214 protein-coding genes, 2 tRNA genes and 1 riboswitch (2 of these 217 cut by a window edge) are annotated in these 226,896 nt (G+C 63.3%); of the genes, 127 read left to right on the top strand and 89 right to left on the bottom strand.

Going from position 1 to position 226,896, the window contains the following annotated elements; all coding sequences use genetic code 11:
- The 7 genes from AC1DYC_RS25125 to AC1DYC_RS25095 all read right to left on the bottom strand — a co-directional run.
- A protein-coding gene (locus tag AC1DYC_RS25125) for a hypothetical protein (RefSeq protein WP_477410466.1) crosses the window boundary here: on the bottom strand, positions 1-1,686 show its 5' portion. It extends 114 nt beyond the left edge of the window; the window shows 1,686 of its 1,800 coding nt (coding positions 1-1,686); it begins with the start codon at positions 1,684-1,686; the stop codon falls past the left edge of the window.
- Positions 1,670-2,116: a very short patch repair endonuclease gene (locus AC1DYC_RS25120; RefSeq protein ID WP_477410465.1), complete on the bottom strand. Its 447-nt coding sequence runs from the start codon at positions 2,114-2,116 to the stop codon at positions 1,670-1,672. Before AC1DYC_RS25120 ends, AC1DYC_RS25125 begins: the two co-directional genes overlap by 17 nt.
- A 7-nt stretch (positions 2,117-2,123) precedes the next feature.
- Positions 2,124-2,348 (bottom strand): hypothetical protein, encoded by a 225-nt coding sequence (locus AC1DYC_RS25115; RefSeq protein WP_477410464.1) that lies wholly within the window; start codon positions 2,346-2,348, stop codon positions 2,124-2,126.
- A gap of 514 nt (positions 2,349-2,862) precedes the next feature.
- Positions 2,863-2,939 (bottom strand) — tRNA-Arg (locus AC1DYC_RS25110).
- Between the two features lie 136 nt (positions 2,940-3,075).
- Positions 3,076-4,041: a hypothetical protein gene (locus AC1DYC_RS25105; protein WP_477410463.1), complete on the bottom strand. Its 966-nt coding sequence runs from the start codon at positions 4,039-4,041 to the stop codon at positions 3,076-3,078.
- Positions 4,042-4,054: 13 nt separating this feature from the next.
- Positions 4,055-5,260: a hypothetical protein gene (locus tag AC1DYC_RS25100; protein ID WP_477410462.1), complete on the bottom strand. Its 1,206-nt coding sequence runs from the start codon at positions 5,258-5,260 to the stop codon at positions 4,055-4,057.
- Between the two features lie 142 nt (positions 5,261-5,402).
- On the bottom strand, positions 5,403-6,317 hold the full coding sequence (locus AC1DYC_RS25095) for a DUF1003 domain-containing protein (protein WP_477410461.1): 915 nt from the start codon (positions 6,315-6,317) through the stop codon (positions 5,403-5,405).
- Positions 6,318-6,857: 540 nt separating this feature from the next.
- Between AC1DYC_RS25095 and AC1DYC_RS25090 the strand changes: the two genes are divergently transcribed.
- The gene (locus AC1DYC_RS25090) at positions 6,858-7,307 is read left to right on the top strand and encodes a universal stress protein (protein WP_477410460.1); all 450 of its coding nucleotides are present in this window, start codon (positions 6,858-6,860) and stop codon (positions 7,305-7,307) included.
- Between the two features lie 18 nt (positions 7,308-7,325).
- Here the strand turns inward: AC1DYC_RS25090 and AC1DYC_RS25085 are convergent, their stop codons facing one another.
- Positions 7,326-8,258, bottom strand: coding sequence for a D-alanyl-D-alanine carboxypeptidase family protein (locus AC1DYC_RS25085; protein WP_477410459.1), 933 nt, complete (start codon positions 8,256-8,258; stop codon positions 7,326-7,328).
- Between the two features lie 408 nt (positions 8,259-8,666).
- Between AC1DYC_RS25085 and AC1DYC_RS25080 the strand changes: the two genes are divergently transcribed.
- The 4 genes from AC1DYC_RS25080 (at position 8,667) to AC1DYC_RS25065 (ending at position 12,843) form a co-directional block, all read left to right on the top strand.
- Entirely contained in the window at positions 8,667-10,478 is a 1,812-nt protein-coding gene (locus tag AC1DYC_RS25080; protein ID WP_477410458.1) for a methyl-accepting chemotaxis protein, read from the top strand.
- Between the two features lie 127 nt (positions 10,479-10,605).
- Positions 10,606-11,697 (top strand): hypothetical protein, encoded by a 1,092-nt coding sequence (locus tag AC1DYC_RS25075; protein ID WP_477410457.1) that lies wholly within the window; start codon positions 10,606-10,608, stop codon positions 11,695-11,697.
- A gap of 89 nt (positions 11,698-11,786) precedes the next feature.
- Positions 11,787-12,407 carry a nucleoside triphosphate hydrolase gene (locus AC1DYC_RS25070; protein WP_477410456.1) on the top strand — a complete coding sequence of 207 codons (621 nt, stop codon included), beginning with the start codon at positions 11,787-11,789 and terminating at the stop codon, positions 12,405-12,407.
- An 85-nt stretch (positions 12,408-12,492) separates the two neighbouring features.
- A complete protein-coding gene (locus tag AC1DYC_RS25065) occupies positions 12,493-12,843 on the top strand; it encodes a hypothetical protein (protein WP_477410455.1) in 351 nt (116 codons plus the stop codon).
- A 9-nt stretch (positions 12,844-12,852) separates the two neighbouring features.
- On the opposite strand, the gene AC1DYC_RS25060 is transcribed toward AC1DYC_RS25065, so the two are convergent.
- The 3 genes from AC1DYC_RS25060 to AC1DYC_RS25050 form a co-directional block, all read right to left on the bottom strand.
- On the bottom strand, positions 12,853-13,557 hold the full coding sequence (locus AC1DYC_RS25060) for a glutathione S-transferase family protein (protein ID WP_477410454.1): 705 nt from the start codon (positions 13,555-13,557) through the stop codon (positions 12,853-12,855).
- Positions 13,558-13,700: 143 nt separating this feature from the next.
- Positions 13,701-14,909 carry a beta-ketoacyl-[acyl-carrier-protein] synthase family protein gene (locus AC1DYC_RS25055; RefSeq protein WP_477410453.1) on the bottom strand — a complete coding sequence of 403 codons (1,209 nt, stop codon included), beginning with the start codon at positions 14,907-14,909 and terminating at the stop codon, positions 13,701-13,703.
- Complete coding sequence (locus AC1DYC_RS25050; RefSeq protein ID WP_023671226.1) at positions 14,910-15,164, bottom strand: acyl carrier protein; 255 nt, start codon at positions 15,162-15,164, stop codon at positions 14,910-14,912.
- A 214-nt stretch (positions 15,165-15,378) separates the two neighbouring features.
- On the opposite strand from AC1DYC_RS25050, the gene AC1DYC_RS25045 reads away from it, so the two are divergent.
- The 5 genes from AC1DYC_RS25045 to AC1DYC_RS25025 are packed head-to-tail and all read left to right on the top strand — an operon-like array spanning position 15,379 to position 17,756.
- On the top strand, positions 15,379-16,221 hold the full coding sequence (locus AC1DYC_RS25045; RefSeq protein ID WP_477410452.1) for an urease accessory protein UreD: 843 nt from the start codon (positions 15,379-15,381) through the stop codon (positions 16,219-16,221).
- Between the two features lie 30 nt (positions 16,222-16,251).
- Positions 16,252-16,554, top strand: a complete 303-nt coding sequence (locus tag AC1DYC_RS25040) for an urease subunit gamma (RefSeq protein WP_023693076.1) — start codon at positions 16,252-16,254, stop codon at positions 16,552-16,554.
- A gap of 10 nt (positions 16,555-16,564) precedes the next feature.
- Positions 16,565-16,819 carry a DUF1272 domain-containing protein gene (locus tag AC1DYC_RS25035; protein ID WP_477410451.1) on the top strand — a complete coding sequence of 85 codons (255 nt, stop codon included), beginning with the start codon at positions 16,565-16,567 and terminating at the stop codon, positions 16,817-16,819.
- A 29-nt stretch (positions 16,820-16,848) separates the two neighbouring features.
- A complete protein-coding gene (locus AC1DYC_RS25030; RefSeq protein ID WP_477410450.1) occupies positions 16,849-17,442 on the top strand; it encodes a HupE/UreJ family protein in 594 nt (197 codons plus the stop codon).
- A gap of 8 nt (positions 17,443-17,450) precedes the next feature.
- Positions 17,451-17,756, top strand: coding sequence for an urease subunit beta (locus AC1DYC_RS25025; protein WP_477410449.1), 306 nt, complete (start codon positions 17,451-17,453; stop codon positions 17,754-17,756).
- A gap of 26 nt (positions 17,757-17,782) precedes the next feature.
- On the opposite strand, the gene AC1DYC_RS25020 is transcribed toward AC1DYC_RS25025, so the two are convergent.
- Entirely contained in the window at positions 17,783-18,268 is a 486-nt protein-coding gene (locus AC1DYC_RS25020) for a hypothetical protein (protein WP_477410448.1), read from the bottom strand.
- 129 nt (positions 18,269-18,397) lie between these two features.
- Positions 18,398-18,760, bottom strand: a complete 363-nt coding sequence (locus AC1DYC_RS25015; RefSeq protein ID WP_477410447.1) for a hypothetical protein — start codon at positions 18,758-18,760, stop codon at positions 18,398-18,400.
- A gap of 188 nt (positions 18,761-18,948) precedes the next feature.
- On the opposite strand from AC1DYC_RS25015, the gene AC1DYC_RS25010 reads away from it, so the two are divergent.
- The 9 genes from AC1DYC_RS25010 to AC1DYC_RS24970 all read left to right on the top strand — a co-directional run bounded on the left by AC1DYC_RS25010 (position 18,949) and on the right by AC1DYC_RS24970 (position 25,591).
- The gene (locus tag AC1DYC_RS25010; RefSeq protein WP_477410446.1) at positions 18,949-19,359 is read left to right on the top strand and encodes a DUF6547 family protein; all 411 of its coding nucleotides are present in this window, start codon (positions 18,949-18,951) and stop codon (positions 19,357-19,359) included.
- A 21-nt stretch (positions 19,360-19,380) separates the two neighbouring features.
- Positions 19,381-21,096: an urease subunit alpha gene (gene ureC / locus AC1DYC_RS25005; protein ID WP_477410445.1), complete on the top strand. Its 1,716-nt coding sequence runs from the start codon at positions 19,381-19,383 to the stop codon at positions 21,094-21,096.
- Positions 21,097-21,190: 94 nt separating this feature from the next.
- Positions 21,191-21,784 (top strand): hypothetical protein, encoded by a 594-nt coding sequence (locus AC1DYC_RS25000; RefSeq protein WP_477410444.1) that lies wholly within the window; start codon positions 21,191-21,193, stop codon positions 21,782-21,784.
- Between the two features lie 43 nt (positions 21,785-21,827).
- Positions 21,828-22,433 carry a glutathione S-transferase family protein gene (locus tag AC1DYC_RS24995; protein WP_477410443.1) on the top strand — a complete coding sequence of 202 codons (606 nt, stop codon included), beginning with the start codon at positions 21,828-21,830 and terminating at the stop codon, positions 22,431-22,433.
- Positions 22,430-23,029, top strand: a complete 600-nt coding sequence (locus tag AC1DYC_RS24990) for an urease accessory protein UreE (RefSeq protein ID WP_477410442.1) — start codon at positions 22,430-22,432, stop codon at positions 23,027-23,029. Before AC1DYC_RS24995 ends, AC1DYC_RS24990 begins: the two co-directional genes overlap by 4 nt.
- Positions 23,022-23,693, top strand: a complete 672-nt coding sequence (locus tag AC1DYC_RS24985) for an urease accessory protein UreF (protein WP_477410441.1) — start codon at positions 23,022-23,024, stop codon at positions 23,691-23,693. The genes AC1DYC_RS24990 and AC1DYC_RS24985 overlap by 8 nt, the downstream gene beginning before the upstream one ends.
- Complete coding sequence (locus AC1DYC_RS24980; protein ID WP_477410440.1) at positions 23,690-24,130, top strand: DUF3995 domain-containing protein; 441 nt, start codon at positions 23,690-23,692, stop codon at positions 24,128-24,130. The genes AC1DYC_RS24985 and AC1DYC_RS24980 overlap by 4 nt, the downstream gene beginning before the upstream one ends.
- Positions 24,127-24,759 carry an urease accessory protein UreG gene (ureG, locus tag AC1DYC_RS24975; RefSeq protein WP_477410439.1) on the top strand — a complete coding sequence of 211 codons (633 nt, stop codon included), beginning with the start codon at positions 24,127-24,129 and terminating at the stop codon, positions 24,757-24,759. Before AC1DYC_RS24980 ends, ureG begins: the two co-directional genes overlap by 4 nt.
- Before the next feature lie 64 nt (positions 24,760-24,823).
- A complete protein-coding gene (locus tag AC1DYC_RS24970; RefSeq protein ID WP_477410438.1) occupies positions 24,824-25,591 on the top strand; it encodes a class II aldolase and adducin N-terminal domain-containing protein in 768 nt (255 codons plus the stop codon).
- Between the two features lie 85 nt (positions 25,592-25,676).
- Here AC1DYC_RS24970 and AC1DYC_RS24965 read toward each other — a convergent pair whose 3' ends face one another.
- Positions 25,677-26,309 (bottom strand): HAD family hydrolase, encoded by a 633-nt coding sequence (locus tag AC1DYC_RS24965; protein ID WP_477410437.1) that lies wholly within the window; start codon positions 26,307-26,309, stop codon positions 25,677-25,679.
- Positions 26,310-26,522: 213 nt separating this feature from the next.
- Between AC1DYC_RS24965 and AC1DYC_RS24960 the strand changes: the two genes are divergently transcribed.
- Entirely contained in the window at positions 26,523-27,482 is a 960-nt protein-coding gene (locus tag AC1DYC_RS24960; protein WP_477410436.1) for a sugar-binding transcriptional regulator, read from the top strand.
- Between the two features lie 23 nt (positions 27,483-27,505).
- Here AC1DYC_RS24960 and AC1DYC_RS24955 read toward each other — a convergent pair whose 3' ends face one another.
- Positions 27,506-27,691: a hypothetical protein gene (locus AC1DYC_RS24955; protein WP_477410435.1), complete on the bottom strand. Its 186-nt coding sequence runs from the start codon at positions 27,689-27,691 to the stop codon at positions 27,506-27,508.
- Positions 27,692-27,801: 110 nt separating this feature from the next.
- On the opposite strand from AC1DYC_RS24955, the gene AC1DYC_RS24950 reads away from it, so the two are divergent.
- From AC1DYC_RS24950 to AC1DYC_RS24900, 11 genes are all read left to right on the top strand, one after another.
- Positions 27,802-28,710 (top strand): LysR substrate-binding domain-containing protein, encoded by a 909-nt coding sequence (locus AC1DYC_RS24950; protein ID WP_477410434.1) that lies wholly within the window; start codon positions 27,802-27,804, stop codon positions 28,708-28,710.
- Positions 28,711-28,993: 283 nt separating this feature from the next.
- Complete coding sequence (locus AC1DYC_RS24945; RefSeq protein WP_477410433.1) at positions 28,994-29,224, top strand: hypothetical protein; 231 nt, start codon at positions 28,994-28,996, stop codon at positions 29,222-29,224.
- A gap of 75 nt (positions 29,225-29,299) precedes the next feature.
- Positions 29,300-29,629, top strand: a complete 330-nt coding sequence (locus tag AC1DYC_RS24940) for a hypothetical protein (protein WP_477410432.1) — start codon at positions 29,300-29,302, stop codon at positions 29,627-29,629.
- Positions 29,630-29,881: 252 nt separating this feature from the next.
- On the top strand, positions 29,882-31,192 hold the full coding sequence (locus AC1DYC_RS24935) for an ABC transporter substrate-binding protein (protein WP_477282938.1): 1,311 nt from the start codon (positions 29,882-29,884) through the stop codon (positions 31,190-31,192).
- 141 nt (positions 31,193-31,333) lie between these two features.
- Positions 31,334-32,206, top strand: a complete 873-nt coding sequence (locus AC1DYC_RS24930) for a carbohydrate ABC transporter permease (RefSeq protein ID WP_477410431.1) — start codon at positions 31,334-31,336, stop codon at positions 32,204-32,206.
- 11 nt (positions 32,207-32,217) lie between these two features.
- On the top strand, positions 32,218-33,042 hold the full coding sequence (locus tag AC1DYC_RS24925) for a carbohydrate ABC transporter permease (protein WP_477282942.1): 825 nt from the start codon (positions 32,218-32,220) through the stop codon (positions 33,040-33,042).
- 51 nt (positions 33,043-33,093) lie between these two features.
- Positions 33,094-34,098, top strand: coding sequence for an ABC transporter ATP-binding protein (locus tag AC1DYC_RS24920; protein ID WP_477306071.1), 1,005 nt, complete (start codon positions 33,094-33,096; stop codon positions 34,096-34,098).
- The gene (locus AC1DYC_RS24915) at positions 34,095-34,865 is read left to right on the top strand and encodes an L-iditol 2-dehydrogenase (protein WP_477410430.1); all 771 of its coding nucleotides are present in this window, start codon (positions 34,095-34,097) and stop codon (positions 34,863-34,865) included. Before AC1DYC_RS24920 ends, AC1DYC_RS24915 begins: the two co-directional genes overlap by 4 nt.
- 168 nt (positions 34,866-35,033) lie before the next feature.
- Positions 35,034-36,512 carry a mannitol dehydrogenase family protein gene (locus tag AC1DYC_RS24910; RefSeq protein ID WP_477410429.1) on the top strand — a complete coding sequence of 493 codons (1,479 nt, stop codon included), beginning with the start codon at positions 35,034-35,036 and terminating at the stop codon, positions 36,510-36,512.
- Positions 36,513-36,523: 11 nt separating this feature from the next.
- Positions 36,524-37,207: an HAD family hydrolase gene (locus AC1DYC_RS24905; RefSeq protein WP_477410428.1), complete on the top strand. Its 684-nt coding sequence runs from the start codon at positions 36,524-36,526 to the stop codon at positions 37,205-37,207.
- Entirely contained in the window at positions 37,204-38,790 is a 1,587-nt protein-coding gene (locus AC1DYC_RS24900) for an FGGY-family carbohydrate kinase (RefSeq protein WP_477410427.1), read from the top strand. The genes AC1DYC_RS24905 and AC1DYC_RS24900 overlap by 4 nt, the downstream gene beginning before the upstream one ends.
- Here the strand turns inward: AC1DYC_RS24900 and AC1DYC_RS24895 are convergent.
- From AC1DYC_RS24895 to AC1DYC_RS24865, 7 genes are all read right to left on the bottom strand, one after another.
- A complete protein-coding gene (locus AC1DYC_RS24895; protein ID WP_477410426.1) occupies positions 38,783-39,883 on the bottom strand; it encodes an ABC transporter ATP-binding protein in 1,101 nt (366 codons plus the stop codon). The genes AC1DYC_RS24900 and AC1DYC_RS24895 overlap by 8 nt on opposite strands.
- A 2-nt stretch (positions 39,884-39,885) precedes the next feature.
- On the bottom strand, positions 39,886-40,932 hold the full coding sequence (locus AC1DYC_RS24890; RefSeq protein WP_477410425.1) for an NAD(P)-dependent alcohol dehydrogenase: 1,047 nt from the start codon (positions 40,930-40,932) through the stop codon (positions 39,886-39,888).
- Between the two features lie 15 nt (positions 40,933-40,947).
- Entirely contained in the window at positions 40,948-41,775 is an 828-nt protein-coding gene (locus AC1DYC_RS24885) for a carbohydrate ABC transporter permease (protein ID WP_477410424.1), read from the bottom strand.
- Positions 41,772-42,638: a carbohydrate ABC transporter permease gene (locus AC1DYC_RS24880; protein WP_477410423.1), complete on the bottom strand. Its 867-nt coding sequence runs from the start codon at positions 42,636-42,638 to the stop codon at positions 41,772-41,774. The genes AC1DYC_RS24885 and AC1DYC_RS24880 overlap by 4 nt, the downstream gene beginning before the upstream one ends.
- 95 nt (positions 42,639-42,733) lie before the next feature.
- Positions 42,734-44,005, bottom strand: a complete 1,272-nt coding sequence (locus AC1DYC_RS24875; protein WP_477410422.1) for an ABC transporter substrate-binding protein — start codon at positions 44,003-44,005, stop codon at positions 42,734-42,736.
- Between the two features lie 229 nt (positions 44,006-44,234).
- Entirely contained in the window at positions 44,235-45,152 is a 918-nt protein-coding gene (locus AC1DYC_RS24870; RefSeq protein ID WP_477410421.1) for an AraC family transcriptional regulator, read from the bottom strand.
- A 93-nt stretch (positions 45,153-45,245) separates the two neighbouring features.
- Positions 45,246-46,049 (bottom strand): helix-turn-helix transcriptional regulator, encoded by an 804-nt coding sequence (locus tag AC1DYC_RS24865; protein WP_477410550.1) that lies wholly within the window; start codon positions 46,047-46,049, stop codon positions 45,246-45,248.
- Positions 46,050-46,168: 119 nt separating this feature from the next.
- On the opposite strand from AC1DYC_RS24865, the gene AC1DYC_RS24860 reads away from it, so the two are divergent.
- From AC1DYC_RS24860 to AC1DYC_RS24805, 12 genes are all read left to right on the top strand, one after another.
- Positions 46,169-47,305, top strand: a complete 1,137-nt coding sequence (locus AC1DYC_RS24860; RefSeq protein ID WP_477410420.1) for an ABC transporter ATP-binding protein — start codon at positions 46,169-46,171, stop codon at positions 47,303-47,305.
- Positions 47,286-48,449, top strand: a complete 1,164-nt coding sequence (locus tag AC1DYC_RS24855) for an ABC transporter substrate-binding protein (protein WP_477410419.1) — start codon at positions 47,286-47,288, stop codon at positions 48,447-48,449. Before AC1DYC_RS24860 ends, AC1DYC_RS24855 begins: the two co-directional genes overlap by 20 nt.
- 63 nt (positions 48,450-48,512) lie before the next feature.
- The gene (locus AC1DYC_RS24850; RefSeq protein WP_477410418.1) at positions 48,513-49,376 is read left to right on the top strand and encodes an ABC transporter permease; all 864 of its coding nucleotides are present in this window, start codon (positions 48,513-48,515) and stop codon (positions 49,374-49,376) included.
- The gene (locus AC1DYC_RS24845) at positions 49,376-50,188 is read left to right on the top strand and encodes an ABC transporter permease (protein WP_477282967.1); all 813 of its coding nucleotides are present in this window, start codon (positions 49,376-49,378) and stop codon (positions 50,186-50,188) included. Before AC1DYC_RS24850 ends, AC1DYC_RS24845 begins: the two co-directional genes overlap by 1 nt.
- A gap of 11 nt (positions 50,189-50,199) precedes the next feature.
- Positions 50,200-50,961 (top strand): SDR family NAD(P)-dependent oxidoreductase, encoded by a 762-nt coding sequence (locus AC1DYC_RS24840; protein ID WP_477410549.1) that lies wholly within the window; start codon positions 50,200-50,202, stop codon positions 50,959-50,961.
- Positions 50,962-51,150: 189 nt separating this feature from the next.
- A complete protein-coding gene (locus AC1DYC_RS24835; RefSeq protein WP_477410417.1) occupies positions 51,151-52,554 on the top strand; it encodes an MATE family efflux transporter in 1,404 nt (467 codons plus the stop codon).
- Between the two features lie 429 nt (positions 52,555-52,983).
- Positions 52,984-53,562 (top strand): TetR/AcrR family transcriptional regulator, encoded by a 579-nt coding sequence (locus tag AC1DYC_RS24830; protein WP_477410416.1) that lies wholly within the window; start codon positions 52,984-52,986, stop codon positions 53,560-53,562.
- A gap of 46 nt (positions 53,563-53,608) precedes the next feature.
- Positions 53,609-54,886 carry a beta-ketoacyl-ACP synthase II gene (fabF, locus tag AC1DYC_RS24825; RefSeq protein ID WP_477410415.1) on the top strand — a complete coding sequence of 426 codons (1,278 nt, stop codon included), beginning with the start codon at positions 53,609-53,611 and terminating at the stop codon, positions 54,884-54,886.
- Between the two features lie 93 nt (positions 54,887-54,979).
- Positions 54,980-55,795 carry an oxidoreductase gene (locus AC1DYC_RS24820; protein ID WP_477410414.1) on the top strand — a complete coding sequence of 272 codons (816 nt, stop codon included), beginning with the start codon at positions 54,980-54,982 and terminating at the stop codon, positions 55,793-55,795.
- Between the two features lie 239 nt (positions 55,796-56,034).
- The gene (locus AC1DYC_RS24815; RefSeq protein WP_477410413.1) at positions 56,035-57,834 is read left to right on the top strand and encodes a winged helix-turn-helix domain-containing protein; all 1,800 of its coding nucleotides are present in this window, start codon (positions 56,035-56,037) and stop codon (positions 57,832-57,834) included.
- Positions 57,835-58,027: 193 nt separating this feature from the next.
- Positions 58,028-58,324 (top strand): nickel-binding protein, encoded by a 297-nt coding sequence (locus tag AC1DYC_RS24810; RefSeq protein WP_352562000.1) that lies wholly within the window; start codon positions 58,028-58,030, stop codon positions 58,322-58,324.
- 130 nt (positions 58,325-58,454) lie between these two features.
- Positions 58,455-58,613 (top strand): DUF1127 domain-containing protein, encoded by a 159-nt coding sequence (locus tag AC1DYC_RS24805; protein WP_477410412.1) that lies wholly within the window; start codon positions 58,455-58,457, stop codon positions 58,611-58,613.
- A gap of 268 nt (positions 58,614-58,881) precedes the next feature.
- Here AC1DYC_RS24805 and AC1DYC_RS24800 read toward each other — a convergent pair whose 3' ends face one another.
- From AC1DYC_RS24800 to speB, 8 genes are all read right to left on the bottom strand, one after another.
- Complete coding sequence (locus tag AC1DYC_RS24800) at positions 58,882-59,685, bottom strand: ABC transporter permease (protein ID WP_352582613.1); 804 nt, start codon at positions 59,683-59,685, stop codon at positions 58,882-58,884.
- Entirely contained in the window at positions 59,682-60,536 is an 855-nt protein-coding gene (locus AC1DYC_RS24795; protein ID WP_477410411.1) for an ABC transporter permease, read from the bottom strand. The genes AC1DYC_RS24800 and AC1DYC_RS24795 overlap by 4 nt, the downstream gene beginning before the upstream one ends.
- Positions 60,533-61,570 (bottom strand): ABC transporter ATP-binding protein, encoded by a 1,038-nt coding sequence (locus AC1DYC_RS24790; RefSeq protein ID WP_477410410.1) that lies wholly within the window; start codon positions 61,568-61,570, stop codon positions 60,533-60,535. The genes AC1DYC_RS24795 and AC1DYC_RS24790 overlap by 4 nt, the downstream gene beginning before the upstream one ends.
- A gap of 177 nt (positions 61,571-61,747) precedes the next feature.
- Positions 61,748-62,836, bottom strand: coding sequence for an ABC transporter substrate-binding protein (locus AC1DYC_RS24785; RefSeq protein WP_477410409.1), 1,089 nt, complete (start codon positions 62,834-62,836; stop codon positions 61,748-61,750).
- 68 nt (positions 62,837-62,904) lie between these two features.
- Positions 62,905-63,552 (bottom strand): amino acid ABC transporter permease, encoded by a 648-nt coding sequence (locus AC1DYC_RS24780; RefSeq protein ID WP_023683572.1) that lies wholly within the window; start codon positions 63,550-63,552, stop codon positions 62,905-62,907.
- Positions 63,549-64,205 carry an amino acid ABC transporter permease gene (locus tag AC1DYC_RS24775; RefSeq protein ID WP_477410408.1) on the bottom strand — a complete coding sequence of 219 codons (657 nt, stop codon included), beginning with the start codon at positions 64,203-64,205 and terminating at the stop codon, positions 63,549-63,551. Before AC1DYC_RS24775 ends, AC1DYC_RS24780 begins: the two co-directional genes overlap by 4 nt.
- A gap of 6 nt (positions 64,206-64,211) precedes the next feature.
- The gene (locus AC1DYC_RS24770) at positions 64,212-65,006 is read right to left on the bottom strand and encodes a transporter substrate-binding domain-containing protein (protein WP_477410407.1); all 795 of its coding nucleotides are present in this window, start codon (positions 65,004-65,006) and stop codon (positions 64,212-64,214) included.
- 82 nt (positions 65,007-65,088) lie between these two features.
- Positions 65,089-66,150, bottom strand: a complete 1,062-nt coding sequence (gene speB, locus AC1DYC_RS24765; protein WP_477410406.1) for an agmatinase — start codon at positions 66,148-66,150, stop codon at positions 65,089-65,091.
- A gap of 214 nt (positions 66,151-66,364) precedes the next feature.
- On the opposite strand from speB, the gene gcvA reads away from it, so the two are divergent.
- From gcvA to AC1DYC_RS24725, 8 genes are all read left to right on the top strand, one after another.
- On the top strand, positions 66,365-67,333 hold the full coding sequence (gene gcvA, locus AC1DYC_RS24760; RefSeq protein ID WP_112563639.1) for a transcriptional regulator GcvA: 969 nt from the start codon (positions 66,365-66,367) through the stop codon (positions 67,331-67,333).
- A 169-nt stretch (positions 67,334-67,502) separates the two neighbouring features.
- Positions 67,503-68,807 (top strand): nicotinate phosphoribosyltransferase, encoded by a 1,305-nt coding sequence (pncB, locus tag AC1DYC_RS24755; protein WP_477410405.1) that lies wholly within the window; start codon positions 67,503-67,505, stop codon positions 68,805-68,807.
- Positions 68,808-68,996: 189 nt separating this feature from the next.
- Positions 68,997-70,436 carry a hypothetical protein gene (locus tag AC1DYC_RS24750; protein WP_477410404.1) on the top strand — a complete coding sequence of 480 codons (1,440 nt, stop codon included), beginning with the start codon at positions 68,997-68,999 and terminating at the stop codon, positions 70,434-70,436.
- 151 nt (positions 70,437-70,587) lie between these two features.
- Positions 70,588-71,892, top strand: coding sequence for an ABC transporter substrate-binding protein (locus AC1DYC_RS24745; protein WP_477410403.1), 1,305 nt, complete (start codon positions 70,588-70,590; stop codon positions 71,890-71,892).
- Between the two features lie 213 nt (positions 71,893-72,105).
- Positions 72,106-72,987, top strand: coding sequence for a branched-chain amino acid ABC transporter permease (locus tag AC1DYC_RS24740; protein WP_477410402.1), 882 nt, complete (start codon positions 72,106-72,108; stop codon positions 72,985-72,987).
- On the top strand, positions 72,984-73,946 hold the full coding sequence (locus AC1DYC_RS24735; RefSeq protein ID WP_477410401.1) for a branched-chain amino acid ABC transporter permease: 963 nt from the start codon (positions 72,984-72,986) through the stop codon (positions 73,944-73,946). Before AC1DYC_RS24740 ends, AC1DYC_RS24735 begins: the two co-directional genes overlap by 4 nt.
- On the top strand, positions 73,943-74,668 hold the full coding sequence (locus AC1DYC_RS24730; RefSeq protein WP_477410400.1) for an ABC transporter ATP-binding protein: 726 nt from the start codon (positions 73,943-73,945) through the stop codon (positions 74,666-74,668). Before AC1DYC_RS24735 ends, AC1DYC_RS24730 begins: the two co-directional genes overlap by 4 nt.
- Positions 74,665-75,387 (top strand): ABC transporter ATP-binding protein, encoded by a 723-nt coding sequence (locus AC1DYC_RS24725; RefSeq protein ID WP_477410399.1) that lies wholly within the window; start codon positions 74,665-74,667, stop codon positions 75,385-75,387. The genes AC1DYC_RS24730 and AC1DYC_RS24725 overlap by 4 nt, the downstream gene beginning before the upstream one ends.
- On the opposite strand, the gene AC1DYC_RS24720 is transcribed toward AC1DYC_RS24725, so the two are convergent.
- A complete protein-coding gene (locus AC1DYC_RS24720; RefSeq protein WP_477410398.1) occupies positions 75,388-76,713 on the bottom strand; it encodes a sodium:proton antiporter in 1,326 nt (441 codons plus the stop codon).
- 123 nt (positions 76,714-76,836) lie between these two features.
- Positions 76,837-77,451, bottom strand: coding sequence for a bifunctional nicotinamidase/pyrazinamidase (pncA, locus tag AC1DYC_RS24715; protein WP_477410397.1), 615 nt, complete (start codon positions 77,449-77,451; stop codon positions 76,837-76,839).
- Positions 77,452-77,723: 272 nt separating this feature from the next.
- Here pncA and AC1DYC_RS24710 point away from each other — a divergent pair, with 272 nt between their 5' ends.
- Genes AC1DYC_RS24710 through AC1DYC_RS24685 form a run of 6 tightly spaced genes read left to right on the top strand, consistent with a single transcriptional unit; the run spans position 77,724 to position 84,848 of the window.
- Positions 77,724-78,587, top strand: coding sequence for an FAD binding domain-containing protein (locus tag AC1DYC_RS24710; protein ID WP_477410396.1), 864 nt, complete (start codon positions 77,724-77,726; stop codon positions 78,585-78,587).
- Complete coding sequence (locus tag AC1DYC_RS24705; protein ID WP_477410395.1) at positions 78,584-81,391, top strand: molybdopterin-dependent oxidoreductase; 2,808 nt, start codon at positions 78,584-78,586, stop codon at positions 81,389-81,391. The genes AC1DYC_RS24710 and AC1DYC_RS24705 overlap by 4 nt, the downstream gene beginning before the upstream one ends.
- On the top strand, positions 81,388-82,929 hold the full coding sequence (locus AC1DYC_RS24700; protein ID WP_477410394.1) for a 6-hydroxynicotinate reductase: 1,542 nt from the start codon (positions 81,388-81,390) through the stop codon (positions 82,927-82,929). Before AC1DYC_RS24705 ends, AC1DYC_RS24700 begins: the two co-directional genes overlap by 4 nt.
- A complete protein-coding gene (locus tag AC1DYC_RS24695) occupies positions 82,929-83,813 on the top strand; it encodes a UPF0280 family protein (RefSeq protein WP_477410393.1) in 885 nt (294 codons plus the stop codon). The genes AC1DYC_RS24700 and AC1DYC_RS24695 overlap by 1 nt, the downstream gene beginning before the upstream one ends.
- A complete protein-coding gene (locus AC1DYC_RS24690; RefSeq protein ID WP_477410392.1) occupies positions 83,806-84,390 on the top strand; it encodes an amino acid synthesis family protein in 585 nt (194 codons plus the stop codon). Before AC1DYC_RS24695 ends, AC1DYC_RS24690 begins: the two co-directional genes overlap by 8 nt.
- A complete protein-coding gene (locus AC1DYC_RS24685; protein ID WP_181056613.1) occupies positions 84,387-84,848 on the top strand; it encodes a MarR family winged helix-turn-helix transcriptional regulator in 462 nt (153 codons plus the stop codon). Before AC1DYC_RS24690 ends, AC1DYC_RS24685 begins: the two co-directional genes overlap by 4 nt.
- A 59-nt stretch (positions 84,849-84,907) precedes the next feature.
- On the opposite strand, the gene AC1DYC_RS24680 is transcribed toward AC1DYC_RS24685, so the two are convergent.
- Positions 84,908-86,023 (bottom strand): aminomethyl transferase family protein, encoded by a 1,116-nt coding sequence (locus AC1DYC_RS24680; RefSeq protein WP_477410391.1) that lies wholly within the window; start codon positions 86,021-86,023, stop codon positions 84,908-84,910.
- A 70-nt stretch (positions 86,024-86,093) separates the two neighbouring features.
- On the bottom strand, positions 86,094-86,864 hold the full coding sequence (locus tag AC1DYC_RS24675) for an ABC transporter substrate-binding protein (protein WP_477410390.1): 771 nt from the start codon (positions 86,862-86,864) through the stop codon (positions 86,094-86,096).
- 177 nt (positions 86,865-87,041) lie between these two features.
- Between AC1DYC_RS24675 and AC1DYC_RS24670 the strand changes: the two genes are divergently transcribed.
- On the top strand, positions 87,042-87,935 hold the full coding sequence (locus AC1DYC_RS24670; RefSeq protein ID WP_477410389.1) for an SGNH/GDSL hydrolase family protein: 894 nt from the start codon (positions 87,042-87,044) through the stop codon (positions 87,933-87,935).
- Positions 87,936-87,977: 42 nt separating this feature from the next.
- Here the strand turns inward: AC1DYC_RS24670 and AC1DYC_RS24665 are convergent, their stop codons facing one another.
- Positions 87,978-89,663: a hydantoinase B/oxoprolinase family protein gene (locus AC1DYC_RS24665; RefSeq protein ID WP_477410388.1), complete on the bottom strand. Its 1,686-nt coding sequence runs from the start codon at positions 89,661-89,663 to the stop codon at positions 87,978-87,980.
- Position 89,664: 1 nt separating this feature from the next.
- Entirely contained in the window at positions 89,665-91,749 is a 2,085-nt protein-coding gene (locus AC1DYC_RS24660; RefSeq protein WP_477410387.1) for a hydantoinase/oxoprolinase family protein, read from the bottom strand.
- A 221-nt stretch (positions 91,750-91,970) separates the two neighbouring features.
- Here AC1DYC_RS24660 and AC1DYC_RS24655 point away from each other — a divergent pair, with 221 nt between their 5' ends.
- From AC1DYC_RS24655 to AC1DYC_RS24630, 6 genes are all read left to right on the top strand, one after another.
- Positions 91,971-92,798, top strand: a complete 828-nt coding sequence (locus AC1DYC_RS24655) for a ferredoxin--NADP reductase (protein WP_477410386.1) — start codon at positions 91,971-91,973, stop codon at positions 92,796-92,798.
- Positions 92,799-93,011: 213 nt separating this feature from the next.
- The gene (deoC, locus tag AC1DYC_RS24650; protein WP_477410385.1) at positions 93,012-94,061 is read left to right on the top strand and encodes a deoxyribose-phosphate aldolase; all 1,050 of its coding nucleotides are present in this window, start codon (positions 93,012-93,014) and stop codon (positions 94,059-94,061) included.
- Between the two features lie 90 nt (positions 94,062-94,151).
- Positions 94,152-96,524 carry an aldehyde dehydrogenase family protein gene (locus tag AC1DYC_RS24645; RefSeq protein WP_477410384.1) on the top strand — a complete coding sequence of 791 codons (2,373 nt, stop codon included), beginning with the start codon at positions 94,152-94,154 and terminating at the stop codon, positions 96,522-96,524.
- 45 nt (positions 96,525-96,569) lie between these two features.
- The gene (locus AC1DYC_RS24640) at positions 96,570-96,851 is read left to right on the top strand and encodes a hypothetical protein (RefSeq protein ID WP_477410383.1); all 282 of its coding nucleotides are present in this window, start codon (positions 96,570-96,572) and stop codon (positions 96,849-96,851) included.
- A gap of 229 nt (positions 96,852-97,080) precedes the next feature.
- Positions 97,081-97,812: an SDR family oxidoreductase gene (locus tag AC1DYC_RS24635; RefSeq protein WP_477410382.1), complete on the top strand. Its 732-nt coding sequence runs from the start codon at positions 97,081-97,083 to the stop codon at positions 97,810-97,812.
- Positions 97,813-97,961: 149 nt separating this feature from the next.
- The gene (locus AC1DYC_RS24630) at positions 97,962-98,807 is read left to right on the top strand and encodes a fumarylacetoacetate hydrolase family protein (RefSeq protein WP_477410381.1); all 846 of its coding nucleotides are present in this window, start codon (positions 97,962-97,964) and stop codon (positions 98,805-98,807) included.
- Positions 98,808-98,840: 33 nt separating this feature from the next.
- Here the strand turns inward: AC1DYC_RS24630 and AC1DYC_RS24625 are convergent, their stop codons facing one another.
- Both AC1DYC_RS24625 and AC1DYC_RS24620 read right to left on the bottom strand, forming a co-directional pair.
- Positions 98,841-99,950, bottom strand: a complete 1,110-nt coding sequence (locus tag AC1DYC_RS24625) for a DUF5666 domain-containing protein (RefSeq protein ID WP_477410380.1) — start codon at positions 99,948-99,950, stop codon at positions 98,841-98,843.
- Positions 99,947-100,816, bottom strand: coding sequence for a DUF6502 family protein (locus tag AC1DYC_RS24620; protein WP_477410379.1), 870 nt, complete (start codon positions 100,814-100,816; stop codon positions 99,947-99,949). The genes AC1DYC_RS24625 and AC1DYC_RS24620 overlap by 4 nt, the downstream gene beginning before the upstream one ends.
- A gap of 330 nt (positions 100,817-101,146) precedes the next feature.
- On the opposite strand from AC1DYC_RS24620, the gene AC1DYC_RS24615 reads away from it, so the two are divergent.
- Positions 101,147-101,554 carry a Ros/MucR family transcriptional regulator gene (locus AC1DYC_RS24615; RefSeq protein ID WP_477410548.1) on the top strand — a complete coding sequence of 136 codons (408 nt, stop codon included), beginning with the start codon at positions 101,147-101,149 and terminating at the stop codon, positions 101,552-101,554.
- A 31-nt stretch (positions 101,555-101,585) separates the two neighbouring features.
- On the opposite strand, the gene AC1DYC_RS24610 is transcribed toward AC1DYC_RS24615, so the two are convergent.
- Positions 101,586-102,605, bottom strand: coding sequence for an LLM class flavin-dependent oxidoreductase (locus AC1DYC_RS24610; protein ID WP_477410378.1), 1,020 nt, complete (start codon positions 102,603-102,605; stop codon positions 101,586-101,588).
- A 326-nt stretch (positions 102,606-102,931) separates the two neighbouring features.
- Between AC1DYC_RS24610 and msuE the strand changes: the two genes are divergently transcribed.
- Genes msuE through AC1DYC_RS24585 form a run of 5 tightly spaced genes read left to right on the top strand, consistent with a single transcriptional unit; the run spans position 102,932 to position 107,633 of the window.
- Positions 102,932-103,489 (top strand): FMN reductase, encoded by a 558-nt coding sequence (gene msuE, locus AC1DYC_RS24605; RefSeq protein WP_477410377.1) that lies wholly within the window; start codon positions 102,932-102,934, stop codon positions 103,487-103,489.
- A gap of 50 nt (positions 103,490-103,539) precedes the next feature.
- Positions 103,540-104,916, top strand: a complete 1,377-nt coding sequence (locus AC1DYC_RS24600) for an LLM class flavin-dependent oxidoreductase (protein WP_477410376.1) — start codon at positions 103,540-103,542, stop codon at positions 104,914-104,916.
- Positions 104,917-104,941: 25 nt separating this feature from the next.
- Positions 104,942-105,790 carry an ABC transporter permease gene (locus tag AC1DYC_RS24595; RefSeq protein WP_477410375.1) on the top strand — a complete coding sequence of 283 codons (849 nt, stop codon included), beginning with the start codon at positions 104,942-104,944 and terminating at the stop codon, positions 105,788-105,790.
- Positions 105,791-105,845: 55 nt separating this feature from the next.
- Entirely contained in the window at positions 105,846-106,844 is a 999-nt protein-coding gene (locus AC1DYC_RS24590; RefSeq protein ID WP_477410374.1) for an ABC transporter substrate-binding protein, read from the top strand.
- A gap of 24 nt (positions 106,845-106,868) precedes the next feature.
- Positions 106,869-107,633, top strand: a complete 765-nt coding sequence (locus AC1DYC_RS24585) for an ABC transporter ATP-binding protein (protein ID WP_477410373.1) — start codon at positions 106,869-106,871, stop codon at positions 107,631-107,633.
- A 56-nt stretch (positions 107,634-107,689) separates the two neighbouring features.
- Here AC1DYC_RS24585 and AC1DYC_RS24580 read toward each other — a convergent pair whose 3' ends face one another.
- The 3 genes from AC1DYC_RS24580 to AC1DYC_RS24570 all read right to left on the bottom strand — a co-directional run bounded on the left by AC1DYC_RS24580 (position 107,690) and on the right by AC1DYC_RS24570 (position 108,823).
- The gene (locus tag AC1DYC_RS24580) at positions 107,690-108,079 is read right to left on the bottom strand and encodes a hypothetical protein (protein ID WP_477410372.1); all 390 of its coding nucleotides are present in this window, start codon (positions 108,077-108,079) and stop codon (positions 107,690-107,692) included.
- A 105-nt stretch (positions 108,080-108,184) separates the two neighbouring features.
- A tRNA-Ala gene (locus tag AC1DYC_RS24575) sits at positions 108,185-108,260 on the bottom strand.
- 170 nt (positions 108,261-108,430) lie between these two features.
- Positions 108,431-108,823 carry a TIGR02300 family protein gene (locus AC1DYC_RS24570; protein ID WP_181056631.1) on the bottom strand — a complete coding sequence of 131 codons (393 nt, stop codon included), beginning with the start codon at positions 108,821-108,823 and terminating at the stop codon, positions 108,431-108,433.
- Between the two features lie 206 nt (positions 108,824-109,029).
- Between AC1DYC_RS24570 and aroA the strand changes: the two genes are divergently transcribed.
- From aroA to AC1DYC_RS24540, 6 genes are all read left to right on the top strand, one after another.
- A complete protein-coding gene (aroA, locus tag AC1DYC_RS24565) occupies positions 109,030-110,388 on the top strand; it encodes a 3-phosphoshikimate 1-carboxyvinyltransferase (RefSeq protein WP_477410371.1) in 1,359 nt (452 codons plus the stop codon).
- Positions 110,388-110,714: a hypothetical protein gene (locus AC1DYC_RS24560; protein WP_477410370.1), complete on the top strand. Its 327-nt coding sequence runs from the start codon at positions 110,388-110,390 to the stop codon at positions 110,712-110,714. The genes aroA and AC1DYC_RS24560 overlap by 1 nt, the downstream gene beginning before the upstream one ends.
- The gene (gene cmk, locus AC1DYC_RS24555) at positions 110,711-111,361 is read left to right on the top strand and encodes a (d)CMP kinase (protein ID WP_477410369.1); all 651 of its coding nucleotides are present in this window, start codon (positions 110,711-110,713) and stop codon (positions 111,359-111,361) included. Before AC1DYC_RS24560 ends, cmk begins: the two co-directional genes overlap by 4 nt.
- A 204-nt stretch (positions 111,362-111,565) precedes the next feature.
- Entirely contained in the window at positions 111,566-113,263 is a 1,698-nt protein-coding gene (gene rpsA / locus AC1DYC_RS24550; protein ID WP_112563700.1) for a 30S ribosomal protein S1, read from the top strand.
- Between the two features lie 227 nt (positions 113,264-113,490).
- The gene (locus AC1DYC_RS24545; protein ID WP_477410368.1) at positions 113,491-114,312 is read left to right on the top strand and encodes an MOSC domain-containing protein; all 822 of its coding nucleotides are present in this window, start codon (positions 113,491-113,493) and stop codon (positions 114,310-114,312) included.
- A gap of 95 nt (positions 114,313-114,407) precedes the next feature.
- Positions 114,408-114,707 carry a hypothetical protein gene (locus tag AC1DYC_RS24540; RefSeq protein WP_477410367.1) on the top strand — a complete coding sequence of 100 codons (300 nt, stop codon included), beginning with the start codon at positions 114,408-114,410 and terminating at the stop codon, positions 114,705-114,707.
- 21 nt (positions 114,708-114,728) lie between these two features.
- On the opposite strand, the gene AC1DYC_RS24535 is transcribed toward AC1DYC_RS24540, so the two are convergent.
- The 4 genes from AC1DYC_RS24535 to AC1DYC_RS24520 form a co-directional block, all read right to left on the bottom strand.
- A complete protein-coding gene (locus tag AC1DYC_RS24535; RefSeq protein WP_477410366.1) occupies positions 114,729-115,436 on the bottom strand; it encodes an SDR family NAD(P)-dependent oxidoreductase in 708 nt (235 codons plus the stop codon).
- A gap of 186 nt (positions 115,437-115,622) precedes the next feature.
- A complete protein-coding gene (locus tag AC1DYC_RS24530; RefSeq protein WP_477410365.1) occupies positions 115,623-117,203 on the bottom strand; it encodes a 5-guanidino-2-oxopentanoate decarboxylase in 1,581 nt (526 codons plus the stop codon).
- Between the two features lie 96 nt (positions 117,204-117,299).
- Complete coding sequence (locus AC1DYC_RS24525; protein WP_477410364.1) at positions 117,300-117,971, bottom strand: TetR family transcriptional regulator C-terminal domain-containing protein; 672 nt, start codon at positions 117,969-117,971, stop codon at positions 117,300-117,302.
- Positions 117,941-118,813 (bottom strand): dimethylarginine dimethylaminohydrolase family protein, encoded by an 873-nt coding sequence (locus AC1DYC_RS24520; RefSeq protein ID WP_477410363.1) that lies wholly within the window; start codon positions 118,811-118,813, stop codon positions 117,941-117,943. The genes AC1DYC_RS24525 and AC1DYC_RS24520 overlap by 31 nt, the downstream gene beginning before the upstream one ends.
- A 214-nt stretch (positions 118,814-119,027) precedes the next feature.
- Between AC1DYC_RS24520 and AC1DYC_RS24515 the strand changes: the two genes are divergently transcribed.
- The 8 genes from AC1DYC_RS24515 to AC1DYC_RS24480 all read left to right on the top strand — a co-directional run bounded on the left by AC1DYC_RS24515 (position 119,028) and on the right by AC1DYC_RS24480 (position 125,722).
- Positions 119,028-119,843, top strand: a complete 816-nt coding sequence (locus tag AC1DYC_RS24515) for an ABC transporter ATP-binding protein (protein WP_477410362.1) — start codon at positions 119,028-119,030, stop codon at positions 119,841-119,843.
- Between the two features lie 54 nt (positions 119,844-119,897).
- The gene (locus AC1DYC_RS24510) at positions 119,898-120,695 is read left to right on the top strand and encodes a transporter substrate-binding domain-containing protein (protein WP_181056639.1); all 798 of its coding nucleotides are present in this window, start codon (positions 119,898-119,900) and stop codon (positions 120,693-120,695) included.
- 205 nt (positions 120,696-120,900) lie between these two features.
- A complete protein-coding gene (locus AC1DYC_RS24505) occupies positions 120,901-121,566 on the top strand; it encodes an ABC transporter permease (protein ID WP_477410547.1) in 666 nt (221 codons plus the stop codon).
- On the top strand, positions 121,566-122,375 hold the full coding sequence (locus tag AC1DYC_RS24500; RefSeq protein WP_477410361.1) for an ABC transporter permease: 810 nt from the start codon (positions 121,566-121,568) through the stop codon (positions 122,373-122,375). Before AC1DYC_RS24505 ends, AC1DYC_RS24500 begins: the two co-directional genes overlap by 1 nt.
- 121 nt (positions 122,376-122,496) lie before the next feature.
- On the top strand, positions 122,497-123,498 hold the full coding sequence (locus AC1DYC_RS24495) for an Ldh family oxidoreductase (protein WP_477410360.1): 1,002 nt from the start codon (positions 122,497-122,499) through the stop codon (positions 123,496-123,498).
- A 24-nt stretch (positions 123,499-123,522) separates the two neighbouring features.
- A complete protein-coding gene (imm45, locus tag AC1DYC_RS24490; protein ID WP_477410359.1) occupies positions 123,523-123,882 on the top strand; it encodes an Imm45 family immunity protein in 360 nt (119 codons plus the stop codon).
- Between the two features lie 301 nt (positions 123,883-124,183).
- Positions 124,184-124,636, top strand: coding sequence for a DoxX family protein (locus tag AC1DYC_RS24485; protein ID WP_477410358.1), 453 nt, complete (start codon positions 124,184-124,186; stop codon positions 124,634-124,636).
- 105 nt (positions 124,637-124,741) lie between these two features.
- Complete coding sequence (locus AC1DYC_RS24480; RefSeq protein WP_477410357.1) at positions 124,742-125,722, top strand: complex I NDUFA9 subunit family protein; 981 nt, start codon at positions 124,742-124,744, stop codon at positions 125,720-125,722.
- Between the two features lie 9 nt (positions 125,723-125,731).
- On the opposite strand, the gene AC1DYC_RS24475 is transcribed toward AC1DYC_RS24480, so the two are convergent.
- A complete protein-coding gene (locus AC1DYC_RS24475; RefSeq protein ID WP_477410356.1) occupies positions 125,732-127,102 on the bottom strand; it encodes a cytochrome P450 in 1,371 nt (456 codons plus the stop codon).
- A gap of 213 nt (positions 127,103-127,315) precedes the next feature.
- Here AC1DYC_RS24475 and AC1DYC_RS24470 point away from each other — a divergent pair, with 213 nt between their 5' ends.
- The 3 genes from AC1DYC_RS24470 (at position 127,316) to gyrB (ending at position 133,222) form a co-directional block, all read left to right on the top strand.
- Complete coding sequence (locus tag AC1DYC_RS24470) at positions 127,316-127,885, top strand: NADPH-dependent FMN reductase (protein ID WP_477410355.1); 570 nt, start codon at positions 127,316-127,318, stop codon at positions 127,883-127,885.
- A gap of 89 nt (positions 127,886-127,974) precedes the next feature.
- A complete protein-coding gene (locus tag AC1DYC_RS24465) occupies positions 127,975-130,605 on the top strand; it encodes a caspase family protein (RefSeq protein WP_477410354.1) in 2,631 nt (876 codons plus the stop codon).
- Between the two features lie 145 nt (positions 130,606-130,750).
- Positions 130,751-133,222: a DNA topoisomerase (ATP-hydrolyzing) subunit B gene (gyrB, locus tag AC1DYC_RS24460; protein ID WP_477410353.1), complete on the top strand. Its 2,472-nt coding sequence runs from the start codon at positions 130,751-130,753 to the stop codon at positions 133,220-133,222.
- Positions 133,223-133,251: 29 nt separating this feature from the next.
- On the opposite strand, the gene AC1DYC_RS24455 is transcribed toward gyrB, so the two are convergent.
- Positions 133,252-134,721 (bottom strand): hypothetical protein, encoded by a 1,470-nt coding sequence (locus AC1DYC_RS24455; protein WP_477410352.1) that lies wholly within the window; start codon positions 134,719-134,721, stop codon positions 133,252-133,254.
- A 346-nt stretch (positions 134,722-135,067) separates the two neighbouring features.
- On the opposite strand from AC1DYC_RS24455, the gene AC1DYC_RS24450 reads away from it, so the two are divergent.
- Positions 135,068-135,976, top strand: coding sequence for a hypothetical protein (locus AC1DYC_RS24450; protein WP_477308770.1), 909 nt, complete (start codon positions 135,068-135,070; stop codon positions 135,974-135,976).
- 95 nt (positions 135,977-136,071) lie between these two features.
- Here AC1DYC_RS24450 and AC1DYC_RS24445 read toward each other — a convergent pair whose 3' ends face one another.
- The 10 genes from AC1DYC_RS24445 to AC1DYC_RS24400 all read right to left on the bottom strand — a co-directional run bounded on the left by AC1DYC_RS24445 (position 136,072) and on the right by AC1DYC_RS24400 (position 148,087).
- The gene (locus tag AC1DYC_RS24445; protein WP_477410351.1) at positions 136,072-137,469 is read right to left on the bottom strand and encodes an NAD(P)(+) transhydrogenase (Re/Si-specific) subunit beta; all 1,398 of its coding nucleotides are present in this window, start codon (positions 137,467-137,469) and stop codon (positions 136,072-136,074) included.
- A 6-nt stretch (positions 137,470-137,475) separates the two neighbouring features.
- On the bottom strand, positions 137,476-137,901 hold the full coding sequence (locus AC1DYC_RS24440; protein WP_477308766.1) for a proton-translocating transhydrogenase family protein: 426 nt from the start codon (positions 137,899-137,901) through the stop codon (positions 137,476-137,478).
- The gene (locus tag AC1DYC_RS24435; protein ID WP_477410350.1) at positions 137,901-139,148 is read right to left on the bottom strand and encodes a Re/Si-specific NAD(P)(+) transhydrogenase subunit alpha; all 1,248 of its coding nucleotides are present in this window, start codon (positions 139,146-139,148) and stop codon (positions 137,901-137,903) included. Before AC1DYC_RS24435 ends, AC1DYC_RS24440 begins: the two co-directional genes overlap by 1 nt.
- 81 nt (positions 139,149-139,229) lie before the next feature.
- Positions 139,230-139,454 carry an aa3-type cytochrome c oxidase subunit IV gene (locus AC1DYC_RS24430; RefSeq protein ID WP_477410349.1) on the bottom strand — a complete coding sequence of 75 codons (225 nt, stop codon included), beginning with the start codon at positions 139,452-139,454 and terminating at the stop codon, positions 139,230-139,232.
- A gap of 270 nt (positions 139,455-139,724) precedes the next feature.
- Positions 139,725-139,874, bottom strand: a complete 150-nt coding sequence (locus AC1DYC_RS24425; RefSeq protein ID WP_080680904.1) for a DUF3096 domain-containing protein — start codon at positions 139,872-139,874, stop codon at positions 139,725-139,727.
- Positions 139,875-139,976: 102 nt separating this feature from the next.
- Positions 139,977-140,744, bottom strand: a complete 768-nt coding sequence (locus AC1DYC_RS24420) for an N-acyl amino acid synthase FeeM domain-containing protein (protein WP_477410348.1) — start codon at positions 140,742-140,744, stop codon at positions 139,977-139,979.
- A gap of 171 nt (positions 140,745-140,915) precedes the next feature.
- Positions 140,916-143,228, bottom strand: a complete 2,313-nt coding sequence (locus tag AC1DYC_RS24415; RefSeq protein ID WP_477410347.1) for a putative bifunctional diguanylate cyclase/phosphodiesterase — start codon at positions 143,226-143,228, stop codon at positions 140,916-140,918.
- A gap of 136 nt (positions 143,229-143,364) precedes the next feature.
- On the bottom strand, positions 143,365-146,835 hold the full coding sequence (locus AC1DYC_RS24410) for an indolepyruvate ferredoxin oxidoreductase family protein (protein WP_477410346.1): 3,471 nt from the start codon (positions 146,833-146,835) through the stop codon (positions 143,365-143,367).
- Positions 146,836-146,958: 123 nt separating this feature from the next.
- On the bottom strand, positions 146,959-147,498 hold the full coding sequence (locus tag AC1DYC_RS24405) for a hypothetical protein (RefSeq protein ID WP_477308752.1): 540 nt from the start codon (positions 147,496-147,498) through the stop codon (positions 146,959-146,961).
- Positions 147,479-148,087: a CGNR zinc finger domain-containing protein gene (locus AC1DYC_RS24400; protein ID WP_477410345.1), complete on the bottom strand. Its 609-nt coding sequence runs from the start codon at positions 148,085-148,087 to the stop codon at positions 147,479-147,481. Before AC1DYC_RS24400 ends, AC1DYC_RS24405 begins: the two co-directional genes overlap by 20 nt.
- A gap of 151 nt (positions 148,088-148,238) precedes the next feature.
- On the opposite strand from AC1DYC_RS24400, the gene AC1DYC_RS24395 reads away from it, so the two are divergent.
- The 5 genes from AC1DYC_RS24395 to AC1DYC_RS24375 all read left to right on the top strand — a co-directional run bounded on the left by AC1DYC_RS24395 (position 148,239) and on the right by AC1DYC_RS24375 (position 153,476).
- On the top strand, positions 148,239-149,144 hold the full coding sequence (locus tag AC1DYC_RS24395) for a branched-chain amino acid ABC transporter permease (protein ID WP_477308748.1): 906 nt from the start codon (positions 148,239-148,241) through the stop codon (positions 149,142-149,144).
- A gap of 198 nt (positions 149,145-149,342) precedes the next feature.
- A complete protein-coding gene (locus tag AC1DYC_RS24390) occupies positions 149,343-149,948 on the top strand; it encodes a TRAP transporter small permease subunit (protein ID WP_477410344.1) in 606 nt (201 codons plus the stop codon).
- Entirely contained in the window at positions 149,945-151,723 is a 1,779-nt protein-coding gene (locus AC1DYC_RS24385; protein ID WP_477400313.1) for a TRAP transporter large permease, read from the top strand. The genes AC1DYC_RS24390 and AC1DYC_RS24385 overlap by 4 nt, the downstream gene beginning before the upstream one ends.
- Before the next feature lie 19 nt (positions 151,724-151,742).
- A complete protein-coding gene (locus AC1DYC_RS24380) occupies positions 151,743-152,771 on the top strand; it encodes a zinc-dependent alcohol dehydrogenase family protein (protein WP_477410343.1) in 1,029 nt (342 codons plus the stop codon).
- 330 nt (positions 152,772-153,101) lie between these two features.
- Complete coding sequence (locus tag AC1DYC_RS24375) at positions 153,102-153,476, top strand: VOC family protein (protein WP_477410342.1); 375 nt, start codon at positions 153,102-153,104, stop codon at positions 153,474-153,476.
- 53 nt (positions 153,477-153,529) lie between these two features.
- On the opposite strand, the gene AC1DYC_RS24370 is transcribed toward AC1DYC_RS24375, so the two are convergent.
- Positions 153,530-154,639 (bottom strand): TRAP transporter substrate-binding protein, encoded by a 1,110-nt coding sequence (locus tag AC1DYC_RS24370; protein WP_477308740.1) that lies wholly within the window; start codon positions 154,637-154,639, stop codon positions 153,530-153,532.
- Positions 154,640-154,935: 296 nt separating this feature from the next.
- On the opposite strand from AC1DYC_RS24370, the gene AC1DYC_RS24365 reads away from it, so the two are divergent.
- The gene (locus AC1DYC_RS24365; RefSeq protein ID WP_477410341.1) at positions 154,936-155,709 is read left to right on the top strand and encodes a gamma-glutamyl-gamma-aminobutyrate hydrolase family protein; all 774 of its coding nucleotides are present in this window, start codon (positions 154,936-154,938) and stop codon (positions 155,707-155,709) included.
- Between the two features lie 8 nt (positions 155,710-155,717).
- On the opposite strand, the gene AC1DYC_RS24360 is transcribed toward AC1DYC_RS24365, so the two are convergent.
- The 5 genes from AC1DYC_RS24360 to AC1DYC_RS24340 form a co-directional block, all read right to left on the bottom strand.
- Positions 155,718-156,125 (bottom strand): hypothetical protein, encoded by a 408-nt coding sequence (locus AC1DYC_RS24360; protein ID WP_477410340.1) that lies wholly within the window; start codon positions 156,123-156,125, stop codon positions 155,718-155,720.
- A gap of 90 nt (positions 156,126-156,215) precedes the next feature.
- On the bottom strand, positions 156,216-157,199 hold the full coding sequence (locus tag AC1DYC_RS24355) for a 2-hydroxyacid dehydrogenase (protein WP_477410339.1): 984 nt from the start codon (positions 157,197-157,199) through the stop codon (positions 156,216-156,218).
- The gene (locus tag AC1DYC_RS24350; protein WP_477410546.1) at positions 157,196-158,218 is read right to left on the bottom strand and encodes a LacI family DNA-binding transcriptional regulator; all 1,023 of its coding nucleotides are present in this window, start codon (positions 158,216-158,218) and stop codon (positions 157,196-157,198) included. Before AC1DYC_RS24350 ends, AC1DYC_RS24355 begins: the two co-directional genes overlap by 4 nt.
- A gap of 64 nt (positions 158,219-158,282) precedes the next feature.
- Complete coding sequence (locus AC1DYC_RS24345; RefSeq protein ID WP_477410338.1) at positions 158,283-159,167, bottom strand: DMT family transporter; 885 nt, start codon at positions 159,165-159,167, stop codon at positions 158,283-158,285.
- A gap of 184 nt (positions 159,168-159,351) precedes the next feature.
- Positions 159,352-159,759, bottom strand: a complete 408-nt coding sequence (locus AC1DYC_RS24340) for a DUF2000 family protein (protein ID WP_477410337.1) — start codon at positions 159,757-159,759, stop codon at positions 159,352-159,354.
- Between the two features lie 46 nt (positions 159,760-159,805).
- Here AC1DYC_RS24340 and AC1DYC_RS24335 point away from each other — a divergent pair, with 46 nt between their 5' ends.
- Positions 159,806-160,666 (top strand): AraC family transcriptional regulator, encoded by an 861-nt coding sequence (locus AC1DYC_RS24335; protein ID WP_477410336.1) that lies wholly within the window; start codon positions 159,806-159,808, stop codon positions 160,664-160,666.
- A gap of 15 nt (positions 160,667-160,681) precedes the next feature.
- Here the strand turns inward: AC1DYC_RS24335 and AC1DYC_RS24330 are convergent, their stop codons facing one another.
- Positions 160,682-161,152, bottom strand: coding sequence for a MarR family winged helix-turn-helix transcriptional regulator (locus AC1DYC_RS24330; protein ID WP_477410335.1), 471 nt, complete (start codon positions 161,150-161,152; stop codon positions 160,682-160,684).
- A gap of 433 nt (positions 161,153-161,585) precedes the next feature.
- Between AC1DYC_RS24330 and AC1DYC_RS24325 the strand changes: the two genes are divergently transcribed.
- The gene (locus tag AC1DYC_RS24325) at positions 161,586-162,653 is read left to right on the top strand and encodes a CobW family GTP-binding protein (RefSeq protein WP_477410334.1); all 1,068 of its coding nucleotides are present in this window, start codon (positions 161,586-161,588) and stop codon (positions 162,651-162,653) included.
- A 128-nt stretch (positions 162,654-162,781) separates the two neighbouring features.
- Positions 162,782-163,756, top strand: coding sequence for a WD40 repeat domain-containing protein (locus tag AC1DYC_RS24320; protein ID WP_477410333.1), 975 nt, complete (start codon positions 162,782-162,784; stop codon positions 163,754-163,756).
- Positions 163,757-163,767: 11 nt separating this feature from the next.
- On the opposite strand, the gene AC1DYC_RS24315 is transcribed toward AC1DYC_RS24320, so the two are convergent.
- Positions 163,768-164,220, bottom strand: a complete 453-nt coding sequence (locus AC1DYC_RS24315; RefSeq protein ID WP_477410332.1) for a hypothetical protein — start codon at positions 164,218-164,220, stop codon at positions 163,768-163,770.
- Positions 164,221-164,376: 156 nt separating this feature from the next.
- Between AC1DYC_RS24315 and AC1DYC_RS24310 the strand changes: the two genes are divergently transcribed.
- The 4 genes from AC1DYC_RS24310 to AC1DYC_RS24295 all read left to right on the top strand — a co-directional run bounded on the left by AC1DYC_RS24310 (position 164,377) and on the right by AC1DYC_RS24295 (position 169,998).
- On the top strand, positions 164,377-165,759 hold the full coding sequence (locus tag AC1DYC_RS24310; protein WP_477410331.1) for an aspartate aminotransferase family protein: 1,383 nt from the start codon (positions 164,377-164,379) through the stop codon (positions 165,757-165,759).
- A gap of 62 nt (positions 165,760-165,821) precedes the next feature.
- Complete coding sequence (locus tag AC1DYC_RS24305) at positions 165,822-167,207, top strand: glutamine synthetase family protein (protein ID WP_477410330.1); 1,386 nt, start codon at positions 165,822-165,824, stop codon at positions 167,205-167,207.
- A gap of 86 nt (positions 167,208-167,293) precedes the next feature.
- Positions 167,294-168,529, top strand: a complete 1,236-nt coding sequence (locus AC1DYC_RS24300; RefSeq protein ID WP_477410329.1) for a putative DNA modification/repair radical SAM protein — start codon at positions 167,294-167,296, stop codon at positions 168,527-168,529.
- Between the two features lie 2 nt (positions 168,530-168,531).
- The gene (locus tag AC1DYC_RS24295) at positions 168,532-169,998 is read left to right on the top strand and encodes a UdgX family uracil-DNA binding protein (RefSeq protein ID WP_477410328.1); all 1,467 of its coding nucleotides are present in this window, start codon (positions 168,532-168,534) and stop codon (positions 169,996-169,998) included.
- A gap of 297 nt (positions 169,999-170,295) precedes the next feature.
- Here the strand turns inward: AC1DYC_RS24295 and AC1DYC_RS24290 are convergent, their stop codons facing one another.
- The 4 genes from AC1DYC_RS24290 to AC1DYC_RS24275 form a co-directional block, all read right to left on the bottom strand.
- Positions 170,296-171,561: a glycerate kinase type-2 family protein gene (locus tag AC1DYC_RS24290; RefSeq protein WP_477410327.1), complete on the bottom strand. Its 1,266-nt coding sequence runs from the start codon at positions 171,559-171,561 to the stop codon at positions 170,296-170,298.
- Positions 171,558-172,055 (bottom strand): heme-degrading domain-containing protein, encoded by a 498-nt coding sequence (locus AC1DYC_RS24285; protein ID WP_477410326.1) that lies wholly within the window; start codon positions 172,053-172,055, stop codon positions 171,558-171,560. Before AC1DYC_RS24285 ends, AC1DYC_RS24290 begins: the two co-directional genes overlap by 4 nt.
- A gap of 343 nt (positions 172,056-172,398) precedes the next feature.
- The gene (guaD, locus tag AC1DYC_RS24280) at positions 172,399-173,715 is read right to left on the bottom strand and encodes a guanine deaminase (protein WP_477410325.1); all 1,317 of its coding nucleotides are present in this window, start codon (positions 173,713-173,715) and stop codon (positions 172,399-172,401) included.
- A 2-nt stretch (positions 173,716-173,717) separates the two neighbouring features.
- The gene (locus AC1DYC_RS24275) at positions 173,718-174,935 is read right to left on the bottom strand and encodes a urate hydroxylase PuuD (protein WP_477410324.1); all 1,218 of its coding nucleotides are present in this window, start codon (positions 174,933-174,935) and stop codon (positions 173,718-173,720) included.
- 139 nt (positions 174,936-175,074) lie between these two features.
- On the opposite strand from AC1DYC_RS24275, the gene AC1DYC_RS24270 reads away from it, so the two are divergent.
- From AC1DYC_RS24270 to AC1DYC_RS24260, 3 genes are all read left to right on the top strand, one after another.
- Positions 175,075-175,995, top strand: a complete 921-nt coding sequence (locus AC1DYC_RS24270; protein ID WP_477410323.1) for a LysR family transcriptional regulator — start codon at positions 175,075-175,077, stop codon at positions 175,993-175,995.
- A gap of 117 nt (positions 175,996-176,112) precedes the next feature.
- Entirely contained in the window at positions 176,113-177,063 is a 951-nt protein-coding gene (locus tag AC1DYC_RS24265; RefSeq protein WP_477410322.1) for an LLM class flavin-dependent oxidoreductase, read from the top strand.
- Complete coding sequence (locus AC1DYC_RS24260) at positions 177,060-178,310, top strand: LLM class flavin-dependent oxidoreductase (protein ID WP_477410321.1); 1,251 nt, start codon at positions 177,060-177,062, stop codon at positions 178,308-178,310. The genes AC1DYC_RS24265 and AC1DYC_RS24260 overlap by 4 nt, the downstream gene beginning before the upstream one ends.
- A 13-nt stretch (positions 178,311-178,323) precedes the next feature.
- Here AC1DYC_RS24260 and xdhC read toward each other — a convergent pair whose 3' ends face one another.
- The 4 genes from xdhC to uraH form a co-directional block, all read right to left on the bottom strand.
- Positions 178,324-179,325: a xanthine dehydrogenase accessory protein XdhC gene (xdhC, locus tag AC1DYC_RS24255; protein WP_477410320.1), complete on the bottom strand. Its 1,002-nt coding sequence runs from the start codon at positions 179,323-179,325 to the stop codon at positions 178,324-178,326.
- Positions 179,326-179,387: 62 nt separating this feature from the next.
- Positions 179,388-181,733 (bottom strand): xanthine dehydrogenase molybdopterin binding subunit, encoded by a 2,346-nt coding sequence (gene xdhB, locus AC1DYC_RS24250; protein ID WP_477410319.1) that lies wholly within the window; start codon positions 181,731-181,733, stop codon positions 179,388-179,390.
- The gene (xdhA, locus tag AC1DYC_RS24245) at positions 181,733-183,214 is read right to left on the bottom strand and encodes a xanthine dehydrogenase small subunit (RefSeq protein WP_477410318.1); all 1,482 of its coding nucleotides are present in this window, start codon (positions 183,212-183,214) and stop codon (positions 181,733-181,735) included. The genes xdhB and xdhA overlap by 1 nt, the downstream gene beginning before the upstream one ends.
- Positions 183,215-183,217: 3 nt before the next feature.
- On the bottom strand, positions 183,218-183,592 hold the full coding sequence (gene uraH, locus AC1DYC_RS24240; RefSeq protein ID WP_477410317.1) for a hydroxyisourate hydrolase: 375 nt from the start codon (positions 183,590-183,592) through the stop codon (positions 183,218-183,220).
- Between the two features lie 183 nt (positions 183,593-183,775).
- Here uraH and puuE point away from each other — a divergent pair, with 183 nt between their 5' ends.
- The 13 genes from puuE (at position 183,776) to AC1DYC_RS24175 (ending at position 198,394) form a co-directional block, all read left to right on the top strand.
- Positions 183,776-185,194: an allantoinase PuuE gene (gene puuE, locus AC1DYC_RS24235; protein ID WP_477410316.1), complete on the top strand. Its 1,419-nt coding sequence runs from the start codon at positions 183,776-183,778 to the stop codon at positions 185,192-185,194.
- A gap of 26 nt (positions 185,195-185,220) precedes the next feature.
- Positions 185,221-186,078, top strand: a complete 858-nt coding sequence (locus AC1DYC_RS24230; RefSeq protein WP_477410315.1) for a bifunctional allantoicase/(S)-ureidoglycine aminohydrolase — start codon at positions 185,221-185,223, stop codon at positions 186,076-186,078.
- On the top strand, positions 186,075-186,581 hold the full coding sequence (locus AC1DYC_RS24225; protein WP_477410314.1) for an ureidoglycolate lyase: 507 nt from the start codon (positions 186,075-186,077) through the stop codon (positions 186,579-186,581). Before AC1DYC_RS24230 ends, AC1DYC_RS24225 begins: the two co-directional genes overlap by 4 nt.
- Complete coding sequence (locus AC1DYC_RS24220) at positions 186,578-187,171, top strand: nucleoside deaminase (RefSeq protein ID WP_477410313.1); 594 nt, start codon at positions 186,578-186,580, stop codon at positions 187,169-187,171. Before AC1DYC_RS24225 ends, AC1DYC_RS24220 begins: the two co-directional genes overlap by 4 nt.
- Before the next feature lie 96 nt (positions 187,172-187,267).
- Positions 187,268-189,253 (top strand): CocE/NonD family hydrolase, encoded by a 1,986-nt coding sequence (locus tag AC1DYC_RS24215; protein ID WP_477410312.1) that lies wholly within the window; start codon positions 187,268-187,270, stop codon positions 189,251-189,253.
- Between the two features lie 154 nt (positions 189,254-189,407).
- The gene (locus AC1DYC_RS24210; protein WP_477410311.1) at positions 189,408-190,994 is read left to right on the top strand and encodes an ABC transporter substrate-binding protein; all 1,587 of its coding nucleotides are present in this window, start codon (positions 189,408-189,410) and stop codon (positions 190,992-190,994) included.
- Positions 190,995-191,010: 16 nt separating this feature from the next.
- Positions 191,011-191,970 carry an ABC transporter permease gene (locus AC1DYC_RS24205; RefSeq protein WP_477410310.1) on the top strand — a complete coding sequence of 320 codons (960 nt, stop codon included), beginning with the start codon at positions 191,011-191,013 and terminating at the stop codon, positions 191,968-191,970.
- A gap of 9 nt (positions 191,971-191,979) precedes the next feature.
- Positions 191,980-192,807, top strand: a complete 828-nt coding sequence (locus AC1DYC_RS24200) for an ABC transporter permease (protein ID WP_352582416.1) — start codon at positions 191,980-191,982, stop codon at positions 192,805-192,807.
- Positions 192,807-194,462, top strand: a complete 1,656-nt coding sequence (locus tag AC1DYC_RS24195) for an ABC transporter ATP-binding protein (protein ID WP_352555783.1) — start codon at positions 192,807-192,809, stop codon at positions 194,460-194,462. The genes AC1DYC_RS24200 and AC1DYC_RS24195 overlap by 1 nt, the downstream gene beginning before the upstream one ends.
- Positions 194,463-194,557: 95 nt before the next feature.
- The gene (locus AC1DYC_RS24190) at positions 194,558-195,397 is read left to right on the top strand and encodes an alkaline phosphatase family protein (protein ID WP_477410309.1); all 840 of its coding nucleotides are present in this window, start codon (positions 194,558-194,560) and stop codon (positions 195,395-195,397) included.
- A gap of 336 nt (positions 195,398-195,733) precedes the next feature.
- A complete protein-coding gene (locus AC1DYC_RS24185; RefSeq protein WP_477410308.1) occupies positions 195,734-196,300 on the top strand; it encodes a sigma-70 family RNA polymerase sigma factor in 567 nt (188 codons plus the stop codon).
- 14 nt (positions 196,301-196,314) lie between these two features.
- Positions 196,315-196,983: an anti-sigma factor gene (locus AC1DYC_RS24180; protein WP_477410545.1), complete on the top strand. Its 669-nt coding sequence runs from the start codon at positions 196,315-196,317 to the stop codon at positions 196,981-196,983.
- Positions 196,973-198,394: a S8 family serine peptidase gene (locus AC1DYC_RS24175; protein ID WP_477410307.1), complete on the top strand. Its 1,422-nt coding sequence runs from the start codon at positions 196,973-196,975 to the stop codon at positions 198,392-198,394. Before AC1DYC_RS24180 ends, AC1DYC_RS24175 begins: the two co-directional genes overlap by 11 nt.
- An 18-nt stretch (positions 198,395-198,412) precedes the next feature.
- Here AC1DYC_RS24175 and AC1DYC_RS24170 read toward each other — a convergent pair whose 3' ends face one another.
- The 5 genes from AC1DYC_RS24170 to AC1DYC_RS24150 all read right to left on the bottom strand — a co-directional run bounded on the left by AC1DYC_RS24170 (position 198,413) and on the right by AC1DYC_RS24150 (position 203,367).
- Entirely contained in the window at positions 198,413-199,705 is a 1,293-nt protein-coding gene (locus AC1DYC_RS24170; protein WP_477410306.1) for an NAD(P)-binding domain-containing protein, read from the bottom strand.
- Positions 199,705-200,271, bottom strand: a complete 567-nt coding sequence (locus AC1DYC_RS24165; RefSeq protein WP_477410305.1) for an OsmC family protein — start codon at positions 200,269-200,271, stop codon at positions 199,705-199,707. Before AC1DYC_RS24165 ends, AC1DYC_RS24170 begins: the two co-directional genes overlap by 1 nt.
- Before the next feature lie 177 nt (positions 200,272-200,448).
- Positions 200,449-200,625 carry a hypothetical protein gene (locus AC1DYC_RS24160; RefSeq protein WP_192255001.1) on the bottom strand — a complete coding sequence of 59 codons (177 nt, stop codon included), beginning with the start codon at positions 200,623-200,625 and terminating at the stop codon, positions 200,449-200,451.
- A gap of 211 nt (positions 200,626-200,836) precedes the next feature.
- Positions 200,837-202,183, bottom strand: a complete 1,347-nt coding sequence (locus AC1DYC_RS24155) for an NAD(P)/FAD-dependent oxidoreductase (RefSeq protein ID WP_477410304.1) — start codon at positions 202,181-202,183, stop codon at positions 200,837-200,839.
- A 161-nt stretch (positions 202,184-202,344) separates the two neighbouring features.
- Positions 202,345-203,367, bottom strand: a complete 1,023-nt coding sequence (locus AC1DYC_RS24150) for a substrate-binding domain-containing protein (RefSeq protein ID WP_477410303.1) — start codon at positions 203,365-203,367, stop codon at positions 202,345-202,347.
- A gap of 363 nt (positions 203,368-203,730) precedes the next feature.
- Between AC1DYC_RS24150 and AC1DYC_RS24145 the strand changes: the two genes are divergently transcribed.
- The 5 genes from AC1DYC_RS24145 to AC1DYC_RS24125 all read left to right on the top strand — a co-directional run bounded on the left by AC1DYC_RS24145 (position 203,731) and on the right by AC1DYC_RS24125 (position 210,370).
- On the top strand, positions 203,731-205,086 hold the full coding sequence (locus AC1DYC_RS24145; protein WP_477410302.1) for an ABC transporter substrate-binding protein: 1,356 nt from the start codon (positions 203,731-203,733) through the stop codon (positions 205,084-205,086).
- A gap of 266 nt (positions 205,087-205,352) precedes the next feature.
- Positions 205,353-206,366 carry a carbohydrate ABC transporter permease gene (locus tag AC1DYC_RS24140; protein WP_023668891.1) on the top strand — a complete coding sequence of 338 codons (1,014 nt, stop codon included), beginning with the start codon at positions 205,353-205,355 and terminating at the stop codon, positions 206,364-206,366.
- Position 206,367: 1 nt separating this feature from the next.
- Entirely contained in the window at positions 206,368-207,522 is a 1,155-nt protein-coding gene (locus AC1DYC_RS24135) for a carbohydrate ABC transporter permease (protein ID WP_112562034.1), read from the top strand.
- Between the two features lie 5 nt (positions 207,523-207,527).
- On the top strand, positions 207,528-209,192 hold the full coding sequence (gene bglA / locus AC1DYC_RS24130; protein WP_477410301.1) for a beta-galactosidase BglA: 1,665 nt from the start codon (positions 207,528-207,530) through the stop codon (positions 209,190-209,192).
- Positions 209,193-209,257: 65 nt separating this feature from the next.
- Positions 209,258-210,370, top strand: coding sequence for an ABC transporter ATP-binding protein (locus AC1DYC_RS24125; RefSeq protein ID WP_477410300.1), 1,113 nt, complete (start codon positions 209,258-209,260; stop codon positions 210,368-210,370).
- Between the two features lie 77 nt (positions 210,371-210,447).
- Here AC1DYC_RS24125 and AC1DYC_RS24120 read toward each other — a convergent pair whose 3' ends face one another.
- The 3 genes from AC1DYC_RS24120 to AC1DYC_RS24110 form a co-directional block, all read right to left on the bottom strand.
- A complete protein-coding gene (locus AC1DYC_RS24120) occupies positions 210,448-210,687 on the bottom strand; it encodes a DUF680 domain-containing protein (protein ID WP_477410299.1) in 240 nt (79 codons plus the stop codon).
- 128 nt (positions 210,688-210,815) lie between these two features.
- Entirely contained in the window at positions 210,816-211,019 is a 204-nt protein-coding gene (locus AC1DYC_RS24115; RefSeq protein WP_477410298.1) for a DUF680 domain-containing protein, read from the bottom strand.
- 80 nt (positions 211,020-211,099) lie between these two features.
- Entirely contained in the window at positions 211,100-211,303 is a 204-nt protein-coding gene (locus AC1DYC_RS24110) for a DUF680 domain-containing protein (protein WP_112565560.1), read from the bottom strand.
- A 501-nt stretch (positions 211,304-211,804) separates the two neighbouring features.
- A riboswitch (cobalamin riboswitch) is annotated at positions 211,805-212,007 on the top strand.
- A 116-nt stretch (positions 212,008-212,123) separates the two neighbouring features.
- Between AC1DYC_RS24110 and AC1DYC_RS24105 the strand changes: the two genes are divergently transcribed.
- Together AC1DYC_RS24105 and AC1DYC_RS24100 are read left to right on the top strand one after the other, a co-directional pair.
- Positions 212,124-213,371, top strand: a complete 1,248-nt coding sequence (locus tag AC1DYC_RS24105; protein ID WP_477410297.1) for an aromatic ring-hydroxylating oxygenase subunit alpha — start codon at positions 212,124-212,126, stop codon at positions 213,369-213,371.
- Between the two features lie 22 nt (positions 213,372-213,393).
- Positions 213,394-214,494, top strand: a complete 1,101-nt coding sequence (locus tag AC1DYC_RS24100) for an FAD-binding oxidoreductase (protein ID WP_477410296.1) — start codon at positions 213,394-213,396, stop codon at positions 214,492-214,494.
- A gap of 14 nt (positions 214,495-214,508) precedes the next feature.
- On the opposite strand, the gene AC1DYC_RS24095 is transcribed toward AC1DYC_RS24100, so the two are convergent.
- From AC1DYC_RS24095 to AC1DYC_RS24070, 6 genes are all read right to left on the bottom strand, one after another.
- Positions 214,509-215,249 carry an FAD-binding oxidoreductase gene (locus AC1DYC_RS24095; RefSeq protein WP_477410295.1) on the bottom strand — a complete coding sequence of 247 codons (741 nt, stop codon included), beginning with the start codon at positions 215,247-215,249 and terminating at the stop codon, positions 214,509-214,511.
- Complete coding sequence (locus AC1DYC_RS24090; protein ID WP_023746589.1) at positions 215,246-215,857, bottom strand: molybdopterin-dependent oxidoreductase; 612 nt, start codon at positions 215,855-215,857, stop codon at positions 215,246-215,248. Before AC1DYC_RS24090 ends, AC1DYC_RS24095 begins: the two co-directional genes overlap by 4 nt.
- 121 nt (positions 215,858-215,978) lie before the next feature.
- Positions 215,979-217,505, bottom strand: coding sequence for a DegQ family serine endoprotease (locus AC1DYC_RS24085; RefSeq protein ID WP_477410294.1), 1,527 nt, complete (start codon positions 217,503-217,505; stop codon positions 215,979-215,981).
- 284 nt (positions 217,506-217,789) lie between these two features.
- Positions 217,790-218,554 carry an MBL fold metallo-hydrolase gene (locus AC1DYC_RS24080; protein ID WP_477410293.1) on the bottom strand — a complete coding sequence of 255 codons (765 nt, stop codon included), beginning with the start codon at positions 218,552-218,554 and terminating at the stop codon, positions 217,790-217,792.
- Positions 218,554-219,798 carry a diphosphate--fructose-6-phosphate 1-phosphotransferase gene (locus AC1DYC_RS24075; RefSeq protein ID WP_477410292.1) on the bottom strand — a complete coding sequence of 415 codons (1,245 nt, stop codon included), beginning with the start codon at positions 219,796-219,798 and terminating at the stop codon, positions 218,554-218,556. The genes AC1DYC_RS24080 and AC1DYC_RS24075 overlap by 1 nt, the downstream gene beginning before the upstream one ends.
- A 44-nt stretch (positions 219,799-219,842) precedes the next feature.
- A complete protein-coding gene (locus AC1DYC_RS24070) occupies positions 219,843-220,607 on the bottom strand; it encodes a L,D-transpeptidase (protein WP_477410291.1) in 765 nt (254 codons plus the stop codon).
- A 229-nt stretch (positions 220,608-220,836) separates the two neighbouring features.
- On the opposite strand from AC1DYC_RS24070, the gene AC1DYC_RS24065 reads away from it, so the two are divergent.
- Positions 220,837-221,460: a LysE family translocator gene (locus AC1DYC_RS24065; RefSeq protein ID WP_477410290.1), complete on the top strand. Its 624-nt coding sequence runs from the start codon at positions 220,837-220,839 to the stop codon at positions 221,458-221,460.
- Positions 221,461-221,739: 279 nt separating this feature from the next.
- Here the strand turns inward: AC1DYC_RS24065 and AC1DYC_RS24060 are convergent, their stop codons facing one another.
- Positions 221,740-224,529 carry an autotransporter family protein gene (locus tag AC1DYC_RS24060; RefSeq protein WP_477410289.1) on the bottom strand — a complete coding sequence of 930 codons (2,790 nt, stop codon included), beginning with the start codon at positions 224,527-224,529 and terminating at the stop codon, positions 221,740-221,742.
- 227 nt (positions 224,530-224,756) lie between these two features.
- Here AC1DYC_RS24060 and AC1DYC_RS24055 point away from each other — a divergent pair, with 227 nt between their 5' ends.
- Positions 224,757-226,079 (top strand): tetratricopeptide repeat protein, encoded by a 1,323-nt coding sequence (locus AC1DYC_RS24055; protein ID WP_477410288.1) that lies wholly within the window; start codon positions 224,757-224,759, stop codon positions 226,077-226,079.
- Positions 226,080-226,161: 82 nt separating this feature from the next.
- Positions 226,162-226,896: the 5' portion of a xylulokinase gene (xylB, locus tag AC1DYC_RS24050; protein WP_477410287.1), read on the top strand. It continues 720 nt past the right edge of the window; 735 of the gene's 1,455 nt are visible here — the first part of the coding sequence; it begins with the start codon at positions 226,162-226,164; its stop codon lies off the right edge, out of view.

Below are 226,896 nucleotides of genomic sequence, written 5' to 3'. Positions count from 1 at the left end.
CCACTCAGGATTATCCGAGTCTACTTCGAGCGCGCTGTCAGTTTTTATTGACAGGTTTAACGACTCGCCAACTGATCCATCTTCTATAACTGGACAGGTAACTTTCAGACGGACCTTCATTGCATTGCTAGCCTCGTCTGCCTTCAACCGAACGCTAAAGGACGCGGTTAATTTCAGCGCGTCGCCTTCCGCCGAAGACTGCGGCACCTTATCGTACTCCAAATGTATGGGGGCCGCCGTCACCTCTGGCTTCTTACCGGCTCCGCTCTTTGACGGCGATAGCAAGCTAGCAAGAGTGCGCTCGAGAAAAGTCAGTCGCTTTGGCTTGGGTGGGGGCGGCGGGGATGCCGTTTTCTGCGACGATTTAACAGTCTTTCTGATACCGGAGAGCACACGCTCAACGACCGTCCGTTTAGACCCGGTTTGATCTTGCAGGCGCCTTGCCTCGGGGTCCCAGCGATCATGGGCAGGCGGCTCCGATGACCGCAGCACAAGGTCAATGTCGGGAGAAGCGAGGAAGGCACCTGCCATGACCGGGGTGCCGACGTTCCATTTTCTATAGTAGGCCACAACCATTAGCGTGCTTCTGATGAGGGCAACCGAGTCCGTTCTATCCTCACCTACCGCGTATTCTCCGTCTTCCTCCTGCTTAAGCACTGAAAGACCTAAGAGTCCGTCACTATTGCCGATCGGCTTTTGAAATTGTGTTTTGCCGTTAGGCGGCGATTTCCCGGTCGCGATGTCATATGCCTCAAGGAAAGGGCGAAGATGGTCCCGCTTTCGAGGTCTCGGAAGTTCCTCGGTTCCGTTCTCCCGAACGACCCGAACGTCAAGCTTGTGTGAAATAAGGCGTGGCCACCACCAGTCTTCCACTCCGTCTAAAATACCGTCGGGAGACAGAAGGGTGTCCACTATCAACACGGACGTGCCGAGGTCATCTGCTTCGCGATCATCAAAGCCAAGGAGGCCCGCCATAGCGTCTGCAGCGTCATTTAGCAGAGGCTCAACAACTGGTTGAGCACCGGGTATGTCTGGGGTGTTATCCAAACCAAACCAGCCCCGACCAGTAAAGACTTTGTCCAAATGCGTGTGCTTGCGATAGTACCCGCATCCAAATAGTAGCGACAGCGGCTCGCCGGCTGCATTCTTGGTTCTGCTATAGGCGAAAATCGTCTGTATACCAGAGTTTGCACTATAGACAGATTTGCCGTAGCCATAGGACCCGCCAGTGCCGTGCTCATCCTGTTCTTTGCCGCCATCACCGAGCGTAAGAAGAAATTTGTAGAAATTAGAATCGGAACTAAAAGGATCTCCTTTTAGGCCAGTCGTGCCATGGTCGTTAACGTACAAAAGCCTAAGTGGGGTACGTTTGTCCTGAATCGTGCTGATGCAGTTTGGGTCTCGAAATCCCAGGCGATCTGCCCTCTCTTGAATAATTGGCAGACCTGCCGCCTTTGCAAACGCGCCTTTTTCGGCACCAGTAAGAACCTTTGTGACAAAATCGACCGACACCTTTTGGTTTTCTTCAGCGCGAGCATCCACGCTATTTTGGATAGCCTCTCTAGCTACTACAGCCTCAGGGTGCATTCCTGAAGACGCCAGCGTGTTGGTGAAGGCCTCACCAACTGCGCCGCCCATGCGTGGGTTTGGTTCAAATGCCCAGTTTGGTCTATTTAATGCCTTCATTCCTACCCACTCCCAATGGTATCTTTGAAGCCTTCAAGAAAGCTTCAATCTCGCGAATTGCAGCGTCCGTATTGCTCAACTCGCACTGCCATACAGTCAGTACACGCCAACCGCGACTAGCAAGCTCGTCGTTCTTGCGGTTATCACGCAATTTATTTGTCTCAATCTTATCTGCCCAAAATGCTTCTCTTGTTTTTGGGCGAGTACCAAGTCTGCAGGCATGACCGTGCCAGAAACAACCGTTGACAAAAATGACGATTTTGAGCCGCGAGAATACTATATCAGGAGTTCCTGGAAGGCTTTTAACGCCTACTCGATATCTCCAGCCTCTCGCATGGAGCAGACTCCTAATCATCATCTCAGGTTTAGTGTCGCGGTGTCGTACACGCGACATGAGTTCGCTGCGTTTTTTCGTCGTTAGGTTGTCCACGCGACAACTAGTCCAGAGTGAACCCTTGCTCGGCACCCGTAGCCGTTTCGGTGAACCGTGCTCGCGCCCCTTCTACAGCTTTCTGAAGGGCCTTTACGATTTTACGGGCATCCTCCTCACTGAACTCATAGGCCGCTCGATTTGAGAGGTTTCCTACCAGGCGTATCTGATCAAGCGCCTTGTTAACGCGCTGGTTTGCTAATTTGACGAAGCTGGCTCGTTTGTCGCGCATAGCCCTAATCCGTATCGATGGTGAGCCTAAACATTATCAATATGTGAACGACATTATGAAAATGTGCAAGAGAAAAATGATTCCGACTCGTGTACATTGTTTCGAAAACGAGGTGTGTAGCGGTGGGCCGGCAGCAGCCCGGAATGCGCGCTCTAGATTTCGGTTGCAGCGCGAGCGGGGGTGGAGAGTCGGCCGAGTGACGAGAATTGAATATAGCGGATTGCAGCAAAGGAGTTTTAGATGCCAAAGCGCCGATTGCACGCGTTTGTCAGTCGGGGAGCAAGGTCAGGGGAGCTCCTCTTCCCACACAAGCATGAAGACCAGACCTACGTCGTCTCAAAGACCCGCTTCGAGGATGACTACATCCGTGTAGCAAGGGAAGTGAAATTCTGCCGTGGCTCGAAAAGGGCTTTGGGCTGTGGATGTCAAACCCGGGCGAGGGCATCAATGCCCCCAGCCTGATCATGCCGCAGTCGATATTCAGACCCGTTATTTTCTAGGGTGTTGCGCCGATTGGCGCACCCGACAGGATTCGAACCTGTGACCTCTGCCTTCGGAGGGCAGCGCTCTATCCAGCTGAGCTACGGGTGCCTTCAGGAGTCCTGAAAACGAACCAGCCAATGGGTCAGCCGGCAACGGCTTCTTAGCGGAAGCAGGCGCAGGCTTCAACGGCGAAATTCAGCTCAGCACCAGGGCATGCCTTCGTGCGCAGTGACCTCAGCGGCTACTAGTCCCCTGCTACGATAGAAATTGCGTAGTCACTCCTACCATCGGAAAGTTCGCTGTCGCGGTTAGGGTCACCTTCAAATTCGTACGATCTATAGCTGGATAAAATAGTAGAAGATGTATCAGGGCGAAAACCTCGAAAAAATCGGTCAAGGCGGTAAAGATTGTCTCGGATTCGCTTGACGTCAATGGGCACGAAAAGATCAGAAAAATTCGTATCAGGAGAGTGGCGCATGAAATCAGTTACCTCCACCACATCGGCGTCAAAAGGCTGCAGCATTTCATTTCTAACCGTGTTTCCATAATGAATTAGTGTTTGGCATCGGTTTAACTGAACAATTGCCAAAACACTAGGCGCATCCTCTGCTGCAATTGAGCTGGCGGCTTCACGATAAAGAACCAAACTGTGAGCAATAACCTCCCTATTATTACTTAGAAACCCACAAAGCGCGAACACGTTGGCGGTCTCGGCCAAAACGGGCCCACGAATTCTGTTCGATGCAGTAAGGAAATCTTGTTCGTAAATTGCGTTCGCTAACTGATGACAAGCAAAAATTACTTCCCTCGAATAGTCCTTGCTCCAGTCGAGCTCGCCAATTTTCTGCGACGCAATTGCGGCATACTTCGCCCATCTGCTACCGATTGCAAGGTTTGATTGAGATAATTTGGCCAAAGCGGTCCAAAATCTTCGCTGGCCATAGATTTTACCTGTATCTCCGAGCGGCACCCACTCGATCTCGTCCAGAGGCGCCTTCTGCTCTCGAGATTGCAGCCAGAGCCTCGCCCGGTGCTTGCGGTCGAGCGCCTCCTGCAGTCGGCGTTCTATCTCAATCTTTCCCTGTGTTTCTGCAATCTGGATCAAATTTCTGCGGGCGCGCGGCTGCAACCCTGGTGCTATGCCAATGGCAGAAATAGTCGCGTCAATAAGCGTGCTTAGCTCGTTGGAGAGGGTTTTTGAGGCGTCCATGGGGGCAATCATGTCACACAGCGGAGGCAAAAAGGTGACGTTCCAGTGCCAAATCTAGGCTGCCAATCCGTGTACGAAGGTCGCCAATGAAGTTTTCGACGAGAGACCGAGCATCGCCTTCTCCGAACACGTGAGGCCTACTTCCATCTGTATACACCATATAGTGGCCTGGGTTAACTTTCTCCACTTCGGTTCGCCAATCGTGATCGAGCCGGTCTTCGGCGAGAATTTGAGCAGTCATCCTATTTAGCTCCGAGCGTCGGCTGCCAGCCGCGTCTTCAGCTGCGTAATCAGACGACAGGGCCTCCGAAAGGCTCAGGTCCATGGCCGGCAAATGCAAAAATCGAGCCAAGACGCTGGCGCGTTTGACAGCCTTGATTGGACGCGAACTGATGTAGTGTATTACGTCGCCAAGGAGGAACTTGAAGTAGGCCAGAATTTCGTGAGTTTCTACCAATGGCCAAACCGAGTCGACCGCACGGTCCACGATGACCGCCTCTTGAAATGAAAAGCTTCTAGACGAGATGCCTGTCTTTGATTTGCTGCGATCGCTTGGAAGCAGCATGGCTGTAACGGGCATTGCGCCGTAACGGGGCAGGTGGCCTATATAATCCGTTTTTGACTGTCGAGATCCGGCGTCACGTACAAATTGCCTATGATCATCACCATAATCATGCTCGCGGTCAGGCCATGGGCAGATAATTTTCAGGTTACCCTCCTTGCTATCCGAGTACATCTTAACTTCGATCGGGATGCAGACAGGAAAGATTTTCGTTAGTTTCTCGACTAAAGAAGAAATTATAGCCTGTGAGTCATCAAACGCATATTCACAAAAATCGACATCGCCTATGTATGGTGCCCTAGATGTGTGGCATGCCGACCCTGATATGCATAAATTACTGGCGTTGCCAATTTTAATAGTTTCGGCCAGTTTGCAAAGGTCATCTAACAGTGGGTCGTCAGGGAAGTATTCTACTAGAGGCCAAGGAATTGCGAGTGTCCAGTTGGCAAGTTTTTTCTCCAAATATCCGACGGGCAATTTCTGTGAAATTTCTAGTCCGTTATCTTTATCTGCCATCAATTCGCATATAGACTTCGTTTCTTCCAGCAATATCCCAACAGCGGCGTCAACATCGGCAGACCGTGGGTCTATTTCTTCTACCCAAAGAATTTTCATCAAGTTCAGAACAATGCGAAAGTACGTGTCATCGAATTCCATTCGAAAGCGCCCCCTCCCAAAGAGTTGGATTCTATGGAAAAGCGAAGAATATTGCAACTGTGAAAGCAGTGAAGTAAGTCAACGTCGCCTCGCCTTTGATATGTGGCCGTGAGAACCGGTACGTGTAGTTATCGTGCACCTCTCATGGCCCCACCTTCGCCACCCTCCTGCGCACTCTGCGCGTCGTCCGCTTCGCCTTCTTCGCGCCCGTCAGCTCATGCATCGCATCCAGCTGCATCTGCTGCATTTCGGCCAGCCGCGTCCATTGGCGCGAGATCAGGTAGTCGAGCTTTTCGTGCAGGTGGCGCACTTCCAGTTCGGCTTTCAGGTTCACCCGGTAGTCGTTGAAGGAGCGCAGGCGGTCCTTGGCCTCCGTCCGTCTCTGGCTCATCATGATGATCGGCGCCTGGATGGCGGCGATGCAGGAGAGCAGCAGGTTGAGCAGGATGAAGGGGTAGGGATCGAAGGCGCTGCTCATGCCCGCGATCAGGTTGATGCCGATCCACACCGCAAGCACGCTGCCGAACGAGATCAGGAACCACCAGCTGCCGCCGAAGGCCGCCATATTGTCGGAGACGCGGTCGGCGAACGACCTGTGCTCCTCGAACTCCTCTTCCGAGTTTTCCGAAATCGTGTCCTGCCTGGCGATCGATTCGACCACCTGGCGGTCGAGCTCGGAGAATTCGCCATGCTCCTGCTGCAGCAGCTCCTCCATGTAGCGCATGCGGTAGCGGCCGAGCTCCTCGCGGCTGATGCGGGCGCCGCGCGGCAGGTCGGGATGGTCGGAGCGGATACGGTCGGCAAGGCTCGGCCTGAGATCGTCGATGCGCACCAGGTCGCGCTTGCGGAATTTTCGGCCCGATATCGCCGACGGCTTTCGCTTCGGCTTCAGGCGGCCATGGCCAATGGGTTCTGAGTCCGGCACGTCGGGCGCTTCGAGCGCCTCGTCGGCAACCAGCTCGGCTTCGTGATCGCCTAAGGGCGGCGCCTCGAAATACTCGCCGCCGCTGTCGTTCTCATTGGCGGCCTGTTCGGATGGTTTTGGGACGGTGCTCATGATGCCGGCTCCTGCTGTCGCGCCCACGATACGCCAAGCCGGCGCGGCATAGCCACTGTTGCGGTGAGATTTGCGGGCCTGTGCAAGCGCTTGTGATGAGTGGCGGCGGGCGTCCGGCAAGTCTGCTTGCAATCGCGTAGGGCAGCACAGCCCCCGCTCCGTCTCGGCTTCGCCGAGCCACCTCTCCCCCATTTCATGGGGGCGAGGAAACGCCAATCGCCGGAGTCGCCGCCTCGGAAAACTTGGGTTCCTCGCCCCCGCAGAGCGGGGGGTCCGAAGGACGGGCGAGACCCGTGGCTCGCCCCGGCAAGGTGGATCGGCGAAGCCGAGACGGAGAGGGGGAACGCCATCTGCGAGTACGCGCCCCTTCCAGGAGAGATCGAGTACACGGACACTGGCGCCATGGTCACCGGCGGCTGGCCTCATCCCGGCCCTGTGGCCAAGCTGGCGGGGCGCTTATATCCATGGGAGAGCTGCGCCACGAAGCGCTTCGCCAGTCCACCAGGGGCATTGGATCGCCCCACAACAGGGGTTGTCGCCATGTACAAACATATCCTGATCGCCACCGACGGTTCGGAACTCGCCGCCAAGGGCGTCGCCCACGGCCTCGAACTGGCCAAGGGCCTTGGCTCCGATGTCACCTTCGTCAACGTCTCCGAACCGTTTCCGGCACTGGCCTGGGGTGGGGCAATGGCCGGCTATGTCGCCGGCGAAGAGCTGGTCAATTACGAGGAGAACGCCCGCAAATATGGCCGCGAGGTGCTGGACAAGTGCAAGGCCCAGGCCGAAGCGCTCGGCGTGCGGGTAAAGACCCTGTACGTCGATAACAGGACGCCCGCCGAGGCCATCCTCGACGTCTCCCGCTCCGAGGCCTGCGACCTCATCGTCATGGCCTCGCATGGCCGCCGCGGTCTGGGCAGGCTGGTGCTGGGCAGCCAGACCGCGGAGGTCGTGTCGCTGACGGAAATCCCGGTGCTGGTGGTGCGGTAGGGCCGATCGGCCAGCTGTTTATTGAGCTGATACCCCGGGGAGCGCCGAATCTGGCAAGCCCGGCAGCGACGAACCCGGCGGCTCCAGACCTGGAAGCGGCGACGCGGCCGGCTGATCGCCCGCAAACATCAGCCGCGTCTTCGTATCGGCCATCGCTGGCGACAGGCTGCGCTGGATCAGCGCTTCGACATGGTCGTTGCGCTGGCGGGCGCTGTCGGCGCCCATCACCACCACGATCAGCCGGCGGCCATCGGCATTGTAGGAGGTGACGATGTTGAAGCCGGAAGCCTTGATGTAGCCGGTCTTGATGCCGTCGACGCCGCGCACCCGGCCGAGCATGTCGTTGTGGCCGCGCACCAGCCGCCCGCGGAACATGAAGTCGCTTTCCGAGAAATAGTGGAACTGCTGCGGGAAGCGGGCGCGCAACGCCATGCCGAGCGTCGCCATGTCGCGCGCCGTCGTGTGCTGGCCGGCGTCGGGCAGGCCGGATGCGTTGCGGAAGACGGTGCTGGTCATGCCGATCTGGCGCGCCTTCGACGTCATCATGGCGGCGAACTGGTCCTCCGAGCCGCCGAGATATTCGCCCACCGCCACCGCCACGTCATTGGCCGATTTGACCACGATCGCCCGGATCGCCGAATCGACATCGATGCTTTCGCCGCGCCTGAAGCGCAGTTTGGTCGGCGGCTGCCTTGCCGCATTGTCGGAAACCGGAATCTGCGTTTCCTTGCTGACGCGGCCGGACTCCAGCGCCTCGAACAGCAGATAGAGCGTCATCATCTTGGTCAGCGATGCCGGATAGCGCTGCGCCGTCGAACTGACCTCGAACAAGGTCTTGCCGCTGGCATCGACGACAATGGCCGCATATTTCTCCTGCGGCGCCGGCACCGCCAGCACGCTGTCGGGCGGCGCCGTGGTGCTGCAGCCGGCAACGAAGACGAGCAGCGCCAAGGCGGCGACGAATCTCTGGAGAAGGGCGGGGAGATGGAAATCGGGCAAGGCAAGTCCGGCGTTGCTGAGAGGGCCGGAACCTAGCCTAACCCATTGCCCGCGTCCATTTGGTTAACACACAGGTCTGGTTTTCCTCGCCCCCGCGGAGCGGGGGAGAGGTGGCTCGGCGAAGCCGAGACGGAGAGGGGGATGGCGCCGACGATGCAGAATAGGACTCCGAAATCCTTCTTTGCTGCATGACGCTTACGAAGCCCCCTCTCCGGCCGCTTCGCGGCCACCTCTCCCCCGCTTTGCGGGGGCGAGGAACTTGCGCCACCGCCGCCCCGAAATCGCCCGTTTCCTGTCCTGTTTTGCCTGCGGGGCTACGCTGCTGCTATAGCTGCGGGCAATTGCTTGGGGGATTTGACAATGACCGGTGACATTGGCGCGGCCGCGCCATCTCTTATCAGGGCTTCGCTCAGCCGCACCGGCAAATGGGCCGGTAGCGTCGCTTTCATCGGCGGGGCTGCCTCCGACATCCTCAATCCGCTGGCGCCGTTCGCCGCCTACATCGCGCTGGTCGCTTCGGTTGCCGCCGCCATCATCGCCATCGCCATCGTTCTGCGGCTGGTGCTCGCCGCCAAGGCTTTGCCGGCGCTGATCTTTGCCACCAGTGCTGCCGCTGTTGCCGGCGGCGTCTACGGCCTGCAGCAGCAGACCAATTCACAGAACGGCGTGATCGCCGGCCTGGTGCCGGCCATCGCCCAGCTGCAGCAGCAGCTGGGCATCGTCTCGGCCCGGGTGGCCAGGATCGAGCAGACGGTCACGCAGACGCAGCAGACGGTCGACCAGGTCAAGCAATCGACCGACGCGGTGGCGAAAAAGACCGAGGAGATCGCCTCGAACCAGCAGCAGCAGGCCGAGCAGGGCGCGCAGACGCAAAAGACCGTCGATCAGGTCAAGCAGACCACCGAAACCCTCGCCGCCGGCCAGCAGAAACAGGCCGAGCAGGCCGACAAGCTGCAGGCGACCACCGAGCAGATCGCAGCCTCCATCGACACCATCGCCAAGGGTTTTGCCGCGCTCGCCGCACAGGGCGGGGCGATCGCCGAGCCGAAGCGGCCGGACGAATTCTATCACAATGCCCGTGTCTACGAGCTGTCCGGCGACATGCTGAACGCCCGCCGCTCCTATCTTGCCTTTGCCGGCTTCGACGTCGATGCCGTCGATCCCTACACACGCTTTGCCACCCTGCTGCGCGTGCAAGACGGCAAGGCGGGTGCGCGCGAAGTGTTCGGCCAGCTTGCCGACAAGGGCAAGGCGCTGTCGATCAAGCTGGTCCATATCCTGCAGTTCGACGATGCCCAGCGTCTCGACAAGCTCAACGCCTTCATCGCGGCCAATCCGGATTTCGCACCGGCCTACTATCTGCTCGCGCAGGAGTTTTCCGAGGATCGGCTCGGCGTCCAGTCACTGTCCGACAAGCGCAGCGAGGCCGAGGCGCTGACCAGGTTCGTCTCCTACGAAAAGGATGGCGGTCTGCTCAAATATTTCGTCGACCAGACGCAGCTTGCCGACTGGCTCGACCGCAGCCGCACCAGGCTGACGGCCCTTGGCGACGTGCTCGACCCCGCACGCTTTGCCCCGTCGCTGACGCCGATGCGCTCCAATGCCGGCTGGACCATCTCCATCTCGCTGCCCGAGGCGGCGACCGGCATCTCCTGGCGCCTGGGTGAAACAGGTCCGTTCACCGATACCGGGCTGATGGCGATGAACGACCAGCGCACCGGCAAGCCGATGCCCAATCCGAGCTTCGAATTGCCCGACAGCACCGCGGCCACCATCATCGGGGTAAAATATCTCGATCTCAGGGGCCGCGAGACCGGGCCGTTCAACATAAGTTTCGATCCGGAAGCCGCACTCCAGCAGGGCAACAAGCAGATCCTCGACCAGTTCTGGACCTCGTGGATCGCCTTCGACGCCAGCGGCAATCACGGCCTGGTCTATTTCTCGCAGATGCTGTCATACCGTTGCGGCATCAAGGAGGTGCGCTACAGCCTGAACGGCACCGCGCTCGACAAGGAGATCAAGCTGCCGCCTTGCGACAAGAAGGACCCTTACGCCATCCCTTATGACTACCAGCCCTACTTCAAGGTCGCCGACAGCGTGACGTCCATGGCGGTCCAGGTCACCTACACCGACGGAACCAAGTCGCCGGTGCGCGAGTACAAGCGGCACTAGGTGTGGGATTACCCTCCCCACAAGGGGGAGGGTGAAAATCGCCCTGATGCAAAATGCCGGAAGCTGCGCTTGCGCAAGCGGCGCGGAGCGGGTTTGTTCGCTGCCATCAGAATCAGCGGGTGCATGGATGGATACGGTCACGATCAAGGCAAAAGGCATCTCGGTCACGCTCGACCTCAGCGTCGGCCATATCGCCGACATGACTGTCGACAGCGATGGCCGCCAGCTGAAGCCGCTGCACCGCGCGCCATGGGTCGATGCCGGCGAAACGCTGCCGCCGGACCTGCCTGAAGGCACCCTGCGGCTGTCGGGCGATTTTCTGTGCGCGCCGTTTTCGGCCAGCGATGTCGAGGCCGCACCGCTGCATGGCTGGCCGGCCAACAGCGGCTGGGATGTCGTTGCCAGCGAAGCGACATCCGATGGCTGGCGCGCCGTCTTCCGGCTGCGCCGCACCGTCATGGGCGCCACGGTCGACAAGATATTCACCCTGCGTGACGGCCACCCCTTTCTCTACCAGGAACATGTCTTTTCCGGCGGCTCGGGCGCGGTTTCCGCCGCTCACCATCCGATGACGGCGATGCGCGACGGCGGCCGGTTGGCTTTTTCGCCGAAACGCTTCGCCGCAACGCTGGACGCACCGCTGGAGCCCGATCCGGCCCGCGGCCGCTTCAAGCTTGCCTATCCTGCGCGCTCGACCAATCTGATGCGCTTTCCGGCCACCGGCGGCGGCACGCTCGATCTCACCGATTACCGCATGGCAGATCAGCGCGAGGATTTCATCACCATGGTCGAGGCCGATCATGGCGGTCCGGGCTGGACGGCGCTGGCGCGCCGGGCCGAGCAGGATCTGGTGCTGGTGCTGAAGAACCCGGCCGAATTGCCGGTCACCATGCTGTGGTTCAGCAATGGCGGTCGTGATTACGCGCCGTGGAGCGGCCGTCATCGCGGCGTGCTCGGTATCGAGGACGGCCGCGCCGCGGTCGGCCATGCCGCATCGGTCGGAGACAACTGGCTGAAGCGCGAAGGCGTAGTGACCGCCTTTGCGCTCGGCGGCGAGGTCTCCTTCCGCCATGTCATCGGCGCGCTTCCGCAGGCAAGCGGCGAGCCGCCGCGCGATGTCGCGACGAGTGATGGCCGGATGCGCCTCACCGGAGCCGACGGTTCGACCCGCAACGTCGCCTTCGACAGCGATTTCCTGCGCATCGGCAAGTCAGCGTAGCCTGCCGGCATCGCAAGTTCAGGGTTTGAAATTTCCGCCAACAGCCGCCAAGATGCGGCTGAAATCATCCGGCTGCCAAAAAGGCTCTCATGTCCGAAATCGCCCACCTCGCCGCCACCATCTTCAAGCGCGCCGGCAAGGCGAAGCGCTTCATCGTCGCCATTGCCGGCCCGCCCGGCGCCGGCAAGTCGACGCTGTCGGCCAGCCTGCATGATCTGTTGCCGGAGGGTGCCTCGGAAGTCGTGCCGATGGACGGGTTTCACTATGACGACATCGTCCTCAACCAGCGCGGTCTGCGGCCAAGAAAAGGCGCTCCCGAAACCTTCGATTTCGCCGGTTTCGAAACGCTGTTGAAGCGCATCCGTTCGGGCGAGCCCGACATCGCCATCCCGGTGTTCGACCGCAGCATGGAATTGTCGCGCGCCGCGGCGTCCATCGTTGCCGCCGAGACCAAATTCATCCTGGTCGAGGGCAATTACCTGCTGCTCGACGAGGAGCCGTGGTCGCGGCTGGCGCCTTTGTTCGACTTCACCATCTTTGTCGACGTGCCGCGCACCGAACTCGAGCGCCGCCTTTTGGTGCGCTGGCACGAGCATGGCCGTTCCGACGAAGACGCACGCGCCTGGATCGCCTCCAACGACATGCCCAATATCGACCGCGTGCTTGGCCGGCGCAGGTCCGCCGACCTTGTTGTCGGCGATCCCGCTTAATTCTCAGGATTTCTGAACGGGAACCTTAAGACTTTCAGGTCGTTATCGCTGACGAGGCAACTTAGCCACAGAGGGATTTCGTCCGATGGCAACCAAAGCAAGAAAACCCGCAGCCGCCAAATCCAGGGCAACGCCAGCCAAGGCCACCCAGGCAAAAGCAGGCGCCGGCCCGGCAATCGCGGAGCGCTCCAAGGATGCAAAGCCGGCTTTCGGCAAGGCTGCGCCGAAGAAGGTAGTGCCGGGCGTAGCGGCCAAGGTGGCGGCAAAGCCCACCAAGGCCAAGAAGCCGGCAACCAGCGGCAGCTCGGTAGGCACCATGCGCAATGTAGCCAACGTTGCTGCCGGCGCGGTTGTCGCCACCGCAAGGGGCGCGGCATCGTTCGCCTCGTCTGTCATGGGCAGAGGCGGCTCCAAGGCCAAAGCCAAGGCAAAGTAGCTCGGCTCATCAGCCTTTAGCTGGAATGGTGAGGCCGCGTTGCACCGCAGGCCGCGCCAGCCCACGCTCCAGCCATGCCGCGACGGTGGGGAAATCGTCGAAGCCGACGAGTTCCCGCGCCTCGTAGAAGCCGATCAGGTTGCGCACCCAGCCCAGCATCGAAATGTCGGCGATGGTAAAATCGTCATCCATGATCCAGCTGCGGCCTTTCAGCCTTGTCTCGAGCACGCCGATCAGCCGCCGCGATTCGTTGCGATAGCGATCCAGCGGCCGCTTGTCGGCGATCTCGCGTCCGGCGAATTTGTTGAAAAACCCGACCTGTCCGAAGATCGGCCCGATCGCCGCCATCTGGAAGAACACCCACTGGATGGTCTCGTAGCGCCGCGCCGGCTCGGCCGGGATCAGCTTGCCGGTCTTGTCGGTGAGGTAGAGCAGGATGGCGCCGGATTCGAACAGGCCGAACGACTTGCCGCCCGGGCCGTCGGGATCGATGATGGCCGGTATCTTGCCGTTCGGGTTCAGCGACAGGAATTCCGGCGTCCAGCTCTGGTCCTTGCCGATCTCGACCAGATGCGCCTCATAGGGCAGACCGAGTTCTTCCAGCGCAATGGATATTTTCACGCCGTTCGGCGTCGTCGCCGAATAGAGCTGCAAGCGGTCGGGATGCTTGGCCGGCCAGCGCTTGGTGATCGGAAAGGCGGACAGGTCGGTCATCGAAAGCTCCGGTCGGGAATTTGGGCGCGGCATCGCGCCGTTTGGCGGGTTGCGAAGGATTATCCGCGACGTCTTTGCCGATCAACCGGCGGGCGGTGCACAAACCGTCTTCACCAGCGCGGGGCCTGTGCCTGCCGCTTGTGTCAGACCGCCTTGAACGCCACCACGGCATTGGTGCCGCCAAAGGCAAAACCGTTGCTGATCGCGGCCCGCACCTTGCGCTCGCGCGCTACATTGGGCGTGACGTCGAGATCGCAATCGGGATCGGCCTGCCGGAAATTGGCCGTCGGCGGCACGAGGCCTTCGCGGATCGCCATCACGCAGGCGATCATCTCCAGCCCGCCCGAGGCGCCGAGGCAGTGGGCGTGCATGGATTTGGTCGACGACACCGAAAGCTTGTAGGCGTGGTCGCCGAACACGCGCTTGATCGCCGCCGTCTCGATCTGGTCATTGGCCTTGGTGCCGGTGCCGTGGGCGTTGAGATAGTCGACGTCCTCGGGGTTGAGCCCGGCGTCGGCCAGGCAGGCGCGCATCGCAGCCGTCGGTCCTTCGACAGTCGGTGCGACGATGTCGGATGCGTCGGCGGAAAGGCCGGCGCCGGCGATCTCGGCCAGGATGTCGGCTCCGCGCGCCATGGCGTGTTCATAGGTTTCCAGCACCGCCATACCGGCGCCTTCGCCCAGCGACAGGCCCTGGCGGTCGGCTGAGAACGGCCGGCAAGTGTCGGGTGCCAGCACCCGCAGCGCCTCCCAGCCTTTCAGGATGCCCCAGACCAGCGGCGCATCGGTGCCGCCGGCGACCATGACGTCGGCACGGCCGAGCCTGATCTGGTCGACCGCCGAGGCAAAGGCATGATTGGACGACGAGCAGGCCGAAGTGACGCCGAAAACCGGCCCGCGCAGGCCGAGATTCATGCTGACATGGCCGGATGCCGCGCTTGGCATCACTTTCGGGACGGTGAAGATTCCGGCCCGGTTCTTGCCGTCGATCAGGATGGCGCGATAGTTTTCCTCGATCGCTTCCCAGCCGCAGACGCCGACGCCGACCACCGTGCCCATCCGGTAGGTGGTGGCTTCGTCCGACGTCAGTCCGGCATGCTGCATCGCCTCGCGCGCGGCAATCGTTGCCAAGAGGCTGAAGCGGTCCATCGACACGGTCTGCTTGTGGCCGATGCCATGCTCCGGCATCGCCTTGATCTCGCAGCCGACCTTGACCTTCAAATCATGCAGCAGCGGATTGTCGATCTGGCCGATCGCCGAACGTCCCGCGCGCATTTCGTTCCAGATCGCAGGCGCATTGGTGCCAAGCCCGCATATGCCGCCTATGCCGGTAATGACGACGCGCTTGTGCATTCAGGCTTTCTTCGCGATCAGCGCGCGAACAGCCTCGACCATGTCGCCGACATTCTTCAGATTGCTCCAGGCATCGACCGTGTTCATCTCGATCTCGATGCCGTACTGCTCCTCGAGATCGAAGATGATCTCGGTCAGTTCCAGGGAATGGATGCCAAGCGCGGTCAATTCCGTATTGGTGGTGATCTCTTCGCCGCCGGGCTCCGCATGTGCCCTGATCTTGGCGATGATTTCCGTTGCCAGCTCGTCAGCCATTCGATTCCTTCCCCAATTTTATCATTTCGCGGCGCCGATTGGTTGGCGCCGTGTTGCCTGGACTGAAAATCGCCGTCGCCTTCAAAACCCCGCCAGACGCGGCATGACCGTTCCAAAGAGGCTCCCTCTATAGAAACGGAAACGCTGTCAAGCAACAAGCTATATCAACAAGCTACATATCGACAAAGCAGCCGGAGTGCTTAACGTTGGGGCGATGGATACGTTGCAACATGGCTCGACCGCAGTGCTGCCGGCCCAGCGCGTCGCTGGTGCGGCTCGGCTTGCATGCGGCGTAAGTGCCGGCCGCACCAGGCTTTCGCGCCTCTATCAGGACGGATCGGCAAAGATCCGCATGCCGGCGGTTGCGGCCGATCCGCTCGAAGCCGTGCTCATCAACACCGCAGGCGGGCTGACTGGCGGCGATCGGCTTGGCTGGGAGATCGATGTGGGGCGAGCTGCCTCCGCTTCGATCACCACCCAGGCCTGCGAAAAGATCTATCGCGCCGAAAGCGACCGTGCCGAAGTGCGGGTAAAGCTGAGCGTCGGCGCGAACGGCCGCATCGCCTGGCTGCCGCAGGAAACCATCGTCTTCGACCGCTCGGCCTTTGCGCGCACGCTCGAGGTCGAGCTTGCGGCAGGCGCCGAGGCATTGCTGCTCGAGGCCACCGTCTTTGGCCGCTTGGCCATGGGCGAACAGGCCGCGCAAGGCCATTTCCACGATCGCTGGCGGGTCCGCCAGGACGACACACTCATTCATGCCGAGGATTTCCGCATCGGGCCGGCGATTGCAGCCGCCCTTGGCCGCCCGGCGGTTGCCGGAGGCGCCATTGCGGTGGCGACGCTGCTGATGGTTTCACCGCAGGCCGAAGCCTTGCTCGAGCCGGCCCGCGACATCATCGGCACGAACGGCGATGTCAGCGCCTGGAGCGTGAAACAATCTGGCAAGCTTCTTGCGAGGCTGTTTGCCGAGGACGGTTACCAGCTGCGCAAGCGGCTGGTTCCGCTCGTCGAACTGCTCAACGGGCGGGCCGGTCTGCCCAAATTATGGTCACTCTGAGCCAAATCCAGGCCAAATCCAGGAAAGCGCATGAACCTTACGCCGCGTGAAAAGGACAAGCTGCTCATCGCCATGGCGGCGATCGTGGCCCGCAAGCGGCTGGAACGCGGGGTCAAACTCAATCACCCCGAAGCGATCGCGCTGATCACCGATTTCGTCGTCGAGGGCGCCCGCGACGGCCGCCCGGTCGCCGAACTGATGGAGGCCGGCGCACATGTCGTCACCCGTGCGCAGGTCATGGAAGGCATCGCCGAGATGATCCACGACGTCCAGGTCGAGGCGACCTTTCCCGACGGCACCAAGCTGGTGACCGTGCACGAACCGATCAGGTGAGGAGAAAGAGATGCTCGAACTCAGGCCCAACTGTGAATGCTGCGACAAGGACCTGCCGCCGGAAGCGGCGGATGCGCTGATCTGCACCTTCGAATGCACGTTTTGCGCCGACTGCGCTGACCAAGTGCTGGGCGGCGTCTGCCCGAACTGCGGCGGCAATTTTTCCGCGCGTCCTATCCGGCCGGTGGAGAAGCTGAAGAAATATCCGGCCTCGACCAAACGCGTGCTCAAGGCCGAAGGCTGCGGTCCGCGCAAGGCCGCATGACTGTTACCGTGAATTGGAAGGTAGGAACGATGATCTCTGCTTCAACCAAACGCACCACGCTCGCCGCAATCCTGTTGCTGGCGGCGGCCATGCCCGCCTATGCCCATGTCGGCATCGGGTCCACCTCGTCCTTCCCGGCGGGCTTCGCGCATCCGCTGTCCGGTCTCGACCATATGACGGTTATGGTCGCCGTCGGCCTGTGGGCCGCGCTCAAGGGCGGCAAGGCGATATGGGCCTGGCCGCTGGCCTTTGTCGGCGTCATGCTGGCCGGCGGCGCGCTCGGCATGCTGCATATGCCCTTGCCTTTCGTCGAGCCGGGCATTTTGGCCTCCGTCGTCGTGCTCGGCCTTTTGGTCGCGCTGGCCGTCGATCTGCCGGTTTCAGCCGGCGTCGCCATCATCGGCCTGTTCGCGCTGTTCCATGGCCATGCCCACGGCACCGAAGTGCCGGAAAATGCCGCCGGGCTTGAGTACATAGCGGGCTTTGCCGTCGCCACCGCGCTCCTCCATGCCATAGGCATCGCTGCGGGCCTCGGTCTCGGCCTGCGCTTTCGCGGCCTTGCCCGCGCTGCCGGGGCGGCATGTGCTGCGGTCGGTGTCGGCCTGGTCTTCGGCGTTCTGTGAGGCTCGCGATGATCCCCGGCGAAATCATCACCGCAAGCGGCGACATCGAGCTCAACACGGGCTTGCCGACCGTGACGCTCAAAGTCGCCAACAGCGGCGACCGGCCGATCCAGGTCGGCAGCCACTACCATTTCTTCGAAACCAATGAGGGGTTGAAATTCGACCGCGACAAAGCCCGCGGCATGCGTCTCGATATCGCCGCCGGCACGGCGATGCGCTTCGAGCCGGGACAAGAGCGCGATGCCACGCTGGTGCCGCTCGGGGGAAAACGCGAGGTCTATGGTTTCCAGCAGAAAATCATGGGCAAGCTGTGACGTCGATGGGGTCGTACGCCCTGGAATCAGTTCGACGGCCTGGCCGCTGCATAGATGACGATTCCTGCAGGACCGTCGAATTCGACGGCGAGAACGTCCTCGGCCAGCACCCGCCTGGAATCGATGGCATTGAACAGCAGCGCGTTGGCGTCGATCTCCTTGCGCAATTCCGTGATGTCGTCCTGATGCTGCCTGACCTTGCTTTCGACGGCCGGCGGCGGGCCGCCCTCGCTGCGCGCCGCATCGGTGAGGAAGACGATATTCACCGTGTCGAGCTTGGATGTCTTGCGCACTGTGCCGATGTTTTCACGTGTCCGCTCGATCGCGGCGATGAGCTTTCCGGTCTCCGTCGTCGTGCGCGCCTCTTCCTGCCGCACGTCGGAGCCGACGATCCGGTTGAGGGTCTCCTGGCTTTCAACGGCCTGCGCGGCAGGCGGTACGTAGGCCGCGAGGAACACGCAAGTCGCAATGCTCTGGAGCCATCTGGCGTCGGCAAAGGGAATGGTCGGCATAGATCGCTCCTGGCGAGCTTTTCTGCGCAACGCCGTTCGGCGCCAAAGAAGCCAAACGACTCCCGTCCGGCGAAGGTTCCCTCTGCGATAGGGCCGGCGGGCCGGATGCCGACCCGCCAGGCCTTGTGGTCAGCTCGCCTTCTTGGTGACCAGGGTCAGCGCGCCATCGGTGGTCATGCTGGCGGCAACCACCTGTGCGGAGGTGAGGCCCTTGGCCTCAAGCGCCGACTTGATCTGCGGCGTCGCGTCGATCGAGGAGCGCAGTTTCTGCAAGCCGGCATCGCCACGCTGGGCGATCACCTGATTGACCTGCGTCTGGGTGGCCTGGGGCAATTCGCTGATATCGACGATGTTGACCTTCTGGATCGCCGGCGCCGCGGGCTGAGCGCTGGGCGCGGCCGGCTTCGGTTGCGGCGTGGGCTGCTGCTGGGCACCGGCAATAGTCGCGGACGCCAGCGTGGCGGCGGCTGCAAGAACGATGATTTTGCGCATGGATTTTCCTTCCATCGATTTGGCCAGGGATTTGGCAAACTGTCGGTTCGGGGTGGCATGGCAACCTCAACCGCCAAATGGGATCAGAAGGTGTCGCCAAGCGGGTCATTGCATGACCATTGGATGGCGACGATGTGGGGCGAGGCCGGCGAGCAGTCTCGATCCAGGCCGAGACTGGTGGGAGAGCCATGAACGCTTATTCGGAAGGCGGTTTGCGCTACCAGAAGTTCATCGACGAATTCGTCGAGCTTGCCAGCTCGGAGGTCATAGCGGGCCGGATCAGACAAACCGGGCACTCCGAACGCACGAACGATGCCGATTTGCCGTTGGATTCGCAGGAGGAATCACGAAAGGCGTTTCTCCTGTCGCTTAGTGACTCAAATCGGGAAATCGTCGCGCAACTGATTGAAGAAGCCCGACGGAGGGCCGTTCACGACATTCTATGCAGTATCGAGGGGATGCACACCTGCGGCGGGCTCGACTTGATTGTCGAGGGTCACCCTCTGCCGAGGGATCCCTTCTGGGGCAGCATGCATATGGATTACGTGTGCCGGCGAGACGGCGATCCGTGGCCCGAAGAAGAATCCGAGACCGAATAGCCAAGAAACGGGGAACATCATATGCCCGCCAGAATCTCCCGCGCCGCCTATGCGCAGATGTACGGTCCGACGGTCGGCGACAAGGTCCGCCTGGCCGACACCGAATTGTTCATCGAGGTCGAAAAGGACCTCACCATCCATGGCGAAGAAGTGAAATTCGGCGGCGGCAAGGTCATCCGCGACGGCATGGGCCAGAGCCAGGTGTCGCGCGCCGGCGGTGCTGTCGACACTGTCATCACCAATGCTCTGGTGATCGATGCCTCGGCCGGCATCTTCAAGGCCGATATAGGCCTCAGGGACGGACGCATCGCGGCCATCGGCAAGGCCGGCAATCCAGACACGCAGGACGGCGTCACCATCATCATCGGACCCGGCACGGAAATCATCGCCGGCGAGGGCAAGATCCTCACAGCCGGCGGCTTCGACGCGCATATCCACTTCATCTGCCCGCAGCAGATCGACGAGGCGCTGATGTCGGGCATCACCACCATGCTTGGCGGCGGCACCGGCCCGGCACACGGCACGCTGGCGACGACCTGCACGCCGGGCCCCTGGCACATGGCGCGGATGATCCAGTCCTTCGACGCCTTTCCGATGAACATCGGCCTGTCCGGCAAGGGCAATGCCTCGCTGCCGGCAGCGCTGGAAGAGATGGTGTTGGGCGGCGCCTGTTCGCTGAAGCTGCATGAGGACTGGGGCACGACGCCGGCGGCCATCGACTGCTGCCTGTCGGTCGCCGACGATTACGACGTGCAGGTGATGATCCACACCGACACGCTGAACGAATCCGGCTTTGTCGAAAACACCGTCGCGGCGATCAAGGGCCGCACCATCCATGCCTTCCACACAGAAGGCGCCGGCGGCGGCCATGCGCCTGACATCATCAAGGTCTGCGGCCTGCCCAACGTCATCCCGTCTTCGACCAACCCGACCCGGCCCTACACCGTCAACACGCTGGCTGAGCATCTCGACATGCTGATGGTCTGCCACCATCTTTCGCCGTCGATCCCCGAAGACATCGCCTTTGCCGAAAGCCGCATCCGCAAGGAAACCATCGCGGCGGAAGACATTTTGCATGATATCGGCGCCTTCTCGATCATCTCCTCGGACTCGCAGGCCATGGGCCGCGTCGGCGAGGTGGCGATCCGCACCTGGCAGACCGCCGACAAGATGAAGCGCCAGCGCGGTTCGCTGCCGCAGGAGACCGGCAACAACGACAATTTCCGCGTCCGCCGCTACATCGCCAAATACACCATCAACCCGGCCATCGCGCATGGCCTGTCGAAAGATATAGGCTCGATAGCGGTGGGAAAGCGCGCCGATCTCGTACTGTGGAACCCGGCCTTCTTCGGTGTCAAACCGGACATGGTGCTGATCGGCGGCATGATCGCCGCCGCCCCTATGGGCGACCCCAACGCCTCGATCCCGACGCCGCAGCCGATGCATTACCGGCCGATGTTCGGCGCCTATGGTAAGGCCAGGACCAACTCGTCTGTGACTTTCGTTTCCAAGGCGGCGCTGGAGTCTGGCCTGCATGGCCGGCTCGGCGTCGACAAGCAGTTCGTTGCCGTCGAAAATACCCGCAGCGGCATCGGCAAGCATTCCATGGTGCTCAACAATGCCACGCCGCATGTCGAGGTCGACCCTGAGACTTATGAGGTCCGCGCCGATGGCGAACTGTTGACTTGCGAGCCTGCAACTGTGCTGCCGATGGCGCAGAGGTACTTTCTGTTTTGATGCTAGAGGGGCGATTTGATCGACCCGGCAAAATCCGTTGCGACCCGGTCGGTGCCGCCGCAATATGCGGCTCAAAGAAACCGCGTAACAGGTCATGGCCACCGAAATCGTCTCCGCCCACGACATCTTCCCGCATATCCGTATCGTCATGGGCATGGTGATCGGGCTTGGCGTCACTCGCCTTTTGTCTGGGCTCGCGCGCATTGTCCAGCATCCCGGCCAGTACAAGCTCTACCCCGTGCACCTCGCCTGGGTCGCCTCCATGCTGTTGCTGCTGGTGCATTTCTGGTGGTGGGAGTTCGGCCTTTACACCATAGAGGTCTGGACCTTCGGCAAGTACCTGTTCCTGATCTTCTACGCCATCACGCTGTTCCTGCTCTGCGCTTTGCTGTTTCCGGATTCGATGCTCGACTACACCAGCTACGAGGATTTCTTCTATTCGCGCCGCGGCTGGTTTTTCGGCCTGCTGGCGACCACTTACCTGCTCGACGTGGTCGACACGCTGCTGAAAGGGCCCGAGCATTTCGCCCGCTACGGCAATGAATATCTGTTCCGCACGCCGGTTTTCGTGGTGCTGTGCATTGCCGCCATCCTGGTGCGGGACCGGCGCTTCCACATCGCCTTTGTCGTCGGCACGCTGATCTATCAGGTCTCGTTCATCCTGCGGCTCTTCGACACCATCGTCTGAGCGGGCGCGATGGTCTACGGTCCAGGAGAAAGAAGGTTCAACCATGTACAAGGCCATTGGATCGCGCGGCTCCCGCGTCAGCCGCGTTCTCTGGATGCTCGAGGAACTCGGGCAGCCCTATGAATTCGTCGAGGTCAAATTGCGCTCGCCGGAAGCCTATGCCCTCAACCCGTCGGGCAAGGTGCCGGTGCTGATCGACGGCGAGTTGACGGTGACGGATTCGGCGGCGATCTGCGTCTATCTCGCCGACAAGCATGCCGACAAGGGCTTGGGCGCCAATCCCGGCCTCGCCGGCCGCGCCGAGATGGATTCGTGGATGCATTTCGCCCAGTCGGAGTTCGAGGCGCCGCTGTGGAACAAGGTGCGCCATCGCTTCCTGCTGCCGAAGGAAGTGCGGGTCGATGTCGGCCCTGCCGCCGCCTACGACTTCGCCTCCGAGACCAAGGCGCTGGACCGCCGCCTGGGCGATCGGCCGTTTGCTCTCGGCGACCGGTTCTCTGCCGTCGACGTGCTGTTGGGCGACATGGGCAACTGGGCCCGCGCCGGCAAATTCCCGATCGAGTCCGAGTGCGTCAACGCCTATTTCGACCGCGTCTTGGCGCGGTCTGCCAGGGCGCGGGCGCAAGCCAATGGCGGAGCCATGCGATGAAACTCAACCTCAACACCGACTTCACCAAATTCCCGCGCGCCGTCCAGGTTTTGCCTGCCGGCAATGCAGGAACCACACCGCCATCCGGCCGCGCCGTTCTGCCCCATGATGAACGCCATCTGCGCCGGCGTGCCATCGAGCTTGCCGACGGCAGCAAGGTGCTGGTCGACCTGCCCGAGCCTGTGACCCTGAACGATGGCGACCGGCTGGTGCTGGAAGACGGCAGCCATGTCGAAATCATCGCAGCACCCGAAGAGGTCTACGACATCCGCGCCCGCGATGGCGTGCACCTGACCGAGCTTGCCTGGCATATCGGCAACCGGCATCTGGCGGCGGCGATCGAGCCAGGCCGCATCCTGATCCTACGCGACCACGTCATCAAGGCGATGCTGGAAGGGCTCGGCGCCACGGTGCGCGACGTCGCCGAGCCATTCAAGCCGGTGCGCGGCGCCTATTCCGGCGGGCATGATCACGGCCATGCGCATGCCGAGGCGCATGCACACAGCCACGCCGAGACGCATTCTCACTCGCACAGCGAATCCCATTCCCATTCACACAGCCATTCCCATGATGGGCATCATCACGACCATGACTGACCAGCCATCCGGCATCGCTTTGCTGCGGCTGATGGCGTGGCTGTCGCCGGCCTTTCCGGTCGGCGGATTTGCCTACAGCCACGGTCTCGAACGGGCGGTGCAGGACGGGTTGGTGGCCGACAGCGAGAGCCTCTCCGGCTGGTTGGAGACGCTGGTCGAGATGGGCTCGGGCTGGAACGACGCCGTGCTGTTCGCAGAAAGCTGGCGCCGAGCCCGCGACGGTGGCGACCTCGCCGAGATTGCCGATCTCGCCGAGGCACTGGCCGGCTCGCACGAGCGCCACACCGAAACCATGCTGCAAGGCGCCGCGTTTCTCAAGGCAGCGTCGGCATGGCCCAATCCCGTGCTGGCGCGTTTGCCGGCCGAATGCGCCTATTGCGTCGCCGTCGGCGCAGTGGCCGGCGGCAACGGCATTGCGCTTCAGGACGCGCTGTCCGCCTTCCTGCAGGCCTTCTTCTCCAACCTCGTCCAGGCGGCGATCCGGCTCGGCGTCGTCGGCCAAAGCGGAGCGACGGTGCTGCTCGCCGGCTTCGAGCCGCTGGCGTTGGCGACGGCCGAGCGGGCGGCCGGCTCGACATTGGACGATCTCGGCGGCTGCGCTTTCGTCTCCGACGTCATGGCGATGAAGCACGAGACGCAATATTCCAGGCTGTTCCGCTCATGACCACGCTCGCCTTCGCCCTCTCGGCCGTCCTGCTGCTGATCACGGCGCTGCATGCCTATTGGGGCCTTGGCGGCATCTGGCCGGGCAGGGACGGCGCTTCCTGCGCCCACGCTGTCGTCGGCTTTCGCGGCGTCGACGAGATGCCGACGCCGTTTGCCTGTTTTGCCGTTGCCGCGTGCCTGTGCCTCGCAACGCTGTGGCCTCTGGCGCTCGCCGGTGTCTTTGCCTCGCCTTTTCCAAGGGAAGGCCTCGCCGCCACAGCGCTGCTCATCGGGCTGGTTTTCCTCGGCCGCGGCATCGCCGGCTTCACGCCCTGGTGGCGCCGGCTGGCGCCGGAACAGCCTTTTGCCCGGCTCGACGTCAGTCTCTATTCGCCGCTGTGCCTGCTGATCGGGCTCAGCTTCGCAATCCTTGCCATCACGGAGTTTTCGGCATGACCCAGGCCAACGGCCCCCTTCGCATCGGCATCGGCGGCCCCGTCGGCTCCGGCAAGACGACGCTGACGGAAAAGCTCTGCAAGGCGCTGCGCGACGATTTTTCCATCGCCGTCGTCACCAACGACATCTACACCAAGGAAGACGCCATGATGCTGGCCCGCCTGCAGGCGCTGCCGGAAGACCGCATCGTCGGCGTCGAGACCGGCGGCTGCCCGCACACCGCCATTCGCGAGGACGCCTCGATCAATCTGCAGGCGATCGCCGGGCTCAACAAAAAATTCCCGGATCTCGACATCGTCTTCATCGAATCCGGTGGCGACAATCTTGCCGCCACCTTCTCGCCGGACCTTGCCGACCTGACGCTTTATGTCATCTCGGTCTGCCAGGGCGAGGAGATCCCGCGCAAGGGCGGGCCGGCGATCACCCGCTCCGACTTCCTCGTCATCAACAAGAGCGATCTGGCGCCCTATGTGAACGTCAATCTCGATGTGATGGAGAGCGATGCCGCCCGCATGCGCGGCAAGCGTCCGTTCGGCTTTACGGATCTCTCGCGCGGCAAGGGGCTGCAGGAGGTCATCGACTTCATCGTCGAGCATGGCGGGCTGCAACCGGCTCGCACGGCGGCCTGAGCCAGTACTTACCGGTTGCTGGCCGGGGTCGGGCGCGGCATTCTCCTGAAAACGGAGGTTTCAAATGAGCATCGCCCGCCTGCAGAAGGAAACGCGGACCAACCTTCCCTACTACGAAGAGCGCGTCGATCTCGCCGCGGCCTTCCGCTGGACGGCAAGGCTCAACATGCATGAGGCGGTGGCCAACCATTTCTCGCTGTCGGTCAACGAGGACGGCACCAAATTCCTGATGAATCCCAACCAGGTGCATTTCTCACGCATCAAGGCGAGCGACCTTCTGCTGATCGACGCCAACGATCCCGAAACGCTGTCCGGCCCGAACGCACCGGACCCAACGGCCTGGGGCCTGCATGGCGCCATCCATCGCAATGTCCCGCATGCCCGCTGCGCCATGCATGTGCATTCCATCCACGCCACCGTACTGGCCTCGCTGGCCGACTCGACCCTGCCGCCGATCGACCAGAACTCGGCGATGTTCTTCAACCGCCACGTCGTCGACGCCCATTATGGCGGGTTGGCTTTCGAGGAAGAGGGTGAACGCTGCTCGCAGCTTCTGACCGATCCCAAGGTCAAGGTCATGGTGATGGGCAATCATGGCGTGATGGTCATCGGCGACACCGTCGCCGACGCCTTCAACCGCATGTTCTATTTCGAGCGCGCCGCCGAGACCTACATCAAGGCGCTGTGGACCGGCCGTCCGCTGCGCACACTGTCCGACGCCATTGCCGAGAAGGCAGCGAGCGAAATGGACGACTATCCCGGCCAGGCCGAGCGTCATCTTGCCGAGCTCAAGGCGATCCTCGACGAGGAGGAGCCGGTGTACCGGAGCTGAGCGATTATTTCGCAACGCCGATAATTGGCGAAACCGTCAACACAGCCACCCTCTCCCCGTATAGTGACGGGGAGGAGGGATCTCCTCAGAGCCCCAACTGAGCCCGCAACTCTTCCGCGCTGTTGATCACGACTGCGCCCGGCGGTCCTGCCATCGGCGCTTCCGGCCAGAAGATCGTCCGCATCCCGGCCGCCAGGCCGGAGGTGGCGCCGGTCACGCTGTCATCGACAGCCACCGCGTCCGCAGGGTCGACCCTGGCCAGCCACGCGGCGCGCAGGAAGGGTTCTGGGTGCGGCTTGCCTTCGCGCACGTCATTGCGGCTGATCGTGCGCATGCCGGGATAGATCAGGCCGACGGCACTCAGATTGGCGTCGACGATCACCCGGTCGGAATTGGACACCACCGCCTGCTGGACGCCAAGCGCGCGCAATGCGTTGAACACCTCGATCGCCCCGGGGCGCGGCTTCAGCGTTGCGGCCATTGGCAGGTAGTGATCGTATTTGCGCACGATCCAGTCGTCGAAGGGCAGGTCGAGGCCGAACTCGCTGCGCAGCATCTCGTAGACCGGTCCGGCGGCGACGCCCAGCACCCGCTCATGCAGGTCGACCGGTGGCGCGATGCCGACGCTGCGCAGCGCCGCCACCAGGGCGGCTTCATGCAGCGGCTCGCTGTCGACCAGCGTACCGTCCATATCCCAGAAAACCGCTTTCGGCGTCATGCGAGGCTCCTTTTGCCGATCCCCTTAAAGCGTTTGTATCGGGAGATAAACCGCCGAACCCGTTCTCTGGCGATTTTGGTTGGGGCGATTGCCGCGTTGCAATCGGGCGGGCGCAGCAAGCAATTGCCCTCTCGATAGACAATTGCGCGCGGACGCATTCCCTGCAAGACTAAAGCGCTTCGCCCAAAGGGGGCGGGGCTTGGGAGGCGGACTTTGAATTCGCGGCAGGATGGCGGCAGCAACAGGCTGGACGAGGCAGCGCGCGCCGGCTGGCTCTATTATGTTGCCGGCAACACGCAGGACCAGATCGCCACCACGCTCGGCATTTCCCGGCAGACGGCGCAGCGGCTGGTGTCGCTCGCGGTATCGGAAGGGCTGATCAAGGTGCGCGTCGATCACCCGATCGCCAATTGCCTCGACCTTGCCGCGCGGTTGCGATCACGCTTCGCGCTCGATCTGGTGGAAGTGGTGCCGAGCGATCCGACCTCGTCCTCGACCACGATCGGCATTGCCGAGGCGGCCGCCGCCGAGATCGAACGGCGGCTCAGGTCGCCGACGCCGATCGTCATGGCCATCGGCACCGGCCGCACGCTGAAGGCGGCGATCGAGCAGTTGCCGCCGATGGAATGCTCGCAGCACAAGGTGGTGTCGTTGACCGGCAACATCTCGCCCGACGGTTCGGCCGCCTTCTACAACGTCATCTTCACCATGGCCGACAGGGTCAAGGCGCGCTCGTTTCCGATGCCGCTGCCGGTTATCGCCTCGTCGCCCGAAGAGCGCGAGATGCTGCTTGCCCAGCCGATGATCCAGCCGACGCTGGCGCTGGCGGCGGAAGCCGACGTCACCTTTGTCGGCATCGGCGATCTCGGCCCGAAGGCGCCGCTCTATGAGGACGGCTTCATCTCGGAAAGTGAATTGAAGGCGCTGCAAAAGGCCGGCGGCGTTGCCGAGATCGTCGGCTGGGTGTTCGATCGGGAAGGCCGCATGATCGAGGGCATCACCAACGACCGGGTGTCGTCGGCCGCTTTGCCGTCACGCGAAAAGTCGCTGGTCATTGCGCTCGCCATGGGCGAGCGCAAATTGCCGGGCATTCTGGCCGCCGTGAACCGGCGGCTGGTCAATGGCCTCATCACCGACGAGCGGACCGCCACGGCCCTGCTCGACGGCGCATGAGCTGGCGATAAAAATCGGCACGGCTATTTGTGCCGCCCGCAAACGTCGTTTCCATCGAGGAAACCCATGTCGCGCTGCAGATGCGGCGACAATTCCCGGACGTCGACATAGCTGCGCTTGCGCCTCACCAGCACCGAAAATTCGTGCGCCAGCACGGAAAACCAGCTCTGCGCCGGGGTTGAATGGAGCTTTTGCTGTACCGTGGTCATGATCTTCAGCCTCCGCTATGCTTGAACTGGATTGATCCTCGACACCAGATATCGGTCTGATCGGCTCCGGCTTCCAATCAAACGTCGATCATGACCCATAAGGAGGGCTTATGCCCGAACTCAAGGCACCACAGCTTGCCCAACTGCCACCGCTGCAGGCCATCAGGGTGTTCGAAGCGGTCGCGCGGCACCTATCCTTCACCAAGGCCGCGGAGGAGCTCGGCATGACCCAGGCCGCCGCCAGCTATCAGATCAAGCTGCTGGAAGAGCGCATCGGCTCGCCACTGTTCCTGCGCCAGCCGCGCCAGATCGTGCTGACCGAGCCCGGCCAGCGCCTGGCGCCCGCCGTCAGCGAGGCGTTCAGCCTGCTCTCAAGCGCCTATTCGGCCGCGCGCGGCGGCGCCGATGGCGTGCTTTGCGTGTCGACGCTGCTGACCTTCGCCTCGAACTGGCTGGCGCAGCATCTCGGCTCCTTCCAGCTCTCGCATCCGTCGCTGGCGGTGCGGGTCGATACCTCCAACAGGGTGGTCGATTTCGCCCGCGAGGACATGGACATCGCCATCCGCTCCGGCAGCGGTAAATGGCCGGGGGTGGAAACCCACCTTCTGTTCAAGGCCGATTTCACCCCGGTGCTCAGCCCGGCGCTCGCTGCCACTATCGGTGGCGTCCACGAACCGGCCGACCTGTTCAAGCTGCCCATTCTCGATCCCGGCGACATCTGGTGGCGGGAATGGTTCGCCCTTGCCGGCGTGCCGGCGGACGAACTTGCCAATCGCACGGGCACCAGCATGGGCGCGCAGGCCTATGAGGCGAATGCGGCGATCGCCGGCCATGGCGTGGCGATCCTGACCACGGCGCTGTTCAAGACCGAGCTCGCCGCCGGCCGCCTGATCCAGCCCTTCGACCTGGTTGGCGACGACGGCCATGCCTATTGGCTGGTCTATCCGACGGCGCGCCGCAACGTGCCGAAGATCCGCGCCTTCCGCGACTGGATCCTGGCCGAGATCGCCTGCGCCTAGGGCAATTCCAGGGAAAGAGCGGTTCGCCGTTTCCGTGAAGCGGTGAACCGCTCTGGGCAAAGTGATTCGCGGGCGAGTCTCTGAAGTGAATCGGCAACGCAAGCCAGACGTACGACAAACCCGCGAGTTCATGAATCAACAAGCGCAGCCGGGCCGCCCGGTTAACCAAGCCTGACAAAAACGCTGTCGATATCACCTGCCTGGCGTAGGCTTGTGCTTGTGGTGACTCAATTGAACTGGATCAATCCGTTGCAGGTTAACAACAGGATCGATCAGTGGGCTGATGAAAGTCTATCGCGTCGAAGAAATTGAAAACAACGCCGTGCGCACGACGCACGCAATCGAAGCATTTACGCCGTTTCAAGCTGCCATAAAGGCAATCGGCCGGGAAGTTAGGCTGCGCAAGGACGAAGCCAACTGGATCCGGGTGACGGAAACGCTGACCAGAGCCAAGCAAATTCGCGACGGCAGGGTTTTCGAATATTCCGTCGGAAGCTACCCGGCCCACGGCTAAAAGCCTTCGCACCGCAAAAAAGCTGCGAACAAAGGAGACCATGCCAAGGCTTCAGCGAGAGGGAGGCTTGGCGAGATGCTCAAATGGCGACTGTTCCAGGTCGCGATGGCAGCCGTGATTGCCGTGCCTTTTGGATTTGTAATCCTGTTTCAAGCGCCACGATGGCTCAGGAACCTGGTCATGTATCCGCTCGACAGCTCGTACCAAACCATCAGGCAAATTGTCAGGGACTACGACATCAATCGGCTGTTGTTCGGTCGGGATACCCAAGGGACTGCTCACGACACGGAATTCATCATTTTGTATGCGTATTTTTTCGTCCTCTCCTGGTTGTTGATCGTCGCTCTCGCCAAAATCCTGCGTCGGCGGAAGAGTCGATTGTCCGGGCAGCAGACTTCCGGCTGAGCCCTCGAAGGTCCTGGAAGGCATGCCGTCACGGCTCGCGGTCGGCGAAGCCGCGCCGGCTTTTGATCCCCTTCGCCTCTGGCTCCGGCCAACGGCTCCACACTTCCCTCGCTGAATCCCTTTCTAAATGCGTCGCGCGGCACCCGCGCTTGCTGCGCTGCAGCATCGAATCCGTCTTGACATAATTAATGCCAAGTGAGTAATTGCTCAGCACCAAGGCAAATGCTCATCTTGGTTCATGGGAGGAATTTGATGAAACTTCGCACGCTCACTCTGGGCCTGTTGTCGGCCAGCGCTTTCGCTTTCGCCGCGCATGCCGAATCCATCACCATCGCCACCGTCAACAATGGCGATATGGTCCGCATGCAGAAGCTGACGGACGACTTCACCAAGGCTAACCCCGACATCACGCTCAACTGGGTCACGCTCGAAGAGAACGTGCTGCGCGAGCGTGTCACCACCGACATCGCCACCAAGGGTGGCCAGTATGACGTGATGACCATCGGCACCTACGAGGTTCCGATCTGGGCCAAGCAGAGCTGGCTGCTGCCGCTCGACAAGCTCGGCGACGACTATGACGCCAAGGACATCATCCCGGCCATCGCCGGCGGCCTGTCGGTCGACGGCAAGCTCTATGCAGCGCCCTTCTACGGCGAGAGCTCCTTTGTCATGTACCGCAAGGACCTGATGGAGAAGGCAGGGCTGACCATGCCCGATGCCCCGACCTGGGACTTCATCAAGCAGGCCGCCGACAAGATGACCGACCGCGCCAATGGCGTGAACGGCGTCTGCCTTCGCGGCAAGGCCGGCTGGGGCGAGAACATGGCCTTCCTGACCGCCATGTCGAACTCCTTCGGCGCCCGCTGGTTCGACGAGAACTGGAAGCCGCAGTTCGATCAGCCGGAATGGAAGAACACGCTGCAGTTCTATGTCGACCTGATGAAGGCCGACGGTCCTGAGGGCGCCTCGTCCAACGGCTTCAACGAAAACCTGGCGCTGTTCCAGCAGGGCAAGTGCGGCATGTGGATCGACGCCACCGTCGCGGCGTCTTTCGTCTCTGACCCGAAGGCCTCCACCGTCGCCGACAAGGTCGGTTATGCTCTCGCTCCCGACAACGGTCTCGGCAAGCGCGGCAACTGGCTGTGGGCCTGGTCGCTGGCCATTCCCGCCGGCACGCAGAAGGCAGACGCAGCTCAGAAGTTCGTCTCCTGGGCAACCAGCAAGCACTATGCCGAACTCGTCGCTTCGAAGGAAGGCTGGGCCAACGTTCCTCCGGGCACGCGCTCCTCGCTCTATGCCAATGCCGAGTACCAGAAGGCAGCACCTTTCGCCAAGATGACGCTGGACTCGATCAATGCGGCCGATCCGACGCATCCGACCGTCAAGCCGGTGCCGTATGTCGGCGTCCAGTTCGTCGCCATCCCTGAGTTCCAGGGTCTCGGCACCACTGTAGGCCAGCTCTTCTCGGCCGCTCTTGCCGGCCAGTCGAGCGTCGACGATGCCCTGAAGCAGGCCCAGGACGCTGCCACGGCAACGATGACCGAGGGCGGTTATATCAAGTAGGCTCCTCCCGGTGCCGAATGCCGGTCGTCGATCATGACTGGCAACGGCCGCCCGAATCCCAGTTCGGGCGGCCGCCTTCACAATCCCAGGAATTGTGGCACAACTCTAAAAATCTGACCGACCTTTGGAAGGGTGACCGTCATGGCTACTCAGCAGACCCGTTCGCTTGCCCGCTTCATGATGGCGCCATCCGTGGTGCTGCTGTTCGTCTGGATGATTGTGCCGCTGGTCATCACCTTGTGGTTCTCCTTCCAGCAGTACAACCCGCTCAACCCGATCCGCGATGGGTTCGTCGGCTTCTCGAACTACGCGTTGTTCTATTCCAACCCGGCCTTCCTCCAGTCGATCCTTAACACGCTTGTCCTGGTGGGCAGTGTGCTGCTGATCACCGTTATCGGCGGCATCATGCTGGCGTTGCTGATCGATCAGCCGATGTGGGGACAGGGGATCGTGCGCATCCTCGTCATCTCACCGTTCTTCGTCATGCCGCCGGTCGCGGCGCTTGTGTGGAAGAACATGATCATGCACCCGCAATACGGTGTCTTTGCCGACATTGCGCGCTTCTTCGGGGCTCAACCGATCGACTGGTTCGGGCAGCATCCGATGATGGCGATCATCATCATCGTCGCCTGGCAGTGGCTACCCTTCGCCACGCTGATCCTTTTGACTGCGCTGCAGTCGCTTGATGGCGAGCAGAAGGAAGCCGCCGAGATGGACGGCGCCGGCTTCGTCAGCCGCTTCATCTATCTGACGTTGCCGCACATGTCGCGCGCCATCACCGTCGTCATCCTGATCCAGACCATCTTCCTGCTGTCGGTCTATGCCGAAATCCTGGTCACCACCAATGGCGGCCCCGGCTACGCCTCCACCAACCTGCCCTTCCTCGTCTACCAGAAGGCATTGCTGGAGTTCAAAATCGGCCAGGCATCCGCCGGCGGTGTCATCGCCGTCATTCTCGCCAACATCGTCGCCTTCTTCGCCATGCGCGCGGTCGGCAAGAACCTGGACAAGTAAGGGAGGATACGATGGCACGTGCAGTCACCACCCAACACAAGGTCATTGCGACAGGCGCCGCCTGGATCGTCGCGCTGCTGATCTTCTTCCCGATCCTCTATACGATCATCACCTCGTTCAAGTCTGAGCAGGAGGCCATCCAGGGCTTCGCGCTGATTCCGTCGGGGACGTTCGAGAGCTATACCGAGGTCCAGGCGCAGAGCGGCTACTTCAAGTTCTTCTTCAACTCGGTGCTGCTCTCGGTCGGCTCGACCATCCTCGCGCTGCTGGTCGCCGTGCCGGCTGCCTGGTCGATGGCTTTCTCGCCGAGCAAGCGGACCAAGGACATTTTGATGTGGATGCTGTCCACCAAGATGATGCCGGCGGTTGCGGTGCTGTTCCCGATCTACCTGATCTTCCGCGACACCGGCCTGCTCGACAGCCGCATCGGGCTGATGGTCATGCTGATGCTGATCAACCTGCCGATCGTGATCTGGATGCTCTACACCTACTTCCGCGAAATCCCGGGCGAAATCCTCGAAGCCGCACGCATGGATGGCGCAACCTTGTGGGGCGAGATCATCTATGTGCTGACCCCCATGGCGGTGCCGGGCATCGCTTCGACCATGCTGCTCAACATCATCCTGGCATGGAACGAAGCGTTCTGGACCATCCGGCTGACCACCACCGAGGCGGCGCCGCTGACGGCCTTCATCAGTTCGTTCTCAAGCCCGCAAGGCCTGTTCTGGGCCAAGCTTTCGGCGGCCTCGACGCTGGCGATCGCCCCCATCCTGATCATGGGCTGGTTCAGCCAGAAGCAGCTGGTGCGCGGCCTGACATTTGGTGCTGTGAAGTAACGGACGTTGCCTGAAGCAACCGGCGAAAAATAACCCCTCGGGGAGGAAACCATGGGAAACATCACGCTCAAGAACGTCTCCAAGCACTTCGGATCGACGGTCATCATTCCAGGCCTCGACCTTGTCATCGAGAATGGCGAGTTCGTCGTCTTCGTCGGCCCGTCGGGCTGCGGCAAGTCCACGCTGCTGCGCCTCATCGCCGGTCTCGAGGACACCAGCGGCGGCACCATCAACATCGATGGCCGTGACGTCACCGGCGAGGCGCCAGCCAAGCGCAAGCTTGCCATGGTGTTCCAGTCCTATGCGCTCTACCCGCATATGACGGTGGCCAAGAACATCGGCTTCCCGCTGAAGATGGCGGGCGAGGATGTGGCGACGATCGACAAGAAGGTGAAGGACGCCGCGCGCGTGCTGAACCTCACCAACTATCTCGAGCGCCGGCCCGGCCAGCTATCCGGCGGCCAGCGCCAGCGCGTCGCCATCGGCCGTGCCATCGTGCGCCAGCCCTCGGCCTTCCTGTTCGACGAGCCGTTGTCCAACCTCGATGCAGCACTGCGCGGCACCATGCGGCTGGAAATCAGCGAGCTGCACCATCAGCTCAAGACGACGATGATCTACGTCACCCACGACCAGATCGAAGCCATGACCATGGCCGACAAGATCGTCGTGCTCAACGCCGGCAACATCGAACAGGTCGGCTCGCCGATGGAGCTCTACAAGTCGCCGAAGAACCTGTTCGTGGCAGGCTTCATCGGTTCGCCGAAGATGAACCTGATCGAAGGCGCGCCGGCCGCCAAATACAATGCCAAGACCATCGGCATCCGTCCCGAGCACATGAACATCTCGACCACGGCGGGCGACTGGAAAGCCGTCGTCGGCGTTGCCGAACATCTGGGATCCGACACCTTCCTGCACGTCCAGGCTGATGGCGTCGGGACGCTGACCGTGCGCGCCGATGGCGAAATGCCTGTCCGTCACGGCGACACGATCTACCTCACGCCAGACAAGGTCCGGATGCATCGCTTCGGCCCCGACGGAAAGGCGCTGACGCAGTGAGGCTGAAAGGTAAATCGGCGCTGATCACCGGCTCCGCGCGTGGCATAGGCAGAGCCTTCGCCGAAGCCTATGCGCGTGAAGGTGCTGTAGTCGCGATCGGCGACATCAATCTGGAGGCCGCGGAAAAGACAGCCTCGCAGATTGGCAGCAGTGCCTATGCGGTGAAGCTGGACGTCACCGATCTTGCTTCGATCGAGGCGGCGGTGAGCGCGGTCGAGAAAAAGACCGGTGGGCTGGACATACTGATCAACAACGCCGCTTTGTTCGACCTGGCGCCGATCGTCGAGATCACCAAAGCGAGCTACGACAAATTGTTTTCGGTCAACGTGGCCGGCACCTTGTTCATGCTGCAGGCAGCGGCCCGTTCGATGATCGCAAGGGGTAAGGGTGGCAGGATCATCAACATCGCCAGCCAGGCCGGACGGCGCGGCGAGCCGCTGGTCGCCGTCTACTGCGCCACCAAGGCTGCGGTCATCTCGCTTACCCAGTCGGCAGGGCTCGACCTGATCAAACACCGCATCAACGTCAATGGCATCGCGCCGGGCGTCGTCGACAGCGATATGTGGGACGAGGTCGATGCGCTGTTCGCCAAATACGAGAACCGGCCGAAGGGCGAGAAGAAGCGGCTGGTCGGTGAGGGCGTACCTTACGGCCGCATGGGCAGGCCGGAGGACCTGACCGGCATGGCGGTGTTCCTGGCCAGCGACGATGCCGAATACATCGTCGCCCAGACCTACAATGTCGATGGCGGCCAATGGATGAGTTGATGGGGATGGGCTGAGGGGGAGGCGCGCTCCCTTCCTCCGGGAGAAGGCGTCGCAGGGCGGGGCGGCATGAAGCCAAAGGCACGTGCCGCCCACGCGCTCTCCTCAGAGGGTTGAGGGCGGAATTGTCAGGCCGGCAGACGGGTAAGCACCGGCAAAAGGGTAAAGCAGATGACCGTGAAACTCTCTTCCTCCATCCTCGCCAAGCTCCCCGCCAAGGTTGCCGGTCCGCAGTATGACCGCGCCAGGCTCAAACCCGGTATTGTCCATTTCGGCGTCGGCAATTTCCATCGCTCGCACCAGGCCGTCTATCTCGACGACCTCTTCAATGCGGGTATCGGCCATGATTGGGCGCTGATCGGCGCCGGCGTCTTCGAGGGCGAGAAAATCGGCCGCTCCAAGCTGCAGGAGCAGGACTGGCTGACCACCGTGGTCGAGCAGGATTCCGACCATATGAGCGCCCGCGTCACCGGCGTCATGATCGACTTCCTGACGCCGGGCGATGCCGACGCCATCATCGACCAGCTTGCCGATCCGGCAATCAAGATCGTCTCGCTGACCATCACCGAAGGCGGTTACTTCATCGATCCGGCCTCCGGAAAATTCAACTCGACCCATCCCGACATCGTCGCCGACGCGCAGGCCGGCACGACGCCGAAGACGGTGTTCGGCCTCATCCTTGCCGGGCTGATGCGCCGCCGCGCCGACGGCATCGTGCCGTTCACCGTCATGTCCTGCGACAACATCCCCCATAACGGCCATGTCACGTCGGATGGCGTTATCGGGCTGGCCCGCCTGATCGACGAGGATCTGGCCAATTGGGTCAGCGACAACGTTGCCTTCCCGAACGGCATGGTCGACCGCATCACGCCTGCCACCTCCGATCGCGAGCGCGGCATCCTGGCCACGGAGTTCGGCCTCGAGGACAATTGGCCGGTGTTCTGCGAGCCGTTCAAGCAATGGGTGCTGGAGGATCATTTCACCGACGGTCGTCCGCCGCTGGAGAAAGTCGGCGTGCAATTCGTCAAGGACGTCGCCCCCTATGAGCTGATGAAGATCCGCATTCTCAACGGTGGCCACGCCACCATCGCCTATCCGGCGGGGCTGATGGACATCCATTTCGTCCACGAGGCGATGCAGGAGCCGCTGGTTCGCGACTTCCTGGCCAAGCTAGAACATGACGAGATCATCCCGACCGTGCCGCCGGTGCCCAACACCGTGCTGGAGGACTATTACCAGCTCATCGAGCACCGGTTTTCCAACCCGAAGATCGGCGACACCATCCGCCGGCTCTGCCTCGACGGGTCCAACCGGCAGCCGAAATTCATCATCCCGACCATTGCCGACCGGCTGAAGGCCGGAAAGGGCGTCGCGGGTCTGGCGCTGGAATCGGCACTGTGGTGCCGCTATTGTTTCGGCACCACCGACAGCGGCGCCGTCATCGAGGCCAACGACCCGAGCTGGGACCGGCTGCAGGCAACCGCCAAGGCGGCCAAGGACAAGCCCGGCGCCTGGCTTGCGATGGAAGACATCTATGGCGATGTTGGCCGCTCGGCACCTTTCGCCGAGGCCTTCGCCCACGCGCTCAACGTTCTGTGGGCGAATGGCGCGCGCGCGACGCTGACGCGCTACATCGCCGGCAAGCTCTGACGCGAGCCGCAATGACGCCCGAACTGGTCATCTTCGACTGTGACGGCGTGCTGGTCGACAGCGAGGCGCTGTCCGTCTCGGCTTTGCTCGGCATGATCGCGGCTGCCGGCGGCTCGGTCAGCGAGGATGCCGCCTACGAGCACTTCCTCGGCAAGAGCATGAAGAGTGTGCGCGAGATTCTCGGCCGCGATTTCCGCATCGACATCACCGACCGGCATCTGACCGACATGCGCGTCGAATTGATGCGTAAATTCCGCGAGGAGCTGAAGCCGATCCCCGGTGTCAGCGACATCTTGCCGAGGCTTGGCGCACCCTGCTGCGTCGCCTCCTCGGGCACGCTCGATCGCATCCGTTACGCGCTCGACGTCACCGGCCTGCTCGGGCTGCTCGAGCCGCATCTGTTCAGCGCCGCCATGGTCGCGCGCGGCAAGCCGGCGCCGGACCTTTTTCTGCATGCCGCCGCCGCCATGGGCGCCCATCCGCACAACTGTATCGTCGTAGAGGACAGCCCGGTCGGCATCGCCGCTGCGCGTGCCGCCGGCATGCGCGTCTTTGCCTTCACCGGCGGTTCGCACGCCGGCAACCCGGCCTTGAAAGCGCGGCTTGCGTCGAGTGAACCGGACTTTATATTCGCTGACATGCTGCAATTGCCCGATCTGATTGCAGGCCTGGGAGCGAGAGTAAAAGCATCTTGACGAAAAGCTTCGTTTGCGCGGTCGATGTCGGCACCGGGAGCGCCCGCGCGGGCATTCTCGACACGTCAGGCACCTTGCTCGGCCGCGCCGAGCATCCGATCGTCATGAACCAGCCGAAGGCCGATCACGCCGAGCACAATTCTCAGGATATCTGGTCGGCAGTCTGCATCGCGGTCCGCGCCGCGCGTGAAAAGGCAGGCGTGGCGGCGCAAGACATTGTCGGCATCTCGTTCGACGCCACCTGCTCGCTGGTGGTGCTGGACAGAAACGCTGGCCAGCTCAGCGTCTCGGTGACCGGTGAGCGGCGCTGGGACACCATCGTCTGGCTCGACCACCGCGCCATTGCCGAAGCCGACGAATGCACGGCAAGCGGCCATGCGGTGCTCGACTATGTCGGCGGCGTCATGTCGCCGGAAATGGCGACGCCGAAGCTGATGTGGCTGAAGCGCAATCTGCCCGGCACATGGCATGAAGCCGGCTATCTATTCGACCTCACCGACTTCCTGACCTGGAAGGCGACCGGCTCGCTGGCGCGTTCGCAATGCACGCTGACCGCCAAATGGACCTATCTGGCGCATGAACAAACCGGCTGGCGGCGCGATTTCTTCGAGACCGTCGGGCTCAGCGATCTGTTCGAGCACGGCAACCTGCCGGAAAAGGCAAGCGCCGTTGGCGCCGACATCGGCACGCTCTCGACGGAAGCGGCGGCGGAGCTTGGCCTGACGGAAAACTGCCGCGTCGGCGCCGGTGTCATCGACGCCTATGCAGGCGCGCTTGGCGTGCTCGGCGGCTTTGCCGGCGATCAACAAAATATCGGCAGGCATCTGGCGCTGATCGCCGGCACCTCGTCCTGCGTCATGGCGATGTCGCCCGACCCCCAGCCCTTTGCCGGCGTCTGGGGTCCATACTATGGCGCCGCACTGCCAAAGCTGTGGCTGTCGGAAGGCGGCCAGTCGGCCACCGGCGCGCTGCTCGACCACATCATCCGCTGGCACGGCGCCGGCGGCGATCCGGACGCGGCCATGCATGCCAAGATCGCCAGGCGTGTCGCCGAACTGCGCATGGCCGAGGGCGACAAGCTCGCCGCCAGGCTGCACGTACTGCCGGATTTCCATGGCAACCGCTCGCCCCTTGCCGATCCGCATGCCGTCGGCGTCGTCAGCGGGCTGACGCTGGATTCCTCCTTCGACAGCCTGTGCAAGCTCTATTGGCGCACCGCCGTCGGCATCGCGCTCGGCGTGCGCCATGTGCTGGAGGCGCTGAACGAGAACGGCTACTTGATCGACACGCTGCATGTCACCGGCGGCCACACCAAGAACCCGCTTTTGATGGAGCTTTATGCTGACGCCACTGGCTGCGCGGTGATCGAGCCGTTGGCCGACGAAGCTGTGCTGCTCGGCACCGGCATGGTCGCCGCCACCGCCGCCGGCCTGTTTCCCGACTTGAACGCCGCCTGCGTCGCCATGCAGCAAGGCGGCAGGACGCGGGCCTCGAACCCGGCCGCGTCAGGCCGTTTCGACCGCGACTACAAGATTTTCCTCGAAATGCACCGGCAGCGGCAGGCGCTCGACGCGATCAGCTAGGCTTCTGCGCTCTGCGCAAGGATACACCTGACGTCGCCTCGAACAGGTGGACGCTGTCCTCCTCGAATGTATAACGCACCGGCGCGCGCAACGCCGGGCATTCGCGGGCCGGCACAAGCGCGCTGACCTCCTTGCCGCCGCAGGCGAACGTCACCAGCGCGTCATTGCCATGGAACTCGATGAGATCGGCAGTGCCTTGCAGGAGGTTGGTACTGTCCCCGGCGTCGGCGGTCTTCAGGTCCGGAGGCCGAACCCCAAGCACCGCGCGATGGACGCCTCGTAGGTCGAAACCGGAGCCTTCGATGGAAAAGGTCGTGCCGGCACCCGTCAGCGCCCAGCAGTCGTCCTTCCGACCGACCGCCACGTCGATGAAATTCATGTTCGGCGTGCCGATGAAGCCGGCGACGAACAGATTGCCCGGCTGCCTGTAAATCTCGGCCGGCGAGCCGATCTGCGCGATGACGCCGTCCTTGAGCAAAACGATGCGGTCCGCCAGCGTCATCGCTTCGAGCTGGTCGTGGGTGACGTAGACGGTGGTGGTCTTCAGCGACTGATGCAGCCGGGCGATCTCGACCCGCATATGGTTGCGCAGCTTGGCGTCGAGATTGGACAGCGGCTCGTCGAACAGGAACACCTTCGGCGTCTTGATCATGGCGCGCGCAATCGCCACGCGTTGCTGCTGGCCGCCGGAAAGCTCCGTCGGCTTGCGGGCCAGGTAGGGTTCGAGGCCCAGCGTCTTGGCCACAGCCTCGACCCGCTTCTGGATCTCGGCCGCGGGCACCTTCTGCCGCTTGAGGCCGAAGGCGATGTTGTCGAAGATCGTCATGTGCGGGTAGAGCGCATAGTTCTGGAACACCATGGCGATGCCACGGTCGCCAGGCTCGAGATCGTTGACCACTCTGCCGCCGATCGACACCTCGCCGCCGCTGATATCCTCCAGCCCGGCCAGCATCCTCAACAAGGTCGACTTGCCGCAGCCGGAAGGCCCGAGGAAGACGACGAACTCATGCTCCTCGATCGAGAGATTGAGATCGCGGATGACGGTGGTGGCGCCGTATGCCTTGTCGACATGGGAACAAACGATCGCGGACATGATCAGCCCTTCTCGCCGGTAAGCAGGATTTGCAGCTTGACGTCCTGCGGATTGCCTTGCGCCGCTCGCTCGAAGGCCTCGATGCTGTCGGCAAATGCATAAGTGCTGGTGATCAGTGGCTTGAGGTCGACCTTGCCCGAGGCAATCAGCTGCAGCGCGCGGTCGAAGATGTTGGCGTAGCGGAACACCGTCTCGATGCGCACTTCCTTGGAGATCGCCGCCGGCACGTCGAGGCTGACCGGCTCCACCGGCAACCCGACCAGCACCACAGCGCCGCCCGGCCGCACGACGTCGAACAAATCGGCGAATGCCCTAGGGCTGCCGCTCGCCTCGAAGACAATGTCCGCGCCCCAATTGTCGGTCGCGGCTGCGACGGCATCGACCAACGCCTGCTCGCCGATATTGACCGGCACGATGCCGGCATATTGTGCGGCGATCTCGAGCTTGGGCGCCGAGAAATCGGAGATCAGTACTTTCGAGCAGCCGCCGGCAAGCGCGGCAAGCGCGATCATGATGCCGATCGGGCCGCAGCCGACGACCACGGCGACATCGCCCGGCACGATACGGGCACGGCTTGCCGCCTGCATCCCGATGGCAAAGGGCTCGACCATCGCGCCTTCGGCAAACGAGACGTTGTCGGGCAGCCTGTAGGTGAAGGCGGCCGGGTGGACCGCAAAGGGCGCAAGAATGCCGTGCACCGGCGGCGTCGCCCAGAAGGAAACGTCCGGGTCGACATTGTAGATGCCGAGCTTGGTTGCCCGCGACGACATGTTCGGCACGCCCGGCTCCATGCAGACGCGGTCGCCAACCTTCAGTGTCCTGACATTGGCGCCGACCTCGACGACCGTTCCCGCGGCTTCGTGGCCGAGCACCATCGGCGCCCGCACGACATAGCTGCCGATGGCGCCATGCGTGTAATAGTGCACGTCGCTGCCGCAGACGCCGACCGTGTGGATGGCGATTTTGACGTCGTCCGGTCCGACGTCGAGCGGCAGCGCGATCTCGCGCAGCGACAGTTCGCCTTTTTTCTCAAGCACCAGTGCCCGCATCGGTCAGTCCTCGCATCAAGTCTTTTTTTGCCGGAAAACAGAATTCAGGAAGCCGCTGAGCACGCCGAGGAACAGCAGCGGCGGCAGCGACAACAGCACGACAGAGGCGTTCAGGATTCCCCACGGCACGTTCATGCCTTGCTGCGACAATTCGGAAGCGACGATCGGCAAGGTTTTGGCGTTGGAACTGGACAGCATCAGCGCGATCAGGAATTCGTTCCACACCAGCACGAAGCTGAAGGCGACGGCGCCGATCAGCGAGCGCGCCGCAACCGGCAGCGCGATCCGCCAGAACACCGAATAGGCGCCGTAGCCGTCGACAAAGGCGGCTTCCTCGATCTCCTTGGGCACGGCCTGGAAGGCGGGAATGGCGAGCCACATGATCACCGAAATGGTGAGCAGCGAATAGGTGACGATCAGCGCCGGCAAAGTGTCGTAGAGTCCGATCTGCAGCCAGATCACCATCAATGGAATGGCGACCGCCACAGGTGGCAGGAAGCGCAGCGACAAAACGAAGAACTGGATGTCGCCGGCGAAGCGGTTGGGATAGCGCGCCACCGCATAGGCGGCCGGCAGGCCGAGCACGACGCCGATCAGCACCGCGCAGCCGCAGGCGACCACCGAATTGTAGAGCCCGGTCATGACACTGTCGCGGCCGATGATGTAGCTGATGTTGTCGAGTGTCGGCGTAAACACCAGGCGCGGCACGCGGGTGATGATGTCGACATTGTTCTTCAGCGAATTGAGCGCCGTCCAGGCCAGCGGAAACACCGCCATGAAGCCGGCAAATGCCAGGATGGTCTTGCCAATGAGCAGGCCCAATCTTGTGCGGTGTGGTCTCATGCCTGCACCCGCTTCCACAGCATGGTGAAGGTGATCACCGTGGCGATCATCATCAGCACCGCCATGGCTGAGGCGTAGGATACCTTGCCGGACTCGATGAAGCCTTGCGAGAAGGCGTACATGTCGAGCGTCTCGGTCGCCACGCCCGGCCCGCCGCGCGTCATCACATAGATCAGGTCGAAGGAGCGCAGCGATTCGATCATCTTGACGAACATCAGGCTGATCAGCGGTGCCTTCAGCATCGGCAGCGTCACATAGGCATGGATCTGCCAGCGTTTGGCGTGGTCGAGCCGCGCCGCCTCGATCGGCTGCGGCGGCAAGGTCTCCAGGAGCTTCAGCACGATGACGGCGAAGAACAGGCCCCACTGCCAGACATCGACCGAGGCGACGGCAAACAAGGCCGTCGACGGCCTCGACAGCGGGTCGAAGATCAGCCCGCCGGTGATCAGCCGGTAGGGGTAGGTGGCGATGCCGTAGAGCGGATGATAGGCGAACTTCCACACGAAGGCCGCCGAGACGCGTGGCAACAGCACCGGGATGATGAACAGCAGGCAGTAGAAATTGCGCAGTCGCGGCGACGCCGCTTCGAACATCAGCACGCCGAGCCCGATCGCCACCACCATTGTCGCCACGACTGTGACGATTTCCCACTTCACCGACACCCAGACAGCGTTGAGGAAACGCCGGTCGAGGAACAGATCGATGAAGTTTGACAGCCAGACCCAGGAATAGTCCGACGAGCTCAGTTCGCGGTTCTGCAGCGCGATGACGATGGCGTAGAGCGTCGGCACCATCGACAGCACCAGGAGAATGGCGAGCGTCGGAACCAGAAACGTCACGGGCAGGGAAGAGCGTCGGCGCATTGCCTATCCTCGGGCTATGCCTTTCGGGGAAACCCGCGGCGCACAGGCCCGGCATCCCATCGAATGCCGTGGACCGCGCGCCGCGGGCGGGAGGATTATTTCTTTTTCACCAGCTCGTTGGCATAGGCCTCGAGTTCGTCGAGGCCGCCCTTGACGTCGGTGCGGGTGCCGGTGACCAGCTCTTCCAGGATGATGCCCCAGCGGTCGCCCAGATCCGGCCAGCGCGGATCCTGCCAGAAGTTGACCGCCGTCACCTTGCCGGTCTCGGCCAGCGCCTGGCCGAGATCGGCGCCGTAGATGTCGGCGAATTCCTTGCTGGAGAGAATGCTGGTGCGGTTGAGCTCGCCGAACTGGTGCGCGTCGAGCCGGCGCCTCTCATTCTCCTTCGACGTCGCCCAGGCGATGAACAGCCCGGCGCATTTCTTCGAGGCGTCATCGGCATTGGCCTTGGCCGCAATGGCGAGGCCATGGCCGTAACCGCCGCCGGTCAGCGGCGAAGGCGGTGGCAGGAAGCCGATCTTGCCGACCACTTGCGACGTCTTCGGGTCGACCGCCATGCCCGACAGCGGCGTCGATTCGACGAGGATGGCGACCTGGCCCGACAGGAACGCGCCGGTCGATTCATCCCAGCTGCCGGTCTGCGTGCCGGGCGCGGAGTCCTTGAACAGCTTGAGGTAGGTCTCGGTCGCCTTGACCGCGGCCTCGGAATTGAAAGCCGGCTTGTCGCCGTCGAACCATTTGCCGCCATAGGCCTTGAAGAACGGCATCCAGCGCCAGACATTGGCGCCCGAGCCACGCGCGCCGCGCAGTGCAATGCCGTACATGCCCTTGTCCGGATCGGTCAGCTTCGGCACGTCGGCGATCAGCTCGTCCAGCGTCTTCGGCGGCTGGATGCCGGCGGCCTCCAGAATGTCCTTGCGGTAGACCATCAGGTCCCCGCCGCCGGTCAGCGGCGCAAACCAGACCTTGCCGTCATAGGTGGCGACCTTCTGGCGGCCTGGATCGAAATCGGCATAGTCATAGTCAGCCGGATAATAATCGGCCAGCGGGACGATCCATTTCGACGAGGCGAACAGTGCGACATTGGCTTCGTCGACGTAGTAGACGTTGTAGTTGCCGACGGTGGATGCATCGGCGCGCGATTTCGCCCGGCGGTCGTTCTCGTTGAGATAGTCGATCTGGAAGCCGGCGCCGGCAAGCTTTTCGAACTCGGCCTTGGAGTCCTCCAGCAGCGTCAGGCCGTCGCGCGGCTGCGCCAGCACTTTGACCGGTGCCGAGCAGACCGGCGCCGCCAGCGCCATGGTCGAAAGCGTGGTGGTGAGCATGAAAGCTGCGCTTAAGCTCGCAGCGAGCCGAATTGGATTCATTGATTTTCTCCTCCAGGAACAGTCGCAGGAAGCGGAAGTCCTCGGCTGCGCGATCCTCGCCATCGCCCGAGCGACAAGCCACCCATCGCCAAAATGAGGAGTTGCTAAAGGCCGCGCTAGAAGCCCCGTTGCAGCAGACCTGTACTTTTATGCATTGTGCGCTGCAAAACGGGCTCCATGGAGACGGTGTCCGTCAGGTGAGTACCGATGGGCCGGGAAAGGCCAGTTTTCAGGCGCGCATTGTCAGCCGCTGCCGCGACAGCTTGCGGTAGGAGGACGGCGTCATCCTGTGCTTGCGCAGGAAGGCGCGGTTGAAGTTGGAGATGTTCATATAGCCGACCTGGAAGCAGATGTCGGTGATCGGAATATCGGTGTCGGCCAGCAGCTTGCAGGCCTGCCAGAGCCGGAGCTTGGCGATGTGGTCGCTGAAGGAGTTGCCGGTGTTCTTCTGGAAGAAGCGCGAAAACGTGCTTTCGCTCATGCCGGCCAGTTCCGCCACCTCGGGCAGCTTCAGGTCTTCGGCGAAATGCTGGAACAGATAGGTCAGCGTGCGCTGGATGATGTCCAGCGAGGTTGCGTCGAGGGCGGGAGAGAAATCCGGCGACGACAAAAGTTCGTATTCGTCGGTCCTGGCCAGCAGATCCACCAGTTCGAGGAACAGGCAGAGCCGGGCGAGCCCGTGCACAGTGCCCATCCGCTCCATCAGCGCGGCGCCTTCAAGCGCCGTTTGGCCGTGGAAGACGATGCCGCGCAGCGACCGCTCCAGGAACGGCTCCAGCTCGCGCAGCTCCGGCAGCAGCCCGGCCGAGCCGCGCAGCCGCTGCGGGTCGAATTGCAGAACGATGTCTCGGCCTTCGATCAGCTCGCCCGGTTGCACCGCCGTCACCCAGTCATGCGGCAGCCCGCCGCCGACGATGGCTAGGTAGCCCGGCCCGAATTCGCCGATGTGATCGCCGACCAGCACGACACCGGAAGACTTCCTCAGGAGATGGATTTCGTATTCCGGATGGAAATTCCAGACGTTGCGCTCCCACGGATAGTCGTCGAGCCGCCACAGGAAACTGTCGCTCGCCTCGGTGACGATGTGCTCGAAGGCAGGCACCGTGCGCGGGATCGCGGCCGTGTTCTTTCTGCGCCTGAATGCCATCCTCTGCTCTCCGGGCGAAATCCGGATACGGTCCGGTCTCAGGCCGTTCCTAGCAGCCTGTCGCCGGCAAGTGAACGATGTCTGTCATGCAGGTCAGCGCCGGCTCTCGATGATCTCGATGAAACGGGCGAACAGCCCGGCCTGGGATTTGATGCCGAGCTTGCGGTGGATATTGCGGCGATGGACCTTCACGGTTCCCGGCACGATGCGCATGGCCCTCGCGATGGATTCGGTGGAATGCCCCTGCAGCACCAGATCGACGACATGTTTTTCGCGCGCGGTCAGCGACAGGCTCTCCCAGATGTGGGCGCGGTCGAATTCGTTGACCGCGGCGATCGTCTCGTCTTGCTCCGCTTCGTCCGGCTCGTCGGCCGCAAGCGCAGGCCAGCGCAGCCTGGCGAAGTTGATGACCGCCGGCGCCATGTCGCGCAGCAGCCTGGCATCGGCGGTGCCGAAGGGCCCCGAAGCGCGCAATCGCATCAGCGACAACACCAGCGCGTCCTTTCCCGGCAGCGGCACGAAGAAGCCGACCTCCTCGGCCAGTTTCGTCTGGCTGTAGTAGGAGCGAAAATATTCGCTGGCGTAGAAGCGGTCCGGCGCCAACTCGCGCATGCGCCAGAACCCTTCCTTGCGCTCCACCGCCGCGTGATGAAACGGGTCGAGCAGATAAGGCCCTTCCTGATAGAGTGTGACAAAGACATGGCTTTCGGCCGGCGAGAAGGTTTCGAACAGCAGCGGCGGTCGCGCCGCACCGCGATAACCGAAGATCACGCAGTGGTCGAAGCTGACATGCTGTCTCAGCCAGCCGACCATTGCCTGGCCGAACAGGTCGCCGCTGGTCTCTCGCGTCGCCGCGACAAGCGCAGCGAGCTGGCTGTATTCGTCGCTGCGGGACACACTCAATCTATACCCCCTTAAACGAGAAAATAGATCAGATATACCACCTGTGAGGTATATACTAGCCGCCATTGGCTCTGGTAGCGTCCTGAAATAGCCCTGTTGCTGGAGCCAGCACTTTGACCGCAGTGCCCGATATCGAGTTTCGCGGCGTCACCAAGCGCTACGGCGCGGTGACCGCGGTCAGCGGCATCGATCTCGCCGTTCCGCCCTCCGCCTTTGTCGCCCTGCTAGGCCCGTCCGGCTGCGGCAAGACCACATGCCTGCGCATGATCGGCGGCTTCGAGCAGCCGAGCGACGGCAAGGTGCTCATCCGCGGCCAGGACATGGCCGGTACGCCGCCCTATCGCCGGCCGGTCAACATGGTGTTCCAGCAATACGCGCTGTTTCCGCATCTCGATGTGGAAGCCAATGTTTCCTATGGGCTGCGCCAGGCACGGCCACGCCTGGCGTCGCAGGAGATCGGCCGCCGCGCCGGCGAGGCGCTCGAAATGGTGCGGCTCGCCGGCTATGGCGGCCGCAAGATCCACGAACTCTCCGGCGGCCAGCAGCAGCGTGTCGCGCTGGCGCGCGCGCTGGTCAACAAGCCGGCGGTGCTTTTGCTCGACGAACCATTGGCGGCGCTCGACAAGAAACTGCGCACCGACATGCAGATCGAACTGCAGAACCTGCAGCGCGAGATCGGCATCACCTTCGTGCTGGTCACCCACGACCAGGAGGAAGCGCTGTCGATGAGCGATTTCGTCTGCGTCATGAATGGCGGCCGCATCGTCCAGCTCGGGCAGCCGAGCGAGATCTATGATGAGCCCGCAGACCTGTTCGTCGCCGATTTCGTCGGCAAGACCAACCTGCTGAGCGGCAAGGTTGCCGGACACACAGGCGATCTGGTCAACGTGGCGCTCGCCGACGGCACTGTCATTGCCGCGCGCAAGCGAACCGCCTTGCAGCAGGGCGAGACCGTGTCGGTCAGCCTGCGTCCTGAATCTCTCAGCCTCGGCGCCACGGAAGGCAGCCCGTTCAAGGGCATCGTCCGCAACCGGATTTTTCTGGGCTCGACCGCGGAATACGCCATCGAGGTCCAGGGCATCGGAACGCTGCTGGCCAAGGCCGACCATTTGATCGGCCATGGCAATCTCTTCAAGCCGGGTGAACCCGTCGCCATCGGCTTTGCCTCCGGGACGCCGCTGGCGTTTCCGGAGAACAAGAACAACGGGACCAACCAGAGGGTAGCAAAAAATGTCGAAATCATATCGTGACGGACTGCCTATAAGCCCTGAGAACTTCGTTGACCAGCTGATGCGTTTGAAGCGCGGCTCGATCGGCCGCCGCGACTTCCTCGGCCTCACCGGCCTTGGCATTGCAACCGCGGTGATGGCGCGCGAGATCGGTATCATGCCGACGCAGGCCTTCGCCGCGGAAAACCTCGGTGACCGCATGTCGATCGCCACCTGGCCGAACTATCACGACCCGCAGACCTTCGAAAACTTCAAGAAGGATACCGGCGTCGCCGTTGAGGTCAACGTGTTCGGCTCCAATGAGGAGATGCTGGCCAAGCTGCAGGCCGGTGCCTCCGGCTGGAGCCTGTTCGTGCCGACCAATTACACGATCTCGACCTACAAGAAGCTCGGCATCATCGATCCGCTCGATATGGCCAAGCTGCCGAATTTCGATGGCACGCAGGAAGATCCACGCTTTACCTCGGAAGGCACGATCGACGGCACGACCTATGCGGTGCCGAAGAACTGGGGCACCACCGGTTTTGCCGTCAACACCAAGAAGCTGACCAAGCCGATGACGAACTGGAAGGAGTTCTGGGACGTCGCCATGACCGAAGGCGATGGCCGCACCATGGTGCATGACTACCAGCTGACCACCATCGGCAACGCGCTGAAATATTACGGCTATTCCTTCAACTCGCTGAAGCAGGACGAACTCGCCAAGGCGGAGGAACTCCTGCTCAAGGTCAAGCCACATCTGTTCGCGGTCTCGTCCGACTATCAGCCGGGCATGCGGGCGGGCGACGCCTGGATGACCATGTGCTGGACCAATGACGGCGCGCAGCTGCATCGCGATATCCCAGAGATCGCCTATGTGCTGGGCAAGGAGGGTGGCGAGATCTGGACCGACTTCTACGCCATCCCGAAGGACGCGCCGAACAAGCCGGCCGGCTATGCCTTGCTCAACTATCTGATGAACCCTGAGGTCGCGGTGAAGGAGCATCTGGCCAATGGTGCGCCGTCGACCGATGCACGCGTCAACAAGCTGCTGCCCAAGGAAGTGCTGGACAACCCGATCCTCTATCCTGCGGCCGACCTGTTGACCCCCTTGGAATTCGGCGCGGCGGCAACGCTGACCGATCCCGGCCGCGCCGAGCTGATGGCCCGCTTCAAGTCGGCCTGAGGCCGGTCTGACGCAAACGGAAAACCGGCGGGCCTGTGCCCGCCGGCCTCGGGGCGGCTTTTTATGCACGGCAACAGATTTCGGCACAATTTTCTGACAGCGCTGCTGCTCGCGCCGGCCACGCTGTGGCTGGTGGTGTTTCTGGTGTTGCCGTTCATCGCCATTGCCGTGTTCAGCGTCGGCGAGCGGGCGCCGGAGGGCGGCTACCAGGCCGCGTTCACGCTGGCGCAATACGCCAATCTTCCGGCGCGGGCGACCGCCTTCTGGAACACGATGATGCTGGCGCCAGTGGGCGCGCTTGCCTGTCTGCTCGTCGCCTACCCGGTCGCCTATTACCTTGCCCTCAAGGCACCGCAGCGCTGGCGGCTGATCCTGCTTGCGCTCGTCGTCATTCCGTTCTGGACCAGCCTTTTGATGCGGACCTATGCCTGGATGTACATTCTGGGCGGGCGCGGCATCCCGGCCCTGCTGACGTTTGTCGGCATTGAGGATGTCAGGCTGATCAACACGCCGGGCGCCGTCCTGCTTGGCATCGTCTATGGCTATCTGCCGCTGATGATCCTGCCGATCTATGTCAGCCTCGAACGGCTCGACCGGCGGCTGCTGGAAGCTTCCGCCGACCTCGGCGCGACGCCGCTCTCAACTTTTCTGGGTGTGACCCTGAAACTGTCGCTGCCGGGCGTGATGACCGGCTTCTCCCTGGTCATGATCCTTCTGCTCGGCGAATACCTCATTCCCACGCTGCTCGGCGGCGGCAAGGTGTTCTTCATCGGCAATGCGCTGGTCGACCTGTTCCTGCAGTCGCGCAACTGGCCGTTCGGCTCGGCCATCGCCATCACGCTGGTGGCGGTTTCGGTGGTGGTGCTGATTGCCGCCAACCGCATTTCGACACGGGTGTCGGGCGCCCGCAAGGTGGATCTGATCTGATGCGCGCCTTCGTCACCGCCGTCTTCGCCTTCCTGTATCTGCCGATCGCGCTGGTCGTGCTGTTCTCCTTCAATGCCGGCCGGCATGCCAGCGAGTTCACCGGCTTTTCGGTGCAGTGGTACGGTACGGCGCTGTCGAACCCGTTCCTTGTCGAGGCGCTGAAGAACAGCCTGTTCATCGCCACCACCAGCGCGCTGCTGGCGGCAGTGTGTGGCACGGCGGCCGCGCTCGGCCTGGCGCGGGTCGGTGTCAGAACCCGCGCCGTCTTCGACGCGCTGATGGGTGCCGCGATCGTCGTTCCCGGCGTCGTCATCGGCATCTCGACGCTGGTGGCGCTTGTCCAGCTGTTTGGCGTGCTCAACCCGTTCCTCGCCTCGATCTGGCCCGACGACCAGCCGCCGCGCCTGTCGCTGGGCTATGGGTCGATCATCGCCGCGCATGGCCTGTTTTCGATGGCGCTGGTGACGATGATCGTCGGCACGCGTCTCGCCAGCCTCGACCGCAACCTGGTCGAGGCCTCGAGCGATCTCTACGCGACGCCGCTGACCACCTTCCGCTCGATCGTCCTGCCGCAGATCATGCCGGCGGTGGTCGCCGGCTTCCTGCTCGCCTTCACCTTCTCCTTCGACGATTTCATCGTCGCCTTCTTCGTCGCCGGCGCGCAGACGACGCTGCCGATCTATGTGTTCGCCTCGATCCGGCGCGGGGTGACGCCGGAAATCAACGCCATTGCGACGATCGTGCTCGTCGCCTCCGTGCTGCTCGTGGTGCTTGCCCAATGGCAGCTGCGCCAGCGCAAGCCGGCAAACTGAAAGCCGAGATCATGATCCTCAAAGACCGCATCGCCGTGGTGACAGGCGCCGGCTCCGGCATCGGCCGCGCCGGCGCCATGATCATGGCCAGGGAAGGTGCGGTCGTGGTCATCGCCGACCGGGATCAGGCCAGCGGCGAGGCGACGGCGGCGGACATCCGGGCAGTGGGCGGGCAGGCGGAGGCGACCGCGACCGATGTCGCGGACGACACGGCTGTCGAGCAACTCATTACGGGCACGCTCGGCAAGCACGGTCGGATCGACATCTTGCACAACCATGCCGGCATCCAGGTCGGCGGCACGCTGACCGAGGTCGAAGTCGACGGCATGGATGCCTCCTGGCGGGTCAATGTGCGGGCGCAGTTCCTGGCGGCGCGGATCGTCATGCGGTCGATGATCGCGCAAGGCGGTGGCGTCATCCTCAACACGGCCTCGAATTCCGGCGTGTTCTACGACCGCGAGATGATCGCCTATGCCACCTCCAAACATGCGGTGGTGGCGATGACCAGGCAGATGTCGCTCGACTATGCCCGGCATAATGTGCGCATCAATGCGCTCTGCCCGGGCTGGGTCGACACGCCCTTCAACGAACCGTTCATCGCTCAGATGGGCGGACGCGAGGCGATCGAGACTTATGTCCGCACCAAGATCCCAATGGGGCGCTGGGCGAGCGCCGAGGAGATCGCCGAAGCGATCCTGTTCCTCGTTTCGGACCGGTCATCCTTCATGACCGGCCAGGCACTGGTCATCGACGGCGGCGAAAGCATCGGCTGATCTAAGGGACAGCCGGGTGGGAGGGGCTCGCGCCTCTGGCTCAATCGCTGCCTGTCCGTCGTCCCTTGCCATAATGTCGCATTTCGTCCAATAGAACGACGCAAACGCCGCGAAACCGAAGGTTTTGCCGTTTGGAAGTGTGGCTTCCGGCCTCGTTGCCGACGCGCCGCAATCGGAAAGAGCAGGACAATGTCTGCGATCGAAGCCGGCGCTCGTGCGTCGGAAAATCTTTGGCGTCAGGAAATCAGGGCGACATTGGCGCTGGCCTGGCCGATGGTGCTGACCAATCTCGGCCAGACCGCGATGACCGCCACCGACGTCATGATGATGGGGCGTCTGGGCGCGGACACGCTGGCCAGTGGCGCGCTCGGCGCCAACCTCTATTTCATGCCGTTGATCTTCGGCCTCGGCCTGATGCTGGCGACCTCGCCGATGATGGCGACCGAGCTCGGCCGCCGCCGTTATTCGGTTCGCGACCTGCGCCGCACCGTGCGCCAGGGCCTGTGGCTGGCGATCCTGATCTCGATCCCGATCTGGATCGTGCTGTGGCATGGCGAAGCCATTCTGCTAGCCATGGGACAGGAGCCGGTTCTGGCCCATCAAGCCGGTATCTATCTGCGGTGGCTCGAATGGGCGGTGCTGCCCTTCTACGGCTACATCGTCCTGCGCTCCTTCATCTCGGCGATGGAGCGCCCCGGCTGGGCGCTGGTCATCGTCTTCGTTGCCGTCGCCTGCAACGTGCTCTTCAACTGGGTTTTCATGTTCGGAAATCTCGGTGTTCCGGCAATGGGCATCGCCGGCTCCGGCCTGGCCACAACGCTGTCGAGCATGCTGATGTTCGTTGGCATGGCTGCTGTCGTGATGCTCGAGAAGAAGTTCCGCCGCTACCGCCTGTTCGGCCGCTTCTGGCGCGCCGACTGGCTGCGCTTCAAGGGTTTGCTCAGGCTCGGCCTGCCGATCGCCGGCATCCTCGCCTTCGAGGTGACGATCTTCAATGCGGCGGCCCTGCTGATGGGCCTGATCGATGCGGATTCGCTGGCAGCACATGCCATCGCCATCCAGATCGCCTCGATCTCCTTCATGGTGCCGCTCGGCCTCAACCAGGCGGTGACGGTGCGCGTCGGCCTGGCGCATGGCGCCGGCAATCCGGAAGGCGTTTCGCGCGCCGGCTGGACCTCGTTCGTCATCGGCGTCTCGTTCATGGCGCTGATGGGGCTGGTGATGGTGTTGTGGCCGCATCTGCTGATCAGCGCCTTCATCGATATCACCGATCCGGTCAATGCCAGAGTGATCGCGCTTGCCGTATCGTTCCTGGCCTTTGCAGCGCTGTTCCAGATCTTCGACGGCGCACAAGCAGTTGCCGCCGGCATGCTGCGCGGTCTGCACGACACCAAGGTGCCGATGATCTATGCCGCGATCGGCTATTGGGGCATCGGCCTGCCGCTCGGCGTGCTGCTCGCCTTCCATTTCGGCCTGCACGGCGTCGGCATCTGGATCGGCCTGGCGTCGGGTCTGGCGGTGGTGGCGATGCTGCTACTGGCGCGCTGGCTGCGGCGCGACCGCCTGGCGCCGGCCCTGTCCTTCGGACATTGAACTAGACTCGCGCCGCCGTTGAGGTGCTGTCAATCAACGTCGGCGGGGCACGGCTGTCCGCGAAGACGGAATTCAACGTACCCTGCCTCTGCGGCCCTTTGCGGCTGCAAAGGCGATGTCACCTTGGTTAGAGAACGAACAACTCGGTCACGGTCGTGTCTCCCGAGAGTACGCCGCGGCCGATTGCCATCATTCCTCGCCGGTTCAGGACGTCGAACTCGAACACCCCTCCCAAAACCTCTCGGGTAGTCGTTGCCGCAGGCGCTTCCTGCGCAGGAGTAGCAAGCGCCGCCCATGACATCTCCATCAGGATAGAGCCCGATATGACAACGGTTCTCTTTTCATGGTGGTTGCCTCATCTCAAAATAGATTGCGTTCGTGCTCTATAATTATTATAGATTACGAACGCAATCAAAAAGGAGATCGATGATGCGAGTTAGCCGCGTTCAAGCTGCGGAAAACCGCCAAGCCGTGATCAATGTGGCAAGCCGGCTTTTTCGTGAGCGAGGTTTTGACGGCATCGGCCTTAAGGATCTGATGAAGGGTGCCGGACTGACCCAAGGCGCCTTTTACAAGCAATTCGCGTCAAAGGACGACTTGGCGGCGCAGGCATCCAGGCGGGCGATGGAAAGCGCCACCCACCGGTGGTCGGCCGCAACAGCAGCAAACCCTGAGAATCCGCTCGACGCAGTGATCTCGTTCTATCTCAGCATGGATCATCGCGAAGAAAAGATGGACGGCTGCCCGGTCGTTGCGCTCGGCTCGGATGCTGCCAGACAGGGCGCCGAGGTGAAGGCGTCATTCGAAGCCGGGATCAAGGAGTACCTTGAGATGCTCGCCGGTTGGGTTGGCGAGGCCGACGGCGACGAGGCCGGCGGCAAGGCCAAGGCCATTCTCTCGACAATGGTCGGCGCGGTGCTGCTCTCGCGGGTCGTCAACGACCCGGGCCTCGCGCAGGCTTTTCTGGATGCGGCGACCGATCAGGTTCGCGAAGCAGTCGCCGCTTGAACGGCGTTGGCAGCGCTGTCGGCGCACCCAATTGATAGGAGAATAGATGCGACGGATTGTGGTTACAGGCATGGGGGCGGTCACGCCCCTTGCTGCCGATGTTGAAGCGTCCTGGTCGCGCCTGTTGGCCGGTCGTTCGGGCATCCGTAGGCTTCCGGACGATGTGGTGGGAGACCTGCCGGCGAAGATTGGCGGCCTGGTTCCCTCCCTCGAAGAAGATCCAGACGCTGGTTTCGATCCGGATGCCGTCCTGCCGCCGAAGGATCAGCGCAAGGTAGATCGGTTCATTCTCTTTGCGCTGGCGGCGGCGGAAGAGGCGCTTGTGCAGGCAAAATGGAAGCCGGGCTCGGAAACGGAGCGCCTGCGCACAGCAACGATCATCGCGTCCGGCATCGGCGGGTTCCCTGCCATCACCGAGGCGGTGCGCACGGTGGACACGCGCGGTGTCCGCCGCCTGTCGCCCTTTACGGTGCCGTCCTTTCTAGTGAACCTCGCAGCGGGCCACATCTCAATCCGCCATGGCTTCAAAGGGCCGCTCGGCGCGCCAGTGACGGCATGCGCGGCCGGCATTCAGGCGATCGGGGATGCGGCTCGTCTTATTCGCGCAAACGAAGCCGACATCGCAGTGTGCGGCGGGACGGAAGCATGCATGAATATCGTCAGCCTCGGTGGGTTTGCCGCGGCACGCTCTCTTTCGACCTCCTTTAATCACCGTCCTGATGAGGCCTCTCGACCGTTCGACAAGTCGCGCGACGGCTTCGTCATGGGCGAAGGAGCCGGCATGCTGGTCATCGAGGAATTGAGGCACGCGTTGGCGCGCGGCGCAAAACCGCTCGCCGAGCTCGTCGGCTACGGCACGACCGCGGATGCTCACCACGTCACTTCTGGTCCTGAGGACGGCGACGGTGCGCGCCGAGCCATGGAGATTGCAATTGCGCAAGCAGGGATTTCGCCGCGCGAGGTTCGTCATCTCAATGCGCATGCGACCTCCACGCCAGTAGGCGACCTGGGTGAGATCGAGGCAATCAAGGGCGTGTTCGGGCGCGATTACGCGATAGCTGTCAGCGCAACGAAATCGGCGACCGGACACCTGCTGGGCGCGGCCGGCGGGCTTGGTGCCATCTTCTCGATCCTGGCGATCAGAGACCAGGTGGCACCGCCAACACTCAATTTGAGCGTTTCCGATCCGGCCGCCGACGGCATCGACTTCGTCGCAAACGAGCCCCGGCCAATCGAGATGGAGTACGCGATCTGCAATGGCTTCGGCTTTGGAGGCGTGAATGCCAGCGCCTTGTTCAGGCGCTGGAACCACCCGGTGGCCTGACGCGACCGCCAGAGGCAGTCAGGACTGACGCCCTTCGCTCCGATCTTCCATGCTTCTCCGACTCGATCCAACACAAAGAAAGAAATGACTTCCATGAACAAGACCAATCCTGGCGTCGCCCTCGTCACCGGGGCATCCTCCGGTATCGGGCGCGCGACCGCCAACGCCCTACGGAACGCGGGCTTTCGCGTATTCGGAACCAGCCGTCGCACAGCCTCCAAACAATCCGACGGCGTTACCATGCTGACCTGCGACGTGACCGACGACGCGTCCGTTGCGAAAATGGTCGATGACGTTCTGGCCAAGGCCGGACGCATCGACCTGCTCATCAACAATGCCGGCATGGGTCTGTTTGGCGGCGCGGAGGAGTCCTCGATCGCCCAGGCCCAGGCGCTGTTCGACGTCAACGTCTTCGGCGTTTTCCGCGTGTCCAACGCAGTGTTGCCGGCAATGCGGCGCCAAGGGAAGGGCAGAATCATTAATTTGAGTTCGGTACAGGGATTCATCCCCGCCCCCTATTTCGCGCTTTATGCGTCGACCAAACATGCCATCGAGGGCTATTCCGAATCGCTCGATCACGAATTGCGCCCGTTCGGCATTCGCGTTTCGTTAGTCGAGCCCGCCTATACCCGTACGTCATTCGAGGACAATCTCGCCGCCCCCGATCAGTCGCTTGATATCTATGACTCTGCGCGCGCTGGCATGACTACAACCGTGCGGAAAGCGATGGAAAAAGGCGATGCACCCGAAGTGGTAGCCGCGACCGTTTTGGCCGCTGCGATCGATCCCGCTCCGAAGAAACGCTATGCGGCGGGAAAAATGGCGCGCCAGGTCAGTCTCCTGCGGCGTTTCGTCCCCGCGTCCGCATTCGACAAAAGCCTGCGAAAGCAGCTCGGGCTGCCGGTCTGACGTCAGCATCCACGACATCTGACAATCTTCGGGCATTGAACGCAAAGACGGCCGCACAGTCCGGCGGCCGTCTTTGTCTGCGCAGGCCCCCAATCAGTTGCCGTCCGACGACATCGCCCCGAGCAGCCTGCGCCGCCATGGAGACGGCGGCTTCGACTACAATTGCCTTGCCACCTTTCGGGCCAAGCCTCTCCCACAGTCAAAGCTGATAAGGTAGATTGTTGCATCGGAAAGGGGCGATGCAACACTCATTTGGCCAATTTGAACTGGATGAAGCTGCCCGCAAGCTGTCGCTAAGTGGCGTTGGGCAGAAGATCCAGCCGCTTGTCTTTGACTTGCTGGTGTACCTGGTGCGAAATGCCGGCCGGGTCGTCCCCAAAGACGAACTGATGGACGCGCTTTGGCCCGATGTCATCGTGACGGAAGCATCGCTTCAGCGCGTGGTCAGTCTCACCCGAAAGGCGCTTGCAGCCGGCGGCCTGCAGGATGCAATACACAGCTACGTTCGCCACGGCTATCGCTTCGCCATTGATGAACCGGGACTGGGCTATGTCCGGCCTGCCTCGTTGCAAGGGGACGACGAGCTTGCTGAGGCCCGCAGGCTGGCAGCCCTGCGCGATTGGAGCGCGGCCGCAAAACTTTTCGCGCATTTGGCGGACAATGAAGCTCTCTCTCCCGCCGACGTCGATCTCTGGGCTCTGGTCGTCGAATGTGGAGGGCGGCCGACCGAAGCGATCCCGGTGCTGGCCCGCGCGGTGGCGGCTCATATCGAGGCCGGCGACTTCGCCCGCGCCGCCAGATCCGCTGTCACGCTCGCAAAGATCCAGGCCGAACGCGGATCGGGCGCCGTAGCGGAGGGATGGCTGGAACGTGCTGCGTCGCTTCTGTCTCAGTCGCCGGACGATACTACGCAAGCCTATCTGCTGTGGATGCGGTCGCGCCTGGCATCCTCGGGCGGACGTCCCGAACAAGCGCTGCAATTGGCGTCAGCCGCTTACGCGATAGCTGAAAATTGCGACGATCCCGGCCTTCGCGCTCTCACTTTGACGTACAAGGGGTTTTTCAACCTCGCCCTTGGCAAGATCGAGGAGGGCAGCGAGCAGCAAAACCATGCGGCGGCGATCGCTCTGTCGAGCCAGGTCGACCCGATCAGCGGCAGTCTGGTTTACTGCAACATCCTGTGGAGCTGCAGGACGTACGCCGATTGGCCCCGTGCTCGCCAGTGGAGCGAAGGTTTTGAAAGCTGGTGCACCGCAAGTTTTGCGCAGACCTCGGGCGCGTGTGACCTTCATCGCGCCGAAGTGGTCGCCGCGCAGCAGATATTGCCTGAAGCCCTGACCTGCATAAACGAAGCGCTTCCCAAACTCTCCGCGGAGGAATCCTGGTCGCTCGGTGAAGGCTTCCGTGTCCGCGGCGATATCTTCGCCATGATCGGCGACCACACATCGGCACGCGCCGACTACGACCAGGCTTATGCGCTGGGCTGGGACGCGGAGCCGGGCAATGCCGTGCTTTTGTTCGAAACAGGCGATCTGGACGGCGCGCTTGCCGCGCTCGATCGGGCCCTGCAAGGGACGTCGTGGTTCCATCTGCAGCGGCGCGGAAACCTGCTGGTGAACGCAGCCTGCATTGCAGCGCGCGGTGGGCGTTCTGCCCAGGCGTCGATCTATCTCAATGAAATCGATGCACAGCCTGAACGCTGGCGGCAACCGGCAACGCAGGCATTGATAGCCGAAACCAAGGCGGCACTTTGCGAGCCGGGCGACCCGAACGGCAATCGGCTTCTGCTGTTGGCCCGGCAGCTCTGGACCAGTGCAGGCGTCGATTATCACGCGGCGAGGGTTCGGCTGCGGCTCGCCAGTGCTTTGTTGCGTTCGGGCGACGTCAGTGGGGCGAAAGTGGAGATCACCGCGGCAGAGAGATCGGCCCGCCATCTGGGATCACGGCGCCTGGAAGAGGAAGCTGCAACGCTTCGCCATAGCTTTTCGCGTGAGAGCCAGCCGCTTGTCGATGGCTCTGTGCAAGAATTCAGCTTCTGACCCCAATCCGAGTCCTTGAAAAGACGAGCTGCGGATCGAGCTTATCGGCGGTGGCAGCGAAAGATCAGCCAGAGATCAGGTCCCGATAAGGACGATCAGTCCCCTCGACGGTAATTTTTCCCCAGCCAAGCAGACATGCCTGGCAATCAGCAGCGCCGGCGAAGGGCTGGCGCGAAATCGAAAGGGAAAGATCATGAACCTGTTTGTTATCCGCCGCCCGAGCGCGTGGGCATCCCTGCAGGAACTCGAAGCCGCCGGCGCGAAATCGGCAAAGGTCGCCAAGGAACAGATGGCGGGCACGGTTAGCTGGATCCGCAGCTACGTCGTGCACGAACCCGACGGGCGCATCGGCACCTTCTGCATCTACGAGGCGAAGGACGGTGAGGCCATCCGGGATCACGCCAAGCGCGTCGGCATGCCCGGTGAGGAATTCTACCCTGTCGCCGACACGGTCATCATTCGCAATGATCCGATGACGGCGGCGGCCTGACGGCCTCAGTCGCTGCCTCGCGCGAGCAAAGCGGGGCAGCCTCATTCAACCAGCAAACATAAACAACACGGCGCTTGAAGCGGCATGCCCGCATTCCATGCGCTGCGATCCCCCACGAATGGAGAAAGCAATGTTTCACTACCTGAAGCGCGTTTCGATCGGGCTGAGAGCACGCAGGGCCGAGAGGGCCTTGCAGGAACTGCCTGACCATATCCTCAAGGACATAGGCATTCGCCGCGGTGCGATCGCCTTTTCCGTCCGGGAACACTTCAAGGACCGTCTCGTCTGAGTGCCCGGCACTCAATTGGAACCAGGGACATGGACCTTCTGATAAACATGGCGAACATCTTGTATGTGATCGCTTACTTCACGCTGGACATTTTGCGGCTGAGGATTCTCACCACGGCGGCTGCAATCTGTCTTGCCGTGTATTTCTATAGCCAGCCGGCGCCGCTCATGAACGTCGTCGGCTGGAACGTTTTCTTTGTGCTCCTGAATCTGATCCAGATCGGCCGCATCTTGAAGTCCCGCTATGCAAAGCCGCCGCCTGGCGTTGCTCAGTTGCCGTCCGACGACATCGCGCCAAGCAGCCTGCGGATATCGCCGAACCTGGCGATCGAGCCGAACACCAGTGCCGCCACCGCGACGAAGAACACCGACACCGCGGCCATGGTCGGCGTGTAGCCGTAGCGCAGCGCGTTGAAGATCTTGATCGGCAGCGTCTCGGTGGTGAAGCCGATCGTCATATAGGCGACGATGTATTCGTTGAGCGACAGCACGAAGGCGAAGGCGTAGCCCGAGACGAGGTAGGGCAGGATCAGCGGCAGAACCACGGTCTTCAGCACGGTGCGGTCGTCGGCGCCCATCGTAGCGGCGGCTTCGACCAGCGAGCGGTCGATCGAGGCAAAGCCCAGGGACAGCGTCACCAGCGGCAGCGTCACGAAGAAGATGGCGTGGCTGATGATGGCGGTGAAGAACTGGCCGAACAACCCGACCGTCGCCCAGAAGGAGAGGAAGCCGAGCGCGGTGATGACCGGCGGCAGGATGAAGGGGGCGAGCCCCAGCACCTGAAAGATGTTCGCCCATGGCGCGATGCGCCGCCACAGGAACCAGGCCAGCGGCAGCGCGACTGCAACGGCAATCGCCGCCGAACAGACGGCCAGCGTCACCGAATGGATCAGCGCCAGCCGCCATTCCGGGTCGGTGAAGATCTGGGCGTACCAGCCGAGCGAGAAGCCGACCGGCGGGAAGCTGAGCTCCTGCCGCGAATTCACCGATACGCCGGCGACGACGATCAGTGGCGCCGCCAGGAACAGGGCGACGATGGTGAAATAGACACGGCGCAGCAAGGTCGCGGTCATAGGGCGTTCTCCCGGCGTCCGACGAGCAAGGTCAGTCCAACCAGCGCCAGCGAGATCAGCACCAGGAACACCGCCATTGCCGCGCCAAACGGCATGTTGGACTGGTAGATCGCCTGGTCGGTGATCAGCACCGACAGCGTCCAGTGTTGCGGCCGCCCGAGGATTTGCGGCAAAAGATACGAGCCGAGCGCAAACACGAACACCATGATCAGCGTGGCTACGATGGTGTTGCGCAGCGCCGGCGCGACGACGTTGAAGAAGGCTTTGATCGGCGAGGCGCCGAGCGTGCGCGCGGCCTCCAACAGTGTCGGGTCGAGGCGGACCAAAGCAGGATAAAGCACCAGGATCGTGTAGGGCAGCGCCTGGTAGACCATGCCGGTCAGCACCGCGCCGAAGGTCGGCAGCAGCGCCACCGGCTTGTCCATCAGCCCGATCGCCACGAACAGGTTGGTAATGCCTGCGGTGCGCGAAAACAGCGTCGACCAGGCAAAGCCGATAATGACTTCCGACAGCGACAGCACGGACAAGAGGCCGACCAGCCACAGCGTCTGCACGCGGCGCGGCCGCCGAGTCAGCAGATAGGTGAAGGGGAAAGCGATGCAGACGCAGCAGACCGCGACCAGCACCGCCAGCATCAGCGAGAAGCCGAGCACGCCGCCGAAGAACACCGACAGGAAGCGGGCGTAATTGTCGAAGACGAAATCCGGCGTGTAGAACCCGGCCGGATTTCGCTTGAAGAAGCTCACCGCGATCATCGTCGAGAACGGCACGACGAAGAAGACGATCAGCATCAGCGCCGGAAAGAACAGCGGTGTGTAGTCGGCTACCGACTTCGGAGCTTCCCGTCTCATGCGCCGAGCACCACGCAGCTTGCCGGCGGCAGGGTGACGCCGACCTTGGCGCCGACCGGCACGTCATGGCGCTCGCGCGGCGTCGTGACCGCAATGATGCTGGTGCCGCCAACGTCGACGAAGGTCTCGATGGTGCCGCCGAGGTCGCGCACGAAACTCACTTCGCCGGTGATGGCCGAGCCGCCGGGGCTGCCCAGATGCACATCCTCGGGACGGACCGAGACGGACGCTTTTGTCTGACCCGCCGGCATGGCCAGGCCCGGAATGGCGGTGCCCAAAATGGTGGTGCGCCCAGTGCTGTCGACTTCGGCCGGCAGCAGATTGGTGATGCCGATGAAGTCGGCGACGAAGGCATCGGCGGGTTTGCGGTAGATCTCGATCGGCGGCGCCGCCTGCAGGATCTTGCCATGGCCCATGACGACGACGAGGTCGGCCATGGTCATGGCTTCGCGCTGGTCGTGGGTGACGACGATGGTAGTGATGCCGAGCCGCTGCTGCAGCTGGCGCAATTCCACCTGCATGGCCTCGCGCAATTTGGCGTCGAGCGCCGACAGCGGCTCGTCAAGCAGGAACAGTTTTGGCGACAAAGCGAGTGCCCGGGCAATCGCCACGCGCTGACGCTGGCCGCCCGACAGTTTGGCCACCGGACGGTCGGCAAAGCCGGTCAGGTGGATCAAGCTCAGCAATTCGTCGACGCGCTTCTTCTGCTCCTCCTTCGAGGCGCCGCGAATGCGCAGCGCATAGGCGATGTTGTCGCCGACGGAGAGATGCGGAAACAGCGCCAGCGACTGGAACACCATGCCGAGATTGCGCTTGTGCGTCGGCAGCGGCGTTATGTCCTCGCCGTCGAGGACGATGGCGCCGCTGGTCGGTTCCTCCAGCCCGGCAATCATGCGCAGCAGCGTGGTCTTGCCGCAGCCCGACGGGCCGAGCAGGCACACGAACGTGCCGTGCGGCACGTTGAGCCGGACATTGTCGACGGCGGCGAAATTGCCGAATTTTTTGGTGATGCTGTTGATGTCTAGTCCGGACATGCTCATCCCTCTCAGGCTGTGCGCTGGAGCAATTCCGGGAAAAGTGTGTAACGGTTTTCCGTCCGGAATTGCTTAAAAACAAGAAGTAGGTCGCCGTTTCCATGAAACGGTGAACTGCTCCAACTGGCCGCCGGAAGAAATCCGGCGGCCGTCAGTTTTCAAAGAGGATCGGGCTGATCAGCCGACGATCAGCTCGGTCCACTTCTGGTTGATCCAGTCGGCCTTCGACGTGTAGAGGTCGTAGCGCGGGATGATCGGATCGATATCCGACGATACCGCGGCGAACTCTTCCGGCTTGAGGTCAAGCACCTCTTTCTTCAAGGTTGGCGTGGTGCCGACCTTGCGCGACATGACGCCCTGCATCGACGGCTGGCTCATATAGTCGATGAAGACATGTGCCTCGTCGACCTTGGTCGAGGCGCGCGACAGCACCCAGTTGCCGGAATCCTGGATGCCGCCTTCCTTCGGGAAGGTCGAGCGGACATGGAAGCCGTCGGCGACCGCAAGCCCGGTGACGTCGTGATAATACTGGCCCATCGGGATTTCGCCCGACTTCAGCGCCTGCTCGAACTGCGCCTCGTCGCGATACCAGAGGCGAACGTTCGGCTTGACCTCGGCGAGCTTTTCGAACGCCTTGTTCAGCCCCTCTTCGGTGTCGAGCGCATTGGTGCCGCCCATGAAGGTCTTGGCCGTCACTTCGAGCAGGAACGAGTTGGAGGCAAGCGCCAGCAGGCCGAGCTTGTCTTCGTTCGCCTTGTCCCACAGGGCTGCCCAAGACGTCGGCGCGTCCTTATAGACGTCGGTGTTGCTGACCAGCGTGATCCACCAGGCGACGGCGCCGATGCCGGCAACGCGACCGTCCGGATATTTGTTGATGAAGCGCGGCAACAGGTCGCCATAGTGCTTGAACTTCGACGTATCGAGCGGTGTCCACAATTCGGTCGACTGGCCCTTCAGCGTCGAGGTTTGCGACATCATCGAAAGGTCGGCCGGCGCCTGGCCGGCCTTGGCCGCCTGCTCGAGCTGCACCAGCCAGGCTTCGCCGGTCGGCTCCGCGACCGATTCCACCGCAATGCCGGTGGCCTTGGTGAAGTCGGGGAAGACGTGCTCGTCGAAGGATTTCTTGAAATAGCCGCCATAGACGCCGACTTTCAGCGACTTGTCCTGCGCCCGCAGGATCGACGGCATGGCGAGCACGCCGGCGGTGGCCAGGCCCGCGCCAAGCACGCCGCGCCGCGTCAGGGATTTTCCGATCAGTCTGTTCATCCGATTTCTCCTCAGTTGATGCCGTTCTATTCCGGCAGGTTCCCTTCACGCACTGTCGCCGCCGGGCGTCAGTGGGCCGCCGCTCGTTGTTCGAGCGTACGGGCGTATTGCGTCAGTGGAAAGCACATGACGAAGAAGATCAGCGCCACCAGTCCATAGACCTTGAACGGTTCGAAGGTGGCGTTGTTGATGGCGTTGGAGGTCCTGACCAGCTCCTCGAAGCCGATGATCGAGGTCAGCGCCGTCGATTTGATCAATTGCACCAGGAAGCCGACGATCGGCGCCCTTGTGATCGAGAAGGCCTGCGGCAGGATGATCAGCCTCAGCTCCTGCAGCCGGTGCAGACCAAGGCTGGCGCCGGCATCCCATTGTCCGCGCGGCAGCGCATCGACGCCGCTGCGCCAGATCTCGGCCAGATAGGCGCTGGCGAAGAAGGTCAGGCCGAGCACGGCGGCCGTCCACGGCTCGATGCGCAGGCCCAGCATCGGCAGGCCGAAAAACATCAGGAACAGCTGCATCAAAAGCGGCGTGCCCTGGAACAATGCGATGTAGCCGGAAGCGATGCGCCGGCTCCATTTATTTTCTGCGATGCGGAAAAACAGCACGATCAGCCCGACCAGCGCTCCGCCGACGAAGGCGGCCAGCGACAACAGCACTGTCCAGCGCGCGGCGAGCAGAAGATTGCGAACGATATCCCAGAACGTGAATTCGATCATGTGACACCTGCCCCCAACACACGGCGGCCGCCTGTAACCAGCAGCCGGCGCAAGGCCATCGACATCAAGAGATAGACCAACGTCACGACGAAATAGGTCTCGAAGGAACGGAAGGTGCGCGCTTGCAGCATGTCGGCCTCGTAGGTCAGCTCGCGAACCGCAATCTGCGACACCACGGCCGACTCCAGCATCATGATGACGATCTGGCTGGTCAGCGCGGGGTAAATCACCTTCAGCGCCTGCGGCAGCACGATCTTGATGAACACCTGGCGTGGCCGAAGCCCCAGTGAGAGTGCTGCTTCCGTCTGTCCGCCGGGCACGGCATCGAGGCCGGCGCCGACGATCTCAATGGTGTAGGCCGCCATGTTGAGCGTCATCGCCAGCATGGCGGCCAGGATCGGGTCCAGCCTGATGCCGAGGCTGGGCAGGCCGAAGAAGATGAAGAACAGCTGCACCAGGAAAGGCGTGTTGCGCATCACCTCGACATAGACCGCGATGGCGCGCTTCACGAACACCGGGCCGTTGCGCCGGCCGGCAGCGCCCAGGATGCTGAGCAGCGTGCCCACGAGCGTGGTCACGACGATCAGCAGGATCGTCGTGAGCGCACCGCGCGTGATGTCGCTCAGAGCACCTGGGAGCCAGGCAAAAGCCACGGGAACTCAATCCTTGAGGTTGTCGGGATTGAGCGGCGTCTTCAGCCAGGCCTTCGAGCTCTCGTCGAGCTTGCCGTCGGCCAGCATCTTGGCAACCGCATCATTGACCGCCGTCTTCAGACGGTCCTCATGCTTGTTGAGGCCGATATGCGAAGGCGAGGTCAAAAGCTGGAACTTCTGCTCCGGCTTCAGCGCGTCCTGCTTGGCCAGCACCTGGGCGCCGACATCGTTGCCGACCACCATCAGCTGGGTCTGGCCGGAGATGAAGGCCTGGATGACCGAGTTGTAGTTGTCGAAGCGCTTGATGTCGGCCGATGCGGGTGCTGCTTCGGTCAGCGAGGTATCTTCCAGCGTGCCGCGATTGACGGCGATCGACTTGTCGGCAAGGTCTTCCTTGCCTTTGACCGAGAGTGCGGCCGGGCCGATGACGGCGATGTAGTAAGGCGCGTAGGCGGCGGCGAAATCGATCACCTCCTCGCGCTCCTTGGAGTAGCCGACGCTCATCAGAATATCGACGCGCTTGTCGTTGAGATACGGGATGCGGTTCTGGCCGGTGACGCTGACCAGGTTGAGCTTCACTTTCAGAGCGTCGGCAATGGCTTGGGCAACGTCGACGTCATAGCCCTTGATGCTCATATCGGCGCTGGCCGAGGAGAAGGGCGGGAAGTCGGAGAAGATGCCGACATTGATGGCGCCCGCCTTGGTGATGTCGTCGACGGCGTCGGCGTGAGCCTGGGAGGCGAAGCCGAGGCCGGCGAGCATCAGCGCGGCGGCGACGGTTGATTTCATGTGAAACGTCATTGTGGTTCCCTTCTGGAAGCTTGTTTGTTTTTGAGACGGCCGCTGGCTCCAGCGCGGCGGCCGCCTTTGCATGTGAAGTCGGTCAGGCCCCCTTGCCGGTGATAGCCGGGCTGAACACCATCAGGCTCAGGATCTCGAACAGAACCTGCGCGCCGACATGGGCGGTGTTGGTGGTGGCGTCATATTGCGGCGCCACCTCGACGACGTCGCCGCCGACAATGTTGAGGCCTTTCAGGCCGCGCAGCAGTTCGAGCACTTCGCGCGTCGTCAGGCCGCCGATTTCCGGCGTGCCGGTGCCCGGCGCGAAGGCCGGATCGACGCTGTCGACGTCAAAGGAGATGTAGGTCGGGCCGTCGCCGACAATCTTGCGCGCCTTCTCGATGATGGCGGGGATGCCGAGTCCGGTCACCTCTTCGGCGTGCACGACCGTCATGCCGGATTCGTAGGTGAACTCCCACAGATATTCGGCCGAGCCGCGGATGCCGATCTGGATGGTGCGGGTCGGGTCGAGCACACCGTCCAGCACCGCGTTGCGGAAGGGTCCGCCATGGTGGAACTTGGTCATGTCGAACAGCCCGCTGGTGTCGCAATGGGCGTCGATATGGATCATGCCGACCGGAGCCTTTTTGCCGACCGCCTGCAGGATCGGATGGCTGATCGAATGGTCGCCGCCAACGGAAAGCGGAAGCACGCCGGCATCGACGATCTGGTTGGTGCGGCGTTCGATATCCTCATGGCTGATCTCCAGCCGGTAGCGGCTGCGGAATGGGGTATCGCCGATGTCGGCGACCCGCAGCTCATGCGTCGGCGCGCATTCCAGCACATGGTTGTAGGGGCCGATGCGCTCGATGGCGCGCAGCGCCCTGGGCCCAAAGCGCGAGCCGGGACGGTTGGTGACGCCGAGATCCATCGGCACGCCGATGATAGCCACTTGCAAATCGCCGAAATCCGGGTTGTCGGCCGCGACTTCGCGATAGGGCGCGGCGAGGAAGGTCGGAATGCCGGAATAGGGCGCCAGCCTGGTGCCACTTTTGGAGAAGATCTTGTCGGCGACCTTGCGGAATTTCGGGTCGAACATCTCACCGCCATGGCTTTCGCCATATTTGCGGCGCAACGCGTCGAGCTTGCCGCGATCATAACCCATGTCGGTCTCCTCCTGCCGGGCTGGTGCATGCGGCCGTGGCGACATCTTGCGAACTGACCGTCATCCGGCCGGGTCGCTGTCCCGCTGGCTGCCTGCAGATTTCACGTCATTGATGCTGTTGACCTGCCAAAGTGTCCGGCAGCCGCATTGAAAAATCAATTGATATTGTTACGGTGCCGGTTGTGAGAAAATCTCACAGAGTATTCGGTTACCCATGGCCAAGCGTCTGCCGCCCCTAAATCCCCTGCGCGCCTTCGAAGCGACGGCGCGCCACGCCTCGCTGACCAAGGCGGCGAGTGAGCTGAACGTCACCCATGGCGCCATAAGCCATCAGATCAAGGCGCTTGAGCAGTCGCTGGGCGTAAAACTGTTCGAACGCACCGGGCAGCGGGTAAAGCTCACACCGCATGGCGCCGAACTGCTGCCGGCGGTGTCGACCGCGTTCGACGGCATCGCCGCCGCCACCCAGCGCATGACCAGGCCGGCCAGCGCCGGCACGCTGTCTGTTTCCTGCGTTCCGGCGCTGCTGCTTCTGTGGATGACGCCGCGGCTCGGCAGCTTCATGGCGCAATATCCCGATATCAGGCTGACGCTGATCCCTTCCAACGACGCCAAGGACATCCGCGCGCCGCAGGTCGATGTCTGCGTGCTCTATGGCGACGGCAGCTGGACCGACTGCTGGATGCGCAAATGGTCGGGCCTCGAACTGTTCCCGGTGGTCAGCCCGACGCTGATCAACAACCGGCCGATCCGCACCTGCCGGGATCTCGCCGACCATGTCATCCTGCATGGCGATGACGGCCGCGAGTGGCACACCTGGCTGGCGGCCGCCGACGGGCTGGATCTTGAACGCGGCCGTCGCCACCATCTCGGCGATGCGCGCACGGCGATCGAAGCCGCGGTGCATGGCCATGGCGTGGCGCTCGGCGATTCCGTCACCGCCAGCATGCTGCTCGCCAGGGGCCTGCTGGTGGCGCCGTTCAGCCTGTCGGTGCCGGCGGTCGACGATTTCTATGTCGTCTGCCGCAACGAGATGCGCTCGGCGCCGATCGTGCAATTGTTCGTCGACTGGCTGTTTGCCGAGAAGGAGCAGGCCGACAGCCGCGCCGACGCGCCGGTGGCCGGCCGCATGGGCATCCGCAGGAAGCGCCCGGCACTGCGGGTGGTCGGCGCCAAGAGCTGAGGCTGGACCGGAGTGGCTCCTTTTTGTCGGGCCAGTTGGGAAAGCGGGCAGCGCTTTCAAAAATTCAATGCTAGTAAGGTCTTGCCAGGCAATTCCAGGACAAGTGTGCGGCGGTTTTCCGTCCGGAATTGCGTAAGACAGACGTGAGCAGCGAAGGCGACGGCAGAACATGGCAAAGACCGATATTGCGCGGCGCGTCTACAACCACACTTGGAAGCTGGATCCGATCGTCCGTAGCCTGCTCGACACTGATTTCTACAAGCTTCTGATGCTGCAGATGATCTGGGGCATGTACCCCAAGGTCGACGCCACCTTCTCGCTGATCAACCGCACCACATCGGTGCGCCTCGCCGACGAGATCGACGAAGGCGAGTTGCGCGATCAGCTCGACCATGCCCGCACGCTGCGCTTCTCCAAGAAGGAGATGATCTGGCTCGGCGGTAACAATTTCTATGGCCGCAAGCAGATCTTCGAGCCGGAATTTTTGGCCTGGCTGGAAGGTTTCCGACTACCGGACTACGAGCTCTCCAAGCGCGACGGCCAGTACGAGCTCTCCTTCAGCGGCCCGTGGATGTACACCACGCTGTGGGAAATCCCGGCGCTGGCCATCATCAATGAACTGCGTTCCCGTGCGGCCATGCGCGCCTTCGGTCCCTTCGCGCTTGACGTGCTCTATGCCCGCGCCAAGGGGAAGATGTGGGCCAAGACCGAACGCTTGAAGGCGCTGCCCGGCATCCGCATCTCGGATTTCGGCACCCGCCGCCGCCATTCGTTCCTATGGCAGCGCTGGTGTGTCGAGGCGCTGAAGGAAGGCATCGGCGAGGCCTTCACCGGCACTTCCAACGTGCTTCTGGCCATGGACAACGACCTCGAAGCGCTCGGCACCAACGCGCATGAACTGCCGATGGTGTTTGCCGCACTTGCCGATACGGAAAAGGAACTGAAGCAGTCGCCCTACAAGGTGCTGCAGGACTGGCAGCGCTATTATGGCGGCAACCTGCTGATCGTATTGCCCGACGCCTTCGGCACCGCATCCTTCCTGCGCGATGCGCCGGACTGGGTCGCCGACTGGACCGGCTTCCGCCCCGACAGCGCGCCGCCGATCGAAGGCGGCGAAAAGATCATCGACTGGTGGCGCGAGAAGGGCAAGGACCCCAGGCAGAAGCTGCTCATCTTCTCCGACGGGCTCGAGGTCGAGACCATTGAGGAGACCTACAAGCACTTCCAGGGCAAGGTGCGCATGTCCTTCGGCTGGGGCACCAACCTCACCAACGATTTCGAAGGCTGCGCGCCGACCGAAACCAACAGCCTCGATGCGATCTCGCTGGTCTGCAAGGTGACGGAAGCCAATGGCAGGCCAGCGGTGAAGCTCTCGGACAATCCGGCCAAGGCGACCGGGGACAAGAAGGAGATCGAGCGCTATCTCAGGATTTTCGGGGCCAAGGACCGCGTGGAGCAGCTGGTCAAGGTTTGAGGGGTTGGTGCGTCGCGGGTTGAGATGGAAAACTCGGATAGATTGAGTTCCCGCCAACCCCCCTCTGTCCTACCGGACATCTCCCCCTCAAAGGGGGAGATTGGCTGCTTCTCTGCCGGCGCTACCCTTGCAAGTTTGAAGATTGGCGAAGGCGGAGATGACAAGATAATCTCCCCCCTTGAGGGGGAGATGTCCGGCAGGACAGAGGGGGGTGTGAAGGATCGCGGCCGACGAAATTATTTCGCCTGCTCCCTCCTCACCCTCCTTCCCACTCCCGCCTTCGCCCATGCCTCCGATCGTGGCCACGTCCTCCTCTTGCCCACCGGCTACTACATCGCCGGCGGCGCTCTCGCCGTTGCCGTCAGCTTCCTCGTCCTTGCCCTGCTGCCACCCGACGCCCTCGACCGCTTCTGGCGCCGCCGCTTACAACTTTTCATATTCAGCGACGCCCCTCGCACAATCGTCAGCCTCATCTCCTTTGCCGGCTTTGCAGTCCTCATCGCAGCAGGCCTGTTCGGCAGCCGCGACCCACTCTCCAACCCGCTTCCCTTAACCATCTGGACCCTAGTCTGGGTCGGCCTCGCCATCGCGCAAGGCCTGTTCGGCGATCTCTGGTCATGGTTGAACCCATGGTATAGCCCATGGCGGATCGTCACCCGTCTGCTCGGCCGACGCGGCGACCAGGCGCACCATCCCCGCCTGCCCGGCTGGCTCGGCTGCTGGCCAGCCGTCATCCTGTTCGTCGCCTTCGCCTGGTTCGAGCTGATCGACCCGGCGCCCGACGATCCCGCACGGCTGGCCTATACCGCCGGCCTCTATTGGCTGTTCACCTTTGTCGCCACGCTCGCCTTCGGCTATCGCGGTTGGAGCCAACGCGGTGAATTCCTGACGATCTTCTTCACCATGGTGGCGCGCTTCGCTGTGCTTGAACGCGACGAGGCCGGCAGGCTCGACCTCTGCTGGCCAGGCGCAAAACTCCTCGCCGCAGCACCTCTGCCCGCCAGCGGCATCGCCTTCCTGCTGCTGGCGCTGTCGTCCGTCTCCTTCGACGGCCTGTCGAAAACCTTCTTCTGGCTCGGCCTGTTCGGCATCAATCCGCTGGAGTATCCCGGCCGCACCGCGCTGATCGGCATCGGCAGCTTCGGCCTGGTGCTGACCTTCGTGTTGTTGGCAGCAGCGTTCCTGCTGGCCGTCATCCTCGGCCAGCGCCTTGTCGGCAGTGGGCATGCGCTCGGCGAGGCGGCAGGCCTGCTGGTCTGGTCGATCGTGCCGATCGCGCTTGCCTATCATGTCGCGCACTATCTGACGGCGCTGCTGGTCGACGGCCAGTATGCGCTGGCCGCTCTGTCCGACCCGTTCGCGCTGGGCTGGAACCTGTTCGGCACCGCCGACATGCAGATCGAAGCCGGCATTGTCGCCGGCGCCGACTCCGCCTGGTGGCTATGGAATGTGCAGGCGGGCATCATCATTGCCGGCCACATGCTCGCAGTGCTCGTCGCCCATGGTCTGGCCTGGCGGCTGCACCCGGTTCCATCACGCGCCGCGCTCAGCCAATTGCCGCTCACCGTGCTGATGATCGTCTACACGATCTTTGGTCTCTGGTTGCTTGCCACGCCGACAGCAGGATAGAAAGCGCCACCAAGATGCCTCAACGGAAAGGCTGCTTGCCACGTCGAAGCTTTGATGATTTAGTTTGTATACATGCGATTTTCGCCTCTCCCGAGAAGGAGTGGCCTTGCCTCGTTACAGACAGTCAAAACTCAAAAACAGGGGAACTGCCGTGACTGACAAGAATGGGTTTTTCGATCTCTCCAAATCCACGCTCTCCCGCCGCACGGCGCTGAAAGGTCTCGCCGCGGGAGCCGGCCTGGCGCTCGCGCCGGGCTTTGTCCGCTACTCGCAGGCGCAAAGCTCCGCACCGATCAAGATCGGCTTCCAGTCGCACCGAACCGGCATCGGCGCCGCCTATGGCCGCTGGTACGAAAAGACCAGCGCGGCCGCGGTCAAGGCGATCAACGATGCCGGCGGCATCAATGGCCGCCCGGTCGAACTGGTCATCGAGGATGACGGCACCGATCCCGGCCGTGGCGCCGAAGTGGTCGGCAAGTTCGCCACCCAGCACAAGACCGACATCGTCTTCGGCACTTTGTTCTCGCATGTCGTGATCGGCTCGGCGCCGGCCGCCGGCGAAAACAAGATTCCCTATTTCGTCGTCAGCGAAGGCCACCACGTCGCCTCTACCAAGCTCAACCGCTACGTCTTCCAGCCCGGCATCACCGATGTGAAGAGCCAGATCCAGTCGATGGCGCCGTGGATCGCCGCCAATGCCGGCAAGAAGGTGACGCAGATCTTCCCCGATTTCGCCTTCGGCTACGACCATCGCGACTACCTGCCGCCGGCGCTGAAGGCGCAAGGCGCCGAGGTCATCGCCCAGATCGCCATCCCGCCGACGGAATCCTCCTTCACCAAATATTTCCCGCAGATCCCGGCCGAAACCGAGGTGATCTACCACGTCATGGTCGGCCCGGCTGTGCTTACCTTCGTCAAGGAGCTCGGCGAGTTCTACGGCTCGAACCGGCCGCAGCTGTTCGGCTTCATGGATTCGCTCGAAGCCACCGACATCAACAGCCCCGGCCTCGAGTTCCTGGACGGCAGCCATTTCTGGGAAGGCTCGCCGCGCTATGCCCAGGCCAATGACTCGGCCGCGCAAAAAGCCTACCGCGCCGCCGTCGGCATCGACGACAATGGCGCTGCCGTCGGCGACTCCAAGGACGTCTCCACGGCCTCGCACATGTTCGGTTGCTGGGAAACGCTCTATGTCGTCAAGAAGGCGATGGAAGACGCCGGCTACAAGGGTCCGGAAGATCGCGCCAAACTGGTCGAGGCGACCGAGGCACTGACCGAATTCGCCGAAGGGCCGGAGCATCCGCAGGGGCCAAAGACCTTCAACGGCAAGATCCACCAGTGTTTTGGTATCCAGAACATTTCGAAGGTCGAAGGCGGCAAGCTGAATGTCGTCCACAAGACCAAGATCGAGGACGGGCTTTACGAGGCCGAAGGGGATTACACGACGCAGGCGCTCTAAGTTGCTCCAGCGAGCGTGAGCACCAAGCCACCCGCCTCTGTCCTGCCGGACATCTCCCCCTCAAGGGGGGAGATTGGCAGTTTGTGCGCAGGCGCCTTTCTACCGCCGTCGGTAGTTGGCGAAGCCCATCGTGAAATCCAATCTCCCCCCTTGAGGGGGAGATGCCCGGCAGGGCAGAGGGGGGCGCCTCGCGCGCCCGCCGGTGCCTAACCCATGCACTTCGGACCCCATCTCCTCCTCGCCGCCCTCGAAGGCCTCGTAACCTCAGCCGTGCTGGCGCTGACCGCACTGGGGCTGTCGCTGGTGTTCGGCGTCATGCGCGTCGTCAACGTTGCCCATGGCGAGTTCTTTATGCTCGGCGCGGTGCTGGCCTGGGCGATCTCGACAGCCATCCCCGGCCATCCCACGCTCGGGTTTCTCGCGGCATTGGTGATTGCGCCGCTGATCGTCGGCGCCATCGCGCTGGTCGCCGAGCGATTGGTGCTGCGCCGGCTCAATTACAATCCGGAAGCCACCATCGTCGCCACCATCGGCATGCTCTACATCATCCAGCAGCTGGCGCTGAGCTTCTACGGCCCGGAGGCGCGGCCGGTGGAACCGCCCTTCAGCTACCGCATTCTGCTACCCTGGTTCGGCTATTCCGGCTACAAGCTGTCGATCATCGCCGCCTCTGCGCTCCTGCTCGTCGCCACATGGCTGGTGCTGACGCGCACGAAAATCGGCCTCATCATGCGCGCCACCCAATATGACAGCGAGACCGCGCAGGCCTTCGGCATTCCGGTCGACCGCGTCTATGCCGGCGTCTTCGCCCTCGGCGCCATGCTGGCGGCCATTGCCGCCGTGCTGATCGTGCCGATCAGCCAGGCGCATTATCTGATGGGGCAGGACCCGCTGCTGCTTTCCTTCATCGTCGTCATCATCGGCGGTCTCGGCTCGCTGCGCGGCACCGTCGTCGCCGCTGTTCTGATCGGCCTCTCCGACGGTATCATCTCGGTGTTCTTCTCGCCGACTTTGGCCAAGATCATCGCCACGCTGCTGGTCGCCATGGTGCTGGTGTTCCGCCCACAGGGCCTGTTCGGGCAGGCGTCGCGATGAGCGAAGCTTCGCCGGCAAAAGCCTATGCCTTGCATCTCGGCGTCATTGCGCTGCTCTTCGCGCTGAGCTTCGTCCTGCCGGAATACCATCACGGCCTGCTCGCCCGCATCATGGTGCTGGCGGTGTTCGCCATGGGTTACAACATGTTGTTCGGCTATGTCGGCCTGCTCAGCCTTGGCCACGCCATGTTCTTCGCCGCCGGCCTCTATGGCGCAGGCCTGTCGGTCATCCATCTCGGCTGGAACGTGCCGCTGGCTTTCCTCGCCGGCATCGCCTGCGGCGCGCTGCTGGCGCTGGTGATCGGCCTCTTGGCGCTGCGCACCACGGGTGTGGCCTTCATGATCGTCACCATGATGTTCGCGCAGGTCTTCTATCTCGTCATCCTTTATTTCGCTGCCTGGACCGGCGGCGACCAGGGCCTGGTCGTGCCGCAGCCGGCGCGCGTTCTGAGCTTCGGCGCGACGTCGCTCGACCTCACCAACCCGACCGTGCGCTACATGAGCGCGCTGACGCTGTTCGCGGCGGTGCTGCTCATTACGCTCGCCATCGTCCGTTCCCGCTATGGCCGCGTGCTAGTCGCCGTGCGCGAAAACGAGGAGCGCACGAAAATGCTCGGCTATGACACCTTTTCGAACAAGCTCATCGCCGTCGTCGTCTCCGGCACCATCTGCGCGGCATCGGGTGCGGCATATGCGCTGTTGTTCGGCTATGTCGGCTCGAGCTTTGCCTCGGTGCAGTATTCCATCCTGCCGCTGCTCTGGGTGCTGCTCGGTGGCGCCGCCACGACGCTCGGCGCACTGATCGGCACGGTGTTCATGTACTATGTCATCGACGTCGCCAGCGGCTACACCTCCGCCTATCTCTTGATCGTCGGCATCGCGCTCATCCTCCTGGTGCTGTTCTTCCCGAAGGGCATTCTGGGCACCATCCGTCAGCGCTGGCTCGGGTGGCTGCCATGATGCCGCTGCTGACCACAAAAGCCCTGGCGCGCAATTTCGGCGGCCTTCGCGCCGTTGACGGTGTCGACTTTCAGCTGATGCCGGGCGAGATCCGCGCCGTCATCGGCCCCAATGGCGCGGGGAAAACCACCTTTGTCAGCCTGATCAGCGGCCGCATCCAGCCATCCTCGGGCATGATCGTCTTCGACGGCGCCGACATCACCAGCCAGCCGGCCTATCTCAGGGTGCGCCGGGGCATCGCCTACACTTTTCAGATCACCAGCGTCTTTGCCAATTTGTCCGCCTACGACAATGTCGCGCTGCCGGTGCAGCGCACGCTGACCGACGGCCGCTCGAAAGGCGCCGTGCGCACGGGGGTCAAGGCCGCGCTTGAGCGCACCGGCCTTGCCGACCGCGCCGATATGCCGGCCGGTCAGCTCTCCTATGGTCACCAGCGCCTGCTCGAAGTGGCAATGGGCCTGGCGCTGAAGCCGCGGCTGTTGATCCTCGACGAGCCGACGCAAGGCTTGGCCGACAGCGAGATCGACAATTTCATCGAGCTGGTGCGCGAGATCGCCAAAAGCGCCACCGTGCTGTTGATCGAGCACAACATGCCGGTCGTCATGCAGCTGGCCGACCGCATCACCGTCTTCAACGCCGGGAAAATTCTCGCCGAAGGTACGCCCGAACAGGTCCGCGCCAACACCCAGGTGCAGGAAGCCTATCTGGGGACGGCGCCATGACCGAAGTCCCAATGACCGAGGCGCTGACCATCTCCGGGCTCGACTGCTTCTACGGCGAGGTCCAGGTGCTTTACGGGCTCGACCTTGTGCTCAACAAGGGCGAGGTGCTGTGCCTGTTCGGCCGTAACGGCGCCGGCAAGACGACAACGCTGAAGGCGATCATGGGGCTGGTTCCGGCCAGCGCCGGTTCGATTCGGCTCGCCGGCACGGAACTCACCGGCCTGCCGGCACATGAGGTGCCGAAGGCCGGCGTCGCCTATGTGCCGCAAGGCAGGCGGCTGTTCGCCGAGATGACGGTGGCGGAAAACATCGAGATCGGCCTGATGGCGCGCGGCAAGGGCAAGGCCGTGCGGGAAAATGTCCTCGACCTTTTCCCGCTGCTGCGCCAGCGGCTCCGGCAGCGCTCCGGCACTTTGTCCGGCGGCGAACAGCAGATGCTGGCCATGGCCCGCGCGCTCTGCCTGGAGCCGCAGGTGCTGTTGCTCGACGAACCGACCGAAGGCCTGATGCCGTCGATGATCGCCAAGATCCGCGAGACGGTGGTGAAGCTGCGTGAGCTCGGCGTCTCGACCATTCTGGTCGAACAGCGCGTCGATGCCGTGCTGTCGGTCGCCGACCGCGTCTCATTCATCGAAAACGGCCGCAACCGCGAGACGGTCGATGTCGAGCAACTGCGCGCTGATCCATCGGCGGTCCGGCGCTACGTCGGCGTGGGCTGATCAGCCGAAAAACAGAAAGCCGGCAATCAAAAACGTCGGCACCAGCACCAGCCCCGACCACGCCATATAGCCGAAGAAGCCCGGCATTTTCACGCCGCGATGCCGGGCGATGGCGTAGACCATGAAGTTGGGCGCATTGCCGATATAGGTGTTGGCGCCCATGAACACCGCGCCAGCCGAGATCGCCGCAAGCGTCGTGGCTGCCTCGGTCATCAGATGCTTTGCATCGCCACCGGCGAGTTCGAAGAAAACCAGATAGGTCGGGGCGTTGTCGAGGAAGGACGACAGTGCGCCGGTCAGCCAGAAATAGGCGAGGTCGTTGGGCTGGCCGGTGGGCGAGGTCACCAGTGCGACCAAAGGCGCCAGCGCGCCATCATGGCCGGCGCGCAGGATGGCGATGACCGGTACGATGCAGACGAAGATGCCGGCAAACAGTTTTGCCACCTCCGTGATCGGCCCCCAGGTGAAGCCGTTGGCCTCGCGATGGCTTTTGTAGGAGACGACAAGCGACAGCCCGGCGAGCACCAGGATGATGGCGTCACGCACCAGGTTCTGCAGTTCGAGGCTGACGCCGAGGATGGAGAAACTCACGCCAGGCTTCCACGCCGCCGACAGCAGGATCGCGCCGATGACGCCGGCCAGCAGCGGCAGATTGGCGAGGCCGCGAATTCGCACCTTCGTATCCGGCGTCGAGTCCTTGATTTTCGGCGCGCCGCCTTCGCGGCGATGCAGCACGATGTCGATGGCCAGGAAGACAATCAGCACCAGGCCGCCGGTGAACAGCGTCTCGCGCCAGAGGTTTGCCGTCGTCCAGAAGAAGTCGACGCCACGCAGGAAGCCGACGAACAATGGCGGGTCGCCGAGCGGTGTCAGCGAGCCGCCGATGTTGGAGACGAGGAAAATGAAAAAGATGACGACATGGGCGTTGAACGGCCGGTTGTCATTGGCGCGCAGCACCGGCCGGATGAGGATCATCGAGGCGCCGGTGGTGCCGATCACCGAGGCCAGCATCGCGCCGACAAGCAGCAGCCCGGCATTGACCAGTGGCGTGCCGTGGATGTTGCCGGCAAGCAGGATGCCGCCCGAAATCGTGTAGAGCGCGAACAAAAGGATGATGAACGACATATATTCGGTGATCAGCGTGTGCAGCACGGCCTCGCTCGCCAAAGACATGCCGAAGGCGATCGCCAGCGGCACCACCACAAGTGCTGCCCAGGCGGCGGCGATCTTGCCGTAGTGATGCTCCCAGACATGGTGGAACAGCAGCGGTCCGGTGGCGATCGACAGCAGCAGCCCGGCAAACGGCAGCCCCCACCACAGGGACATCGCAGCACCAGGTAATTCGCTGCTGTCGGCTGCAAAGGCCAGTTGCGGGGACAGGACGGAGCAGACAACACCTGCCGCGAGAATCGCCCCTGACTGTGTACAGCTCCCTCCAAACCTCACGGCTCAGTCCGCAGTCGGGTCTTCGAGCCTCACCCCGGCGTCGCGCATCCGCTTCAGCATCGCCTCGACCGAACCGTTGAGGTCGATGCCGCGGCAGGCGTCGAGCCGCACCGTCGTCTTGAAGCCTTGCTTGACCGCGTCGAGCGCCGAGAAGGCGACACAGAAATCGGTCGCCAGGCCGACCAGGGTCACAGTGTCGATACCGCGCTCCTTGAGGTAGCCGGCGAGCCCGGTCGACGTCTTCTGGTCGTTTTCGAAGAAGGCGGAGTAGCTGTCGATCGCAGGGCGAAATCCCTTGCGGATCACCAGCTCGGCCTTGGTCCAGGCAAGGCCGGAGTGAAAGTCCGAACCAAGGCTGCCCTGGATGCAATGGTCGGGCCACAGGGTCTGCGGTCCATAGGGCATTTCGATGGCGCTGAAAGGCTGTGCCCCCGGATGGCTGGAGGCAAAGCTCGAATGTCCGGCCGGGTGCCAGTCCTGCGTCAGCACGACATGCCCGGCGTGCCGGATCAGATCGTTGACCAGCGGCACGATCTCGTCGCCGCCGGCCACCGCCAGCGCGCCGCCTGGGCAGAAGTCGTTCTGCAGGTCGATGACAACAAGCGCTTCGTCGGCCATGGCGCCTCTCCTCTTCTTCGTCTCGAGCGGGGATCGAGTGAAAAACGCCGCGGATGCGACCGGATGCAGAAACTTGACCAGATGGCGGCCTGCGTCAACCTCTGGGCACGTAACAAATCCGTGGCGACCAGCTTCCCGCAAACTCCGGCTTTGACAATTCCTGCCAGCTTGATATCATTTGCATACGAATGAATTTGGCCAGATTGAACACTGGCGGGGGTTTCGGGAAGACCCCACTTTTTGGGAAGGCCGATTTCTTTGGAAGGTAGGGCGTGATCCGTTACGCGAAACCCACCACGCTGGACGAGGCGCTCGCTTTGCTCGGCGAGGGCGCCTGGCGCGTGCTTGCCGGCGGCACCGACTTCTATCCGGCGCAAGGCGCCAAGCCGTTCCGCGACAATGTTCTCGACATCAATGGCCTGGCTTGCCTGCGCGGCATCGCCGAGACCGAAACCCACTGGGTGATCGGCGCCCGCACCACCTGGACAGATCTCGTCCGCCATCCCTTGCCGGCGGCGTTCGATGCGCTGAAGCAGGCTGCGCGCGAGGTCGGCTCCCTGCAGATCCAGAATGTCGCCTCCATCGCCGGCAATCTTTGCAACGCCTCGCCTGCCGCCGATGGCGTGCCTGGCCTGCTGGTGCTGGACGCCGAGGTCGAACTGCGCTCAGTGGCCGCAACACGTTATCTGCCCTTGCCGGATTTCATTCTCGGCAACCGCCGCACCGCGCTGCTGCTCGGCGAAATGGTCACCGCCATCCGCATCCCTAAGCGCGCGGCCTCCGGCACGTCGGCTTTCGTGAAACTTGGTGCGCGGCGCTATCTCGTCATTTCCATCGCAATGGTCGCAGCCCGCCTCGTTGTCGAAAACGGCACGGTCAGAGAAGCGGCCGTCTCCGTCGGCTCATGCTCGGCTGTCGCCAGGCGGCTAGCCGATGTCGAAGCCGCGCTGCGCGGCAAGCCTGCCGGCCCGGCACTTGCCGACGCGGTCCTGTCGGCGCCGATGACCGAGCTGTCGCCGATCGCCGATGTGCGCGGCAGCGCCGAATACCGGCTCGATGCGGCGCGCGAGCTTGTCGCCCGCGCCGTGCTGGGAGCCTGCGGGCTGACGAACGACAACAGCATGGTGGCGGCATGAGCCAGGTCCGGTCCGAGGTGATTGAAGCTCTGCCAGACCTCGTGTCCGGCTTCGGCGTCGAGCGTTCGGATATCGCTTTCGCAGTCAATGGCGCCGCCGTCTCGGTCAATGTGCCGCCGCTGCGCCGGCTGTCGCAGGTGTTGCGTGACGAATTGCAGCTGACCGGCACCAAGGTCGGCTGCGACGCCGGCGATTGCGGCGTCTGCACGGTGCTGGTCGACGGCGACGCCGTCTGCGCCTGCCTGATGCCGGCGGCCTCGGCAGCCGGGACATCGGTGACGACCGTTGAAGGCCTTGCCAATGGCCGCCTGTCGGCGCTGCAGGCGTCGTTCCTGGCGCATGGCGCGGCGCAATGCGGTATCTGCACGCCGGCGCTGCTGGTCGCGGCGACGGCGTTGCTCGACAGCAACCCCAATCCGACCGAGGTCGAGGTGCAGGATGCGCTGGGCGGCATCCTTTGCCGCTGCACCGGCTACAGAAAGATCATCGCGGCGGTGATGGATGCTTCCTTGCAGGCGGCCAGCCTCGATTTCCGCCTGCCGCAATCGGGCCATGCGATCGGCGCCTCCCCTGTCCGGCTCGATGGCGTGCCAAAGGTAACCGGCGGCGAAAAGTTCGGCGGCGATTCCTTCCCGGCCGATGCGCTGGCGGTGCTGGTGGTGCGCTCGCCGCACTATCACGCCGGCTTTGCTTTCGGTGATCTCGACAGCTGGGTGAAGACGCATCCCGGCATCGCCGGTGTCTTCACCGCCGCCGACATTCCGGGAAAGAACTGTTTCGGCGTCATCGGTCCGTTTGCCGACCAGCCGGCACTGGCCGAAGGCTTTGCCCGGCTGCGCGGCGAGGCCGTGGCGCTGGTCGCCGGCGAGCGCGAGGCGATGCTCGATCTCGACTTGTCGGATTTCCCGGTCCGCTGGACCGAGCTGCCGCATTTTCTGCTGCCTGGCGATGCGCAGGCCGATGGTGCGGCGCTGATCCATGCGAACCGCCCGGACAATCTTTTGACCAAGGGTTTTGTCGAGCGCGGCGACCCCGAGGCGGCGCTTGCGGGCTCGGCAGTCACTGCGTCCGGTGCCATCGACACCTCCTATGTCGAGCACGCCTATATCGAGCCGGAAGCCGGCCATGCCTATATGGATGGCGATACGCTGGTCGTCGTCGCCTGCACGCAGGCGCCTTACATGGACCGCGACGACACGGCCAAGGTGCTCGGCCTTGCCGTCGACAAGGTTCGCATCGTGCCGACCGCGACCGGAGGAGGCTTCGGTTCCAAGCTGGATGTCTCGCTGCAGCCGCTGATTGGCCTCGTGGCGCTGAAGACGGGACGGCCGGCAGCGCTCGCCTACACCCGCAACGAATCCATGATGTCGACCACCAAGCGCCATCCCTCCGAGATGAGGGCGACCATCGGTGCCGACGCCGACGGCCATGTCATGGGCATGGTCTTCACCGGCGATTTCAACACCGGCGCCTATGCCAGCTGGGGCCCGACCGTCGCCAACCGCGTACCCGTGCATGCTTCCGGCCCTTATGCGACGCCGAACTACCGCGCCGAAGGCCGCGCCATTCACACCCATGGGCCGATCTCCGGCGCCTTCCGCGGCTTTGGCGTGCCGCAGGCGACGATCATGCAGGAAACGCTCTATGATGAGCTCGCCGGCAAGCTCGGCATGGACCGGCTCGATTTTCGCTTGAAAAACTGCCTTCGGAACGGATCCGAAACGGTTACCGGGCAGAGGCTGGAGTCGGGCGTCGGTATTTTCGAATGCCTCGACGCCTTGCGGCCCCATTGGGCGCGCGCGACGGCCGACGCAGATACATTCAATTCCTCCAATACGAGCAAAAAGCGCGGCGTCGGTGTGGCGTCCTGCTGGTATGGCTGCGGCAACACTTCGCTGCCCAATCCATCGACCATCAGGGTCGGTATCTCACCCCTAGGCGAGGTCATCCTGCATCAGGGCGCCGTAGATATCGGCCAAGGCTCCAACACCGTCATCACCCAGATCTGCGCAGACGCCCTCGGCCTGCCGCTGGAAAAATTCAAGCTGAAGAGCGCCGATACGGCGATCAGCCCCGACGCCGGCAAAACATCGGCCTCGCGCCAGACTTTTGTAACCGGCAAGGCGGCCGAGAAGTCCGGGCGCGCCTTGCGCGAAAAAATCCTGCGTTTTGCCAATGTCTCGGAGAACGCGGCCCTGCAATTGGACGGTCCGGCGATCGTCATCCGCGAGGGTGAAGCGACCCGCCGCATCGATCTCGCCGCTCTCGATGTCGATGCTGACGGTTTCGTCTTCCGCGCCGAGGAAACCTACGATCCGCCGACGCTGCCGCTCGATGCCAAGGGCCAGGGCAAGCCCTACGCGCTCTATGGCTATGGCGCGCAGATCGCCGAACTCGAGGTCGATCTCAAGTTGGGTACGGTGAAGCTGATCAAGATCACCGCCGCGCACGATGTCGGCAAGGCGATCAACCCGCTGCTGGTCGAAGGCCAGATCGAAGGCGGCATCGCGCAAGGCATCGGCATGGCGCTGATGGAGGAATACATCCCCGGCCGCACCGAGAATCTGCACGACTATCTCATCCCGACCATCGGCGATGTGCCTGAGATCAAGCACATATTGATCGAGGTTCCCGATCCGGAGGGACCGTTCGGCGCCAAGGGCCTGGGCGAACACGTGCTGATCCCGACCGCTCCCGCGATCCTCAACGCCATCCGCCACGCCACCGGCGTTCTCATCACCAAGGTTCCGGCGACGCCGACGCGCATCCGCGCCGCGATCCGCGACAAGGAGGCACGCGCATGAGCGAGCTTGCCGAACGCTTCGAAACCCATGATCCCGGCGAAAAGCTGGTGGCGGAAAAGATCCGCTGCGATGCCTGTCCGGTCATGTGCTACATCGCCGATGGGCGCACCGGCGCCTGCGACCGCTACGGCAATTCGGGCGGCCGCATCGTGCGCATGGACCCGCTGACCATTCTCGATCATGCCGCCGAGAGCGGCGGCGCTGTCGTGCCGTTCACGGCCGAAGGCGAGCAATGGGACGGCGAACTGGTCAACACCGGCCGCCGCTTCGTCACCGCAATCGGCGCCGGCACCACCTATCCCGACTACAAGCCGGCGCCCTTCATCGTCAGCCAGGAAGTCGAAGGCGTCGATCTCGTCACCGTCGTCACCGAAGGGATCTTCTCTTACTGCGGCGTCAAGGTGAAGATCGACACCGATCGCCATCTCGGTCCCGAAACGGCAATCGTGCGCTCGCAAGGCGAGGCGATCGGCCATGTCACGACAGGTGAGTACGGCTCGCAGATGCTGTCGCTGGGCGGTGTGCATCATCTGACCGGCGGCTCCAAGTCGGAGGGACGCGCCACCTGCGACGCGATGCTCAATCTGTGCAACCGCAAGCCGGTCGAACTTACCATCGACGGCGGCGCCACCATCATCGTCGAAGCCGGCAAACCGCCTGTCATCGACGGCAAGCAGGAACACCGCATGCGGGTCGGCTGCGGCTCAGCCACCATCGGCATGTTCGCCACGCAATGGCGCGGCCTGGTCGACGAGGTGGTCGTGGTCGACGATCACATCACTGGCGTTGTCTCGGAGCATCAGGCCGGCAAGGTGCTGGGCTGGCAGGATACCGGCATCAAAATCATCGGCCGCCGCTCGACGCCGGGCCGTTACTTCAAGGTTTCCGAGCCTGGCCTCGGTTGGGGCGGAACCTCGATTTCAGACCCGCTGTCGATCCTCGGCGAATGGAACGCCAAGAAAGGCGCTCGCCCAGGCCTGTCGCTGCTGATGGTGTCGACCACGGGCGAGCAGTTCGCCTATTACGAACTCGACGACGAGCTGAAGCCGGTGGAAAAACCGTTCCCGGACCGGCTGCAGAAGTCGGTCGGCCTGATCGAGGACAATTGCGAGCCGGCGCTCTGCACCGTGCTGTTCATCGGCGGCGCCGGCGGTTCGTTGCGCGCCGGCGTCACCGAAAACCCGGTCAATCTTACCCGCTCGGTGCAAGGCCTGAAGACCTATGTGACCGTCGGCGGCGCGCCGGTCTATGTCTGGCCGGGCGGCGGCATCACCCTGATGGTCGACGTCACCCGCGTCCCGGAAGGCGCTTTCGGCTATGTGCCGACGCCGGCGCTGGTGGCGCCGATCGAGTTCACGCTGCGCCGCGACGACTATGTCAGGCTGGGCGGTTACGAGGCCGAGATCCGCAGTGTCGAGGACATTGTCGCCAAGGGTGGCGAATACCTCAATCCCCGCCGCAGCACCGGCGCCGAGGCCCAGAATCCGTGGCCGCCGCTGGCGCAGTTGCGCCGCTCCGGCTCGAACGGGGCCGGGTGATGCAAGGCCCGCAAGTCAACTGGCTGCAGGACGGCAAGCGGCTGCACCTCAACCACGGGCCGATCGACCTGATCGTCGAGGCCTTTGGCGAGGCGGAGGAGTGTCGTGCCGCCTACGACCAGGCCGTCGCGCGCTTCCAGACGATCCTGATCGAGTTGGTCGAGGAGCTTCCCGAATTGCGGCTCCCGGCATTTTTCCTGGCGCCACGCAGCTTCGCCGGCCCGACGGCGCGCCGCATGGAAGCAGCCGTCATCCCCCTGGCGGAATGCTTCATCACGCCGATGGCCGCCGTTGCAGGATCGGTAGCCGACGAAATGCTCGCCGCGCTGCTTGCCGGCCGCAAGCTCGACCGCGCCTATGTCAACAATGGCGGCGACAGCGCGCTTCATATCGGCAATGGCCAGGCGATGAACCTGGCGATCGCCGGCACCGGCAACGGTATGGCTGACTGCATCACCATTCGCTCAGCAGACGGTGTGGGCGGCGTCGCCACCAGCGGCTGGCGTGGCCGCTCGTTTTCGCTGGGCATCGCCGACGCCGTCACCGTGTTGGCGCGCACCGGCGCCGAGGCCGATGCGGCGGCGACGCTCATTGCCAACGCCGTCGACCTGCCCGGCAATCCTGCCATCAAGCGCGTTCCGGCACAGGATCTTGCGCCCGACAGCGATCTCGGCGCGCGGCTGGTGACACAAGCCGTCGGCACGCTTGCCCGTGGCGACGTGGAGCGGGCGCTGGACAATGGCCTTGCCGTCGCCGAAGATTTTCGCCGGCGCGGCCTGATCGCCGCATCGGCGTTGTTTCTTGGCGGGGAAGCCCGCATCAGTGGTTCCATGGCGCTTGCCGCGCCCAACAAAAGTCCAGGGAAGGAAATTGCGCATGCCTGAGTTTCCGATCCGCAAGATCGCGGTTCTGACCGAAGAGATCTTTCACGATGGCGGGCCGGCCCCGGCCGCGCCGCGCCGCCGCGCCGCCGCCGTGGCGCTGGTGAAGAACCCGTTCGCTGGCCGCTATGTTGAAGAACTGCAGAGCGCCATGGACGATCTGAAGCCGCTCGGGCTGCTGCTCACCGACAAGCTCATTGCCGCATTGGGCGGCGACATCAAGCAGATCGACGCCTACGGCAAGGGTACCATTGTCGGCTCTTCGGGTGAGCTCGAACATGGCGCGCTCTGGCATGTGCCGGGCGGCTACGCCATGCGCGAGCGGCTTGGCGACGCCAAGGCGATCGTGCCGTCGGCAACCAAGGTAGGCGCCTTCGGCTCGCGGCTCGACGTGCCGCTCGGCCACACCAACGCTGCCTATGTCCGCAGCCATTTCGACGCCATGGAGGTCGGCCTCAGCGACGGGCCGCGCCCCGACGAAATCCTGTTTTGCCTGGCGATGAGCTGCGGTCCGCGCGTGCATGACCGCATGGGTGGCCTGGCAGTCGGCGATATCAAGGCCTGGGACGGCTTGCGATGAGCGGCGGGGACAATCTTCTGAAGCTGGTCGAGGCCGAAGAGCCTGACGATAATGATTATCGCCTGCAGGAGCAGGTCGGCTTCATCCTGCGCAAGGCGCATCAGCGCCATGTCTCGATCTTTGCCTCGCAGATCGGCGACCTGACGCCGCCGCAATTTGCAGCGCTCGCCAAGCTGCACGATGTCGGCGAGACCTCGCAGAACCAATTGGGCACGCTGATCGCCATGGATGCGGCGACGGTCAAGGGCGTCATCGACCGGCTGAAAGCACGCGGCCTGGTCGATCTCACCAAGCACGAGGTCGACAAGCGCCGACTGCTGGTCAATCTGACGCCGGAGGGACGCGAGGCGATCGAGCGGCTGATCCCGTTGGCCCGCGCCATAACCCAGGAAACGCTGGCGCCGCTGACGGCCAAGGAGGCGGCGACCTTTATGAGGCTGTTGGCGAAGTTGGCCTGAGCAATTCCAGGAAAAGCGCGTAGCGCTTTCCCTTGGGAATTGCGTCAAACAAAGAAATTTCAGGCCCGCAGCCGAGCGCCTTCGGGATCGAAGAATGGCATCGGCGCCACCACCGCGCGGGTCAGCCTGCCGTCAATGTCGATGCTGAGTTCCGTGCCGATGGCGGTGAACGGCAGCCGCAAATGTGCCGTCGCCAGCACCTTGCCTAAGGAATAGCCGTGATCGCTGTAGGTGACGACGCCGGCATCCTCGCCATCGGCGAAAACCCTGGCATCCGTCGCGGCCGGTCTGTCGCCGTCGAGGATCAATCCGGCCCAGCGCTCGTCGAGCCCCTTGTCGCGCACCTTGAGCAGCGCCTCGCGGCCAATGAAATCGCCCTTGTCGAATTTGATCCAGCGGTCGAGGCCGACATGGAACGGCGTGCGGCTCTCGTCCATGTCGATGCCATGCGCCGGATAGGCCTTTTCCAGGCCGAGCGTGAACATCGCCAGCACGCCGTATGGCTTCAAGCCAAAATCGGCGCCGGTCCGCATCAGCGCATCCCAGACGGAAGTCGCCTCGTCGGCCGGCACGAACAGCTCGAAGCCGAGCTCGCCGGTCACGCCGGTGCGCGAGATCAGCACCTTGGTCTCGCCGATCCGCCCTGCGGTGAACGCCCAGCGCTTCAGCCCGTCCAGATCGGCGTCCGACACCAGCGCCTTGAGCAGCGCGCGCGAACGCGGCCCCTGTATGGTCGGGAAGGCGACGGCCGCGGTGATGTCGGTGACATAGGCCTTGCGACCCTGCGCATGCTGCTGCAGCCAGGGCAGCATCTTCAGCCGGTTGACCGAACCGGTCACCAGCATGAAATGCTCCGGCCCCAACCGGAACACGGTGAGATCATCCATGATGCCGCCATCCTCGCGGCAGACGGTGGAATAACGCACCTGTCCCGGCTTCATCGCAGCCGCATCATTCACGATGACGTGGTTGACCAGCGCCTCGGCTTCCGGCCCCTTGATGTCCATCTTGCCCATGGTGCTGAGGTCCTGCACGCCGACATTCTTGCGGGTGTTCAGGTGCTCGTCGGCAATGCCGGAATAATATTTGGCCGAAACGAAATTGCCGCCGACCCGGCCCATCGTGGCGCCGAGCCCAACGATGCTGTTGTAGAAAGGGGAGCGCCGCTCAACCAAGAAACTTCTCCGTCATCAAAGAAAAACGGCAGCGCCGGACGGCGCTGCCGAGGTCAGGCTTGGGAGGAAATTAACTTCCGTAGACGTCGAACGAGAAGTATTTGTCGTTGATTTCCTTGTACTTGCCATTGGCACGCAGGGCGTCGATGGCGGCATTGAACTTGTCGGCCAGTTCCTTGTTGCCTTTCTGCAGCGCGATGCCGACGCCGGGTCCGTGAATGGCCGGGTCTGCCGTCAGCGTGCCGAGCAATTTGCAGCAAGCGCCGTCGGGCTTCTTCAGCCACTCGGTCAGGATGATCGAGCCGTCCATCATCGCATCGAGGCGGCCATTGGCCATGTCGGTGCGGGCGTCGTCGCCGGTCGGATAGGCCTTCACGGTCGAGCCCGAATATTTCGTCTCGGCGAAATTCTGGTGGATGGTCGCGCTCTGCACGCCCAGCACCTTGCCCTTCAGATCGTCCGGCGACGTTCCGGCAATGGTCGAATCCTTCGGCACGGCGATGGCTGGCGGCGTCTGATAATATTTATGCGTGAACTCCACCTTTTCGGCGCGCTCGGGCGTGATGGTGATGTTGATGATGGCATCGAACTTGCCGGCCTGCAGCGCCGGTATCGAACCATCGAAATCCTGCACGGAGAATTCGCACTCGGCCTTCATCTCGGCGCACAGCGCTTTGCCGAGGTCGATGTCGAACCCGCCCAGCGTACCGTCCGAATTGGCATAGTTGAAGGGCGGATAGGCGCCCTCGGTGCCGATCCTGAGTTTCTCGGCAGAGGCAGCACCTGTGGCAAGCAGCAGAGCGGCGGAAGCGGCAAGCACGAAACGACCGAAAAGACGCATGTTCTGGTTCCCCGTTGATGCCAGAAGTCTATTGTCTTTGAGCGGCACGGCGGAGACGGAAACGACATGCTCTGCGGCGATCACGGCGCGGCTAATCTCAACGTGAGCTAAATTACAGATCGATCAGACGCATTGGCGGATGTTAAGCTCGTCGCAGACGGTTTCGGGAGGACCTTGATGGACGGCCAGCAGGAATTCGTGCAGGAAGCCGCGCAACGGCGCATCGACGACGACATCGCCAAGCGCATCAAGGCCCACCAGGCCAACATCGAGCGGCTGGAAACCGCAAGGGAAAGTGCGGGCAATCTTGAAGCGGCGGTCGCCAACCGTCCGCTGGTGATGCTGGCACAGGGCGATTCCTGGTTCGACTATCCGCTGACCGGCAACGGGTTTCCCTTCGTCGACACCGACGTGATCGCGCAGCTGCGCCGGATCGGCCCGATGCCGCCGACCATCCTCAACCTCGCCCATCATGGCGATGCGGCGACCGACGAGATGTCGCTGCCCAAGCAGCAACGCATGATTTCAGCCTTACGCAACAAGGCGAACTGGCTGGACGGCAAGCCCGACGCCATCCTGTTCTCGGCCGGCGGCAACGACATTGCCGGCGACCAGTTCTGCATCTTCCTCGACTTCAACGACGGCCATGCCGCCGGGCTGAACAAGGACCGCTTCACCAAGGCGCTCGGCATGGTCGAGGCCTGCTATCTCGACCTGTTCGCGCTGCGCGACCGGGTCGCACCCGGCGTGCCGATCTTCGGCCATTGCTATGATTTTCCGATCCCGAACGGCGCGCATCCGTCCTGCGTCGGCCCGTGGCTGAAACCGTCGCTCGATTTCTGCAACTGGTCGGTGGCCAAGGGCACGGTCATCGTTCACGACACGCTGGCGGCGTTCCGCGACGTGGTGAAGCGTCTGGCCGACGTGCCCGCCAACAATTTCCACCTGATCGACACGCAAGGCACGCTGAAACCGGCCGACTGGGCCAATGAGCTGCATCCCGACCCGGCCGGGTTCAAGAAGATCGCGCAGAAATTCGCCGACGCGTTGAAGGCCAAGCTGCAGACTTGATGATTGGATGCGCGAGCTCTCGACGGCGCCAGGCCGTGGAGCTCATTTGGCCTCGAACAGGTCCTTGGCTTGCTCTGCCGTGTAGTAGCCAAGCCTGACGTCCTCGGCGACCAGTTTTGGATCGCGCTGGGAGGGATCGCCATAGCCGCCGCCGCCCGGCGTGCCGACGCGCACACGGTCGCCGGCCTTGAGCGCGATGTCCTGTTCCTTGGAGAGGTGCGGCGGCACATGTTCCTCGCCGCCGCGGAACACGGTCACCGTGTTGGGGGCGCCGTCCTTGCCGCCGAGCGCACCTTGCGGGCCGAAGCGGCCATGGTCCATGACGAAGGACGCGCGCGCCTCGCCGCGCAGGATCTCGACCTCATAGGCGAGGCCAAAGCCGCCGCGCTGCTTGCCGGCGCCGCCGGAGCCTTCGCGCAAGGCGTAGTGGCGGTAGAGCACGGGAAAGGCCTGCTCCATGATCTCGACCGGCGGCGATTTCGAAATGCCGATGGTCGAGCAGCCATTGGTCAGCCCGTCATGGCCGGAATTGCCGCCATAGCCGCCGCCGGAGATCTGGTACATCACATAGTCGCGGCCGCGCGCCGGGTCGTTGCCGCCCAGCGCGAAATTGCCGCTCGAGCCTGCGGGCGCCGCCGTCACCTTCTCCGGCAGAGCCTGCACCATCGCCGCGAACACGGCTTCGGCGATACGCTGCGAGACTTCCGCCGCACAGCCTGACACCGGGCGTGGATATTTCGCGTCGAGGAAGGTGCCTTCCGGCCGCTTGACGATCAGTGGCTCGAAAGCCCCGGCGCTGATCGGCACATCAGGGAAAATATGGCGCATGGCGAGATAGACCGACGACAGCGTCGTCGCCAGCACGCTGTTCATCGGTCCGGCGCAGGGCTTTGATGAGCCGGCGAAATCGAAGGTCAGCGTGTCGCCCTTCTTCTCCACCGCAAGTGCGATGGTCAGCGGCTCGTTGACCACCCCGTCGGAATCGACAAAGGCCGTCGAGCGGTAGGTGCCGTCGGGAATGGCGGCAATGTTGGCGCGCATCTGTTCGGCGGCGCGGCGGCGCAGCTCGGCGATCGCCTCGACGACAGTTTCGTCGCCGTAACGATCGAGGATTCCGTTGAGTCGGTCCTGGCCGATCAGCAGTGCGGCCGCCTGTGCTCGGATATCGCCGATACGCTGGTCGGCGACGCGAATGTTGGAACAGATGATGGCGTAGATTTCGGTGTCGAGCACGCCCTTCTTGAACAGCTTGACCGGCGGCAGCCGCAGCCCTTCCTGTTCGACGGCGGTGGCGGACGCAGAGAACCCACCCGGCACCGAGCCACCGATGTCGGGCCAGTGCCCTGTGTTCGATAGCCAGCAAAATATCTTGCCGTCGCGATAGACCGGCATGGCAAAGCGGACATCCATCAGATGCGTGCCGCCGAGATAGGGATCGTTGACGATGTAGATGTCGCCCGGCTCCGGCGCCAGGCAGCGGCCGTCGGCAATCATCTCGATCACCGTTTTGGTTGAATACTGCATGACGCCGACAAACACCGGCAGACCCTGGCTGCCTTGCGCGATCAGCGATCCGTCGACGGCGGAATAGATGCCGTCGGAGCGGTCATTGGCCTCGGCAATGACAGGCGAGAAGGCGGCGCGCGAAAAGGTCAGGTCCATCTCGTCGCAGACCTGCTGTAGGGCTGCCTGGAGGACGGAAAGCGTGATGGCGTCGAGCTTTTGCATCTCAGGCCTCGCCGATGTCGATGATGATGTTGCCATCGGCGTCCGATCGTGCGCGGTCGCCGGGTTCAAGCACGGTGGTGGCGTCCATCTGTTCGAGGATCGCCGGTCCCTCGATGACGGCATCGAGCGGCAGCTTTTCGCGTGCGTAGATAGGCGTGTCGTGCCAGCGCCCGGCATACCAGACAGGCCTTGTCTCGCGCAGCGCCTCGCCAAGCGTCCTGGCGCGCCCCGCCGGGTCGATCAGGCGTGACAGATCGATTGCGGGCCGCACGCCCGTCACCGAGGTGTTGAGATTGACGAGATTGGCGCGGATCTCCGGCAGTTCAACCTTGAAGCGGGCGAAATAGGCCTTTTCGAACAGTGCCTGCAGCTCTTGCCGTGTCACCGACGACGACGGCAGCGCCACGTTGATGATGTGGGTCTGGCCGACGAACTGCATGTCGGCGGAATGGGTGACGCGGATCGTCTCCGGCTTCACTGCTTCCTTGCCGATCAGTTCCTCGCCTTCGCTGCGGTGCCGTTCCAGCACTTCGCGAAGCCTGGCTTCATCGAGCACGGCGACCGGCTGGTTGATGGTGTTGACGAAGTCGTGGCGCAGATCGGCGACGACGCAGCCGAGCGCGTTGGTGATGCCCGGACGCGCCGGCACCAGCACGCGGGGCAGACCGAGTTCGCGCGCCAGCGCGGAGGCGTGCAGCGGCCCGGCGCCGCCAAAGGCAAACAGCGCGAAATCGCGTGGATCGTGGCCGCGCGACACCGAAACCATGCGGATGGCGCCGGCCATCTTCATGTTGCCGAGCCGCAGGATTGCGCCCGCCGCCTCGACGCCGGAGAGCCCGGTGGCCTTGCCGATTTTTTCTTCGAAGATCCCGGTGACGCGCTCGACCGTGACCGGGTTTTCAACCGCCAGCAGTTTCTTCGGCGCCAGCCGTCCAAGCACCAGATTGGCATCGGTGATGGTCGGCTCCAGTCCGCCGCGGCCATAGCAGATCGGGCCGGGATTGGCACCGGCACTTTCCGGGCCGATCTGGATCAGCCCAGCCGCATCGACGCGGGCGATCGAGCCGCCGCCGGCGCCGACGGTGTGCACCGCCACCATCGGCACGTGAATCGGCATCGCATATTCGATCTCGATTTCGTTCGAGACGGCGGGCTCGGCGTTGCGGATCAGCGCCACGTCGGTCGAGGTGCCGCCCATGTCGTAGGTGACGAGGTTTTCGAAGCCGGCGCGCTTGCCGGTATAGGCGGCCGCGATGACCCCTGACGCAGGGCCCGACATCACGGTCTTGGCCGATTCGCGAGTGACGAAGCGGGCCGAGATCATGCCGCCATTGCCGTTCATGATCAGGAAGTCGCGGGCGTAACCTTTGGCCGCCAGTTCCTTGCGCAGCCGCTCGACATAGCGCTCGAGGATCGGCTGTACCGAGGCGTTGACCGCGGCGGTCACACCGCGCTCGAATTCACGCGCTTCCGACAACAGCGCGTGGCCAGTGGTGATGTAGCCGTTCGGCCAGAGATCGGCGGCAATCTCGGCGGCGCGCCGCTCATGCCCGGGGTTGGCGTAGGAGTGCAGGAAGTGGATAACCAGGGATTCGCAGCCTGCCGCGATCAGCGCCTTCACGGCGTCGCGCATCTCGGCCTCGTCGAGCGGCGTGCGTACAGCGCCCGAGGCCTCGACGCGCTCCGACACTTCGAGCCGGAGATCGCGCGGGATGATCGGCACGAACGTGCCGGTCATGCCGTAGGGCTGTGGCCGTGTGCGGCGGCCAAGCTCGATCACGTCGCGAAATCCCCTTGTGGTGATCATGCCGGTTTTCGCCAGCCGGCGTTCCAGCACCGCATTGGTGGTGGTGGTCGTGCCGTGCACGATAAGGTCGATGCCGTCGATGGCAAAGCCGGTGGCGCCAAGCGCTGAAACCACGCCGAAAGCCTGGTTGTCGACCGTGGTCGGCGTCTTGGCGATATGCACCTTTCCGCCGTCTTTTCCGTCGATCAAAATGAGGTCGGTAAACGTTCCGCCGACATCGATGCCGGCAACGACGTTACCCAGGGAATCCGGCTGTTGCACCGAAAAATTCTCTTTCATTGTCGAAACCCGAAATGACAGGACTACGAATGTGCCGCAGTTTGGAAAGCTGTTTTAGCGCGGTATCTTGACACAAATATCGTTTGTATACTAATAAATTTCGGACACAAGAGCTTACCGCTTTGGAGTGTGTGAACGGCACGCCGGGACCTGAATGGTCCGGGCGCGCAGGAAATGGTTTGGCGCCCGCATACGTGACGGGCAAGACAGAGTTGGATTTGATGAACACCACATCCGCATTCAACACCGCCGGCGCCCGTCCGCTGCAGTTCCCGATTCCGGCCAATGTCTATGCCGAAACCGTGGTGTCGGTGAAGCACTACACCGACCGCCTGTTCTCGTTTCGCATCACCCGTCCGCAGTCGCTGCGCTTCCGCTCCGGCGAGTTCGTCATGATCGGCCTGCCCAATGCCGAAAAGCCGGTCTACCGCGCCTATTCGGTGGCGAGTCCGGCCTGGGACGAAGAGCTGGAATTCTTCTCGATCAAGGTGCCGGAAGGCCCGCTGACCTCCGAACTGCAGAAGATCCAGGTCGGCGACACCGTCATCATGCGCCAGAAGTCGACCGGCACGCTGGTCGTCGATGCGCTGACCCCGGCCAAGCGCCTGTTCATGATCTCGACCGGCACCGGCATTGCTCCCTTCGCCAGCCTGCTGCGCGACCCCGACACCTATGAGAAGTTCGACCAGCTCATCCTGACCCACACCTGCCGCGACAATGCCGAACTGGTCTATGGCCAGGAGCTGGTGTCGGCGCTCGAAAGCGATCCGCTGATCGGCGAACTGACCACCGGTCGTGTCACCCTCTACAATTCGACCACCCGCGAAGAATCGGCCCGCATGGGCCGCATCACCGCGCTGATCGGCTCCGGCAAGTTCTACAGCGATCTCGGCATCGAGAAGCTCAATCCGGAGACGGACCGCATCATGATCTGCGGCTCGATGCATATGCTGAAGGACGTCAAGGAGCTGGCCGAAAGCCTCGGCTTCCACGAAGGTTCGCTCAGCCATCCCTCGACTTTCGTCGTCGAGCGCGCTTTCGTCGGCTGAGAACGGCCGGCGCCTCGGTGCCACTCTTTCGCATCGACTTTTGACCATGCGGTCAAAATTCAGCTGCTTTCGCCGGCTTTTTCCGCTATGACCGTTTGAAGGACTCGTGAAGCGATGCTTCACGGGCTATCTTCGGTGCGTGTTGCCCCGAACCCTAGGTTCGGAGGAACGACACGCACCACGGCGTAATATCGTCGAGCGAAAGGGCAGGAGATGAGCAGCACAATCCGCGAAGCCGATCTCGGCGCGTCCAAGGTTACGCCGCTACCCGCGCGCGCCGCCGCCAACACGCCCGTGCCGCAAACCCATGGCATTGCCCGCAACACCGGCATGCGGCTCGATCTCGGCTTCATGGAATCGGTGCGCAGTGTCAACCGCTCGGCGCTGGAGCGCCGCGTCGCCAGCCTGACCAAAAGGCGCTCGATCAAGGCCGACAACCAGGCGGCATGGCTGTTGCGCGCCGTCTCCTGCATGGACCTGACGACGCTGAACTCCAACGACACTGAAGAGCGCGTGCGCCGTCTGTGCGCCAAGGCGATCAACCCGTTCCGCCGCGATATCGTCGAGGGCCTCGGCATTGAAGGCGAAAAGATCCGCCCGGCGGCGGTCTGCGTCTACCACCCCTTTGTCGCGACGGCTGTTGACGCGGTGCGCGGCACCGGCATCCATGTCGCCGCCGTCTCCACCGCCTTCCCGCACGGCCTCGCACCGCTGTCGACGCGCCTGCAGGAGATCGAGGCTTCGGTGCGCGACGGCGCCGACGAGATCGACGTCGTCATCCCGCGCGGCCTGGTCTTCGGCGCCAAATGGCAGGAGCTTTACAACGAGATCGTCTCGATGCGCGAAGCCTGCGGCGATGCGCATTTGAAGGTCATTCTGGGCACCGGCGACCTTGCCACGCTGCGCAATGTCATGCTGGCTTCGATGGTGGCAATGATGGCGGGCGCCGATTTCATCAAGACCTCGACCGGCAAGGAAAGCGTCAACGCCACGCTGCCCGTTGGGCTGGCCATGGTGCGCGCCATCAGGGCCTATTTCGAAGAGACCGGCTTTCTCATCGGCTTCAAGCCGGCCGGCGGCATTTCCACCGCCAAGGCTTCGCTCGACTGGCTGGTGCTGATGAAGGAAGAGCTCGGACGGCCGTGGCTGGAGCCGGATCTGTTCCGCTTCGGCGCCTCGAGCCTGTTGACCGACATTGAGCGTCAGCTCGAGCATCATCTGACCGGGCATTATTCGGCCAATCACCGCCACGCCATGGCGTGAAGGCCGATCTCCCCCTCGTGGGGGAGATGTCCGGCAGGACAGAGGGGGGCGCGAAGGAATGCCTTCCGAGACAACTACCTGGAGCGCGCCATGAACATCCTCGAACGCTATCACGCCATGGAATACGGTCCGGCGCCGGAAGCCCGCAATGAGGCCGATGCATGGCTCGCGGTGCGCGATTTCGGCAAGGCGCTGTTCATCGACGGTGCCTGGAAGGCGGCTGCGAGCGGCAAGACTTTTGACACCAGCGAGCCGTCCTCCGGCAAGCTGCTGGCCAAGATCTCCGATGCCGGCGCCGCCGATATTGACGCGGCCGTTGCCGCAGCCACCAAGGCCTTGCCGAAATGGTCGGCTTCTTCCGGCTACCAGCGCGCTAAAGTGCTCTACGCCATCGGCCGCGCCATGCAGCGTCATCAGCGCCTGTTCGCGGTGCTTGAGACAATCGACAACGGCAAGCCGATCCGCGAAAGCCGCGACATCGACGTGCCGCTGGCCATCCGCCACTTCATTCACCACGCCGGCTGGGCGCAAGCTCTGGACAAGGATTTCCCCGGCCACAAGGGCGTCGGCGTCGTCGGCCAGATCATTCCTTGGAATTTTCCGCTCTTGATGCTGGCGTGGAAGATCGCGCCGGCGCTTGCCGCCGGCTGCACGGTGGTGCTGAAGCCGGCCGAATTCACCCCGCTCACCGCCATTCTGTTTGCTGAAATTTGCGAGCGCGCCGGCGTGCCGAAAGGCGTCGTCAATATCGTCCAGGGCGGACCGGAAGCCGGCGTCGCCATCGTCAACCATCCCGGCATCCAGAAGATCGCCTTCACCGGCTCCTCCGAAGTCGGCAAGATGATTCGCAAAGCCACGGCCGGCTCCGGGAAAAAAATATCACTGGAGCTTGGCGGCAAATCGGCCTTCATCGTCTTCGAGGACGCCGATCTCGACAGCGCGGTCGAAGGTCTGGTCGACGGCATCTGGTTCAACCAGGGCCAGGTCTGCTGCGCCGGGTCGCGACTTCTGGTGCAGGAAGGCATTGCCGAAGCTTTGATCGCCAAGGTCAAGGTCAGGATGAGCCGGCTGCGCGTCGGCAGCCCGCTCGACAAGAACACCGACATCGGCCCGCTGGTCGACGCCACGCAGCTCGACCGCGTCAAAGGCCTGGTCGCCGAGGGCGCCAACCAGGGCGCCGTCTGCTGGCAGCCGGATGCCGCGCTGCCGTCTTCCGGCTACTACCATCTGCCGACGCTCGCGACCGGTGTTGCGCCGGCTAATATATTGGCGCAGGAAGAGGTGTTCGGCCCGGTTCTGGCCACCATGACCTTCCGCAACACCGAGGAAGCGATCGAGCTTGCCAACAACACGCGTTATGGGCTCGCCGCCTCGGTGTGGAGCGAAAACATCAACCTCGCTCTGCATGTCGCGCCGCAGCTGAAGGCCGGCGTCGTCTGGGTCAACGGCACCAACATGTTCGACGCCGCTTGTGGCTTCGGAGGCTACCGTGAAAGCGGTTTTGGTCGCGAAGGCGGCCGCGAGGGCATGTTCGAATATCTCTCCGTCAAACTGCCGCTTGGTCCGGTGATCAACCCGGCGACATCTTCGGCGCAGCCGGTCGAGCAGGCGGATGGCGGCGCCATCGACCGCACGGCAAAGCTGTTCATCGGCGGCAAGCAGGTCCGGCCGGACGGCAATTATTCGCTCAGCGTTGCCACCGCCAAGGGCAAGCTTGCCGGCGAAGTCGGCCTCGGCAGCCGCAAGGATATCCGTGACGCCGTTGCCGCCGCCCGCGCCTGCAAGGCCTGGCCGGAGGCGACCGCCTACAACCGTTCCCAGGTGCTTTACTACCTGGCCGAAAATCTGTCCGGTCGTGCCGGCGAGTTCGCCGCGCGCCTGACCGAACTCACCGGCGCCAATGCCAAGGCCGCCCGGGAAGAAGTGGAACAGGCCATCGAGCGGCTGTTCCTCTATGCCGGCCTTGCCGACAAGTTCGAGGGCAGGGTGCATCAGCCGCCGGCCCGCGCCGTCACGCTCGCTCTGCACGAGCCGGTCGGCGTCCTCGGCATCGTCGCACCCGACAGCGCGCCGCTGCTCGGCCTGATCTCGCTGGTGGCGCCGGCGCTGGCCATGGGCAACACCGTGGTCGCCGTGCCGTCCGAGCGCTATCCGTTGCTTGCCACCGATCTCTACCAGGTGATCGAATATTCCGACGTTCCGGCCGGGGCCATCAACATCGTCACCGGCCGCACGGCCGAGCTGGCCGGCGTTCTGGCCAAGCATGACGATGTCGACGGGCTCTGGCTGTTCGCCGATGCCGAGACCTGCGCCAAGGCGGAGGCCGATTCCATCGGCAACCTCAAGCGCGTCTGGACCGGCAATGGCCGCAGCCTTGACTGGACGTCCGACGAAACCGCCGGCGACGCCTTGCTGCGTCGTGCCGTCGAGGTCAAGAACGTCTGGGTGCCTTACGGCGACTAGGCTGTGAACTCGTAGCCTCGGTATCCTCCAGAGTGAGAGGGATAGGTGAAGAGCTATTTTCTTGAGGGGCTTGGCGACGTGTCGCTTGTTCGAAGCGAGCTGTCGAAGCTGCTTCCGGATCGGATCGACCCGTGGTTGCTGAATGCAGGCGACCAAGACCCAGTCGCCTACTTCAGTGTCGCAGCCAGCTGCGATGGATCCTCCTGTATCCAGGCGGATATGAGCGGCCGCCACTTTCATCAGGACGAGATGGTTGTGCGAGTGCTGAGGCAATTGCAGGGTCAGCTAGGCGGCGTCATCCGGGACGACAATGACGACGAACTGTAAGGACCCAAATAGCCGCGGGCTGTTTTGCACCACACTGCCGCGAAGGTGATCACGTTCGGGCTTGACGCCCGGACGCATGTTCTTTAACCAGAAAAAACATATATTATTCGTTAACTGATGGATCGTGCAGGCCGCATAGTCGCGCCTGTCTGGCACAGGACGCCTTGGTCGGCCGTCAGTAAATCGGGCTGAACCCTGGGAAAGCGGCACAAGGGCCGAGGAGAAAAGCATGGCGGATCTGGCAGGCAAGGTCGTTGTCGTCACGGCGGCGGCGCAAGGCATCGGCAAGGCGAGCGCGCTGGCCTTCGCCAAGGCAGGCGCCGTCGTCCATGCCACCGACATCAACGAGGCGATGCTGGCCGAACTCGCCAAGTCATCCGGCATCAAGACCCGCAAGCTCGATGTGCTCAATGATGATGCCGTGACATCGGGCTTTGCCGAAATCGGCCGCGTCGACGTGCTGTTCAACTGCGCCGGCTTCGTCCATTCCGGCTCGATCCTCGAGATGAAGGATGCCGATCTCGATTTCGCCTTCAACCTCAACGTCCGCGCCATGATCCGTACCATTCGCGCTGTGCTGCCCGGCATGCTGGAGCGCGGCGACGGCTCGATCATCAACATGTCCTCCGTCGCCGGCGCCGGCAAGGGCGTGCCCAACCGCTTCGCCTATGGCGTCACCAAGGCGGCCGTGATCGGCCTGACCAAGGCGATCGCCGCCGACTATGTCGCCAAGGGCATTCGCTGCAACGCCATCTGCCCCGGCACCGTCGAAAGCCCGTCGCTGCAGGATCGCATGCACGCGCAGGGCGATTATGAGGCCGCCCGCGCCGCCTTCATCGCCCGTCAGCCAATGGGCCGTCTCGGCACGCCCGAGGAAATCGCCGACCTGGCCGTCTATCTCGCCGGCGCCACCTACACGTCGGGGCAGGCCTACAATATCGACGGTGGCTGGTCGATCTGAGCAATTCTCGATCCGACGATCCGGGATAGAGCAGTCCTAAAGTCCGGCTTGCCCTAGGTCGGATCCGATAGCCAGAGTCCGCCCCGATCCCTCGTCGCTTTGGCTGAGTGAGTTTGAAAACGGCCTTGGGCCGCAATTTGGAGAGCAAGATGAAACTGCTGCGCTATGGCGAGACAGGGAACGAACGCCCCGGTCTGCTCGATGCGGATGGAACGATCCGCGATCTTTCAGGTCATGTCTCCGACATTGCCGGCAAGGCGCTCGATCCGGCGTCGCTCGAGACGTTGTCGAAGCTCGATCCGAAGTCGCTGCCGGCGGTGTCCGGCAAGCCGCGGCTCGGCGCCTGCGTTGCCGGCACGGGTAAATTCATCTGCATCGGGCTGAACTATTCCGACCACGCCGCCGAAACCGGCGCCACCGTGCCGCCGGAGCCGATCATCTTCATGAAGGCCAGCTCGGCCATTGTCGGCCCGGACGACGACGTGCTGATCCCGCGCGGCTCGGAAAAGACCGACTGGGAGGTCGAGCTCGCCGTGATCATCGGCAAAACGGCGAAATATGTCAGCGAGGCCGAGGCGCTGGATTATGTCGCCGGCTATGCCGTTGCCCATGACGTGTCCGAGCGCGCTTTCCAGGCCGAGCGCCAGGGCCAGTGGACCAAGGGCAAGAGCTGCGACACGTTCGGCCCGACCGGCCCGTGGCTGGTCACCAAGGACGAGGTGCCGGATCCGCAGAACCTGAAGATGTGGCTGACCGTCAACGGCAAGACCATGCAGAACGGCTCGACCAAGACCATGGTCTACGGCGTCGCCTATCTCGTCTCCTATCTCAGCCAGTTCATGTCGCTGCACCCCGGCGACATCATCTCCACCGGCACGCCCCCCGGCGTTGGCCTCGGCATGAAGCCGCCGGTGTTCCTGAAGGCCGGCGATGTGGTGGAACTCGGCATCGAAGGGCTCGGCCAGCAGAAGCAGACCTTCAAGGCGGATATCTAGCCGCCTCTTTTCCTAAATCTGCTTGCCCGACGGCTACGGCTTGACCGAGCCGGCGGGCGAGGGGCCACCCATTCCACCGGGCGCTCCAGGGCCACCCGGTGGCCCGGCGGGTGTGCCGACACCACCCGTCCCGCCAGGCCCACCGACGCCATCCTGTGGCCCGGTGGCTGCGTTGGCCGGGACATCACCGCTGGCGCGTTGAGCGGGTACGCCGGGTTGGTCCGGCGACTGGCCGCTTCCGGCCTGCCGAGATGCCGAGACAACATGCCCCTCCCTGTCGAAGCGGACGTCGACGAATGCCCGGACAAGACCTGCCGGTTTCGGTTCGTCAGTCCGGTCGTCCAGAGCAACGCCCAGGCCTGATTTGAGCCGTCGCCCCTGACGTTGCAGGAAGGTCTCGTAAAGGACGCCGCCGACGCGGCTGTGGGGGATCGGCGTTTCCGCCGCCAGATGCAGCACCTTGTATCCGTCCGGTGCCTTGGCCAGGGTCACTTCGACGCGCCGGTTTGCAAATTTCGACGATTGCGATCCGACCTTGAGCCGCCCGACCAGCAGCGCGCCTGACTTTGCGATCGCCAGGCCGCGCACCAGATACTGCGTTTCGTCAGGCCTGGCCTCAATCAGGCTGGCGACGATCTTCCCGTCGGGCCGGCGGATGCCGAAGACGGCGACGACATCGCCGGGCCTGATCCTGGACCGCCTGGGGAGGTGAGCAATGTCGACCTGTTGTCCCAGGATCGACAAGGAGCCGGCAGTCACGCGATCAACAGGTCCGACCACCTCGCTGGTCACGTGGATCGCGCGGGTGACCGTGCGACCGCCCACCACCATCACCGCGACCCGCACGACATGCCCTATCTTCAGCCTGCTTGCCGTGACGCGGGTGCCGTCGATCCATACCGGCACGTCAGGGGAATAGCCGACGCGAACGTCGTTGACGAAAATACTGCCGAAACGCTGGATGGTTCCAACGATCCCGGTGCCGCCAATACCCTGATCGCTGTCGGTCCCCGCCGTCCAACCGGTGCCGCCGATGCCCTGGTCCTTCGAAGCTTCCCCCGCGCCGGCAGCCATGCCGCGCAACAGCGCCGGCAAGGCGGCTCCCAACATGAGAAGGCCGCGCCTTGTCAGGCTCCGGCTCATGCGGCGTCTCCGTCGTCATCCTTGCGCTGCGGCGCGTCTTCGGCAACCAGCGACGTCCCATCCGCGGTGAGGATATAGACGCCGCAATTCCACCGGCTGTTGCCGCCGGCATCGGTCTGGACAGCCTGGTTTGCATGCTTGTTCAGGTGCAGCAGCATGTCGATCGCGAGTTTGCGGCTGTAGGCCTCCAGCGATCCGGCCAGCTCTTCGGACAGCCCATCATAATGGACGGCGCGCTCGAGGAACGGCGGATTGTCGGCGAGGACGTTTTCGACAGCCGCAGCGGCGTGATCGCCGAGATTGCGGGCAAAATAATAGAGCCGGACCTCGCCGTCCTCGCGCGGCACCATTGCACTTTCCAGGAGGACGATACGGTCCTTCTCATCGATCTCGACGAGTTTGCGGTCGAGCCAGTCGTCGAGGACGGCCCTTGGCCGCAAGTCGCGCGTCACCGACTCCACCAGGCCGGCAAAGGAAGCCTCTCCGGCCTCGCTCGCGCGCGGCAAAGGCAACGGCACCCCTTTGGCATCGACAAAGGCCGGATCGGCAAGCCAGCGCGCGACGATGGCGCTGGTCCTCGACACGGACTCGGGCACCACTCGAACAGGCGCGCCCGCTCCTCTTAGCCGGCTGACTTCCTTTCGGTGAACGCCTGTCAGCAGGCTGACCCTGCTGTCCGTCTGCTGCTTGTCGGGCAGTGCGAATTCATGCTCGGCGACATTGACGTAGAGCTGGCGCAGCAGATCGACGAAGGTCGGAAACGTCACCCCGCAGCGGATCGCCAGCCGCACCAACGGACGAAGCAGCCGGTTCAACGCACCCTGGACCCCGGCGCCATCCAGATTTTGCCCCCCTGATCTGTCCATCGCCCTGTCCTTCACTAGCTGATCACGAAATCGACCGTCCCTCCCTCAAAAGACGCTCGCCGAACCTACCGCGTGGGAAATGTCTCCACAAGGGCGACCCGAGTCCGGCGTCTCAGTTGACACGTGTGAATTTTTCCCACATGTTCGATTTCATCGTGGAATCATGGCAAGGGGCGCTCTGCAACCACGGCACAGGAGAGGTTTTTGAAGAAGACTTATGTAAAGCCTGTTCTAGGCAGGCTTGGCGGCAAACCACAAAGAACCTCTGCCGATTCCATTCCTGAAAAAATCCCCCATACGAACCTTGCTGTTGCCGGAGAGATTGTTGCCATGGTGCAAACGACTGAACTCGACCCGATTGTGTCCGTTACCGCCGGCGTTGTGTCGGCCTATATTGCCAACAACTCTCTCCCTGCCGCCGACCTGCCTGGTTTCATTGGCCAGGTTTACAGCTCGCTCAAGCATCTCGCGGATGGGTCGCCCGCCCCCCGGGCCAGCGAACTCAAGGCCGCTGTTCCGGTCAAGAAATCCATCACGCCCGATTTCATCTTCTGCCTTGAGGACGGTAAGCCGTTCAAATCGTTGAAGCGGCATCTCAGCGTGCACTATGGCCTGACGCCGGATCAATATCGAACGAAGTGGAGCCTGCCTCCCGAGTACCCGATGACGGCGCCGAACTATTCCTCAAAGCGCTCGACGCTGGCCAAGTCCATGGGTCTCGGCCAGAAGCCGAGATAGATCGGCAAGATAGATCGCGCTGCGGGGCTCGTCAGCGCCAGCCGAGAGCCGGCGCGACGTGCTTCAGGATCGCCTCGATGACGTGGGCATTGTACTCCACGCCGAGCTGGTTTGGGACGGTCAGAAGCAGCGTGTCGGCCTCGGCGATCGCTTCGTCCTCTTTCAGCTGCTTGACCAGCACATCCGGCTCGGCGGCGTAGGTGCGACCGAAAACGGCGCGCTTCTCGGGTTCGATGTAACCAAAGTGGTCCTCGCTGTCATTGCCGCCGAAATAGGCGCGGTCACGGTCATCGACCAGCGCGAAGATGCTGCGGCTGACCGACACGCGCGGCTCGCGCGCATGACCGGCTTCCTTCCACGCAGCGCGGAAGGCGCGGATCTGTTCGGCCTGCTGGATGTGAAGCGGCTGGCCGCTCTCGTCGAACTTCAGCGTCGAGCTTTGCAGGTTCATGCCGAGCTTGGCCGCCCATTCGGCGGTGGCGTTGGTGGCGGCGCCCCACCAGATCCGGTCGCGCAGGCCGGCCGAGAACGGTTCGAGGCGCAGCATTCCCGGCGGATTGGGAAACATCGGCCGCGGATTGGGCTGCGCAAAGCCTTCGCCGCGCAGCACGTTCAGGAAAACCTCGGCATGGTTGCGCGCCATGTCGGCGTCGCTCTGGCCTTCCTGCGGCACGTAGCCGAAGTAGCGCCAGCCGTCGATCACCTGCTCTGGCGAGCCGCGGCTGATGCCGAGCTGCAGCCGGCCGCCGGCGATCAGGTCGGCAGCACCCGCATCCTCGGCCATATACAGCGGATTCTCATAGCGCATGTCGATGACGGCGGTGCCGATCTCGATGCGGCTGGTGCGGGCGCCGACCGCGGCCAGTAGCGGATAGGGCGAAGCAAGCTGGCGGGCAAAATGATGCACGCGGAAATAGGCGCCGTCAGCACCCAGTTCTTCGGCGGCGACCGCCAGGTCGATCGACTGCAAAAGCGCATCCGACGCCGAGCGGGTCTGCGATTGCGACGAGGGCGACCAATGGCCGAAGGAAAGAAAGCCGATCTTTTTCATGCGCGCATCCTGTTCTTTGCAGGTCCCTACTTCGTCGCCCGTGCGATTGGGTTCAATCGTATCTGACGCAACGCAGTGTCAATGGCGCCGACCCTTGACGGTTTCGCGACGATACCCATCAAAGCAATCAGGATTGTTTGTTTGGCGGAGCCCGCGGACATCGAACCGGATCTGCCGCGTTCGCTTTTGGGCCAAATGAACCAAGGAAAGGCGATGTGCCGCAAACTCCATTCGCTTGACGGGCTGGTTTTGAAATCTTCTCGCTCATTTAATTCTACAAAATCGGTAGCCTTAATGCACATACCATTGTGCAAGGAGCCGCAAGAATGTCGAGAAAGCTGGTGGTGGGGTTGTCTGGCAACCTGACCCGTCCGTCCAAGACCAAGGCTTTTGTCAGCCACATCGCCGGTGAAGTGGCGAGCCGTGCCGGCGCTGCTTTGGGCGTTTTCGACATCGAGGATCTCGGCCCGTCCTTTCCGCTCGCAAAGAAACTTGACGACCTCGACCCGGCGGCCCGCGCCATTGTCGACCAGCTGTTGGCCGCCGACGTGCTGGTGGTTGGTTCACCGACCTTCAAGGGCAGCTATACCGGGCTGTTCAAGCATTTCTTTGACCTGCTCGACCCGTCATCGCTGCGCGGCAAGCCGGTCATCCTCGCGGCGACCGGTGGCGGCGAGCGCCATTCGCTTGTCGTCGAACATCAGTTGCGGCCGCTGTTCGGTTTCTTCGAGGCGCAGACCTTGCCGACCGCGATCTACGCCTCGGACAAGGATTTCGCCAATGGCGTGCTGGTCTCCGAAGCCGTCCAGGCGCGAGCCCGGCAGGCCGTGGCCGAGGCATGCCGCGTGGCCGGCGTGCCCTACAGCGTCGTCCGTGCCGCCTGAAGATCAGCAACGCAACATTCCTTCCCGCATAGACCAGAAGGACGCCTGCAATGACCCGAGCCAGCAAGTCCGATAGCAAGCCGCGGCAGATCAAGCTCGGCGCCTTCCTGCCCGGCGGCGGACAACACATCGCCGCCTGGCGCCATCCCGATGCGCCGGCCGACGGCGCCACCAATTTCGAATTCCACAAGCAGCTGGCCCTGACCGCCGAGCGCGGCCTGTTCGACGCCTACTTCCTGGCTGACAATCTGACCGTCGGTCTCGGCGCCCGCGAAGGCGGCAATGCCAAGATCGCCGGCTTCGAGCCGGTGACGCTGTTTGCGGCGCTGGCGCCATTGACGACGCATCTCGGCTTCATCGCCACGGCCTCCACTACCTATGAGGAGCCCTATACGCTGGCGCGCAAATTCGCGTCACTCGACCTGTTGTCGAACGGCCGCGCCGGCTGGAACGTGGTGACCTCGGCCGGCGACGAGACCGCACGCAATTTCAACCGCGATGTCCAGCCCAACCACGCCGAGCGCTATGCGCGGGCGCATGAGCATGTCGAAACGGTCAAGGCGCTGTGGGACAGCTGGGAGGATGACGCCTTCATCCGCGACAAGCAGTCGGGCCGGTTCTACGACAAGGACAGACTGCACGACATCGACCACAAGGGCGAGCATTTCAGCGTCAAGGGTCCGCTCAACGTGCCGCGCCCGGTGCAGGGACATCCGGTTGTCGTACAAGCCGGGCAGTCGGAAGATGGCCGCGGACTTGCCGCGCACTCGGCCGAGGTCATCTTCACCGCCCATCAGAAGCTCGAGACGGCGCAGGAATTCTACCGCGACATCAAGGCTCGCGTGGCGCAAGTCGGCCGCGATCCCGACCAGGTGCTGATCATGCCGGGCGTCGCGCCCTTCGTCGGCCGCACCGAGGAAGAAGCCCGTGCCAAATACCAACAGCTCAACGACCTCATCCTGCCCGAAGATGGCGTCGCTTTGCTCAACGGACTCGCCGGCCAGACGCTCGACATCCGGGGTTATCCGCTCGACGGCCCGCTGCCGCCGAGCAAGGAAACTGAAGGCATGAAGAGCCGCCAGGCGCTGATCCGGCAGATCGCCGACGAGCACAACTTCACCATCCGCCAGCTCTACCAATGGGTGGCGACGGCGCGCGGCCACTACACCATCGTCGGCAGCGTCACGCAGGTCGCCGACCAGCTGGAGGAATGGTTCACCAACGAGGCTGCCGACGGCTTCAACATCTTGCCGCCCTGGCTGCCCGGCGCGCTCGACGATTTCGTCGACCTGGTCATTCCCGAACTGCAGCGGCGCGGCCTGTTCCGCACCGCCTATGAGGGCCGCACGCTGCGCGAGAATCTCGGCCTCAGGCGCCCGGAAAATCCATGGACCGTCGCCCGCTCGACCGTCCTTGCCGCCGAATGATCCTCCTAGCTGAAGGGATGACGCGATGACATTGCAGCACATCGATCAGCCGATCACAATCCGCGCCAGTCGCAGCGAAAGCGGGCTCGGCGACGACTTTCTGCGCCTCGGCGGCAGGGCGGCTGTCCGCTTCCTGTCGCGCTACGGCGTGCTTGTCGGTTTCCTGGCGCTCTGGCAGGTGGCGAGCAGCGTCGGATGGGTCAACGCGGCGGTGCTGCCGCCGATCGATATGATCGTAGCTGCGCTCTGGAAGGGGCTTGCTGGCGGCAGCCTGCTCGGCGACATCGCCATCAGCCTGCAGCGCGCCGGCATTGCCTTTGCGGCGGCTGTCGCGGTCGCCATCCCGCTCGGCCTGTTCATGGGTCAGGTGCGACCGGTCGAAACAGCGCTCGATCCGATCCTGCAGGTGTTCCGGCAGACCTCGGCTTTGGCGCTCTACCCGGTGTTCATCCTGCTGCTCGGGCTGGGCGAAACCTCGAAGATCTTCGTCATCTTCTGGGCAACGCTGTTTCCGCTGCTGCTCAATACCACCAGCGGCGTCAAGGAAGTCGATCCCAAGCTGCTCGAGATGGCGCGCGTCTATGGCGCGAGCCGGCTCACCGTGTTTCGCCGCGTCGTGCTGCCAGGCGCCGTGCCGTCGATCTTCGTCGGCCTGAGGCTGAGCGCCACCACCGCGCTGCTGCTCCTGATCGCTTCCGAGATGATCGGCGCCAACAAGGGCATCGGCTTCCAGGTGATGAACGCGCAGTACAATTTCCAGATCCCGCTGATGTTTGCGGCAATCGTCATCCTCGCTGGCCTCGGCTTGATCGCCAACCAGGCGCTGGTTGCGCTCCAGCGGCGGCTCTGCCGTTGGAGCAATCCAGTCAATTAGCAGTCCGTCTATCACCCTCTACTCAGGCCAGCTCTTACTCAGGAAAGACCGGATCATGAAAATCACCCGCCGTTCCCTGCTTGCCGGCGCACCGCTTGCCGCCGGCCTCATCGCCGCCGGCTTGCCACGCCTCGCCTTTGCCGAAGCGGCACCGGTAAAATTTCGCTATCTCGCCAGCCGTGGCAGCATCTCGCCGCACGAGCTGGCCGCCGAGCTCGGCTACTACAAGGGGCTCGGCGTCGAGCTGGAGAATGTCGGCTATGCCTCCGGCGGGCCGGAATCGCTGTTTGCATTGTCCTCCGGCAGCGTCGACATCGGCTCGGCCGCCACCGCGGCGGTAATCAACTCGATCTCGGGCGGCAACGACTTCGTCGCCGCCTATCCGAGCAACGGCATCAACAAGGACGTCAAAAGCGTCTTCTACGTGCTCGAAGACAGCCCGATCAAATCGATCGCCGACATCGCCGGCAAGACCATCTCGGTCAACACGCTCGGCGCCCATCTCGACTATACGGTGCGCGAGGCCCTGCACAGCGTCGGCCTGCCGCCGGACGCCGCCAACCTCGTCGTCGTGCCCGGCCCGCAGCTGGAGCAGACCTTGCGCTCGCGCCAGGTCGATATAGCCGGGCTCGGCTACTGGCAGGCAACGTTCGCCGGCGCGCTGGTCGCCAATGGCGGCGTGCGCGGCGTGTTCGACGATACGCAAGTGCTCGGCGAACTCGCCGGCGGCTTCGTCGTGCTCAGGCGCGACTTCATTGCCGCCAATCCGGATGCGGCGCGCAACTTCGTCGAACAGTCGGCGCGCGCTTCTGACTGGTCGCGCCAGAACCCGGACGAAGCCCGCAAGGTGCTGGCCAATATCCTCAACAAGCGCGGCGAAAACGGCGATCTCGCCAAATACTGGACCGGCTTCGGACTTCGCGAAGGCGCGCAGGCGACCGACCGCGACATCGATTTCTGGGTCGCCGTGCTGGAGCGCGACGGCCGTCTGGCCAAGGGCAAGTTGAAAGCCGCCGACATCCTGTACCGGCCCGGCGAAACCAAGACGAACTGAGCCCTGAAATAGCTGAGAGATGAGATGACCGGTTCCAACCGTGGCGGAGAGGTCTCGATCCGCGACCTCTCCAAATCCTTCAGCCTCGGCGGGCGTCGGCTTGCCGTGCTGCGGACGCTCAACCTCGACATCCGTTCGGGGGAATGCCTGGTCATCGTCGGCGCCAGCGGCTCCGGCAAGACCACATTGCTGCGCATTCTTGCCGGACTGGAGGCTGCCGACAGCGGTGCCGTCGCGATCGACGGCCAGCCGGTGCATGGCGTCGGCGCCGAGCGCGCCGTGATCTTCCAGGAGCCGCGCCTGCTGCCGTGGCTCAGCGTGCTCGGCAATGTCGCCTTTGGCCTCGAAGTGCGCGGCGTGCCCAAGAAGCAAGCCGAGGAACGCGCACGCTTCTACGTCGCGCTGGTTGGCCTTGCCGAATTCGCCGATGCCTTTCCGAGCCAGCTTTCCGGCGGCATGGCGCAGCGCGTCGGCATCGCCCGGGCGCTTACCGTCCAGCCCGAGATTCTGCTGCTCGACGAGCCGCTGGGGGCGCTGGACGCCATGACCAAGATCGGCATGCAGGAGGAACTGGCGCGCATCTGGAGCGAGGAGAACGTCACCATGGTGATGGTCACCCACGATCTGGAAGAGGCGATCTATCTGGCCGACCGGGTGCTCATCCTGCCCAAGGAAAAAGGCGGGGCGGCGCGATTGATCGACATCGACCTGCCACGCCCGCGCGAGCGCAGCGAAACCCGCTTCGTGCGCTATCGCGAAGAACTGCTGCGCGAATTCGGATTGCACTGATCGAGGCCAGGGGCTCAACCAAGCCACGGCTGACCGCCAGAGCTTCGCCATTTCGGCTATTGCTTGGTGAACGTGCCCGTATAGGTGCGGTCGGCAAGCCCGTAGGTGACGGCCAGCGTTCCGTCCGCCTTCATGACCGCACTGACGTCCGCGCCATTGGGAAGGCGCCGCAGTTTCAACGTATTGCCGAAAATCTTGCCTTCGCCGTCGGCCACGCCCGGTTTGTTGTCGGCGACATCGCCCCAGGCGTAGGTGGCGGTGACATTGCCGCCGCGCGAAATCGTCAGCACGGCGAGCTTGCCGTCATACATCCCGTCCAGCTGTCCGCCCCATATGCCGGAAAATGCGACATATTTGGCCGGGATACCTTCGCCGGGGGGCATGACCCGTACTGACGGATCGAGGACGGCAGCACCGTCCGGAGCAGAGATCGCAGCAGGCGCCATGGGCTGAGGTGCGGGCGCCGGCGGCGGCGGGGATGATGGTTCAGGCGCCGACTGGCAGGCGACAAGCATGAATGCCGCGAAACCGAGCGTCGGAAAGAGACTGTTTGGTGGAGCCAATCGGAATCGAACCGACGACCTCTTGAATGCCATTCAAGCGCTCTCCCAACTGAGCTATGGCCCCACTCCGGCAGTCAGCCGGCGCCGTTGCCGGCGTAGAGGTCCGGAGCGATTCAACACCGCGCCGTTTAGTGCAGGCGGCTTCTAACCCCGCCTTCCCTGAATATCAAGCCTGCAAGAACCGCTTTTTCGTCACAGCTCAAGAAAGCCTGCGGGCGCTAGGCCCGCGGCCGATCAGACCTCGTCGTCGTCGTCGCCGACGCCGATCATGTCGGCGACGTCATCGTCTTCTTCTTCTTCGTCGGCAAGGAACGTGTCGTCCTCGTCGTCGCCGAGATCCACATCGTCTTCGTCGTCGCCCAGATCGGGAAGGTCGTCGCCGGCCTTGACGTCTTCGTCGGCCTCTTCAAGCGAGACGACTTCAACGCCTTCTTCTTCCTCGGCGTCTACTTCCTTCTCGGCCACTTCCTCTTCCTCTTCGATGGCGGCAATCTTGCCTTCCTCGAAATAGGAACGCGGATATGTCTTGCCGGTATAGGGCGAGACGATCGGGTCCTTGTTCAGGTCGTAGAATTTTCGACCCGTCTCAGGGTCGACACGCTTTGTGCCAAGTTCATTTTTTGCCACGGCAAGCCTCGTCAATAAAAGAGTGGTCCCCATAACCACAGTTTACCGCGCTGTCAAAGCGAAAAGCCGGCGTCACAAAACCAAGTACTGAAAGGCCTCGCGCCAAGTGACGGCCATGGGGATGACCATTTCCCCCCGCCGTGATACGAGACCGCCGCAACAAATGAAAAGCGCCGGTGCGCCGGCATTCCGTCCAGGGAAATTCCATGTCTCACGCCGCCGCTGCCAAGCCGGCCACCGCCCGCAAATCCTCAGCCCTTTCCGGCACCGCCCGCGTGCCGGGCGACAAGTCGATTTCACACCGTTCCATGATGTTCGGCGGCCTCGCCTCCGGCGAAACCCGTGTCACCGGCCTGCTCGAAGGCGAGGACGTGATGCGCACGGCTGCGGCCATGAAGGCGATGGGCGCGCATATCAAGAAGCGCGGCGCCGAATGGGTGATCCGCGGCACCGGCAATGGCGCGCTGCTGCAGCCCGAAGGTCCGCTCGATTTCGGCAATGCCGGCACCGGTTCGCGCCTCACCATGGGTCTTGTCGGCACTTACGATATGGAAACGACCTTCATCGGCGACGCTTCGCTATCGGGACGGCCGATGGGCCGCGTGCTAGAACCCTTGCGCCAGATGGGCGTGCAGGTGCTGAAGGCAACGCCGGGTGACCGCATGCCGATTACGCTGCACGGGCCGAAGCACGCAGCCCCCATCACCTACCGCGTGCCGATGGCCTCGGCGCAGGTGAAGTCGGCCGTGCTGCTCGCCGGGCTGAACACGCCGGGCATCACCACGGTGATCGAACCGGTGATGACGCGCGACCATACCGAAAAGATGCTCAAGGGTTTTGGCGCCAATCTCTCGGTCGAGACCGACGAGCGCGGCGTGCGCCATATCTTCATCGAAGGCCAGGGCAAGCTGACGGGACAGATCATCGCCGTACCGGGCGACCCGTCCTCGGCCGGCTTCCCGCTGGTCGCGGCACTCATCGTGCCGGGTTCCGACATTGTCATCGAAAACGTGCTGATGAACCCGACCCGCACCGGCTTGCTTCTGACGTTGCAGGAAATGGGCGGCCAGATCGACATCCTGAACCCGCGCAATGCCGGCGGCGAGGACGTCGCCGACCTGCGCGTACGCTACTCCGAGCTCAAGGGCGTCACCGTGCCGCCCGAGCGGGCGCCGTCGATGATCGACGAGTATCCGGTGCTCGCCGTTGCTGCCAGCTTCGCTGAGGGCGAGACGCTGATGCAGGGACTGGAAGAGCTGCGGGTGAAGGAATCTGACCGGCTCGCGGCTGTCGCCAACGGGTTGAAGATAAATGGCGTCGACTGCACCGAGGGCGAGGCTTCGCTCGCGGTGCGCGGCAAGCCCGGCGGCAAGGGCCTGGGTGGCCATCCCAACGGCCAGGATACGACCGTACAGACCCATCTCGACCACCGCATCGCCATGAGCTTTCTGGTCATGGGGCTGGCGACGGAAAAGCCGGTGACCATCGATGACGCCGCGATGATCGCGACCAGCTTTCCGGAATTCATGGATTTGATGACGGGGCTGGGCGCGGAGATCGCTTGATGGAGCGGGACTTGTTAGCTGTCGCGACTTACCTCGGATTTGCGCTGGTCCCGTATTTGATTGAACGCATCGCCTTCAAGAAGAGATTCGGTATCTTTGCGATCCTTTTTTGGCTGTTTTCTCTGCAGTTCCTTGTCACGTTCGCTTCCGTTCATGCCGGCGAGTTCCTGGAAAGAAACGGCTGGAGCATCCTTGCAGGATTCTCGCGTGCAATCGGCGCCATGGCTTTTGTAACAATTGGCGTCATACCTTTTATCTTGTTGCCACTGTCGATTTTGATCGCTCTGGTCGTGCTGGGGCTCCGTCAATTCAGGCAAGTCAGATGACCCCGACCTTCACCATCGCCATCGACGGACCCGCCGGCGCCGGCAAGGGCACACTGGCCCGCCGTCTTGCCGATCACTACCGCCTCAACCTGCTCGACACCGGCCTCACCTACCGCGCGGTTGCCCATGCGCTGATCCGGCATGCGCTTCCCCTCGACAATGTCTCGGCGGCCGAAACCGCCGCCCGCCAGGTCGATCTGGCGAAGCTTGACCGCGCGGTGCTCTCGGCGCATGCGGTCGGCGAGGCGGCTTCGAAGGTCGCGGTTTACCCGACCGTGCGGCGCATCCTGGTCGAAAAGCAGCGCGACTTCGCCAAGACGCCGCCGGGTGCGGTGCTCGACGGCCGCGACATCGGCACCGTCGTGTGCCCCGATGCCGACATAAAACTCTATGTGACGGCGAGTGCGCAGGTGCGGGCACAACGTCGGCTGGCGGAGATCGAAAGCATCGGCGGCACCGCCAATTTCACCGAAATCCTCGCCGATATCGTGCGCCGCGACGAGCGCGACATGGGCCGCGCCGACTCGCCGCTGAAGCCGGCCGCCGACGCGCACTTGCTTGATACCTCCGAAATGGCTATAGAGGCCGCGTTTCTGGCGGCCAAAGCGATCATCGACGACGCCCTGGCCAAGAGAGATAAAGCCTGATTGAAGGTTTTCCTCGAGTTTCCGTTGCCGGAAGCGAAGAAAATACCCATATCGGGCACGAACCAGCCTGCCAGCATTCTTCATGCGCCGGAATTGCCGCTTAGGCGGCCCAGGGCTTTTGTAGCCCGGAACGCCGGCAGGCCAACGCAACGCTAACCCACGGCGCCCGTCCCGCTTCAGATGCGGGGCACTCCAGGAGAAAATATGTCAGCTGCAAATCCCACTCGCGACGATTTCGCGAGCCTGCTCGAAGAATCATTTACCACCGGTCACTCCGGCGAAGGTCAGGTCGTCAAGGGCACGATCCTGGCGATCGAAAAAGACATGGCCATCATCGATGTCGGCCTGAAAGTCGAAGGCCGCGTGCCGCTGAAGGAATTCGGCGTCAAGGGCAAGGACTCGACGCTCAAGGTCGGCGACACCGTCGAGGTCATGGTCGAGCGCATCGAAAACGCGCTTGGCGAAGCCGTCCTGTCGCGCGACAAGGCCCGCCGCGAAGAGAGCTGGGTCAAGCTCGAAGAGAAGTTCACCAAGGGTGAGCGCGTCGAAGGCGTCATCTTCAACCAGGTCAAGGGCGGCTTCACCGTCGACCTCGACGGCGCCGTGGCCTTCCTGCCGCGCAGCCAGGTCGATATCCGCCCGATCCGCGATGTCTCCCCGCTGATGCACAACCCGCAGCCCTTCGAGATCCTCAAGATGGATCGCCGCCGCGGCAACATCGTGGTGTCGCGCCGCACCGTGCTCGAGGAAAGCCGCGCCGAACAGCGTTCGGAAATCGTGCAGAACCTCGAAGAAGGCCAGGTTGTCGAAGGCGTCGTCAAGAACATCACCGATTACGGTGCGTTCGTCGACCTCGGCGGCATCGACGGCCTGCTGCATGTCACCGACATGGCATGGCGCCGCGTCAACCATCCGACCGAAATCCTCAACATCGGTCAGACGGTCAAGGTGCAGATCATCCGCATCAACCAGGAAACCCACCGTATCTCGCTCGGCATGAAGCAGCTCGAGTCGGATCCGTGGTCCGAGATCGGCACCAAGTTCCCGATCGGCAAGAAGATCAAGGGTACCGTCACCAACATCACCGACTACGGCGCGTTCGTCGAGCTGGAGCCGGGCATCGAAGGCCTCATCCACGTTTCGGAAATGTCGTGGACCAAGAAGAACGTGCACCCCGGCAAGATCCTGTCGACGACGCAGGAAGTCGACGTGGTGGTGCTCGAAGTCGATCCGGCCAAGCGCCGCATCTCGCTCGGCCTCAAGCAGACGCTTGAGAATCCGTGGCAGGCTTTTGCCTCGAGCCATCCGGTCGGCAGCCAGGTCGAAGGCGAGGTCAAGAACAAGACCGAGTTCGGCCTGTTCATCGGCCTCGAAGGCGACGTGGACGGCATGGTGCACCTTTCCGACCTCGACTGGACCCGTCCGGGCGAGCAGGTCATCGAAGAGTACAATCGCGGCGACATGGTCAAGGCGCAGGTGCTCGACGTCGACATTGACAAGGAGCGCATCTCGCTCGGCATCAAGCAGCTGGCCAAGGATACGGTCGGCGAAGCGGCGACTTCAGGCGAACTGCGCAAGAACGCGGTCGTCACCTGCGAAGTCATCGGCGTCAAGGATGGCGGTCTGGAAGTGCGGCTGGTCGACAGCGGCATCGAGACCTTCATCAAGCGCTCCGACTTGAGCCGTGACCGCGACGAGCAGCGCCCCGAGCGCTTCACCGTCGGCCAGAAGGTTGACGCCCGCGTCATCGCCTTCGACAAGAAGACCCGCAAGCTGCAGGTCTCGATCAAGGCGCTGGAAATCGCCGAAGAGAAGGAAGCAGTCGCACAGTACGGCTCGACCGACTCCGGCGCTTCGCTGGGCGACATCCTCGGCGCCGCGCTGAAGAAGCAGGGCAGCTAAGTCGCTTCGCGCGTAAGGTGCTGCCGCGCCTCGCGCGCGGCCTGAACAAGAAAACCCGCGGGCTGCAAGGCTCGCGGGTTTTTTCATGCTCGGTGAGAGCTGGGTGGCACAAGACAAATACGGTGCAACCCCTTCACCTCCGCACTTGCGGCTGTAGGGTCGGGCGCAGTCATCATGGCCGATGACATGGCAAGTCACGCCCTTCGGGCAACGGAGAAGCAGTACGCATGAAGGTCGTCGAACTCTATCGCTATCCGGTCAAGAGCCTGCGCGGCCATGCCGTGCCTAGCGCCGACATCGAGACCATGGGCATGGCCGGGGACCGTCGCTGGATGGTCGTCGACAAGGACGGGCAGTTCCTCACCATTCGCCAGATACCGGCAATGACGACGATCGACGTCGAGCATCGCGGCACCGGCATCCTGTTGAAGCATGACAGGCATGGCTCGCACGCCGTAGAGGCTCCCGGCCCAGGCGCCGCACTCCGTCAGGTCAAGATCTGGAAGGATGTGGTTGTTGTGCGGTCGGGCGATCCTGCCGCTGGCGCCTATCTCTCGGCGATTCTTGGCCGGCCCGTCGATCTCGTTTATTTCGACGATCCGCAAAACCGCCCGGTCGATCCTGAATTCGGCCAGCCCGGCGACTATGTCGGCTTTGCCGACGGTTATCCGTTGCTGATCGCCACGACGGGCTCGCTGGACCATCTGAACAGCCATCTTGCCAGGCCCATCGAGATGGCGCGTTTTCGGCCGAACATCGTCCTCGAGGCCGAAGGCGCATGGCCTGAAGACAACTGGAAGACGATCCGCATCGGCGCTGTCGAGTTGCGCATCGCAAAGCCCTGCTCGCGCTGTGTCATCACCACCCGCGATCCGCACAGCGGCGAGCAGCCGGACCCGCGCGAGCCGTTGCAGACGCTTGGCAAACTCCACCGCTCCGCCAAGGGCGGCATCATCTTCGGCCAGAACGCGATTCCGAACAACGCCGGCACGATCTCGATCGGTGACGTAGTCGAGGTCGTGGAGGCGGGCGTCTCGAACCTGACATAGTCGCGGGGTTCTTCTATGCCGTGGCAGCGTCGGCGGCCGCCATACTCGCCAGGTCGGCAAAGGCCGCTGGTGGAAGCCAGACGATCGGAGGCCCCATGACCCGTATCGGTTTTGTCGCAGCATTCCTTTTGATCGGCACTGCGGCGGCGTCGGCTGCATTACCTCCCTACTGGCAGCGCAAGGCCGAGATCGACGCCATCACCGACAGCGGCGATGTTGCGCGCAGGCTGGAAAATCACGGCCCGATCGACGTGATCGAGCATATCGGAAACGACCACTACCGGGTGGGCGGCGGCTGCACGCTCGGTGTGTTTATCGTCAACGATACGAGCGCGGAACCGATGCCGGGCCCACGCAAGTTCAAGCTGCAGATAGGCAAGCTCGTCTGCAAATGAGACGCCCTGCGCGGCGCCCCTTCAGGCGCGGCCGTAAAGCGGCACCAGCGTGCCGCTCATCGCCAGATTGGCCGGCGATGCCAGATAGGCGACGGCTTCGGCGGCGGCTTCCAGGCTGACCCATTTGGTGACATCGGCATCCGGCATGTCGGCACGGTTGGCGGGCGTGTCGAGCGTCGAGGGCGCGACCGCGTTGACCAAAATGCCCTTGTGCTTCAGCTCCTCCGCCATTGCCACCGTCATCGCGGCCACAGCGGCTTTACTCGCGGCATAAGCGACCATGCCGGCACCGCGGCGCGGGTCGAGCCCGGCGCGCGCCGTGACATTGACGATGCGCCCTGCAATGGCCGAGCCAAGCATGGAGCGCACCGCTGCGCGGCAGCACAGGAAGGCAGTGCGGGCGTTGGTGTCCATCATTTCGGCAAAGGATGCCGATTCGATCTTCTCGACAGGTGCTGCGGCAAAGCCGCCGGCCAGATGGATGGAGGCCCACAATTCGGGAACGCCGGCATAGAAGGCATCGACCTTGGCGGGATCGGCGAGGTCGACATTGTGCGCCAGCTTGACGCGCTCATGCGCGGAAAAGGGAAAATGCGAGGGGGCCGAGGCATGGGCATTGGGCACGTGGCATATGGCGCCGTCGGCCAGCAGTTTGCCGACAACCGCCGCCCCCAGCGCACCTGTGCCGCCGGTGACCACGATATGCCTGCCCTGAAGTGTTTCCGTCATCCTATGACCGCTCCTGTCGTTTCTTATGATTATGTCGCTTGTTATGCCGCGCCGACGCAGAGCGTCGCGCCTTTCGCGCGATCACTCAACCGCCATCTCGACATGGCAGTGTTGCGTCTTTGCATCGCTCGAAGCAGCCGACCGCCCCTCTGACGGGCGCATGGGTGTATGGCGCGCGGTCAAGCGTCAGTCGATGGTGATTTCGATGACATGGGGCAGGCCGGTTGCGCGTGCGCGTTTGAGCGCCTCGGCAAGATCCGCAGTGCCGGCAAGCCGTTCGGCGGCAATGCCGTAAGCCTCGGCCAGCTTGCAGAAATCCGGCGGCGCCGGCGACACGCCCACGGGCACGACGCCGACATCGAGCATCGAGGTCTCGATCTCGCGATAGCCCCTGTTGTTCCAGACGACGAAGATGACCGGCGCCGGCGCATCGAGCGCTGCGCCCAGTTCCGGCAGGGTGAACTGGAAGCCGCCATCGCCGGTCAGGCAGACCACCGGCACGCCGGGCATGGCAAGTGCGGCGCCGATCGCCGCCGGCGGCCCATAGCCGAGCGCGCCGAAGCCGGTGGCGGCATTGAACCAGCCGCCCGGCCGGTCGTGGTCGTAGTAGAGATTGGCGGCGTAGATAGGCTGCGTGGAATCGCCGACGATGATGGCGCCCGGCAAGGCGTCGCGGATGGTTTCCACTGCATGCACCTGTGCCGCATAGGCCGGGCTCAGTTCGGCAAAAGCCGCCTTTCGCGCAGCGGCTGCACGGCTCTCGCCCTCTTTCGCGGGTGTGTAAGAGGAGCCGATCGCCCCGAGCAGCGCCTCGATCGCCTCCGCGCAATCGGCCTGGATGGCGACGCTCACCGGGCGGCGGGCGAGCTGGTCGGCGCCGATATCGATGCGGATCAGATTGGCCGGCAAGACAAAACCGCCATCGCTGTAGCCGTCGTAATCGGTCGGGCCGAATTCGGTGCCGGCGGCGATGACCAGATCGGCGTCGGCCATCAGCGCCCGCACTGCCTTCAGGCTGGGGCTGGCAGGCACGCAAAGCGGATGCGCATGCAGCAGGCCCCGTGCATTGGCGGTCTGGACGACTGGCGCACCCAGCCGCTCGGCCAGGCGCTGCAAGGGCTCACCGGCGCGCTTGGCGCCGCCGCCGGCCAGGATCAGCGGCCGCCGAGCCGCGGCGATCAGCCTGGCAGCTGCGGCAATGGCCGCGCCATCCGGCGCCGGCGGCGCTGCATTGCTTAGCAAGGCAGCAATACCGTCGGCCGGTTTGACCATGACGTCGGTCGGGATTTCGATATGCACGGGCCCCGGTCGCGAGGACGAAAACAGCGCGAAGGCCCGCGCCAGCGCGCCGGGCAATTCGCTGGCCTCGGTGACGCGCTGCGAAAACAGCGCCACCTTCTCCATCATGCCACGCTGGTCCGGCAGCTCGTGCAGGAAGCCCAGCCCCTTGCCCAATGTCGGCATCGCGTTGACGCCCGAGATCACCAGCATCGGCACCGAATCGGCGCGCGCCTGGCCCATGGCGGTGATGGTGTTGGTCAGCCCCGGTCCGGTGATGACGAAGGCCACGCCAGGCCTGCCGCTGGCACGCGCATAGCCGTCGGCCATGAAGCCGGCGCCCTGTTCGTGGCGCGGCGTGACATGACGGATTTTCGAGCGCGCCAGCCCACGGTAAAGCTCGACCGTGTGGACACCAGGAATGCCGAAGACGGTGTCGACGCCATGCGCTTCGAGCAGCGTGATGAGGGCTTCGCCGATGGTGGTCATTGGTTTCCTCCCGTTAGCACCGATCACTGTTCAGCGGAAACAGTGATCGGCTCTACCTCTTTGTTTTTAACGCAATTCCGGATGGAAAACCGCTTCTCACTTTTCCTGGAATTGCTTGTCCGGCGCGAGGCCGAGCTCGGCCTCTATGGCTTTGACACCGATCGCCGCCAATTCGCCAGGCGAGAACATCTCTGCGGCCAGACAGCCTTCGATCCAGAGCCCGTCGATGATCGCGTTGATCGCGATGGCATGGCGGCGCAGCTCGCTTGCCCCCGGCTTGCGCTGTTCGGCGGCAAGCACTTCGGCCACGACCGCTTCCACCTCGTTGCGAAAGCCGAGATAGCCTTCGCGGTGCGCTCGGGCGAGCGCCGGATCAGCACCTGCGCGGCCGATGAAGGTTGCCCAGAGCGAAAACACCCGCGCGTCGATGATCGGCGCGTTGAGGTTGGCAGTGACGAAGGCCGCAAGGCGTTGGCGCGGCGCGGCGTTTTCCATGAGCAATGCCGCCTTCGCCTGCTCGGTCATGCGGCCCATCAGCGCCGCGTAGGCTTCCTGCAGCAATTCTTCCTTGCCGGGGAAATAGTGACGGATCAGCCCGGCAGTGACGCCGGCGCGCAAGGCGATGGTGCGCAGGCTGGCGCCCTCCAGGCCATGTTCCGCCACGCTGTCCAGGGTTGCGTCGATCAAATCCTGCCGCCGCCGCTCCTCGCCCTCGCGGCGGAACTTGCGGCGCTCATTCATTGCCGCAGGATGGGCCGTGTCAGGCATGTCGGCCCACCTTCGCAGGCGATGCAGAGCGCATCCGCCTCGAAGATTTCAACCGTGCAGCCGGCGGCTTCCATCGCGGCCCTGGTCTTGGGAAAGCCTGCAACGGCTATGACCTTGTGCGGGCTGGTTGGCAGCACGTTCAGGCTGAGACCATTGGACGCGGCGAACTCTTCGGCGTCGCCCTCGACCAGCCGGATGCCGCGCGCCTTCAGCAACTGATAGAACGGGGCCGGCAGAAGCGGCGAATAGACCAAAGCGAGGTCGTCGGACAGCGGGCTGATCACCGACATCAGATGCAGGCATGCCTCTTCGCCCTGCCACAGCGGCAGATCGAAGCCGTAGACCGAAATGTCGAGTGGCGACAGCAGGTTGGAAACCTGCTGGATGCCGTCCTGGTTGGAGCGCACACCGCGCCCGATCACCAGCGTGCTGTTATCCAGCCATACGCAGTCACCGCCTTCGACCTGGCCGGGAGCCTCGACGCGGCCGAGGATCGGAATGCCCAGGCGTCGATAGGTTTCCTCATGCAGCGATGGCTCGCTGGCGCGCAATGGCTTGCCCATGGACAGAATCAGCGCGCCGCGATCGGTCATCAGCGACGGGTCGTGGGTGAATACCGAATCCGACAGTCCGTCGGCCTTGTCGTCGATCCATTCGATTTCGGCGCCGGAAGCCGCCACCAGTTCGGCGAGGGCCGCATGCTGCGACGCCGCTTTCGCCGGGTCGAAACTGGGGCCATAGTGCCAGGTAGCCCTGTCGGCGCCGCGCATGGCATTGGCTGCCGACCGCATCAGCACACGCCGCAACGGCGCCGCCATGGACTGTGATCCGAAAGCGCTCATCGATGCCCTTTTCAAGGTGAAAAAAATGGAAGAAATTTCATCGAAAGCTATTTATACACTTGCACAATAAGGCCGCAAGTGCCGTAATGAGCGGGATTGACGGGCTCGCGCTGTTGGGTCCATGCTGAAGTCTGGAGTGGGCATTACAGCGTATGTTGATTAGCCGGATAGACGTTCGACGATCTGCGGTCGACCCTGTGGTGGAGGTCGCCCGGTGAGCGCGGTGGGAGCCACCGCAGTCCAATCCGGCAAGGCGCAAGACGGCGCTGCCGAAGCCATCCATGTCGAGAACCTGCACAAGAAATTCGGCCAGCTGCATGTGCTGAAGGGCGTTTCGCTGTCGGCGCGCGACGGCGAGGTGATCGCCATCATCGGCGGCTCCGGCTCCGGCAAGTCGACGCTGCTGCGCTGCATCAACTGCCTGGAAAATCCGACCAGCGGCATCATCCGCGTCAATGGCGAAGAGATCAAACTCAAGGCCGACAGCCACGGTCACACCATTCCCGCCGATCGCCGGCAGATCGAGCGCATCCGTTCCAAGCTCGGCATGGTGTTCCAGAACTTCAATCTGTGGAGCCACATGACGCTGATCGAGAACGTCATCGAGGTTCCGCTGCACGTTCTGGGCGTCAGGCGCGACGTGGCGATCAGGGAAGCAGAAAAGCTTTTGGCGCGCGTCGGCCTCGCCGAAAAGCGCGACGTCTATCCGGCCTACCTCTCAGGCGGCCAGCAGCAGCGCGCGGCGATCGCGCGGGCGCTCGCCATCAACCCGCGCGTCATGCTGTTCGACGAGCCGACCTCGGCGCTCGACCCGGAACTGGTCGGCGAGGTGCTGAAGGTGATCGGCGACCTGGCGCGCGAGGGGCGCACCATGGTGCTGGTCACGCATGAAATGAAATTCGCCCGCGAGGTCGCGACGCATGTCGTCTACCTCTACAACGGGCTGGTCGAGGAAGAGGGGCCGCCGGAGCAGATCTTCGGCGCACCGAAATCCGAAAGGCTGAAGCAGTTCATCCGCAACATCGGCTAGGAAGGCCGGGACGGAAGAAAACCGGGAACCAACAACAAACTGGGAGTCGTGACTATGAAGACTGTTCTGAAAACATTCGCCGCAGCGCTGCTGCTCGGCGTCGCCGCCATGGGCGTGGCCAAGGCCGATCCGGTCAAGATCGGCGTTGCCGCTGAGCCTTATCCGCCCTTCACCTCGCCGGACGCCTCCGGCAAATGGGTCGGCTGGGAAATCGAGTTCATCGACGCCGTCTGCGCCGAAGAAAAGCTCGACTGCGTCATCACGCCTGTCGCCTGGGACGGCATCATCCCGGCGCTGACGACCAAGAAGATCGACCTCATCGTCTCCTCGATGTCGATCACCGCCGAACGCGAGAAGACCATCGACTTCTCCGACAAGTATTATAACACGCCGACCGCCATCATCGGCCCGAAGGACCAGAAATTCGGCGCCACGCCGGACGATCTCAAAGGCAAGGTCGTCGGCGTTCAGGTGTCGACGGTGCATGCCGTCTACGCCAAGAAGCACTTCACCGGGGCTTCCGAGATCAAGGAATACCAGACCCAGGACGAAGCCAACAACGATCTTGCCGCCGGCCGCCTCGATGCGGTCCAGGCCGACTCCATCGCGCTCGGCGAATTCCTGAAGTCGGACCAGGGCAAGGCCTGCTGCGACCTGAAGGGCATGGTGGCTCCGGACGACGAGGTGCTTGGACCGGGCGTGGGCGCTGGCGTGCGCAAGGAAGACACCGAGCTGAAGGGCAAGATCAACGCCGGCATCAAGGCGATCCGCTCGAACGGCAAATATGACGAGATCTCGAAGAAGTACTTCGATTTCGACATCTACGGCGGCGGCGGCGCGCAGTCGAACTGACGATCCTCGCATGAGCTAGGGGGCATGGCGTCAGGCCATGCCCCCTCTGCCCGATCTTTCCCAGACATGCTTGCCGCCGGCGCTGCCGTCGGCGGTGAGAGGCAGCAATCCGGGGGCGACGCTGATCGACGCACTTCTTTCGGCCTCGGCGGCCGGCATCATCGAGCTTCTTTCGCCCAATCCGCCGGGCTGGGGTGGCACGCTGCTGCTTGGACTGCTCCATTCGATCGAGATCGCGCTCGGCGCCACGGTCCTCGGTCTCCTGATCGGCACCGGCGGCGCCTTCGGCAAGCTCTATGGCGGCCCGGTCGTGCGAGACCTGCTCGCCGTCTACACGACGGTGGTGCGTGCCGTGCCCGAACTGGTGCTGATCCTGCTGCTCTATTATGCCGGGACGGATCTGATCAACCAGGCGCTGACCGCAATGGGCTATCAGCGGGTCGACATCAGTGGTCTTGCCGCGGGCATCGCCGTGCTCGGCTTTGTTCAGGGCGCCTATTCCACAGAAGTGATCCGCGGTGCGATCCTGGCCATTCCTCAAGGCCAGATCGAAGCGGCCCGTTCCTACGGTATGTCGCCCGGCCTGATGCTGCGGCGCATAACGCTGCCGGCGATGCTGCCCTTCGCCATACCGGGCCTCGCCAATCTCTGGCTCATCGCCACCAAGGACACAGCGCTTCTGGCGGTCGTCGGCTTCTACGAACTGGCGCTGGCGACGCGGCAGGCCGCGGGCGTCACCAAAGCCTACTTCACCTTCTTTTTCGCCGCGGGCGTGCTCTATCTCATCTTGTCGCTGGTCTCCAACCTGCTCATCGGCCGCCTTGAGGCCTGGTCGCGGCGCGGCATGCCATCGCTCAAGGAATCGCGCTGATGGCCGGAGAAGCGACCATCATCAATGTTGCGGCGCGGACGTCGCTGTGGCTGCAGCCGCATCGCATCGTGCTGATCCTGGTCGCGATCGCGCTGGTTCTCGGTGCGGCCTTCTTCATGCGCTGGGACTGGCTGCCGCAATATTATGAAATGGGACTGCTCGGCATCTGGCGCTCGCTATGGATCCTGGCCGTCACCTGCTTTCTCGGCTTCCTGCTTGCCGTGCCGCTCGGGCTGGCGCAGGCCGCCGGTCCGTTCTGGTTTTCTGCACCGGCCAAGACATTCTGCACCGTCATCCGTGGCACGCCGCTGCTGATCCAGCTGTGGCTGCTGTATTACGGGCTGGGTTCGCTGTTTCCGCAATATCCGTGGATCCGGGAATCCTGGATGTGGCCGTATCTGCGCCAGGCCTGGCCCTATGGCGTGCTGGCGCTGACCTTGTCCTTCGCCGGCTACGAGGGCGAAGTGATGCGCGGCGCCTTTGCCGGCGTGCCCAAGGGGCAGCTCGAGGCCGCCCGCGCTTTCGGCATGAGCCGCTGGAAGATTTTCCGCCGCATCTGGCTGCCGCAGGCCATCTACCGGGCGCTGCCGACGCTGACCGGCGAAACCGTGCTGCAGCTGAAGTCGACGCCGCTGGTGGCGACGATCAGCGTCATCGACATCTTCGCCGTCTCGTCCAAGGTGCGGCAGGACACCTACCTCACCTACGAGCCGCTTCTGCTGCTGGCGCTGATCTACATGACCATCACCGGCATACTGGTGTTTGCCTTCAGCAAGATCGAGGCGCGGATTCCAAACAAGGTTGGATAGCGAATAGGCAGTGATGAGTAGTAGGTAGTAAGTAGCGAGGATATGGCCGCGAACCCGCTTGCTTTCCCTATTCCCTACTGACTACTCCCTACTCACTCATCACCAATCCAAGGTCCCCACCATGCAACTCTCTCTCGACCAGGCAACAGGGCTTTGCCGGATGGCGGCGCTTGGCGCCGGCGCCAATGAAGAAGCGGCGGAGTCGCTCACCGCCTCGATCATCGCCGCTGAGGCGGAAGGGCTTTCGACCGTCGGGCTGACGCATTTCATCGATTATCTCGAGGCGCTGGAAGCCGGCCGTATCGACGGCAATGCCGATCCGGTGATCACAAGGCCGGCGCTCGCCGTCTACCTCTCCGATGCGCGCGGCGGCCTGGCGCATACCGGCTTCGACCGCACCATCGACGACCTCGCCAAGGCGGCAAAGCTGTTCGGCGTCGCCATCTTCTCGCAGAAGAACGCCTATACGTGCGGAGCGCTCGGCTACTTCACCGGCCGTCTCGCGCAGCTGGGACTGGTCTCCTTCGCCGCCACCAACGGGCCGGCGGTGCTGGCCGGCTCGGGCTCCGTCAAGCCGGTCTATTGCACCAACCCGATGTCGTTTGCCGCACCCGCTGCCGGTGGCGCACCGCTGGTCATCGACCAGTCGTCGAGCGCTACCGCCTACGTCAACATCCGCAAGGCTGCAGAGGACGGCAAGAAGATCCCCGAAGGCTGGGCGCTGGACGCCAGCGGCAACCCGACCACCGATCCGGCCGCGGCCATGAAAGGCGCCATGCTTGCCTTCGGCGGCCAGCGCGGCGCCAACATCGCGCTGATGGTCGAAGTGCTGGCGGCCGGCCTGTCGGGCGCCAACTGGTCGCTCGACGCGCCATGGTTCTCCGGCGGACCGGACAGCCCGGGAACCGGCCTGTTCGTGCTTGCCGTCGAGCCCAAACTGCTCGATCCGGATTTCGAGCAGCGCATGAAGGACCAGCTCGACCGGCTGCGCCGCCGCTTCGGCGTGCACGTGCCGGGCCGAGCCCGCGCGGAAGCCGCGGAAAAGGCGCAGGCGCGCGGCATCAACGCCCCCAAGGCGGTGGTGCAGCGCATTTCCGAATTCGCCGAGCGCTATTCGGGCTGAAGCAGTCCCAACCAGGAGCTCGACTTGGATATTCCGGAAATGACCTGGACGAGGCTGGATCGTCTGAAGGAAGACCCGCCTCTTTTTCGCGGAACGCTGTTTCGCTACCGGACGATGGCGCCCATAAAGGAAATCATCGACTACATGCTTTTTGAAACGCATGAGGTGTCAGGTCTCGGTCTTGTTCGAGATTCCGGATACGGCGCGGGCAACGTACTCGTATTTCTTCCGGCGGAGGCGAGGGTCTCGCGCGACAAGGTGGCCATTTCGCCCGAATGGCTAAGGCGCAACTGGCAAAACTGGGTGGACAGTGATTCCAGCGCCGACCAGGTCTGGGTTTGCCTTGGTGGCCGCCCGGCACCGGACAGACTACCCGAAGAATAGTTGCTCGCAGCGTTGAACCTTTTCCGGTGCGGCGACGACCAATAGCTGCCGGGTTGGGTTTGCCCGGTCGGTGTCTTCTGTCGGATGCGTTTAGGGCCGGGGCGGGCGTTCGCCATCTCAGGTCAGCCGCCTCGAGCCCTGTCTCGACCGTTGCGTCACCCGGAAAACCCCGCTTCGGCGGGGTTTTCTGCGCCTCATACCATCCGCACTAAACATGATGACGAAAGTTAACTTTTGTTAACTTGACTTGCTGGGAGCCATGGGGCGTTTTCGAGCGATCATCACAACGACAGGAGCTACGATGTCCGTGACCACCGACGCTTCCCGCGGCAGATTGATCATCCCGGCGTTTGGCCGCCTGTATTCGTCGTTGCATGACGGCGCCGAAACCCTTCTGCGCGTCATCGCCGGCGGGTTTCTCACCATCCACGGCTCGCAAAAGATCACCAACCCTTTCGGCGCCGCCGAAATGGTCGAGGGTCTCGGTTTCTATCCCGGCGCGTTCTGGTCCCTGCTTTTGTCCTGCACCGAATTCTTCGGCGGCATTTTGATCGCCATCGGCCTGTTGACCCGCCCGGCCGCCTTCGCCGGCATGTTTGTGTTGCTGGTAACCGTCTGGTTCCACTGGATCACGGTTGGCCAAGGTTTTTCCGGCGCTGAAAAGTCGCTGCTGTGGGCGGCGATCCTCTTGTTCTTCGTCATCCGCGGCGGCAACCGCCAGTCGGTCGACGCACGCATCGGCAAGGCGTTCTGAAAGGGGCGGAACTAGGGTGACAGCGACGACGCGTCACCCTTTGCCTTTAGCCCAAAACGGACTATGAAACGGCTTCAGCCAAGCTTTCGAGCGCCGGAGCCAGCCATGACCGAAATCCTGCAAATCCCAAAGCTCGTGGTCGTCTTCGGCGGCTCCGGTTTTGTCGGCCGCCACATTGTGCGGGCGCTGGCCAAGCGCGGCTACCGCATCAGGGTTCCGGTTCGCCGGCCCGATCTTGCGGGACATCTGCAGCCGCTCGGCAATGTCGGCCAGATCCAGCCGGTGCAGGCCAATGTGCGCGTGCGCTGGTCGATCGACCGCGCCGTGCAGGGCGCCGACCACGTGATCAACCTGGTCGCCATCCTGCATGAGACCGGCCGGCAGAAATTCAACACCGTGCACGAATTCGGCGCCCGCGCCGTGGCCGAGGCCGCGCGCTCGGTCGGCGCCGGCCTCACCCATATCTCGGCGCTGGGCGCCGACCTCAACGCCGAGTCCGACTATGCCCGCACCAAGGCGCTCGGTGAAAAGGCCGTGCTGGAGACCATCCCGGACGCCGTCATCTTCCGTCCTTCGATCAATTTCGGGCCGGAAGACAGCTTCTTCAACCGCTTCGCCGACATGGCGCGCTATTCGCCGGTGCTGCCGCTGATCGGCGGCGGCCAGACCAAATTCCAGCCGGTCTATGTCGGCGATGTCGCCGAGGCGGTGGCGCGCTCGGTCGAAGGCAAGATCAAGGGTGGCCAGATCTACGAGCTCGGCGGGCCGCAGGTGCTGACGTTCAAGCAATGCATGGAAGAGCTGCTGACTGTGGTCGAGCGCAAGCGGCTGCTGGTGCCGGTGCCGTGGTGGGTGGCCAATCTGCAGGCCTCGGTCCTCGGCCTGCTGCCGAACCCACTGCTGACCAAGGACCAGGTGCTGCAGCTGCGCGGGCACAACATCGTCTCGGAGGCGGCGACCAAGGACAACAGGACACTTGCCGGTCTCGACATCCAGCCGCAATCGATCGGCACGATCCTGCCGAGCTACCTCTGGCGCTTCCGCGCCGCCGGCCAGTTCCAGCGCAAGCCTGCCAGCATCGCGTAGCTAAGCTAGCTAGAGGCGCCGTGTCACCTGCATCGGCAGGCCGCCCTGCGGTTGCGTCGTCAGCTTCTGCACCGGCCATGGCTTGGTTTCGGACGTCACATCGAAGCGGAAGCGCGACAGCATGATGGCAAGCGCAATGATCGCCTCCTGCATGGCGAAACTGGCGCCGATGCAGATGCGCGGACCGGCGCCGAACGGCAGATACTGGAAGCGGTCGATCTTCTCGCGGTTTCCCGGATGGAAGCGCTCGGGCATGAAGGCGTCGGGCCTGTCCCACAATTTTCTGTGGCGGTGAACGACCCAAGGCATCACCAGCACGGCGGCGCGTTTGGGCAGCACCAGATCGTTCCAGGTCTCGGTCTCGATCGGTTCGCGGTTGATCGACGGCGCCGGCGGATAGAGCCGCAGCGCCTCTTCGAAGGCGGCGCGTGTGAACGGCATGGCATCCAGCCACTTCGTCGGGTCGGGTTCGCGTGCCAAGACGGCATCGATCTCGCGCTCAATCCTTTCGCGCTCCCATGGCGCCTCGGCAAGCAAGTAGAGCGTCCAGCCGAGCGCCCGCGCCGTGGTCTCGTGGCCGGCGCCGATGAAGGTGATGATGTTGTCCTCGACCTCGGCCCGCGTCAGCCCGTCCGGGCCTTCGGCGCGCAGCAGAAGCGTCAGGAAATCCTGCGGTGCGGTGTCGGGGTCGCGCTTCAGCCGCTCCTCGCGCATCTTGACCGTATCGGTGACGATCTTGCGGAAGTACGCCATGGTCTTGCGGCCGCGAATGCGGGTCAGCCGCGGCAGCCATTCGGGCGCGCGCAACAGATCGAGCGGATCTACCCGGCCCATGGTCTCGAACAGGCGGTCGATCTCCTGCGCGAAACTGCCCGGCTCGCCCGAAATCTCGCCGGAAAACAGTGTTTCGGCCAGGATGTCGTAGGTCAGCAGCGTCATGTCATGGGCGATATCGGACATGCCGCCATTCTCGTAGCGGGTAACGAACTGCATCGTGCGGCGCAGCATCGGCTCGGCGAAGCCGAAGATGTGGCGCGGCGTGAACACAGGCGCCATCGCCTTGCGCGAGCGCTTCCACACCTCGCCCTCGGCGGTCAGCAGGCCGTCGCGCAGGATCGGGCGCAGGATCATCTGGCGCACCGTCGCCATCTTGTAGTTCTTGGCGTTGTCGATCAGTACGTGGCGGATGAGGCCGGGATCGTTGGCGACGATCAGATGCCCGCCGACGCCATTCGCCGAAATCCAGGGTTCGTTGTAGGTGTGCTCGCCCCACAGTTCGAGCGGATTGCGGTAAACGATCCGCATCATCTCCAGCGTCGAAGGCGGCGTCGTGCGCGGCTTGGGCGCCGGCGGCACGAAGGGGACGGGCTGCGTGTCCATGAGGTACTCCGCTGATGTCCCAATGTAGTGGCTGGCAATCCAGGCGTCCATGTGACCGAAGGGCAAGCCGAAACGTGGCAGCGCAGGTATGCTTCGACAGTGTGTTCATCGGATCGTGACCGCCTGTGAAACGCTTGCGCCTTGTCCATCCGGGCAATTCTGCCGTAGTGACAGTCACCAACAGATACTGCCAACCGCCCAGGAGACCCCGCCTTGAAGCATCAGCTGAACATCATCATCGGCAGCACGCGGCCCGGCCGTGCCGGTCCGGTCTTTGCCCACTGGCTGGAGGGTTTTGCGCGCGAACACGGCAAATTCGAACCGGTGCTGACCGACATTGCCGCATTCCAGCTGCCGGTCCTGGACGAACCGCACCACCCCAGGCTCGGCAATTATCAGAACGACCACACCAAAGCCTGGTCGAAGGCCATCGATGCCGCCGACGCCTTTGTGTTCGTGGCGCCGGAGTACAATTATTTCGTCGCGCCGGCGATCGTCAACGCGATCGACTACCTCCTCCGCGAATGGAAATACAAGCCGGCTGCCATCTTCAGCTATGGCGGCGTCTCCGGCGGCCTGCGCGCCGCGCAGGCGCTGAAGCCGCTGCTGACCTCGGTCGGTATCATGCCGATCCCTGAAGGCGTCGCGCTGCCACTGTATCAAAAGCTGCTGGAGAGCGACGGCCCCTTCAAGGCCAGCGAGCAGGTGCAGGGCGGCACCAAAGCCATGCTGGATGAACTGTCGCGCTGGAGCGAAGCGCTGAAGCCGATGCGGGCGGCGTAAAGCAGCCGGTTTTCGGCCGGAAGCCCGGCTTGCTCATGCCATAAAGAGGTGGAATGGTTGGCAGGTGACTGAGCCGGGGGCGGTTCGACTTGCGGTTTTTGTTTGCCTTGCTGCTGATGCTTGCGACCACCGCAACCGCGGTGGCGGAGCGGCGCGTGGCGCTGGTCCTTGCCGATGACGACTATCGGCTGGTGCGGAAGCTCTCCAATCCGGTCAATGATGGCGAGGCGATGGAAGCGGCGCTGAAGAAGCTCGGCTTCGAAGTCGTGCTCGAAACCAATCGGGATCTGCGGCGCATGCGCCGTGCGTTGGACGATTTTCGCGAGGACGCCAAGGGCGCCGACGTGGCGCTGGTGTATTTCTCCGGCCATGGCGTCGAAATCTCCGGCGACAACCGGTTGTTGCCGGTCGACGCCGACGCCTCCTCGCTCGACCAACTCGAGAAGACCAGCCTGCCGCTGGAAGAGGTGCGCGATGCCGTTGCCGCCACCGCCAAGGTCGGGCTGATCGTGCTCGATGCCTGCCGCAGCGATCCGTTCACGGGTGGCGGTGGCGAAGGACGCGGCGCGGCATCGCTGATCAAGGATCTGGTCGATAAGGTCAAGCCTGGCCTCGGCCGCATCGGCAAGGCGGAAAACATCCTGTTCGCCTTTTCGGCCGCACCTGGCGAGACAGCCGCGGACGGAACCGGCGCGAATTCACCCTTCACGGCGGCGCTGACCAAATATCTCGGCACCGACGGGCTTGAGATACGCTCGGTGCTGACCCTGGTGCAGCAGGAGGTCTATGACCTCAGCCGCGGCAAGCAATTGCCCTATGTCGAAAACGGACTGCCAAAACTGTTCTTTGCCTCGGCGGCCAAGGAGCAATTGCCGGAGCGCGAACGCCTGCTGCTCGCCATGGCCGATGTGACGCCGGAAATGCGTGGCGCGGTCGAACGGATCGCCAGCGACGCCGACATGCCGCTGGCGCCGCTCTATGGCGCGCTGATCAGCACCGATACCAGCCACCTCTCCGGCGAGAGCCTGGACGCCAAGCTGCGCGAGGCGGCCGATGCCTTCGTCAAGGTGCAGGGCGAGATGAAGACGCTCGCCGCCGACGATCCGAAGGTGACCGAACTGCGCCGCCAGGCCGAGGAGCAACTGTCGCTTGGCGCTTTCGATGGCGCACGCGTGATCCTTGCCAAGGCCGCCGACATCGACAATGTCTCGCGCACCACATTGAAGTCCAAATTCGTCAGCCGCACCCTTTCCGAGGCCGCAACGCGCTTTCTGTCAGGCGGGGCGGCACGCGCCAGCCTGGATTACGCGACTGCCATCAGCGACTATGAATCGGTGCTGGCACTCTATGGCGAGGCCGGACAGACCTCGCTCAGCCTGGAACAGGCCGACCGCCAGAGCCGCACGCTGGAGGAACTCGGTATCCTCTATACGACGGTCGGCAATGTCGAAGCAGCCGGCCGCGCCTTCAGCGCGCTGCTGGCCAATCTCGAGCAGCGGTCGCGTCAGGAAACCGATCCAAGCGTCAAACGCGATCTCGCCATCAGCCATATCAAGCTCGCCAACATCAAGATGGCGCAAGGCGACCTGCCGGCCTCGCTGGAACATTATGTGGCGGCCAGGGACATGCTGCAGGGCCTGACCACAGACGCGCCGGACAAGAAGCACTGGCTCGGCGATCTGGCCATGGCCAATGACAAGATCGGCAATGTACTGGCGACACAAGGCGATGTGGGTGCGGCAGCCCAAGCCTATCAGCAGAGCCTGTCGCTCAAGCAGCAATTGGCCGACGCGGAGCCGAACAGCGTCTATCTGCTGCGCGACCTGACCATTACCTATGATGAGATTGGCGATCTTGCGCGTACCGCTGGCCAGCTGGATGGCGCCCAGACGGCATTTGAAGAGAGCCTTAGAATTCGGCTGGCGCTGGCTGACAACAAACCCGACGACCCTGAGCACCAGCGCGCCGTCTCCGTCAGCTACACCAGGATCGGCGACGTCATGCGCCAGCGTGGCGACCCTGCCGGCGCTTTGGCAGCCTACAACAAAAACCAGGCGATCGCCGAAGCGCTGGCGCGCCGCGACCCCAACGATACCGATTTGAAGCGCGACCTGTCGGTCGGCTACGCCAAGATCGGCAATGCGCTCAGCGACCAGAAGGATTGGCAGCCGGCACTGGAGTCCTATCAGCAGGCATTGGCCATAGCGCACGAGCTTGCCGCGAGCGACCCTGGAAACACCGATTGGCAGCGTGACCTGTCGGTCAGCCTGGAAAAGGTTGCCGGTGTGCTCAACGCCCAGGGTGATGTCAGCGGGGCATTGCAAAACTATCAGGATAGCCTTGCCATTGCAGACCGGTTGGCCAAGCTCGACCCTGCCAATTCCGACTGGCAACGCGATCTGTCGATCACGTTCGAGGAAATCGGCTTGCTGGAAACCAAGCAACGGCACTTCGAGGGCTCCAAGAACGCCTTCGAAGCCAGCCTCGGCATTCGCCAGAAGCTCGCTCAGTCCGATCCGGACAATGCGATCTGGCAATTCGATCTCGTGCAGGCCTACATCAACTACGCCTATGTGGCGAAGGATCCGAAGGCGGCGCTGACCAAGGCGTTGAACATCACATTGGAGCTCGATCGCACCGGGCGGCTGGCGCCGAGGGACAAACCCACGATCAAATATCTACGCGGCCTTCTGGCCAAACTCGGCGCTCGAAAAAAATAGCCGGCTGCCGGCTGGGGATTCGGCCTCGAAATCCCCGCAAACCTTGGAAAAACCGCCTTTAGCGCCTATATCTAACCAATATCAGAGGCGCGATTCGGGGCCGATTTTTCGCGCTGTACAAGCGGCATCTAGACAACAGGTTTTCATGAGCGATCAGAGCGACAACACCAACGGCGCCGAAGCCGAATACGGCGCCGATTCCATCAAGGTTTTGAAGGGGTTGGACGCCGTCCGCAAGCGGCCGGGCATGTATATCGGCGACACCGACGACGGCTCGGGCCTGCATCACATGGTCTATGAGGTGGTCGACAACGCCATCGACGAGGCGCTGGCCGGCCATGCCGACCTGGTGACGGTGACGCTTAATCCCGATGGTTCGGTCACAGTTATCGACAATGGGCGCGGAATTCCGACCGATATCCACACCGGCGAAGGCATTTCGGCGGCCGAAGTGATCATGACGCAGCTGCATGCCGGCGGCAAATTCGACCAGAATTCCTACAAGGTGTCCGGCGGCCTGCATGGCGTCGGCGTCTCGGTGGTCAACGCGCTGTCGGCCTGGCTGAAGCTGAAAATCCGCCGCAACGGCCAGATTTTCGAAATGAGCTTCACGCATGGCAATTCCGACGCGCCGCTCAAGGCCACCGGCAGCTATGAACAGGACAAGCAGCCCGGCACCTACGAAGGCCGCAGCGGCTCCGAAATCACCTTCTTTCCGTCGTCCGAGACCTTCACCATGGTCGAGTTCGATTTCGGTACGCTGGAACACCGGCTGCGCGAACTCGCCTTCCTGAATTCCGGCGTGCGCATCATTTTGACCGATGCCCGCCATGCCGACCTCGTGCGCCATGAGCTGCACTATGATGGCGGCCTGGAAGAGTTCGTCAAATATCTCGACCGGGTCAAGAAGCCGCTGATCGACAAGCCGATCGCCATCAAGGCCGAGCGCGACGGCATCACCGTCGAAGTGGCGATGTGGTGGAACGACAGCTACCACGAGAACGTGCTGGCCTTCACCAACAACATCCCGCAGCGCGATGGCGGCACCCATCTGGCCGGCTTCCGGGGCGCCTTGACGCGCCAGATCACCGGCTACGGCGAGTCCTCCGGCCTGACCAAGAAGGAAAAGGTGGCGCTGATCGGCGACGATTGCCGTGAAGGGCTGACGGCGGTGCTGTCGGTCAAGGTTCCCGACCCGAAATTCTCCTCGCAGACCAAGGACAAGCTGGTCTCGTCCGAGGTGCGCCCGGTGGTCGAAGGCCTGGTCAACGAGGCGCTCGGCACCTGGCTGGAAGAGCACCCGACCGAAGGCAAGGTGGTCATCGACAAGGTGATCCAGGCGGCCGCGGCGCGCGAAGCCGCACGCAAGGCGCGCGACATCACCCGCAAGAGTTCGCTCGGCGTCACCTCGCTGCCCGGCAAGCTGGCCGACTGCCAGGAACGCGACCCGGCGAAATCCGAAATCTTCATCGTCGAGGGTGATTCGGCCGGCGGCTCGGCCAAGGGCGGCCGTTCGCGGCAGAACCAGGCGATCCTGCCGTTGCGCGGCAAGATCCTCAATGTCGAGCGCGCCCGCTTCGACCGCATGCTCGGCTCCGAGATGATTGGCACGCTGATCACCGCGCTCGGCACCTCGATCGGCAAGGACGAGTTCAACGCCGACAAATTGCGCTACCACAAGATCATCCTGATGACCGACGCCGACGTCGACGGCGCCCATATCAGGACCTTGCTGTTGACCTTCTTCTTCCGGCAGATGCCGGAGCTGATCGAGCGCGGCCATCTCTACATCGCCCAGCCGCCGCTCTACAAGGTGACGCGCGGAAAAAGCTCGCAATACATCAAGGACGAGAGCGCCTTCGAGGAGTTCCTGATCGGCTCCGGGCTGGAAGAGGCGTCGCTGACGTTGGCCTCCGGCGAGGCGCGGGCCGGACAGGATCTGCGCGGCTCCATCGACGATGCACTGGCGGTGCGCCAGCTGATCAACGGGCTGCACACGCGCTACAACAGGGGCGTGGTCGAGCAGGCGGCGATTGCCGGCGCGCTCAATGCCGATGTGCTCAACGACCTCGGCCGCGCCAACGCCATGGCCGAACGCGTCGCCCAACGCCTCGACATCATTGCCGAGGACACCGAGCGCGGCTGGACCGGCCGGCTGTCGACCTCCAATGAAGGCGTCGGCGGTTATGTCTTCGAGCGCACGGTGCGCAGCGTCAAGGAATTTGCGCAGATCGACGCCGGGCTGATCAATTCGGCCGACGCACGCCAGCTCGATCGCTATGCGCCGCGCCTCACCGAGGTCTATGGCGAACCGCCGGTGCTGCGCCGCAAGGATGTCTCGGAAACCATTTCGGGGCCGCTAGCGCTGCTCAACGCGGTGTTTGCGACCGGCCGCAAGGGCCTGACCATGCAGCGCTACAAGGGCCTTGGCGAAATGAATGCCGAGCAGCTGTGGGAAACCACGCTCGACCCGAATGTGCGCTCGCTGCTGCAGGTCAAGGTCAATGACGCGACCGATGCTGACAGTTTGTTTTCGCGGCTGATGGGCGACGAGGTCGAACCACGGCGCGAATTCATCCAGGACAATGCGCTGTCGGTCGCCAATCTGGATATCTGAGGGCTTGTTAGGGCGCGTTGCGGCCGGACCTACGCTTCGGTGTTAGGCGCAGCCTTTGACTTGGCACCGGCACTTGGCTCCAGCCTGCGGCCGAGGTCGACAGCGTCGCGCAGCACTTGCAGATGCGAGCGCCGCGCTGCGCCCGCCTGCGGGGCGACCTCGTCTCCTTTTGCCGCCAATGACCAATAAAGCGTGTGGGTGAAGACACGGCCGAGCGCGCTGCGCAGCTCGACCTGGATGTTTTCGACGCCGGGGCCGAAATTTTCCGTCATTGGTCCGGAGATCGGATCGCCGGTCAGCCAGCCATTGCCGCGGTCGAAGACGTTGGTCCAGCGCGTTGCCGCAAACACCGCACCATGATGCACCGCGCGCAGCACCTGGCCAGCGGGGCTGTGTCCTTCCTGATAAAGCACGGTGCCGCCGGCCTGCCCGCCATCGGCAATCGGCGGGCAGGCCGAGAACAGCCGCTCGGCGAGGCCGCGCCGGAATTCGGCGAGATTGTAGGTCACCAGAAACTCGCTGTGCGAGAGCGGACTGCCAAGCGTGACGAAATCGCTGATCTTCCACGGCAACGGATGGTCGGCGTCCTTGGTCCGGAGCTGCCGGTACAGCTCCCACTGTCCCCGTCGAAAACCGGCGAGATCGTTGATCCCCGTGGGCCACGTTGAACCATCGGAACCGAGCGTTGCCTTGTCGATGGCCTCGACCGCTTCCAGTTTCGCCTTGTCGCGGACAGCTTCCAGTTTTCGCGGCCGGAACTCGGCCCACAATATCTGCAGCAGGTCATAGGCGATGATCGATCCCAGGCTGTGCGAGACCAGCACGATGCGATCGTAGCGCTTGTCTTCCATAAGTGTCTTGAGCAGCGTCAGGCCTCTATCACGGATCAAGGCGCGCTTTTCGACGGTTGCGGCCTCCGCCCGCACATAGGCCGCGACGTCGCCGAAATAGGGAAGAGCGAACTGGTCCACTGCCCAGATGACGACCGAGGCGAGAGCGGTGACCACGAGGCTGGTGGTCAAGGAGACTGACAGCGCCAGCACAAGCGCCGCGCCGAGAATGAGGATGACGATCAAAAGCGTGGCGACATAAAGCTTGCGGGCGTCGGGCGGGATGTCGGCGGGCTTGCGCCACAACAGGTTCGTCACCCAGGCGGCGAGCCGGCCGCGCGTCGTGCCCTGCGTGATGTCGGCCCAATAGAGTTCGTAGAAATCGGTGCGGCGTCCCTCGACATCGTAAGGCGTGGTGATGCGGCGCAGCTCGTGCGACTTGGTCCTGCTGTCGGGCGTAATCCAGCTCTGGTTGATCGTGGCGCCGGGACTGTCTGGATCAGGGATCTGGGCGTAAGGCGGAGCGCGGCTGGGGTCACCGCTCCAGACCGCTTGGACAAAGCCGCGCAGCGTATCCATCGGCCGCTGCTCGCCCATGCCATGCACGATCACCACCGCCTGGCTGGGCGGCGCTTCTTTGGAAGCCGGCGATGCGACAGCTTTGGGCACCAACGTCTCCGTTAACGGCAATCCCGTCGATACGGCTGGATTTCGTCATGCTAGCCCCGAACCCGCCTCTGGCCAACAGCCCGCTGCAGCCATGTCGGATCATCAAGGGCCAATCCACAGTTTTGGCACCTTGGCACGCGCTGACGTGGAAAATAGTTCCATCGTCGGCAAACAAAATCATTTCATTTCCCGCCGGAACGGAAGTCGCAGCAAGACATTGTGAAACCATCGATCACAATTTCTCTCGAAGGAGGCTTTCATGGGACGTGGTATTTTGCTCTGGTTGCTCGGTATACCGATCCCGATCATCATTCTCATCATGCTGTTCGTACGGTAGGGGGCGTCGATGCAGCCCACCGTATCGGCTATCGACCTATCCGCTTCAGAAGAATCCTCCGCCACGGCCGTCAGCTGGGGGCCGATCATCGCCGGCGCCTTCGCGGCGTCGACGCTGACCTTTATCCTCATGCTGCTCGGCTCGGGGCTGGGGCTCACCATGGTCTCGCCATGGTCGGGTTCCGGCGCCTCACTCACCACCTTCGCGGTGTCCGGCGCCATCTGGCTGGTCATCGTGCAGTGGCTGTCCTCCGGCGTCGGTGGCTATCTTGCCGGACGGCTCCGGACCAAATGGGTCGGCATCCACACTGACGAGGTCTATTTCCGCGACACCGCGCACGGCTTCCTCGCCTGGGCATTGGCAACCTTGCTGGTCGTAGGCGTGCTCGGTTCGGCGCTGTCTGCTGTGATCGGGTCGGGTGTGCAGGCGGCTTCGACTGTGGCGTCGGGCGCCGCCATGGGTGCATCGGCCGGCGCGTCTGCCAACGTCGGCGCCGACAATGCGACCTCCTATCTCGTGGATTCGCTGTTCCGGCCCGCCGATGCCACCAAGCTCGCGGCGGCCAATCCGGACAGCGACGCTGCGGCGGTCGGACAGGCCTCGCGCATCCTGATCGCCAGTGCCGCTGCAGGCGAGATTTCGGCTGACGACAGGACCTATCTGTCGCAGCTGGTCGCCGCCCGCACCGGTCTCTCGGAGGCCGACGCCAAGGCGCGTGTCGATGCGCTGGTGGCCAAGGTCGAGGACGCCAAGGTCAAGGCAAAGCAGGCCGCCGACACCGCCAGGAAAGGCAGCGCCACGTTCGCCCTGCTCGGCGCCCTGTCGCTGGTCATCGGCGCCTTTATCGCCAGTGCTGCGGCCGCACTTGGCGGCAGGCAGCGCGATGACGAGGAAGCGGTTTTCCTGACCAACCGCTGAACCGCCCGTTCAACATAAAAAGGCCCGGCACGAAGCCGGGCTTTTCGATTCCGATGCATGGACCGACAACCTTCCCGTGGAAGGTTGCGGCGGGATCAGTGATCCATCGCCTTGACGATTTCCTCGGTCATCTTCTTGGCGTCGCCGAGCAGCATCATGGTGCCGTCCTTGTAGAACAGCGTGTTGTCGATGCCGGCATAGCCGGAGCCGAGCGAGCGCTTGACGAACAGGCAGGTGCGCGCCTTGTCGACATCGAGGATCGGCATGCCGTAGATCGTCGACGACTTGTCGTCGCGGGCGGATGGATTGGTGACGTCATTGGCGCCGATGACATAGGCGACATCGGCCTGCGCGAACTCGGAATTGATGTCTTCCAGCTCGAACACCTCGTCATAGGGCACGTTGGCTTCGGCGAGCAGCACGTTCATGTGGCCGGGCATGCGGCCGGCGACCGGATGGATGGCGTATTTCACGTCGACGCCATTGGCCTTCAGCTTGTCGGCCATTTCGCGCAGCGCATGCTGCGCCTGGGCGACCGCCATGCCGTAACCCGGCACGATGATGACCTTCTGCGCGTTCATCATCAAATAGGCGGCATCGTCGGCCGAGCCCTGCTTGACCGTGCGCTCGATGCCGTCGTCGGCGGCTGCCGCGGTCTCGCCGCCGAAGCCGCCGAGAATGACCGAAATGAACGACCGGTTCATGCCCTTGCACATGATGTAGGACAGGATGGCGCCGGACGAGCCGACCAGCGCGCCGGTGATGATCAGCGCCAGATTGCCGAGCGTGAAGCCGAGGGCGGCTGCCGCCCAGCCGGAATAGGAATTCAGCATCGACACGACGACCGGCATGTCGGCGCCGCCGATCGGGATGATCAGCAGCACGCCGAGCAGCAGCGACGCGGCGACGATCAGCCAGAACACCAGCTTGGCCTCGGTGGTGACCAGAAGCACGATCAGCACGATCAGCGCGATGCCGAGGGCGGCGTTGATGATGTGGCGGCCGCCGATCATGATCGGCTTGCCCGACATGCGTCCGTCGAGCTTCAGGAAGGCGATGACCGAGCCGGTGAAGGTGATGGCGCCGATGGCGACGCCAAGGCTCATCTCGATCAGCGCCTGGGCGTGGATGTCGCCATTGGTGCCGATGCCAAAGCTTTCCGGTGCGTAGATGGCGGCGGCCGCCACCATCACCGCGGCAAGGCCGACCAGCGAGTGGAAGGCGGCGACCAGCTGCGGCATCGAGGTCATGGCGATGCGGCGCGCAGTGACGGCGCCGACGCCGCCACCGATGGCCAGACCAAGCACGATCAGCCCGAAGCGCCCGGCTGACGGGGTAGCCAGCGCCAGAGTGGTGGCAATGGCGATGCCCATGCCGATCATGCCGTAGAGATTGCCCTGGCGGCTGGTGGTCGGATGCGACAGGCCGCGCAGCGCCATGATGAACAGCACGCCGGAGACCAGATAAAGGAAGGACGCAAAGTTGGCGTTCATGGCGCTCTACTTGTCCTTCTTCTTGTACATCGCCAGCATGCGCTGGGTGACGAGAAAGCCGCCGAAAATGTTGACCGAGACCAGCATCAGCGCGACGAAGCCGAAGCCGGTCGCAATGCCCGACGCCGAGATGCCGACGGCCAGCAGCGCGCCGACGACAATGACCGAGGAGATGGCGTTGGTGACGGCCATCAGCGGCGTGTGCAACGCCGGCGTCACCGACCAGACGACGTAATAGCCGACGAAGATCGCCAGAATGAAAATGGCAAAGCGAAAGACGAAGGGATCGATGGCGCCGCCGGACAGTGCGTGCGCGGCATCGCCCGCCGCATCGGCGCCGCCAGGCGCGTTGGCCAGGTTCTGCACCGCCAGGCGGACGGCGGCACTTGCCTGATCAAGCTGGTCGAGGGCTTTCTGCAAGGTCTGATCCATCACGCGATCCCCTTCGGCTTGGCGGCTTTTTTCGGCGCGGCCTTCTTTGGCGCGGCATCGGCGACCATGGTCTTGGCCGGGATAGCCGCCGGTTCGACATGGGGCTCAACCGCCGCCTTGGCGAAGGCCGGATGCACAACCTTGCCGCCGTCCGTCAGCATCGTTGCCTTGACCAGGTCATCGTCGCGGTTGATGGCGAGCGTCTTGGTGGTCTTGTCGACCAGTGTTTCCACGAAAGCGAACAGGTTGCGGGCGTAAAGCAGCGAGGCCGATGCGGCGACGCGGCCGGGCACATTGAGGTGTCCGACGATTTTTACGCCGTTGGCCGTGGTCACCACCTGACCTGGGACCGCGCCTTCGACATTGCCGCCGCGCTCGACGGCAAGGTCGACGAGCACCGAGCCCGGCTTCATCAAGGCGACCATCGCTGCCGACACCAGCTTCGGCGCCGGCCGGCCGGGGATCAGCGCCGTGGTGATGACGATGTCCTGCTTGGCGATGTGCTCGGCGGTGAGCGCAGCCTGCTTGGCCTGATATTCCTTCGACATTTCCTTGGCGTAGCCGCCGGCGGTCTCGGCCGCCTTGAACTCCTCGTCCTCGACGGCGAGGAACTTTGCGCCGAGCGATGCCACCTGTTCCTTGGCGGCTGGTCGCACGTCGGTGGCGGTGACGACCGCACCCAGCCGGCGCGCGGTGGCGATCGCCTGCAGGCCGGCGACGCCGACGCCCATGATGAAGATCTTCGCCGCCGGCACCGTGCCTGCCGCCGTCATCATCATCGGCAGCGCCCGGTCATATTCCGATGCGCCGTCGATCACTGCCTGGTAGCCGGCAAGGTTCGCCTGGCTGGACAGGACGTCCATCGATTGGGCGCGGGTAATGCGCGGCATGAACTCCATCGAGAAGGCGGTGACGCCGGCCTTGGCAAGGGCAGCTATCGCCGCATCGTTGCCATAAGGATCCATGATGGCGATGACCGCCGCACCCGATTTGTAGCCCTTCAGCTCGGCATCCGTGGGACGGCGCACCTTCAGCACCACATCCGCCCGGCCCGCATCCGCAGCCTTGCCGATCGCGGCACCTGCCTTGGCAAATTCCTCGTCGGGAATGCGCGACCTAGTGCCGGCGCCGGTCTCGACGATCACGTCCAACCCCAACGCCGCAAGTCGCTTCACCGTATCGGGCGAAGCAGCAACACGCGGCTCGTTGGCGTCGAGCTCACGAGGGATGAAAACCGTCTGCCCCACCGCATGATCCTTTCGGCTGGAACCTGTTTGCGCAACATGGCGGCCGGAGTCCGGCGGCCTTCCGGCAAAGGGTCTGAAAGTCTATCGGAGAATGAAGGCGCCGACGGCCAGGATCAGCACGAACAAGATGACCGCCGAGAAGAAGCCGCCTGCAAAGAAGCCGAAAGCCATGGCCAGGAGCAGGGCGCCGCAAAACAGCGAACCGTATTTGGCCAGCGCCAGAAAGCCGTGATAGGTGCGGTCGTGCTCCGCATAATCCATCTTCGCGCCCAGTTCGACAGGACCGGTCGGCGTGTGATCAGCCATAGGAATACCCCTTCGAAGACATCTTTGAGGCACATAGCGAAAAGCCGGGCCAAGAGCAATGGCGCTATTGCCGCACGACCAGTGACAACAGCCTCAAAGGAATGTTGAAAGCCGGCGATCTAATGCATGTCGCCCAGAAGTGTGCAGCGGTTCTGGGATAGCGACATGCATCAAAACAAGGACCTAACGCGCGTCGCGTGAATCCGCTTCTGCGCGACGCGCTTTAGGCACGCCGCCGGCCTCCGTCGAAGGTTGAGGATTTCGCGGGGTTCAGCCGGCGAGATGCGGGAACAGGCCGAGCAGTCCGACAACGATCAGATAGAGCGCGACGATGTAGTTGAGGAGCCGCGGCATCACCAGGATTAGCACGCCGGCGATCAGCGAGATCAGCGGGGTGAGCGCGAGCTGGGAAATGTGCATGTCGGGTTCCTTTCGATGGGCGCGTCGGAGTCGCATCATCCAGAACGCCGAAGCGGCCGGAAAGCTCCTCACACCGCGCTAAATTGCGCAGGCTTGGCTGAATTACGCTGCTTCGCGGATATATTTGGCGGTGGGCAGAATGGTCAGCGGCGCGAGCTCGCCGGCCGGCGCCTTGGCAAACAGCATGCGCCGCTCCAGCGCCGTCGACTGGAAGAAGGGGAAGCGGTGCAGCGTCGGCGCCATGTTCTGCTCGCAGATCGATTCATAGAAGAAGATCGGCATGGTGAAAGGCGGATAGAGGCGCGGTTCGCCGACCTGCACCGAACCGAAGATGCGATGGTAGAACGCCGTGTGCTCTTCGCGGATCATCGAAATGCAGCTGGTGGCGTTGAAGAAGGTGTTGGCGATGACAGCCAGCCTCAGCGTGACATAGGGCAGGGCCCGGTGGGCCGACGACATTTGCGGATCGATCGCCAGCCGGCTCGGGTCGATGAAGGTTTCGCCGCGTGCCAGCCGCAGCAGCAGCCGGTCGCCGAAAACCGTCATGATCGGCGCCTCGGGGCTCTCGCGGGTCAGGTGGTGGAGCCTGACGGTGCTGACCAGCTCGCCGTCCATGAAGACGCCGAAGCAGTAGCAATTGCGCGCCTCGTCAAGATGATCGGCGAGCTTCTGTTCGACGATGGTGTCAAGCAGGCCGTGCGTGTGAAAAGCCTTGTAGCGCAGCCGGTAGACCGCTTCGAGGTCCTCGCCGCTTTCGCAGCGCCGGTATTCGATGCGCTCCAGAACGTCGAGCACATTGCGGGCGAACAGTGAAATCGGCTCGGATTTGACCGCCGTGCCCGAAGGCAGGCCTGACTGATGAGTGTCCATTACTTCCCCTCGTACCGCCGCAGGAGAACAATACCGGACGACCGAAGGAACAAGAAGATGAAACTTAAATCGTCTACGTTTACTGAATGTTAACCTTAACAATCGGTTAACGCCTAAACAATTCAACGCCTTTTAAACCGGCTTTTCAAGCGCAAATTAATCACGGAAAAGTCAGGGCGTGGCGAGTTTTGCCACTGGCCGCAGCTCCGCGGCGAAGGGCCAGGTCACATTAGACATGGTTTCGATGCCCGAGGCGCTCAGTGCTGCGCCAAACAGGAAGCCCTGAACAAGATCCGGCTTCACCGAATGCACCAGAATCTTCAGCTGCTCGAAGGTTTCCACGCCTTCGATGGTGACGGTCAGCCCGAGCACCCGGGTCAGGTCGACGATGCCTTTCAGCAGGTCGAGCGAGCGCTTGTTCTGGGTCACGTCCATCAGGAACGAACGATCGATCTTGATCTTGTCGAGCGGCAGCTTGTGCAGATAGCTCAGGCTTGAATAGCCGGTGCCGAAATCGTCGAGCGCGATGCGCACGCCAAGCTGCTTCATCTCCTCGATGTACTGGCGTGTCAGCGACTTGTCGTCGAGCAGGGCGGTTTCGGTGACTTCGATCTCCAGGCGGCCGGCGGCGAGCCCCGATTTAGCAAGCGCATCGGCAACCTTCTGGACGACGTCGCGATTGCGGAAATCCTTCGCCGAAAGGTTGACCGAGACGCTGGTCTGGCCGGGCCATTTGGCGCATTCGACGCAGGCCGCCTCGAGCACGAACGTGCTGATCTCGGAAATGATGCCCATCTCCTCGGCCAGCGGAATGAAGACGCTGGGCGAAACCGGCCCGAGATCGGGATGATCCCAGCGACACAGCGCCTCGCAACTGGCGATGCGCATGTTGCTCATCGCCACGATCGGCTGATAGACCACCCGCAGCGCCTTGCCTTCAACGGCGGTGCGCAGGTCCGCCTTCATCAGCTGGCGGTTGCGGAACGCCGCATCCATCGCGGCCTCGAACAGCCGCCAGTTGTTCTTGCCGAGTTCCTTGGCCTTGTAGAGCGCGAGATCCGCCTTGACGATCATGGCGTCGACATCCGTGTCCTCGACCCTGGACAGCACAGCACCGGCGCTGGCCTGGATGCGCAGGCCATGGCCGGCGACATCGACCTCGCCCTGCAGATCGGCGAAGACCTGGTCGAGCAGGCCGGTCAGATGGCTTTCATCCTCGACCCGGTCGAAGAAGATCATGAACTCGTCGCCGCCGAAGCGGCTGACATTGACACCTTGCCCGGCGACGGCCGCCAGGCGTTCGGCAACGGCGTAGATCAGCCCGTCGCCGACCGGATGGCCGAGCGTGTCGTTGACGCTCTTGAAATCGTCGAGATCGAGCACTGCCAGTGCGCACAGGCGGTCGCGGCTGCCCGACGCCATGGCTTCGCCGACCAGCTCATGGAAATAGGCGCGGTTCGGCAGGCCGGTGAGGCTGTCAAAGCGCGCCATGAAGCGGATCTTTTCTTCGGCCTCGACGCGGGCTGTGACGTCCTCGAAGGTGATGACGCCGAGGTCCTGATTGCCCTCGCGGGCAGAGAACTCGAAGTACTGGCCATTGGAGAAGGAGACCAGCACCTTACGGTCGCGGCCCTCGCGCAGCGCGCGCGTCAGCTGCGCCTCGACATAGCGGCAGTCCTTGGGCGCCAGCATGCCGCCGGCAACGCCCCGCAAAAGCAGGGAATGGATCGATCGCCCGAGCAGCTGGTCGGGCGAACGCAGCGACATCAGAAGCGCGGCTTCGGCATTGCCGACGACGACCTTGCCGTCGGGGCCGAGCATGACCAGGCCATGCGACATGGTGTTGAGCGCGCGGTTGAAGCGCTCGGCGAGCCTCGCCGCCGTCTTGCGCTCCGAAATGGCGTTGAACAGCACGGTGCGGACGTGGCTGGCCATGCGGGTGATGATGAAGATGAACGGTACGATGTAGAGGCCGAGGATGAAATCGCCGACATGGCCCTTGAGCATCAGCCCGACCGCGATCGGCATCACGACCGTGAAGGCCTGCACCGCGACCATGGTCTTGGAACCGTAATTGCGGCCGACGATGGTCACCGTCGAGCCCATTATGACGGCAATGGCAGCGCTTTCGCCGAAGACATCGGGAATGAGATAGATCGAGGTAAAGCAGAAAAACCCCATGAAGAAGGCCTGGATGGTGCCGCCAACCAGGTAGTAGCGCTCCCACTTCTTGGCTTGTTCATAAGTCTCGAAACTGCCGACGCGCAGGCCTTTGCGGATGCCGTAATAACGGTAGAGGCCGGCCGCAAGCATAAGCGCGGCCAGTGCAAGATAGGCCGGGTGTCCTGAGGTAAAATAAACGAGAATTCCGATAAGGCCGTGGCAAAACGCGCCAATCAGCAGGATCCCGGGATCGTTGAACAACGATCGCACGAACCCAGCATAGACGTCCTCACCTATCTCTGCGGCTTTGTTTTCTTGCATGGCCTGCGGTGTCGCACGAACCGCAGTGATGTCACATCTGCCTTAAGAAAGGTTTAGAGATGCCGTTTCGGCGTCTGCCGTCAAGTCGGCTATCCCGGCGTAAGCCGGGGAAATTCCTGTTCAGGTAAACAAGGCGTCACTCCGCGGCCTGAAGTTCAGGCCGCGCCGGCGTGTTGGCCAGCCGCTCGACAAGCCTTTTGCGCTCGCCATCGGCCTTTTCGGCGCTGGCCTGCCGGACATGGCCATAGCCGCGAATGAGCGCCGGCACCGAGGCCAGCGCCACGGCGGCCTCGATCCTGCCCGGTGCAAGTGCCGCCGCGATAAGCTCGAGATCGGCCTCATAGCGGGCCAGAAGCTGCCGCTCCATGCGCCGCTCGGCGCTATAGCCGAACACGTCGAAAGCCGTGCCGCGCAAGCCTTTCAGCGTCGCCAGCAGGCGAAAACCCTGCATCATCCACGGGCCGAAGCTCGATTTCCTCGGCTTGCCGTCATTGCCGCGCCTGCCCATGATCGGCGGCGCCAGATGAAATTCGAGTTTGTCGTAGCTCTGGAATTGCTTTGACAGTTCGGTGGCGAAGGAGCCGTCGGTGTAGAGCCGTGCCACCTCGTATTCGTCCTTGATCGCCATCAGCTTGAACAGGTTTTTGGCCGCAGCTTCGGTCACCGCAGTCGACCCGGACACGGCCTTTGCCTCGGCGGCACGCAAAACGGCCAGCTTTTCGGCATAGCGCCGGCCATAGGCGGCGTTCTGATAGGCGGTCAGGAAAGCAACGCGGCGGGCGATCACATCGTCCAGCGTCTCGGCGATCTCAGCGGCCTTGCCCGGCTGGGCGATGAGGCCGCGCACGAAATCCGGCTGATGCGCGGCGCGACGGCCCCAGCGGAAAGCGGCGATGTTCATCGCCACCGCTTCACCATTCAATTCGATAGCCTTTTCAACAGCTTGCGCCGACAGCGGCAGCCCGCCATGCTGGAAGGCGAAGCCAAGCATGAACATGTTGGCGCCGAGCGAATTGCCGAACAATTGCGTGGCGGTGCGCGTCGCGTCGAAGAAATGCGCCTTGTCGTCGCCGGCGGCGGCGCGGATCGCCTTCTTCAGCCGCTCGATCGGCAGCGAGAAATCGGCCGAGCGGGCGAATTCGCCGGGCATGATCTCGGCGGTGTTGGCGAGGAAGATGGTATGGCCTTCGCGCACCGCGCCAAGCACCTTCTTGGCGCCGGACACGACGAGGTCGCAGCCGAGCACCAGGTCGGCCTTGCCGGCCGAAACGCGGATGGCATGGATATCGTCCGGGGTGCGGGCAATGCGGACATGGGTGAACACCGAACCGCCCTTCTGGGCGAGGCCGGCCATGTCGATCATGCCGCAGCCCTTGTCCTCGAGATGGGCGGCCATGCCGAGCACCGCGCCGATGGTGACGACGCCGGTTCCGCCGACGCCGTCGATGATCGCCGCCCAGCCGTCGCTGCCAAGCGGGAATTCAGCCGGGACCGGCACGCCGTCGAGCGGGTCGGTCCGCCCGGCAATGCCTTCAGCCTTGCGGATCTTGGCGCCGTGCACGGTGACGAAGGAGGGGCAGAAGCCGTTGACGCAGGAGAAATCCTTGTTGCAGCTCGACTGGTCTATTCTGCGCTTGCGGCCGAACTCGGTCTCGACCGGCTGGATCGAGACGCAGTTCGACTGCACGCCGCAATCGCCGCAGCCCTCGCAGACCAGTTCGTTGATGAACACCCGCTTGTCGGGATCCGGGAAGGTGCCGCGCTTGCGGCGGCGGCGTTTTTCGGCCGCACAGGTCTGGTCGTAAAGCAGCACCGAGACGCCTTTGACGTCGCGCAGCTGGCGCTGGACGAGATCGAGGTCGTCGCGGTGATGGATGGTGGCGCCGGATGGAAATTCGGCCTTGCCGGCATATTTGTCCGGCTCGTCGGTGACGATGGCGATGCGCTCGACGCCTTCGGCGCGCACTTGCCTGGCGATCATGTCCACCGTCAGCCCGCCCTCATGCGGCTGGCCGCCAGTCATGGCGACGGCGTCGTTGTAGAGGATCTTGTAGGTGATGTTGGCGTCGGTCGACAGCGCGAAGCGGATCGCCAGCGCACCGGAGTGATTGTAGGTGCCGTCGCCGAGATTCTGGAAAATGTGGTCGCGCTTGGAGAACGGCGCCTGGCCCACCCATTGCGCCCCTTCGCCGCCCATGGCGGTGAAGCCGACCGTGTTGCGATCCATCCACAGCGCCATGAAATGGCAGCCGATGCCGGCGGCGGCGATCGAGCCGTCTGGCACCTTGGTCGAGGAATTGTGCGGGCAGCCGGAGCAGAAGAATGGCGTGCGCGAACCGATGTCGCTGGTGTCGGCAAGCATCGCCTGGAACTGGCGCAGCTTCGCCACCTTCGCGGCGATCTCTTCCGAAGGACCGATGGTGCGGAGGATCCGCTCGCCCAGCGCAATGGCGATCTCATTGGGGTCGAGTGCGCCCTTGGCCGGGAACAGCCAGTCGCCGCGCTCGTCCTTCTTACCGACGATGACCGGCTGGGTGGCGGTGCCGTAGAGGTTTTCGCGCAACTGCACCTCGATCAGCGAGCGCTTCTCCTCGACGACGACGATGGTGTCGAGGCCACGGGCGAATTCGGCGATATGCTGCAGGTCGAGCGGCCACGGGCAGCCGACCTTGAACAGGCGGATGCCGATGCGGTTGGCTGCGGCCTCGTCGATGCCGATGTCTTCCAGCGCCTGGCGGACATCGAGATAACTCTTGCCCAGCGTGATGATGCCGAGCTTCGGGCTGCGGCCGCCGGAATAGACGATGCGGTTCAGGCCATTGGCGTGGATGAAGGCCGAAGCGGCGGCGCGCTTGTGTTCATGTAGCCGCTCCTCCTGGCCGAGCATGTCGATCTCGTGGCGGATGTTGAGGCCGCCGGGCGGCATGTCGAACTCCGGAACCACGATGTTCAGCCGCTCGAGCGCGGCATCGACGGAAGCCGTCGATTCGATGTTGTCCTTGACGCATTTGATCGCCGCCCAGGTGCCGGCGAAACGCGACATGGCAAAGCCGTAGAGCCCGTAATCGATGATCTCCTGGACGCCGGCCGGATTGAGGATCGGCACCATGGTGTCGACGAACAGGAATTCGGTGGCGTGCGCATTGGTCGAGGATTCGGCCATGTGGTCGTCGCCCATCAAAGCGAGCACGCCGCCATGCTTCGACGATCCCGCAAGGTTGGCGTGACGGAAGACATCGCCCGAACGGTCGACGCCCGGCCCCTTGCCGTACCAGACCGAAAACACCCCGTCATGCGTGCCTTCGCCCAGCAACTCCGTCTGCTGCGAGCCCCAGCAGGCGGTGGCGGCAAGCTCCTCGTTGAGGCCGGGCTGGAAGACGATATCGGCCGCCGCGAGCTGTTTTTTCGCCCGCCACAGCTGCATGTCGAGGCCGCCGAGCGGCGAGCCACGATAGCCGGAAACGAAGCCTGCCGTGTTGAGGCCGGCGCGGCGGTCGCGCTCGCGCTGCATCAACAGCATGCGGATGACCGCCTGCGCGCCGGATAGGAAGATGCGCTCCTTGCCAAGATCGAACTTGTCGTCGAGCGCGACGTCATGCAGCGTCATCAGGCATTTCCTCTGCGGAGGCGGCGGCGGGGGGCGCAGCCAACGTAGGAGTGAGATGGCGCAGTCTTTCTCCGCTTGCAAGGCAGGTCAAACGAAATCGAAAGTGCCAGGCTGAGCGGCGCGTCAGGCCTTCGGGCAATCCGGCTTCGGCTCGTTCGGCAGCTTGCCGTCGGGATGGCCGGCGAGATCCGGGTTGGCGGTGTAGAGCTGGTCGACGACCAAGGGACGGTCGGGCAGGATCGACTGATCCTCGCTCGAGATCAGCGTGGTGTCGATCTTCTGAAGCTCCGTGCCGTCGGAACCCTTGATGCTGATCGAAATCGCATAAGGCTTGTCCTTGACGATGCAGGTAAGCGCCGGGCTTTCCAGGCTGACCTTGTCGAGCTTCGGCCAGACCTTCTGCTCGACCACCAAAGGCGCGCCGCCGGCGGGATTCTGGAAGCTGGCGACCGCAACCTGGCCTTCGCCCATCGGCTGCAGCGGCCGCAGCGTCACGACATAGGTCGCCCGGGCGAGACGGTAGTTGAAGACGACGACCTTGCCGGAAACTTCGAACAGCTTGCCATCGCCGCCGGTGTCGCGGCAGGCGCCGAGCGCAACAGCGGCAGTGAATGCCGCGCCGACAAGGATCGAACGAAAAACCCTAGGCATTCTTGACCTCATGAGCCGCCGTACGGCGGCGATAGTGGCGGCTTGCTTTCTGGCGGTTGCCGCACACCGCCATGTCGCACCAAAGACGGCTGGAATTGCGGCTTCTGTCGACGAACAGCCAGCTGCAGTTGGGACAGATTCTGAGCCTGGCGACCGTGTCGTCGCGCAGCAGCGACAAGGCTGAAACCGCCAGCGCCGTCTCGAAGGCAATCGGCGTCGCCGGATCGCCGAACGGCCTTCCCGGCGCGCCGATTTCAACCGGGCTGCGCTCTAGACCGCCGGCACAGGCCTTGAGAAAGGCGGCGAGATCGCTGGCGGCAAGCGCACCTTTCGACACCGCGCCGCGAAACAGCCGGTCGGTCGTCTCGCGGATCGACAGCACCACCGGGGCGATCCTGTCCGGCGAGGCCGCCTCCAGCCGCCTGCCGCCAAGCTCGGCGCCGCGAAAACCGCTGGCGGCATCGGCAAAGCGCGCGATCTCGGCCGAATCGGCAAACCGGTCGAAGGTTTTGTCGGGATCGTTGCGCAACACCACGGTGTTCGCCGTGTCGAGCGCAAGCATGCCGCCGGTGAAGCGATGCGGGGTCCAGGATACCGTCATATCGGAAATCTAACCGATAAATCGCGTTTGACAAGTTAGATTCTACGATGCAAACCTTGGTGCGGGCGCGGCCTCCGCAGGACTTTGTTGAGGCATGTCGTTGCCCCAAAACCGCTTTGCACTTTTGGGCGGCATGCCCGGAAGGTCACCCATGCTCTATTTCTTCCAGCAGGTGCTGAACGGGCTGCATTCGGGCGCGCTCTATGCGCTGCTCGCCTTTGGCTATGTGCTGACCAACGGCATCCTGCATCGGACCAACCTTGCCTATGGCGCGCTGTTCGCCTTCTGCGGCCAGACGATGATCCTGACCGTGGCCTTCGGCTATCAGGTATTGTGGCTGACCTTGCTGGCGGCGGTGGTGCTCGGCGTCGTCACGGCTTTCCTCTATGCCGCGCTGATCAGCCACGTGCTGTCGCGCAGCGTCTTCGAACCGCTGGCCGACCGCACGCCCAACGCAATCGTGGTGACAACGCTCGGCATCCTGCTGGTGCTGTCGGAAGCCAGCCGCATTGCCGCCGACACACATGACTGGTGGCTGCCGCCGATGCTGGCGCAACCCATTGTTTTCGCTCAGGACGCCAGCTTCAAGGCGACGCTGACGCTGATCCAGCTCATCGACTGCGCGATTGTTCTGGCGGCAATCATCCTCGCCGCATGGGCGTTTGCCCGTTCGGGCTTCGGCCGCCGCTGGCGCGCCGTCTCCGACGATCCCCATGCGGCAGCCTTGTGCGGTGTCGATGTGCGCAAGGTGTTCCGGCATGCTGTGCTGTCCGGCGGTTTCTGCGCCGCACTGGCCGGCGTCATGGCAGCCCTCTACTACGGCAATGTCAGCTTCGGCTCCGGCCTCGTCTACGGTCTGAAAATCCTCTTCGTCACCGCGGTGGGCGGCTATCTCTCGCCGCCGCGCGCGGCGCTCGGTGCGGCCGCCTTCGGCATGGCGGAGTCGTTATGGGCCGGCTACTTCCCCATCGAATGGCGCGATGGCTGGATGTATCTGTTCCTGGTCGCAGCACTCGTGCTGATCGGTCCCGGCCGCGACCAGCAGAAGATCGCCTGATCGCCGCATCCGGCATCAGACTTTGGTTGCATGACGCAGCCGCCAGGCGGCGCTTTATCCCCTGCCTCCCGTCACAACGCCGTTGATCGCGCCTATGCCATGTTGACCCGCCGAACCACGCGCGGCATACCGTTAGGCCACAGCGGCGCGACGGAAAATAAGGGGAGCCGGCGCGCCTTCGACATAAGGGAGGAATGCATGGCAGGGCTGCTCGCTCTATCCAGAACGATTGACCGTATGAACGAGTTCATCGGCAGATGGATATCGTGGCTGATCCTGCTGGCAATCCTGGTCAGCGCCGGCAATGCCGTCATCCGCAAAATCTTCGACATCTCGTCGAACGCATGGCTGGAATTGCAGTGGTACCTGTTCGGCGCCGCCTTCATGCTGGCCGCCGCCTACACACTGAAGCAGAACGACCACATCCGCATCGACATCGTCTACGGCATGTTCTCGCGCCGCGTTCAGCACTGGATCGACCTGCTCGGCCATCTGTTCTTCCTGATGCCGTTCGTGACGCTGATGGTGATCTATTTCGTGCCTTACGTGTCGCTGTCGTTCCGCAGCGGCGAAATGTCGAACAATTCCGGCGGGCTGATCATCTGGCCGGCCAAGGCGATCCTGCTCGTCGGCTTCTTCCTGCTGGCGCTGCAAGGCATCTCCGAGATCATCAAGAAGATCGCCATCATGCGTGGCGACATGGATGATCCCAACCCGTTCATATCGGCGCACGAGCAGGCCGAGCTCGACGCGAAGGCCCTCGCCGACGAAGCCAAGGCGCTCGCCCAGGAGACGCGCCCATGATCGAGTTCATCGCCCAGAACATGGCGCCGATCATGTTCGCCTCGCTGATCATCTTCCTGCTGATCGGCTACCCCGTCGCTTTCTCGCTCGCCGCCAACGGCCTGATGTTCTTCTTCATCGGTGTCGTTTTGTCGCCCTATTCGGGCGGCTCGATCAACCTCGCCTGGCCGCTGCTGCACGCTTTGCCCGACAATTTCTACGGCAGCCGAGTGATGTCCAACGACACGCTCCTGGCGATCCCGTTCTTCACCTTCATGGGCATCGTGCTTGAGCGATCCGGCATGGCCGAGGATCTGCTCGACACGATCGGCCAGCTGTTCGGGCCGATCCGCGGCGGTCTTGCCTATGCCGTGATCTTCGTCGGCGCGCTGCTGGCTGCCACCACCGGCGTGGTGGCCGCGTCGGTCATCGCCATGGGCCTGATCTCGCTGCCGATCATGCTGCGCTATGGCTATGACCGCCGGCTGGCGGCCGGTGTCATTGCCGCCTCGGGCACGCTGGCGCAGATCATCCCGCCATCGCTGGTTCTGATCGTGCTGGCCGACCAGCTCGGCCGCTCTGTTGGCGACATGTATGCCGGCGCGCTGATCCCGGGCCTGGTCCTGACCGGCCTTTACGCGCTCTACATCCTGATCATGTCGATCGTCCGGCCGAAATGGGTGCCGGCGCTGCCGCTGGAGGCGCGCACGCTGGGCCACGGCGTTCTGTCGCTTCTGGCGGCGCTGCTGGTGACAGTCGCGATTTCCTATGCGGCCTATCGCTATCTCGCACCGGCGCATGGCGACAATGCCGACATTCTCGGCGCCAGCGTCGGCGTGCTGTTCATCTACATCGTGGCGATTGCCGACAAGCGCCTGAACATCAACATGATGTCCCGGCTGGCACAGCAGGTGATCATCGTCTTGATCCCGCCGCTGGCGCTTATCTTCCTGGTGCTGGGCACCATCTTTCTCGGCATTGCCACGCCGACGGAAGGCGGCGCCATGGGTTCCGTCGGCGCCTTGATCATGGCGGCGGCCAAGGGGCGGCTGTCGCTCGACGTGATCAAGCAGGCGCTGACCTCGACAACGCGGCTGTCGTCTTTCGTGCTGTTCATCCTGATCGGCGCGCGGGTGTTCTCGCTCACCTTCTACGGCGTCAACGGCCATATCTGGGTGGAGCACCTTTTGACGTCGCTGCCGGGCGGCGAGGTCGGCTTCCTGATCGGCGTCAACATCCTGGTCTTTTTCCTGGCCTTCTTCCTCGATTTCTTCGAGCTCGCCTTCATCATCGTGCCGCTCTTGGCGCCCGCAGCCGACAAGCTCGGCATCGACCTGATCTGGTTCGGCGTGCTGCTTGGCGTCAACATGCAGACCTCGTTCATGCACCCACCCTTTGGCTTTGCGCTGTTCTACCTGCGCTCGGTCGCCGCGCGCGTGCCCTATCTCGACCGCCTCACCGGCAAGCAGATTGCGCCGGTAACCACCGGCCAGATCTACTGGGGCGCGGTGCCCTTCGTCTGCATCCAGGTGATCATGATCGGGCTGACCATCGCCTTCCCGCAGATGGTGATGCACTACAAGGGCGCGGCCGTCGATCCAGGTACGATCGAGATCAAGTTGCCGGACATGCCAGGTCTTGCGCCTCTCGGCACACCACCGCCTGCCGATGGCGGCGCATCTCCGGCGGCGCCACCCTCGAACGATCTGTCGCAGCCGCCGAATTTCGGCGACACGCCACCGGCCAGTCCGGCGCCGCCGGCGACGGATCTGTCCAAGCCGCCGAGTTTCAACTGATGCCGCATGGGATAAAGCGATGAGAGCTGTGCGCCTGGAAGCGGTGGGCAGCATCGCGCTGCGGGAAGTCGACAAGCCCGTTGCGGGACCGCAGGATGTTCTCGTGCGCGTGGAAGCCTGCGGCGTTTGCGGCACCGACCGCCACCTCCTCCACGGCGAATTCCCTTCGAGCCCGCCGGTGACACTTGGTCACGAATTCTGCGGCATCGTCGAGGCCGTCGGAGAAGCGGTTTCCGGCATCGCCGTCGGCGACCGCGTCACCGGCGATCCCAACATCTCCTGCGGGCGCTGCGGCCATTGCCGGGCCGGCCGTGTCAATTTGTGCAGCAATCTCAGGGCCATCGGCATCCATCGCGACGGCGGCTTCGCCGACTATGTCGTGATGCCGCAGAGCCAGGCCTTTCTACTGCCTGCGAACCTCAAGCCAACGCATGGCGCGTTCTGCGAGCCGCTGGCGTGCTGCCTGCATGCTGTCGATCTCGCCGGCATCAGGCCCGGCGCTTCGGTTGTCGTGCTCGGCGGCGGCGTCATCGGCCTGCTCACCGTGCAATTGGCCAGGCTCGCAGGAGCGGCGACAATCATCCTGTCGACGCGGCAAGCCTCCCGCCGGGCGCTCGCCGAAGAGCTCGGCGCAACGGCGACGGTCGATCCAGGCGCCGTTGACCCGATCGAGGCCATCGCCGGGCCAGGCGGGCTTGTGCCCGGTGGGGTCGACGTGGTGCTCGAATGCGCCGGTGTCCCCGACACCGTCGAACAATCGATGCGGCTGGCGAAGTCGGGCGGCACGGTGGTGATTGTCGGCGTCATGCCGCAAGGCGTGAAAGTGCCCTTCGAACCGTTCGACATCCTGTTTCGTGAATTGAAGGTTCTTGGCTCGTTCATCAACCCCTTCACCCACCGGCGGGCTGCGGACCTTGTCGCGTCCGGAGCAATCGAGATCGACAAGCTCATCTCAAGACAGGTCGGCCTCGAGGAAGCCCCCTCGGTGATCGCCAATCCGGCCGCCCCCGGCGAGGTCAAGGTGCTGGTGGTGCCGGGACGAAGCTGAGGCGCACCGGCGCACGTCAACCCTTGCCGCCGGTTTGGCTATCGGCTATTCAGGCCGCGCCGAAAAAGACATGGCCGGTTCGGTAGTCCGGCCTCTTCCGTTTCTTGTTTCTCGAGCATGATCTTGTCCGAAAACCGGACGCCACTTCTAGGGATCATGCTCGGCGGAGGCCTGTCCATCGCTCTTGTGCGAGAGGACCCGCGGCCGGCAAGCGAGGCGCACAGCCCGCGAGCCGGTTGGGTCTTGGCAAAATTCCGATGTCAATGCACCCGCCGGTTCGTGGTCTGCGGCCAAGCCTGTCCGCACCTCAACCGTGACAGGAAACGTATCATGAAACTGAACCATGCAAATCTGGTGACGGCCGACGTTGGCGGCCTCAGTGATTTCTTCACCGGCCATTTCGGCTTTGCGCTTCTCGACATGCGCGGCAAGGATGCCTTTGCTGTTCTGCAAGGCAGCGATGGCTTCGCGCTCAACCTGATGAAGCCCAGCAAGGGAGAGGAGGCCGCCTATCCCGACGGCTTTCATGTCGGCTTCTTCATTGGCAATGCGCAGATGGTGCATGCAAAGCATGCCGAACTTGCCGGTGCCGGCCGCGAGCCGGGCGACGTGCAGGAGCTGACGCGCGGCGGCGTCAAATCGACCACCTTCTATTGCCATGCGCCGGGCGGAATACTGGTCGAGGTCAGCGCCTACGCGGGCTGACAAAAAAAGACCCCGGGCTATCCAGCCCGGGGTCTTTTTAAATGAACAGCGGCCTACAGCTTGCCGTTGCGCTGCTGGACCATCATGAAGGTGTCGTAATTGTACTCGGCCACCTGCGCCCACAGATAGTGCTCCTTGCGGAAGCCCTTGATCGAGTCCCAGATCTTCTTGAACTGTGCGTTTGAGGCTTCCATTTCGGTGTAGACCTCGTTGGCCTTCTCGAAACAGGCAGCCATGATTTCCGGGGTGAACGGCCGCAATTTCGCGCCGCCGGCCACCAGCCGCTTCACCGCCGCAGGATTGAGATAGTCGTATTTCTGCAGCATGTTGGCGTCTGCCGCCTGCGCCGCTGTGTGTACCAGCGACTTGTAGGCAGGCGAAAGCTCTTCGTATTTCGCCTTGTTGAACATCAAATGGACGGTCGGCCCGCCTTCCCACCAGCCGGGATAGTAGTAATAGGGCGCGACCTTGTAGAAGCCGAGCTTCTCGTCGTCATAGGGGCCGACCCATTCGGCGGCGTCGATGGTGCCCTTTTCCAGCGCCGGATAGATGTCGCCACCGGCGATCTGCTGCGGAACGACGCCGAGCTTCGAGACAACTTTGCCGGCAAAGCCACCGATGCGCATCTTGAGGCCGGAAAGGTCGGCGACGGTGTTGATCTCCTTGCGGAACCAGCCGCCCATCTGCACGCCGGTGTTGCCGCCGGGCAGGCCGAAAAGACCTTGCGTGGCGAGAAACTCATTGAACAGGTCGATGCCGCCGCCATGGTAATGCCAGGCATTCATGCCGCGTGCATTGAGCGAGAACGGCACCGCCGCACCCAGCGCCCATGTAGGGTCCTTGCCCCAGTAATAGTATGACACCGTGTGGCAGGCCTCGACCGTACCGGCAGTGGTGGCGTCGGCGGCCTGCAGGCCGGGCACCAGTTCGCCGGACGCAAAGACCTGGACCTGGAAATTGCCGTCGGTCGCCTCCGACAGCATTTTCGAGAAGACTTCCGCGCCGCCATAGATCGTATCGAGCGATTTCGGGAAGGACGATGCCAGCCGCCACGTCACTTTCGGATTGGATTGGGCGATTGCCGGCGCGGCAAGCGTGGCCGCAGCCGCCGCGGCCCCCACGCCGGTGACCCCGGCCTTGCGGATGAATGAACGACGATCCATGCAGTTCCTCCCTATTGGACCAACAAACCGATATCAGGGACATCTCCTCACGCCCGGTATCGGTTTGCCCGAAACAATACACGGGCAAGGGGTCGAGTCCAGCATGGCAGCGGGATTTGACGGCGGCGCTGGCGACAAATCCGCAGGCTTGGCGCCCGGTCTGCAACTATAGTCTAACGTTTATTGCGTGGCCCATGCGAGGCGGTGAAACTTGCCATGGAAAAGCGCCTTCGGATCGCCTATTTTGCAGGCACAATAGCTTATTCGCTTCGCGTCAAAGGGAATCCGGACCCAAAATGCACCAACCGCTCGTCGCCATATCGACCGACGTCCGTCAGTTCGACAACTACACCTGGCATGCCGCCCCGCAGCAATATATCGAGGCGGCGCTTTCGGGCGCGGGCGTGTTCCCGCTGCTGGTGCCGTCCTTCGGTGACCGGCTCGACTTCGACGAATTGCTGTCGTCGGTCGATGGCGTCATGGTCACCGGCTCGAAGTCCAACGTGCATCCCTCACTTTATGGCGGCGATGCCAGCGAGGCCAACGGCCCTTACGATCCGGCGCGCGATTCCACCACGCTGCCACTGATCCGCAAGGCGATCGAGCGCGGCGTCCCGCTGCTCGCCATCTGCCGCGGCATCCAGGAACTGAACGTGGCGCTGGGCGGCACGCTCGGCACCGAAATCCAGGAGCGCGAGGGCTCGCTCGACCACCGCGCCCCGGTGAGCGACAACCAGGACGAGCGTTTCGCCATTCACCAGACCATTTCGATCAAGCCGGGCAGCTGTCTGGCCGGCGTGTTCGGCGCCGGCGACATCAAGGTCAATTCGCTGCATCGCCAGGCGATCGACCGGCTCGGCTCGAAGCTGCAGGTCGAGGCCGTCGCCGCTGACGGCACAGTCGAGGCGGTGTCGGTAAAGGACGCCCGCGCCTTTGCGGTGGGCGTGCAGTGGCACCCCGAATACTGGGTCAAGTCGGACAGCAACTCGGCCAAGATTTTCCGCGCCTTCGGTGATGCGGTGCGCCTGCATGCGGCGGCGAAAGCCGGCGCGCGGGCGGCGGCCGAGTAATCGCGCTATCAGTTGCCGGATTGATCTCGATCGCCGGTTGTCGCCAGCGATAGCAACGGCGTGGCTGGCGCGTAGGACTCGTAGCCATCGCCATCGGCAACCGAGAAGGTAACGATCGGGTCGATCCCGTCGGCGCTGAAAGCCACCGTGCCGTCCTGCTCTTCGCGCCAGAACTTCGCCCGCTCGATGCCGGGCAGCAGCCGGCGGCAATTAGGCGCCACCGTCAACAGTGACAGGCCGTCTTGAATCGCGGCCCCGCGGGTAACCGCGCAGTCGCCTTCATCGCCATTGGCGACCAGCCTGAAGCTGGTGGACGGAGTGATCTCGTCGGCAGCGCTTTGCCCGGCGCCGCCGTGAAACAGCTGAACGCCGCCGACCAGCGCCGCGGCGGCGATCAATGCGGAAAGTATCTTCATTCTGGTATTCATCCACGCATACGCCCCGGATGAATAATCATTTCGAAGGGTTAAGCTGACGTTAATAAATGTGGCCGTCGCGCCCCTGCGTTAACCGGCGGCCTTCACATTGACCGTCTCCGGCACCGGCGTCAGCGGCCGCCGCTCGCTGAACCAGGACACCAGATTGTCGACGCACAGATCCGCCATGGCGCGGCGCGTGTGGTGCGAGGCCGACCCGACATGCGGCAGCAGCGAGGTGTTCGGCGCTTCGAGCAAGGCCTTGGGCACATTCGGTTCGTCGGCAAAGACATCGAGCCCGGCGGCGGCGATGGTGCCGTTGGCAAGCGCTGCCGCAAGAGCCGGCTCATCGACCGTGCTGCCGCGGCCAATGTTGACAAAAACGCCATTGGCGCCAAGCGCCTTCAGGATTTCGGCATTGACCGCCTTCTCGGTGGAAGCACCGCCCGGCACTACGGAAATCAGCGTATCGACCGCCTCGGCAAGGCCCTTCAGCGTCGGGTGGTATTGGTAGGCGAGGCCTTCAACCTTGCGCCGATTGTGGTAGGCGACCGGCAGCCCGAACGCCTCCAGCCGGCGTGCAATGGCCAGGCCGATGCGGCCCATGCCGAAAATACCGACATGGCGGCCGCGCAAGGTCAGCCGGCTCAGCGGATAGTTGCCCTTCTTCACCCAGTTGCCGTCGCGCAGCCATTTCTCGGCGGTATAGAGTTCGCGCACGGTGTTGAGCAAAAGGCCGATCGTGGTGTCGGCAACCTCTTCGGTCAGCACATCGGGCGTGTTGGTGACCATGATGTTTTTCTTGGCCGCGTGTGCGGCATCCACGGAATCATAGCCGACGCCGAAAGACGCGATCAATTCGAGATTGGGCAAGGCATCCATCAATGCCGCGTTGACGCCGGCGAAGGACGCGATGGCGCGCACGTCGCGGCGCATTTCGTCGGTGACCAGCGCCGGATCGGCGCGCTCGATCTTGACCCTTCTGAAAGTGCGGTCGATGCGCTCGACCGCATGGTCGTTGAAATGCCCCGGCACCAGAACGGCGACGGAGTGCAGTTGCTCAGGCTTGGTCATGCACGCTCCACCGGCTTGCCGGTCGACTGGCGCACATGCAGTTCCGGCTTGATCAGTTCCTGCGACGGCCGTACCGCCTGTCCATTCAACTTGTCGAGCAGTGCGCTGGCGGCGCGGCGGCCGACCTCGCGCTGGCCATTCCAGACCGTGGTGAGCGCCGGTGTCGCGATGGCCGCCTCCTCGAGATCGTCATAGCCGGTGACCGAGATGTCGGCGCCCGGCACCAGGCCGGCGCGGGCAATGCCGTTCATCAGCCCTATGGCGACGAGATCATTCCAGCAGCAGGCCGCGGTTGGCTTGTCTTTCAGCGCCAAAAACTGTCCAGCCGCCTCGAATCCGCCCTGCTTGGTGCGCGGCCCGGCAATGCGCCAGGATGGCCTGACCTCAAGCCCGGCCGCATCCATGGCGTTGAGATAGCCCTGATAGCGGTCGCGCCCGGTCGAAGTCTGGTCGGTCCCGCCGATCATGGCGATGCGCTTGTGGCCGAGCGAGATCAAATGATTGGTGGCAAGTGCTGTGCCATAGGCATCGTCGCCACGGAACACCGGCACGTCCGCGCCTTCCACGGTGCGCGCGATCAACACCGCCGGCAGGCCGTTTTCCTCGGCCGTGACGATGTCGGAAGCCGGCGTGCCGATGGCCGGCGACATGATGACGCCGTCGGCGCCGAGCTGCAGCAGCGTGTCGATGAAGGTGCGCTGCTTTTCCAGCTGGTCGTAGTGGTTGGACAGGATGAAGGTCTGCCGGCTGCGATCGAGCTCGCTTTCGATCGAGCGCAGGATCTCGGCGAAGAACGGGTTCATGATGTCGTGGACGACGACGCCGACAATGCCCGAGCGCGAGGTGCGCAGTGAGGCGGCGCGGCGGTTGTAGATATAGCCGATGGCGCGGGCATGTTCCTTGATGCGGTCGCGCGTGGCGCCGGCGACCAGCGGGCTGTCGCGCAGCGCGAGGGAGACCGTGGCCGTGGACACGCCGAGCGCATCCGCGATCGTCGAAAGCTTGATCTTCTGTGCCAGCCCTTCGCTCCCCGAGTTTTTAAATTTTTTAAATGCGGCGTTATGCCATCGGATTCGGAGCAAATCAAAGTTTTTTCGCCAGCGCCTCCGCCTCGACGTCGACAGTCGTGCGATTGCGCAGCCGCAGACGGTGCTCGCGGTGGATGATGTAGAGGCCGCTGGCGACGATGATGACAGCACCGACCAGCGTCCAGCGATCGGGGAACTGGTGGAAGATGATCCAGCCGGACAGGATCATCCAGACCATTTGCGAATAGGGGTACGGTGCCAGCGCCGTGGTGGTCGCCAGGCGGTAGGCCTGCACCAGCAGCCAGTGGCCGCCGGCGCCGAACACGCCCAGCATCACCAGGATGAGCCAGTGCCAGCCGTCCTGCGGCAGCCCATGCGAGAACGGCAGCATCGGCAAGAGCAGCACGGCCGGCGCCAGCGCCGAAAACAGGATCAGGCTCTCCGAGCTTTCGCTGGCCGACATGCGCCGCGTCATGATGACGTAAAAGGAGTTCGACAGCATCGAGCCGAGCGCAAAGAGATGGCCGACGCCGAAAACGCCAACGCCCGGCCGTGTGATCACGAGCACGCCGACAAAGCCCGACAGGATCGCCAGCCAGCGCCGCCATCCCGCCCATTCGCCAAGCAGCGGGCCGGCAAGCGCGGTGATCACCATCGGGCCGAAGAAGTAGATCGACGTGGTCTCGGCCAGTTGCAGTGTCTTGAGCGCCATGACGTTGCACATGGTCGAGCCGAACAGCAGCGCGCCGCGCAGGATGTGGGCCGGCAGATTGTTGGCGCGGAAACGCGATGGCTCCCGCCAGCCGCGCAGGAAGACACCGACGAGCACGACATGGACGGTGAAGCGGGCCCAGGCGACGATCAGCGCCGAGACGCCGGCCAGCACCAGATATTTGCTCGACGTGTCGAGAAAGGTGAAAAATACATAGGTCGAAAGCATGAACAGCATCGCCGCGGGCGGCGTTGCGCTTTCGTCTGATTTTGCGGGAACGTTCAATGTCAGGCCGGGCAGAGAGGATAGAAGCCTACCTTTGCGGCAATCGCCTGCGCCCGGCAAGCCAAAAGCGACTGGCACAACGGGCGACGCGCACAGGCTCAGCGCAACGCAACCAACTGCCTACGAATTAGGCCTGCATGCGGGCGCCCTTGGTGATCTTGTCGACGAGTTTCTTGTCGGCGCGCAACGCTATGCCGACGATCTTGGCGTCTTCAGGCGCGAACTCGGCGAAGACAGCGCGGTTGGCCGCATCGAAGCCGGTGGCGAACATCTCTTCGACATAGGCTGACGTCGTCACGCCGCGCTCGAGCGCCCTCCGGTGGATGGCATTGAGCGTGGGTCCATCGGCCGACAGCACGATGACCGGCTGGATCGACAGCGGATTGTAGAGGTTGCCGGCGCGGTCGCGATAGGGTTCGCCGATGATGTCGGGGAATTGCGCGACGATGCCGCTGGTCAGGAACGCCGTGACGTTGAGCTTTTGCCAGACGGCGAGATCGTCCCGCAGCACGATTGCAAATTTCGTATCGAACACCAAGATTAGGACTCCGGGAGCAGGCCCATAAGGGCAGGGATAGGCGATGGCGCACGGTCTAGACGGTCAGGCGGCACAGGGTCTTGAACGTTCGTGCGCGGACGATCGCATCGTGTCGGCGCCTGTTACCACTGGCATCGAGCGCATCGAGGCGCATTTCCATGGCAATGCCTTCGACCTGCACCGCCACGATACGCTTGCCGTCGGCGTGACGCTGTCGGGCGTGCAGCGTTTCCACTACCGGGGCGCCGTGAACCACAGCCTGCCCGGCCAGGTGATCGTGCTGCATCCCGACGAAGTGCACGATGGCGGCGCCGGCACCGAGGATGGGTTGCGCTACCGGATCCTCTATCTGGAGCCGTCGCTGCTCCTCGATTGCCTCAACGGCGCGCCGCTGCCTTTCGTCAGGGATGCCGTGGTCAGCGATCCTGCCTTGCGCGGCACGCTGCTTGCGGCCTTGGCGCCGCTCGACGAGGAACTGGGTGAGCTGTTCGTTGCCGATTTCATTGCCGAGCTGGCGCAGCATCTCAGGCGCCATGCCGGCCAGCCGGCAAAGCCGATGGGAAAGACGGCCTGGCGCGCAGCGGCGCTGGCACGGGACTATCTCGAGGAGAATGCCGAGCGGCCCGTCCGTTCCGATGAGCTGGAAGCGATCACCGGGCTCGACCGCTATGCGCTGTCACGCCATTTCCGCGCGACCTATTCCACCAGCCCGCATCGTTTCCTGCTGATGCGCCGGCTGCAAAAGGCAAGGCGGATGATCGAGATGGGTGAGCCGCTAGCCGAAATCGCCGTTGGCGCCGGCTTCAGCGACCAGAGTCATTTCAACAGACATTTCAAGAAAGCATTCGGCCTGACCCCCGGCCGCTGGTCGGCGCTGGTGCGCCGACCTTCGGTGGCGGCCTAGCTCAAAACGTGCCGATCAGTCGTCGATGTCGGTGTCCTCGTCGACGAGCACCAGCTCCTCGTTCGACAGATTGGCTTCGATGCGGGCGAGCAGCTTGAACAGCGTCTTCTGCTCCTTCTTGTCGAGGCCCTTCAAGGCCTGTTTTTCCGTCTTCTTCACCGATTTCTCGATGGCGTGGATGATTTCACGACCGGTGTCGGTGAGGAAAATATGCGCCTGGCGGGCGTCCGCCGAGGAGGCGCGCTTTTCAAGAAAGCCCTGCGCCTGCAGCCGGTTGATGGTCTTGGTGATGGTCGGCGGGCGCACGCCGAGCCGGCCGGCGAGATTGCCCGGCGTCTGGCCATCCTCGCGGTCGAGCGTCAGCATGATCTGGTCCTGGCCGGCATAGAAGCCATGCGCCAGAAGCCGCGCCGCCAGCGCGGTCCTTGCCAGCCTTGCCGCCGAATGCAGCCGGCTCATCGTTGCAGTCTTGTCCGCCTTGGCCATGGTGATCCCTCTTCGGCCGTACCGGTGCGTGCAGCATAGACGCAGCCGGCCGGTTGGCAATCGACGATCAAAAAGATTCCGGCTTTCGAAACAGCTTTGCCGGCAAGCATTTGTGGTGCCCACCGTGGTGATGCCAGATGTTTATTTCAGTTAGATGACAAACGAGTTTCCGCCAAGGCGATTGCAGTGGTTTGAGACGGCGCGGCTCCGCACAGCTCAACGAAGAGTGTTTCAGGCGACGTGTTGGACGGTCGGCATCCCCCGCACACGACCTGCTCGGGCGGTGTTTCGGTCCAACCCACCCGCTCCATCACCCCTGGGTCAAACGCCCAGGCGGTTTGCCCCGTGCAAAAACCCGGCACACATCCTATATCAGGCCAACAATCCCTTCTTGCGGCCCGGAATTTCGCGGCCCAGTCATTCGAGGCAAGACATGAGCGATGCACAGACGACGCAGATCCCCGTGACCGTTCTCACCGGCTATCTCGGTGCCGGCAAGACGACGCTGCTCAACCGCATCCTGTCGGAAAACCATGGCAAACGTTACGCCGTCATCGTCAATGAGTTCGGCGAGATCGGCATCGACAACGAGCTGATCGTGGAATCCGACGAGGAAATCTACGAAATGAACAATGGCTGCGTCTGCTGCACGGTGCGCGGCGACCTGATCCGCGTCGTCGAAGGCCTGATGCGCCGTCCCGGCCGTTTCGACGCCATCGTCGTCGAGACTACGGGTCTGGCCGACCCGGTGCCGGTGGCGCAGACCTTCTTCATGGACGACGACGTGCGCTCCAAGACCAAGCTCGACGCTGTCGTGGCGCTGGTCGACGCCAAGCATCTGCCGCTCAGGCTGAAGGATTCCAGGGAGGCCGAGGACCAGATCGCCTTCGCCGATGTCGTGGTGCTCAACAAGACCGATCTGGTGACGCCGGAAGAGCTGGCCAAGGTAGAAGCGACCATCCGCGCCATCAACCCGGCGGCCAGGATCCACCGCACCACCCGCGCCGGTGTGGCGCTGTCCGAAGTGCTCGACCGCGGCGCCTTCGACCTGTCGCGTGCATTGGAGAATGACCCCCATTTCCTCGAAGCGCACGATCATGACCACGACCATCATGATCACGACCACGACCATGATCATCACCACGATCATGACGGGCACGACCATCATCACCACGATCATGCGCACCCCTCCGACATTCACGATGTGACGGTGCAGTCGGTGTCGCTGCGCGGCGGCGAGATGGATTCGAAGAAATTCTTCCCCTGGATCGAGAAGATCACCCAGATGGAAGGCCCCAATATCCTGCGGCTGAAAGGCATCATCGCGCTCAAGGGCGACGACGAGCGCTATGTCATCCAGGGCGTGCACATGATCATCGAAGGCGACCACCAGCGCGCGTGGAAAGACGGCGAAAAGCATGAGAGCCGGCTGGTGTTCATCGGCCGCGACCTCGACGCCGAGCGGCTGAAGAAGAGCTTTGACGCCTGCCAGGCCGCTTGATTTCCGAACTTTATGGCGCTAGCGCTGCGCCCTTCTTCCTTCTCCCACAAGGGGAGAAGGTCGGCGCCACGCCTGGCCGCCCCAGTGGCTTCCCGGGGATGACGACAAAATTCATTGGAATGGTTCTGATGCCCACGGTTGCCCCGCTTGATCTCGACGGCCATTGCGTCGCCGCCGTCTTCCTCGACAATGTGCCGCATTTTGCGCAGGCCGATGGGACCGTCCATCGGCTCGACAACGGCCACAAGACGGCGCAGGTCAATGACGGGTTGCTCTCCACCTTTCACGACGCAGCCCACGATCGGCTGATCACGGGCGGAGAGGACGGCAAGATTTTTGCCGTTGCCGCGGGTGGCAATGTCAGCGAGCTGGCGGGCGCCGGCAGGAAGTGGATCACCAGCGTTGCCGCCGGGCCGCAAGGCGCGATTGCCTATGCGACGGGCAAAACCGCTTTCGTGCGCTTCGCCGACGGCAAAACCAAAGAATTTGCTCATCCGCGTTCGGTGGAGGGGCTGGCTTTCTCGCCCAAGGGCATGCGCTTCGGCGTCGCCCGCTACAATGGCGCGACGCTGCATTTCCCGGCCGCCGAAGGCAAACCTGTGGAGCTGGAATGGGCGGGCGCCCACACCGGCATCACCTTTTCGCCGGACGGCGCCTTCCTAGTCACTACCATGCAGGAAAACGCGCTGCATGGCTGGAAGCTTGCCGACGGCAAGCACATGCGCATGACCGGCTATCCCGGCAAGGTCAAAAGCCTGTCGTGGAGCGTGAAGGGCAAGTGGCTGGCGAGTTCCGGCGCGCCGGCGGCGATCGTCTGGCCGTTTTCGGGCAAGGACGGCCCGATGGGCAAGGCGCCGCTGGAGCTCGGCACGCGCGGCAATGCGATGGTGACGTCAGTCGCCTGCCATCCGAGCCAGGATGTCGTCGCTGTCGGCTATGATGACGGCATGGTGATGGCGGTACGCTTTGCCGACGCCAAGGAGGTGCTGTTGCGCCGTCCCGGCAAGGGCGCCATCACCGCGATGATGTGGGACAAGGAAGAACGCCGGATCGCCTTCGGAAGTGCGACCGGCGATTGCGGCGTCATCGACATCTCGGCCTAACCGGAACGCTCTTACTCAGCCCCGCAAGACACTTTGCCTGTGACTTCGACCGGCTTGCCGTCCTGGTCCGTGTCCGCGGCGGCATCATAGATGGAGAGCGTATAGTTCCCGTCATAGACGCCTTCGTCCGTGGTCTTGGTCAGGATTGTCAGCTCGACCGAGTTGATGTGCTGCGCGACTTCATGCTCGTGGTAGATGTTCAGCCGCAATTCCTTGTCGTCGAGCCAGTACTGCGTCAGGTTGGAATCCTCGAACACTGTCTTGCGCAGGCTGTCGCCGTCGGGCCGGCCGAGAATTTCAAGATTGCCACGAAAGTTGAAGGTCGGTCCGCCCATGCCCCGGGTGACGCCGGCTTCGACCTCGAAATTTGCCGCCTTGTCATCGGCGGAACACCAGATGCCACCCGATGCGAAGGCCGCGCCAGCCGACAAAAGCAACATCGCCGTACAGATGATCGCCCGCATTTTTCCCCCAAAATCACAAGCCAGCCCGTATTGGCACCGGGCTCTGCCTCCAGGTCAAGCGCTAGTCCGGTAACGCTGAACCAATGCAGGGCAGCCCGGCGGCCAATTGCGGTTTAAGTGAGCGATTGGCTAGAGTGACGGCCGAGAGGGATTTTCATGCATTCAAACGACCATTCCAGCCCATCGATCGGCGGCATTAGCCGTGACCGCATCGCGCAATTGCGCGATAGCGAGGCGGAGGCCTTCCGCAAGGCGCGGCCGAAATCGGCGGCCAAGGTGGGCAACGGCCTGCCCGGCTTCTTCGGCGGTGTGCCGATGCACTGGATGAACGACTGGCCGACGCCGTTCCCGATCCTGGTCGACAGCGCCAAAGGCGCCACCATCACAGACATTGACGGCAACAGGCTCGACGATTTCTGCCTTGGCGACACCGGCTCGATGTTCGGCCACTCGCCGCCGCCGGTGGCGCGCGCCATCCGCCGCCAGGCCGGGCGCGGTCTGACCTACATGCTGCCTTCGGAGGACGCGCTCGCCATCGGGCCGCTGCTGCAAGAGCGCTTCGGCCTGCCGTTCTGGCAGATCGCCACCACCGCCACCGACGCCAACCGCTTCGCGCTGCGCGTTGCTCGCGCCGTCACCGGTCGCGAAAAAATCCTGGTCTTCAATGGCTGTTACCACGGCTCGGTCGACGAGACGATGGTGCGGCTGGTCGATGGTATCGCAGTCAACCGGCCGGGACTGGCGGGCGAATTCCGCGACCTGACCAGGACGGCGAAGGTCATCGAATTCAACGATGTCGCCGCGCTGGAAGCGGCGCTCAAGGACAAAGACGTGGCCTGCGTCATCGCCGAGCCGGTGCTGACCAATTCCTGCATGGTGCTGCCCGATCGCGGTTTCCACGATGTGCTGCGCAAACTGACGCGCGCGGCCGGCACGCTGCTTCTGATCGACGAGACCCACACCATCTCCACCGGCCCGGGCGGCTACACCAAAAAATTCGGGCTGCAACCCGACCTGTTCGTGCTGGGCAAGCCGATCGCCGGCGGCGTGCCGGCGAGCGTGTGGGGGATGAGCGACGAGGTCGCCAGCCGCTATGCCGACTACAACAGAACCAAGGAACCGGGCTATTCCGGCATGGGCACGACGCTGTCGGCCAACCCGCTGCAGTTCGCGGCGATGCGCGCCACGCTCGAAGAGGTGATGACGCAGGAGAATTATACCCGGATGGACCGCCTCGCCCTGCGGCTCGACGCCGGGCTGACCGGGGTCATCGATCGCTACAATCTCCCTTGGCATGTCGCGCGTGTCGGCGCGCGCGTCGAGTTCATCTGCGCGCCCGGCCCGTTGCGCAATGGCGCCGAGGCCGAGACTGCCCATGCACCGGAGCTCGAAGCCGCTGTCCATGTCGCGCTGATCAACCAGGGCGTGCTGATCGCGCCCTTCCACAACATGATGCTGATCTCGCCGGCCACCACCGGCGCCCAGGTCAACCGGCTGATCACCGCCTTCGCCACGGTTGCGGCAAGGCTGACGGCATGAGACAAGCGACTGAACGGGCGGTCAACGAACGGGCCGCCAAGCCAACCTTGAGTACAGTAATCATGACTTCACCTTCGGACTCGACGCCCGCCGAGGCGCAAGCCTTTCTCGACGCCCATCCCGAAATCGAAGCTTTCGATATCGTCTTGACCGACGCCAACGGCGTCGGCCGCGGCAAGATCGTGCGCAGGCATGAGCTGAAAAGCATTTTCGAGGGCGGCCGCCACATGCCGATCTCGATCCTCGGCCTCGACATCACCGGCGAGGACGTACACGAGACCGGACTGATCTGGACGACCGGCGACGGCGACCTCAGGGCTTGGCCGATCCCCGGCACGCTGGTACCGCTCTACGGCACCAGCCCGCCGCGCGGCCAGTTGCTGATGGCGATGTACCATCTCGACGGACAGCCAATGTCGTCGGACCCGCGGTTGGCGCTGGCCCGGCAGGTCGACATATTGGCCGCCAAGGGTCTCTACCCCGCCGGCGCCTTCGAGCTCGAATTCTTCCTGCTTGCCAATGAGCGCGACGCCGACGGCAAGGTGAAGCCGGCCGACGCCGTGCTCGACGGCCGCCGCTCGGCCAAGACCGAGGTCTATTCGGTCGACCACCTACACGGCATGGAGCCGCTGTTTTCAGACATCTATGCCGCAGCCAAGGCGCAAGGCATTCCGGCCGAGACGGTGATTTCCGAATATGCGCCCGGCCAGTACGAACTGACGCTGAACTACCGCAAGGACGTGATGCGGGCGGCCGACGATCTGGTCATGCTGAAGCGGCTGGTGCGGGCGCAGGCGCGCCGGCACGGCGTCACCGCCTGCTTCATGGCCAAGCCGATCGAAAAATATGCCGGCTCGGGCATGCATTTCCATGTCTCGCTGCAAGACAAGGCTGGCCGGAACGTCTTTGCCGAGGCTGGCGGCGAAAGCTGGTCGCTGCCTTTGCTGCAAGGGCTCGGCGGGCTGATCCAGACCATGGCGGAATCGATGCTGGTGTTTGCGCCGCACGCCAATTCCTGGCGCCGCTTCGTCTCGCAATCCTATGCGCCGGTGGCGCCGACCTGGGGCGTCAACAACCGCTCGGTGGCGCTGCGCGTGCCGGCGGGCGATGCAAAAAACCGACGCATCGAGCACCGGCCGTCGGGCGTCGACGCCAATCCGTATCTGATCGCGGCAACCGTGCTGGCCGGCATTGTCAAAGGTCTGGACGAAGGCCTCGACCCCGGTCCGGAGACGACCGGCAATGGCTATGAAGCAGCCGTCACGCGCACGACAATGCCAGTCGACTGGCGCGCCGCGATCGAGGCGGCGCGGGCGTCGAGCTTCCTGAAAGAGGCGCTGGGCGAGGATCTGCACCGCACCTTCGTGGCGATCAAGCAGTCCGAATATCTACGCGTCGCCCGTACCGTGAGCGAACTGGATTACCACCTTTATCTGCACGAGGTGTGACGACCTGATGCTGGGCGGCGTTCACTTTTTTGCCGCCTGCATCAAATGAGGTAGCATCAGGGCCGTTAAGAACATATCATGAACGGATGAGCGCACTCACCGTCCGTGAAAAGCTGGCGATCCTGTCCGACGCCGCCAAATACGACGCTTCCTGCGCCTCGTCGGGCTCGGCGAAGAAGGATTCGCTCAGATCCGGCGGCATCGGCTCCACCGAAGGCATGGGCATCTGCCATTCCTACGCGCCGGACGGCCGCTGCATTTCGCTCTTGAAAATCCTGCTTACCAATTTCTGCATCTACGATTGCAGCTATTGCATCAACCGTTCGTCGTCCAACGTGCGGCGCGCCCGCTTCGGCATCGATGAGGTGGTGAAGCTGACCATGGATTTCTACCGCCGCAACTACATTGAGGGCCTGTTCCTGTCCTCAGGCGTCATCCGCTCGCCCGACGAGACCATGGCCGAGATGGTTGAGGTTGCGCGGCGGTTGCGGCTCGGCGAGAAATTCTCCGGCTATATCCATCTGAAGACCATCCCGGAAAGCTCGGCCGAACTGGTCGAGCAGGCCGGGCTTTATGCCGACCGGCTGTCAATCAATGTCGAGCTGCCGACCGATGAAGGCGTGAAAAAACTGGCGCCGGAGAAGAAACCGGAAACGATCCGCCTGTCCATGGCCAGGCTGCGCAGCAAGATGGAGGAAAAGGCCGAGCCGACGCTACGGACCAAGAAGCGCGAACGCTTTGCGCCGGGCGGGCAATCGACGCAGATGATCGTTGGCGCCGACAAGACATCCGACGATGGCATATTGCACACCAGCGCCCGGCTCTATGGCAGCTATCATTTGCGGCGCGTCTATTATTCCGCCTTCAGCCCGATCCCGGATTCGTCGTCGTCGCTCCCCCTGCAGAAGCCGCCGCTGATGCGCGAGCACCGGCTTTACCAGGCTGACTGGCTGATGCGCTTCTACGGTTTTTCGCAACCGGAAATCCTCGCCGGCAGCAGCGACGGGATGCTCGATCTCACCATCGACCCGAAGCTCGCTTGGGCTTTGCGCAACCGGGGGCGGTTTCCGGTCGACATTAACCGCGCCGATCGCGAGGCGCTGCTGCGCGTACCAGGCCTCGGCACCAAGGTGATCGCAAAAATCCTGGAGACGCGCCGCCACCGGCGGCTGCGGCTGGAAGATGTCGGACGCATCTGCCAGTCGATCGCCAAGCTGCGGCCGTTCATCATCGCCGAAGGCTGGTCGCCGGGCGGGCTCACCGACAAGGTTGGCCTGCGCGACACGATCGTGCGCTCCTGCGAACAACTGTCGCTGTTTTGATCATGCAGCCGGTTCAACTCAATCTTGCCCGATACAGCGTGCGGCTAGCCAGCCAGACCGATTTCGCCGACTGGCGCGATGCGGCTCGGCGGCTGGCGCTGAACGAGGTGCGGCCCGAGGATGTGAGCTGGCATGTTTCGGCTGGTTCCGATGCGCCGCAAAACGATCTGCCGGACGTGCCGGAGCGCGCGCAACTCGTCGTGCCGCGCGAGTTTATTGCACATGCCGAGACCGCCTTTTGCCATTCCGATCCCGGCCGGTTTGCTTTTCTCTACCGGATGCTGTGGCGCCTCCGCAGCGAGCCGAAGCTGCTGGCCATCGCAACGGATCCCGACACCAGGCGGCTGGAAGCCATGGAAAAGGCGGTGCGGCGCGACAGCCACAAGATGCATGCCTTCGTTCGCTTCCGGAAGATCAGCGAGGGCAGCGACGAGCGCTACGTCGCCTGGTTCGAGCCGGACCATTTCATCGTCGAGCGCAATGCGGAATTCTTCGTCAGGCGTTTCACCGGCATGCGCTGGACCATCCTGACGCCCTATGCTTCGGCCGACTGGGACGGCGAAAGGCTGGCCATTGGCCCGGGTGCGGCCAAGGGCGACGCGCCGGCCGAGGATGATACCGAGGCTTTGTGGCTCACCTACTTCGAGAACATCTTCAACCCGGCACGGCTGAAGGTGAAAGCGATGCAGAAGGAGATGCCGAAGAAATATTGGCGGAACCTTCCGGAGGCCTCGCTCATTCCAGATCTGATCGCAGGCGCGGACGAGGCCGCCAGGGATATGATTGCCAGAATGCCAACGACGCCGGCGCCGCATCATGCCAAGGCGCAGGCGCGGCATTGGCCGAAGGTTGAGCCGGCCGAGGCGTCGGATGATGACGCCAGCACCATTTCCGAACTACGCGAAGCCGCAAAAGGCTGCCGCCGCTGCCCGCTCTGGCGCGATGCGACCCAGACCGTGTTCGGCGAAGGACCAGATACTGCCAAAGTGGTTTTCGTCGGCGAACAGCCTGGCGATCAGGAGGACCTCGCCGGCAAACCTTTTGTCGGCCCGGCGGGAAAGGTGTTCGATGCGATACTGGACGATGCCGGTGTCGACCGGCAAAAGGTCTACGTCACCAATGCCGTAAAACACTTCAAATTCGAACCGCGCGGCAAGCGCCGCATCCATTCCAAGCCGAACGCCGGCGAGGTTCAGGCCTGCCGCTGGTGGATCGGCAAGGAACTCGAACTGATCAAACCAGACTTTGCCGTGGCGCTCGGCGCAACGGCGGCCTTGTCGCTGCTGGGCAAGGCGATCCCGGTGACAAAGATGCGCGGCCAGATGGTTGAGCGGGAGGACGGCTTGCGGGTGTTCATCACCATCCACCCGTCCTTCATCCTGCGCATCCAGGAGCCTGCCGAGAAGGAGGCTGAGCGGGAGCGGTTTTTGCGGGATATGAAAGAGGTGAAGCGGTTGATGGTGGCGTGAGATGAGCGAAAGCCTCCGCGCCTTCGTCATCCACGGACGAAGCAAGGAGCGTAGCGACGCAGCGCAGACCCGAGGATCCATGCCGCGACCTCAATGCTCCGCCACGGTGCAGAACAAGCCCTGGTGAACGCGACCTTCATTCTGTGCCGCTGCGCTCTTCGGCCGCTGTCACGGCATGGATCCTAGGGTTTCCGCGACGTCGCTTCGCGACCGCTCCACCCCTAGGATGACGAAGCTGAGAGGCTTCGGCCATTCACCATCGGTTTCGCGACTGAGCGCCAGCCGCGACGACGCGCTCTACCGAATCAGGATCGCCCTCAAATCATTCACATTCGTGCCTGTAGGTCCCGGCACAAACAGATCTCCTACCGCATTGAACGCCGTCCAGGCATTGTTCCCCGCAAGCATCGCCTTTGCGTCCACACTGGCCGCTCGCATACGCGAGACGGTCGAGCCGTCGGCGAAGGCGCCCGCATTGTCTTCCGAACCGTCAATGCCGTCTGTGTCGGCAGCCAGCGCATGGATGCCGTCAGCACCGCTGATGCCGATGGCGAAAGCGAGCAGGAATTCCGAATTGCGGCCGCCCTTGCCCTTGGCCCGCAAGGTGACCGTGGTTTCGCCGCCCGACAGGATCAGAACCGGCTTCGAAAATGGCCGGTTACGCGTCGCCACTTCGCGCGCGATGGCGGCATGCACGCCGCCGACCTCGCGCGCTTCGCCCTCAATGGAATCGGAGAGGATGACGGCTTCGATGCCTTGCCGCCTTGCCTCCGCCGCTGCCGCTTCCAGCGATACGCCGGCCGAAGCGATCAGATGCACTTCATTGCCGGTGAAGCGCGGATCGTCGGGACTAGGCGCATCAGCCTCCGGCGAATTGATGTGCGCCATGACGGTGTCCGGCAATTTCATGCCATAGGCCGCAATCGAGGCCAACGCATCGGCGCGGCTGCCTGTGTCGGGCACGGTCGGGCCGGAAGCCACCAGTGCCGGATTGTCGCCGGGAATGTCCGACACGACCAGCGACACGACCTTGGCCGGGTTTGCAGCCGCGGCCAGCCTGCCGCCCTTGATGGTCGAGACATGCTTGCGGATGGTGTTCATGGCCGCAATCGGCGCGCCGGAGGCGAGCAGCGCCTCGTTGACGGCGATCTCGTCGGCCAGCGTCAGGCCGGCGGCAGGCGACGGCAGCAGGGCCGAGCCGCCACCGGATATCAGCGCCACCACCAGATCGTCAGCCGTCAGCCCCTGCACCGTTTCGAGCAGGCGTCGCGAGGCTTCGAGGCCGGCGGCATCCGGCACCGGATGTGCCGCCTCGATGATCTCGATGCGCTCGCATTTGGCGCCATAGCCGTAGCGGGTGACGACCAGCCCTTCGATCGGGCCGTCCCAGACCTTCTCGAAGGCGGCAGCCATTTGCGCCGAGCCTTTACCGGCGCCGATGACGATGGTGCGACCTTTGGGCCTGGCCGGCAGATGATCCCGGATCGTGCGTTCGGGATCGGCGGCAGCAACGGCGGCGTCGAAGATGGAGATGAGGAAGGACTTGGGTTCGAGCACGGTCATTCCGCAGCCAGCACCAGTCCACGCTTGTCGACGCCGAGATGGTCGCACAGCGCATCGACGACGACACCGTGATCCTCACGTTCGGGCAAACCAGAGACCGTAATCGCGCCAATAACACCAGCGCCCTTGACCGTTATGGGAAAGCCGCCGCCGGCCAGCACATAGTCGGCGATGTCCAGCCCCTCGCCGACCTTGAAGGTGCGGTCCGGCCGCTGCTGCTCCAGCACCAGGCGGTAGGTGCTTTTGAGGTAACGCTTTACGACATTGATCTTGCGCCGCGCCCAGTCGGGGTTGGAGGCGTTGGAGCCCGGCATCGCGGCATAGAACAGCGGCCGATCCCACAGCCTGATGTCGACGATGATGGGCATGGCCTCGGCCAGCGCGCGCTCACGGATCGCCGCGCCGATCTTGAAGGCGACGGCCTCGTCGAAGGTCGGGAAGACCAGCGTCTCTTCCTGTTTCTGGATCAGAGCGATGTCGTCCGCAGCGGCCATTTTCTTTCTCCGAAATCGTCACACGTCGTGTGTACGACAAGCTCCGCCCGGTCAAGCTCCCGTCTTGCCGCGCCAGGATCGACCCCCACTCCGTCGAGCTTCGCTCGACACCTCTCCCCCGATCGACGGGGGAGAGGAAGGGCGCCAAGCTGTCCGAACCAGCGCCCGTCCCGCGAAGCAGTTGGCTCCCTTCCTCTCCCTCCGGAGGGGGGAGAGGTGGCGCCGCGAAGCGGCGACGGAGTGGGGGAACCACTCGGCAACCGGGCGCAATCGTCATCTTGTCCCGCGCAAAGATCGACCCCACTCCGTCGAGCTGCGGGTCTCTCCCCTCGGGGGCCGGGCCTTATCCCGCAATCATATCGCTCTTCGCCGGCCGCCCCGCGACATAGACCTCGCGCACGGCGCGGTCGTCGCCCAGCGTCTGCAGCAGGAAGAGTTCTTCGGCCAGCGTCTCCACTGTTTCCATCCGTAGCCGCATCGCCGGCGTGGCGCGGGCGTCGAGCACGGTGATGTCGGCGTCGGTGCCTTCATCCAGCGTGCCGACCTTGCCTGCTACCGACAGTGCCTCGGCATTGCCACGCGTGACCTGCCAGAAGGACTGGAACGGGTTCAGCTTCTCGCCGTTCAGCGCGATCACCTTGTAGCCTTCGTCCATGGTGCGCAGCATCGAATAGTTGGTACCGCCACCAACGTCGGTCGCAGCGGCGATGCGCAACGGCTTCTGACGACGACGAAAGCGCTGGTAGTCGAACAGGCCGGAGCCGAGGAACAGGTTCGAAGTCGGGCAGAACACTGCCACCGAGCCTGATTCCGACAGCGCATCCGCCTCGCGCTCCGACAAATGAATGCAGTGGCCGAACAGGCTCTTTTTTCCCAACAGCCCGTACATCTCGTAGACATCGGTGTAGTCGCGCGCCTGCGGATAGAGCTTTTGCGTGAAGGCGATCTCGGCGTGGTTTTCCGACAGATGCGTCTGCATGTGCAAATCGGGGTGCTCGCGGCAGAGCGCGCCCGACATCTCCAGCTGCTCGGGCGAGGACGTTATGGCGAAGCGCGGCGTGATCGCATAAAGCTGGCGCCCCTTGCCGTGCCATTCGGCAATCAGCGCCTTGGTGTCGTCATAGCCGGATTGCGGTGTGTCGAGCACGCCTGCCGGCGCATTGCGGTCCATCATCACCTTGCCGGCGATGTTGAGCATGCCGCGCGCATGCGATTCGGCGAAGAACGCTTCGGCGGAGGCCTTGTGCACCGAGCAGTAGGCAGCGACCGTCGTCGTGCCATGGCGCACCATCTCGTCCAGGAACAGCCGGGCGATGCGGCGGCCGTGCTGGGCGTTCTGGAATTTCGTTTCCTCGGGGAAGGTGTATTTGTTCAGCCAGTCGAGCAGTTCGGCGCCGTAGGAAGCAATCACCTGCATCTGCGGAAAATGCACATGCGCGTCAATGAAGCCTGGCAAAAGCAGATGCGGCCGGTGGTCGATTTTCCTAACGCCCTCGCCGGCCAGCTTCTCGACCTGCGCATAGGCGCCGGCAGCGACGATCAGGCCATCGCTAATCAGCAGGCCGCCATCCTCCTCATAGCGCCAGGCGGCATGGTCGTCGATTGCTTCGGGCCAGCGCAAAAAGCTCAGCGTGCGACCGCGCAGAAGTGTGGAGGTCATGCTTATTTCCCTGCGCCTTCGAACCAGGCGACCAGCAGCGCCCGCTCCTTGTCGCTGATCTGGGTGATGTTGGCCGGTGGCATGGCGTGGCTGCGCCCGGCCTGCAGATAGATCTCGCGGGCATGCTCGGCAATGCCGGCATCGGTGTCGAGCATCACGCCCTTGGGCGCGTGGTAGATGCCTTCGTAGACCGGCTCGGCGGCATGGCACATCGAGCAGCGGCCAAGCACCGTGTCGCGCACCGCCGGGAAATGCGACGAGGCGATATAGACCTCCGCCGCGGCGGATGCCTTGGGCTCGCCGGTCAGTATCTTCGGCGCCGTCGACAGCCAGATGATGATGAGGAATAGCACGGCAGCCGCCATCCAGGTCCAGTGCGGATTGCCGGCACGTTTATGCACAGTGTTGAAATAGTGCCGGATCAGCACGCCGATGATGAACACCAGCGAGGCGATGACCCAGTTGAACTCAGTGCCAAACGCCAGCGGATAGTGGTTCGACAGCATCAGGAACAGCACGGGCAGCGTCAGGTAGTTGTTGTGCAGCGAGCGCTGCTTGGCGATCTTGCCGTATTTGGGGTCGGGCTTGCGGCCGGCGATCAGGTCGGCGACGACGATCTTCTGGTTGGGAATGATCACCATGAAGACGTTGGCCGACATGATCGTGGCGGTGATGGCGCCAAGATGCAGGAAGGCGGCGCGGCCGGTGAACAGATGCGTCAGCCCCCAGGCGATGAACACCAGCACGCCGTAGAGCACCAGCATCAGGCCGGTGTCGCTTTTGCCGAGCGGCGAGCGGCAGAGCAGATCATAGACCACCCAGCCGACGCCGATCGTGGCCATCGACAACAGGATGCCGACGGGCACCGACATGGGCAGAACGTTGGGATCGATCAGGAACAGGTCCGCGCCGGCATAGTAGACCACGCACAGCATGGCGAAGCCGGACAGCCAGGTGGCGTAGGATTCCCATTTGAACCAGGTCAGGTGCTCCGGCATTTCGGCCGGCGCCACCAGATATTTCTGGATGTGGTAGAAGCCGCCGCCATGCACCTGCCATTCCTCGCCAAAGGCGCCGACCGGCATGCCGGGGCGCTGGCGCAGGCCAAGATCGAGCGCGACGAAATAGAACGACGAGCCGATCCAGGCGATGCCGGTGATGACGTGCAGCCAGCGCACGGCAAAGCTCAGCCAGTCCCAGAAAATCGCGAAATCCATCATTTGAAATCGTCCCTGCCGATCGGGTGACTTTACGGTGTGGTACGCAAACGAAAAGAGGCGAGGTGTACGATGACTTTCAAAAAAAAATGGAAAATACTAAGCTTACCCTACGCAGCCACATAAAGAGCCACGAACCAGCATGGCCTATCTCGACAACATCGCCGTCTTCGTTCGCGTCGTCGAGCTTGGCAATCTGTCGGCGGCGGGCCGCGACATGCGCATTTCGCCGGCGGTCGCCTCCAATCGCATCAAGGAGCTGGAAAAGCACCTTGGCGTGCGGCTGTTCAACCGCACCACACGGCAGTTGATGCCGACCGAGCATGGCAATGTGTTCTATTCGGGCGCAAAGCAGGTGCTGGAGGCGATCACCGAAGCGGAAGCCGCGGTCTCCGCACTTTCCGGTCAGCCGCGCGGCACCATCCGGGTCACCGCGCCGCTCGGCCTCGGCCGCCGGCTGGTGGCCTCGGGCATTCCGGACTTCCACGACAAATACCCCGATATCGAGGTGCGGCTGAGGCTCTCCGACCACAATATCGACATCATGAAGGAAGGCATCGACGTCGCCTTCAAGCTTGGCATCATCGAAGATTCCAGCTTGCGCATGCGCGGCATCATGGAATGCGAGCGGGTGCTGGTGGCGGCGCCGAAATATCTCGAGGCGCGCGGCGAACCGGTGGAGCCGCAGGAATTGATCGGCAAGAAGCACGACTGCCTGATGCTGCGTTATTCCGGCGCGCGCGAATATGTCTGGACGCTGCAGACGCCGAACGGCCCGCAGAAATTCGAGGTGCACGGCCCCTACGACACCGACGATGGCGACGTGCTGACCGGCTGGGCGCTGTCGGGACGCGGCATCATCAACAAGCCGCGCTTCGAGGTCGAACCGTTTATCCGCGACCAGCGGCTGAAGGTCATCCTGGCCAGCACGCCGCCGACGCCGGTGCAGTTCGCCGCCGTCTATCCGCACAAGAAGCTGCAGGACCCGAAGGTGCGGCTGCTGCTCGACTTCATGGCCGAGCGCTGCCAGCGGCTGATCAAGGACCTTCTGGCCGGCAAATAGGCTGGCCGGCACGTGATGGGCTGTTGGCCCAGTCGCAAGGGTTGCCTTACACGCAGGCGACCTTAGGTTTGCATACTCCGCCTCGATGGCCCCGCGCCGACTGACGAGCAAACCACAATGCATCTCGCCGTTTCGCTCAACATTGCTTCCGGGCAGCCGCTCGCGTTCAGCGACCTCGCCAGCTTTGCCAAGCAGGCGGAGGCTGTCGGGCTGGACGTGATTATCCTCGATGATACCGTGCGGGACAGCGGCGGATCGGAGAGCCCTTTCGAAGCGACGACCTTGCTGGCGGCGCTGGCGACGGTGACGAGCAGGATCGGTCTTGTCGCAACCGCCTCGACCGTGGCCCACCAGCCCTATAATCTGGCGCGCCGTTTTGCTTCGCTTGATGTCATCAGCCACGGCCGCGCCGGCTGGCGCGCGACCATGGCGCAGGCGCCCGGCGAAGCTGGCAATCTCAGCCGTCCCGAGGGGTTTTCCGCCGCCGATTTTCGTCGCCGCACCGAAGAGTATATCGGCATCGTCCAGGGCCTGTGGCAGGGCTGGGATGCGGATGCGCTGCTGTTCGACAAGGTCGGCGGCCACTTCCACGATCCCAGCAAGATGCATCTGCTCGACCACAAGGGCGAGTTCTTCTCGGTGCGCGGACCGCTGAACGTCGCGCGCTCGCCGCAGGATACGCCAGTGCTGGTGCTGTCGGATGTGTCGGAGGGCGATCTTGATCTTGCTTCCCGCACCGCCGATGTCGTCTTGCTGGACGAGGCTGAAGACACCAAGGCGCACTACGACGACCTCAAGCGCCGCGTCGCCGCATGCGGGCGCGATCCTGATGCAGTGAAGGCGCTTGTGAACGTCAGCGCCAATGGACCGGATATCAGTCCCGATAGGTTGGAAGAGCTGTTCCGCTCGAAAAGCTGCGACGGGTTTAACATCGCGACGCCGCCTTCCGCGCTCGACGGTTTCGTCGGCCGCGTGCTGCCCGAATTGCAGCGGCGCGGCCTTGTCCGGCGGGATTATCCCGGAACGACATTGCGCTCGCATCTCGGACTTGCTGGAGCAGCGCAATGAACCGCAAGATGAAGCTCGGCGCCTTCCTGTGGGCGACGGGCCATCACATCGCCGCCTGGCGCCATCCCAAGGCGCATGTCACGGCCGGCATCGACATCGACCACTACATCCAGCTGGCGCGCACGGCGGAAGCGGCAAAATTCGACATGATCTTCTGCGAGGACGCCGCCGGTCTGCGCGAAGCCAATGTCGGCATCGCCAGCCAGACCTCGCGCTCGATCGGCTTCGAACCGATCAGCCTGCTGTCGGCGCTCGCCGTCCAGACCAGCCGCATCGGCCTCGTCTCCACGGCCTCGACCAGCTACAACGAACCCTATGGCCTGTCGCGCACCTTCCTGTCGCTCGATCACTTAAGCGGCGGCCGGGCCGGCTGGAACCTGGTCACATCGGCCAGCCCCATCGAAGCCGCCAATTTCGGCGCGACGGGCCTCAAACCCCACGCCGACCGCTATGAGCGGGCGCGTGAGTTTGCCGAGGTGGTGACCGGACTTTGGCAAGGCGGCAGCTTTCCCGGCCATGACGGCCAGAGTTTCTCGGTACGCGACCCGCTCGACCTGCCGCGCTCGCCGCAGGGCGCACCGGTGATGGTACAGGCCGGCGCCTCGGATGTCGGCCGCGACCTGGCTGCCCGCACCGCCGATGTGGTGTTCACGGCGGCGCAGACCCTCGAAGAGGCGAAGGCCTTCTACGACGACCTCAAGGGCCGCATGGCGGCCTATGGCCGCGAGCCCGACGACATCAAGATCATGCCTGGCGTGTCGCCCGTGGTGGCGGAAACCGAGGCTGAGGCGCGGGAGAAACATGAGGAATTGCAGGCGCTGATTCCCGACGATGTCGGCGTCGCACTGCTGTCCAGCTATCTCAGCATTTCGGACCTGCATCGCTACCCGATCGATGGACCTATGCCGGAACTGCCGGAGACCGAGGGCATGAAAAGCCGCCAGGCGCTGGTTGTCGAGCAATCGCGCCGCGACGGCCTTTCCATCCGCCAGCTTGCCCGTCATTTCGCCGGCGCGCGCGGCCATTGGCGTATCGTCGGTACCCCGGCGCAGATCGCCGACGAGTTGCAGGCGCGGTTTGAAGGCGGCGGGGCCGACGGCTTCAATGTCATGCCGTCATATTTCCCCGGCGAGCTCGATGCGTTCGCCACGCTGGTGGTGCCGGAACTGCAGCGGCGTGGCCTGTTCCGCCGGGAGTACGAGGGTAGCACTCTACGCGAGCATCTGGGGTTGAAGCGGCCGGCGTAGCTGTGGCGAAAAGTTAGCCGACTATTTCTTTGTCTCGTTGGACCGGATGGTCGATATTTGACGTCGCGTTGTGAACGACCAGCGCCGTCATGATCTCGGCCGCCGCCAGCGCTGCGATCACCGGTGGGCGCTTGTCCTTGACCCCGTCGCCGCCGATCGGCGAGACGAGGCGGGCGAACTCAGCCTCCGTGCCCTCCGCCGATTTCAGGAACCAGTTCCTGAACGTCGCCTTCTTGGTCTTGGAGCCGATCATGCCGACATAGGCCGCATCGTCGCGCTTGAGCGCCTCAGCAACGATGAGGAAATCGAGCGCGTGGTCGTGGGTGAGGATGGCGAAGGCGGCGCCGGCAGGCGCTTTGCGTATCTCGGCCTCCGGCATCGGCGTCAGTCGCGTCTCGACGTTTTCAGGCATGCCTTCCAGCGCTTCGGCCCGCGTCTCGATGACGGCGCCGTGCACAGGAAGAAGTGCGATGGTCGAGGCCAGCGCCTGGCCGACATGGCCACCGCCGAAAATATAGACATGCGGCAGGTGGGCTTCCTCGGCTTCCGCCGCTGCAACCAGTTCTTGCGCCAGCGTCGCATCGACCAGCCTGATCAACACCTCGACGCGGCCGCCGCAGCACTGGCCGATTTCGGGGCCTAGCGGCACGTCGAGCGTGGCGCAGACTTCATCGACCTCGATGCGGGCTTCTTCACCCTCCCCCTCGTGGGGAGGGTCGGACGCAGTCGTCCGGGGCGGGGGTCCTTCGAGCGCCGCACCCCCACCCCGGCCGGCTTTGCCGGCCGACCCTCCCCACAAGGGGGAGGGTGAAGACCCAACCATCTGCCTGGCCTTGTCGATGGCCATATACTCAAGCTGACCGCCGCCGATCGTGCCGAAAATCGCCGCCTGCGAGACGAGCATGAAGGCGCCCTTCTCGCGCGGCGTCGAGCCTTTGGTGCCGGCCACTTCGACCAGAGCAAGCCGGCCGGCGCTGCCGAGAAAGGCTTTCAAGCTTTGCACTTTCGAGTTCATCGTCTGCATTCCCACCTGGGAAACATAGCATTTCCGGGCCGGATTTGCACGTTCTGGCTCGATCAGGCCGATTTGGCGGCTCTCAGCCGCTCGATCGCCATCAGCACGCGTTCGGGCGTTGCCGGCGCGTCGAGGCGCGGACAAATCTTGTGGTCGGCCACACTTGCCACCGCATCCGACAATGCGTGCAACACCGACATGCCGAGCGGGAAGGGCGGTTCGCCAACCGCCTTGGAGCGGTGCACCGTCGGCTCGTTGGCCTCCGGCCAGTCGGCCAGCGTGACGTTGAAGATTTTCGGCCGGTCGGATGCCAGCGGGATCTTGTAAGTCGACGGCGCGTGGGTGCGCAGCCGGCCCTTGTCATCCCACCACAGCTCCTCCGTCGTCAGCCACCCCATGCCCTGGATGAAGCCGCCCTCGATCTGGCCAATGTCGATGGCGCGGTTCAACGAGCGGCCGGTGTCGTGCAAGATGTCGGTGCGCTCGACGACATATTCGCCGGTCAGCGTGTCGACCGAGACTTCCGAGCACGAGGCGCCATAGGCGAAATAATAGAAGGGACGGCCCTCGCCCTTGTCGCGATTCCAGTGGATTTTCGGCGTCTTGTAAAAACCTGCCGCCGACAGCTGGATACGGGCCATATAGGCCTGCTTGACGAGGTCGGCGAAAGCGATCTCCTGGTTGCCGATGCGCACGCGGTTGGGCAGGAACAGCACCTGGTCGCGCGGCACCTGGTATTTTTCGGCGGCGAAATCGGTCAGCCGGTTCTTGATCTGGCGGGCGCCGTTCTGCGCCGCCATGCCGTTGAGGTCGGTGCCGGACGACGCCGCGGTGGCTGAGGTGTTGGGCACCTTACCGGTGGTCGTGGCAGTGATCTTGACCTGGTCGAGGTCGATCTGGAACTCCTCCGCCACCACCTGCGCCACCTTGACGTAGAGGCCTTGCCCCATCTCGGTGCCGCCATGGTTCAGGTGCACCGAACCGTCGGTGTAGACATGGACCAGTGCGCCGGCCTGGTTGTAGTGCGTGGCCGTGAACGAGATGCCGAATTTCACCGGCGTCAGTGCCAGGCCGCGCTTGACGAAGCGGCTGTTGGCGTTGAAGGCCTGAATGATGCGGCGGCGGCTTGCATAGTCCGCGCTCGCCTCCAGTTCGGCGACGATGCGATGGACGATGTTGTCCTCGACCGTCTGGTGATAGGGCGTGACGTTTCGATCCGACGTGCCATAGAAATTCTGCTTGCGGATCTCGAGCGGGTCCTTGCCGACGGCAAAGGCGACCTCATCGATGACCCGTTCGGCGCCGACCATGCCTTGCGGGCCGCCGAAGCCGCGAAACGCGGTGTTCGACACGGTGTTGGTGTAGAGCGGCGCCGACTGCGCATGCACGGCCGGCCAGAAATAGGTGTTGTCGCAGTGGAACAGCGCGCGGTCGGTAACCGGGCCGGACAGGTCCGACGAAAAACCGCAGCGCGCCGCAAACATGAAATCGACGCCCAAAATGTTGCCAGCTTCATCGAAGCCGACCTCGTAGTCGACGAGGAAATCATGGCGCTTGCCGGTGGCGGTCATGTCGTCGTCGCGGTCTGGCCGGATTTTGACCGCGCGATGGTGTTTCTTCGCGGCGATCGCCGCCAATGCCGCAAACTGGTTGCCTTGCGTTTCCTTGCCGCCGAAGCCGCCGCCCATCCGGCGGATTTCCACCGTGATGGCGTTGCTCGGCACGCCCAGCGCGTGGCTCACCATATGCTGCACTTCGCTCGGATGCTGGGTCGAGGAATAGATGGTGACGTCCTGGTCTTCGCCCGGAATGGCCACCGCGATATGGCCTTCGAGATAGAAATGCTCCTGGCCGCCAATGCGCATCTTGCCCTTCAGCCGGCGCGGCGCCGCCTTGATCGCGGCAGCGGCATCGCCGCGCTTCAACGTCAGCGGCGGGGTAACCAATTTGTCCTTGCGCGGATCGAGATCGCCAATGTCGGTGACGAAGGGCAGTTGGCTGTATTCGACCTTGGCCAGCCGGGTGGCGCGGCGCGCCTCCTCGCGCGTCCTGGCAATGACGCAGAAAATCGGCTGGCCGTAAAACTGCACCTTGTCGTCGGCCAGCACCGGCTCGTCGTGACGGCCGGTCGGCGAGATATCATTTTCGCCCGGAACGTCTTTTGCTGTCAGCACATCGACAACCCCTGGCGCTGCGCGTACGGCGGACAAGTCCATTTTGGTGATCGTCGCATGCGTTGCCGAGGACAGGCCGAGGCAGCCATGCAGCATGCCGGCCGGTTCCGGCATGTCGTCGATATAGACGGCGCTGCCGCTGACATGCTTGTGCGCGGAATCATGGCGCTGATCGGTGGCGACGCCGCCGGCAATCTTCTGCGCCTTGAGGTTGGGAGAAGCGTGCTTGTTCATCAGGCCGCCTCGTTCCGCGCTACTTGGATCGGCGCCTTTGTGCCGCTGGTCTCGGCAAAGAAGCGCAGCAAAAGGTTCTTCGCCGCCAGCGCCCGGTATTCGGCCGATGCGCGCATGTCGGTCAGCGGGGTGAAATCGCCGGCATATTTGGCCATCGCGGCTTCCACCGTCGCTTCCGTCCACGGCTTGCCGAGCAGCGCCTTTTCGACACCGAAAGCCCGCTTCGGCGTTGCCGCCATGCCGCCATAGGCGATGCAGATATCGGCCACCGTACCGTCCTTGGCGAGGTCGAGGAAAAAGGCACCGAGGACCGCGGTGATGTCCTCGTCGCGGCGCTTGGTGATTTTGTAGACGGCAAACTTTGTCCCTTTGGCCGGCACAGGAACATGCACGGCCTCGACGAATTCGCCCAGCTGCCGGTCCTGCTTGCCATAGGCGATGAAGAAATCCTCAAGTGCGATGGTGCGCCGCTTCTTGCCCCGGCGCAGCGTCAGCTGGGCGCCAAGCGCGATCAAGGGCGGCGGCGTGTCGCCGATCGGCGAACCATTGGCGATGTTGCCGCCGATCGTGCCCATGTTGCGCACCTGCTCGCCGCCGATGCGGTCGAACAATGGCCCCAGAGCCGGGATGCGCTTGGCCAGTGTCGCGAAGGCGTCGGTGTAGGTGACGCCGGCGCCGACGGTGATGACGTCATTGTCTTCCGAGATGTCGCACAGCCCGTCAAGATTGCCGATAAAAACCACCGGCGAAATATCGCGCATGTGCTTGGTGACCCAGAGGCCGACATCGGTCGAGCCGGCGACAACCGTGGCGCCGGGCTCCTTGTCCAGCACGGCAGCGAAATCGTCGGCATTGGCCGGCACCACCAGCCGCTGCTTGCCGGAGCCGATTTCGACACGCGAGCCGTCATGCATGGCCTCGAGCCTTGCCGTGATGGCCTTGCGCTCGGCCGCCAATGGATCCTTTGCCGCCTTGCCGTAGCTGGAGATGGCGTGCGCGGCGCGCATGATCGCCTCATAGCCGGTGCAGCGGCAGAGATTGCCTTGCAGCGCCTTTTCGATCGCCGCGTTCGACGGGTCCGGCGACCTCATCCACAGACCGTAGAGCGACATGACGAAGCCCGGCGTGCAGAAGCCGCATTGCGAGCCATGGAAATCGACCATCGCTTGCTGCACCGGATGCAACTGGCCGGGCGCACCACGCAGATGCTCGACCGTCACCACATGGGTGCCGTCGAGCGAGCCGAGGAAGCGGATGCAGGCATTGACGCTTTCATAAACCAGCTTGCCGGCGGACAGTTTTCCGACCAGCACTGTGCAGGCGCCGCAATCGCCTTCGGCGCAGCCTTCCTTGGTGCCGCGCAGTGAACGCTCGAGCCGCAGCCAGTCGAGCAAGGTCGCATCGGGCGCCACCGACGACAGAGCAACGTCGCTGCCATTCAGGATGAAGCGGATGTCGTTGCGGATAGTGATCTTGGCCATGCGTCAGCTCCCCCTGTAGGTCGAATAGCCATAGGGAGAGATAAGCAATGGCACGTGATAATGCACGGTTGCGGCCATGCCGAAGCGGATCGGCACGCTGTCGAGGAAGGCCGGTTCGGGCAGTTTCGTGCCTTGGCCGCGCAGATAGTCGCCGGCGGCGAAGACCAGTTCGTATTCGCCGAGGCGGAATTCCGGTCCTGCCAGCAGCGGCGCATCGCAGCGGCCGTCGGCATTTGTGACAACGGTCTTCAGATGTGTCCGCGCCTCGCCCTCAAGGTGATACAGCGCGATCGACAGGCCCGCCGCCGGTTTGCCGGTCGCGGTGTCGAGCACATGCGTCGTCAGACGTCCGCCATCGGCTTTCGACGTTTCTGCCACTGGCGCCTCCCATTTCGGTACAGTCGAACAAAGCAATGAATTGTGCGCCAATTAAAGGCGATGCATAAGTCCCGGTCGAGCGGAGCGGCACAAAAACACTTTCAAAAATTTCGGGGGAATGCGCAGGCAGCCCTTTCGACTATCCTGATCACAACTTCTGGCGGTGTCCGGCAGGGAGGGGCAATGCGTTACTCTAGAGACATGCGCGGCTATGGAGCCAATCCGCCGGATCCGAAATGGCCCGGCGGCGCGCATGTCGCGGTGCAGTTCGTCGTCAATTACGAGGAAGGCGGCGAGAATTGCGTGCTGCACGGCGACAAGGCCTCGGAAGCCTTCCTGTCGGAAATCGTCGGTGCCGCCCCCTGGGTCGGCCAGCGCCACTGGAACATGGAATCGATCTACGAATATGGCGCGCGGGCCGGTTTCTGGCGGCTGTTGCGCCTATTCAGTGAGGCGCAAGTGCCGGTGACCTGCTACGGCGTCGCCTCGGCCCTCGCCCGCTCGCCGGACCAGGTGGCGGCGATGCAGGAGGCCGGCTGGGAAATGGCCTCGCACGGGCTGAAATGGATCGACTATCGCGACCACAGCGCCGAGGACGAGCGCCGCGACCTCGAAGCGGCGATCAAGCTGCACTACGAGGTGACGGGCCAGCGCCCGACCGGCTGGTACACCGGCCGCACCTCGGTCAACACGGTGCGGTTGGTCGCCGAAGAGGGCGGCTTCGACTATGTCTCGGATACTTATGACGACGAATTGCCCTACTGGTTCGAGCACGCCGGCGGCGCGCAGCTCGTCATACCCTACACGCTCGACGCCAACGACATGCGCTTCGCCACGCCGCAGGGCTTCAATTCCGGCGACCAGTTCTTTGCCTATCTCAAGGATAGTTTCGACACGCTCTATGCCGAGGGCAAAGCCGGGCGGCCGCGCATGATGAACATCGGCCTGCATTGTCGGCTTGTCGGCCGCCCCGGCCGCGTGGCCGCGCTGAAGCGCTTCGTCGACTATGTAAAGTCGCACGACAAGGTCTGGCTGGCGCGGCGCATCGACATCGCCCGGCACTGGCAGGAGCACCATCCTTACCAGCCGGCGGCGCTGAAACCCTCGAAGATGGAATTCGAAACCTTCGTCCACACATTCGGCGGCGTATTCGAACATTCGCCATGGATCGCCGAGCGCGCCTTTGAACTGGAGCTCGGACCTGCGCATGACAGCGCCGGCGGCCTGCATAATGCGCTCTGCCGAGTCTTCCGCGCCGCCAGCGAGGCCGAACGGCTCGGCGTGCTCAACGCCCATCCAGATCTCGCCGGCAAACTGGCCAAGGCCAAACGCCTGACGGCGGAATCGACGCGGGAACAGGCCTCCGCCGGCCTCGATGCGCTGACCGACAAGGAGCGCGAGCTTTTTTCCAAGCTCAACGCCGCTTACGTCACCACCTTTGGTTTCCCCTTCATCATCGCGGTGCGGGGCAAGACCAAGGAGGAAATCCTCGCCGACTTCGAGGCGCGCATCGGCAACAGCCGTGGCGTCGAACTCGATACCGCCTGCAAACAGGTTGAGCGCATCGCGCTGCTCCGCCTGAAAGACATGCTCCCGCTTTAATGACTGAGGGTCAGGACCCCATGGATATGATCAAGACTGACCAGAAAACCTATTATGCGCCGCATGGCGGCCATCCTGGCCAAAATGAGCTTTTGACAGGTCGCGCTGTCTTCACCGAGGCCTATGCCGTCATCCCCAAAGGGGTGATGCAGGACATCGTCACCAGCCCGCTGCCTTTCTGGGACAAGACCAGGGCCTGGATCATCGCGAGGCCGCTGTCGGGTTTCGCCGAGACATTTTCGCAGTACATCGTCGAGGTTCTGCCTGGCGGCGGCAGCGACCGGCCGGAACTGGACGCCGGCGCCGAGGGCGTGCTGTTCGTGGTCGAGGGCGAGTTGACCGTTTCGCTCGACGGCAAGAAGCACATGCTTCAAGCTGGCGGCTTTGCCTTCCTGCCGCCGGCCAGCGGCTGGACGGTGCGCAACGAAGGTCGCGACGCCGTGCGTTTCCACTGGATCAGGAAGGCCTATGAGGCCGTCGACGGCATCGACGTGCCGGAGGCCTTTTTCAGCAGCGACCAGCAAGTGGCGCCGACGCCGATGCCTGGCACCGAGGGCCGCTGGGCCACGACCCGTTTCGTCGACCCGGCCGACATGCGCCACGACATGCATGTCACCATCGTCACGCTCGAGCCGGGCGCCGTCATTCCGTTCGCCGAGACCCATGTCATGGAGCACGGGCTCTATGTCTTGGAAGGCAAGGCCGTCTACCGCCTCAACCAGGACTGGGTCGAGGTCGAGGCCGGCGACTTCATGTGGCTGCGCGCCTTCTGCCCGCAGGCCTGCTATGCCGGCGGCCCAGGCAAATTCCGCTATCTGCTCTACAAGGATGTCAACCGGCACGCCAAGCTCGGCGGGGCGGGCATTGGCGGTCGCGCGCGGTGACCCGTATCGTCGCGCGGCCGCTGACCCGCGAAAGCTTTGCCGGCTTTGGTGACGTGCTCGACATGGGCGGGGACAACCACTACCCGATCAATGGCGGCAGGACCGAGCGCTACCATGATCTCGCCACCGCTGAAGCCGCGGGACCGAATGCCCGCGTGCTGATCTCGATGGCGCGCGGCACGCCCTACGAACTGCCGCTGAAGCTGACTATGGTCGAGCGCCACCCGTTCGGCAGCCAGGCCTTCATCCCGCTGTCATCGCGGCCTTTCCTGGTCGTCGTCTGCCATGACGGCAAGGATGGTCCCGGCGAGCCGCACGCCTTCATCACCGCGCCCGGGCAAGGCATCAACTATCCGCGTAATCTCTGGCATGGCGTGCTGACGCCGCTTGGTGAAGCCCAGGATTTCGTCATTGTCGACCGTGGCGGCGACGGCTCCAACCTCGAAGAGTTCCACTTCTCGCACCCCTACGAGATCCATCTCCCCGACGAGAACCATCAATGACCGACATATCGCTGATCGACCGCCTGCTCGATGTCATCGAGCACGACATCGTACCCAAGACGGCCGACGGCGTTGCCCATGGCAACAAGCTGTTCGGCGCCGCGATCCTGCGGAAAAGGGATCGCTCGCTGGTGCTGGCCGAGACCAACAACGAGATGGAAAACCCGCTCTGGCATGGCGAAGTGCACTGCCTGAAGCGTTTTTATGAAATGCCCAGGGCGGAGCGGGTCGACACCAAGGACGCCATCTTCATCGCAACGCACGAGCCCTGTTCGCTCTGCCTGTCGGCGATCACCTGGACCGGCTTCGACAATTTCTACTATTTGTTCAGCCACGAGGATTCGCGGGACAGCTTTGCCATCCCGCATGACCTGAAGATCCTGAAAGAGGTCTTCACCCTCGATCCCGGCGGCTACAACGCCGAGAACGCCTATTGGAAGAGCTTTTCGATCCGCCGTCTGGTGCGGGCGCTGCCCGAGGACGAGCGCAGCCGGCTGGAGGCGCGGATCGACAACATTTCCGCCCGCTACGACGAGCTTTCCGGTGTCTATCAGGAGAGCAAGGCCGAGAACGACATTCCGCTGAACTGAGGTCGTGAAGCCGGCTGCGGCCAGGTCGCAATTTTCGCTGCTCCAGTCGCGAATGGCAATTGAAAGTCTTGAGCTGGCGGGGCGTTATGCCAGCCCATGAAAACCGTTACTGAATTTCCCCGCAAGGTCGTCGAATTCCCGGATATGGGCATCGTCATGCCGGATGGCTGCCGGCTGTCGGCGCGGGTGTGGATGCCGCAGGATGCGGGCGATGATCCGGTGCCGGCGATCCTCGAACATTTGCCTTACCGCAAGCGCGACGGCACCATCTTTCGCGATCAGCTGACGCATCCCTATTTCGCCGGCCACGGCTATGCCTCGATCCGCGTCGACATGCGCGGCAATGGCGATTCCGAAGGGCTGATGGACGACGAATATTCCGAGCAGGAATTGCAGGACGCCTGCGATGTCATCGCCTGGGCGGCAGCACAGCCCTGGTGCAACGGCAATGTCGGCATGATGGGTATTTCCTGGGGTGGCTTCAACTGCCTGCAGGTGGCCGCAAAACAGCCGCCGGCGCTGAAGGCTGTTGTCAGCCTGTGCTCGACCGTCGACCGCTATGCCGACGACATTCACTACAAGGGCGGCTGCCTGCTGACGGAAAATTTCGGCTGGGCCTCGACCATGCTGTCCTATTCGTCGCGGCCACCGGATCCGTTGATTGCGGGCGACAACCGGTGGCGCGATCTGTGGCTGACGCGGCTGGAGAACCAGGAGTTCCTTTTACCGCTATGGCTCAGCCACCAGCACCGCGACGCCTATTGGAAACGCGGTTCGATCTGCGAGGATTATTCCGCTGTCAAAGCGGCCGTGCTGTCGATCGGCGGCTGGCATGACGGCTACCGCAACACGATTTCGCACCTCGTCACCAACATCCATGCGCCGGTGAAGGGCATTGTCGGGCCTTGGATCCACAAATACCCGCACTACGCCGGACCAAAACCCGCCATCGGTTTCCTGCAGGAGGCGTTGCGCTGGTGGGATCGCTGGCTGAAGGGCGTCGACACCGGCGTCGAGGCCGACCCGGCCTACCGCGCCTATGTGATGGACAGCGTCCGCCCCGCGCGCTGGCATCCCGAGCGGCCGGGCCGCTGGGTTGCCGAACAGGAATGGCCGTCGCCCGGTATCAAGGTCGAGGCGATCGAACTCATCGCTGCGGGCGCCAGGCCGGCGATCGTGGCGACGCCGCAAAGCTGCGGGCTTGCCGGTGGCGAATATTTTCCCTTCACCTTCGGCCCGGAACTGCCGGGCGACCAGCGCCCCGACGATGCGCTGTCGGTTTGCCTTGACCAGCCTGTGCTCGCGGAGGCCATCGACATTGTCGGCGCGCCCGAGCTTTTGGTCAAAGTCTCGTCAGATCGGCCACAGGCCAACATCGCGGTGCGGCTGTGCGACGTGCACCCCGACGGCGCCTCGGAGCTGATCTCCTACGGCGTGCTCAACCTGACGCATCGCAAGTCGCATGAATTCCCGGAAGCGCTGGTGCAAGGTGAAACTGTTTCGGCACGTGTCGTGCTCGACCAGTGCGCCTACCGCGTGCCGGCTGGACACCGCCTGCGTATCGCCATTTCGAACGCTTACTGGCCGATGATCTGGCCGTCGCCGGAGCCGGTGCGGCTTGACCTTTCGGCGGCGACGCTGAAGCTGCCGCTGCGCCCGCTTGCGAAAGGCGACGAGGCATCATTCCTGGCCTCCGAAGGCGCAACGCCCTGGGCGACCGAGACGGTCCGGGCGGCGAATTCCGAGCGTCATGTCGATCGCGACGAAAAGACCGGCATCGTCACGCTGTCGATCACGGACGATTTCGGCGCGGTGCGCGATCTCTCGCATGGGCTGGCCAATGGCAGCATCGCCCGCGAGACGTGGGCCATTCATCCCGACGACCCGCTGTTGGCCTCGGGAAAAACCCACTGGACGCAGACCCTGTCGCGAAATGAATGGTCGGTGCGCACCGAGACATCGGCCGAAATGCGCTGCGACGCGCAAAACTTCATCGTCAGTGCCAGAATCGAAGCCTATGAGGGCGAAACGCTGGTTTTCGAGCGAGATTTCGAAGAGACGATTCCACGCGACCTGCTCTGAGCGCAGATCCGACTGGTCCAGTTGCGACGTGCGATTTACGCCACGGCATGTCGCATTCGGTCTTGCTTATGGCTTTGCCCTTCGGTCAATATCTCTTTGGTAACAACAAACAAAAAACGACCACAAGGTCGAACCAACAGAGTGAGGAACTCAAATGTCTAACGAACTCGAATATCTGAGCCGGCGCGTTGCGTCTGGCAAGCTGAGCCGTCGTGATTTTCTCGGCCGCGCGGCCGCGCTCGGCGTCACCGCACCCTTCGCCAACATGCTGCTTTCCAGCGCGGCTCGCGCGGAAGGCCCGGTCAAGGGCGGCACGCTGAAAGCCGGCCTGGTCGGCGGTGAATCCACCAACAGCCTCGATCCGGCGCTGATGATGACGCAGGTGCCGTTCGCCTTCGGCAAGTGCTGGGGCGAAATGATCGTCGAGCTGTCGCCCGAGGGCAAGCTCGAGAACCGCATCGCCGAAGAGATTGGCTCGTCGGACGACGCCAAGGTGTGGACGCTGAAGATCCGCGACGGCGTCGAGTTCCACAACGGCAAGACCGTGACGGCCGAGGACGTGGCTGCCACACTCGAGCGCCATTCGGACGAAAAGTCGAAGTCGGGCGCGCTCGGCTACATGAAGGGCATCGAAAGCATCAAGGCCAGCGGCAAGGAAGTGGTGCTGACGCTGAAGGAGGCCAACGCCGACCTTCCCTATCTGCTCAGCGACTATCACCTGATCGTCCAGCCCAATGGCGGTAAGGACAAACCCGATGCCGGCATCTCGGCCGGCCCGTACGTGGTCAAGACCAACGAGCCCGGCGTGCGCCATGTCGGCGAGCGCTTCGCCAATTACTGGCAGGGCGACAAGATGGGCCATGCCGACCAGATCGAAGTCGTCGTCATCAACGACGCGACGGCGCGCACGGCGGCCCTGCAGGGCGGCCAGGTCAACATGATCAACCGCGTCGAGCCGAAGATCGTCGACCTGATCAAGCGCGTGCCCGGCGTCACCATCCGCAATCACGCCGGCCCCGGCCACTACGTCTTCATCATGCATTGCAACACAGCGCCGTTCGACAACAACGACCTGCGCATGGCGCTGAAGCTGGCCATCGACCGCGAGGAGATGCTGAACAAGGTGCTGCGCGGCTACGGCTCGCTCGGCAACGACTTCCCGATCAATTCGTCCTATCCGCTGTTCACCGAGATCGAGCAGCGCAAGTACGATCCCGACAAGGCCAAGTTCCACTACAAGAAGTCGGGCCATGACGGCACCGTGCTTCTGCGGACCTCGGATGTCGCCTTCCCGGGCGCGGTCGACGCCTCGCAGCTCTTCCAGCAGAGCGCAGCCAAGGCCGGCATCAAGATCGAGCTCAAGCGCGAGCCCGGCGACGGCTACTGGAACGAGGTCTGGAACAAGCAGCCCTTCTGCGCCTCCTACTGGGGCGGCCGCTCGACCCAGGACCAGATGTACTCGACGGCCTATCTGTCGAGCGCCGACTGGAACGATACCCGTTTCAAGCGTCCGGATTTCGACAAGATGGTGCTTGCCGCACGCGCCGAACTCGACGAGACCAAGCGCAAGCAGATGTACCACGACATGGCTGTCCTGGTACGCGACGAGGGTGGCCTGATCCTGCCGATGTTCAACCAGTTCATCGATGCCACCGGCGCCAAGGTCGGCGGCTGGGTCGACGATCCGCATCAGGAGCTGATGAACGGCTACGCACTGGCTAAGTGCTGGCTCGAAGCCTGAGCTCGGCTTTGCGGATATGTCCTCACCCATCTTGAAACTGATTGCCCAGCGCGTTGCGCTGGGCATCGTCCTCCTGTTGGCCGTTTCGGTCCTGATCTTCGCCGGTACACAGATTCTGCCCGGCGACGTCGCGCAAGCCATTCTCGGACAGTCGGCGACGCCGGAGTCGCTCGCCAATCTGCGCGAGCAGCTCGGCCTCAATCAGCCGGCTTACATCAGGTATTTCCACTGGCTCGGCGGTGCGCTCACCGGCGATCTCGGCACGGCAATGTCGAGCGGCCAGGATATTGCGACCTCGATCAAGGGACGGCTGTGGAACACGCTGTTCCTGGCCTTCTGGGCAGCGGTCGTAGCCGTGCCGCTGGCCATCATTCTCGGCCTGATCGCGGTGCGTTACCGCAATGGCTGGGTCGACAAGCTGATCTCCGGACTGGCGCTCGCTTCGACGTCCTTCCCCGAGTTCTTCATCGGCTACGTGCTGGTCTTCTTCTTTGCCGTCAAATATCAATGGTTTCCGGCAATTTCCACGGTCTATGACGGCATGCCGTTCGGCGAGCGCATGCAGGCGATCGCCCTGCCGGCCGCCGCGCTGACGCTGGTTGTTCTTGCCCACATGATGCGAATGACCCGTGCCGCCATCCTCAACGTCATGCAGTCGGCCTATGTCGAGACGGCGGAACTGAAAGGCCTGTCGGCCTTCAACGTCATCCGCAAGCATGCCTTCCCCAACGCCATCGCACCGATCATCAACGTCGTCATGCTCAACCTCGCCTACCTCATCGTCGGCGTCGTCGTGGTCGAGGTGATCTTCGTCTATCCCGGCATGGGACAATATCTGGTCGATCATGTCACCAAGCGCGACGTGCCGGTGGTGCAAGCGGTCGGCCTGATCTTCGCCGCCGTCTATATCACCTTGAATATCATTGCGGACATCGGGGCGATCGTCGCCAATCCGCGCCTCAGACATCCGAAATAGGGGGCGGGCATGCTCGATATCAGACGCATCCCCATCCCCGCACTGATCGGCATCGTGCTGACGACAATGTTCGTCGTGGCAGCCGTGTTTGCGCCATGGATCGCGCCGCACGGCAATGCCGAGATCGTCAGCGACGTTCCTTGGGAACCGATGTCTTCGGCGCATTTGCTGGGCACCGACAATCTTGGCCGTGATCTGTTGTCGCGCATGATCTACGGCGCCCGCATCACACTGTTCATCGCAGTGCTGGCCACCGCGCTGTCGTTCTCGCTCGGCGCCATTCTCGGCTTTTCGGCGGCGGTGTTCGGCGGCTGGTTCGACACGCTTTTGTCGCGCCTCGTCGATCTCCTGATGTCGATCCCGACGCTGATCATGGCGCTCGTCGTGCTCTCGGTGCTGCCGACCAATCTGGTGACGCTGATCCTGGTGATGGGCGTTCTCGACTCGACCCGCGTCTACCGCCTCTCGCGCGCTGTCGCCGTCGACATCAACGTCATGGACTATGTCGAAGCCGCCAAATTGCGCGGTGAAGGCAGCGGCTGGATCATCTTCCGTGAGATCCTGCCCAACGCGCTGTCGCCGCTGGTGTCCGAACTCGGCCTGCGCTTCATCTACGCCGTGCTGTTCCTGTCGACGCTGTCCTTCCTCGGCCTTGGCGTGCAACCGCCGGATGCCGACTGGGGCGGCATGGTCAAGGAAAACAAGGACGGCATCGTCTTCGGCATCGGCGCCGCGCTCATTCCGGCGGCGGCGATCGCCGCACTGGCAATCTCGGTCAACCTTGTCGCCGACTGGATCCTCAACCGCACGACAAGCCTGAAGGGAGGACGCGGGTGATGGCCGACACAAAAGCAAAGCCCGGCCTGTTGCTCGATATCCGCAACCTGCGCATCGAAGCGACAGTGTTTCCGCCTGGCGAAGCGCCGAAGAACATCGTGCTGGTGCACGATGTCTCGCTGACGCTGGAAAAGGGCAAGGTGCTCGGCCTGATCGGCGAGTCCGGCGCCGGCAAGTCGACCATCGGCCTGTCGTCGATGGGCTATGGCCGCGGCGGCGTGCGCATCACCGGTGGCGAGGTGCTCCTCAACGGCCGCGACATCCTCAAGGGCGGCAAGGAAGGTTTCCGCAAATTGCGCGGCCGCGAGGTCTGCTATGTCGCGCAGTCGGCGGCCGCCGCCTTCAACCCGGCGCACAAGCTGATGGACCAGGTGGTGGAAGCCACGCTGCTGCACGGCACGGCGACACGGGCCGAGGCCGAGAAACGCGCCGTGGCACTGTTCAAGAAGCTCAGTCTGCCGAACCCCGAAACCATCGGCGAACGCTTCCCGCACCAGGTCTCCGGCGGCCAGCTGCAGCGGGTGATGACGGCGATGGCGCTGTGCTCGGAACCCGATTTGATCGTCTTCGACGAGCCGACCACCGCGCTCGATGTGACGACGCAGATCGACGTGCTGGCGGCAATCAAGGACGCCATTCGCGACACCCATGTCGCGGCGCTCTACATCACCCACGACCTTGCCGTCGTCGCCCAGGTCTCTGACGAGATCATGGTGCTGCGCCACGGCAGGCTGGTCGAATGGGGCGGCACCCGCCAGATCATCAAGGAGCCGCGCCAAGAGTACACCAATGCGCTGGTGTCGGTACACGAGATCGAGCACGCCGAGCAGAAGCCCGGAGCGACACCGTTCCTGTCGGTCAAGAACGTCACCGCCGCCTATGGCGGCGGCAACGTCAAGGTGCTGAAGAACGTCTCGGTCGACATCTATCCGGGCCAGACGCTGGCCGTCGTCGGCGAGTCCGGCTCCGGCAAGTCGACGCTGGCGCGCGCCATCACCGGGCTTTTGCCGCCCGAGGAAGGCACTGTCACCTTCGACGGCAGGCCGCTCGCCAACCGGCTTGCCGACCGGCCAAAGGAGGATCTGCGTCAGTTGCAGATGATCTACCAGATGGCCGACGTGGCGATGAACCCGCGCCAGACCGTCGGCACCATCATAGGCCGGCCACTGGAGTTCTATTTCGGCATACGCGGCCGCGAGCGCGACAAGCGCGTCGCCGAACTGCTCGACGAGATCGAGATGGGCAAGGGCTTCCTAGACCGCTATCCGGCCGAACTCTCCGGCGGCCAGAAGCAGCGCGTCTGCATCGCCCGTTCGCTTGCCGCCAAGCCGAAGCTGATCATCTGCGACGAGGTGACATCGGCGCTCGACCCGTTGGTGGCCAACGGCATCCTCAAGCTGCTCTTGAACCTGCAGCAGCACGAGAAGGTCGCCTACCTCTTCATCACCCACGATCTGGCGACGGTGAAGTCGATCGCCGATTCGATCGCGGTGATGTATCGCGGCGAGGTGGTGCGCTATGGCGCCAAGAGCAAGGTGCTGACGCCGCCCTTCGACGCCTATACCGACCTGCTCCTGTCCTCCGTTCCCGAGATGGAGATCGGCTGGCTGGAGAAGGCGATCAAGGGACGCCGCATGGCGAGCGCGGGCAACTAGGCGGCCGGCTTCCGCCTCTCTCAAGACATCTGGGGCTTGGCCTGGCCGGCCGCCCCGGATGCTGACCTCTCCCGCAAGACCGCATGGAGCCGCCGATGGCGCTCAAGACCAAGCTTCTCCTCATTGTCCTCGATGGCGTGCCCTACCGGAACTGGCGCCGGCTGATGGGCAATCTCGAAGGCTGGGTGCAGTCGGGCGAGGCGCAAGTGTGGAAGATGCGCTCGGTGCTGCCGTCGACCTCGGCCTGCTGCTACGCCTCGATCCACACCGGGGTGTCGCCACAGGAGCATGGCATCCTGTCCAACGAGAACCGTTTCTTGGTCAACAAGCCGGACATCTTCTCCGAGGTCAGCAAGGCCGGCGGAAAGACGGGCGCGGTGACGCATTCCTACTGGTCGGAATTCTTCCGCTCCTATCCGTTCGACCTCGTCGAGGACATGGAGTATGACGAGCCGGAGGGGCCGATCACGCATGGCCGCTTCCACACCATGACCGGCTACAATCTGAAGAACCAGATGACGCCGAGCGACGTCGATCTGTTTGCGACGCTGACCATGCTGACCCGGCGCCATGGCATCGATTACGGCATCCTGCACACCTGCACGCTGGATTCGATGGGCCATCGCTTTGGCCATGATTGCCACGAAATGGACCATGCCTGCTATGCGATGGACGGCATGCTGGCGGCGTTCCTGCCCCTCTGGCGGCAAGCCGGCTACGAGGTGATCGTCACCGCCGACCACGGCCAGACCGACCGCGGCCACCACGGCGGCCATGACGACGAAATGCAGGATTTCGCGCTGTATTATTTCGGGCAAGGCATGGGGCCGCAGGCGGACACGCTGCTTGATCAGCTGCAGCTGGCGCCGACGGTGCTGAAGCGGCTGGGTGTGCCGGTGCCGGAGACGATGAAGGCGAAGCCGTTTTTGGGGTGAGCGGGCGAGGCGCATGCGCTTACCTTCTCCCCTTGTGGGAGAAGGTGGATCGGCGCGCAGCGCCGAGACGGATGAGGGGTGCGCGACAGAGCGCGGTGTGAAAGATCGAAGAATCTGAAGCGCTTACTTCTGCAAAGCAGCGATCCGTCCAGCACCCCTCATCCGACCTCGCTTCGCGAGGCCACCTTCTCCCACAAGGGGAGAAGGTAAGAACCTCACCCTACTGGCAACACTCCCTCTCTTCGGTTAGCTTCGCCAAAATTCCTTGGCGGAAGGATGAACCTTTTTGGACCGATCGGCGACAGAGCAGACAGGAGCCAGGCGGCTCGACCGGCCATGACGGCAGCGACAGAGACTGATCGCGCGCTTGTCGACCGGGTCGCGAAGGGCGACCGTGCCGCTGTTCGGCTGCTGTTCATGCGTCACCACGCGCGGATCTACCGCTTCGTGGCGCGCCAGACGGGATCGGAAATGATGGCCGACGATATCGCAAACGAGGTGTTTCTTGAGCTGTGGCGCCAGGCGCCCGGCTTCGAAGGACGCTCGGAAGTCTCGACATGGCTGCTCGGTATCGCCCGCTTCAAGGCGCTGTCGATGCTGCGCAAGAAAAAGGAAGACTGGATCGACGACGACGATGCGGCGCAGGTCCCCGATAGCGCCGACACGCCCGAAGTCGCCACCATGAAGGAAGACAAGGGCGCGGCCTTGCGGCGCTTCGTCGATGCCTTGCCGGAAGAACACCGCTCGGTGATCGACCTTGCCTATTACCACGGACAGTCGGTGACAGAGATCGGCGAGGTGCTCAACATCCCGGTCGCCACCGTCAAGACCCGAATGTTCTACGCCCGCAAGAAACTCGGCGAAGCCCTCAAGGCCGCCGGTTACGACAGGGGGTGGCCATGAGTAATCCTGAAGATATGAGTGCCGCTGAAAAGATGTCGCGCCGCGACGAAATGGAAACGCTCCTGCCGTTCTACCTGAACGGCTCACTGGAAGGCTCCGACCTCCAAGCCGTCGAGGAATGGCTGGCGTCCGATCCGGCGGCAATGGCCGCACTTGGCGAGGCCGAGGTCGAATTCTCCGGCACCACCGCCGCCAACGAGGCGATCCGGCCGCCGGCCGATGCGCTCAGCCGCTTTGCCAAGGCGCTCGACGCCGAGGTCGGGCCGGTGCGTGCGCCGGCGGGCCGTTCCTGGCTGGCGCAGGCGCTCGACCGTTTCATGGCGGTGCCGGTCGGCGTCGCCTGGGCGGCAGCCGCAGTGTTGCTGGCGCTGATCGTGGTGCAGTCCTATGTGCACACCGGCGGCAAGGGCAATGATTTCGAGATTGCCGGCACTGAGGATGATCTGGCGAAACTGCCGTTCGCGCTGGTCAAGTTCAAGCCGGAGGCCAAGATGTCCGACATCGCCGTCTTCCTCGACCAGAACGGATTGAAGATCGCCGGCGGGCCGACGGCCTCGGGCGTCTTCCGCATTGCCATCCCGGCCAAGACCGGAGCAGACTATACCAAGTTGCTCGGCCTTATTGCCGCCCAGCCTTTTGCGGAGACTGTGATCGAGGGAAGGAAACCGGTTGATGGCAGCTAAGGCGGTCATTCGATTTGCAATCCTGGCGGCGGCGATGACAATCGCCGCCGTGCCCGCTTTAGCACAGACCAGCGACCCCAATGCCGGCCGCACAAAAGTGGACTGCACCGACACGACAGGTGCTGCGGTAGCCGACTGCCCCAAGGACGACAAGAGTGGCGAAGCGGGCAGCGGCCAGGGCGCTGTTGTCCTTCCGGCCCTGATCGTCGACCTGTTTCCCAATCCGCCTGCTGCCGCGGCGCCGGTGCCGACGCCACGGCCGTCAGCACCGCCAGCCGACACCCAGGCTGGCCCGCCAGCCAGCGGCCCGATCGTTTCGCCGACCGATCTTGTCGCGACCGCGCCGCGGCGTGCCATCGCCGGCGATTTCGTGCCCGACGAGGTGCTGGTGACCGTCGATGGTGACGCCGGCGCCGTTCAGCAGATCGCCGCCTCGTTTGGCCTGCAAGTGCGCTCGCAACGCCAGTCGCGGCTGCTCGGCACCACGCTGGTGCGCTTCGGCATTCCCGACGGTCGCCCGGTCGGCACCGTGCTGGCGCAGCTGGCCGCCGATGGCCGCACCCAGCGGCGCGAGCCGAACCATGTCTATTCGCTGCAGCAGGCGGCTGGCATCGTCAACTATGCCTTCGAGCGCATCCAGCTCGACAACAAGCAGGCAAGCGGCGAGAACGTGCGCGTCGCCGTCATCGACACCGGCATCGACGACACCAATCCGGCGCTGGCGGGCGTCATTGCCGACCAGTTCGACGCCATGCCCGAAGTGCCGGTCGAAAAGCGCGACCATGGCACCTCGGTCGACGGGCTGATCGCCGGCGTCGGCGCGCTCGAAGGCATGGCGCCAGGGGCCAGGATCTATCATGCGCGGGCCTTCGAGGACGGCAGGTCGACCATGGATGTCATCCTGTCGGCGCTCGACTGGGCGGCCGAGCAGAATGTCAGCATCATCAACATGAGCTTCGTCGGCCCCAAGAACGATTTGCTCGCCACCGCCTGCCGCAATGCGCGCGGGCTCGGCATCATCCTGGTTGCCGCCGCAGGCAACAATGGCCCGAAAGCGCCGTACGGCTATCCGGCAGCCTATCCCGGCGTGATCGCGGTGACCGCCACCGACGCCAAGGACGGGCTGATGCCGCAGGCCAATCGCGGCGCCTACGTCTTCATCTCGGCGCCCGGCGTCGAGATGGTGGCGCCGAGCGGCGCCGGCTCGGACGTGGTCACCGGCACCTCGTTCGCCGCCGCGATCGTCTCCGGCGCCATCGCCAATTTGATCCACGCCGCACCGGAGCGCTCGGCCGACGACATCGAAAAGGCGCTGGCCGCTACCGCGAGGGATCTCGGCCCGAAAGGCCGCGACAAGGATTTCGGCTATGGGCTGCTGGACATCAAAGCGGCCGGAGCGGCGAAGAAGTGAATTTGCGGCACGGCCCCTTCAAGTGGCAACAGCGCGCAGTGGCATCTCACGCTTGATCGTCCTGTCGACGTAGTCGGTCAGATGCGCGGTTAGTTCCCGCGCGTCGTCCTCGGCGCCGTGAATGAAGCTCGATTTCCGGCGACGCAAATATGGCAGTCCCATCACATAGAGCCCGGGAACCTCAGCAACGCCTCGATCGTGCTTAAGGTCGCCCTTGCGATCGAAGATCGGCAAGTCCAGCCAGGAAAAGTCCGGCCGAAAACCGGTGGCCCATAGCACCGTGCGAATGTCTTCGCCGAGTTTAAGATTCATTTGCGGCGGCGCGTCGATTGCAGTGGGGACAAAGCGCTCTACGGGACCGACGCCGGACGGTGCATTCGCCTCTGCCCATTCGTCGATCGCCGTGAGCAGCCGATTCATCTTCAGGTCGGCGAGCGCGCAGACGTTGCGAAGCGATCCGGAAAGCTGGGCGATGGAGTCGCGAATGCCCATCAGGCGTCCGATGATTTTAACGCCTTGCCCCTGCAGGACATTGAGGTCGAGCGTGGCGCGGTCTGATCTGCCGACAAGCTGCGGCGACGGTACTCTTCGGGCGCGATCGGGGTCGTAAACGTCTTCGATGCGCTGGTCGAGCACGCCCGTCGCAAGCATCCACCATTGGATATCGCGACCTCTATAGACGCGCGGCAGCCGGACGTGTTCGCCCACCGCGAGCGTGACGGGCCGGCCGCTGAGCTGGATCTCTTGCGCCAATTGCAGGCCTGTCGCCGATGCTCCAACCACGAGCACCCCGCCAGGGGCAAGTTGCCCCGGATGGCGGTAGGAGTGCGCCGATAGCTGTTCGACGGTGGCTGGCATGGAATCGGCCAGTCGCGGTATTACCGGCTTGTTGAAGGCGCCAGTCGCGAGCACGACGGCACGGCACAGCCAGTCCCCATTTTGGGTTTCCACCCGAAAGCCGTGGCTGATCTGTGCAACTCTGTTGACTGTGGTGTGCGTCAGAACCGGTGCTGAGGTGTATGTGGCGTAATCGGAAATGAAATCGGCGACCTGTCCGGCGCTCATGTAGCCATCCGGGTCGTCGCCTCGGTACGGGTAGTCGGGGAGCCGCGCCATCCAGTTGGGAGTGAGCAAGCGCAGCGAATCCCAGCGCTCCGTGCGCCAGCTATTCGCCACCTCGCCTCGCTCGAGAATCACATGCCTGAGCGAGTGCTGGCCTAGCAGATAGCTCATCGCCAGGCCCGAGTGACCGGCGCCGATGACGACGACGTCAACGGCGCCGGCGATCCCGCGTGATGCGCTTTCGCTCATCAGGACTTGCTCGAAGTGACCGTGACATCGGTTGGGTTGGCGATCACGTCAAAGACGGCCGAGCGCTTCTGCGACTGCGCGACAAGAGCGGCTATATCGTCCGCGCTGGCGTCCGCGTCGATGTCGTAGTGCACCTTGATGCCGTCGAAGCCGTTGCGCACGTCCGGGTCGATGCCGAGGATGCCCTGGATATTCATGCCGGCTTCGAGCGTTGCCCTGACAGAGTGGAGCTGGATGTTGCGATTTTGCGCGACAGCCGCGATGCCCGCGGTCAGACAGCCTGCCAGGCCGACCAGCACAAACTCGACCGGTGTCGCACCCTTGTCCTCGGATGCAAAGATTTCCGGGTGATCGGACTCGAACTTGTAGGTCTGGCGATGCTGCTGTTCTGCGCCGAGGCCGAAGAAGCCGTCGACGGTCGCTCTGTTGTGGGTCCCCTTGACCCATTCGCTCGTCGCGCGCCACTTGAAGCGGGCTGCCTCGGGGGCATCCTTCAGCGCGTCACGGGCGCCAAGCAGGGCGGCTACGTTGACACCATTTGTGGCGGCTTCCGTGTGTTTGGTCATATGTCGTACTCCTGTTGACAGGTGAGAGTCCGGCTTACGGCGGACGGAATGTTCTTCCCACGGGCGTGTTGTGCGCAGCATGGGAGTGAGCGTGGAATCGCCTGGCGAAGCGTTGTGCTGGCGTAACTCCGGCAAAGCCGAACGCCAGCTATCGCCGAGGTTGGGGTGGTGCCTCGTTCAGAGGATCCTGCCCCAGCTGTTGGATGAGAGCCTTTTCTGGCGCGGTGTAACCGGCCAGCCAATGTCCTTTTGAATTTCCAACGGCAGACTATTCAGAACGCGTTCGGATTTTCTTGCTTCACGGGCGTTTTTGATGGCCGCCCCATAGCGCGCGACCGTTTCAAACATTGACATCTTCATCTCCTGTAGAGCTTTGGGTGCCTCGGGTTATGCCCATGCAACCGCTCAGCAGTATGTTAAATGCTCCACATTTGTATCTGCAAGGTTGCACCAAAACAGGCGGTCGGTAACAAACTCGCAGATGATGTACGCGAGGGATTTCGGCTACGGGTTGCTGGACACGAAGGCGGCGACGAAGAAGAAGTGACGGATTCATGCGCCCAATTCAGAGGGCCGGACCTAACCGGACAGGGCTTCCATCATGGAAGCGCGACAGGCGGAAACGGCTGAGGTCGTGCCCTATCTCGTTTCCCTGAATCATGTCGGCAACGACACGGCCTATGCCGGGCCCGATGCCGAAGCCGTGACCACTCATTCCCGTCGCGACGAAAAGACCACCGACTGCCGCCACGCGGTCCACGACGGGGACGACATCAGGCATGGCGTCGATCATGCCGCCCCAGCCGGCCTTCAGGCGAACGGTTTCGAAGTTTGGAAAAAGCTGTTTGAAATTGCGTTCAATCGAACGCAGACGGGCCGGTTCAGGGGCGGGGTTGAGTACCCGCATTCTCTCGAAAGGACTTATGGAATCCGGCGTCCAATCGCGCGGCGTCGACCAGGCATCAGGATAGCCTGACGGCGCGGACGGAAAGTAGCGTGTTCCCAACGGGTTGGCCCTGAGCGCAGGAAGATATTTGGTGGCGTGCCGGAAGGCGTCAGGCCCCAGGTAAAGTAAGCTACTGCCGCCCGGGGCGAGCGTGTATCCGCCATCCTGCCGACGCCTGAAAGCGATGTGATCGTCGGCTGCCGCACCTGCATAGATTTCAGGCAGGGGTTCCGTTGCGGCTACGGTTACCCTGACGCTGAGCTGAGGGATGGAGACGCCGTGTCTGCGCAAGAACAGGGATGACCAGGCGCCGCCCGCCACCAGTACGCTGGAGGTCTCGATGTATCCCGCCTCGGTCCACACGCCCTTGATTTTGCCACCTGAGATTTCGAGGCTTCGCGCTGCGCAACTCTCTACGATTCTGGCGCCTTTTCGCACGGCAAGCCGGGCAAGTGCCGGCACCGCCAGCCAAGGCTCTGCACGCATGTCGGAGGGCGTCGTCATCGCGCCCTTGAATTTGCGCGACATGCCTTTGATGAGCTTCGCGGTTTCGTCGCCGTCCAGGAGGCGGGTGTCGAGATCATGGATCGCGGCGATCTTCATGAACTCCTCGAAGCCGGCCATGTCCTTGTCGGAGTTCGCCAGATAGGTCACGCCTGTCTGGTTCAGCCCGATGTCTTCGCCGCACTCCTCAGCCAGTTGCCGCCACAGGCGAATAGCCTCGATGACGATGGGCAGTTCGTCGGCGTCCCGTCCCTGCTTTCTGATCCAGCCCCAGTTGCGGGACGACTGCTCTGCCGCAACGCGTCCTTTTTCCAGCAGCGTCACCGGGATGTTCCGCGCCGCAAGGAAGAGCGCTGTCGTCACGCCGATAACACCGCCACCAATGACCACCACCTCCGAACTCTTCGGCGGTGGACCTGGATGCTGGATTGGATCCGTTTCGGAGAACGGGAATGTGGGCAAGTGGCGCACCTGTAGGCTGGCTCTGGCTTACTGGTTGACACCCTGTAGAAGCCAAATCAAGGACAGACCCAGGCAGACCGTTGTCCCACGACACTTCAATCTATCTGCAGTCAACGTCCGCAAGGGGTCGAATTCGGCCCAACGGACTGACCGGATTGACCTCACCTCGGCGCCCCAGCCACCGAGCCCCTGACCACCAGGTCGACCGGCCAGACCTCGCCGCGCGCCCCTTCTTCCAGACCGGAAATGCGCGCCGCCAGCCGCTCGGCGACGCGGGCGCCGGCGAGGCGGATCGACGAGCGTGTCGTCGACAGCGGCACGGAGAAATTTTCCGGCTTCAGCCACGGAAAAACGTCGTCATGGGCGATCAGCGACAGGTCGCCGGGAATGGAGAGGCCAAGATCGCGCACCGCGCGCACGACGCCGAGCGACATGATCAGGCTGGAGCAGGCGATCGCTGTCGGCGGTTCGCTCTGTTCGAGCAGGCGCCGGGCGGCGCGATAGCCGTTCTCCTCGGTCATCGTCACCGAGCAGACATGGCGCTCGCCGAGCGCCAGGCCGCTGGCGGCCAGCGCGCGGCGCATGCCGCGCTCACGGTGGATGGCGAAGGTTTCGCGGTCGTCGCCATTGATCAGCGCCAGCCGACGATGGCCGAGCTGCACCAGCAGCCGGGCCGCCTCATGGAAGGCCCCCTCATTGTCGATATCGGTGAACGGATAGTCGAAGTCGAAGCCGTCGCTGCGGCCATGGACGATGAAGGGGATGCCCAGCGTGTTGACCAGCGCCACCCGCCGGTCGGCCGGCCGTGGCGAAGAGATGTAGACGGCGTCGACCTGACGGTTGGCGACGATACGGCGATAGGTGGTCTCCTGGTCGTCGGCATCGGCCGGCGACAGAACGAGGTCGAGTTCGTGCGAGCGGGCATAATCGCCCAGGCCGGACAGGAATTCGACGAAATGCGGATCGATATCGACCGAGGCGCCGGTCGGCAGGACATAGCCGATCATGCCGGTCTTGCCGGTGGCCAGCCGGCGCGCGCTGGGGTTGGGCCGGTAGCCGTGGCGCTTGGCGGCATCCACCACGCGCCGGCGGGTTTCCTCGTTGACCTCCGGATAGCCGTTCAGCGCACGGCTGACCGTTGTCTGCGACAGCGCCAGCATATGGGAGAGCTGTTTCAGGTTCACTGGGAGGCCTCCAGCCTCAAAGCGCTTTTAATTTCGGATCCGCGCGGGCGCCATGGCGGGCGCTTCCGAACCATGGGACCATACGCACTGGTCCGGCCAGTTTGAAGCATAATACGCTGCTGCACCGCCAAAAAACTATGCTGCAGTGCACTTTATCAAGTGTTGCAGCCCGAAATCAAATCGATTAGACCGCTACCCTCTTGACTTCCGTTGGATTCAATGGCGAGATCAAAAAGACCAAAGCGCTTTGGAAGACTCTTTCGAAAGGTTGCGGTTCCTTTCCGAGTGAGTCACAGTCCTGCAGCGTCGGCGGACGGAATGGAGGTTCCGTCCGGGTGTATGTGACCACTGGGAGGAATACCGATGAAGAAGATGCTTCTGCTTGGCGCCGCGTTTGCAACGCTCGCCCTGAGCCTGCCGGCGCAAGCCGAACTGAAATTCAAGCCGGGTGAAGACAAGCGCTTCAACTGGGCCAACTACGAAGAGCTGAAAAAGGTCGATCTCAAGGGCGAGACGCTGACGATCTTCGGACCCTGGCGCGGCGAGGACGAAGGCCTCATCCGCACGGTTCTCGAGTATTTCCAGGAAGCCACCGGCGCCGAGATCAAATACTCCTCGTCAGAGAACTACGAACAGCAGATCGTCATCGACACCCAGGCCGGCAGCCCGCCCAACATCGCCGTGCTGCCGCAGCCGGGGCTGATCCAGGACCTGGCCTCCAAGGGCCTGTTGACGCCACTGGGCGACGAGACCGCCAATTGGGTCAAGGACAATTACGGCGCCGGCCAGTCATGGGTCGATCTCGGCACCTTCAAGGACAAGGACGGCAAGCCGGGCTTCTTCGCGTTTCCCTACAAGGCCGACGTGAAATCGCTGGTCTGGTACTCGCCGGACAATTTCGAGGAAGCCGGCTACAAGGTTCCCAAGACCCAGGAAGAGCTCGCCGATCTCGAAAAGAAGATCATCGCCGACGGCGGCACGCCGTGGTGCATCGGCCTCGGCTCTGGCGGCGCCACCGGCTGGCCGGCGACCGACTGGGTCGAAGACATCATGCTGCGCACCCAGCCGCCAGAAACCTACGACAAGTGGGTAAAGAACGAGATCCCGTTCAACGACCCGGCGGTGGTCAACGCCATCGATATCTTCGGCAAGATCGCCACCGACGACAAGATGGTCGATGGCGGCGCCAAGGCGGTTGCCGCGACCGACTTCCGCGACAGCCCGAAGGGCCTCTTCTCGGTGCCGCCGAAATGCTACTTGCATCATCAGGCCTCGTTCATCCCGACCTTCTTCCCGGAAGGCACCAAGGTGGGGCAGGACGCCGACTTCTTCTACTTCCCGCCCTATGCCTCGAAGCCCGAGCTTGGCACGCCCGTGCTTGGCGCCGGTACGCTCGCCATGATCACCAAGGATTCGAAGGGCGCCCGCGCGTTCATCGAATTCCTGAAGATGCCGCTGGCGCATGAAATCTGGATGGCCCAGGGCGGCTTCGTGACGCCGCTCAAGTCGGTCAACAAGGATGCCTATGCCAGCGACGCGCTGAAGAAGCAGGGCGAAATCCTCGCCAATGCCTCGACCTTCCGCTTCGACGGCTCGGACCTGATGCCGGGCAAGATCGGCGCCGGCGCCTTCTGGACCGGCATGATCGACCTGGTCGGCGGCAAGTCGGCCCAGGATGTCGCCACCGACATCCAGAAGAGCTGGGACGCGATCAAGTAATCAGCGGCAATCAGCAGCCGCTCAGGCTGCAGTTTTAGAACGTCCTCCACAGACTGGATCCGGGCCTTTTTGGCCCGGATCCGACCGGCGGCTTTAATCTTCAATTTTGATGCATGTCGTTCCCTCAAAACCGTGACCACTTTTGAGCGACATGCACTACGCCGGACCGATTTGCGTTCGTTCGTTCCGAATAACTTAAATCGGCGCATTGCCACATCGCCAGGGCTGTTCAAAGCCCGGCCGATCATGCGCAGGGAGAGGGACCCATGGCTGCTCAGATATTATCGGCCATTTTTGTCATCATCATCGGCGTCGGCGGCTGCGTCGCCTATTTCTGGGGCGCCAACAAGCTGGTCGACCTGATATTCCCGTCGCGCGGCGTCGCCGGGGCTGCGGCCATCGACAATCTGCGCCGGCAAGGGCTGGTCCGTCCGTGGCTGTTCGTCGGCCCGGCGATGATCATCCTTACCGTCTATCTGATCTATCCGGTGGTGGCGACGCTCTGGCTGTCCTTCCTCGACCGCGGCGGCCAGCATTTTGTCGGCTTCGCCAACTATGAATGGGCGTTCGGCGACCGCGAGTTCCGCAACTCGATCCTGAACAATATCATCTGGCTGGCAGTGGTGCCGGCGGCGTGCACCTTCCTTGGGCTGATCATCGCCGTGCTCACCGACAAGATCTGGTGGGGCACGATCGCCAAGAGCCTGATCTTCCTGCCGTTGGCGATCTCCTTCGTAGGTGCCAGCGTCATCTGGAAATTCATCTACGAATATCGCGGCGAGGGCCAGACGCAGATCGGCTTGCTCAACGCCATCATCCAGTATTTCGGCGGCCAGCCGCAGGTCTGGATATCGCTGCCGTTCTGGAACAATTTCTTCCTGATGATCATCCTGATCTGGATCCAGACCGGCTTTGCCATGGTCATCCTGTCTTCGGCGCTGCGCGGCATCCCCGAGGAGACACTCGAAGCCGCAGTCATCGACGGCGCCAACCCGTTCCAGATTTTCTGGAAGATCATGGTGCCGCAGATCTGGGGCACCATTGCCGTGGTCTGGACGACTATCACCATTCTGGTGCTGAAAGTGTTCGACATTGTGCTGACCATGACCAACGGCCAATGGAACAGCCAGGTGCTGGCCAATCTGATGTTCGACTGGATGTTCCGCGGCGGCGGCGATTTCGGTCGCGGCGCCACCATCGCCATCATCATCATGATCGCTGTCATTCCGATCATGGTCTGGAACATCCGCCAGGCGAACAAAGAGACGGGAGGACATTGAGATGGCCGTCGCAACCGGAAAATCCTTTGCCAGCCGTTTCGGCGTCCACATCGCCGTCCTCATCTTCGTTGCCATCTGGACCGTGCCGACGCTCGGCATCCTCGTCTCTTCGCTGCGCGACAAGGACCAGATCATCGCCTCGGGCTGGTGGAACTCGTTCTCCAGCTCCACCCAGACTGAAGCCGGCCGGTTGCCGCCGGCCTCGGCGCAGGTTGAGAAGGACGGGAAATTCGTGCTTGCCGGCAACATCTTCGGCGATGCTGTGGCGCGCAACATCAGCGCCTTCGGCGTCAAGTCGGCCGCGCCGACGCAATATCCGGCCGGCACGACTGCCGATCTCGGCGACGGCGTCACCTTGCAGCTCAATGCCGACGGGACTTTCGTTATGTCGTCGCCAAAAGCCTTTGAAGGCGACCGGGGCCAGCGCGTCTATTATGCCTCGTCGGCGCCGCCGAAATTCACCACCGACAATTACAACACGGTGCTGTTTTCGGAAGGCATCGGCCGCTCCTTCATGAACTCGCTGACCGTCACCATTCCGGCGACCGTCATCCCGATCCTGATCGCCGCCTTCGCCGCCTATGCGCTGGCCTGGATGCGTTTTCCCGGCCGCGCGCTGCTCATCGCCGTCATCATCGGCCTGCTGGTCGTGCCGCTGCAGATGTCGCTGATCCCGTTGCTCAAACTCTACAACGGCGTCGGCACTTTCTTCGGCGTGCCGTCGAAAACCTATCTCGGGATCTGGCTGGCGCATACCGGCTTCGGCCTGCCCTTCGCCATCTATCTCCTGCGCAGCTACATTGCCGGCCTGCCGCGAGAGATCATGGAATCGGCGCGTATCGACGGCGCCAGCGATTTCGAGATCTTTGTCAAGATCGTGCTACCGCTGTCGTTCCCGGTGCTGGCCTCTTTCGCCATCTTCCAGTTCCTGTGGGTGTGGAACGATCTGTTGGTGGCGATGGTTTTCCTCGGTACCGAGGGCGATCAGATCGTGCTGACCGCCAAGCTCAATGCGCTGCTCGGTTCGCGCGGCGGCGACTGGGAGATCCTGACGACATCGGCCTTCGTGACCATCATCGTGCCGCTGATCGTGTTCTTCTCGCTGCAGCGCTATTTCGTCCGCGGGCTGCTGGCCGGCTCGGTCAAAGGAGGTTGAGACTGATGCAATCCGCTTTGAAGGCGACTTCGAAACCCGATCTCGCCGTCGATCGCGACTGGTGGCGAGGCGCGGTGATCTACCAGATCTATCCGCGCTCCTACCAGGACTCCAATGGCGACGGCATCGGCGATCTCAAGGGCATCATCCAGAGGCTGCCCTATATCGCTTCGCTGGGTGTGGACGCCATCTGGATTTCGCCCTTCTTCAAGTCGCCGATGAAGGATTTCGGCTACGACGTCTCGGACTATTGCGACGTCGACCCGATGTTCGGAACGCTCGCCGATTTCGACGTGCTGGTTGCGGAAGCCCATCACCTCGGCCTCAAGGTGATGATCGACGAAGTGTTGTCGCACACCGCCGACATCCATCCATGGTTCAAGGAAAGCCGCGCCAACCGAAGCAACCCGAAGGCCGACTGGTATGTCTGGGCCGACGCCCGGCCGGACGGCACGCCGCCCAACAACTGGTTGTCGATCTTCGGCGGCTCAGCCTGGCAGTGGGACACCAGCCGCCAGCAATATTATCTGCACAATTTCCTGTCCGAGCAGCCGGACCTCAACTTCCACAACAGGCAAGTCCAGGACGCGCTGCTCGACGTCACCCGGTTCTGGCTGGAGCGTGGCGTCGACGGCTTCCGCCTCGACACCATCAATTTCTATTTCCACAGCCAGGGCCTGGAGAACAATCCGCCGCTGCCGCCGGAAGAGCGCAACGACCAGACCGCACCGGCGGTCAATCCCTACAACTACCAGGACCACATCTACGACAAGAGCCGGCCGGAGAACCTTGCCTTTCTCGAACGGTTCCGGGCGCTGCTCGATGAATATCCGGCGACCGCCGCCGTCGGCGAAGTCGGCGATTCGCAGCGCGGGCTGGAAGTGGTCGCCGCCTACACGGCCGGCGGCAAGCGCGTCCACATGTGCTATTCCTTCGATTTCCTGGCGCCGGAAAAGATCAGCGCCGGCAAGGTGCGCCAAGTGCTGGAAGCCTTCGGCAAGGTCGCCAGCGACGGCTGGTCATGCTGGGCCTTCTCCAATCATGACGTGATGCGTCCGGCTTCGCGCTGGGCCGCCGATGAGGCCGATCCGGCCGCCTATCTCAAGGTGATCTCGGCGCTGCTGATGTCGCTGCGCGGCTCGGTCTGCCTCTATCAGGGCGAGGAGCTTGGGCTGGGCGAAGCCGAGCTTAAGTTCGAGGATCTGCAGGACCCCTACGGAATCCGCTTCTGGCCCGAATTCAAGGGCCGCGACGGCTGCCGCACGCCGATGGTGTGGGACGCGACCGCCAGCAATGCCGGCTTCTCGACGGCCAAGCCCTGGCTGCCGGTGCCGGGCAAGCATTTGTCGCAAGCGGTCAACGTGCAGCAGGGCGACGCCGCCTCGCTGCTCGAGCACTACCGGCGCTTTCTCGGCTTCCGCCGCCAGCATCCGGCGCTGGCCAAAGGCGACATCGAGTTCATCGAAAGCGAGGGCAACACCGTCGCCTTCACCCGCCGCGAGGGCAATGAGCAGATCGTCTGCGTCTTCAATCTGGGCAGCAGGCCGGCCGAAGTCGATCTCGGCGGCCAGGCGCTAAAACCCTTGGCCGGACACGGTTTTTCGGCACAATCCGGCACAGGCTCCATCCGCCTCGGCGGCTACGGCGCCTGGTTCGGGCGTATCGACTGAGTTTTGACGAAACGGAATTTCTTGAGGAAATCTGGGTTCTCTAGGGAAATCACTGGGAGGAAATCATGGCCGATGTCACGCTGAGACAGGTGAAGAAATCATACGGCAATCTGCACATTCTCCATGGCATCGACCTCGACATAAAGTCGGGCGAGTTCATCGTCTTCGTCGGTCCGTCGGGCTGCGGCAAGTCGACCTTGCTGCGGTCCATCGCCGGGCTTGAGGAGATCACCTCCGGCGAGCTGAAGATCGCCGGCGAGGTGGTGAACGATGTGCCGCCTTCGAAGCGCGGCATCGCCATGGTGTTCCAGTCCTACGCGCTCTATCCGCACATGACCGTCTACGACAACATGGCGTTCTCGATGAAGATCGGCAAGGAAAGCAAGGCCGAGATCGACAAAAGGGTGCGGCAGGCCGCGGAAATCCTGCAGCTGACCAAATATCTCGACCGTCTGCCCAAGGCGATGTCGGGCGGCCAGCGCCAGCGCGTCGCCATCGGCCGCGCCATCGTGCGCAACCCGAAAGTGTTCCTGTTCGACGAGCCGCTGTCGAACCTCGACGCCGCACTGCGCGTCGCCACCCGCATCGAGATCGCCAAACTCAAGGAATCGATGCCCAACACGACGATGATCTACGTCACCCACGACCAGGTCGAAGCGATGACGCTGGCCGACCGCATCGTGGTGCTGAAGGACGGCCATATCGAGCAGGTCGGCACACCGATGGACCTCTACAAGAAGCCGGGCAACCTGTTCGTCGCCCAGTTCATCGGCTCGCCGGCCATGAACATCCTGCCGGCGACCATCGACAAGACCGGCGATCCGACCATCGTCAGCCATGTCGGCGGCCGCAAGGCGACGGTGCCGATCGCGACGCCGGCGTCCGCCAAGGGCGCGGCTGTCAGCTTCGGTGTGCGGCCGGAGGATTTGTCGGTCGCCACCGGCACGGAGTATCTTTTCGAAGGTGTGGTGGACTATGTCGAGCAGCTGGGCGAGGTCCAGCTGGTCTATGTCGACATCGGCCGCGCTGACCTGCCGCTGGTGACCAAGCTACCCGGCAATGTCGAGGTCAAGCGCGGGGCAAAGCTGCGGCTGACGGCGGACGCCGGCGACCTCCACATCTTCGATGCCGAGGGGCATTCCTTCTCGCTCAAGCCATTGGAAGTGAAGGCGGCCTGAGGGCCGGCGCGTCCTATCGGGCATGAAAAAAGAGCGGCGGGCCAGGCCCGCCGCTCTTTCTTTGGAAACTTCGGCTGTTAGCGGTTGCCGAAGAGGTTCCGGTCGCTGCCCTGCGGGGCGGACTTCTGTACGTCGCCCGACGAGTTCAACAGCTGGTAGACCGGCGAACCGGTGTTCGGTACCGACGACGTCCGGGTATTGTCGACGTTGACGGTCGCCTGGTTGTCGACGGCGCTAGAGCCGACATTGTCATTGCCGGCATAGGCACTGCCGGCGGCAACCAAAAGCGCAGCGGCAGCAAGAGCGATCTTCTTCATATCAAGTCTCCTGAATTTTCATCACGTGGCAGAGCGGCTGGTGATCCCGCCGCTCTGCGGCTTGTTCGATGTTCGACTGGTATCGTTTTTCCGAAAACCTCTGAGGTCAGACCCCGATCGATCGGCTGTTAGCGGCCGAAGAGGTTACGGTCGGCGCCCTGTGCAGGGGCCTGAGAAGCCGAATCCGACTTCGCAACCGAAGCCGTCTGGCCACTGTCGGTCGACGTAACCGCAGGCTGGTTGGCGCCGTTCGAACCATAGTGGTCACTGGCGGCGAAAGCGCTGCCGGAAACGGCCAGAACGGCGGCGGCACCAAGAATGATCTTTTTCATTTTAAATACTCCTGAATATCTTCGAGATCCCAACAGCGACGGACAGGCCGCCACGCTTTTGTTTGGATCGGGATCAGCTGTTAACGGCCGAAGAGGTTGCGGTCGCTGCCCTGAACGACGGGCTGCTTGTCAGCGGGCGCCGACTTCTGAATGGAAGCCGTATACGAGCTGTCAACCGCGGCAGCGGGCTGGTTCGCACCATTGGAACCATAATTGTCGCTGCCAGCGAAGGCGCTGCCGGTGATGGCCAAAACGGCGGCGGCAGTAAGGATGATCTTTTTCATTTTTAGTACTCCAGTTTTGCTGTCCGTCTAGCGGCGTGTGGTGGGAGCAATTCGCGTCGTTCGGACAGCCCCGATGTGGGAAAGCCATAGGCTGGTTTCCAATCACGAAGTTGTTCCGGCTGGGCCATGATTTCACCTCTTGTAATTTTCATAAGCATGCCCACCATCTCACCTTGTGTAAGTAATACAAAGGCTTATGCGACCATGTCCTCCGGCTCACCGAGTGTGTCCGGGCGTCAGCGTTCACACCGTCCTGCACGCATTGTCAACAGAAACGAACCGTTCGGTTCGATTTTAGAAACTGCTAATAGTCACTTTTCGATACTGTTGACGTGTTTTTCCTTAGTCGGCAGTCTGATTCGAGGTGATGTGCGATGGCCGCGATCCGTCCCGAAACAACGCCGTCAGCGCCACGATCGTCGGCCGCCCGCGTTTGTCGCGCGTGTCGCGCCGCATGGAGACGATGTCGCTTTCATGCCGATGTCGCGATCATTGCCGTGATTAGATGATCCCATCTCAGGTGCCGCTTCGTGACGACGGAGCGGAGAATTGGGAAGCCGGTCAGAATCCGGCGCTGCCCCCGCAACGGTGGTGGAGTTCAAGTCGCAACGGGAGACCACTGGGCAAGAAGCCTGGGAAGGTGTCGCGATGGTCCGCAAGGACAACTCCAGAGCCCGGAAACCAGCCCGAGATGCTTGAACTCGACTGATCGCGGTGGGCGGTCAAGAGGTGGATAGCGCATGCCGGCGTGTTGCCGGCCTGCGACCGATCCTTCCTCCATCACCACCAAGTTCAGTCCTTAAACCACGAGGACAGAACTATGGATGCGCGCAACGATATGCTGAGGCTCTTGAACGGCCGCAAGCAAGGCTTTTCGCTCGAACAGCCCTTCTACACCGACCCGGACTATTTCAAGCTCGACATGGAGCTGATCTGGTATCGCGACTGGCTGTTCATCGGCCATGATTGCGAGCTGCCGAAGCCCGGCAGTTATATCACCGTGCAGATCGGCGACTATCCGGTGGTGCTGGTCCGCGACCAGAAGGGCAACATCAACGCCTTTCACAATTCCTGCCGCCATCGCGGCAGCCGCGTCTGCAACACCGAGAAAGGCACGGCGGCAAAGCTCGTCTGCCCCTATCACCAGTGGACCTACGAACTCGATGGCCGACTGCTGTTTGCCCGCCAGATGGCCGAGGGTTTCGACAAGAGCCAGTTCGGCCTGAAGCCGGTCGCCTGCGAAAGTGTGGCCGGCTACATCTTCATCTGCTTGGCGAAAGAACCTGCAGACTTCGCGCCGATGCGCGCCATGATCGAGCCCTACCTCAAGCCGCACCGGCTGAATGAAGCTAAGGTCGCCTTCGAGTCGACGATCATCGAGAAGGGCAACTGGAAGCTGGTCTGGGAAAACAACCGCGAGTGCTATCACTGCGCCGGCAACCATCCGGAGCTGTGCAAGACATTTCCGGAAGCGCCGACCGTGACCGGCGTGCAGGGCGCCGACAGCGACCCGGAGATGCTGGCGCACTGGGCGAAATGCGAGGCGGCGGGCCTGCCGAGCAAGTTCCGCATCGATCCGGCCGGCCAGTACCGTGCCACCCGGGCGCCGCTGCTGCGCGACGCGGTCAGCTACACGATGACCGGCAAGCGGGCGGTGAAGAAGAACCTGTCCGACAGCGTCTCGACCGACCGCATCGGCTCCTTGCTGCTTTACCACTATCCGACGACCTGGAACCACATCCTCGGCGACCACGCCGTCACCTTCCGCGTGCTGCCGATCAGCGCCACGGAAACCGCGGTGACGACCAAATGGCTGGTGCACAAGGATGCGGTCGAGGGTGTCGACTACAACCTTGAAGAGCTCACGCATGTCTGGACCGAGACAAACGACCAGGACCGTCGCATCGTCGAGGAAAATGCCTTCGGCATCCTGTCGCCGGCCTATGAGCCAGGCCCCTATTCGGAGCTGCATGAGGGCGGCGTGATCCAGTTCGTCGAATGGTACGCAGCCTTCATCGGTCCGCGCCTTGCCGAAGGCGGCCGGCCGGCGCTGCGCAGCGTCGCCTAAGAGAGGTTGAAGGATGAATGCGATGACGGATCTTGGTCTCTATCGACATCTCGACCAGATGGCGCCATGGAACGACAGGCTGCAGGTGCTGGAAGTGATCGGCGTCAGCGACGAGGCGCCTGGCGTCAAGACCTTCACCTTCCGCTCCGACAACCAGACCTGGTTCCGCTACAAGCCGGGCCAGTTCGTGACGCTGGAGCTGCCGACACCGGACGGGCCGCTGATGCGCACCTATACGCTGTCGTCCTCGCCGTCGCGGCCGTTTTCGATCGCGGTGACGGTGAAGGCACAGGCCGGCAGCATCGGCACACGCTGGATGTTCGACCATCTGGTGCCCGGTTCGCACGTCAAGGCCTATGGGCCGGCCGGCGACTTTTCACTGCACGGCCATCCGGCGGCCAAATACCTGTTCATTTCTGCCGGCTCCGGCGTCACGCCGATGATGTCGATGCTGCGCTGGCTGAACGACTGCGCGCCGTGGACAGATGTCGGCTTCGTCAATTGCGCGCGGCGGGCGGAAGAGATCATCTTCCGCAAGGAACTCGAACTGCTTGGCGGCCATATGCCCGGCCTGTCGCTCGGCTTCATGATCGAGGAACGCTCGAGCCGTGAAGGCTGGTACGGCCATATGGGCCGCATCGACGCGATCCGGCTTCCGCTGCTGGCACCCGACTTCCGCGAACGCGAGATCTTCTGCTGCGGCCCCGATCCGTTCATGCGCGCCGTGCGCGGCATGCTGGATGCGGCCGGCTTCGATATGACGAAATATCATCAGGAGAGCTTTGCCGCGCCTGCGGTGGAGGAAGTCCCGGCGCCGTTTGCCTCACCCACCGAAGACGGCACTGCTGCTCCTGTCGAGGCCGTGACGCCGATCCGCTTCTCGCTTTCGGAGGTTGACGCCGACTGCGTCGCCGGCCAGACCGTGCTGCAGACGGCGCGCAGCTCGGGCGTGCGGATTCCAGCTGCTTGCGAGTTCGGCCTGTGCGGCACCTGCAAGGTGAAGAAGGTCTCCGGCGCTGTCGAAATGAGTCACAATGGCGGCATTCTCGACCACGAGATCGATGACGGCTTCATTCTTGCCTGCTGCTCGAAACCGCTGTCGGCGCTCGAAATCGAGGCCTGAGCGGCGGCGCCTACTCAGACGCCGTAACGCTCGGTGCGGATGATGTCGGCTGACATGCCGGCGTCGATCAGCGCCTGGGCGGCGGCCGAGACGAAGGCGTTCGAGCCGCAGACAAAGGCGAGCGCCGGCGGCTGCGGCAGCCGCGCCAGCGCCTGCATGACCATTGCCGTGTCGATGCGCCTTGAATAGTCGGACGGGCGCCGTGCGGCCTCGCGCGTCAGCGTCAGCACCAGGTCGAAACCGTCGCGGCGGTCGTCGAGGCCGATCAACTCGTCGCGAAAGATCACCTCGTCCCAGACCCGCACCGAAAACATCAGTGCGACCGGCACCGCCGATTTGCGCAAGGTCCGGTGACGCACCATCGCCATCAGCGGCACCACGCCGGAGCCGCCGCCGACCAGAAGCAGCGGCCCACCATCGCTGTCGGACCAGACGAAATGGCCGCCGAGCGGCCCGCGCAGCTCGATCTCGTCGCCGACCGCCGCCACCTCGTGGAAGAAGGGCGAGACCTCGCCATCGTCGAGCCTCTCGATCGCCAACTCGATCGTGGCGCCGCTCTCCGGCGCCGAGGCGATGGAATAGGAGCGGCGCGCCTGATAGCCGTCAGGCGCCGTCAGCCGGACGTCGACATGCTGTCCGGCGCGATAAGCGAAAGGCCGCGACAGCGCGAAGAAGAAACTGGTGACGCGCGGCGTGCGCTTTTCGATCCGGGTGATTTTCGCCGTCTGCCAGGGAGATTGCGGCGCTTCGCTCATGGATCGCCGCTATAGCGCTGTTCGCGCCACGGGTCGCCATAGATGTGATAGCCGCGCAATTCCCAGAAGCCCGGCTCGTCGCGTTCGGTGAATTGCAGCCCGTTCAGCCATTTGGCCGATTTCCAGAAATAGAGATGCGGCACCAGGAGCCGCGCCGGGCCGCCATGGTCAGCCGTGATCGGCTTGCCTTCATAAAGCAACGCCACCATCGCCTTGCCTGTGGTGAGGTCCTTGGCCGGCACGTTGGTGGTGTAGCCGTCATAGCCATGCGCCAGCAGGAAGCCGGTCGGCGCTTCTATGCCGGCATCGGCAAGAATGTCGTCGACCAGCACGCCTTGCCAGGCGGTGTCGAACTTGGTCCAGGCGGTGACGCAGTGGATGTCGCGCGTCATCTTGGTCAAAGGCAGCGCGTTGAACTCGGCCCAGTTCCATTTCTTGATCGGGCGTGGGCCGTGCTTGAGCGTGAACGACCAGTCCTCGGTGCGCACCCGCGGCGTCGGTCCCGCCGACAGGACCGGAAAACCCTGTTCGAGATATTGCCCGGGCGGGATGCGCGCATCCGTCTCTGTCGGAGGCTTTCGGCCGGAGGAAAAACCGCGAGTGACCATCGGGACGTGTCCGTCTGCTGGGGATGCAGCCGCAGTCTTCTCGAAGATCTGCCGGCGGGCAACAGGAATTTTGGCGGCGGCAAACCTACCGGCGGTTCCGGCGAGCCTGCCGCCTCGTGCCTCAGCCGGCGGCGAAGGGCACCGCGACGAAGATCTGTGCGTCGCCGCGGTCGACCAGAAGCAGCACCGACTTGCGGCCCGACTTGCCGGCCTCGGCGATCGCCTGGTTGGCCTGCCTTGCGTTGCGCACCGGCGACTGGTCGACAGCGACGATGACATCGCCCGGCTGCAGGCCGGCATTGGCGGCCGCCTTGTCCGGATTGACGCGCTCAACCACGGCGCCGCGTTGGTTGGCCGCCAGGTTCAGCTCCTCGCGGATATCGGGCGTGAGGTCGGTCAGGCCAAGGCCGAGCGAAGGCACGCGAAGCGCTTGGCCGGCCGAGGGCTTTTGGTTGTCGCCCTCGGTCGAGGCGGTCTTCACATCGTCGTTGTTGCGGCCGACATCGGCGGAGATCTGCACGCTCTTGCCGCCGCGCCAGACTTCGAGCGTTTCCTTCGCGCCCGGCGAGACATCGGCGACAGCGCGCGACAGGTCCTTGGGATCCTTGATCGTCTCGCCGGCAAAGCTGGTGATGACGTCACCGGTCTTGATGCCGGCCTTCGCCGCCGGCGATCCCTCGGTGACCTCGGAAACCAGCGCGCCGCCGGGATGGTCGAGGCCGACGGCCCCGGCCACATCCGGCGTCACCGGCTGGATCTGGACGCCGAGATAGCCGTACTGGATGTTGCCGCCCTTCATCAGCTTGGCGACGACCTTTTGTGCCTGGTCCGAAGGAATGGCGAAGCCGACGCCGACACTGCCGCCATTGGGCGAATAGATCGCCGTGTTGATGCCGACGACATTGCCAGCGACATCGACCAGCGGGCCGCCGGAATTGCCATGGTTGATCGGCGCGTCGATCTGGATGAAATCGTCGAACGGCCCGCTGTTGAGGTCGCGGCCGCGCGCCGAAACGATGCCGGCGGTGACCGTGGTGCCGATGCCGAACGGATTGCCAATGGCCAGCACCTGATCGCCCGGCATGAGCTTATCGGAATCGCCCCATTTGACCGTCGGCAGCGGCTTGTCCGCCTTGATCTTGAGCACCGCAAGGTCGTTCTTGGCGTCGTGGCCGACCAGTTTGGCGGGGAGCTCGGTGCCGTCGTCCAGCGTGACCTTGATCGACGTGGCGCCGTCGACGACATGGTTGTTGGTGACGATGGTGCCGTCGGCGTCGACAATGAAGCCGGAGCCCAATGCCTCGGCGCGCTGCGCCTGCTGTGGCGGGGTCTTCGGCATCGGGATGCCCTGGTCGCCGAAGAACTGCCGGAAATAGTCGTCGAAGGGCGAGTTGCCGCTGAAGGGCTGCTCATCGCTCATGTCTTGCGGCTGCGCCTTCATGACGGTGGTGACGGTCACCACCGCCGGCTTGGCGACGGCCACGACCGGGGCAAAGGAGCCGTTGGGCGCGGTTATCCCGGCGACGGGAGTCTGGGTCGTTGCGACGGAGTTGCTTGCGCTTTGAGCAAAAGACACGACGAAGGGGCTGACGATCAGCGCAGCGCCCAGCAAGGCCGCGACGCGATGTCTGCGAAGTATGTCTGACATGGTCGTTTGTCCGGGCGAGAAATGATCCGGCGCCGTGGCTCATTCCCGGGGCGGAATAGTCATCAGCGTGTCGGCGGTCGCGGTTGCCCGTCTCGCCTGGCATGGCAGCCGGCCGGATCGACGCCCTGCATCTAGGGTGCGGATCGGCCCGATTTAGGGTTTTTGCGTCATCTTACGAAGATTTAATGTCCGATCACGTTTCCGTTAGACGGCAGCTGGGCCAAGAGCATGATCCCGAAAAGTGGAATCCGGTTTTCGGAAAAGATCATGCTCAAAACAAAATGTCATCGGCCCTCTGTGCGCCTGAGATAGGCGCTGGCGATCTCGCGCATCCGGTTGCCGTCGAAGCTCGGCCCATGGCCGCCATGGCCGAGGCGGACAGGCAACTCGAGCAGCCGCTGCATGGTTCGGCGATAATCGGGTTTGGAGGAGTCCGGCAGGTCGTCGATCAGCATGGAATCGTAGATGGCGTCGCCGGCAAAGAACAGGCCGTCGGCCTCATCGAACAGCGCGATCGAATCCGGAGAATGTCCGGGCAAATGCAGGACACGGAACTGCCTGTCACCGAGGTCAACGATATCGCCTTCGTCAAGCGTACGCGTCAGCGGCGCCGAAGGGATCTTGTAGTCGGCCGCCGTCCAACCCGGCGCCGGCAGCTTCGAGACGGCGCCGTCGAGGTTGGTGAACATGTAGGCGTAGGTGACGGCCTCATCCATGGTGCTGAAGGTCGAGGCACTTTGGATCGGTCCGAGCCGCAGCGGAAACTCATGCAGCGAGCCGACATGGTCGAGATGGATGTGGGTGGCCACGACGATCAGCGGCTTGCCCTCCGGCGTATCGATCTCGGGCGCCAGCGGACAGATGCCCATGCCGGTATCGACCAGCAGGTCGGCGTCGCGTCCCCTGAAATGCCAGATGTTGGCGCGCACAAAATCATGCACGAACGGTTCGGTCAGCATTGTTGTGCTGGCATCGATGATGGTCTTGCCAAACCAGTCGCCGATCACGCGTTCCCCGCCAAATCGGGCCCCGCCAAAACGGTCGGCCATCAGACGAAGGGCTTCCCGACCTTGTATTTTTCCGGCACCAGCCGCTTCAGATAGGCCATGCCGGCTTCCGACAGCTGGTTGATTTCGGGCTTCATGAAATCGTCCGGCATATGGCGCGTCTTGCCGGCGACGTTCTTCAGCGGCACCTTCTTCAGCACGGTCTTGCTGCCGTCATACTGCAACGCCACCGAGCCGCCGCCTTCGCCGGCAACGGCAACCGCGAAGGCCCCGGCATCGAAGGCCTCCTGCGCGTCGACGGCGCTGATCGCGCCGATATAGCCGCGCGGCATGTAGCCCAGAGCATCGACACGCGCGCGCTTGCCCGGCAGGCCCTCGGCGAGCGCCCGTTCGAGCGCGGCCGGCAGGTCGCTGCCCGACAGTTTGACGTTGCCATGGGCATCGCGCTCGAGCTTGTCCGGCGGCACCAGGCTCTCGACCAGCGCCTTGCCGTCGGCGGTGCTGACGCCTTCGGAAACGGCGACGATGCAGCGCTTGTGGCGGTCGAGCGAGGCGCGGACATCGTCGATGAAGCCGGCGGCCGAGAACGGCCGCTCCGGCACGTAGACGAGATGCGGACCGCTGTCGGGATCGAGCTGCCAGGCGGCGGCGGCCGCGGTGAGGAAGCCGGCGTGCCGGCCCATGACTATGCCGACATAGATGCCGGGCAGGGCGCGGAAATCGAGATCGACCGACAGGAAGGCGCCGGCGACGAACTCGGCTGCCGAGATGAAGCCCGGCGTGTGGTCGTTTTCCTCGAGATCGTTGTCGATGGTTTTTGGCGCATGCACGAAGGCGATGCTGCCGCCGGCGGCGTCGGTCAGGATCTGCTGGGTGCCCGACGTGTCGTTGCCGCCGATGTAGATGAAGGCGTCGGCGCCGGCCTTCTTCAGGCCGTTGAGAATGACCTCGCAATAGGCCGTGTCCGGCTTGTCGCGCGTCGAGCCGAGGGCGGCACTCGGCGTTCCGGCGATCAGCCGCAGACGATCCTCAGGGATGGCGGAGAGGTCGACGTAGTTGCCGTCACGAATGCCGCGCACGCCATGGATCGAGCCCAGCACCTTGGCGCCGGGATGACGCTTGCGGATTTCCAGCGTGGCGCCGACGACCGTCTGGTTGATGACGGCAGTCGGGCCGCCGCCCTGTGGATCCGAAATTCGCTCACTGCGCTGCTCCGAGGTGCTGCGAATTTCGGATCCGCCACACGGGTGATGGTTTTCAAGGCACCTTGGCCTGTCTTGCCGCATCGCGCAACGGGAGTTTCGAGCGGTGCCAAACCGCCGCAGAAGGATCAGACGACGACGACCGGGTTCTTCTTGGAAACGCGGCTGTAGAGGTCGATGATGTCCTGGTTGATCAGGCGCACGCAGCCCGACGACATCGCCTGGCCGATGCTCGCCCATTCGGGCGAACCATGGATGCGATAGCCGGTGTCCTTGCCATCCTGGTAGATGTAGAGGGCACGCGCGCCGAGCGGATTGGTCAGGCCGCCAGGCTGGCCGTTCTGCCACTTCACCAGTTCCGGCTTGCGCTGGATCATTTCCGGCGGTGGCGTCCACACCGGCCATTCCTTGCCGTATTGGATGTTGGCGCGGCCGGACCAGCGGAAGCCGTCCTTGCCGATGCCGACGCCGTAGCGGATGGCGTCGCCGCCCTCCTGCACGAGGTAGAGTTTGCGCTCGTTGAGATGGACGACAATGGTGCCAGGCGCCTCGCCGGTCTCGTTGACGACGATCTGGCGGCGGAACTCCGGCTTGACCTTCTGGTAGGGCACCGCCGGCACTTCGAAGCCGCCATCGTTGAGCGCGGCGTACATGACGTCTGGACCGGTGATGTTCTTGTCGACGCTGATCGCCGGGCGGATCGGCCGCACCGAGCCGGTGACCGTGTCATCCAGCTGCAATTGCGGCAGTTCGAGCGTCGCGGTGCTGCAGCCGGTCATGCCGATCAGCGCCATGGCGCCGGCCCCTGTCAGGACGAAGCGGCGGGAATAAAGATGTTCGGTTTCGATTGCGTCGCCATTCGGCGGCGTCAGATTCTGCGGCAACTCACGCATGCACCCAAACCCTACGCTGTCGGCGGGAAACACGGTCCGGCCGGATAGCGGGCAGTTTCGCTAAACATGGTTGAAAAAGCATGAAGGGCTGCTGGCCGACCTTAACCCTGTCTCGGGATTGGCTGCGAAGACAGGGGCAAAACGGTCCGCCGCGAATTTTTCGGGATGGCTCTTTACATTCCGGCGCGCCCAAGGATTTATCCTTTTCTTTGCGCTCAAGGAGACAAAGATGTCGTTCGAAAACTGGGCTGCCTTCGCCGCTGCCTCCACCGTCCTGCTCATCATTCCAGGCCCGACCATCCTGCTGGTCGTGTCCTATGCGCTGGGTCAGGGATGGCGCACCGCCTTGCCGATGGCGGTCGGCGTGGCGCTGGGCGACTTCACCGCTATGACGCTTTCGATGCTGGGGATCGGCGCGCTGCTGGCGACGTCGGCGACCGTGTTCACCATCCTGAAGCTGATCGGCGCGGGCTATCTGATCTATCTCGGCATAAAACTGTTTCGCGCCGGCGGTGCGCTGAAAGCCGAACCGCGCACCGATGCGGTCTCCGCCGCCAAGATGATGGCGCATGCCTGGCTGGTCACCGCGCTCAACCCGAAAAGCATCACCTTCTTCGTCGCCTTCCTGCCGCAGTTCCTCAACCGCGAGGCCGATTTCTGGCCGCAGATGCTGATCTTCGAGACGACCTTCCTGGCGCTCGCCTTCGCCAATGCCTTCGGCTACGCGCTGATCGCGGCACGCGCCCGCAACGTCGTGCGCAACCCCAAGGCAATCCGCATCTTCAACCGCACCGGCGGCACCCTGCTGGTCGGCGCCGGCATCGCCACGGTGGCGATGCGCTCGGGGAATTGAGGTCGAGGCTTTCTGAGCCAAGGCCGACGATCAGAGTTAGCATATTTGACGTCGGCGCCGCCCCTCATCTGGCTGCCGTCATCTTCTCCCCGTGAACGGGGAGAAGGACGCTCGCATTTGATGATTTCGCCAATCATCAGCGTTGCAGAAAATGGCGCCGAGGTTGCGGTCAGCCTCTTTCTCCCCGTTTACGGGGAGAAATGCCCGGCAGGGCAATGAGGGGCAGCGCAGACTTCTGCAGTTGTTTGCAGGCCGGCAGCACTGCAAGGCCGGCAGGCCTCACCACTTCACGCTGAAGCCCAGATTGCCCTCCAGCACGCGCCGCTTGTCGCCGCCGAGATTGGTGGTGTAGTCGCCGGTAGCGAAGAGGCTGACCTTGTCGGTCACCTTGGCGACCACGCCGCCGCCGAATTCCAGCGATGTCGACTTGCCTTCGGTCGAGATATCGGTGGCGCCGAAATTGACGTGGTCGGTGCCGCCGAAATCATGCCAGATGTTGGCCTTGAGGTAAGGCTGCAGCGCGATGCCGTTCAGCACCGCCTCGCCCTGCAGCCGCAACCCCAGCCTGCCGCTCACTTGATCGTCGAGGTCGAAGGAGACCGACGAAAAACGGTCCGTGGCGTCGTCGAGCGACAGGTGTTGCCAGACCAGTTGCGCCTGCGGCTCCAGCGTCCAGCCTTGTGCCAGGGCAATGGGATAGCCGCCTTCCAGCGATGCGGTGATGCCGGTGCCATCGATATCGATGCCGATGTCGCGCGACGACGTCGCCGAGCCGCTGAAGAAAGTCGCCATCAGCACGCCGTCGAGATACCAGCCGCCCTGGCCGATACGCGTCCAGTAAGCGCCGACGCTGGTGCCGCCGAGATCGATGCCGCCGACGGAGAGGCCGTCCTGACCCAGCGCCTGGCCGCGCACATCGCCATTCATGCTGCCATAGCCGATGAACAGACCGGCGCGGTCGACATTGCCTGATGCGGTCTCGCGTCCGAACACATCGAACCCTGCCTGCAAGCCGAACAGCGTGCCATCGAAGGACGGTGACAGCGTTCCCGACCAGGCCATTTTGGTGTCCTGGCCGAAGATGCGGCCCCAGACCGGCGATATCTCGGCGTTCGACAGCAGGCTCTGTTCGCCGCGCCGTTCGTGGAAGGTGCCGAGCATGCTCATCGTCAGGTGCTCGGCCACCGGAGGCAAGGCCGAATAGACCGGAACTTCGATGCGGTAAAGCAGGATTTCCTCACCCGGCGCCGGGGTCGGCAGATCAGGGGAATCGGTCGGCACGGGCGGTGGCGGTGGCGGCGGGTCGGCCGGCGGCGCCGGCGGTGGCGGTGGCGGCGGCTCAGGCTCCGGATCGGCGGGCTGCACCGGCGGCGTCGGGTCGACCGGCGGATTGTTGATGTCGCCATCGCTCGGCGGCGGCGTCGGCGGCAATTCGGATGGCGGCGGTGGCGGTGGCTCGGCAGCCGGGGGCTCGGGCTCCGGCGTCGGCGTCGGTTCGAGCGGCGGTGGCGCGGGAGCCGGCTCAGCCGGCGTGGTCAGTGTCGAGCGCAGGTACCAGTTTTCCTCGGTGCCGGCGGTGACGCCGCCCTTGAACAGATAATATTCGAAAGCGCCGGCGGCGACGGGCGCAGCCAGCGCGAACGTCGAGGCGCCCGATGTAGCGCCGTTTTCCGCCTGGATGACCATGATGCCGTTGGCGGTGGTCTCGGCGCCGGCGCCGCCGACATTGACCACCGCAATGCCTGTCGTGCCGGAAGCGGTGCCGCCGGACAGCACCAGTCTGTCCGAATCCGAGGAGTCGTCGCCGAGCTCGGTCTGGATCAGCAGCAGGCCGCCAAGGCCGACATAGTTGCCTCTGATCGTCAGCCGGTCGGTAACGCTCGAGCCGCCATTGGTCAGGTCGATGCGGCCGGCATTGCTGACCGACGCCATCTGGCCGGCGGTGAACGCCTGGATCGAGCTGCTGAAGCCGCCGCCGAACAGCGTGCTGGAAGCGTCGACGTTAAGTGCGCCGGTTCCGGTGCCGCTGTCGCCGAGCACCAGATTGCCGTCCAGCGTCAATTCGGTGTCGTCGGTGGCGTTGATGGTTTCCCAGTTTTGAACCCGACTGATGCCGTCGAGCTTGACGTTGTCGAAGGTCAGTTCGTCGGTGCCTAGACCGCCCGATATGGCGTCGGTGCCGCCGAGATTGGCGTTGGTGAGGTTGCTGAGCTTTGCGGTGTCGTTATCGCCACCGAGATCGATCATGCCGTAGATGATGCCGCCGCCGTTCCAGACAAAGCTGTCGGCGCCGAAACTCATCAGCACGTCGCCGCCGACCGTACCGCCGGTCACCGTTACGCTGTCGGTGCCGCCACTGACGCTGATATTGCCGCCGATGGTGCCACCCGAGACAATGATCGTGTCGTTGCCGAAGCCGGTGACGAGGTTGCGGTCGATGGTGCCGCCGGACATATCGAAGGTGTTGTCGTCGAGCTTCATGTTGACGCGGCCGATGCGGCCGCCGGTCATCACCGCACGGTCGCCATCGTCGAAGAAGTCGACGATGCGCCCGCCGCTCATGAAGAAGGTGTCGAGTGCGTCGCCCTGGTTCAGCGACCCCACCTGGCCGCCGCTCATGTTGAAATCGTCGATGCCCGCGCCCTGCTGGACATTGCCGGCGACAGTGCCGCCGCCGATAGTGAAGAAATCCGTGCCGCCGCCCTGGTCGACGCCGCCGGTTATGGTGCCGGACTGCATGTCGATGCGGTCGATGCCGGTGCCGAAGGTGACGTTGCCGCTGATCTGTCCGGTGCCGGCGGTGGGGAAGGTCAACGTGTTGTCGCCGCTGGTGTCGGTGAGGCTGCCGCCCGAATCGCCGCTGTCGCAGATGTAGGCGGTATTTCCGGCCGGCGGGACCAGCGTGCACGCGGCGAAGGCCGTAGAATTGGGCAGCAACGCCAGCGCCGTAGTTGAGAGAGCGCTAATTAACCATGGGTATGGTTGACGCAGCTTTCGCGGCGATAAAGCAACTGTTCCCTCCGTAGCCTGCGAACAACTGTCCGCAGGCTTGTTCTTCAGGTGCCGCATCGCGTCCCTCTCGATTCGCGATTTCAAGCTCCCCGCCCGGCGCCGCAATGAAGACACAATCCGCCAGATTTTACAAAGCCTATTCTGTGCCTCATGGTTGATGAACTGCGAAACTAGTTGGACTGGACTCCGGTATTGATTGGTCCAGACTTCGCTTGGCGCACCCGCTTCCGATGCTCTAGGATCGGCCGCGCAGCTGGAATTTTATGATCACCGGAGGGCCGGGCATGGCAGTCAGGGATGCATTCGGCCTGACCTTATCGGGCGCGACGGAGGCCGGCTTCACGCCCTACAGCCAGGCTGTCCGTGAATTGCAATGCTTCATCGGCGATCCCGTCGCTTCCGTCGATCGCGCCATTGCGGCCGACCCGGGCTTCGTCATGGCGCATGTGTTCAAGGGCTATCTGTTCGGCCTCGCCACCGAGCGCGAGGCAACAGCGGTGGCCAAGGCATGCCACGAAACGGCACTACCGCTTGCCGCCACAGCCCGCGAGCAGGCGCATGTCGCGGCCCTTGGCCATCTCGCCGCCGGCCGTTGGCACGAGGCCTCGCGCTTGCTTGAAGATATCGCCATCGACTTCCCGCTCGACGCGGTGGCACTGCAGACCGGGCACCAGGTCGACTTCTTCACCGGCAACGCCCGCATGCTGCGCGATCGCATCGGCCGAGCGCTGCCGTCGTGGAAAAGCGGCATGTCCGGCTACCACGCCATTCTCGGCATGCAGGCTTTCGGACTGGAGGAAATGGGCGATTATACGCGCGCCGAGCGACTGGGCCGGCAGGCGGTCGACATCGAGCCGCGCGACGGCTGGGCGCAGCATGCTGTCGCCCATGTCATGGAAATGCAAAGCCGGCAAAAGGACGGCATTGCCTGGATGCGGACCAATCCCGAGGCGTGGACAAGGGACAGCTTCCTGCAGGTGCACAATTGGTGGCATTTGGCGCTGTTCCACTACGATCTCGGCGAGGCCGAAGAGGTGTTGGCCCTGTATGACGGGCCGATCTACGGCACGCCCTCGACGATGGCGCTCAATATGGTCGATGCCTCGGCGATCCTGTGGCGGCTTCATCTCGGCGGCGTCGATGTCGGCGACCGCTGGGTAGCGCTCGCCGCCAACTGGCCCAAGGTCGGTGCCGGCAATTACGCCTTCAACGACGCCCATGCGATGATGGCCTTTGTCGGAGCGGGGCTCGAAGCGCCAGCCAAGACTTTGCTGGAGGCGCAGCGCGAGGCGATGCGCGGCAGCGACGACAACGCTGCCTTCACCAGGGATGTCGGCCATCCGTTGACGCTGGCGATCAAGGCCTTTGGCGACGGCAACTACAACGAGGCGGTGCGCCTGATCCGGCCAATTCGTTCGATTGCTCATCGCTTCGGCGGCAGCCATGCACAGCGCGACGTGATCGACCTGACGCTGGTCGAGGCGGCGCTGCGGGCGGGCGACACAGGGCTTGCACGCGCCTTGACGGCAGAGCGCCAGCTGGCCCGTCCGGACAGTCCGCTGTCAGCGCTGTTTTCGCGGCGCGCCGCCAATTTGTCAGAGAATTGACCCGCAGCTGATCTTGTTTTAAAAACTGGCCAAGCCAGATTTTTTCGAGACCCGAAAAAATTAATGGCAATGGGAGGAATGCATGTATCTCGGCCTCGATCTAGGCACGTCGGGCGTCAAGGCGCTGTTGATCGATGCCGGGCAAACCGTCATCGGCTCCGGCCATGCTTCGCTTGACGTCTCGCGGCCGCACCCCGGCTGGTCCGAGCAGAACCCAGCCGACTGGATCCGCGCCTGCGAGACCGCCATTGCAGAGCTGAAAGCCTCGCACCCGAAAGAGCTTGCCGCGGTAAAAGGCATCGGCCTCTCCGGCCACATGCACGGCGCCACCTTGCTCGACGCCGGCGACCAGGTGCTGCGCCCTTGCATATTGTGGAACGATACGCGCAGCCATGCCGAGGCGGCCGCGCTCGATGCCGACCCGCGCTTCCGCAAGCTGACCGGCAACATCGTCTTCCCCGGCTTCACCGCGCCGAAGCTGGCATGGGTGAAGAACAACGAGCCGGCTGTCTTCGCCAAGGTGGCGAAGGTGCTGCTGCCCAAGGATTTCCTACGGTTCTGGCTGACCGGCGAGCATATCTCCGAAATGTCCGACTCGGCCGGCACCTCCTGGCTCGATGTCGGCAAGCGGCGCTGGTCGCCGGAACTGCTCGCCGCGACCTCGCTCGACGAGACGCAGATGCCGTCGCTGGTCGAAGGCACGGAAAAGGCCGGGGCCTTGCGCACCGATCTCGCCTCGAAATGGGGCGTGCAGGCGGGCATTCCGATCGCTGGCGGCGCTGGCGACAATGCGGCGTCCGCCTGCGGCATGGGCACG

The organism is Mesorhizobium sp. P2_E7, from assembly GCF_056403855.1.
This window is presented reverse-complemented; position numbering and strand designations above follow the sequence as displayed.

Excerpts from the sequence above, each read along its gene's own strand:
- AC1DYC_RS24800 (WP_352582613.1), bottom strand. The coding sequence starts at position 59,685 with ATGACCGCGACCTTGCTGCGCCGTGTCTATTTCACCATCGTCGCCCTG.
- AC1DYC_RS25065 (WP_477410455.1), top strand. The coding sequence starts at position 12,493 with ATGGCAACCAAAGCAAGAAAACCCGCAGCCGCCAAATCCAGGGCAACG.
- AC1DYC_RS24935 (WP_477282938.1), top strand. The coding sequence starts at position 29,882 with ATGAAACTTCGCACGCTCACTCTGGGCCTGTTGTCGGCCAGCGCTTTC.
- AC1DYC_RS24730 (WP_477410400.1), top strand. The coding sequence starts at position 73,943 with ATGATGCCGCTGCTGACCACAAAAGCCCTGGCGCGCAATTTCGGCGGC.
- AC1DYC_RS25070 (WP_477410456.1), top strand. The coding sequence starts at position 11,787 with ATGTCCGAAATCGCCCACCTCGCCGCCACCATCTTCAAGCGCGCCGGC.
- AC1DYC_RS24070 (WP_477410291.1), bottom strand. The coding sequence starts at position 220,607 with ATGCGTGAGTTGCCGCAGAATCTGACGCCGCCGAATGGCGACGCAATC.
- AC1DYC_RS24870 (WP_477410421.1), bottom strand. The coding sequence starts at position 45,152 with ATGGCATTCAGGCGCAGAAAGAACACGGCCGCGATCCCGCGCACGGTG.
- AC1DYC_RS24665 (WP_477410388.1), bottom strand. The coding sequence starts at position 89,663 with ATGCAAAAGCTCGACGCCATCACGCTTTCCGTCCTCCAGGCAGCCCTA.
- AC1DYC_RS24125 (WP_477410300.1), top strand. The coding sequence starts at position 209,258 with ATGGCCGATGTCACGCTGAGACAGGTGAAGAAATCATACGGCAATCTG.
- AC1DYC_RS24180 (WP_477410545.1), top strand. The coding sequence starts at position 196,315 with ATGAGTGCCGCTGAAAAGATGTCGCGCCGCGACGAAATGGAAACGCTC.
- AC1DYC_RS24085 (WP_477410294.1), bottom strand. The coding sequence starts at position 217,505 with ATGTCAGACATACTTCGCAGACATCGCGTCGCGGCCTTGCTGGGCGCT.
- AC1DYC_RS24115 (WP_477410298.1), bottom strand. The coding sequence starts at position 211,019 with ATGAAAAAGATCATTCTTGGTGCCGCCGCCGTTCTGGCCGTTTCCGGC.
- AC1DYC_RS24390 (WP_477410344.1), top strand. The coding sequence starts at position 149,343 with ATGGCAGGGCTGCTCGCTCTATCCAGAACGATTGACCGTATGAACGAG.
- AC1DYC_RS24735 (WP_477410401.1), top strand. The coding sequence starts at position 72,984 with ATGAGCGAAGCTTCGCCGGCAAAAGCCTATGCCTTGCATCTCGGCGTC.
- AC1DYC_RS24615 (WP_477410548.1), top strand. The coding sequence starts at position 101,147 with ATGGTGCAAACGACTGAACTCGACCCGATTGTGTCCGTTACCGCCGGC.
- AC1DYC_RS24495 (WP_477410360.1), top strand. The coding sequence starts at position 122,497 with ATGCAACTCTCTCTCGACCAGGCAACAGGGCTTTGCCGGATGGCGGCG.
- AC1DYC_RS25075 (WP_477410457.1), top strand. The coding sequence starts at position 10,606 with ATGGATACGGTCACGATCAAGGCAAAAGGCATCTCGGTCACGCTCGAC.
- AC1DYC_RS24075 (WP_477410292.1), bottom strand. The coding sequence starts at position 219,798 with ATGCGGCAAGACAGGCCAAGGTGCCTTGAAAACCATCACCCGTGTGGC.
- AC1DYC_RS24140 (WP_023668891.1), top strand. The coding sequence starts at position 205,353 with ATGGCTGCTCAGATATTATCGGCCATTTTTGTCATCATCATCGGCGTC.
- AC1DYC_RS24410 (WP_477410346.1), bottom strand. The coding sequence starts at position 146,835 with ATGACGCTGCATGACGTCGCGCTCGACGACAAGTTCGATCTTGGCAAG.
- AC1DYC_RS24950 (WP_477410434.1), top strand. The coding sequence starts at position 27,802 with ATGCCCGAACTCAAGGCACCACAGCTTGCCCAACTGCCACCGCTGCAG.
- AC1DYC_RS24230 (WP_477410315.1), top strand. The coding sequence starts at position 185,221 with ATGATCAAGACTGACCAGAAAACCTATTATGCGCCGCATGGCGGCCAT.
- AC1DYC_RS24850 (WP_477410418.1), top strand. The coding sequence starts at position 48,513 with ATGCACGGCAACAGATTTCGGCACAATTTTCTGACAGCGCTGCTGCTC.
- AC1DYC_RS25000 (WP_477410444.1), top strand. The coding sequence starts at position 21,191 with ATGGCCACCGAAATCGTCTCCGCCCACGACATCTTCCCGCATATCCGT.
- AC1DYC_RS24840 (WP_477410549.1), top strand. The coding sequence starts at position 50,200 with ATGATCCTCAAAGACCGCATCGCCGTGGTGACAGGCGCCGGCTCCGGC.
- xdhC (WP_477410320.1), bottom strand. The coding sequence starts at position 179,325 with ATGAACTCGAAAGTGCAAAGCTTGAAAGCCTTTCTCGGCAGCGCCGGC.
- AC1DYC_RS24610 (WP_477410378.1), bottom strand. The coding sequence starts at position 102,605 with ATGAAAAAGATCGGCTTTCTTTCCTTCGGCCATTGGTCGCCCTCGTCG.
- AC1DYC_RS24880 (WP_477410423.1), bottom strand. The coding sequence starts at position 42,638 with ATGCGCCGACGCTCTTCCCTGCCCGTGACGTTTCTGGTTCCGACGCTC.
- AC1DYC_RS24520 (WP_477410363.1), bottom strand. The coding sequence starts at position 118,813 with ATGAGCGCTTTCGGATCACAGTCCATGGCGGCGCCGTTGCGGCGTGTG.
- AC1DYC_RS24780 (WP_023683572.1), bottom strand. The coding sequence starts at position 63,552 with ATGATCGAATTCACGTTCTGGGATATCGTTCGCAATCTTCTGCTCGCC.
- speB (WP_477410406.1), bottom strand. The coding sequence starts at position 66,150 with ATGGGTTATGATCGCGGCAAGCTCGACGCGTTGCGCCGCAAATATGGC.
- AC1DYC_RS24120 (WP_477410299.1), bottom strand. The coding sequence starts at position 210,687 with ATGAAGAAGATCGCTCTTGCTGCCGCTGCGCTTTTGGTTGCCGCCGGC.
- AC1DYC_RS25025 (WP_477410449.1), top strand. The coding sequence starts at position 17,451 with ATGATCCCCGGCGAAATCATCACCGCAAGCGGCGACATCGAGCTCAAC.
- AC1DYC_RS24955 (WP_477410435.1), bottom strand. The coding sequence starts at position 27,691 with ATGACCACGGTACAGCAAAAGCTCCATTCAACCCCGGCGCAGAGCTGG.
- cmk (WP_477410369.1), top strand. The coding sequence starts at position 110,711 with ATGACCCCGACCTTCACCATCGCCATCGACGGACCCGCCGGCGCCGGC.
- AC1DYC_RS24200 (WP_352582416.1), top strand. The coding sequence starts at position 191,980 with ATGCTCGATATCAGACGCATCCCCATCCCCGCACTGATCGGCATCGTG.
- AC1DYC_RS24695 (WP_477410393.1), top strand. The coding sequence starts at position 82,929 with ATGCAAGGCCCGCAAGTCAACTGGCTGCAGGACGGCAAGCGGCTGCAC.
- ureG (WP_477410439.1), top strand. The coding sequence starts at position 24,127 with ATGACCCAGGCCAACGGCCCCCTTCGCATCGGCATCGGCGGCCCCGTC.
- AC1DYC_RS25105 (WP_477410463.1), bottom strand. The coding sequence starts at position 4,041 with ATGGACGCCTCAAAAACCCTCTCCAACGAGCTAAGCACGCTTATTGAC.
- AC1DYC_RS24185 (WP_477410308.1), top strand. The coding sequence starts at position 195,734 with ATGACGGCAGCGACAGAGACTGATCGCGCGCTTGTCGACCGGGTCGCG.
- AC1DYC_RS25100 (WP_477410462.1), bottom strand. The coding sequence starts at position 5,260 with ATGGAATTCGATGACACGTACTTTCGCATTGTTCTGAACTTGATGAAA.
- AC1DYC_RS24060 (WP_477410289.1), bottom strand. The coding sequence starts at position 224,529 with ATGCGGCACCTGAAGAACAAGCCTGCGGACAGTTGTTCGCAGGCTACG.
- AC1DYC_RS24625 (WP_477410380.1), bottom strand. The coding sequence starts at position 99,950 with ATGAGCCGGAGCCTGACAAGGCGCGGCCTTCTCATGTTGGGAGCCGCC.
- AC1DYC_RS24135 (WP_112562034.1), top strand. The coding sequence starts at position 206,368 with ATGGCCGTCGCAACCGGAAAATCCTTTGCCAGCCGTTTCGGCGTCCAC.
- AC1DYC_RS24635 (WP_477410382.1), top strand. The coding sequence starts at position 97,081 with ATGGCGGATCTGGCAGGCAAGGTCGTTGTCGTCACGGCGGCGGCGCAA.
- AC1DYC_RS24970 (WP_477410438.1), top strand. The coding sequence starts at position 24,824 with ATGAGCATCGCCCGCCTGCAGAAGGAAACGCGGACCAACCTTCCCTAC.
- AC1DYC_RS25020 (WP_477410448.1), bottom strand. The coding sequence starts at position 18,268 with ATGCCGACCATTCCCTTTGCCGACGCCAGATGGCTCCAGAGCATTGCG.
- AC1DYC_RS24395 (WP_477308748.1), top strand. The coding sequence starts at position 148,239 with ATGCTCTATTTCTTCCAGCAGGTGCTGAACGGGCTGCATTCGGGCGCG.
- gcvA (WP_112563639.1), top strand. The coding sequence starts at position 66,365 with ATGGCCAAGCGTCTGCCGCCCCTAAATCCCCTGCGCGCCTTCGAAGCG.
- AC1DYC_RS24920 (WP_477306071.1), top strand. The coding sequence starts at position 33,094 with ATGGGAAACATCACGCTCAAGAACGTCTCCAAGCACTTCGGATCGACG.
- AC1DYC_RS24845 (WP_477282967.1), top strand. The coding sequence starts at position 49,376 with ATGCGCGCCTTCGTCACCGCCGTCTTCGCCTTCCTGTATCTGCCGATC.
- AC1DYC_RS25055 (WP_477410453.1), bottom strand. The coding sequence starts at position 14,909 with ATGCACAAGCGCGTCGTCATTACCGGCATAGGCGGCATATGCGGGCTT.
- AC1DYC_RS24895 (WP_477410426.1), bottom strand. The coding sequence starts at position 39,883 with ATGTCCGCGATCGTTTGTTCCCATGTCGACAAGGCATACGGCGCCACC.
- AC1DYC_RS24380 (WP_477410343.1), top strand. The coding sequence starts at position 151,743 with ATGAGAGCTGTGCGCCTGGAAGCGGTGGGCAGCATCGCGCTGCGGGAA.
- AC1DYC_RS24535 (WP_477410366.1), bottom strand. The coding sequence starts at position 115,436 with ATGACGGAAACACTTCAGGGCAGGCATATCGTGGTCACCGGCGGCACA.
- xdhB (WP_477410319.1), bottom strand. The coding sequence starts at position 181,733 with ATGAACAAGCACGCTTCTCCCAACCTCAAGGCGCAGAAGATTGCCGGC.
- AC1DYC_RS24690 (WP_477410392.1), top strand. The coding sequence starts at position 83,806 with ATGCCTGAGTTTCCGATCCGCAAGATCGCGGTTCTGACCGAAGAGATC.
- AC1DYC_RS24270 (WP_477410323.1), top strand. The coding sequence starts at position 175,075 with ATGGCCTATCTCGACAACATCGCCGTCTTCGTTCGCGTCGTCGAGCTT.
- AC1DYC_RS24290 (WP_477410327.1), bottom strand. The coding sequence starts at position 171,561 with ATGACCGTGCTCGAACCCAAGTCCTTCCTCATCTCCATCTTCGACGCC.
- AC1DYC_RS24705 (WP_477410395.1), top strand. The coding sequence starts at position 78,584 with ATGAGCCAGGTCCGGTCCGAGGTGATTGAAGCTCTGCCAGACCTCGTG.
- AC1DYC_RS24540 (WP_477410367.1), top strand. The coding sequence starts at position 114,408 with ATGACCCGTATCGGTTTTGTCGCAGCATTCCTTTTGATCGGCACTGCG.
- guaD (WP_477410325.1), bottom strand. The coding sequence starts at position 173,715 with ATGACCTCCACACTTCTGCGCGGTCGCACGCTGAGCTTTTTGCGCTGG.
- AC1DYC_RS24345 (WP_477410338.1), bottom strand. The coding sequence starts at position 159,167 with ATGCTTTCGACCTATGTATTTTTCACCTTTCTCGACACGTCGAGCAAA.
- AC1DYC_RS24285 (WP_477410326.1), bottom strand. The coding sequence starts at position 172,055 with ATGGCCGCTGCGGACGACATCGCTCTGATCCAGAAACAGGAAGAGACG.
- xdhA (WP_477410318.1), bottom strand. The coding sequence starts at position 183,214 with ATGGCCAAGATCACTATCCGCAACGACATCCGCTTCATCCTGAATGGC.
- AC1DYC_RS24265 (WP_477410322.1), top strand. The coding sequence starts at position 176,113 with ATGCATCTCGCCGTTTCGCTCAACATTGCTTCCGGGCAGCCGCTCGCG.
- AC1DYC_RS24450 (WP_477308770.1), top strand. The coding sequence starts at position 135,068 with ATGCAGCCCACCGTATCGGCTATCGACCTATCCGCTTCAGAAGAATCC.
- AC1DYC_RS24160 (WP_192255001.1), bottom strand. The coding sequence starts at position 200,625 with ATGTCAATGTTTGAAACGGTCGCGCGCTATGGGGCGGCCATCAAAAAC.
- AC1DYC_RS24425 (WP_080680904.1), bottom strand. The coding sequence starts at position 139,874 with ATGCACATTTCCCAGCTCGCGCTCACCCCGCTGATCTCGCTGATCGCC.
- AC1DYC_RS24885 (WP_477410424.1), bottom strand. The coding sequence starts at position 41,775 with ATGAGACCACACCGCACAAGATTGGGCCTGCTCATTGGCAAGACCATC.
- AC1DYC_RS24645 (WP_477410384.1), top strand. The coding sequence starts at position 94,152 with ATGAACATCCTCGAACGCTATCACGCCATGGAATACGGTCCGGCGCCG.
- AC1DYC_RS24065 (WP_477410290.1), top strand. The coding sequence starts at position 220,837 with ATGTCGTTCGAAAACTGGGCTGCCTTCGCCGCTGCCTCCACCGTCCTG.
- AC1DYC_RS24220 (WP_477410313.1), top strand. The coding sequence starts at position 186,578 with ATGACCGACATATCGCTGATCGACCGCCTGCTCGATGTCATCGAGCAC.
- AC1DYC_RS24585 (WP_477410373.1), top strand. The coding sequence starts at position 106,869 with ATGACCGGTTCCAACCGTGGCGGAGAGGTCTCGATCCGCGACCTCTCC.
- AC1DYC_RS24305 (WP_477410330.1), top strand. The coding sequence starts at position 165,822 with ATGACTTCACCTTCGGACTCGACGCCCGCCGAGGCGCAAGCCTTTCTC.
- AC1DYC_RS25040 (WP_023693076.1), top strand. The coding sequence starts at position 16,252 with ATGAACCTTACGCCGCGTGAAAAGGACAAGCTGCTCATCGCCATGGCG.
- AC1DYC_RS24080 (WP_477410293.1), bottom strand. The coding sequence starts at position 218,554 with ATGGCCGACCGTTTTGGCGGGGCCCGATTTGGCGGGGAACGCGTGATC.
- AC1DYC_RS25045 (WP_477410452.1), top strand. The coding sequence starts at position 15,379 with ATGGATACGTTGCAACATGGCTCGACCGCAGTGCTGCCGGCCCAGCGC.
- AC1DYC_RS24210 (WP_477410311.1), top strand. The coding sequence starts at position 189,408 with ATGTCTAACGAACTCGAATATCTGAGCCGGCGCGTTGCGTCTGGCAAG.
- AC1DYC_RS24810 (WP_352562000.1), top strand. The coding sequence starts at position 58,028 with ATGAACCTGTTTGTTATCCGCCGCCCGAGCGCGTGGGCATCCCTGCAG.
- AC1DYC_RS25095 (WP_477410461.1), bottom strand. The coding sequence starts at position 6,317 with ATGAGCACCGTCCCAAAACCATCCGAACAGGCCGCCAATGAGAACGAC.
- AC1DYC_RS24475 (WP_477410356.1), bottom strand. The coding sequence starts at position 127,102 with ATGGACACGCAGCCCGTCCCCTTCGTGCCGCCGGCGCCCAAGCCGCGC.
- AC1DYC_RS24630 (WP_477410381.1), top strand. The coding sequence starts at position 97,962 with ATGAAACTGCTGCGCTATGGCGAGACAGGGAACGAACGCCCCGGTCTG.
- AC1DYC_RS24740 (WP_477410402.1), top strand. The coding sequence starts at position 72,106 with ATGCACTTCGGACCCCATCTCCTCCTCGCCGCCCTCGAAGGCCTCGTA.
- AC1DYC_RS24500 (WP_477410361.1), top strand. The coding sequence starts at position 121,566 with ATGGCCGGAGAAGCGACCATCATCAATGTTGCGGCGCGGACGTCGCTG.
- AC1DYC_RS24260 (WP_477410321.1), top strand. The coding sequence starts at position 177,060 with ATGAACCGCAAGATGAAGCTCGGCGCCTTCCTGTGGGCGACGGGCCAT.
- AC1DYC_RS24055 (WP_477410288.1), top strand. The coding sequence starts at position 224,757 with ATGGCAGTCAGGGATGCATTCGGCCTGACCTTATCGGGCGCGACGGAG.
- AC1DYC_RS24890 (WP_477410425.1), bottom strand. The coding sequence starts at position 40,932 with ATGCGGGCACTGGTGCTTGAGAAAAAAGGCGAACTGTCGCTGCGCGAG.
- AC1DYC_RS24110 (WP_112565560.1), bottom strand. The coding sequence starts at position 211,303 with ATGAAAAAGATCATCCTTACTGCCGCCGCCGTTTTGGCCATCACCGGC.
- AC1DYC_RS24545 (WP_477410368.1), top strand. The coding sequence starts at position 113,491 with ATGAAGGTCGTCGAACTCTATCGCTATCCGGTCAAGAGCCTGCGCGGC.
- AC1DYC_RS24980 (WP_477410440.1), top strand. The coding sequence starts at position 23,690 with ATGACCACGCTCGCCTTCGCCCTCTCGGCCGTCCTGCTGCTGATCACG.
- AC1DYC_RS24685 (WP_181056613.1), top strand. The coding sequence starts at position 84,387 with ATGAGCGGCGGGGACAATCTTCTGAAGCTGGTCGAGGCCGAAGAGCCT.
- AC1DYC_RS24930 (WP_477410431.1), top strand. The coding sequence starts at position 31,334 with ATGGCTACTCAGCAGACCCGTTCGCTTGCCCGCTTCATGATGGCGCCA.
- AC1DYC_RS25035 (WP_477410451.1), top strand. The coding sequence starts at position 16,565 with ATGCTCGAACTCAGGCCCAACTGTGAATGCTGCGACAAGGACCTGCCG.
- AC1DYC_RS25080 (WP_477410458.1), top strand. The coding sequence starts at position 8,667 with ATGACCGGTGACATTGGCGCGGCCGCGCCATCTCTTATCAGGGCTTCG.
- AC1DYC_RS24855 (WP_477410419.1), top strand. The coding sequence starts at position 47,286 with ATGTCGAAATCATATCGTGACGGACTGCCTATAAGCCCTGAGAACTTC.
- AC1DYC_RS24090 (WP_023746589.1), bottom strand. The coding sequence starts at position 215,857 with ATGGTCACTCGCGGTTTTTCCTCCGGCCGAAAGCCTCCGACAGAGACG.
- AC1DYC_RS24795 (WP_477410411.1), bottom strand. The coding sequence starts at position 60,536 with ATGAGACGGGAAGCTCCGAAGTCGGTAGCCGACTACACACCGCTGTTC.
- deoC (WP_477410385.1), top strand. The coding sequence starts at position 93,012 with ATGAGCAGCACAATCCGCGAAGCCGATCTCGGCGCGTCCAAGGTTACG.
- AC1DYC_RS24420 (WP_477410348.1), bottom strand. The coding sequence starts at position 140,744 with ATGGACACTCATCAGTCAGGCCTGCCTTCGGGCACGGCGGTCAAATCC.
- AC1DYC_RS24205 (WP_477410310.1), top strand. The coding sequence starts at position 191,011 with ATGTCCTCACCCATCTTGAAACTGATTGCCCAGCGCGTTGCGCTGGGC.
- AC1DYC_RS24580 (WP_477410372.1), bottom strand. The coding sequence starts at position 108,079 with ATGGCGCCTGCTGCGATCTCTGCTCCGGACGGTGCTGCCGTCCTCGAT.
- AC1DYC_RS24445 (WP_477410351.1), bottom strand. The coding sequence starts at position 137,469 with ATGAACGCCAACTTTGCGTCCTTCCTTTATCTGGTCTCCGGCGTGCTG.
- AC1DYC_RS24990 (WP_477410442.1), top strand. The coding sequence starts at position 22,430 with ATGAAACTCAACCTCAACACCGACTTCACCAAATTCCCGCGCGCCGTC.
- AC1DYC_RS24300 (WP_477410329.1), top strand. The coding sequence starts at position 167,294 with ATGAGCGCACTCACCGTCCGTGAAAAGCTGGCGATCCTGTCCGACGCC.
- pncB (WP_477410405.1), top strand. The coding sequence starts at position 67,503 with ATGGCAAAGACCGATATTGCGCGGCGCGTCTACAACCACACTTGGAAG.
- AC1DYC_RS24295 (WP_477410328.1), top strand. The coding sequence starts at position 168,532 with ATGCAGCCGGTTCAACTCAATCTTGCCCGATACAGCGTGCGGCTAGCC.
- AC1DYC_RS24095 (WP_477410295.1), bottom strand. The coding sequence starts at position 215,249 with ATGAGCGAAGCGCCGCAATCTCCCTGGCAGACGGCGAAAATCACCCGG.
- AC1DYC_RS24720 (WP_477410398.1), bottom strand. The coding sequence starts at position 76,713 with ATGTCCCTGTGGTGGGGGCTGCCGTTTGCCGGGCTGCTGCTGTCGATC.
- AC1DYC_RS24145 (WP_477410302.1), top strand. The coding sequence starts at position 203,731 with ATGAAGAAGATGCTTCTGCTTGGCGCCGCGTTTGCAACGCTCGCCCTG.
- AC1DYC_RS24310 (WP_477410331.1), top strand. The coding sequence starts at position 164,377 with ATGCATTCAAACGACCATTCCAGCCCATCGATCGGCGGCATTAGCCGT.
- AC1DYC_RS24385 (WP_477400313.1), top strand. The coding sequence starts at position 149,945 with ATGATCGAGTTCATCGCCCAGAACATGGCGCCGATCATGTTCGCCTCG.
- AC1DYC_RS24165 (WP_477410305.1), bottom strand. The coding sequence starts at position 200,271 with ATGACCAAACACACGGAAGCCGCCACAAATGGTGTCAACGTAGCCGCC.
- fabF (WP_477410415.1), top strand. The coding sequence starts at position 53,609 with ATGCGACGGATTGTGGTTACAGGCATGGGGGCGGTCACGCCCCTTGCT.
- AC1DYC_RS24620 (WP_477410379.1), bottom strand. The coding sequence starts at position 100,816 with ATGGACAGATCAGGGGGGCAAAATCTGGATGGCGCCGGGGTCCAGGGT.
- AC1DYC_RS24830 (WP_477410416.1), top strand. The coding sequence starts at position 52,984 with ATGCGAGTTAGCCGCGTTCAAGCTGCGGAAAACCGCCAAGCCGTGATC.
- AC1DYC_RS24335 (WP_477410336.1), top strand. The coding sequence starts at position 159,806 with ATGGCGCACGGTCTAGACGGTCAGGCGGCACAGGGTCTTGAACGTTCG.
- AC1DYC_RS24510 (WP_181056639.1), top strand. The coding sequence starts at position 119,898 with ATGAAGACTGTTCTGAAAACATTCGCCGCAGCGCTGCTGCTCGGCGTC.
- AC1DYC_RS24700 (WP_477410394.1), top strand. The coding sequence starts at position 81,388 with ATGAGCGAGCTTGCCGAACGCTTCGAAACCCATGATCCCGGCGAAAAG.
- AC1DYC_RS24375 (WP_477410342.1), top strand. The coding sequence starts at position 153,102 with ATGAAACTGAACCATGCAAATCTGGTGACGGCCGACGTTGGCGGCCTC.
- AC1DYC_RS24405 (WP_477308752.1), bottom strand. The coding sequence starts at position 147,498 with ATGAGGTCAAGAATGCCTAGGGTTTTTCGTTCGATCCTTGTCGGCGCG.
- AC1DYC_RS24875 (WP_477410422.1), bottom strand. The coding sequence starts at position 44,005 with ATGAATCCAATTCGGCTCGCTGCGAGCTTAAGCGCAGCTTTCATGCTC.
- AC1DYC_RS25115 (WP_477410464.1), bottom strand. The coding sequence starts at position 2,348 with ATGCGCGACAAACGAGCCAGCTTCGTCAAATTAGCAAACCAGCGCGTT.
- AC1DYC_RS24790 (WP_477410410.1), bottom strand. The coding sequence starts at position 61,570 with ATGTCCGGACTAGACATCAACAGCATCACCAAAAAATTCGGCAATTTC.
- AC1DYC_RS25060 (WP_477410454.1), bottom strand. The coding sequence starts at position 13,557 with ATGACCGACCTGTCCGCCTTTCCGATCACCAAGCGCTGGCCGGCCAAG.
- ureC (WP_477410445.1), top strand. The coding sequence starts at position 19,381 with ATGCCCGCCAGAATCTCCCGCGCCGCCTATGCGCAGATGTACGGTCCG.
- AC1DYC_RS25015 (WP_477410447.1), bottom strand. The coding sequence starts at position 18,760 with ATGCGCAAAATCATCGTTCTTGCAGCCGCCGCCACGCTGGCGTCCGCG.
- AC1DYC_RS24365 (WP_477410341.1), top strand. The coding sequence starts at position 154,936 with ATGCACCAACCGCTCGTCGCCATATCGACCGACGTCCGTCAGTTCGAC.
- AC1DYC_RS24325 (WP_477410334.1), top strand. The coding sequence starts at position 161,586 with ATGAGCGATGCACAGACGACGCAGATCCCCGTGACCGTTCTCACCGGC.
- AC1DYC_RS24415 (WP_477410347.1), bottom strand. The coding sequence starts at position 143,228 with ATGCAAGAAAACAAAGCCGCAGAGATAGGTGAGGACGTCTATGCTGGG.
- AC1DYC_RS24315 (WP_477410332.1), bottom strand. The coding sequence starts at position 164,220 with ATGCGGGCGATCATCTGTACGGCGATGTTGCTTTTGTCGGCTGGCGCG.
- aroA (WP_477410371.1), top strand. The coding sequence starts at position 109,030 with ATGTCTCACGCCGCCGCTGCCAAGCCGGCCACCGCCCGCAAATCCTCA.
- AC1DYC_RS25050 (WP_023671226.1), bottom strand. The coding sequence starts at position 15,164 with ATGGCTGACGAGCTGGCAACGGAAATCATCGCCAAGATCAGGGCACAT.
- AC1DYC_RS24480 (WP_477410357.1), top strand. The coding sequence starts at position 124,742 with ATGACCGAAATCCTGCAAATCCCAAAGCTCGTGGTCGTCTTCGGCGGC.
- AC1DYC_RS24925 (WP_477282942.1), top strand. The coding sequence starts at position 32,218 with ATGGCACGTGCAGTCACCACCCAACACAAGGTCATTGCGACAGGCGCC.
- AC1DYC_RS24215 (WP_477410312.1), top strand. The coding sequence starts at position 187,268 with ATGAAAACCGTTACTGAATTTCCCCGCAAGGTCGTCGAATTCCCGGAT.
- AC1DYC_RS24595 (WP_477410375.1), top strand. The coding sequence starts at position 104,942 with ATGACATTGCAGCACATCGATCAGCCGATCACAATCCGCGCCAGTCGC.
- AC1DYC_RS24195 (WP_352555783.1), top strand. The coding sequence starts at position 192,807 with ATGGCCGACACAAAAGCAAAGCCCGGCCTGTTGCTCGATATCCGCAAC.
- AC1DYC_RS24940 (WP_477410432.1), top strand. The coding sequence starts at position 29,300 with ATGCTCAAATGGCGACTGTTCCAGGTCGCGATGGCAGCCGTGATTGCC.
- AC1DYC_RS24670 (WP_477410389.1), top strand. The coding sequence starts at position 87,042 with ATGGACGGCCAGCAGGAATTCGTGCAGGAAGCCGCGCAACGGCGCATC.
- AC1DYC_RS24675 (WP_477410390.1), bottom strand. The coding sequence starts at position 86,864 with ATGCGTCTTTTCGGTCGTTTCGTGCTTGCCGCTTCCGCCGCTCTGCTG.
- AC1DYC_RS24655 (WP_477410386.1), top strand. The coding sequence starts at position 91,971 with ATGAACACCACATCCGCATTCAACACCGCCGGCGCCCGTCCGCTGCAG.
- AC1DYC_RS24725 (WP_477410399.1), top strand. The coding sequence starts at position 74,665 with ATGACCGAAGTCCCAATGACCGAGGCGCTGACCATCTCCGGGCTCGAC.
- AC1DYC_RS25090 (WP_477410460.1), top strand. The coding sequence starts at position 6,858 with ATGTACAAACATATCCTGATCGCCACCGACGGTTCGGAACTCGCCGCC.
- msuE (WP_477410377.1), top strand. The coding sequence starts at position 102,932 with ATGTCGAGAAAGCTGGTGGTGGGGTTGTCTGGCAACCTGACCCGTCCG.
- AC1DYC_RS24370 (WP_477308740.1), bottom strand. The coding sequence starts at position 154,639 with ATGGATCGTCGTTCATTCATCCGCAAGGCCGGGGTCACCGGCGTGGGG.
- AC1DYC_RS24170 (WP_477410306.1), bottom strand. The coding sequence starts at position 199,705 with ATGAGCGAAAGCGCATCACGCGGGATCGCCGGCGCCGTTGACGTCGTC.
- AC1DYC_RS24835 (WP_477410417.1), top strand. The coding sequence starts at position 51,151 with ATGTCTGCGATCGAAGCCGGCGCTCGTGCGTCGGAAAATCTTTGGCGT.
- AC1DYC_RS24530 (WP_477410365.1), bottom strand. The coding sequence starts at position 117,203 with ATGACCACCATCGGCGAAGCCCTCATCACGCTGCTCGAAGCGCATGGC.
- AC1DYC_RS24190 (WP_477410309.1), top strand. The coding sequence starts at position 194,558 with ATGGCGCTCAAGACCAAGCTTCTCCTCATTGTCCTCGATGGCGTGCCC.
- AC1DYC_RS24770 (WP_477410407.1), bottom strand. The coding sequence starts at position 65,006 with ATGACGTTTCACATGAAATCAACCGTCGCCGCCGCGCTGATGCTCGCC.
- AC1DYC_RS24330 (WP_477410335.1), bottom strand. The coding sequence starts at position 161,152 with ATGGCCAAGGCGGACAAGACTGCAACGATGAGCCGGCTGCATTCGGCG.
- AC1DYC_RS24430 (WP_477410349.1), bottom strand. The coding sequence starts at position 139,454 with ATGGCTGATCACACGCCGACCGGTCCTGTCGAACTGGGCGCGAAGATG.
- AC1DYC_RS24965 (WP_477410437.1), bottom strand. The coding sequence starts at position 26,309 with ATGACGCCGAAAGCGGTTTTCTGGGATATGGACGGTACGCTGGTCGAC.
- AC1DYC_RS24805 (WP_477410412.1), top strand. The coding sequence starts at position 58,455 with ATGTTTCACTACCTGAAGCGCGTTTCGATCGGGCTGAGAGCACGCAGG.
- rpsA (WP_112563700.1), top strand. The coding sequence starts at position 111,566 with ATGTCAGCTGCAAATCCCACTCGCGACGATTTCGCGAGCCTGCTCGAA.
- AC1DYC_RS24355 (WP_477410339.1), bottom strand. The coding sequence starts at position 157,199 with ATGACCAAGCCTGAGCAACTGCACTCCGTCGCCGTTCTGGTGCCGGGG.
- puuE (WP_477410316.1), top strand. The coding sequence starts at position 183,776 with ATGCGTTACTCTAGAGACATGCGCGGCTATGGAGCCAATCCGCCGGAT.
- AC1DYC_RS24275 (WP_477410324.1), bottom strand. The coding sequence starts at position 174,935 with ATGATGGATTTCGCGATTTTCTGGGACTGGCTGAGCTTTGCCGTGCGC.
- AC1DYC_RS24100 (WP_477410296.1), top strand. The coding sequence starts at position 213,394 with ATGACGGATCTTGGTCTCTATCGACATCTCGACCAGATGGCGCCATGG.
- AC1DYC_RS24985 (WP_477410441.1), top strand. The coding sequence starts at position 23,022 with ATGACTGACCAGCCATCCGGCATCGCTTTGCTGCGGCTGATGGCGTGG.
- AC1DYC_RS24905 (WP_477410428.1), top strand. The coding sequence starts at position 36,524 with ATGACGCCCGAACTGGTCATCTTCGACTGTGACGGCGTGCTGGTCGAC.
- pncA (WP_477410397.1), bottom strand. The coding sequence starts at position 77,451 with ATGGCCGACGAAGCGCTTGTTGTCATCGACCTGCAGAACGACTTCTGC.
- AC1DYC_RS24440 (WP_477308766.1), bottom strand. The coding sequence starts at position 137,901 with ATGGATCAGACCTTGCAGAAAGCCCTCGACCAGCTTGATCAGGCAAGT.
- AC1DYC_RS24660 (WP_477410387.1), bottom strand. The coding sequence starts at position 91,749 with ATGAAAGAGAATTTTTCGGTGCAACAGCCGGATTCCCTGGGTAACGTC.
- AC1DYC_RS24820 (WP_477410414.1), top strand. The coding sequence starts at position 54,980 with ATGAACAAGACCAATCCTGGCGTCGCCCTCGTCACCGGGGCATCCTCC.
- AC1DYC_RS24525 (WP_477410364.1), bottom strand. The coding sequence starts at position 117,971 with ATGCCTGACACGGCCCATCCTGCGGCAATGAATGAGCGCCGCAAGTTC.
- AC1DYC_RS24360 (WP_477410340.1), bottom strand. The coding sequence starts at position 156,125 with ATGAAGATACTTTCCGCATTGATCGCCGCCGCGGCGCTGGTCGGCGGC.
- AC1DYC_RS25010 (WP_477410446.1), top strand. The coding sequence starts at position 18,949 with ATGAACGCTTATTCGGAAGGCGGTTTGCGCTACCAGAAGTTCATCGAC.
- AC1DYC_RS24600 (WP_477410376.1), top strand. The coding sequence starts at position 103,540 with ATGACCCGAGCCAGCAAGTCCGATAGCAAGCCGCGGCAGATCAAGCTC.
- AC1DYC_RS24910 (WP_477410429.1), top strand. The coding sequence starts at position 35,034 with ATGACCGTGAAACTCTCTTCCTCCATCCTCGCCAAGCTCCCCGCCAAG.
- AC1DYC_RS24815 (WP_477410413.1), top strand. The coding sequence starts at position 56,035 with ATGCAACACTCATTTGGCCAATTTGAACTGGATGAAGCTGCCCGCAAG.
- AC1DYC_RS24485 (WP_477410358.1), top strand. The coding sequence starts at position 124,184 with ATGTCCGTGACCACCGACGCTTCCCGCGGCAGATTGATCATCCCGGCG.
- AC1DYC_RS24945 (WP_477410433.1), top strand. The coding sequence starts at position 28,994 with ATGAAAGTCTATCGCGTCGAAGAAATTGAAAACAACGCCGTGCGCACG.
- AC1DYC_RS24560 (WP_477410370.1), top strand. The coding sequence starts at position 110,388 with ATGGAGCGGGACTTGTTAGCTGTCGCGACTTACCTCGGATTTGCGCTG.
- AC1DYC_RS24320 (WP_477410333.1), top strand. The coding sequence starts at position 162,782 with ATGCCCACGGTTGCCCCGCTTGATCTCGACGGCCATTGCGTCGCCGCC.
- AC1DYC_RS24750 (WP_477410404.1), top strand. The coding sequence starts at position 68,997 with ATGTCCGGCAGGACAGAGGGGGGTGTGAAGGATCGCGGCCGACGAAAT.
- gyrB (WP_477410353.1), top strand. The coding sequence starts at position 130,751 with ATGAGCGATCAGAGCGACAACACCAACGGCGCCGAAGCCGAATACGGC.
- AC1DYC_RS25030 (WP_477410450.1), top strand. The coding sequence starts at position 16,849 with ATGATCTCTGCTTCAACCAAACGCACCACGCTCGCCGCAATCCTGTTG.
- AC1DYC_RS24175 (WP_477410307.1), top strand. The coding sequence starts at position 196,973 with ATGGCAGCTAAGGCGGTCATTCGATTTGCAATCCTGGCGGCGGCGATG.
- AC1DYC_RS24400 (WP_477410345.1), bottom strand. The coding sequence starts at position 148,087 with ATGACGGTATCCTGGACCCCGCATCGCTTCACCGGCGGCATGCTTGCG.
- AC1DYC_RS24785 (WP_477410409.1), bottom strand. The coding sequence starts at position 62,836 with ATGAACAGACTGATCGGAAAATCCCTGACGCGGCGCGGCGTGCTTGGC.
- AC1DYC_RS24590 (WP_477410374.1), top strand. The coding sequence starts at position 105,846 with ATGAAAATCACCCGCCGTTCCCTGCTTGCCGGCGCACCGCTTGCCGCC.
- AC1DYC_RS24105 (WP_477410297.1), top strand. The coding sequence starts at position 212,124 with ATGGATGCGCGCAACGATATGCTGAGGCTCTTGAACGGCCGCAAGCAA.
- AC1DYC_RS24995 (WP_477410443.1), top strand. The coding sequence starts at position 21,828 with ATGTACAAGGCCATTGGATCGCGCGGCTCCCGCGTCAGCCGCGTTCTC.
- bglA (WP_477410301.1), top strand. The coding sequence starts at position 207,528 with ATGCAATCCGCTTTGAAGGCGACTTCGAAACCCGATCTCGCCGTCGAT.